We start from the raw sequence: 227,674 nt of genomic DNA on the forward strand, positions 1-227,674 counted from the left end.
CGACGCGACGCGCTGAGGGCCTGCCGCCGAAGTCCCGCCGGGCTCGCGGCGCCCGGGGACACGGACCGGGCCGTGCGGGGGACAGCCCCACCCCTCGCCGGGGGCCCGCCCCTCGTCCGCCCCCTACCCCGGTAGCACCGCACGGTTGGCCCCCCGGTGTGACGCTCCCTCACCCACCCTCTCCCTAACTTCCTCACGTCATCGACGAGAGAGACGAAGGGGAGGGGCCGGGACATGGGCCGCTACACGAGGACCTTGATCACCGCGGCGCTCACGGTCACCGCGGTCGCGGGGACGGCGGGCTGGGCGTCCGGCAGCGCACAGCAGGCCGTGACGGGGGTGCCCGTCGGGACGCGGGCCTGGATCGCGGACGGGCTGCCCGATCCGGAGCGCATGACACCGGACCGGGTCGGCGACTTCTTCGCCGGACTGACCGACCAGCGGCGCGAGGAGCTGGTCAGGGAGCACCCCTCCGTGGTGGGGAACCTCGACGGAGCGCCCCTCGCCCTGCGGTACGAGGCCAACGCCCGTACCGTCGGCGCCCGGTTCGGCGGCGCCCGGGTCCTCGCGTTCGACCCCCGCGACCGGGGGCAGGTCGCCCTCGTCTACGGAGACCCGGCGACCGCCCGCCACGTGGCCGTGATCGTCCCGGGCTCCGACATCGACGCCGGGAACGTCGCGCCGCTCGCCGCCATGGCGACCGGTCTGCGCGAGGCCACCCACGGCGACACCGCCGTCATCGCCTGGGCCGGGTACACCACCCCCGTGGGCGTCGGTCCGGACGCCGCCACCGGGAGGCTCGCCGAAGCGGGGGCCGAGCGGCTCGTCGGCCTCACGGACGGTCTCGCCGCCGTCGGCACGCCCACCCCGGCCGTGTTCTGCCACAGCTACGGCTCCGTCGTCTGCGGCCTCGCCGCGCACCGGCTGAAGGCCAAGGACCTCGTCGTCCTCGGCTCCCCCGGCATGCGCGCCGCCGACGCCGGTGCGCTCAACACCTCGGCACGCGTGTGGGCCGCCAAGGCCCCGACCGACTGGATCGACAAGGTCCCGCACGTGGAGTTCGCGGGGCTGGGGCACGGCCCGGACCCGGCCGCCCCGGCCTTCGGCGCCCGTCGCGTCGCCGCCGACGACGTCGCCGGGCACGGCGGCTACTTCGCCCCCGGCACCCGGTCCCTCCGCACCTTCGCCGCCATCGCCCAGGGAGACGCCCGATGAGCTCGCGCACGCACGGCACGCCGACGCACGCACCCGAGCGCCGGGAGGGGACCGCGAGAACGGGACGGATCGGGAGCCTGGCCGCCCGGATCGAGGCGCGGACCCCGGCGCACCGCGACCGCGCCGTCGACGGGCTGCGCGCCCTGGCCCTGCTCGCCGTGCCGACCGGGCACTGGCTGCTCGGCGGGTTCACGCTCTCCGCGGACGGGGCGATCCACAACGCCAGCCCGCTGTCGGCCTTCGGCCCCTTCGCCCCGGTCAGCTGGGTCCTCCAGATGCTCGGGATCTTCTTCCTGGTCGGGGGCTGCTCCTCCGTCCTGTCCTACGGCAGGCGCACCGGCTCCTCCCGCGCCTGGCTCCAGGGGCGGATCGCCCGGCTCGGCCGGCCCGTCCTCGGGGTCACGGCCGTGTGGGCGCTGCTTCTCCCGCTGCTCCACCTCGGGTTCGGGGTGCCCGGCGACACGCTGCGGACGGCGTCCACCCTCGTCGTCCAGCCGCTGTGGTTCGTCGGGGTGTACACCGTCGTCACCGCGCTCACCCCGCTCTGCGTCCGCGCCGCCGAACGGGCGGGCGTGTGGGCGGCGGCCCCGCTGCTCGGCGCGGTCGCGGTCGTCGACCACCTGCGCTACGGGCCGTACGCGGATTCCATGCCGTCGTGGCTGAGCGCGCTGAACATCCTCCCCGGCTGGCTCTTCGCCTACCAGCTGGGCGTCTCCTGGGGGCTGGGCAGGGTCACCCGGCGGCACGCCTGGGGTCTGCTCGTCGGCGGCGCCGCCCTCTTCGCCGCGCTCCTCCTCTTCTTCGGCTACCCCGCCTCGATGGTGGGCGTCCCCGGCGAGGCCCGCACGAACTCCCACCCGCCGTCGCTGCTCGTGCTGGCCCTCGCCGCCACCCAGAGCGGACTGGCGGTCCTGCTGCGCGACCGGCTGGGCCGGCTGCTGCGGCGGCCCGCGCTGTGGGCGCCGGTCGTGGTCGTCAACCTGTCGGCGATGACGATCCTGTGCTGGCACCAGACGGCGATGCTCGCCGCGGCGATCCCCGCCTCGTACGCCGGGGAGCTGCCCGGGCTGACCACGGCGCCCGACACGCTCGGCTGGATCGTCGCCCGGCTGGCCTGGATGCCGCTCTTCGCCGGGCTCCTCGTCCTCGTCGGCCGGTACGCGCGCGGCTTCGAGTCGCCATGGGCCGGGACCGGCACGGCCCGCCGGGCGGCGGCGGGGCTGCTGGCGGCGGGGTTCGCGGTCTTCGCGCTGGGACTGGCGTGAACCGCGCGACGCGCCCCGGCCGCACCCGGGTCCCGCCGGGGCGGCGCGACGGGCGAGGTCGCCGGCCGCCCCGTCGCACCGGCCTGCCCCGGGAGCTACTCGCGGGCGGCCGCGGTGGAGCTCATGTCCGGGTACCGGTCGCCCGCCACCTGGCCGGCGATCGGCTCCAGGGCGGCCAGTTCGGCGTCCGTGAGCGAGATCCGGGTCGCCGCCGCGTTCTCCAGCAGCCGGGACCGCTTGCGGGTGCCGGGGATCGGGACGACGGTCAGGCCGTGCACGGCGGACCGCTGCTGGACCCAGGCGAGGGCGATCTGCGCCGCCGTCGCGCCGTGCGCCGCCGCGATCTTCAGCACCGGCTCCAGGAGCGCCGCGTTGCGCACAGCGTTCTCGCCGGTGAATCGCGGCTGGTGACGGCGGAAGTCGCCGCCCGAGAGGTCCTTGGAGGCGTCCGCGAAGGCTCCGGTCAGGAAGCCCCGGCCGAGCGGCGAGTACGGCACGAGGGTGACGCCCAGCTCGGCCGCCGCGCCGACCGCGCTGCGCTCGACGTCGCGGGAGAAGAGGGACCACTCCGACTGGAGGGCGGCGATCGGGTGCACCGCGTACGCCTCGCGCAGCTCCGCGCCGGTCACCTCGCTCAGGCCCAGGTGCCTGACCTTGCCCTCCCGCACCAGCTCGGCCATCGCCCCGACCGATTCGGCGAGCGGCACGGCCGGGTCGCGGCGGTGCATGTAGTAGAGGTCGATGGTCTCGACGCCGAGGCGGCGCAGGCTGCCCTCGACGGCCTGCCGGACGTAGGCCGGGTCGTTGCGGATGCCCCGGTGGTGGGGGTCGTCGGGGCGCCGCTCGATGGCGAACTTGGTGGCGAGGGTGATCTCGTCGCGGTGCGCGGCGACGAACGGCGCGAGGAAGCGCTCGTTGGCGCCCTGCCCGTACACGTCCGCCGTGTCGATCAGGGTGACGCCGGCCTCCAGGGCCGCGTCGAGGGTGTCGCGGGCCGCGGCCTCGTCGGTGTCGCCGTAGAACTCGCTGATGCCCATGGCACCGAAGCCCTGGACACCGATCTCCGGGCCGTCGGTGCCCAGCCGGGTCGTGGGAATCCTGCTCATCGGGTCATGCCTCCCCGTAGTGACTGATCTTGATGTCCAGAACGGCGAGCGTGTCCTGGAGCTCGGCCATGCGGGACACCACGTCCCGCCGCGTGGTCTCCAGCAGCTCGCGCCGCTCGGCGAAGGTGTGATCGCCTTCCCGCACCAGCTCCGCGTACCGCACCATCGACGCGACCGGCATCCCGGTCAGCCGCAGCTTGCCGACGAAGGCCAGCCACCGGAGGTCGCGGTTGGTGAAGCGCCGCTGGCCGGTGTGCGAGCGGTCGACGTGCGGCATCAGCCCGATCCGCTCGTACCAGCGCAGGGTGTGCGCCGTCAGACCGGTCCAGGCGGCCACCTCGCTGATCGTGTAGCGGTCCTGGCCGTCCGGCCTCGGATGGGTCGGAGTGGTGCTCTCGATCACGCTCATGACCTCCACGCTAAAGACTTGGAGTGCACTCGAAGCAAGTAGGTTCATGGTCCCAGTAGGCTCGGGTGCATGCAGAGCCTGGCGATGATCGAGAACTGGCCCGTCCCCACCGCGGCCGCCGCCGTCGTACGCGCGGACGGCACCGTGACCGGGTCGCACGGCCCGACCGGACAGCGGTTCCCGCTGGCCTCGGTCACCAAGCCGCTGGCGGCCTACGCCGTCCTCGTCGCGTACGAGGAGGGGGCGATCGACCTCGACGAGCCCGCCGGGCCCGAGGGCGCCACCGTCCGCCACCTGCTGGCCCACACCTCGGGCCTGGCCTTCGACGAGCCGCGCGTCATGTCCGCGCCCGGTGCCCGCCGGATCTACTCCAACACCGGCTTCGAGGTGCTCGGCGACCATGTCGCCAAGGCGACGGACATCCCCTTCGCCGAGTACCTGCACCAGGCGGTCCTGGAGCCGCTGGGCATGGCGGCGACGACGCTGGACGGCTCGCCCGCGAAGGACGCGGTGTCGACCGTCGACGACCTCGTGCGGTTCGCCGCGGAGGTGCAGGCGCCGCGGCTGCTCGACGCGCGGACCGTGCTCGACGCGATGACGGTCACCCACCCCGGTCTCACCGGCATCCTGCCGGGCTACGGGCACCAGCGGCCCAACGACTGGGGGCTCGGTTTCGAGATCAGGGACTCCAAGTCGCCCCACTGGACGGGGTCCGGCTCCTCGCCGCGCACCTTCGGGCACTTCGGCCAGTCGGGCACGTTCCTGTGGATCGACCCCGACGCCGCCGCCGCGTGCGTGGCCCTGACCGACCGGCCCTTCGGGCCGTGGGCGGTCGAGGCGTGGCCGCCGTTCACCGACGCGGTGCTCGCCGAGCTGCGCGGCTGACCCCCGCGGGGGCCCGGGCGCCCCGCGGCCTCAGCCGCAGTGGGCGGGCGGGAGCGATCCGTCGGTGCCGACGAGGGTGACGAGCGCCTGCCCGGTCGGGCTCACGGCGTAGGCGGCCGTGCAGACGATCTGCTGGACGGCGACCTCCTCCAGGTCGTGGACCAGCAGCTGCGTCGACAGCCGGATCGCCGGGAGGCCGTCCGCGTCCGCGTCCGTGTCCGCGTCCTGCCTGGCGCGGTCCATGATGAACCCGTGCTTCTCGGTGCGCGGCACCGGGACCAGGGAGTCGAGCCCCGCGGCCCGCTCCTCGGGCGTCGGGCCGTACTGGAGCTGGGCGAGGATCTTCTCGGTGGCGATCCGCGGCCGGTCCGCGGCCGGCCCGGCACCGCCCGAGGAGCCCGGATCGGGCGAGCCCTCGCCCGCGTCGCCGACGGCGCCGCCGTCCAGCACGCCCTCCTCCGGCCCCGGCGGGTCCACCCGCCGGGCGACGGGCACCAGACCGCCGGCCCGGTCCACGAAGAAGAGCAGGATCCGGGACGACGGGGACGGCTGGACGGCGATCGTCGCCGCGTCGCCGGCCTCGACCACGTCGCTCTTCTGTATGCCGCAGCCGCCGAGCACGGCGGCCAGCGCCAGTGCGGCCGCGGCGGTCCGGGTCCGTCCGGGGTTCACAGCGGGATCCTGAGGGTGAAGACGGCACCGCCTCCGGGCCGGTTGGCGGCCTCGACGGTGCCGCCGTGCAGCCGCGTGTTCTCCAGGGTGATGGCCAGCCCGAGGCCGCTGCCGGACGAACGGGTACGGGCCGGATCGGCCTTGAAGAAGCGGTCGAAGACATGGGGCAGCACGTCCTCGTGGATGCCGGGCCCGTGATCGGCGACCTCCGTGACCAGCCAGGATCCCTCGGTGGAGAGGCGGACCGTGACGGGCGGGCGGCCGTGCCGCAGCGCGTTGCCGACCAGGTTGGCGACGATCACGTCGAAGCGGCGCGGGTCGAGGCGCGCGCGAATGCCGGACGGGAGGTCCGTGTCGATCGTGTCGGCGTCGGTCCAGCGACGGCTCTGCAGGGTCTTCCGGATCGAATCGGCCACGTCGACCTCGTCCGTGTGGAGTTCGGCGGCGCGGGCGTCGAAGCGGGAGATCTCCATGAGGTCCTCGACGAGGTCGGCGAGCCTGCCTGTCTCGGCGCTGATGAGGCGCACGGCCCGGGCCGTGTCGGAGTCGAGCCCTTCCGCGTCCTCGTCGAGGACCTCGGTGACGGCCAGCATCCCGGCGAGCGGGGTGCGCAGTTCGTGCGAGACGTCGGAGGCGAACCGGCGGGCGCGGGCCTCGGCGCCGCGCAGTTCGGCGACGGAGCTCTCCAGTGCTGCCGCGGACTCGTTGAAGGTGCGTGCCAGGTCGGCGAGTTCGTCGGTGCCGCGGGCCTGGATACGGGTGTCGAGCTCGCCGCGCCCCATGCTGTGCGCGGCCCGGCGCAGTTCGCGCACGGGGCGCAGGACGCTGCGGGCGGCGAGGAGGGCCGGGACGAGCGCGACGAGCAGCGCGGGCAGGGCGCCGTCGCGGGCGGCGGTGACCATCGCCTCGATGTTGGCCTCCTCCTCGTCGAGTTCGAGGACGGCGTAGAACACCAGGCCGGTGCGGTGGAACGCGGTGACGCGGGGGGACGGCTGGAAGACGGCGGGCACGGCGATGGTGAGGTACGGGGTGCCTCCCCGCAGCACCCGCTGGAAGCTGCCGTGCGGGGTGCCCTGGGCGCGGGCGCGCAGTTCGGGGGTGATGACGGTGGAGGTCGGACGTTGGGCCGAGGAGACCCGGACGCTGCCGTACTCGGCGTAGACCATCCAGGGCCGGGGCTTGCCCAGCCGGGCGATCCGCTGCAACTGGACGGAGAGCGCGGTCTGGTCGACGGGGAGCGGCGTCTCGAGCCGGCCGATCTCGTCGCGGAAGGCGGAGACCGCGGTGTTCTGGGTCTGTTCGAGGATGGCGTTGCGGGCGGCCCGGTAGGTGAGTGCGGCGGTGGTGCCGCAGCCGACGGCGGCGACGAGCAGGAAGGCGAGGACGAGCCGGGTCCGCAGTCCGAAGGGCCGGGCCCACCAACGGCGGGCGGGCGGGCCGGTGCGCTCGCGCGGGGCGCGCCTCACAGCGGTCCGAACCGGTAGCCGAAGCCGCGCAGCGTCTGGATGTAGCGGGGCGTCCCGGGGGTGTCCTCGATCTTGTTGCGGAGGCGGCGGACGCAGGCGTCGACCAGCCGGGCGTCACCGTGGTAGCTGTGCTCCCAGACGTGTTCGAGGAGCTGCTGGCGGCTGAAGACCTGCTCGGGGGCCGCGGTCAGGTGGAGCAGCAGCTTGAGTTCGGAGGGGGCGAGGGCCAGCCGTTCCCCGGACTTGGCGACGGTGAGCCCGGCCCGGTCGACGGCGAGGTCGCCGTGGAACTCGATGGCGGGCCGTCCGCCGCCGGGCTCCTCGATTCGGCGCAGCACGGCGCGGATGCGGGCCTCGATGACCTCGGTGCGGGCGGGTTTGACGATGTAGTCGTCGGCACCGGCCTCCAGGCCGACGACCACGTCGAAGTCGTCGCCGCGGGCGGTGAGCATGATGATCGGCAGCTGGCTGGTCTCCCGGACCCGGCGGCAGACCTGCACGCCGTTCATGCCGGGCAGCATCAGGTCGAGCAGCACGAGGTCGGGGCGGAACTCGCCGAGCGCGGTGAGACCGGCCTCTCCGGTGGCGGCGGCCCGCACCTCGTGTCCCCGCCGCCGCAGGCCGAGTTCGACCCCTTCGCGTACGGAGGGGTCGTCTTCAATGAGGAGCACGCGAGGCATCTGGCGAGTATCCCAAGAGTGTGCGAGCGCCCTCCCCGTGGGGAGGGCGGACGGAACCGCTCGCGGCTGCGGGCCGGAGCGGTGGACGGCGGGGCGCGGTACGGGACGGACGGCGGGGAGGTCGGGTCAGGGGCGGCGGGCGAGGCCGCGCAGCCGGCCGGTCGTGCCCGTCAGCAGGGTCTGGAGCTCGGTGAGCCGCAACGGGCGGGCCAGCAGGGCGAAGACCCCGAGGACGGCCAGGGCGCCGGCCGCGTCCGCGGCGACCGCTCCCGCCGGGCCGACCGCGTCGGCGACGAGCAGTCCCGTCCCGGCCGCCGGGACGGCCGCGGCCAGCAGGCGGGCCAGCGCGGGCAGGGCGCGGGGGTGTGTCCGCTCCGTGCCGGTGCCCAGCCGCCGGGCGAGGGCCCAGGCCGTCAGCGCCCAGCCCGCCCACAGGGCGGTCGAGTACCCGGCGGCCATGCCCGCCACCGCCCAGTGCGCCGGGAGCAGCGCGTAAGCGGTCACCGACAGACCGGCGTTGAGTCCGGCGATCACCAGGTTCAGGAAGAAGGGGGTACGGGTGTCCCGCAGGGCGTAGAAGGCGCGGGTGCAGACGTACTGGCCGGACAGCGCGATCAGGCCGGGGGCGAAGGCCATCAGGATCCAGGCCATCGCCCGGACGTCGTCGGCGTCCGTCCTGCCGTACTGGAACACCGTCGCCATCAGCGGCGCGGCCAGTGCGAACAGGGCGCACGCGGCCGGCACGATGCCCGCCGCGCTCGTCCGCAGCGCGTACGAGACGTCCCGCCGCACGCCCGCCAGGTCACCGTCGGCCGCCGAGCCGCTCATCCGGGGCAGCAGCGCGGTCACCAGGGACACGGTGACGATGCCGTGCGGCACGGCCCAGAGCAGGTAGGCGTTGTTGTACGCGGCGAAGCCGAAGCCTCCGGCGCCGCCGCCGGCTCCCGCCTGTTGTCCCGCCGCCGTCGCGAGCCGGGTCGTCACCCAGTAGGCGGCCTGGTTGGTGAGGACCAGCAGCACCAGCCAGCCGGCCGAGCGCAGGGGCGCGGTGAGCCCGCTGCCTCGCCAGTCGAAGCGCGGGCGCCAGCGGAAACCGGCCGCGCGCAGGGACGGTGCGAGGGCCAGGGCCTGGAGCGCGATGCCCGCCGTGGTGCCCCAGCCGAGCAGGGCGGTCTCGCCCGGGGTGAGCGCGCCGCCGCCGGTCGTGGCGGTCACCAGGTAGAGCGCGAACACCGCGATGACGACGAGGTTGTTGAGGACCGGCGTCCACATCATCGCGCCGAACCGGCCGCGCGCGTTGAGGACCTGCCCCAGCAGCGTGAAGAGTCCGAGGAAGAAGATCTGCGGCAGGCAGTACCGGGCGAACGCCACGGTCGTCGACTCCTGCGCGCCGGTGTAGTCGGTGTAGGCGTCGACGATCGCGGGCGCCGCGAGGACGGCGCCGGCCGTGAGGGCCAGCAGTGCCAGTACGCAGACGGTCAGCAGCCGGTCGGTGTAGGCGGCGCCGCCGTCCTCGTGCTCCTTGGCCGCCTTGACCAGTTCGGGGACGAAGACGGCGTTGAGGGCTCCGCCCAGGAGCAGCATGTAGACGATCGTGGGCACGGAGTTGCCGACCGCGTACCCGTCGGAGACGAGTCCGACGCCGAGTGCCGCCGCGACGACGGCGGAGCGTACGAATCCGGTGGCGCGCGAGACGAGGGAGCCGGCGGCCATGAGCGCGCCGCTCCGCAGCACGGAGGAGCCGGTCTTCGCGGGCGCGAGGGCGGTCGCCGTCATCGACGGGCCAGGTAGGCCTGGAAGGCCCGGTACAGCGCGTGGTTGGTCGTGCCGTTCAACGGTGTCTCCCACTCCCCCAGTGTCTCGACGGCCTGCCCGCCCGTGCCCAGCTTCCAGCGGAGCAGGCCGTGGGCGCGGTCGCCCGGATCGAGAGTGGAGGGTATCCCGCGCATGTCGTAGACGGCCGCGCCGTGCGCGTGGGCGTCGAGCATCATCCGCCACTGCAGGGCGTTGGAGGGGCGGACCTCGCGGCGGTGGTCGGCGGAGGCGCCGGTCTGGTACCAGACCCGGCCGCCGACGGTGATCATGGTGTGGGCGGCGAGGATCTCGCCCTCGTGGCGGGCGAGGTAGAGCTTCATGCGGCCCGGCTGCTCGGCGTTGAGGACCTCGTACTGGCGCTGGTAGTAGGTGAGCGAGCGGCCGAGGCGGAACCCGTCGCGCTCCTCGGTGATCCTCAGCAGCCGGTAGAACTCCGGCAGGTCGGCGGCCGAGCCGATGACGGTCTCGACCCCGGACTTGCGGGCCTTCCGGACGTTGCGCCGCCATTCCTGGTTGAGGCCGTTCCAGAGGTCGTCGGTGGTGCGGCCGGCGAGCGGGACCTGGTAGACGAAGCGGGGCTGCGCGTCGGCGCCGTCCTCCGAGTCGCCGCCGCAGCGGCGCCAGCCGCGGGCCCGCAGCCGTTCGGCGACGGCGGTGCCGAGCGGGTCGACCTCGCTGGCGAGGACGTCGGCCAGCTTCCGGCCGGGCCCGGTGCCCGCCTTGAGGGTGGCGGCGTCCCAGCGGCGGAAGGCGGGCGTGGGGCCGATGCGCACGGCGAAGGCGCCGGCGGTCCGCAGATGCCGCAGCAGCGGGGTGAGCCAGCCGTCGAGGTCCGGTGCGGACCAGTCGGCGACGGGCCCCTCGGGGAGGTACGCGAAGAACTTGCGGGTGCCGGGGAAGGGCCGCAGCAGGACGAGGGCGACTCCGGCCGGCTCCCCCGACTCCCCGTCCCAGCCGACGAGCTGGTGCCGCCAGCCGTCCTTCACCCGTGCCCAGGAGGGGAGTTGGAGGAAGCTGGGGCCGTCCGCGCCGGTGGAGCGGGAGGTCAGGAAGGTGCGGTACGCCTCGGGGGTGACGATCCGAAGTCGCGTATCCCGCACGGTGGGTGCGGCCGTCACGAGCAGCGCTGACACAACGGGAGCCTCCTTGTTCCGCCCCTCGTTCGGGGGGCGCACAGGATGCTCACAGCCGACTTTGACCGGTCCGCGCGTCGAATGTGACCGGACGATGACCGTTCCGCCATAGCCGTCGTCACATGGGCCGGGGCGGGTGTCCGGGGCGGGGCGGCGACCTAGAGTCCGGAACATCCCACACTTTTCCGGAGGCTTCCGTGGTTCCCGTGTATCCCGTCCGCACCCGCATACGTCCGGTGCTCGCGGCCGTCGCCCTCAGCGTCTCCCTCACCGCCTGCACGGCCGGTGCGGTGGGCGCGCCCCGGGAGGGGCAGGACGCGAAGCCCGGTGGAGCGGCGGATCGTCCGGTGAAGGTGAGCGTCGTGTCCCCGGCGGCGGGGCGGCCGGTGACGGTGACGGCGAAGGACGGAACGCTGACGTCCGTGAAGGTGGCCGACGAGGACGGCGCGGTGCTCGCGGGGCGCACCGAGGCCGGCGGGGCGTCGTGGGTCTCGGACCGCAAGGCGGTGCCGGGTGCCTCGTACACGGTCGAGGCGACGACGCGCAGCGCCGGCGGGAAGGAGACGACGACCCGGTCGTCGTTCACGACGAAGAAGGCCTCGCTGGTCAACAAGCTGACGCTGGCGCCGGGGAAGAACACGACGGTCGGGATCGGGCAGCCTCTGTCGATCGTGTTCGACCGGCCGGTGGCGAACAAGGCGGAGGTGGAGAAGGAGCTCAAGGTCACCACCTCGAACGGCACGGTCGGCTCCTGGGGCTGGGTGAAGGACTACTCGGGCCGGGACCGGGCGGACTGGCGGCCCGAGGTGTACTGGAAGCCGGGCACCGAGGTGACGCTCGACGCCCGGCTGAACGGGACGGACTCGGGCGGCAGCTGGTTCGTCCGCGACTACCGGACCGGCTTCAGGGTCGGCGACGCGCAGGTGGTCAAGGTCGACCTGGACGCCCACCGGCTCACCGTGGAGAAGAACGGGCGCGCGGTGCGCACCATCCCCGTCTCGGGCGGCACGCCCGGCGGGGACAAGCGGTCCTGGCGGGGCACCGCGGTGCTGATGGCGAAGGAGGGCACGATCAACATGAACTCGGAGACGGTCGGGCTCGGCGACGCCTACGACAAGATGGTCGACTACTCGATGCGGCTGACCTGGTCGGGCATGTACGCGCACGCGGCGCCGTGGAACGCGGCCTACTTCGGCCGGGCGAACCACAGTTCGGGCTGTATCGGCATGAGCACCGAGAACGCCGCCGCCTTCTACGCCATGGTGAAGGTGGGCGACCCCTTCGAGATCAAGGGCGCGGAGACCAAGGGCACGGTGGCCGAGGGCAACGGCTACGGGGCGTGGAACGTGAGCTGGGAGAAGTGGCGGTCGAAGAGCGCGCTGGCGAACTGACGCCCGCGTGAGCGCGCCCGCCCGCGGCGCGGGTCAGCGTTCCCGCATCTCCCACAGCAGGACCTCGGCCTCGGCGGTGGCCAGCAGGGCGAGGTTCGCGGATCCCGTCACCCGGGCCGCGTCGCCGGGGCCGAGCTCCTCGCCGTCGAGGCGGACGGTGCCGCGCACGACGTGCGCGTACACGAGGCCGGCGTCCGGGACCGCGGTCCGTTCGCCCGCCGTCAGGCGCCGGACGTGCAGCATCGAGGCCGCCTCCGGGAGCGCGTACGGCGTGGAGTCGGCGATGCCGCGGACGATCTCGTACGAGGGCTCGCCGCCCGGTTCCAGCGGCGCCAGCCACATCTGGACGAAGACCAGCGGCACTTCGGCGTCGTTGCGCTCCTCGTGCCGCACTCCCCCGGCGGAGCTGAGGCGCTGCACGTCCCCGGGGCGGACGACGGTGGTGTGGCCCGCCGAGTCGTGGTGGGTCAGCTCGCCCTCGACGACCCAGGTGACGATCTCGGTGTGGCTGTGTGGGTGCTCGGCGAAGCCGGCGCCGGGGGCGAGCCGCTCCTCGTTGCAGGCGAGGACCGCGCCGAAACGGAGGTTGTCGGGGTCGTAGTGGCCGCCGAAGGAGAAGGCGTGCCGGGTCTCGATCCCGGCCTCGGGATCGCCCCCGGGGTATCGGTCGCCGGCGCGCTGGATGCGAATCACGGGGCCACGGTACGGGGTCCGGCCGGGGCGCGGGCCCGTCCCCGGCGGACGCGGGGACCGGCCGCGAGGCGGCCGGGACGAGCGGGGCAGGAGACGACCGGGCGAGCGGTCCGGGAGGGCCGGCCGCGTGGGGCGGGAGTCCCGCGGCGAGCGGGAGCGAGGGCGCCGCGGAAGGTGCCGGGCCGTCCCGGCCGGCGGGCCCGGCGGGACGGTGGGCCCGCCGGGCCCGCCGGACCTGCCGGTCGGCGAAACCGCCCCGACCCCGCACGGCGCCGTCCCGATAAGGCAGTCTTGTCCCCGTGTCTGAACCCGCGAACGCCGCTCACCCGCACACCGCCACCCTGAAGCGCCTCGAACAGTCCTCCGGGCGGCTCGCCGCCGACGCCATTGCCCGCATGGACGAGACGCTGCCGTGGTACCGGGCGATGCCGCCCGAGAACCGGTCGTGGATCGGCCTGGTGGCCCAGGCCGGCATCGCCGCGTTCACCGAGTGGTTCCGGCACCCGGAGACCCCTCAGGCGATCTCCACGGACGTCTTCGGGACCGCGCCGCGGGAGCTGACCCGGGCCATCACGCTGCGGCAGACCGTCGAGATGGTGCGCACCACCATCGAGGTCATGGAGGTGGCGATCGACGAGGTCGCCGCACCCGGCGACGAGTCGATCCTGCGCGAGGCGCTCCTGGTCTACGCCCGCGAGATCGCGTTCGCGACCGCCCAGGTCTACGCCCAGGCCGCCGAGGCACGCGGCGCGTGGGACGCGCGGCTGGAGTCGCTGGTGGTCAACGCGGTCCTGTCCGGGGAGGCCGACGAGGGCGCGGTCTCACGGGCCGCCGCCCTCGGCTGGAACTCCCCCGACCATGTCTGCGTCGTCCTCGGCACGGCCCCCGACGGCGACAGCGAGCTGACCGTCGAGGCGATCCGCCGCGCCGCCCGGCACGCCAAGCTGCAGGTCCTCACCGGCGTCCTCGGCGACCGGCTCGTGGTGATCGCCGGCGGCAACGACAACCCCCTCCAGGTCGCGAAGGCCCTGATCGGGCCGTACGCGGCCGGGCCCGTGGTCGCCGGACCCGTCGTCCCCGACCTGCTCGCCGCGACCCGCTCGGCGCAGGCCGCCGCCGCCGGACTCAAGGCGTGCTCGGCCTGGCAGGACGCCCCGCGGCCGGTTCTCGCGGACGATCTGCTGCCGGAGCGCGCGATCGCCTCCGACCCTTCGGCCCGCGAACAGCTGGTGGAGGAGATCTACAGACCGCTGGAGGAAGCGGGCTCGGCCCTCCTGGAGACGCTGAGTGTCTATCTGGAGCAGGCGAGCAGCCTCGAAGGCGCCGCCCGGATGTTGTTCGTCCATCCCAACACCGTGCGCTACCGGCTCCGACGTGTGACAGATGTCACCGGCTGGTCACCCTCCGATGTCCGATCCGCGTTCACGCTGCGAATCGCCCTCATCCTGGGGCGCTTGGCCGACGGTGATCCGCAGTCCTAGACTTTTGTCGAACACCAACAATTCCCCCGACGGTTCTTCGTCCCTGTCCCCACGGGCGCACCGGACCGTCCACAAGAGAGAGTGTGAGGGTGCTCGTACTCGTCGCTCCCGGCCAAGGCGCTCAGACGCCCGGCTTCCTGACTCCCTGGCTCGAACTGCCCGGCGCCGCCGACCGCATCGCGGCCTGGTCCGACGCGATCGGGCTCGACCTCGCCCACTACGGCACGAAGGCCGACGCGGACGAGATCCGCGACACCGCCGTGGCCCAGCCGCTGCTGGTGGCCGCCGGTCTGCTGTCGGCCGCCGCTCTCGGTGACCTGGCCCCCGGCGCCGTCGCGGGCCACAGCGTCGGCGAGATCACCGCCGCCGCCTTCGCCGGCGTCCTCGACGACACCGCCGCGCTGCGCCTCGTACGGACCCGTGGTCTGGCGATGGCCGAGGCCGCCGCGATCACCGAGACCGGCATGTCGGCGCTGCTCGGCGGCGACCCCGAGGTGACCGTCCCGCATCTGGAGAAGCTCGGCCTGACCCCGGCCAACGTGAACGGCGCCGGCCAGATCGTGGCCGCCGGCACGCTGGAGCAGCTGGCCGCCCTGGAGGCCGACAAGCCCGAGGGTGTGCGCCGCGTCGTGCCCCTCAAGGTGGCGGGCGCGTTCCACACCCACCACATGGCCCCCGCGGTCGCGAAGCTCGAGGCCGCGGCCGGCGAGCTGACCGTCGCCGACCCGTCGGTCACCTACGTCTCCAACAAGGACGGCCGGACCGTCGCCACCGGCTCCGAGGTCGTCTCGCGCCTCGTCGGCCAGGTCGCGAACCCGGTCCGCTGGGACCTGTGCATGGAGACCTTCAAGGCACTGGGCGCCACCGCGCTGATCGAGGTGTGCCCCGGCGGCACCCTGACCGGGCTGGCCAAGCGCGCCCTGCCGGGCGTCGCCACGGTCGCCCTCAAGACCCCCGACGACCTCGACGCGGCCCGCACGCTTGTCGCCGAGCACACCGCAGCCTGACAAGGAGTGTCGAGAAGCATGTCGAAGATCAGGCCCAGCAAGGGCGCCCCGTACGCGCGGATCCTGGGTGTGGGCGGCTACCGCCCGGTCCGGGTCGTGCCGAACGAGGTGATCCTCGAGACGATCGACTCGTCCGACGAGTGGATCCGCTCGCGCTCCGGCATCGCCACCCGCCACTGGGCCTCCCCCGAGGAGACCGTGACCGCGATGTCGGTCGAGGCGGCCGGCAAGGCCATCGCGGACGCCGGGATCGCCCCGGAGCAGATCGGCGCCGTGGTCGTCTCCACCGTCTCGCACTTCAAGCAGACCCCGGCCGTCGCGACCGAGATCGCCGACAAGATCGGCGCCGGCAAGCCGGCCGCCTTCGACATCTCCGCCGGCTGCGCGGGCTTCGGCTACGGCCTGACGCTGGCCAAGGGCATGATCGTCGAGGGTTCGGCCGAGTACGTCCTCGTCATCGGTGTCGAGCGGCTGAGCGACCTGACCGACCTGGAGGACCGCGCGACGGCCTTCCTGTTCGGCGACGGCGCGGGCGCCGTGGTCGTCGGTCCCTCCGACGAGCCGCACATCGGCCCCACCGTCTGGGGCTCCGAGGGCGACAAGTCCGAGACGATCAAGCAGACCGTGCCGTGGAACGAGTTCCAGGTCGGCGACGTGTCGAAGCTGCCCCTCAACGAGAAGGGCGAGATCAAGTTCCCGGCCATCACGCAGGAGGGTCAGGCGGTCTTCCGCTGGGCCGTCTTCGAGATGGCCAAGGTCGCCCAGCAGGCGCTGGACGCCGCCGGCATCGCGCCGGAGGACCTGGACGTCTTCATCCCGCACCAGGCCAACATGCGGATCATCGACTCGATGGTGAAGACCCTGAAGCTGCCGGAGAACGTCACGGTCGCCCGCGACGTCGAGACCACCGGCAACACCTCGGCCGCCTCCATTCCGCTCGCCATGGAGCGGATGCTGGCGACCGGACAGGCGAAGAGCGGCGACACCGCGCTCGTCATCGGCTTCGGGGCGGGTCTCGTCTACGCCGCCACGGTCGTTACCCTCCCCTAGGCACACCGGATCTCCCGGAAGCCCCTTACCGAAGCAATCACAGAAGGAGCGCCAACATGGCCTTCACCCAGGAAGAGATCGTCGAAGGTCTCGCCGAGATCGTGAACGAGATCGCCGGCATCCCGGCCGAGGACGTCGAGCTCGACAAGTCGTTCACCGACGACCTGGACGTCGACTCCCTGTCCATGGTCGAGGTCGTTGTCGCCGCCGAAGAGCGCTTCGACGTCAAGATCCCGGACGAGGACGTCAAGAACCTCAAGACCGTCGGCGACGCCGCGGACTACATCCTGAAGCACCAGGGCTGATTCGGTCCTTGCTGATTCGGTTCGCCACCCGGCGGTGGCGCCGTATTTCGACCATCACACACGTGGAGAAAGAATTCCTGTGAGCTCGACCAATCGCACCGTGGTCGTCACCGGTCTCGGCGCAACCACACCGCTGGGTGGCGATTCCGCATCGACCTGGGAAGGTCTGATGGCGGGACGCTCCGGCGTCAAGCCCCTCGAGGGCGACCGCTTCGCCGAACTGCCCGTGCAGATCGCCGCGCCCGCCGCGGTCGACCCGGGCGACGTTCTGCCCCGCCCCCTGGCCCGCAAGCTGGACCGCTCGGCGCAGTTCGCGCTGATCGCGGCCCGCGAGGCGTGGGCCGACGCGGGCTACACCGCGCCCGCCGGCGAAGACGAAACGATCGTGCCCGAGCGGCTCGGCACCGTCATCGCCTCCGGCATCGGTGGTGTGACCACGCTGCTGGACCAGTACGACGTGCTGAAGGAGAAGGGCGTACGCCGCGTCTCCCCGCACACCGTTCCCATGCTGATGCCGAACGGCCCCTCCGCCAACGTCGGCCTGGAGGTGAACGCCCGGGCGGGCGTGCACACCCCGGTCTCGGCCTGCGCGTCGGGCGCCGAGGCGATCGGCTACGCCGTCGAGATGATCCGTACCGGCCGGGCCGACGTGGTCGTGGCCGGCGGCACCGAGGCGGCCATCCACCCGCTTCCCATCGCGGCCTTCGCCAACATGATGGCGATGTCCAAGAACAACGACGCGCCCACCAAGGCCTCGCGTCCGTACGACACCGCCCGTGACGGCTTCGTGCTCGGCGAGGGCGCCGGTGTCGTCGTCCTGGAGTCCGAGGAGCACGCCAAGGCGCGCGGCGCGAAGATCTACTGCGAGGTGCTGGGCCAGGGCCTGTCGGCCGACAGCCACCACATCGCGCAGCCCGAGCCGACCGGCCGGGGCATCGCCGCCGCGATGCAGAACCTGCTGGACTCCACGGACCTGAAGCCGTCCGAGGTCGTGCACCTCAACGCGCACGCCACCTCGACGCCGCAGGGTGACGTCGCCGAGATCAAGGCGCTGCGCCAGATCCTGGGCGACGACCTCGACCACGTCGCGATCTCCGCGACGAAGTCGATGACCGGTCACCTGCTGGGCGGCGCGGGCGGCATCGAGACCGTCGCGACGGTCCTGGCGCTGCACCACCGGACGGCCCCGCCGACGATCAACGTCGACGAGCTGGACCCGGCCATCGAGGCGGACATCGTCCTCGGCGAGCCGCGCCCGCTGCCGCAGGGCACGATCGCGGCGATCAACAACTCCTTCGGCTTCGGCGGCCACAACGTGGTCCTGGCGTTCCGCACGGTCTGATCCGCGGACGGCGCCCGACGCTGACACGAGGCCCCTGCCGGCACCCGCCGGCAGGGGCCTCGTGCCGTCCACGGGCCGCGGGACACCGGCGCGGGCCCGGGAAGACCGCCCGGGCAGGACAGGGCGAAGCACCGCGTCCGACGCCGCGCGCCGCTCCGCCGGGGATGGCGGGACAGCCCTCAGACGACCTGGTGCAGCCAGCGGACCGGCGCGCCCTCGCCCGCGTAGCGGAAGGGTTCCAGTTCGTCGTCCCAGGGCTTGCCGAGCAGCTTGGCGACCTCGGCCTCCAGGTCCGTCTCGCCGCGCACCGAGCGGGCGAGCGCGGCGCGCAGCCGGTCCTCGGGGATCAGGATGTCGCCGTGCATGCCGGTCACGGCGTGGAAGATGCCGAGTTCGGGGGTGGCACTGTAGCGCTCGCCCTCGGCGGTCGGGCAGGGTTCCGCGGTGACCTCGAAGCGGAGCATCTGCCAGCCGCGCAGCGCGGAGGCGAGTCTGGAGGCGGTGCCGGTCTCGCCCCGCCAGGAGAACTCCGCTCTCCAGGTGCCGGGCGACGCCGGCTGACGGATCCAGTCGAGCTGGACCCTCGCACCGAGGACACCCGCGACCGCCCATTCGACGTGCGGGCAGAGCGCGCGCGGTGCGGAGTGAACGTACAGGACTCCACGTGTCGTCACCGGGACCTCCAGTGTGGGACGAGGTTCGCCTTCCCAGCGGCCTCAGTAAACAGCATCGGGAGCAAAACTCCACAAACCCCCGAAAAAGGGACAGCATGTGACGTGATGTAATTTACCGGAGCCGGTTGGCAAAGGTGCCTCTGGTTCGACGGGGGAAAAGCTACCGTGCCGCACCGCCCTTGGGGTGACGTACGGTCGGTCCGGGGGCCGGTGGACACCAAGCTTTCACTCGCCAGGACGCCGAACGGACGCCGGAGGAGAAGCCGAGGCATGCACGCCCGACAACGTTTTCGCACCGTCGTCGCCTCGGCGGTGGCGGTCCTGCTGTGCGCGGGCACCCTGTCCGGCTGCGACGCGGCCCCGCCGGGGGCCTCCGCGCCGTCCCGGTCGGCGAGCCCGAAGCCGAGGCCGACGCCCGTCTGGGACCGCTCCCCCGCCTCGGTGGCCGCCGTCGGCGACTCCATCACGCGGGCCTTCGACGCCTGCGGCATCCTGACGGACTGTCCGGAGGCGTCCTGGGCGACCGGCACGGACGCGGCGGTCGACAGCCTCGCCCTGCGGCTGCTCGGCCCGGAGCGGGTCGCGGGACACAGCTGGAACCTCGCCCGGTCCGGGGCCCGGATGGAAGAGCTGCCGGAGCAGATGGCCAGGGCCGGTGCCCGCGCGCCGGAGCTGGTGGCGGTCATGATGGGCGCGAACGACGCCTGCCGGGAGAGTCCCGAACGGATGACGCCGGTCGAGGAGTTCCGCTCCTCGTTCGAGGCGGCGCTGGCCCGGCTGCGGAAGACCGCGCCCAAGGCGCAGGTGTACGTGTCGAGCGTCCCGGACCTCAAGCGGCTGTGGTCGACGGGCCGGACGAACCCGGTGGGGCGGCAGGTCTGGAAGCTGGGGATCTGCGCCTCGATGCTGGCCGACGCGGAGGACCTGAGCGCGGCCGCCGAGCGGCGGCGCGCCACGGTGCAGGAGCGGGTGGTGGCGTACAACGCGGTCCTGAAGGAGGTCTGCGCGAAGGATCCGCGCTGCCGGTACGACGGCGGGGCGGTGTTCGCCTTCCGGTTCGACGGGGCGCAGCTCAGCCCCTGGGACTGGTTCCATCCGAGCCGGGACGGACAGGCGCGGCTCGCCGAGATCGCCCACCGCCGGGTGACGGCGGAGGCGCCGCCCGCGTAGGGTTCTGGATCATGAGGATCACGCAGGAGCCCTTCGGTTCGGCCGACGGGACGGACGTGCGGCGCTGGACCCTGGAGCGCGGCGGGATCCGCGTGCGGGTGCTGACGTACGGCGGGATCGTGCAGTCGGTGCAGGTGCCGGACCGGGACGGTGTGCCCGGTGACGTGGTCCTGGGCTTCCCCGACCTGACGGGGTACCTGAAGCGTCCGGAGCCCTTCTTCGGTGCCCTGGTGGGGCGTTACGCCAACCGGATCGCGGGCGGGTCCTTCACGCTCGACGGACGGACGCACCGGCTGCCGCTGAACGGCGGGCCGAACTGTCTGCACGGCGGGGAGCGCGGCTTCGACAAGAGGGTCTGGGACGCGCGGGAGATCACGGACGGCGTCCTGCTGTCCCGGGTCAGCCCGGACGGCGAGGAGGGCTTCCCCGGCCGTCTGGAGGTCTCCGCGGCGTACACCCTGGACCCGGACGGGGCGTTGCGGATCGCGTACCGGGCGCGGACCGACGCGCCGACGGTGGTGGCGCTGACGAACCACGCGTACTGGGATCTGGGCAGCGGCCCGCACCAGCTGCGGGTGGCGGCCTCGCGCTGGACGCCGACCGACGCGACGGGCGTGCCGACCGGCACGTTCGCCGAGGTCGCGGGCACGGAGCTGGACTTCCGGGCGGGCCGGCCGCTGTCGATCCCGCTGGACCACAACTTCGTCCTGGACGAGGGCGGTCCGGACGCCGTCGCGGAGCTGTACGCGCCGGACACCGGCCGGACGGTCACGGTGGAGACCACCGAGCCGGGGCTCCAGGTGTACGCCGATCCGAGGCTGGGCGGCGTCGCGCTGGAGACCCAGCACTTCCCGGACTCGCCGAACCGCCCGGAGTTCCCGTCCACGGTCCTGCGGCCGGGCGAGGTCCTCGTCTCGACCACCCGCTTCCGCTTCGGGACGCGCTGAAGCCCCGGGGCGGATGTCAGGTTCCGCCCCGGGACCGCTCAAGGGGGTCGGCGCCGGCGGTCAGATCTCCAGCGTGGCCGTCAGACGCGTGTCGCCGAGCGAATGCGCGGCCCTGACCTCGTACGTTCCGGCGACGAAGGTCCACGCGGACTTCTCCTCGTCCCAGATCTCGAAGGCGCGCCGGGCCAGCGGGATCTCGGCCTCGACGGACGCGCCGGGGCCCGCCTCGACGGACGCGAAGCCGGCCAGCCAGCGGACCGGGCGCTCGACCGTGTCGTCCTGCGGCGCGAGGTAGACCTGCACGACCTCGCGGCCGGGCCGGGCGCCGGTGTTGGTGATCCGGACGCGGGCGGTGTCCCCCGTGACCTCCAGGGCGTCGTACGACCAGGTGGTGTAGCCGAGGCCGTGACCGAAGGGGTACGCGGGCACGGCGCCGGCGCGGTCCCAGGCGCGGTAGCCGATGAAGAGACCCTCCGCGTAGTCGAGGACGCCGCCGGTGGGGGTGACCTCGGTGACGGGTGCGTCGGCGAGGGCGACCGGCCAGGTGGTGGGCAGGCGTCCGCCCGGTTCGGAGGCGCCGGTCAGCACGTCGGCGAGCGCAGCCCCGCCCTCCTGGCCCGGGAACCAGCTGAGGAGGATCGCCGCGACCTCGTCGCGCCAGGGCATCTCGACCGGGGAGCCGGCGTTGACGACGACGACGGTGTTCGGGTTGGCGGCGGCCACGGCCCGTACGAGGTCGTCCTGGCGGCCCGGCAGGGCCAGGTCCGTGCGGTCGAAGCCCTCGGACTCGACGCGCTCCGTCGTCGCGACGACCACGACGGCGGTGTCGGCGGCGCGTGCCGCCTCGACGGCTTCGGCGATCAGTTCGTCGGGGTCACGGCGCGGACCGAGGTGGACGAAGGAGAACATCACGGCCGCCAGCGGGGCCGCGAACTCCTTGTCGAGCGGGTGCAGCAGGGACACCTCGACCGTCTCGCCGGCGGTGAGCGTCACCTTGGCGCGCTCGACGGGAGCGCCGAAGAACGCCTCGAAGGGGTCGGTCTCCGGGCCCATCGTCTGGACGCCCTCGAAGAGGGTCTCGCCCGCGATGCCGAGGGTGAAGGCGCCTAGGCCCCGGGTGCCGAAGGAGTGCTCGCCGCTCTCGCGCGGGGTGAAGCTGCCGACGACCTCGATGGAGGCGAGCGTCTCGTGGGTGACCCCGGCGGGGAGGTCGTCGCCGATCCACTGGACCTGGCCGTTGGGCAGGGTGCCCTCGCCGAGGACGGCTCCCGCGGCGTCGCGGCAGACCGCGCGGAGGGTGAATCCCTGGTCGGCGGGCACGAGTTCGTCGCTCGGGTCGGCGCCCACGGTGTAGGTGAGCGTGCCCGGCGGGAGGGCGTCGGCGAGGCCGTCGAGCGGGGAGACGACGTGGTCGGGGAAGACCTGGGCCGAACCGCCGCCGAGGACGCGGGCGTCGCGGGCGGCGGCGCCGCTCAGGGCGACGGTGCCGGCCGCGGCGAGCGGCAGCGCGTCGCGCTCGTTGCGGACGAGGACGAGGCCCCGGCGGGCGACCTCGCGGGCGACCTCCGCGCCGTCGAGGGGCGCGGGCGGCTCGGTGACGACCGGGGGCGCGCCGTCGAGGGCGCCGACCCGGGCCGCCAGCCGAAGGACGTTGCGGGCTGCCTCGTCGACGGCCGACTCGGCCACCTCGCCGGCGCGGACGGCGGCGGCGAGCGCCTCGCCGTAGACGGTGTGCGGGCCGGGCATGGCGAGGTCGAGGCCGCCCTCGATGTCGCCGACGGTGGACCGGGCGGCCATCCAGTCGGAGACGTTGAGGCCGTCGAAGCCCCACTCGCCGCGCAGGACCTCGTTCACCAGGTGGCGGTGCTCGGTCATCGTCACGCCGTTGACCTCGTTGTAGGCGGTCATGATGCCCCAGGGGTGGGCGTTCTCGACGATGGCCTCGAAGGGGGCGAGGTAGAGCTCGCGCAGCGGGCGCGGGGCCACCCTGTTGTCCACGGTGAAGCGGTCGGTCTCGGCGTCGTTGGCGACGAAGTGCTTGACCGTGGTGCCGACGCCGCCGTCCTGGACGCCCAGGACGTAGCCGGTGCCGATCTCGCCGGTGAGGTGGGGGTCCTCGCTGTAGGCCTCGAAGTGGCGGCCGCCGAGCGGTGAGCGGTGCAGGTTCACTGTGGGGGCGAGCAGGACGTGGACGCCCTTGCGGCGGGCCTCCTGGGCGAGCAGGCGGCCGGCCCGGCGGGCCAGGGCCGGGTCCCAGGACGCGGCGAGGGCGGTCGGCGACGGCAGGGCGACGGAGGGGTCGTCGGCGGTCCAGCGCACACCTCGGACGCCGATCGGGCCGTCGGACATGACGAGGGACGCCAGTCCGATCTCCGGCAGGGCGGGGAGCGACCACATGTCCCGGCCGGCCAGCAGCCGGGCCTTGGTGTCCAGGTCGAGCTGGGCGAGTGCCGCGTCGACGGCCTGTTCGCGAACGGTGTCCGCAGGGGTCTCTGCCACGGCCGTACCTCCTCGTCGAAGTGCTGAGGGGGCCATGGTGACCCGACTCCCTGTAGATCGGTAGGTTACGTTACTTCTTCGTTATCTTGAGATGCCGTACGGTCCTGTGCGACAGGACTTCCACCCAGGGACCCGGGAAGGGGGCCACGGCGATGGTGCGGGCCAGAAGCGAGGAACGGCGGGCGGACATCGTGCGCGCGGCCCTCGAGGTGATCGCGGAGCGCGGCTACCGGGGCGCCTCGCTGGGCGCGGTCGCCGAGCGGGTCGGCCTCACCCAGCAGGGACTGCTGCACTACTTCCCGACGAAGGAGGCACTGCTCGTCGCGGTCCTCCAGGAGCGCGACACCTGGGACACCAGCGGCGGCCGCGGACGGGAGGGGTGGCGGCTCGACCTCGTCGACTCCCTCGTCGAGTACAACGCCATGCGGCCGGGGATCGTGCAGACCTTCTCCGCGCTGCTCGGCGAGAGCGTGACGGACGGGCACCCGGCCAGGGACTTCTTCACCGAGCGCTACACCCAGGTCCGCGAGGAGATGGCGAAGGTCCTGCGGCTGGAGTTCGGCGAACGGCTGCCCGGCGGGCTGACCCCGGAGCGGGCCGCGCCGCTGCTCACCGCGGTGATGGACGGGCTCCAGTACCAGTGGCTCCTGGATCCGGCGGCGGTGGACATGCCGGCGGCGTTCCGGGACTTCCTGCGGCTGCTCGGCCTGGGCACCGCGGACCCCGGGGGTCGCGTGGACGCCGGGGGCACGCACGGCCCGGACGCCGGTGACCCCGGGGACCTCGGGGACGACTGAGGGCGCCGTAGCGGGAGTTGCGATGGGGCCGGGATACTGCCCGGACCCGACGGAAGGACTCCCGTGTCACGGATGCGCCCTGTCTCGCTCTGTCTCGCCCTCGCCGCCACCGCGCTCGGCCTCGGAGGCCCGCCGGCGACCGCGGCGGACACCGCCGTCGCCCCCGTCACCGTGGAGGAGGCCCGGCTCGACCGGGCCGTACCGCGGGAGATCCTGCGCCGCAGCGGATTCGACTCCGTGGCACCGGAGTTCGCCGCCGCGCTCGCGGACACGGGCTCCTACCGGGAGGCCGAGCGCACGGTCGACCGCCAGGGCGCGCGGCTGTGGCGGCGGGCGGTCGACCGGGCCCAGGGACGCGGGCCGGCGACCGGCGACCTGAGCCGGGACGACGACCGTCCGCTGTACTGGGCACGGCTCGGGCTGACCCGCGCCCTGCGCTCCTGGCAGCCCGCCTTCGCGCTCGACGACGCCGCCCGGGCCCGGCTCCTCGACCGGCTCGAACGGTCCTCCCGGGGCCAGGACTCGATCCGCTTCACGGCGGGCCCGGGCGTCAAGCGGGTGCTGCTGACCGGCTTCGACCCGTTCACGCTGGACCGTGACACCCGGATCGGCAACCCGTCCGGCGCCACCGCCCTTGCCCTCGACGGGACCTGGATCCGGACGGCGGACGGCGGCCTCGCGCGGATCGAGACGGCCGTCTTCCCGGTCCGCTGGCAGGACTTCGCCGACGGGACCGTGGAACGGACGCTGCGCCACCGGCTGCCGGAGGCGGATCTGTTCACCACGGTCAGCCAGGGACGGGTCGGCCGCTTCGACCTCGAACGCCACAACGGGGCCTGGCGGGGCGGCTTCCCCGACAACGACGACGTGTCGCGCACGGAGACGGTCCCCGTGACCGACCCCGCGGCACAGCCCCAGTGGACGGCGACGACGCTCCCGTACCGCGCCGTCACGGCGGCGGACACCGGGCGCTTCCCGGTCTACGACAACACGTCGGTGACGGAGATACCGGCCGGGGCGAGCGAACCGGTGGTCAGGCCCGACGGGCCGACGCCCGGCTCCCTGGCCCGCTCGGGCGGCGGCGGGAACTACCTCTCCAACGAGATCGCCTACCGGGCCACCCTGCTGCGCGACCGGCTCGGTCTGGAGGACCTGCCCGGGGGCCATGTCCACACCCCGGTGCTCCAGTTCGGCGCGGACAACGCGGATCCTGCGACGGGGACGGTCACCGACCCCGCGTTCGTACGGAACCGGCTCGACATCATCGCCCAGGTCCGCGCCATCGTCGCCGTCGCCGTCGCCGCCGCCGGGTACGGCCGTCCGGAGGGGCCGGCAGGGCGGTAGGGCGGTTCAGGGGCGCGGGGCGGCCACGGCCTTCCTGGGGCTGCTCCGCGAGACGGCCGACGCCCCGGGCGGGTCCCGGGGTGTCCCGCGGGCCGGGCGCTTGGGATGATGGGGGTCATGATCGTCGCAGCCACCCAGTTCGCCCCGGTCGCCGGGGACATCGACGCCAACGTGCGCACCGCGGCCGGGCTGATCCGGGCCGCCGGGGCGGACGGGGCCCGCGTCGTCGTCTTCGCCGAACTCGCCCTGTCCGGCTACGAGCCGAGCCTGATCCGGGACACCCCCGCACTCGTGCTCGCCGAGGACGACCCCCGGCTCGAACCCGTCCGCGAGGCGTGCCGCGCGGCCGGGGCCGCGGCCGTGGTCAACGGTCCGGTGCGCGCCGCGGACGGCCGGCCGGGCGTCACGTCGCTGGTGATCGGGCCCGACGGCGCGCTGCTCGCGCGCTACGACAAGCAGCACCTGTACGGCGTCGAGCGGGAGGTCTTCACGCCGGGCACGCGGGACGGCCGGTTCGCCCTGGACGGTGTGGGGTTCGCACTGGCCACCTGCTACGACAACCGGTTCCCGGAACTGGCCGAGCGGGCGGCGGGCGACGGCTGCCGGGTCTACCTCGCCAGTTCGGTGCTCTCCGCCGACAACGACTCGTTCGAGAAGGTGTATCCGGCGCGCGCCCGGGACTTCGGCCTGTACGTCGTGCTGGGCAACGTCCTCGGCCGCAACGAGGACGGCGTGGGGTGCGGCGCCGCCGGAGCCTGGGGCCCGGACGGGGAGCGGATCGCGGACGCGGGCGGCGAGGTCGCCGGATACGTCCTGGCGAGCATCCCGGTCTGACACGTGCCGAGGCCGGGCGGCCGGAGAACCGGCCGCCCGGCCAGGGGCGTCGACCGCGGGGAGGCGGTCTCGGCGTCACCCGTCACGGACCCCCCGCCCGTCGACGGGTGCACCCGGCTCCGTCACGGGGCGCTGATGCCCAGCGTGTAGGCACCGGAGCCGCTGTAGGCGTGGACCACGTAGCGGTAGTAGCCGGCGGTCCCGTTGTAGCGGACGTCCTCGTCGGCGCCCTCGGTGCCGCCGACGGCCACATCGGCCCAGTTGGCGCCGTTCCACTTCTGCAGGTACAGGTCGAAGTCGGTGCCCGCCGGGCCGCGGAGGCAGCCCACGTGGGTGCCGGAGGTGGCGGAGTGGTAGTACGAGCCGTCCGGCTGCGCCTGGGCCTGGCCGGAGCCCAGCGTGCCCCGGTAGGTGTACTCGGTGCCGTCGCAGCCGGTGGGCGGTGTGGTGGTGCCGACGCTCAGCTGGTACGTCACCGTGTGGGTGGCGGAGCCCCTTCCGGTCACGGTGATCGGGTAGGTGCCGTCGGCCGTGCCGGCGGCGACCTGGACGGTCATCGTGGAGGAGCCGCCCGAGGTCACCGAGGTGGGACTGAAGGAGACCGTGACCCCGCTCGGCGCGCCGCTCGCGGAGAGCTGGACGGTCTGCGCGCTGCCGCCGGTGGTGGAGGTGTTGACCGTGGAGGTCGCCGATGCACCGGGCTGGACCGATCCGGAGGACGGGTTCAGGGCGAGCGAGAAGTCCGGCGTGGTGGTGCCGCCGCAGTCGGTCTCACCGGACTGGGCCGGTACGGCGACCGCGTTCCAGGCGGCCTTCACCGCGTTGCACTCGGCGCTGCCGTAGGTGTTCTTGGCGCTGGCCAGGGTCGCCTTGCGGGCCGCCAGGTGGTTCCAGGAGGAGGTCTTGCTCAGCAGGGCGCCCATGAAGATCTTGCCGGCCTTCTGGATGCCGATGCCGGTCACGGAGGACGGGCCGCCGGAACAGATGGGGCTGGCGGGCTTGCCGCCGCCCGGGTTGGAACCCTCGGCGAGCAGGTAGAACCAGTGGTTCTGCGGGCCGGCCGCCGCGTGCACCTCGGTGCCGGAGTTCAACTGGGTGTAGCAGTTCGGGTCGTTGCTGTGCAGCGAGGGGTTGTACATGTAGCGGATCGGCTTGTTGTCGCCGAGGAAGTTCAGCTTCTCGCCGACCGTGTAGTCCGGGGTGTCGTTGGGGTTGTTGGCGTAGTGCTCGGTGAGCGCTCCGAAGATGTCGCCGGTGGACTCGTTGAGCCCGCCGTTCTCGTTGCTCGAACCGGAGCTGCCCGGTGTCCGGTCGAATATCTCGTGGCCGTACTCGTGCGCCACGACGTCGATGCCGGTGAGCTGGTTGGTGCCGTTCTGGTTGCGCCCGTAGGTGGTCTTCGTACCGTCGTAGTACGCGTTCACCTCGCTCAGGCCGGCCCGCGCAGGGACCATGCCGCCCTGCCCGTTCTGGCCGTTGTAGCCGAACCACTCCTTGAGCATGGAGTGTTCCTTCTGCGCCGCGTACATGATGTCGACGCAGGCGGTGACCAGGTCGTTGGCACCGCCGTTGCCCCACGGCGAGGAGCCGGTGTAGGCGCTGCCGTTCTGCCCGCCGCACTTGAAGCCCGAGCGGTTCGGGTCGGTCATCGAGGAGGCGGCGGTGTCGATGGTGACGTTGCCGTCGTGGTAGCCGCGCCCGTCGGCGTGCAGGATCTTGTCGGTGGACCGGGCGACGCCGCCGGTCCGTGCGTCGACATAGGTGTCGAGCGCACTCGGGGTGTCCGCCGCGGTCCGGCCGACGACCCGGGTGTGCCAGGTCAGGACGGGCTTGTCGCCCTTGAGCAGCACGGTGAGTTCGGGCGTGCTCGCGCTCTCGACGGTGGCCAGCTGGGCGCGGGCGGTGGCGAGGGCCGCGGCGGCCGTCACCTTCGCCTTCGTGGGGATCCGGATGGCGGGTGCCGGGGCGGCGGCGATGTCGCGGACCTTGCCGGCGCTGTCCGAGAGGACGACGGCGTCCCCGCCGACGACGGGGAGACCGCGGTAGGTGCGCTGGTAGGCGGCGTAGTAGAGCCCGTTCGCCCAGGGGGTGACCGCGGTGCGGACGAGGTCTTCGTCGGCACCGTGGCGCAGCTCGTCGAGCCCGCTGTCCGCGGCCTTGTCGGCGGCGGCGAGAGCGAGGGACTTGCCCTGGCCGGGCGGCACGGGCCGGACCTGCGGGGCCGCGGCGGCGGGGCCGGCGAGGGCGGTCGCGAGGCTCGCCGACAGCGCGAGGGCTGCCACGGCCGCCGTGAGTCTGATGGAGTGCAACGTCTGCTCCGTTTCAGGGTGGGGGAGACGGATCGTCGCGCCGAGTATGGGCGTGGACATGGCCAGTTCGGGACATCCCACCGGTCATAAGACCCGCGTTATGGTGCCGCCGCCGCACCGTGCGTACGCTGCCCGGATGCAGCTGGAGTTGAGGCATCTTGAGGCTGTCTGCCGGATAGCCGACGCGGGAAGTCTGGGGCGTGCGGCGGTACGGCTCGGGGTCTCCCAGCCGGGGCTGTCGGCGCAGCTGCGCCGGATCGAACGGGCGGCGGGCGGCGAGCTGTTCTTCCGCGGCAGGGAGGGTGTACGGCCCACGCCGCTGGGCGAGTTCGTGCTGTCCCGGGCACGCCGGGTGCTGGGCGAGATGGACGCCCTGGCCGCTGGGGCACGGGCCGCCGCCCCGCACCCCTCGCTACGGCTCGGCTGCATCCTCCTCGTGCTCGTCGACGGGCTCATCGAGCAGTTGGAGCCGGTGATGACCGGCCGGGAGATCGCCGTGAGCCTGGAGCACTCGGTGACCACGCTGACGCGGATGCTCGGCGCGGGCCGCTACGACGCGATCGTCTACGGCGAGGTCAACGACCACGAGGTGCCGCTGCCGGACGGCACGCTGGCCCGGACGCTGATCCCGAAGGAGCCGTTCTGCGTGCGGATGTCGGCCGCGCACCGGCTGGCGGACCGGCAGCTGATCTCGCTGGCGGACCTGGCGGGCGAGACGTGGATGACGCTGGTGGAGGACGACGACGGCGGGCCGGAGGCCCTCGTCGACGCCTGCGCGAAGGCCGGGTTCACCCCCTCGCTGCGGTACCGGATCGCGGACCGCAAGATGCACTACGACCTGATCGCCTCGGGCCGCGCGATCTCACTGAGCCAGCCCACGGCGCCGCCGGCGGAGGGCACGGTGCTGCGGCCGCTGGAGGGCGAGCCGATCAACGGCCGGATCCGGCTGGCCTGGAACCGCGCGGCGGTCCCGGCCCGTGACGCGGACCTGCTCTACCGCGCGGCGGCCCTCGCGTACCTCGCGAACGTCGGCCACAACGCCTTCCACCGCACCTGGTGGGAGGCCCGCGCGGAACTGCACCCGGTCCTGGACCCGGTGCCGCAGCCGCTCCCGGACAGCCACCTGTAGCCCGCGGCGCGCGGCGGAATCCGCGGGGCCGGCTACTTGCCGGCGGGCGGCCGGACCGGGGCGGGGGCCGGTGCCGCGGGGCCGATGGCGTCGTCGGCCCCGTCGAGGGTTGCCGACTCCCCCGTCAGCTCGCGTGCCATCAGCGTGGCGCCGGCGACCGCGCCCGGCATCAGGAACACGGCCACCAGCGGGACCAGGAAGGAGAGGGTGAGAGGGACGCCGAAGCCGAGGGCCATCGCCCGGCGGCCCCGGAGCATGGCCAGCCGCTCCTTCAGCTCGACACCCCGGCGCTGGAGTGCGACGGCCGAGAGTTCCTCGGCGAGGAAGAAGCCCGAGACGCAGAAGCCGATCACGGGGACGACCGTCTGGCCGACGACCGGGATGAAACCGCACGCGAAGAGCAGGACGCCGAAGAGCACGACCCGCAGCAGTACCCGCACGCTGTCCCGCGCGGAGATCCACAGTTCGCGCCAGAGCGGGAGGCCGGACTCGGGGACGTCGCCGCCCTCGGCGCGGTCGACCTGCTCGGAGAGGGACTCGTAGAACGGCTGGCCGACCAGCAGCGTCACCGCGGTGAAGGTGATCACGGCGAGGAACAGGCCGAAGCAGAAGACGAGCCCGGTCAGGAAGCCGCGGAAGAGCCCCTGCCAGGGCGAGCTCCAGTCGTCGGCGAACGGCGTCGCCCAGCCGGTGAGGTCGTCGGCGCCGTAGCCGAGGCCGATGAGCGCCCCCGCGTACAGCACGAGCGTCACCAGACCGGGCAGCAGCCCGAAGCCGAACCACCGGCCGTGCCGGCCGACCCACTTCTGGCCTCGCACCAGGTAACGGAAACCCACCCCGAAATCACGCATGCCGATCACCCTATCCGGGGGCTCCGGACGCGCCGGGCGGCCCCCGCGCTCAGCCCGAGCAGGCGAGCGGGAGGGCCGCCGCGGCCGTGGCGGCCCGGACCGCGAGGACGACCGGATCCGTGCACTCCGGGCGCGGGGCCTCGGTCGGCCGGCGGAGGGCGTCGAGCAGCCAGGTCACCGCGGGGTCCGCCGGGCGCCGGGGACCGGTGTCGGCGAGCGCGTACCCGTGGACCGGGAACAGCCCGAGGACCCGGCGCCGTACGGGCACCAGCAGGCCCTGGTCGAGCAGCTGGTCCCGGGTCCCCTCCAGAACGTCCGGGCCCAGCCGCTCGACCCAGCCGCGCGGCCCGCGTCCCCGCTCGGCGAACAGCAGCCGTTCGAGGACGAGGTCGACGACCGGGTCGGGGCAGCGCCGTGCGCCGCGGACCACGATCTCGTCGTGCGAGACGCTGATCCTTCCCTCCAGGGCGAGTTCGAGGAGGGCGGCGCCGGCCGCGCCGAACCCCAGCTCCGTCCGGAACATCCGGGAGCGCAGCCTGGGGTCCTCGTGGGCGGCCAGGACCAGCCGGGCGGGCAGCGAGCACCGCGGTGCCGGTGGTGGCGCCATGCGGGTCAGACGCCCAGTCGCTGCTTGACGTCGGCGAAGAACGGGATGTGCCGGTAGTCCTTGGCCGCCTCGTCGTAGTCGGTGTAGGCGTTGGTGAACGCCAGCAGGCCGGCCTTGACGTCCGCCACGGACTCGCTGTGGATGCGCCGTTCCACGGTCACGATCTCGTCCAGGAAACGGGCCAGCACCGCGGGGAGCTCGGGCGCGAGGTGGATCCGGTCACCGCGCAGGGCGATGCCGCCGTTCTCGGACAGGTAGTTGAAGAGCAACTGGGAGGCGACGGCGTCGTAGTTGGGCCGGGGGATGCCCTCGACCGCGTAGCGCAGCAGGCGCTCCGCGAGCATGTACTCGTAGGCGCGCCCGGCCTCGTCGGCGGGAAGCTCGTCGTCGTTCAGGCAGACCAGCATCGAGGAGACGTCGACGCGGAGCTCCTCCAGGCCGGCGAGCGGCTTGAGCTTCTTGGCGTGGAGGTAGTCGGGAATGGGCATGTCGCCCTGCCGGTGGTGGAACTCGTGCAGCCGCACCCACCAGGCGGAGGCGGATTCGACGAGGTCGTCGTCGGCCCCCTGGATGAGCGGGAAGCTGCCCGGCGCCATGACCGCGTCGATCATCTTGCGGGTGATGCGGTTGTGGCGTTCCACGAACTTGTTGATGAAATAGAAGATCAGGTCGTCCGGGTCCTGACGGCCGTCGAGGTGGTTCTCCGGGAACAGCGCCACGACCACCCGGGATTCGAATCCCTCGGAGCACGCGGTGATGTTCACCGGCATGGTGTTGCTGGCGTACCGCTCGGCCAGCAGCGGGTGGGTCGGCAGCGTCTCGTAGGTCAGGTAGTCCAGGGACAGCCGGGGGAAGTACGAGGCATCGAAGTACGAGAAGATGTGCTGGTCACGACGGCTGTTGACATGGGCCTTGGTACGCAGCAGCCGGGGCTCCTCCGCGAACCCGCGCAGGTCCTCCATGAGGGCCCGCGCGATGGGCTGTTCACGCAGATGCGGGGATTTCTCCATCTGTTTCAGCAGTCCGTCGAGGAATTCGGGGTCGCGTGGGTCCGCGCTTCTGTCCAGGCCCTTGCGTATTCCGTCGACCTCGTCGATGACCCGCTTGATCTCTTCACTCATGTCACTCGCCCCTTCCGGTGGTGGGATAGTTCTGGCGTTTCCAGTACTCCAGGCCGCCGATCATCTCTTTGACCCGGAATCCGGCGGCCGCGAGCGCGGCCGCCGCCTTCGTGCCGGCGTTGCAGGCGGGACCCCAGCCGAAGGTCACGTAGAGGAGTTCGGGGTCGAGCGCGCCGAGGACGTCGGCGGTCATCGTGGGGTGCGGAACGCTGCGCGCGCCGGGAAGCGTCTCCTCCCGGTACGCGGCCTCCTGCCGGGCGTCGATCAGGACGAAGCCGGCCACCCCGTCGGACACGTCGTGGTGGACGTCGAAGGGGTCCGTCTCACAGGCCAGCCGGGCCCGGAGGAAGTAGTCGAGCGCCTGGCCGGGCTCGGCGGCGGGGACGGCCAGAACCCGGGACGCGGGCTGTGGCCGTCGGGTCGTTGTCGGTGCCGCGGCAGTGTCAGCCATCCGTGTCATCCATGAAGGTCATCCATCCGTTTCATCCATCCGTGTACTCCGTGTCGTCGGAGTCGGCGGCGTTCGCTTCGGCCGCTGTGGACGCGGCGCTCGCGTCGTTCTCGGCGAGCCAGCCCTCGATGAGGAACTTGCCGATGGAGTCGGCGCGGTAGACGTGCCCGGCGTCGATGCGGGCCCGCAGTTCCGCCGCCGTGAACCACCGCGCGTCCACCACCTCGGCACCGTCGACACGGACGGTGTCCGTGGCGGCCTCGGCGCGGTACCCGACCATGAGGCCCGCCGGGAAGGGCCATGCCTGTGAGCCCTGGTAGACGACGGACTTCACCTGGACGCCCGCCTCCTCGAAGGCCTCGCGCCGCACGGCGTCCTCCAGGCTCTCGCCGATCTCGACGAAGCCGGCGAGGGTGCTGAAGGACTGCGGCCCGGACTGGGCGTGCCGTGCCAGCAGGCAGCGCCGGGGCTGACCGGCCAGCTCGATCAGCATGATCACGGCAGGCTCGATGCGCGGGAAGAGGAGCTTCCCGCAGTCGCGGCAGACCCGCAGATGGCCGCCGTCCCTGGAGTCGGCGGGACCGCCGCAGGCACCGCAGAACCGCTGGTTGCGGTGCCAGTGCAGCAGGCCGCGCGCGTAGGCGAGCAGTCCGGCCTCGGCCGCGGTGATGCCGGCGACGAGCTGCCGGACGTCCTGGACGGCGTCGGCGCCGGCCAGGTCGCGGGCCCGGTCCTCCTCCAGTGCGGACAGGTCGGCCGCGAAGACCGCCTCGTCCCCGTCGAGTCCCAGGAACACCGCCTCGGCGGCCTGGTCGAGCAGCTCGGCCGCGTCGGCGACCCTCCGTACCACCGGTGTCCCGCCCCGCGTGAGGCACTGGTCGCGCCAGAGCGGGAGCACCCGGGTGCCGGGACGGGACGCCTGCGAAGCGACCCAGGCCGCGTCGGATCGGCGGTCGCCGGCCCGGTCCAGTTCAAGTCCGGTGTAGTGCACGGAGGGACTCCTGTCGTTCATGTCAGGTCGGCTCGGCTCACCCCTGGCCGCGCCACCGCGCCGGCGTCACGCGGGGTGACGGCGGCGCCCAGGGAGGCGAACTCGGCGGCCAGATCGGCCGGGCAGTCGTCCAGGAGACCGGCCACAGAGTCCCACACCACCCGGGCCGCCCTGACCAGCAGATCGTCCTGGGGCGGCGTCAGATAGTGCTGGAATCCGAGCATCTCGAGCGGCGCCGCGACCGCGACCAGCACGTGGTCGGGCAGCTCGATCAGCCAGCCGTCGAAGCGGTCCGCCTCGACGATGCGGCCGACGGTGGCGCGCAGCGACTCCATGTCCACGTCGTCCGCTTCGCGCGCGCGTCGCAGCACGGCGTCAGACCTCGTCCGTGTAGCGGATCGGCGTGTAGCCGGCCAGCTTCTCGAAGTCCCGGTAGAGGGTCTCGTAGTCCTTGTTGCGGACGAGGAAGGTGCCGCCGTTGTCGATGAGCGAGGCGCCCTGCTTGATCTCCTCGCCGAGCTCCACCTTCCACTTCATCGTGAAGTCGCTCTCGACCTCCGGGTCCAGGAGCTGCGCGACGACGCCGGGACGCTTGGGGATCACCGCGTCGAAGCAGTACATCTGCTCCTGGTCCCACGGGTGGCTGCGCACTCCGGCCTCGATCTCGAAGGCCAGGTTGAGCAGCGCGACCGCGTAGTTCTCCTGCATGGCCGCGAGTCCGGCCAGACCCTTGAACCGGGCGCCGACCTCCAGGAAGACCAGCTCGTCGTCCTTCGTGTGGAAGAGCTCCAGGTGGCTGCCGCCGTCCAGCCGGCCGAGCGCGTCCAGGACGGTCTCGGTGAAGGCCACCATGCGGTCGACCCGGGGGTCGGAGTCGATCAGGTTGATGTCGGCGTTGACCCGGCCCTTCTGCACCTCGGTGGAGTTGACCAGGTACTCGGTGACCCCGCGGAAGACCGTCTCGCCGTTCTGCGTCACCAGGTTGACGCTGTACATGGTGCCGTCGATGTGCTCCTCGTACTCGTACGAGCGCCCGAGGTCCGCCGGCAGGGCGAAGAACTCCTCCGCGGTGAAGACCTTGTGGACACCGTCGGCGGAGGCCGCGTCGACGGGCTTGAGCACGAAGGGGAGGCCGACCTCGGCGACGATCCGGTCCAGGTAGGCCACCGGGTCCGCCGCGCGGGCATCGGCGTCGAAGCGGCCGAACCTCGGCACCCGCAGGCCGGTGTCCGCCAGCCGCTCCTTCATCAGGCACTTGTCCCGGTAGGGCAGCAGCTCGTCGTAGGTGGGGCCGGGCAGTCCCAGCTCCTCGCGCAGTTCGCCCGTCAGCAGCAGGTTTCGCTCGTCGAAGCAGTGCAGGGTGAGTTCACCGGGAGCGCACTCCGCGGCGATCTTGCGCACGAGGGCCCGTACGGACGCCGGGTCCGCGATCGACGACTCGGTGTACGAAGGGTCGTCGAGGCCGCACGGGACCACGTGGATCTCGTGGAAGTAGTTCCGCTCCTCCTGCGAGACGTTGGCGCTGTCCTGCTCGGAGAAGATGCCGACGAACCGCACCTGGTCCGGCTCCACCAGCAGGTCGTGGCGGAACACCCCGAAGCCCCGGGTCGAAATCACGACGACCGTCTTCATGCGCTTTCTCCTGTCATCGTCTTGGTCTCGTCGGACGTCCCGGTGGTCCCGGCCGTCTCGGACGTCTTGGTCCTCACTCGCTTCTCCAGGGCGAGGAGCAGCGGGATGGCCAGCAGGCTCAGCGAGGCGAGGAAGACCATCGGCAGCACCTCGCCCCGGGCGAGGAGGAAGGTCAGCAGTCCCGGCGCGACGACCTCGCCGACGGTCCAGGACAGCTGGTAGGTGGCCAGGTAGCGGCCACGGATGGTGCTGGGGGCCATCGACACGCTCAGGGTGTCGAGGGCGGGGAAGGCGATGACCTCGCCGAGGGTGAAGACGACCATCGCGAGGAAGAGCCCCACGTAGGTCACCGCGTCCGGCGTCACGTAGAGGACGGCGAAGAGGACGAACGCGGCGGCGTTGAGCACCGCGGCGAGCATCACGGCGCGCGTCATCCGGGAGGACTCGGCCTTGCGGGCGACCAGGGTCTGGGTCAGGGAGACCTGGATCGCGTTGACCACGATCAGCGTGCCCGCGGTCCAGGCGGGCATCTTCAGCGCGTCGACGATGTAGATCGCCAGCAGCACCTTGATGAGCATCTGGGCGAACACCATGGTGGCGTTGACCCCGATGAGCAGCGTGTACGAGACGTCCCGCAGGACCGTTCCGTAGCCGGCCCGGGGCTGCTCCGGCGGGGCGGCCCGCTCCTCCGGGGCCGCGTCGAGGATCACGTCGGCGGTCGCCTGCGGCGTCTCGTGCGAGGTCTCCTGGGGTGCGGGCCGCCAGGTGTAGAGAAGGGTGGCCGCGAGGACGTAGCTGGCCGCGTTGCCGATGACGATGGCGTGGAGCGCGGTCCCCTCCCCCAGCGTGAAGGCGAAGGCGGCGAGCGCGCCGCCGATGCCCATCGCCGTGTTGCGCAGGGCCGTCATGAAGCCGAACCAGGTGGTGCGCCGGTCCTCGGGGGCGGCGAGCACCACCAGGCCGCTGCTGGACGTCCAGTACGTGGTGTGTCCCACCTGTACGAGGAAGACCACGATCACGATCTGCCACACGGAGTGCGCCATGAGGAAGCCGAGGTAGCCGAGGACCGAGACCAGGTTGCCCCAGGCCGCCGTGCGACGGGCGGTGAACCGGTCGATCAGCGGGCCCACGATCATCGACGTGGGCAGGGCGAGGAGCCGAGCCAGGGTCATCGCGGCGCCGATCGCGGCCAGCGACACCGAGGTGGTCCGGGCGAAGTACACCACCGTGAACGCCAGGATCAGTCCGGTGCCGAGGCTGTCGATCAGACTCGCGGAGACGAACTTTCCGTGCCCCTTCAACCGTGGGATGCCGAGTTTCCGGCCTATCGACTCGGGTTCGACGGTGGTTGCCACTTCCTGGCTCTCTCTCGCTTCGGTTCGTGCCTGACGGGTGCGGGTCAGCCCTGTTCGGGCCGGGTGACCACGCGGATCCGGTCGAGGAGGCCGTCGCACCGCTCGATGGCGGCCGCGGTGTCCTCGGCGGTGACGAGGACCTGGACGTGCCGGCCGTAGTTGTCGGTCATCGGGCTGATGACGTCGCCGGGCGCGAGGTACACGTCGACCCCGAGGACGCCGGGCAGTGCGCGGACCTCGTCCACGCCCTCGATGGACTCGACGACGCCGGGCCGGCCGTTGACCCACTTCGTCGCGCCGCCGAGCACCGCCCGGGGCCGCTCGTGCAGTTCGGTGACCAGGCGGAACGGCCAGCCGGCCGCGTACTGCTCCAGGTCGACGCCGTGGGTGACGGCCATGAAGTCGAGCAGCCGGTCACCGGCCACCCGGTCGTGGCCCTCGATGATCCGCGGGCCCTTGGAGGACAGCTTGATCTCGGTGTGGCCGACGCCGTCCTTGAGTCCGATGGTCGTCAGGAAGCCGACGACGTGGTCCACGATGGTCCGCTCGTCCTCGGGGTCGAGGATCGCGGGCAGCGCGTGGCCCATCTCGACGACGCCGTCGTGGAACTTGCCGGTGACGGAGACGACGATGTGGCGGCCCGCGAAGGAGAACGACTCGACGCTGTACTCGACGCCGTCGATGTACTCCTCGGCGATGAAGGAGGTGACGGGGTAGAACGTGGCCATGGGCAGGTCGTCGCGGTCGCGCAGCCCGGCCAGCTCCGCCCAGGCGGCGTCGGCCTCGTCCGGGCCCTCGATGATGGCGATGCCGCGGCTCGCGGTGCCGTCGAGCGGCTTGACGATCACCGGGTAGCCGTGGCGGGTGCCGAACGCGCGGATGTCGTCACCGGACTTGACCTCGGCGCAGCCCACCGACTCGAAGCCGCTGTGGTGCAGCCACTCGCGCATCCGGAGCTTGTCGTGCAGGCGGTTCGCCACCTCGTAGGAGGTGCCGACGAGGCCGAGCCGGTCGTTGAGCCGGCCGGCCAGCTCGGTGGCCTGCTCGACCAGCGTCATGACGGCCGTGAAGCCGTACGCCTCGTGGGCGGCGCGGACGATCGGCCAGGTCACGTCCCAGTCGAGGTAGTCGACCAGGAGCAGCGCGTCGGCCGCCTCGGCCTGCCCGGGCAGCAGCCGCTCCTTGTGCTGGAGGAGGACGACGCGCAGGCCGAGCGCCTTCGCCTTCTCAATGGCCTGCAGCCGCCCGCCGATGATCAGGATCGTGTTCATGCTGGCTGTTCCTCCGGTGGTCACGGGGTGGCGGTGGTCGACGTGGCGGGGGCGGCGCCCGTGGTGGTCCGCCGGTCGTCCTGAGCCTCGTCGTAGAGGGCCTCGACGATCACGTCGAGTCCGGCCGTCAGGCTCTCGTCGGACACGATCAGCGGCGGGAGGATCTTGATGACCTCGCTGTCCCGGCCGCAGGTCTCCACGATCAGACCGCGCTCGAAGCAGCGGCGGGAGATCTTCGCGCCGGAGATGCCGGCGGCGCTCACGTCGATGCCCCAGATCAGCCCGAGACCCCGGACCGAGGCGCGGAAGCGGGCGGTCACGTTCTGCTCCAGGTACTCCGCGACCAGGTCGCCCTTGCGGCGCACCTCGGCGCCGAACGCCTCGCCCGCGCCGTCCGCCCAGTGGGTGCGGATGGTCTCCGCGGCGGCGACGAACGCGAGCTGGTTGCCGCGGAAGGTGCCGTTGTGCTGGCCCGGCTTCCACACGTCGTACTCGGGCTTGACCAGCAGCAGCGCCATGGGCAGGCCGTATCCGCTGATCGACTTCGAGAGGGTGATCAGGTCCGGCCGGACACCCGCGCGTTCGAAGGAGAAGAAGGTGCCGGTGCGGCCGCAGCCGACCTGGATGTCGTCGACGATCATCAGCACGCCGTGGGTGTCGCACCAGGTCCGCAGGCCGACGAGGAACTCGGTCGGCGCGACGTACACGCCGCCCTCGCACTGCACCGTCTCGACGATGACCGCGGCCGGCTTCTCGACGCCCGAGCTGCTGTCCGACACCAGCCGGTCGAGCAGGTCGAGCGAGTCGAACGGGCCCATCGGGGAGTCGGGGAAGGGGATGTGGGTCGTCTTCGGCAGGGTGGCGTGCAGGCCGGCCTTGTAGAACTCCGAGCCGACCGCGGCCAGTGCGCCGGTGCTCACCCCGTGGAAGCCGCCGCCGAAGGCGACGACGTTGGTCCGCCCGGTGACGAGCCGGGCGACCTTGAGGGCGGCTTCGACGGCGTTGGTGCCGGAGGGGCTGCAGAACTGGACCCGGTGGTCCAGCCCGCGCGGCGCCAGGACGTGTTCCTGGAACGTCTCCAGGAAGTCCTGCTTGGCGGTGGTCGCCAGGTCGAGGGCGTGGGTGAGGCCGTCGCGCTCGATGTAGTCGATCAGGGCGCGCTTGGCGAACGCGGGGTTGTGGCCGTAGTTCAGCGCGCCCGCTCCGGCCAGGAAGTCGAGGTACCGGGTGCCGTCGGCGCCCGTCACGAACTCCTGCTGGGCGGTCTCGAAGGTGGCGGGGAAGGACCGGGAGTACGAGCGGACCACCGACTCCCGGGTGTCGAACACGGCGGCCGGGCCGCTGTCCTGCGTCATGACTGCCTCTTCGTGCGTGCGGGTCACCGCGGGCCTCCGGTCGGCGTCGGGGCCGGGAGGTCCCGGCCTATGTGGCGGGAGTGGGCGACGACGTTGCGCGGGTGGTCGCCCACGGGCTCGCCGTTGACGACGACCTCGCACCGCGCCTCGAGGCCGCGCCGGTGCGCCTCGGACGCCGTGTCGCCGGTGACGATGAACATGCCGACGGCGTCGAGCTGGTCGGCCCGGCCGCTGAGCTTCTCGCCTCGGGTCTTGCTGGCGCGGGCCGCGAGGGCGTCGGCGGGGAACTCGATCGAGCGGAACTCGGTGGTCCCCGGGCGCGGCATCACGAGCATCTCGACGGCGAACCGGTGGGTGCGCTCGGTGAAGGACAGATCGGGCCGGATGCCGCAGCCGACGTCGACCAGCACCTCGGCGAAGTCGACCCCGTAGGCCGCGCCGGTGGCGACCGGGGAGGCGAAGCCGGCGGAGCGGGGGTTGAAGTCGATCAGCTCGGCGGTCCCGTCCTCGGCCACCATGAACTCCAGGTGGGTGCCGCCGTGGTGGAAGCCGAGGGCTTCGTGGACGGCGCGCGAGGTCTCGACGATCCGGTCCATGTGCGGGTGGAAGTAGGGCAGTTGCGTGCCCTGCTCGACCACCGGGTCGGAGGCGAGCACGTAGCGGCCGGTGAGGGCGACGAAGCCGACCTCGCCGCGGTGCACCATCGACTCGACGGACAGCAGCTCGCCCTCCGCTCGCTCCTCCAGGACGAAGGCGCCGTGGGCCCGGATGTAGTCGCGCATCAGGGGGTTGACGACCTCGGTGCGCTCCACCGTCTCCATCGCCGCGCGGAGTTCCTCGGGCGAGGACACCTCGAAGCACAGGGCGCTGCCGGTGCCGTTGGCGGGCTTGAGCACGGCGGGCCGGTCGAAGCCCCAGGTCTCCCAGGCGAGCGCCTCGTCGAGCGGGGCCGTCCGCAGGGCGGTCAGGCCGGCCTCCTGGAGCCGGGCGCGGACCTGCGCCTTGTCGAGGATGCGGCGCAGGGTCGCGGGGTCGGTCGTCGGCAGGCCGGCGAGCTCGCGGAGGGCGGCCTGGTGGGGCAGCGCCCCCTCGAACACGCTGTGGGTGCCGACGATCTCGTAGCGGTTGACCAGGTACTTCAGGAGCGGCTCGACGATGGTGGGGTCCGTCCAGGAGGCGACCTGGACGTACTCGTCGACCAGCCCGTCCGGCACGGTGAACGGGCCCTCGGAGCACAGCGGGTTGCGGTTGAGGGCGACGATCTCGAAACCGCGGGCCTTGGCGGCCTGCGCGGTGACGAGCATCGCGTTCATCATCTCGAAGAGTACGAACGCTCTTCTGCGGGGCATCGGGTGCTCACTTCCCTGCCGGAACCGCGACGGCCCCGATGTCGGTCCGGTAGCGCATGCCGGGGAACCCGATGCGCTCGATCTGGCCGTAGGCGCGGGCGCGCGCCTCCTCGGGCGTGGTGCCGGCGCCGACCACGTGGAGCACCCGGCCGCCCGTGGTGCGCGGGGTGCCCGCGGTGTCGAGCCGGACGTTCGCGCAGAAGACGACGGCCTCGGCGGGGTCGACGCGGTCCAGCCCGCTCACCGCCTGGCCGACGGCGAAGGGGCCGAACGGCCAGCCGGCCAGGGCGTCCGCGGACCCCGGGTCGAGGCTGCCCTGGACGAGGGCGACCGAGCAGCGGGCCAGGCCGTCGGTCTCCAGCCGGTGCCGGCCCAGCTCGCGGGCGAGCACCGCCTCGCACAGCGCGGTGAAGTCGCTGCGCACCCCGGGCAGGACGACCTCCGCCTCGGAGTCGCCGAAGCGCGCGTTGATCTCGATGACGACGGGGCCGCGCGGGGTGAGCATGGCGCCGATGTACACGAACCCGGTGAAGTCCAGGCCCTCGGCCCTGAGTCCGCGCAGCAGCGGCTCGACCAGGGCGGCCCGGAGCTCCTCGCGCAGCTCCGGGCTGTCGTCCGGGTGGGGCGCGACGGAGCCCATGCCGTCGCAGTTCTTGCCGGCGTCGTTCTCCAGGGTGCGCTTGTAGTCGAGCCCGGTGGGGAACAGCAGGGCGCTGTCCCCGTCGAGCAGCGCGAACACCGAGATCTCGGGTCCGGTCAGGCGTTCCTCGACGACCAGCCGCAGTCCCTCGCCGCACTCGCGGGCGAATCGGTCGACGGCCGCCTCCGCTTCGGCCGTCGAGTCGCAGACCACCGAGCCGTCGCCGTCGGGGGTCAGCCCGTCGGTCTTGACGACGCAGCGGTACGGGAGGGTCCGCAGGTACTCCTTGGCCTTCTCGGGGTCGGTGAAGACCTCGAACTCGGGCACGGGGATGCCGTGGTCGGCGCAGAACTCCTTGCCGCGGGTCTTGCTCGACTCCAGCGCAGCGGCGGCCCTCGTGGGGCCGACGACCCGGTGTCCGGCGCGGCGCAGCTCGTCGACGTATCCCAGGGACAGGGCGTCGATGTTGGAGACGAAGACGAAGGAGACGGGGTGCCGCTCCAGGAACGACAGGGCGCTGGCCGGGTCGGTCAGCGAGACCGACGGGGCGGGCACGATGCGCGGGTGGTCGATCACGTCGCAGCCGGGGCCGTAGTAGACGGTCACGTCCGGGTCGGTGCGGGTGAACAGGTCGCAGATCGCGTGGCCGCGTCCGGTGCTGTCGACGACGAGGATCTTCTTCATGGACCTTGCTCGTGTGGTCACGGGGTCACCCCGCCGTCGACGGGGTGAGGGGGGCGGACGGCACGGCGGTCCAGTCACGGACGCTGTTGCCGACGTAGACGTGGGTGAGCAGGCCGCCCCACGCCTCGTAGTAGCGGTCGGCGTTGCCCTCCGCGAGGTCGTCGTTGCGGACCCAGGAGGAGTTCGCCCAGTCGCACTTGGGCCGGACGTGGTGCAGGTCGTGCTGCACGGTGTCGCCGACGAGGATGCACATCCGGTACGGGGCGTACAGCAGCGTCATCCGCAGCCACCAGCCGGTCCAGGCGGCGAGCCGGCCGGCCGCGCCCAGCGCCGCGGTGTCCGGGACGGACTCCCCGCAGAACCGGCCGAAGGTCAGCTCGTCGCGCTGTGCCTTGGTGAGCCGCTCGGCGTTGTCGTGGATCCACCAGCGGTGCTCGCTGAGCGTGTAGAGCAGGGTCTGGTTCTGGAAGAAGAACGTCAGCGGGACGAACCAGAGCAGCAGCCACTGCGCCCACCAGCCGGTGACCGCGAGCAGGGCGACGGTCGCGGCCAGGAAGCCGTAGGCCATCGCCATCCGGTACAGCGGCGACCGGGTCAGGAAGTTGGCCCGGATCCGGCTGAACAGGAAGGACCAGTGGTGCCGGGGCGAGAGCACCGCGCGCAGCAGGTAGCCGCGGAACTCCCGGCGGCTCAATCCGGGCCGGGCGCCGGTGCTCTGCAGGTACAGCGTGTCGCCGTCCTTGAGGGAGCAGGGGAAGGCGTGGTGGGTGAGGTGCTCCTGGCGGTTGCCGTCGAAGGGCGGGCGCCACAGCAGGGTGGTGATCAGTTCGCTGACGACCCGGTTGCCCTCCTTGGAGGCGGTGAACATCCGGTGCAGCGTCTGGTGGACGACGACGACGTCCAGCCGCCGCATGCCGCCGGCGGTGACCGGCCAGCTGATCAGCAGCACCGGGACGAGCACGTACCAGGGCTGGGTCAGGGCCCAGGCGCCGGCGGCGACGGACACGGCGGTCTGCACCGCGCCGGCGATCAGGGCCAGGGTGGGGCGCCACATGACGCGGGGCGCGGCGCCGGCCAGCGGCACGCCGGTCACCCAGGTCAGGAAGGGTTGCACGACGCGCGGCAGGCCGCGCATCGTCTCGCGTGGTTGCATCGTTGGCTCCTCGGTGGGCGACCGGGGCGTCAGCCGGCGTCTCGCGGATCGCGGACGCCGCCGAAGAGGGCGTCGTTGGTCTCGTGCGTCATGGGGCGGCTGAGGTCGTCCTCGCTGGCCAGCGTCATGTTGACGATCGTGCGGCGGCCGTCGCCGCGGATCGGGTACACGCGGTGCATGGTGGTGTTGGTCTTCACGACGTACGCGTCGCCGGGCTCCAGCGCGTAGGAGCGGACCTGGCTGCTGATCAGCGCGCCGTGGACGTCGGGGTTCTCCTTGTCCCAGGAGGTGTGCGAGACCGCCTGGACGAAGCCGCCCTCGGTGTAGTGCGGGGCCTCGAGGACGAGGATGATGCCGTAGGTGTAGTCGTCCCAGTGCCAGCCGTGGGTGTCGCCCGACTTCAGCAGGCGGCTGATCACGTAGTGCTCGCCGGCGTAGGGGCAGGTGTGGACCTTCTCGCCGACGACGCGGGAGACGAGGTCGAGGACCTGCGGGGAGAAGTAGAAGGCGTCGATCAGCGGGCCCTCGTCCTTGATGACGGGCTGGCCGACGGTGGTCATGCTGCGCGGGGTGCCGTCGGTGATCTCGAAGGTGAGGTCGTGGCTGACGCCGTAGCGGTCCATGATGCCGAATGCCTCGTCCCGGATCGGACCGAAGAGTTCCGGCGGAAGCAGTCCGCGAAGCGGCACGATGTGTTCCGCTGCGAATTTCTCACGTATTTCAGCCGTCGCCGCGGCGTCGAACTTCTCGGCGAAGTGGCGCCCCAGCAGGCCGTCCACCTCTTCCGCGGCCACGTGCACCGCACTTCCGTCGATCGTCATGCGTTCCCCCTCGTCGATTTTTTCGTGCGATTTCGGTGCGTTGCGGAGCGATCAGAGTCCGGCGGCGTCGGACGGACGCGTGAATTCCAGCGCGTGGACCATGAAGCGCTCGCCCTCGAATTCGGCGCGGCCGTCGGCCCGCAGCTTTTCGAGGTGGCCGAGCATGATGTCCTTGTGTTCCGCGTAGCTTTCCAGCGGAATGTCCATCTCGCAGACCTCGATGGTGCGCACCTCGTAGCCCTTGTCGCGCATCTCGGAAATCGTGCGCGCCACGTCGGCGAGCGAGGAGTGGGCCATGACCAGCCGGCCGCCGGGCACGAGCAGGTCGTCGATCCGGGCGACGACGGCGTCGTACATGCCGCGGCCCTCGCGGCCGGCGACCAGGGCGGTCTCCAGTCCGCTGTCGGTGGAGTAGCGCGGGTCGTACGGCAGGTGCGGCGGGTTGGTCACGACGAGGTCGGCCTTCTCGACCGGCGCGAAGGTGGCGAGATCGGCGGCGACGCAGGTCACGCGGTTGACGTCGAGCCCGTTGCGGGCGACGTTCGCGAGCGTGTCCCCGGCGGCGGCGGCGTTCACGTCCATGGCCGTGACGTGCGAGGCGCCGCCCGCGAGCAGGGCGACCGTGTACAGGCCCGAGCCGCAGCCCAGGTCGAACGTGGTGAGGCCGCGCGGGTCCGGGGCGCTCGGGTTGTTGAGGGCGGCGACCAGGCTCAGGCCGCAGTCGGTCGGGAAGAGCACCTCGGCGGGGTCCTCGACCTCGATGCGCAGCGGCCGGCCGCGGTACTCGAAGACGCCGTAGGCGGGGCGGGCGGCCCAGAGGGTGCCCTTTCCTCCGACAGGCAGGGACCGTCGCTCGACCGGCGTCGTGATCGGGGCAGCACTCATCGCAGCCTAGAACCTTTCGTTGGTTGGGCAGAGTGGAGGAAGACGCGTCGAAACAGCCGGAATGCCATGGAGGCAATTCCGGAAGAAGGCATGCCGAATTACACGCGCCGGACACAGGGAACCGCCGGGGCGAAGAGCGCGTGAATCAGCCGGTACTCACCGGGAAACAGCGGGAGAACGCACGGCCGTGGGGAAACGGGCCGGCAGGGGGCGGGCTACGCGGCCCGCACCGTCAGAACATGGACCGAGACGCTTCGGAGACGCCGCAGAATCGGCGGGCGTGAGCTCGGTCGGGACGGTGGAGAAGCATGGGGGGTGTCGTGCTCAAAGTGACTGCCTCCGGGTGAGGGGTAAACCGGAATCGGAGCTTACGGACGCAGGTGGCGCCGTACAGGGCGGCCCAGGATGGTGATGCGCCGGTGAGCGCGGAGTCGTACTGGTTTCTGAGCCGTCGCAGAAACTAGTGATCGCGAAAGGAGTTCGTCAACCCTCGTCATTCATATTCTTCAACCTGACAAACTCCACGGCATTGCCTTTGGCATATGCAGAGAGGGCCGCACCCCGGTCGGTCGGGGTGCGGCCCTCGTCTAGCGTACGCGGAACTCAGACGGCGAGCTCGACGGTGATGTTCCCGCGGGTGGCCTTGGAGTACGGGCAGACCTGGTGGGCCTTCTCGATCAGGCTCTTCGCGGTCTCGGCGTCCACGTTCGGGATGGCGGCCGAGATCTTGACGATGATGCCGAAGCCGTCGTCGTTCTTGCCGATGCCGACCTCGGCGGTGACCGTCGAACCGGAGACATCGGCGTTCTCGTTGCGGGCGACGACGCCCAGCGCGCCCTGGAAGCAGGCGCTGTACCCGGCGGCGAAGAGCTGCTCGGGGTTGGTGCCGGCGCCGGACCCGCCCATGGCCTTGGGCGGGTTGACGACGACGTCGAGCTGACCGTCGTCGGTGGCGACACGGCCGTCGCGCCCGTTCTGCGCGGTGGCGATGGCCGTGTACAGGACGTCGGACTGCTGTATGGACATCCGGGTCTTCCTTCTCATGGTTCGCCGCGACTCGCGCCCACGATCGCGACGGCTGAGGGAAGACTAGCCGGTCACCGAGACGATCATCTTTCCGGTGTTGTCACCGCGGAGCAGGCCGAGGAAGGCGTCCACGCCGTTCTCGATGCCCTCGACGACGGTCTCGCCGTACTTCAGCTCGCCGGAGCGCAGCCAGCCGCCGACCTCCTGGACGAACTGGTTCTGCAGGCCGTAGTGGTCGCCGACGAGGACGCCCTGGAGGCGCAGCCGCTTTCCGATGATCATGGCCATGTTGCGCGGGCCGGGCACCGGCTCGGTGTCGTTGTACTGCGCGATCATGCCGCAGATGGTGGCGCGGCCGTGCACGTTCAGCGAGGAGATCGCGGCTTCGAGGTGGTCGCCGCCGACGTTGTCGAAGTAGACGTCGATGCCGTCCGGAGCGGCCTCGCGCAGCTGGTCGCGGACGGGGCCGTTCTTGTAGTTGAAGGCGGCGTCGAAGCCGTACTCCTCGACGAGGAGCTTGACCTTCTCGTCGGAACCGGCGGAGCCGATGACCCGGGAGGCGCCCTTGAGCCTGGCCATCTGGCCGACCTGGCTGCCGACGGCGCCGGCCGCGCCGGAGACGAAGACGGCGTCGCCCTCCTTGAAGGAGGCGACCTCGAAGAGGCCGGCGTAGGCGGTCAGGCCCGTCATGCCGAGGACGCCGAGGTAGGTGGAGAGCGGGGCGAGCTCCGGGTCGACCTTCGTGGCGTGCTGCGCCGGGACGTCGGCGTACTCGCGCCAGCCCAGACCGTGCAGCACGTGGTCGCCGACGGCGAAGCCCTCCGCGTTGGACGCGACGACGACGCCGACCGCGCCGCCGTCCATGGGGTGGTCCAGCTTGAACGGCGGGATGTAGGACTTCACGTCGTTCATCCGGCCGCGCATGTACGGGTCGACGGAGAAGTGGAGGTTCTTGACGAGGATCCGGCCCTCGGCGGGCTCGCTGACGGGCGTCTCGCGCAGGGCGAAGTCCGCCGGGGTGGGCCAGCCGTGCGGGCGGGCGACGAGGTGCCACTCACGGCTGGACGCGGGAAGTACGGACATCTGCACGGCCTCCTGGGAATGCTTCACTCTGAGAAAACTTCAGGTTGCCAATACTTAACAACCTGAAACAACCATGCCCCTGGATATTTCATGTTGTCAAGTATCTGGGTAGGATGTGACCCATGACCACCTCACCCACCGACCCCCTGACCCTCGAAGTCGTCGAGCTGATCGGCACGGTCGTGGCGCGGTACTACACGGAGTACGAGCAGGCGGCGGCCCAGCACTCGCTGACCGGCGCCCAGGCGCGGGTCCTCGGACTGCTCTCCCTGGAGCCGGTCCCCATGCGCAGGATCGCCCAGAAGCTCCGGTGCGAGCCGTCGAACGTCACCGGGATCGTGGACCGGCTGGAGACGCGCGGTTTGGTGGAGCGGCGCCCGGACCCGGACGACCGGCGCGTCAAGCTGGCCGCGCCCACCCCGGAGGGCCTGGAGACCTCGCGCCGGTTGCGCGAGTCCCTCGACTTCGCCCGGGAGCCGCTGAGCCGGCTCTCGGAGGCCGAGCGCGCGCTGCTGCGCGATCTGCTCAAGCGGATGCTGGGCGAGAACGTGCTCTGACGCCCCGCCGCGCGTGACCGCCGCTCAGACGCACCACCACAGGAACGGCGTGCAGGGCTTCTCCGTCGGGCTGGGCGTGGGCGCCGGCCCGGTGGTCGGCGGCAGACCGCCCGAAGCGGTGGAGGAGGGGTCGCGCGAGATCGTGGCGGTCGGAGTCGGCCCACCGGTCGACGAGGACGCGGAGGCCGTGGGAGTGCCCGAGGGCCCCGCAGGCCCTCCGCCGGAGCCCTGCGACCCGCCGCCGCCCGTACCGGAGCCGCCCTTGCCCGACCCGCCGGAGGCCGGTGCGCGTGTGGCGACGGGGGACGCCTCGACCGGCTTCTCGACGGGCGCCGGCCCGTCGGACTCCTCGGGGCTCTGCGAGGGCTCGGGCGGCAGCGAGCTCTCGACGATGTCCTCTTCCTGCACGGCGGTGGCGGCCCCGCCCTCGGCCGGCTGCTCCAGGACCGACTTCGCCAGGCCCAGCGCGCCGGCGGCCAGTACCACCCCCAGCGCCCCGACGAGGACGGCGCGGCCCTTGCGGCCGCGCGATCGGCGGCCTCGGCGCGCGGCGGCGCGTCCCGTGGCGGCGGGTCCGACGGCCGCGCGCCGGGCGGCACGCCGGCCCCCCTGGGTGGGGCGCGGAGGCTCGAGCAGGTCCAGTTCGTAGACGTGCTCGGCCTCGGCCGCGTGAGCGGTCGTGTGGGGCGATTCGTACCGAAGCTCCTCGACGGGGGTCCCGCACCCGGCACAGGCGAGGGCGCCGTTGAGATGCCGCCGGCACTGGTGGCAGTAGTCCATGGCGCCCGCAGGCTATGTCGCGCCCGAACACCGCAGGTACCCCTGAACGTGAGGATCCTGTAAGGAAACCGCAGGTCCACGGCGTGCCGTCACCAAAGTCCCGCTTCGGGCAGGATGGGCGGATGACGTCAGCCGAGTCTCCGGGGTCCCGTTTCGGCCCCCGCTCCCAGGCCCCCGCCGGACCGGACTTCGGACCGCGCGAGTTCCAGCTCGTGCTGCTGCGCCGGATGGCCGACCACCAGCCGGAACTGGTCGACGACGCCCGGCGGGCGCTGGGTGCGAGCCGGGCCGAGATGCGGGAGGCCAACCGCAGGTGGCAGGCGTGGGCCCATGCCCGCCGGGGTCCCGGCGAACTCCACCGGTACCGCAAGGCGCTCGGCGAGCCCGAGTCCCGCCACAGCGTCGAGGCGTACGCGTCCGAGGTGCTGCGCTGGCCGCTGCCGCTCTGGCCCGAGCTGCGCTGGGAGGTCATGGTGGGCCCGCTCGGCGGCCGCGCTCCCGTCGCGGTGTGGGGCTGCGGCCTGGTCCGCGCCCCCGGCCTCCCCTCCCCCGCACTGCGCACCGAGGACGATCTGCGGCCCTGGAGCTGCACGCTGGCCGAGGTCGGCAACGCCTTCCCGCCGGCCCGGCCCCGCGACGGCAGCGCCCCGACACGGCTGCGCCTCGACTTCACCCTCCCCGACGGCACCCCGCGCGCCGCCGAGTTCACCTGGGGCCTGCTGCAGCGCCTCCTGTGACCCGTACGACGCGGCCGGCACACCCGGCACGGTCACGCACGCCCCATCAGCCCCAGTGGCCTCTCACGACCCGTACGACACCTTGTCCGACGTGCCCGACGTGCCCGACGCGTCCGACACGTCGGACGCGTCGGACGCGTGATCCACTCTCAGCTCGTACGCCTCACGCCTCCCGCCTCACGCCACCCGGCAGTCACTTCTGCCTCTGCGAGCTCTCCCGCCTCGTCCGACACACCGTCAGCAGGCCCGGGCCCCCGGCCGGCGCAGCTCAGCGCGCGCCGCGCCGCGCGGAGGCGGACGATGCCAACAGGACCGCGTAGACACCGCGAACCACCTCGCTCCGTGCCAGCACCGCACTCCGGAGGACTTGCCGTGACCGTCAGTCTCGAACAGCTGCGCCGTTTCCATGTCGCCGTCGATCTCGGGGCCGCCCGGACCCGCGTCTTCGTCAAGGGCGCCGGCCTCGTCGTCGACGAGCCCAGCGTGGCCGCCGTGAACACCCGTACCGGAGCGCTGATCGCCGTCGGCGCGCTGGCGGAGAAGATGACCGGCCGCACCCCCGACTACATCCGGGTCACCCGGCCCGTCTCCGGCGGCACCGTCGTCGACATCGACATGGCCCAGCGGATGCTGCGCCACCTCCTCGGCGAGAAGCTCCGCCGCCAGCTGCGCCGCAAGCCCCGGCTGCGCGCCGCGGCCTGCACCCCGCACGACTCGGACCCGCTCGCGCAGCGCGCGGCCGTCGAGACCCTCGTCGGTCTCGGTGCCCGCCGGGTCGAGCTGGTCGACACCCTGATCGCGGCGGCCGTGGGCTGCGGACTCCCCGTCGAGCAGCCCACCGCGACCATGATCATGGTGTGCGGGGCCGCCACCACCCAGGTCGCCGTGCTCTCCCTCGGGGCGATCGTCACGGCCGAACGCATCCCGGTGGGCGGCGACGCGATCGACCACGCCGTCATCCAGCACCTGCGCCACCAGCACGAGCTGATGCTGCCCAGCCAGTCCGTCCGTCCGCTCCAACTCGCCCTCAGCGGCAACGGCCTGACCCTCCAGGGCCCCACCTTCACCGAGATCCACGGCCGCGACGTGGCCACGGGCCTGGCCCGTTCGGTGACCGTCGACACCGCCGCCGTGCGCGACGCCATCCACACCCCGCTCACCGCCGTCCTCGACGGCATCGGCAAGATCCTGCGCGAGTGCCCGCCTGACCTGGTCGCCGACCTGGCCGAGCGCGGCATCATGATGGTCGGCGGAAGCGCCCTGCTGCCGGGCCTCGACCAGATGCTGCGCGAGGCGACCGGGATGCCGGTGCACATCGCCGAGCGGCCCGACGTCTGCGCCATCCTCGGCCTCGGCGCGATGCTGGAGGGCAAGATCCAGGCGATGGTGCTCGACCCGCTGGCCGACACGGAGTGATCGTCGGATACCCCGATTTCCGCACTTTCGCACCACAATGAACCCATGTCGCTCACCGACCGGGACGCGTCCGCTCCCCGCCTGCCGACGCTGCTGGAAGCCGTCCTCGGCGTCGGCACGGACCTCGAACTGCGCGCCACCCTCCAGCACATCGTGGACTCCGCGACCGAGTTGGCGGGCGCGCGCTACGGGGCGCTCGGGATCGTCGATCCCGAGCGCCGGCGGCTCACCGCCCTGTTCACGTCCGGTCTCACCGAGGCCGAGCGGAACAGGATCGGCGACCTGCCGGACGGCCGCACCGGGCTGATCGGCGTCCTCATCCAGGACCCCCGGTCGCTGCGCCTGGACGACCTGACCGCCGATCCGCGCTCCTCCGGCGTCCCGGAGGGCCATCCCGAGATGCGCTCCTTCCTGGGCGTGCCGATCCGGGTCCACACCGAGGTCTTCGGCAACCTCTACCTGACCGAGAAGCGCTCGGGCACCTTCACCGAGGAGGACGAGGCGCTGCTGCGGGTCCTGGCCTCCCAGGCCGGCATCGCCATCGGCAACGCCCGGCTGTACGAGACCGCCCGGCAGCGCGAGCGCTGGATCGAGGGCGCGGCCGAGGTCACGACCGCCCTGCTGGCCGGAAGGCCGGCGGCCGACGCGCTGACGACGGTCGCCGAGCAGGCCCGGCTGCTCGCCGACGCCTCGGCGGGGGTGGTCCTCCAGCCCACCGAGGAGGGCGGGATGGAGATCGTCGCGGCCTCGACGCCGGGCGACCCGGGCGAGCTGATCGGCACGGCGATCGCGCCCGGATCGCCCGTCCTGGAGCAGCTGCTCGGCGGGGAGCCCGTGTTCATCGAGGACTCGGCCACCGACCCGCGGATGACCACGCACGTACGGTCGCGGTTCGGGCCCTCGATGATGCTGCCGCTGCAGAGCGGCGGAAAGCTGATCGGCACCCTCGCGCTCCCCCGGCGCCGCGGCGGGCGCCCGTACACGGCGGTCGACCGGCTGCTCGCCTCCCAGTTCGCCTCGCAGGCGGCGCTCGCGCTGGTCCTCGCGGACGCCCAGCACAACCGGGAGCGGCTGGCGGTGTACGAGGACCGCGACCGCATCGCGCGCGATCTGCACGACCTGGTCGTCCAGCGGCTGTTCGCCACCGAGATGATGCTGGAGTCCACCCGGCGCCGGGCCGCCGGATCCGCCGAGGAGAGCTCCCTGCTCGGGCGGGCCGTGGACGAGCTGGACTCCACGATCCAGGAGGTGCGGACGGCCATCTTCGTCCTCCAGCAGCCACCGGCCGAGGTGCCGGCGTCGTTCCGGGGCCGGGTCCTGCGCGAGACGGGCGGCGCGGCGGCGCTGCTCGGCTTCCAGCCCTCGGTCCACTTCTCCGGGGCGGTCGACACCCTGGTCGACGAGGCCGACGCCGAGCGGATCCTCGCCACCCTGCGGAGCGCGCTGGCCGCGGCCCACCGCCGGCCGGAGGTCCGCGCCATCACCGTCGAGGTGTCGGCGCCGCCGCGGGGCCCCGCCCTGCGGGTCACGGACGACGCGCGGCCGCCCACCACGGTCAGCTGGCCGTGAGCGCCGGGCCCGCGCGCCGGCCCCGGACCGGGGCCCGTCCCGGGCCCCTCGAACGGCCCAGTCCGGCGCGCCACCGCCGGACCCGCGATCTTGACTGGTGGCGTGGACACCGTCGCGAAGCCCCCCGCAGCCGCCTACCGGAACCTGGTGATGGCCACCATCGGATTCACGCTCACCTTCTGGGCCTGGAATCTGATCGCGCCGATCGCGAGCTGGTACGGCGACCGGCTCGACCTCAGCTCCTCCGAGCAGTCGCTGCTCGTGGCCGTGCCGGTGCTCGTCGGCTCGCTCGGCCGGATCCCGGTCGGCGCCCTCACCGACCGGTACGGCGCCAAGAGGATGTTCCCGCTGGTGTCGGCGCTGACGATCGTGCCGGTCCTGCTGCTGATCCTCGCGAAGGACTCGTACGCGGCGATGCTCGCCGTCGGGTTCCTCCTCGGCCTGGGCGGGACCACGTTCGCCATCGGCATCCCGCTCGTCAACTCCTGGTTCCCGCCCGCCAAGCGGGGCCTCGCGCTCGGCGTCTTCGGCATGGGCATGGGCGGCGTGGCGCTGTCCGGCTACTTCACCCCGCGCATCGCCAAGCACGGCGAGAACCTGCCGTTCATCGTCGTCGCGTGCGCGCTCGCCGTCTACGCGGTCCTCGCCTTCCTCCTCGTCACCGACCGGCCCGACCGCCCGGTGCCCACCGACTCCCTGGCGACCCGGCTCGGCCGGGCCGGCCGGCTGCGGGTCACCTGGGAGCTGTCGGCGCTGTACGCGATCGGCTTCGGCGGCATCGTCGCCTTCGGCGTCTACCTGCCGACGTACCTGAAGACCTGGTACGAGCTCGACCCGACCGACGCCGGCACCAAGGCCGCCGGGTTCGCGCTGGTCACCGTCGTCTTCCGGCCGTTCGGCGGCTGGCTCTCCGACCGCGTCCACCCGGCCCTCGTCACCTCCGGCGCGCTGGGCTTCGCCGCCCTCCTCGCCATCGTCCAGGCCTTCGACCCGCCGCTGAACCCGGGCGGAACGATCGCGCTCCTCGGCATGGCCGCCGGGCTCGGCACGGCCAGCGGCTCGATCTTCGCGCTCGTCTCCCAGGTCACCCCGCAGCCGCAGGTCGGCAGCGTCACCGGCATCGTCGGCGCGATGGGCGGACTCGGCGGCTTCGTGCCGCCGCTGGTGATGGGCGCGATCTACAGCGCGAAGGACTCGTACTCGATCGGCTTCATGCTCCTGTCCGACCTGGCCCTCGCGGGCTGCGTGTACGCCTACGGCCGGATGCGGAACATCACCCCGACCGCGGACGGCGAGCGGCCCGGAGAGGTGAGCAAGGTCGCAGCCCGGCGCCCCTGAGGCGCGGGCAGAATTCCTCACGGCATCCCCGACGCGAGGAGATCGACCGATGAGCCCGCTCTTCCCGGCCCTGGCGGCCGGCCCGGACCGGCCGCACGACCGACCCGCGCTGCGCTTCGGCGCCGAGGCGCTGACGTACGGGGAACTCGCCTCGGCGGCGGGGACGCTCGCCGGCCGGATCTCCGGGGCGGGCCGGGTGGCGGTGTGGGCGACGCCGACCGTGGAGACCGCGGTGGCCGTGGTCGCGGCCCTGCTGGCCGGGGTGCCGGCCGTCCCGCTGAACCCGCGCACCGGTGAGCGGGAGCTGGCGCACATCGTCGGCGACAGCGCGCCCGGCCTGGTCCTGGCCGGTGCGGCGGACGACCTGCCCGCCGGCCTCGCGGGGCTGCCGCGCGTCGACGTGCGGACGAGCGGGGGCGGGAGCGCCGGGCTGCCCGAGCCGGCGGACCCCGAGGCCCCCGCCCTGATCGTCTACACCTCCGGCACCACCGGCCCGCCGAAGGGCGTCGTCCTCTCCCGCCGCGCGATCGCCGCGTCGCTGGACGCGCTGGCGGACGCCTGGGCGTGGACGGCCGACGACGTGCTGGTCCACGCGCTGCCGCTGTTCCACGTCCACGGCCTGATCCTCGGCGTCCTCGGCCCGCTGCGGCGCGGCGGCTCGGTGCGGCACCTCGGCGCGTTCTCGGTGGAGGGCGTGGCGCGGGAACTCGGCGCGGGCGGCGGCACCATGCTGTTCGGCGTCCCGACGATGTACCACCGGATCGCCGACGCGCTGGCCGGCGACCCGGCGCTGGTGCGGGCGCTGTCCGACGCGCGGCTGCTGGTCTCGGGTTCGGCGGCGCTCCCGGTGCACGACCACGAGCGCATCGCGGCGGCGACGGGACGGACCGTGGTCGAGCGGTACGGCATGACCGAGACCCTCATGAACACCAGCGTCCGGGTGGGCTCCGGTCCGCGCCCCGGTTCGGTGGGCGTACCGCTGCGGGGCGTGGAGCTGCGCCTGGTGGAGGACGACGGCACCGAGATCCCCCTGTCCGACGGCGAGAGGGTCGGCGAGATCCAGGTCAGGGGCCCGAACCTGTTCACCGCCTATCTCGGCCGGCCCGACGCGACGGCCGCCGCCTTCGACGGGGACTGGTTCCGCACGGGCGACATGGCGGTCCGCGAGTCCGACGGCTCCGTGCGGATCGTGGGCCGCCGGGCGACGGACCTGATCAAGAGCGGCGGGTACAAGATCGGCGCGGGCGAGATCGAGAACGCGCTGCTCGACCACCCGGCGGTGCGGGAGGTCGCGGTGACCGGCGAACCCGACCCGGACCTGGGAGAACGCGTCGTGGCCTGGGTCGTGCCCGTGGACCCGGAGAACCCGCCGTCGGACGGGGAACTGGCCGCGCACGTCGCGGGACTGCTCGCCCCGCACAAGCGGCCCCGGGTGGTCCGCCGGCTCACCGAGCTGCCGCGCAACGACATGGGCAAGGTCATGAAGAAGGCACTGCCGGGGGCCCTCCATGGCTGAGCGGTTCACCGCCCGCGAGGCGATCGCGCTGGTCACGGACGACTTCACCGACCACGCGCCGGAACGTGCCGCGGACGCCGGGCCGGACGGGACGCGCGAGGCGGCCGACGGGCCGCTGGGCTGGGCCGGTTACGACGCGTCCCGGGCGCGGGCCGCCGCGCGCACCGGCGAGGAGGAGTCCGTCGTGTTCGGCACGGCTCGCGTCGACGGCCGCGCGTGCGTGCTGCTCGTCTTCGAGTTCGGCTTCCTCGGCGGTTCGCTGGGCGGCGCGGCCGGGGACCGCCTGGTCGCCGCCTACCGCACGGCCCGGGAGCGGCGGCTCCCCCTGGTCTCGCTCGTGGCGACCGGCGGCAGCCGGATGCAGGAGGGCATGGTCGCCCTGACCCAGCTCCAGCGCGTGGCCGCCGAGACCGTCCTGCTGCGGGAGTCCGGTGTCGCCCATGTCGCGGTGCTGCGGGACCCGTCGACGGGCGGCGGCTGGGCGACGGTCGGCGCGGGCGCCGACGTCGTACTGGCCCTCCCGGACGCCCAGGTCGCCTTCGCGGGCTCCCGGGTCCGCCCGCCCGGCGCGGACCCGGCCGCCTACACCGCCGAGGAGCAGTGGCGGCACGGCCATGTCGACGCGCTGGTCCCGCCGGCCGCGCTGCGCGAGACGGTGGCGCGGTGGCTGCGCCTGCTCGCACCGGACGCCCGGACACCGGAGGCCGGAGCCGCTCCCCCGCCCGCCGCGCTCACCGAGGCGGATGCTCCCCGCACCGGCTGGGAGGCGGTGACCCGGGCCAGGGATCCGCGCCGGCCGCGGGCCGCCGCGTACCTCGACGCGTACTTCGAGGAGCGTGCGGCCCTGCGCGGCGACCGCGCCGGCGGGGTGGACCCCGGGACGGAGTGCGGCTTCGGGCTGCACGAGGGACGGGTCGTGGCGTACGCCGCGCAGGGCGGCACCCCGACCCGGCCCGCGGGATTCCGCACCGCGGCCCGGCTGGTGCGGCTCGCGGGGCGGCTCGGGATCCCCGTGCTGACCCTCATCGACACGCCCGGCGCCGCCAACGACGCCGAGGCCGAACGGGCGGGCGCGGGCCCGGCCATCGCGGAGGCGTTCGCGGCGATCGCCGGGGCCCGGACCCCGGTCACCTCGCTCCTGATCGGCGAGGGCGGATCCGGCGGCGCCCTCGCCCTGGCCGCGCCCGGCAACACCTGGACCACGCCGGACGGTTACTTCTCCGTCATCGCGCCCGAGCTCGCCGCCGCCATCCTCAAGCGCGCCCCCGAGGAGGCCCCGGAGACGGCCGGCCAGCTCCGGCTGCGCCCGCAGGACCTGGTGGAACTCGGCTGCGTGCGGGGGATCGTGACCCGCTGAGCGTCCGGCCCCGCACGGCGAAGGCCCGGTACGGCTGCGCGCCGTACCGGGCCCTGCTCGTGGCGGGGCGGGGCGGGGCCTACTTCACCCCCACCGCCCGGATGATCTCCTGCGTCACCGCACCGCCCCGGTCGTCGCTCGCGCCGGCGCGCAGCGACACCGAGCCGGCCCGGTCCGGAACCCGCAGCTCACCGGTCCAGGCGGCCTTCTTCCCGGCCGCGGCCTTCAGGGCGACCCGCGTCCAGGTCTTCCCCTCGTCGTACGAGACCTCCAGGGTCCCGCCGGTGATCCTGCCGGTGTCCGACGCACCCTCCACGTACTCCGCGAAGATGCCGACGGGCAGCTTCCGGCCGCCCCGGACGTCGCCGGCGAGGTCGGTGTCGACGTCGAAGCCGAGGTTGAGCAGCGGCAGGTAGGTCCTCCGGTCGTCCGGGGTCTCCTTGGACCGGAAGGTCCACTCGGCGTGGCCGCGGGTGGAGAGGCGCCAGCGCGCCGGATCGAGCGTCGTGTCGGTGACGACCTTGTACGTCGCCTCCTCGGCCGGGGCGTCCCAGGCGTAGGCGCCCGAGCTCATCTTGCGGTCGACGCGGACCCCGTTGACGTACACCTCGGTGTACTGGGTCATCGAGTCGTCGCTCCACACGTTGCCGAAGCCGGTGTGGTCGGGGCCCGAGTCGCCCCACCCGGGGGTGTTGAAGCGCAGGTCGTTGCCGCTGCGCTCCTGCCCCCAGCCGAGCCCGGTGCCCAGCCACGGGTGCCAGACCGGCTCGAACCATTCCAGCGTGCGCCGGCTGCCGCCCTGGTAGGAGTTGGTGCCGCCGCGCTGCTCCAGCGACTCGCCGAGGTCGACCGACTCGTGCCAGCGCTGACCGGTGCCGGTGGAGACGTACTCGGTGCGCTCGGCGGGGAAGGCGATCCACTCCTTGAACCCGAAGCCGATCGGGAAGGTGTCGGTGATCGAGTAGCGGAACTCGCCGCCGATCTCCTTCTTGGCCGTCGGCATGTGGAACGTGGAGTCGATGGTGGCGAGTTCGTTCTTGCCGGGGCGGAAGACGAGGTCCCGGCCGATCGCGCCGGGGTGCCCCTCGGACAGGTCGTAGGTGTACGGCGTGTAGCGGGTGCCGGTGAGGTCGAGCCGGGTGCCACGGGCCGCGGCGGCGGCGATCCGCGCCGCGTCGGCGGCGTTCACGGAGGCGACGGCGAGCGGCCGGTCCTGGTAGTCGGCGGTGCCGAACCAGGTCATCAGCCGGCCGCGCTGGTCGTCGGTGACGAACAGCGCCGTGGCGCCCGCGTCCTGCGCGTTCTGCGCGAGCTGCGGAGCGGGCAGCGCGCCGGCCCGGACGAGGACGGCCTTGCCCTTGACGTCCTTGCCCGCGTACTCGGCCGCGGTGCCGGTGCCGGCGTCGACGACCCGGAGGCGGTGCCGGCCTTCGAGCAGGGCGGCACCGGGCTGGGCGGCGGCGTCGGACAGCGCGTGGCCGTCGGCGCTCGCCTCCAGGATCGGCTTGCCCAGGCGCCAGACCGTCCGGTACTCGAAGGTGCCGGTGGCGGGCTTGGTGGTGGGAGCGGCGAAGATCGAGTCGTACTTCGCCGGCACCTGGTAGGCACCGCCGTAGTGGGCTCCGTTGGCCTGGCGGTCGAACTCCATCAGCAGCTGACGGGTCTCGGTCCGCCGCTCGACCTCGGCCCGGATCTCCCGCAGCTGCCGGCCGTCGAGGGTGATCTCGCGGTCCCGGTCGAGGGTGATCTCGGGCGCGGTGAGGAAGCCGAGTCCGAGCGAGTCCCTGCCGTGCGAGCCGCGCACGTCGAGGAAGGTGTCGACGGTGTACGTGCCCGGCTTCAGGCGCAGTTCGAGCGTGCCGGACTCGCCGACCGTCGCCGGGAACGGGTCCACGCCCTCCGTGAGGTGCTGGACGCCGAGGAAGGCGGGGGTGGGGGCGCCGTCACGGTCCTTGACGTGGACGGTGAGGGTGTAGCGCTCCTCCTCCTTGACCAGGCCGAGCGCGGTGTGCGCGACCGGGGTTCCGCCCGCGGAGGCGACGACGCGTCCGGTGGACTGCCCGACCGGCGCCTTGGTGCCGTCACCCGTCACGGTGGTCCGGGCGGTGCCGTGGGCCGGAACGGTGAGGGTGGTGTCGGCCAGGGTGGCGACCCCGGCCGGGACTCCCTCGACGGCGAGGCTCAGTTCGACCGGGCTGTCGGAGGAGTTGGCGTACGTGACGGTCCGGGTGACCGGCTTGCTGTCCTCGTACGGCCAGGAGACGAAGCCGAGGTCGGCGGAGCCGGTCGCGGTCACCTGCGCGGCGACGGCGGCGCCCACGTCGACCCGGCCGGCGCCGAGCGCGTACGGGGAGTCCGTGAGCGTCTTCGACGAGGACATCAGCGCGTCCTTGAGCTGCGCGCCGGTCCAGTCGGGGTGCTGCTCGGCCAGCAGCGCGGCGACGCCCGCGACGTGCGGGGTGGCCATCGACGTGCCGCTCATGGACGTGTACAGGCCGGTCCCGCCGACCAGTTGGGAGCGGGCCGCGAGAATGTCCACGCCGGGCGCGGACAGGTCGGGCTTGAGTGCCTGGTCGCCGTGGCGGGGGCCCTGGCTGGTGAAGTACGCCGGTGCGTCGCCGGAGTCGACGGCACCGATGGTCAGCGCGGAGTCGGCGGCGCCGGGCGAGCCGATGGAGCCGGGGGCGCCATAGTTGCCGGCGGCGATGACGAACAGGGCCCCGGTCTCGGCACTCAGGGTGTTGACGGCCTGGGCCATCGGGTCGGTGCCGTCGCTGGGTTCCTGGGAGCCGAGGCTCATCGACACGATCTTGGCGTCGATGTCCTTGGCGGCCCACTCCATGCCGGCGATGATCTGCGACTCGCTGCCGGAGCCCTCGTCGGAGAGGACCTTGCCGACGGCGAGCGCCGCACCGGGCGCGACGCCCTTCTCCTTGCCCTCGGAACCGGCGCCGCTGCCGCCGACGGTGGAGGCGACGTGGGTGCCGTGGCCGTTGCGGTCGGCGACCTCCTGTCCCTCGATGAAGGACCGGGACTCGGTGACCCGGCCCGCGAGGTCGGGGTGGGCGAGGTCGGCGCCGGTGTCCAGGACGGCGACCTTGACGCCCTTGCCGGTGAAGCCGGCGTCCCACGCCTTGGAGGTGCCTATCTGCGCGTTGGACTCGGCCATGGCGGCCTTGACCCGTCCGTCGAGCCAGACCTTGCCGACGGCGGAACGCGCGGCGGGGCCGGTGAAGGACTTCCAGAAGGCGGCGGGGTCGGTGGCACGCACCGCGGCGCCGCCGAGGCTGGGCAGCGCGCGGACGGTCTCGGCACCGCGCGGGGCGGCGGCGCGGGCGGCCTTGCCGTAGGTGACGATCAGCGGCAGTTCGTCGGTGACGCCCTGTTCGATGAGTCCGCTGACGTCGAAGAGCCGCCGGTCGAGGACCCCGGAGTCCAGATGGCGGCGGGCCTCGTCGGGCACGACGGTGACGCGGCCGTTCACGATCTCGCTGCGGACGCCTCCGGTGGCGCCCTCGGCCCGGTCGACGCTGACGGCCTTCCGGCCGCCGCCGAGGTCCGTGACGGTCACCCGGTCACCGGTGACGAGCGTGACGGTGGTGCTGCTGCCCTTGGTTCCGGTGAAGGTGTCCGGTACAGGGCTGCCGGTCGCTCCGGCCGCGGCGGTCTGCCCGGCCGAGAGCATCACGAGGGAGAGGCCGGCGGCGAGCAGCCCGGCTCTCCCTCTGACGGAAGGTCTGGTCATCGACGCACTCCTCGGACACCCGGGGGAAGGGTTTGTTCCGGGTGCCGCGACGAGTCTCGGCCGTTCGCGTCCGGTTGAGTCCGGCTCGGCCTGGCGGGTACCTGCCGTGGCGGCCAACCGCCAGAGGGGCGGCTGCCGTTGAGCGATCGATCGGACCGGAGGACCTGCGGCGCGGGGCGGGGTGGGCACGCAGGACGTGCGGCGGGAGGCGCGGCCGGACGGAAGGTCGGGGGACCAAGGGGGCGTCTCGCCGATCGTGCCGGTTCAGGGATCGGGGGTGTCCTGTCGTCCGGTCCGGGAGCCCGGCCCGATCGCCAGGACACCCCGTGGGCGGTGGCACGTCGGCGGAGCGGCCCGGTGGTCGCGCCGCCGACGCGTCACGGCGTGGGATCCAGCGCGTCGTAGCGGCGGAAGCCGCGGCCGCGGAGCGCCAGGAGGCCGACCGCCAGTACGCACGCGAGTCCGCCGCCGGTGATCGCGACGGTCGGCGAGGTGAGGTCGGCGACCGAGCCCGCGAGGAAGTCGCCGAGGCGCGGGCCGCCCGCGACCACCACGATGAAGACCCCCTGGAGCCGACCGCGCATCTCGTCCGGCGCCGCGACCTGCATCATCGTGTTGCGGAAGATCATGGAGACGGTGTCCGAGTACCCGGCGAGCGCGAGGAACAGCAGCCCGAGCCAGAGGTTGCGGGTGAGGCCGAAGACGGCGATCGCCGTCCCCCAGCACGCCACCGCGAGAAGGATCGCCTGTCCGTGGTGGCGGATGCGTCCCTGCCAGCCGGACAGCACCCCGCCGAGCAGCGCCCCGGCCGCGGGGGCGGCGGCGAGCAGGCCGGTGGTGCGGGCGTCGCCGTCGTACCAGAGCACGGCGACGACCGGGAACAGCGCCCGCGGGTGGGCGAGGATCATCGCGCAGAAGTCGGAGAAGAAGGTCATGCGCAGGTTGGGCCGGGTGGCCAGGAAGCGCAGCCCGTCGAGCACGGAGGCGCGCTTGGCGCCGGTCCGTTCGGGAAGCATCGACGGCAGCCGCCACATCGCGTAGAGCGCCGCGGAGAAGGCGACGGCGTCGATGAGGTACGCGGTCTGGAAGCCGCCGAGGCCCACGAGGAGGCCGCCCAGGCTCGGGCCGACGAGCGTGCCGAACGTCGTCGTCATGGAGTTGAGCGCGTTCGCGGCACGCAGCTGCTCCGCCGGCAGCAGACGGGGGATCATCGAGGTGCGGGCGGGTGAGTTGAGCGCCGCGCAGACCGACTGCAGGGCGACGATCGCGTACAGGAACCAGACCTGGTGGAACCCGGCGAACGCGGCGGCGGCGAGGGCCGCGGAGAGCACGGCGGAGCCGGTCGCGCTGGCCAGCCCGAGCCTGCGGCGGTCGACGGTGTCGGCGATGGCGCCGCCGTAGAGGCCGAAGACGACCAGCGGCACGAGCGAGAAGAGGCCCACGAGCCCGACGGAGAAGGGCGAGCGGGTGATCTCGTAGACCTGGAGGGAGACGGCGAGGGCCGTCATGCCCTGGCCGACCCAGGAGACGGTGTTGCCGAACCAGAGGCGGCGGTAGTGCGCGGAGGTCCGCAGCGGGGTGAGGTCCGCGAGGACGCGGCCGCGTTCGGGGGCCCGGGTCTCGGTCACGCGACGTCGAACCGGAGCTCGGGCCGGGTCCAGTAGATCCCGCCGGCGGGTTCGACGGCTCCGGTCCGGCGTGCCCCGGTCCGCAGGTAGAACTCCTCGGCGGGCGGATGTGCGACGACCCGTACGGACGTCAGGCCGGCGGCGCGGGCCTCACCGGTCATGTGCTCCATCAGCAGGCGTCCGGTGCCGTGTCCCTGGGCGTCGTCGGCGACGAAGGCGAGGTCGAGCTCGGCCTCGTCGAGGAGGAGGGCGTAGAAGCCGACTGTGCGTCCTTGGCCGTCGACGGCGACGTGGACGCAGTGGTGCTCGATGTACGGGCCTCCGACGACGTAGCCGTCGACCATGACGGCGTAGTCACCGCGATACGCGCCGGACTTCCTGACGAGCTGGGTGAGGCGACGGGAGTCCTCTGCGGTGGCGCGTCGGACGGTGATGGCGGGCATGGAGGGAGTATAGGGATGGAGGGTAAAGGAGTCCTTACAGTTTCCTCCTGGTATGTACAGAACCCCAGGTCGGGACGCACCCGCCCCCGGCGGCGGCCCACCGCGCGGCCCGTCGTCGCTCGGGCGCCGGTCAGCCGCAGGGGCTCAGGTCGTCCGGGTCGACGTCGTCGAGCCGGGCGGCCAGCGCGTTGAGCTGGGCCCGCAGGCCGCGGATCTCCTCCAGCGACATCCCCGTCGCGGCGGCGATCCGCCGCGGCACGCCGAGAGCCTTGTCACGCAGTTCGGCGCCGGCCTCGGTGGCGCGCGCGGTGACCGAGCGCTCGTCCTCGGCGCTGCGCCGCCGCTCGACGTACCCGGCCGCCTCCAGCCGCTTGAGCAGCGGCGACAGGGTGCCCGAATCGAGCCGCAGGTGCTCGCCGATCCGCTTCACGGGCAGCTCGCCGTACTCCCAGAGGACCAGCATGACCAGGTACTGGGGGTAGGTGAGTCCGAGCTCCTTGAGCGCACCGCGGTAGACCCCGTTGAACGCGCGGGTGGCGGCGTGCAGCGAGAAGCAGATCTGGTGGTCGAGCCGGAGGAAGTCCTCGTCCCGGGTCGTGTCGAGCGTCTCCATGGCTCCAGGTTACGCGAGGGCCATTGAGTTGTGCACAATTGAATTGTGCGATACCAATGACTCAGCACACCGCACCGGCTCCGCACGAGGACAGGAAGAGACACCCATGAACGCGATCTACACCGCTGTCGCCACCGCCAACGGCCGCGAGGGCCGCGCCGTCAGCTCCGACGGCCACATCGACCTCCCCCTCGCCCACCCCCAGGCGCTCGGCGGCAACGGCCAGGGCACGAACCCGGAGCAGCTCTTCGCCGCCGGCTACGCCGCCTGCTTCGCCAGCGCCATGGGCGTGATCGCCCGCCAGGAGAAGATCGACGTCAAGGACGTCTCGGTGACCGCCGAGGTCAGCATCGGCAAGGACGAGGCCGACAGCGGCTTCGGTCTCGCGGTCGTCATGCGCGCCGAGTTCCCCGACCACCTCCAGGGCGAGCCGGGCCGCGCGCTGCTCGAGAAGACCCACGCCTTCTGCCCGTACTCCAAGGCCACCCGCGGCAACATCCAGGTGGAGCTCGTCATCGAGTAGTCGCCACCCCGGCCACGTCCGCCCCCGGTGCAGCCCCACGCACCGGGGGCGTTCGCCGTTCCTGGGCCCGGACGGCACCGGCCAGGGGACGGAAGAAGCGGCTCGCGAAGGGGTGGCCGGCACACGGGCCGTGTCATCCGGGTGATGTGGGGCGTGTCGGGCCGGCTGCTCGCGCCCGCCGTCCGCAGACTGGGGTGAGATGCACGAGGCGGACGCCGTCGCCCTCGCGGTGGCGAATCGCCCGGCCGGCGATCGCGCAGGCCAGAACGATTCTGCTTCACCGAGCGTTGGTGGGGCGGGTGGGACTCGAACCCACGGCCGACGGATTATGAGTCCGCTGCTCTAACCGGCTGAGCTACCGCCCCTCAACGGCGTGGCGCGTACAAGTGTGCGCGCCGTCTGCCGCAGCATAGCCGCTCATACGATCTCCTGCTGTGGCGCCCGGCAACCACGATCAAGAGGACTTCGCCCCGGACGAGATGGTTCCCGGGCAAAAGAAAAAGGACCCCGAAGGGTCCTCTTTCCGATCGCTCCCCCGGCTGGACTCGAACCAGCAACCCTCCGGTTAACAGCCGAATGCTCTGCCAATTGAGCTACAGGGGATCGCGCTCCCCCGACTGGACTCGAACCAGTAACCTGCCGGTTAACAGCCGGCTGCTCTGCCAATTGAGCTACAGGGGATTGCTGCGTTGCACCGAACGTACCCACCTCGGGTGTCCCGGGCGGCGCTCGTTCGCTGCGACACATACATTAGCGCAAGCAGGGGGGTGCTCCGCCAATCGGTATGCCGCGCGCTCTCGTGGGCACCAGTGAGGCATCAGGGAACTTCCAGGGAAGGGTGGTGCCGCCGTGCGGTACAAGCTGACGTTCGTCGTGGGACTGGCCCTCGGTTACGTCATCGGCACACGGGCCGGGCGCGAGCGCTACGAGCAGATGAAGAAGTCCGCGCGGGAGCTCTCGCAGAACCCCGCCGTGCGCAACGCGGCGGAGTCCGCGGCGCAGACCGGCCGCCAGGTGGCCGGCAAGGCGCTCCACGCGGTGAGCGACAAGGTCGGCGACCGGCTGCCGGACTCGATGACCGAGCGGATCCACGCCCTGCGCCACCACAACGGCCAGGTGACCGAGGACGAGTGGGGCGTCAGCAACACCTGACCCCCGCACGCGGACCGTGGGCAAGCTCACGCGGCGCCGCTCACCTGACCCGGGGCCGCGCACCGTCCGGACGCCCCACGGCCCCGGGGCGCCGGGCCGGTTCCGGACCGTGCGCGAAAACGCGTCTCCTACCCCGCGGGCGCTCCCCCTACTCCTCCGCGTGCGGCAGAATCTCTTGCCATGGGGATAGTCGCGGGTTTGGACAGCTCTTCGGGGTTCACACGCATCGTCGTCTGTGACGCGGACACGGGTGCCGTGCTGCGGCAGGGCTATGCCCAGCATCCCGGCGACCCGAAGGCCACCGACGTCGACCCGCAGGTCTGGCTGCTCTCGCTCGGCGAGGCGGCCACCGGCGGTCTGCTGGAGGGGGTCCAGGCCATCGGCGTCTCCGCGCAGCAGCACGGACTGGTGCCGCTGGACCAGCAGGGCGGTCTCGTCAGGCCCGCGATGATCGGCAACGACAAGCGGGCGCAGGTCGCCGCGGCCGATCTGGTCGAGGGGTTCGGCGGGCGGCAGGCCTGGGCCGAGGCGGTCGGGTCCGTCCCGCAGGCCGGGCAGCCCGTGGCCAAGCTGCGCTGGCTGGCCCGGACCGAACCCGAGAACGCCCAGCGGGTCGCGATGGTCCTCCAGCCGCACGACTGGCTGGTCTGGCAGCTCCTCGGCCGCCCCCTCCGGCGCACCACGGACCGCGGCGCCGCGTCCGCCACCGGCTACTGGTCGGCCGGCGCCGGCACCTACCGTCCCGATCTGGTCGAGCTGGCGCTCGGCCACATGGCCATGCTGCCCGAGGTCCTCGGCCCCGCCGAGGCCGCCGGGACCACCCCCGAGGGCCTGCTGATCTCCGCCGGCACCGGCGAGACGATGGCCGCGGCGCTCGGCCTCGGGCTCGGCCCCGGTGACGCGGTCGTCTCCCTGGGCGCCTCCGGCTCGGTGATGGCCGTGCACCACGAGGCGCTCACCGACCCGCAGGGCATGATCACCTCGTTCGCCGACGCGACCGGCATGCACCTGCCCGTCGTGCACACCTCCAACGCGGTCCGGACGCTGCGCGGCACCGCCGAGATGCTCGGCGTGGACAACCTGGAGGAGTTGTCGGCGCTCGCGCTGAAGTCGACCCCCGGCGCCTCCGGTCTCGTCCTGCTTCCCTACCTGGAGGGCGAGCGCACCCCGCAACTGCCGCACACGGCCGGCACCCTCAGCGGTCTGCGCCGCGAGTCGATGAAGCCCGAGCACCTCGCGCGGGCCGCCTTCGAGGGCATGCTCTGCGCGCTCGCCGACGCCATGGACGTGCTGCGCGGACGCGGCGTGGAGGTGCGGCGTGTGTTCCTGCTGGGCGCGGCGGCCGAGCTGCCCGCCGTGCAGGCGCTCTCGCCGGCCGTCTTCGGCGCACAGGTCGTCGTCCCGCAGCCGGCGGACTACGCGGCGCTGGGCGCCGCCCGGCAGGCCGCGTGGGCCCTCGGCGTCTCGCACGGCAGGCTCTCCCCCGGCGCGCCGCCGGCCTGGCAGGGCGCCGCGGCCCAGGTCTTCGAGCCGGGCGAGGAACTGGCGGTGGGTCAGGCGGTGCGGCAGCAGTACCGGGCCACGCGGGAGCAGATCCACCCGGGCGCCTTCGACGCCTAAGGGCTGTCCCGTAATCCGCGGTGGGTCGGCGCACGGCGTCGGATGCGGTGCATCGCAAGGCGGAGGACCGTCCTCATACTGGGCGTATTCGGGCGATCCGACAACGCAGCGAGGTGCCGTAGCCGACGTCGTGCGCCCGCCGGGGATTACGGGACAGCCCTTAGCCGTCGCGCTCCGTGGCCGCCGGCCCCGGAGCCCGGCTTCGCAAAGGCTTGACCAGGTCGGCAAAACCCGGTCGTAACGCCGTGGGGCCACGGGCGATAGTAGAACCCGTGCTCATAAGACTCCTCCGAACCCACCTCGGACCGTACAAGAAGCCCATCGCCCTGCTGGTGCTGCTGCAGCTGCTGCAGACCTGCGCCTCGCTCTACCTGCCGACCCTCAACGCCGACATCATCGACAACGGTGTCGTGAACGGGGACACCGGCTACATCCTCCGCTTCGGCGCCCTGATGGTCGCGGTCTCCGTCGTCCAGGTCGTCTGCAACATCGGCGCCGTGTACTACGGGGCCCGGACCGCGTCCGCGCTCGGCCGCGACGTCCGCGCCGCGGTCTTCGAGCGCGTCCAGTCCTTCTCCGCCCGCGAGGTCGGGCACTTCGGCGCCCCGTCGCTGATCACCCGCACCACCAACGACGTCCAGCAGGTCCAGATGCTGGTGCTGATGGCGTTCACGCTGATGGTGTCCGCGCCGATCATGTGCGTCGGCGGCATCATCATGGCGCTGGGGCAGGACGTGCCGCTGTCGGCGGTGCTGCTCGCGGTGGTCCCGGTCCTGGGCATCGCGGTCTCGCTGATCGTGAAGAGGATGCGTCCGCTGTTCCGCACCATGCAGGAGCGGCTGGACACGGTGAACCGGGTGCTGCGCGAACAGATCTCGGGCAACCGGGTGATCCGGGCGTTCGTGAAGGACGACTACGAGCGCGACCGCTTCAAGGTCTCCAACACGGAGCTGACCGACGTGTCGATGGCGACCGGCCGGCTGATGGCGCTGATGTTCCCGACCGTGATGACGGTCGTGAACGTCTCCAGCATCGCGGTGGTCTGGTTCGGAGCACACCGCATCGACAGCGGCGAGATGGAGATCGGCGCGCTGACCGCCTTCCTCGCCTATCTGATGCAGATCGTGATGGCCGTGATGATGGCCACCTTCATGTTCATGATGGTGCCGCGCGCCGAGGTGTGTGCCGAGCGCATCGAGGAGGTCCTCGGCACCGAGTCCAGCGTGGTGCCGCCGGTCGCGCCGGTGCACGAGCTGCGGCAGCGCGGGCATCTGGAGGTCAGGGCGGCGGACTTCCGCTACCCGGGCGCCGAGGAGTCGGTGCTGCGGAACGTGGCCCTGGAGGCCCGGCCCGGCGAGACCACGGCGATCATCGGCTCGACCGGCTCCGGCAAGTCCACCCTGCTCGGACTGGTGCCGCGGCTCTTCGACGTGACCGGCGGCGAGGTCCTGGTCGACGGCGTGGACGTCCGGACGCTCGACCAGGCGCTGATGGCGCGGACGGTCGGACTCGTCCCGCAGAAGCCGTACCTCTTCTCGGGCACGGTCGCGACGAACCTGCGGTACGGGAAGCCCGACGCGACCGACGAGGAGCTGTGGCACGCCCTGGAGGTGGCCCAGGCGGCGGACTTCGTACGGGAGCTGGAGGCCGGCCTGAACGCGCCGATCGCGCAGGGCGGCACCAACGTGTCCGGCGGGCAGCGCCAGCGGCTCGCCATCGCCCGGACGCTGGTGCAGCGGCCGGAGATCTACCTCTTCGACGACTCGTTCTCGGCACTCGACTACAAGACCGACGCGCTGCTGCGGGCCGCGCTGTCCGAGGAGACGGCGGACGCGACCGTCGTGATCGTCGCCCAACGGGTGTCGACCATCCGGGACGCCGACCGGATCGTGGTCCTGGACCAGGGCCGGGTCGTGGGCACCGGACGCCATCACGAACTGATGGCAGGCAATGAGACGTACCGGGAGATCGTGCTCTCCCAGCTGACCGAGGCGGAGGCAGCCTGATGGCCGGTCCTGGCGGACGGATGATGGCCGGCGGCGGCCCCGACCAGAAGTCGATGGACTTCAAGGGCTCGGGCAAGCGACTGCTGCGGCAGCTGGCGCCCGAACGGAGCGCGCTCTGGCCGATGGTGATAGCCGGCGTGCTCAGCGTGGCCGCCTCGGTGGTCGGCCCCAAGATCCTCGGCAAGGCGACCGACCTGGTCTTCGCGGGCGTGGTCGGGCGGCAGATGCCCGAGGGCGCCACGAAGGCGCAGGCGATCGACTCGCTGCGGGCCGAGGGCAACGGCGGGATGGCGGACATGCTGTCCGGGGTCGACTTCACCCCCGGTCAGGGCATCGACTTCACCGCGGTGGGTCAGGTGCTGCTGTGGGCGCTCGCCGTCTACGTGGTGGCCGGCCTGCTGATGCTGGTCTCCACCCGGATGTCGATCAAGGTGATCAACCGCACCGTGTTCCGGATGCGGGAGGACGTGCAGGCGAAGCTGGCCCGGCTGCCGCTGTCGTACTTCGACAAGGCCAAGCGGGGCGAGGTGCTCAGCCGCGCCACCAACGACATCGACAACATCTCGCAGACCCTGCAGCAGTCGATGGGCCAGCTGATCAACTCGCTGCTCACCATCGTCGGCGTGCTGGCGATGATGTTCTGGATCTCGCCGCTGCTGGCGCTGGTCGCCCTGGTGACGGTGCCGGTGTCGGTGGTCGTGGCGGCCAAGGTGGGCAAGCGCTCGCAGCCGCACTTCGTGCAGCAGTGGAAGTCCACGGGCAAGCTGAACGCCCACGTGGAGGAGATGTACACCGGTCACGCGCTGGTGAAGGTCTTCGGGCGGCAGGACGAGTCGGCGGCCGACTTCCGCGAGCAGAACGAGGCGCTGTACGAGGCCGGCTTCAAGGCCCAGTTCAACAGCGGCGTCATGCAGCCGGTGATGTTCTTCATCTCGAACATCAACTACGTGCTGGTCGCCGTCGTCGGCGGTCTGCGGGTGGCCTCGGGCACCCTGTCGATCGGTGACGTGCAGGCGTTCATCCAGTACTCCCGGCAGTTCTCGATGCCGCTGACGCAGGTCGCGTCCATGGCGAACCTGGTGCAGTCGGGCGTCGCCTCGGCCGAGCGGATCTTCGAGCTGCTCGACGCCGAGGAGCAGGAGCCGGACTCCCCGGTCGGCGAGCGGCCCTCCGAGTCCGCGGCCGGCAAGGGCCGGGTCGAGCTGGACCACGTGTCCTTCCGCTACGAGGCCGACAAGCCGCTCATCGAGGACCTGTCGCTGACGGTGGAGCCGGGGCAGACGGTGGCGATCGTCGGACCCACCGGCGCGGGCAAGACGACGCTGGTGAACCTGCTCATGCGGTTCTACGAGGTCACCGGCGGCCGGATCGCGCTCGACGGCGTGGACGCGGCGTCGATGTCCCGCGAGGACCTGCGGTCCGGCATCGGCATGGTCCTCCAGGACACGTGGCTGTTCGGCGGGACGATCGCCGAGAACATCGCCTACGGTGCGAGCGGCCCGGTCACCCGGGAGCGGATCGAGGAGGCGGCGCGGGCCGCGCACGCCGACCGTTTCGTCCGCACGCTGCCGGACGGCTACGACACCGTCATCGACGACGACGGGGCGGGCGTCAGCGCCGGCGAGAAGCAGCTGATCACCATCGCGCGGGCGTTCCTGTCCGACCCGGTGATCCTCGTCCTGGACGAGGCGACCAGCTCCGTCGACACCCGGACCGAGGTCCTGATCCAGAAGGCGATGGCACGTCTCGCCCACGGGCGGACCAGCTTCGTGATCGCGCACCGGCTCTCCACGATCCGGGACGCCGACGTGATCCTGGTGATGGAGAACGGCTCGATCGTCGAACAGGGCACGCACGACGAGCTGCTGGCGGTGGACGGGGCGTACGCGCGGCTCTACGCCGCCCAGTTCGCCCAGGCGGTCGTCGAGGTCGACTGACCCCGTTCCCGGTGCCGGGCGTCCGTCCGGCACCGGGGACCTCGCACGAACCCGAGGGCCACGCCTCAGTCCAGATAGCCGCGCAGCTGGTCGGCGAAGGCGTGGTCCCGGAGCTTGTTGAGGGTCTTGGACTCGATCTGGCGGATGCGTTCGCGCGTCACGCCGAAGATCCGGCCGATCTCCTCCAGGGTGCGGGGCCGGCCGTCGTCGAGGCCGTAGCGGAGCTGGACGACCTTGCGTTCGCGCTCGCCGAGGGTGGAGAGGACCGCCTCCAGGTGCTCGCGCAGCAGCAGGAAGGCGGCGGACTCCACCGGGGAGGCGGCGTCCCCGTCCTCGATCAGGTCGCCCAGCGCGACGTCGTCCTCCTCGCCCACCGGGGCGTGCAGGGAGACCGGTTCCTGGGCGAGTCGCAGCACCTCGCCGACCCGTTCGGGTGCCAGGTCGAGCTGGGCGGCGACCTCCTCGGGCGTCGGTTCGTACCCGCGCTCCTGGAGCATCCGGCGCTGGACCCGGACGACCCGGTTGATCAGCTCCACGACGTGGACGGGGACGCGGATGGTCCGGGCCTGGTCGGCCAGCGCGCGGGACATCGCCTGGCGGATCCACCAGGTCGCGTAGGTCGAGAACTTGTAGCCGCGCGCGTAGTCGAACTTCTCCACCGCGCGGATGAGGCCGAGGTTCCCCTCCTGGACCAGGTCGAGCATCGTCAGCCCGCGCCCCACGTACCGCTTGGCGACGGAGACGACCAGGCGCAGGTTCGCCTCGATGAGACGGCGCTTGGCCATCCGGCCCATGACCACGAGCCGGTCCAGGTCGAGGGCGAGCCGGGAGTCGAGGTCGGTGGCGGAGGCGAGCCGCTCCTCGGCGAAGAGCCCGGCCTCGACGCGGCGGGCGAGCTCGACCTCCTCGGCCGCGGTGAGCAGCGGGATGCGGCCGATCTCGCGCAGGTATTGGCGGAAGAGGTCGGAGGAGGGTCCGCTCCCGCCGGTTTCGACGCGGCGCGGGGCGGGTGCCTCGGTCTCCTCCAGGGGCTCCGTCTCGGCCGGCGCGGCCGCCGCGGCGGTCTCCGTGGGGGCCGTCTCGTCGGTGAGGCCGGCCGGATCCGGCCCGGCCTCGGGGTCGTCGGACGCGAGGGGGACGGCGGACCCTACGGGCTCCGGTGCCTCGGGGTGGTGGGCGGCCGGACGCTGTCCGGGCACGGCGTGGGTCGGGGGCAGGGTCCGGGTCTGCACGGGGGCGACCTCCAGGGTGTTCGCTGCCGGTTCGGGGGCGTGCGACAGCGGGACGGGCGCGGCCGGGCCGCCACTGTCCGTCCCGTACACGATGAGCGGAACCGCGGGGGCACGCTCCGAGGGCTCAGGCACCGCCCACCAGTGTGGGGTACGACACATCACCGCCACGAGGGGCGTGCGGTGACTTTTTGAATGCGGACGACTACGAAGGGGGACTTCCCGGACGACGGCCGGTGCGCGGCGGCGTGCTGCCGCCGGTGCCGTCGCGGGAGGGCGCGGGTCGTCCGGCGGCCGCCCTCGTGCCCCCGGACGCCGACCGCGCGCGGTGCTGCCGGAGCCCCGGCCCCGGGGCCGCCTGTGCGGCTCTCAGAGAGCGGCCGCGCCGTTGTTCCGCAGGGACTGTCCGTACTGGGTGAGCACCCACAGCTCGTTCTGCACGGCCGCCTGCCGCTCCGGGTCCCCGTGTGCGCCGAGGCGCGCCAGGGAGCCCTGTACGTCCCGGATGCGGCGGTCGACCGCGCGCAGGCGGACGGTGACGAGCTGGTCGCCCGCGTAGGCCTCGTCGACGGTCTTGGCGAAGATCGCCTCGACGGCGAGTTCGGTGACCAGCGCGCGGACGGTGTCGTTGGGCGCGGCCTCGCGGACGGTGGCCAGGTAGTCCGAGGGCGCGTCGGTGGCCCCGCCCGCGTCCTGGATGCACTGGCGGACGGTCGCGTAGGGCGGTGCGGTGAACTCGTCGACCCCGTAGGCGTCGAAGGCGGGCGAGACCAGCTCGGGGCGCTGGAGCGCCAGCTTGAGGAGCTCGCGCTCGGTGCGGTGGGCCGGGCTGCGCAGGTTGAGCGCGGGGCCGGCCGGGGCCTGGGGGGCCTGCATCGGCGGGGGCGCCGTGCGGTTCTGCGCGGGCGCCGGGCCTCGGCCGCCGCGGTCGCGGGCCCAGCGGGCGACCTGGGCGACGCGCCGGACCACGAACGGCGTGTCGAGGATGCCGAGCATGCCCGCGAGCTGCACGGCGACCTCGTGCTGCGAGGCGACGTTCTTGATGCGGGCGACGATCGGGGCCGCCTCGTCGAGGGCGGCGGCCCGGCCGGCCGGGGTCTCCAGGTCGTAGCGGCGCACGATCTGGCGCAGGGCGAACTCGAAGAGCGGGGTGCGCGGCTCGACGAGGTCGGCCACGGCCTGGTCGCCCTTGGCCAGCCGCAGGTCGCAGGGGTCCATGCCGTCCGGCGCGATGGCGATGTAGGTCTCCGCGGCGAACTTCTGGTCGTCCTCGAAGGCGCGCAGGGCGGCCTTCTGGCCGGCCGCGTCGCCGTCGAAGGTGAAGATCACCCGGGCCGATCCGTTGTCCATCAGGAGCCGGCGGAGGATCTTGATGTGGTCGCCGCCGAAGGCGGTGCCGCAGGTGGCGATGGCGGTGGTGACGCCGGCCAGGTGGCAGGCCATGACGTCGGTGTAGCCCTCGACGACGACGGCTCGGCTGACCTTGGCGATGTCCTTCTTGGCCAGGTCGATGCCGTAGAGCACCTGGGACTTCTTGTAGATCGGCGTCTCGGGCGTGTTCAGGTACTTGGGGCCGTTGTCGTCCTCGCGCAGCCGGCGGGCGCCGAAGCCGACGACCTCGCCGCCGACGTCCCGGATCGGCCACATCAGGCGGCCCCGGAAGCGGTCGATGGGGCCCCGGCGGCCGTCCTGGGAGAGCCCGGAGAGGATCAGCTCCTTGTCGGAGAAGCCCTTGCCGCGCAGGAAGCGGGTGAGGTGGTCCCAGCCGGCCGGGGAGTAGCCCACGCCGAAGTGTTCGGCGGCGGCCTGGTCGAAGCCGCGCTCGGCGAGGAACTTCCGGCCGATCTCGGCCTCGGCGCCGCCGAGTTGGTCGGCGTAGAACTGGGCGGCGACCTTGTGGGCCTCGATCAGCCGGATGCGCTCGCCGCGCTGGTGGCCGGGGTTGTAGCCGCCCTCCTCGTACCGCAGCGTGATGCCCGCCTTGGCGGCGAGGCGCTCGACCGTCTCCGAGAAGGAGAGGTGGTCGATCTTCATCACGAAGGCGATCGTGTCGCCGCCCTCCTGGCAGCCGAAGCAGTGGAACAGACCCTTGCCGGGGCTGACCTGGAAGGAGGGCGACTTCTCGTCGTGGAAGGGGCACAGGCCCTTGAGGTTGCCGCCGCCCGCGTTGCGCAGTTGAAGGTACTCGGACACGACGGAGTCGATCGGGACCGCGTCCCGTACCGCCTTCACGTCGTCATCGTTGATCCTGCCTGCCACGCATGAATCCTACGGTGCCGGGCGGCTTCTCAGGTCAGGCCGTCGAGGGGGACCGAGGGGTCCGCGAGGGCGTCCGGGTCCACCGGGGCACCGGATCGGATGAGCTGCTGGATCGGCTCTGTGACGTCCCACACATTCACGTTCATCCCGGCGAGCACCCGGCGGTCCTTCAGCCAGAAGGCGATGAACTGACGCTTGCCGGCGTCGCCGCGCAGGACGACCTGGTCGTACGAGCCGGGCGGGGCCCAGCCCGAGTACTCCATGCCCAGGTCGTACTGGTCGGAGAAGAAGTACGGCACCCGGTCGTAGCTGACCGGGCGGCCGAGCATGGCGCGGGCGGCGGCCGGGCCGCCGTTGAGGGCGTTGGCCCAGTGCTCGACGCGCAGCCGGGTGTGCAGCAGCGGGTGGTGCGCGGCGGCGACGTCGCCGGCCGCGAAGATCTCCGGGTCGGAGGTGCGCAGGGACTCGTCGACGGCGATGCCGCCGCCGTGGGCGCGGTCGACCAGGGCGAGGCCGGCCGACTCGGCGAGGGCGGTGCGCGGCGCGGCGCCGATGGCGGCGAGGACGGCGTGTGCGGGGTGCTCCTCGCCGTCGTCGGTGCGGACCGCGAGGACCATGCCGTCCTGGCCGACGATCTCGGTGAGCCGGCCGCCGAAGTGGAAGCGGACCCCGTGCTCGGCGTGCAGGTCGGCGAAGAGCTGGCCGAGCTCCGGGCCGAGGACCTGGTGCAGCGGGGTCGGCGCGGACTCGACCACGGTGACCTCGGCGCCGTACCCGCGGGCCGCGGCGGCGACCTCCAGGCCGATCCAGCCGGCGCCCGCGATCACCAGATGGCCGTTGTCACGGCCGAGCGCGGCCAGCACGTGGCGCAGCCGGTCGGCGTGGGCGAGGCGCCGCAGGTGGTGGACACCGGCGAGCCCGGTGCCGGGGATGTCGAGGCGGCGGGGCTCGGAGCCGGTGGCCAGCAGGAGCCGGTCGTAACGGATGGTGGTGCCGTCGCCGAGGCGGACCGTGTGCGCCGTGCGGTCGACGGTGGTGACCGCCTGCCCGAGGTGCAGCTCGATGTCGTTCTGGGCGTACCAGGCGGCCTCGTGGACGAAGACGCTGTCGCGCTCGTCCTTGGCCATGAGGTAGCCCTTGGACAACGGCGGTCGTTCGTAGGGATGGTCGCGCTCGTCGCCGATGAGGATCACCCGGCCGTTGAAGCCCTCGGCGCGAAGGGTCTCCGCGGCTTTGGCCCCGGCGAGGCCCCCGCCGACGATGACGAAGGTCTGATCTGCGTCGACCACGTGATGCCTCCTCGTTGCGACCGCTTCCACGCTACGCCTCCGGCCGTTCGGCGGGCCGTTCCGCCTCGGGCCTTGCAGCGAGCGTCCCGCACGGAGCGTGATGGCGGAAGGGGGCGTGACCTCGTCGGCCGGTCAGCCGTGGCGGGGGTGGAGCCGGGCGTGGAGGGCGCGGGCGGAGGCGTCGGTGAGGGAGGAGATCTGGTCGATGATCACCCGCTTGCGCGCGCGGTCGTCGCCTGCCTCGTCGAAAAGCGCGCGGAACTGCGGGTCGAGTTCCTCGGGAGCGCGGGCGGTCAGCGCCTCGGCGAGCTCGGCGAGGACGATGCGCTGGTCCGCGCGGAGCGCCTCCTGCTCGGCGCGCTGCATCACGTACCGGTCGGCCACGGCCTTGAGGACGGCGCATTCGTTGCGGGTCTCCCGCGGGACGACGAGCTCGGCCGCGTAGCGGGTGAGGCGGCCGGTGCCGTACCGCTGCCGTGTGGCGCCCTCGGCGGCGAGGCAGAAGCGGCCGATCAACTGGCTGGTGGCGTCCTTGAGACGGGCCTGGGCGACGGCCGAGCCGTCGTAGCCGTGCGGCCACCAGTCCTGTCCGGTGAGCCGGTCGAGGGCGTCGGCGAGCTCCTGCGGGTCCGTGTCCGGCGGGACGTAGCGGCCGAGGGCGACCGCCCAGATGTCGGCGCGCTCGGGCTCGGCGAAGAGCATGTCGGGGTCGATGTGGCCGGCGTGCAGGCCGTCCTCGAAATCGTGCACGGAGTACGCCACGTCGTCGGACCAGTCCATGACCTGGGCCTCGAAGCACTTGCGGTGGCCGGGCGCGCCCTGGCGGGCCCACGCGAAGACCGGGAGGTCGTCCTCGTAGACGCCGAACTTGGACGAGTCGGGGTCCTCGGGGTGACCGCCGCGCGGCCAGGGGTACTTGGTGGCGGCGTCGAGCGCGGCGCGGGTGAGGTTGAGGCCGACGCTGACCAGCTCGCCGCCGGCGGGGTCGGCGACGAACCGCTTCGGTTCGATGCGGGTGAGCAGGCGCAGCGACTGGGCGTTGCCCTCGAACCCGCCGCAGTCCTTGGCGAAGTCGTTGAGGGCCTGTTCGCCGTTGTGGCCGAAGGGCGGGTGGCCCATGTCGTGGGAGAGGCACGCCGCTTCGACGAGGTCGGGGTCGCAGCCGAGGGCGGCGCCGAGTTCGCGGCCGACCTGGGCGCACTCCAGGGAGTGGGTGAGCCGGGTGCGGGGGCTGGCGTCCCAGGCGTGGCCGCGGGTTCCGGGGGTGACGACCTGGGTCTTGCCGGCCAGTCGCCGCAGCGCGCTGGAGTGGAGCACCCGCGCGCGATCGCGCTGGAAGGCGGTGCGGCCGGGCCGTTTGTCGGGTTCGGCGGCCCAGCGTTCGGTGGCGGTGTCGTCGTAGCCCGGGGTGTCCGTGTTGCCTTCCATGCACCGAAGGTAACCGGAGGGACCGACACCTGGGGGCAGGGCGTGCGTTTCGCACCGGGACGGGGCGGCCGGACGGGCGGGCGCCCGCCCCCGCCGGACGGCGGGGACGGGGCGCCCGCCCCCGCCGGACGGCGTACGGAGCCGGGCGGCCGTCAGGCGGTGGCGAGTTCGCGCGCGGGGACGACGGGCCTGCGCAGGGCCTCGTCGTAGCGGTGCAGGATCAGCCGGGCCAGGGCCGGGTGGTCGCCGAGCGGGGCCGCCGCGATCCAGGGGGCGTGGGCTGCGCTGCGGGTGGCGAACAGACCGGGTGCGGTGAAGCAGGAGGCGACGGCGACCCGGTGCCGGCCGCGGGCGGCGAGGGACCGCACGGCGTCGGGCACGGTGGGCGCGGCGGCGGAGGCGAAGGCGGGGACGACGGGCACGTGGCCGAGCCGCTCGGAGAGCAGCCGCGCGGTGCGGCGGATGACGGCGAGGGACTCGGGGTCGCGGGAGCCCGCCGCGGCCAGGACGACGCCGGCAGACGGCGAGGCGTCGTCCCGGGCGGTCCAGCCCGCCTCGGCGAGCCGGTCGGCGAGCGCCTCGACGAGCAGGGGGTGCGGGCCGAGCGGGAGGGCTGTGCGGATCCGCAGGCCGGGTGCGGCGGCGGCAGCGGCGGGCAGGTCCTGCTTGACGTGGTGGCCGGGCCCGAAGAGGAGCGGCACGACGACGGCGTCGGCGGCGGCACGGCCGCGCCCCCCGGCGGCAGCGGCGAGACCGGCGAGGGTGTCGTCGAGGAGCGGCGCGTTCAGCTCGATGTGCGCCAGGCGGACGTCGAGGCCGGGCCGCAGGTCGCGGACGCGGTCCAGCAGCGGGCCGAGGGTGGCGCGCGCCCGGGGGTCGCGGCTGCCGTGACCGACGGCGACGAGGGTGGGGGCGGTGCTTCTCATGGGCCTGCGCGTTTCGTCGGGGACGTGGAGACCTTCGTGAGTCATTCGGCCGCCGCGCCCGTTCAGATGCACGCGGCCCAGTTGGGCGCCGAGCTGTGCGGTGATCCGTCCCAGCAGCTGGGCAGTGCTGTCGAACGTGCTGTCCGGCTCCGTCATGGACCGATCCTGACCCCGGCACGTTGCCTGCCCGTTGCGCCGGGGTCACGAGTGTTTACCGCCCGCTCACCGGGGGCCCCGCGGAGGTGTCAGGCGCCGGTGTCCAGCCAGACCCGCAGCGGCGCGAAGGAGGAGAAGCCGGCCGCGTGGGCGGGCGCCAGGTCGTCGCCCGACTCGTAGCCGACGACCGGGCGGTCCGGGTCGGTCAGGCCCAGGCAGCCGGCCCATACCTCGGCCGGGTCGGTGCCCTCCACGGCGAAGAGGTTGGACACGCCGGTCACCGGGCCGCTGTCGCTGAGCACCGCGCCACCGGCGATCACGCCGTCGGGGCGGTATCCGGCGACGATCGTGGTCGCCGGGTCGGCGAGCAGTTCCGGGCGGAACAGCGCGGCCTCCTCCGCGTCGCCGCCGCTCCAGGACCGCGCCCACCCGGCGAGGTCCGCCGGGGTGCGGACCGGGCTCCACCGCAGGCCGGCGGCGCCGTCGGCGGCGGGTGCGGGACGTCCCGCCGGGCGGTGGATCCACTCCGCCTCGAACAGCAGCAGGAAGCCCTCGGCCGCCAGGTCGAGGCGGGCGAAGCTGTCCTTGACCGAGGCTCCGGGGGCGCCGCGGTCGATGCCGTCCAGGACGTCGCGGACGCCCGCGTCGGCGGTCAGCGTGACGGCGTCCGGGTAGTAGGTCGGCGTGCGGCGGGCGTTGGTCCACACGCGCGGGGCGAAGGTGCCGGGGCGGCCGTGGGCTCGGCACATCGCCTCGCACCACTCGGCGTTGTTGCGGACGGCGTCGTTGATCATCTGTGGATCGTACGACCGCACCCCGCGCTTCTCGTCATTCTTTTCCTTCCCGAGCTTCCACACTGCGGAATATATTTTCCATCATGAGAATGACTCCTCCGGCGCTGCACCGGCGTGCCGTCGCCGAACTCGTCGGCACCGCCGCCCTGGTCGCCGTCATCGTCGGTTCCGGCATCCGGGCCGACGCGCTCAGCCAGGATGTCGGGGTCCGGCTGCTGGCCAACTCCCTCGCCTCCGCCCTGGGACTCGGACTGCTCATCGCCCTTCTCGGCCCGCTCTCGGGCGCCCACTTCAACCCGGTGGTCACCCTCTCCGAGTGGTGGTCGCGGCGCCGCGAGGCCGGCGCGCCGGACGTCCGCGAGGTCGCCGTCTACATCGCCGCACAGCTCACCGGGGCCGTGGCCGGCGCCCTCCTCGCCGAGGCCATGTTCGGGCGGACGCCCGGCACCTGGTCCACCCGGGCCCACGCGGACGTCTCCCTCCTGCTCGGCGAGACCGTCGCCACCGCCGGGCTCGTCCTGATCGTCCAGGGCCTGCGGCACATCGAGCGGCCCTCGCTCGCCCCGGTCGCGATGGCCGCGTACATCGCGGCGGCCATCTGGTTCACCTCCTCGGGCTCCTTCGCCAACCCGGCCGCCACGGTGGGCCGCTCCTTCTCCGACTCCTTCACCGGGATCGCACCCGGCTCACTGCCCGGCTTCATCGGCGCGCAGTTCCTCGGAGCCCTGCTGGGCATCGCCCTGGCCACCGTGCTGTACGGCTCAGGGCGCGCGGGGGCGGCAGGTCCGGCGGCGCCGCGCCCCGCGGACCCGGGCGACCCGGCCGTGCCCGGCCACGCCGCACGCGCCTCCGAGTGAACCGAGAGGCCGGATTCTGCGTCGGTTGAGGTGACGGGGCAGGCAAGATCCACGGAGGTACGTCCATGCGACGCGTACGCGTTCCCGCCCGGCTGAAGAGGGCCGTGCGGCTGCTGCCGCGCGACCGCCGGGCACGCCGCCGTACGGTCCAGGCCGTCATGCTCGGCACCGTGCTCGCGCTCGCCCCGGCCACCTGGATGCACGCCACCGCCGACGGGCGGCTGCGCACCACCGCCGACGTGCCCGCCCAGGACGTGGCCCTCGTCTTCGGGGCCGGCCTGTGGAAGGGCCGCCCGACGCCCTACCTCGCGCACCGGCTCGACACCGCCGCGGAGCTGTACCGCACGGGCAAGGTCAAGGTCGTCCTCGTCACCGGCGACAACAGCCGGACCGCGTACGACGAACCCGACGCGATGCGCACGTACCTCACCGGTCACGGCGTGCCGGACACGCGGATCGTCAGCGACTACGCGGGCTTCGACACCTGGGACTCCTGCGTGCGCGCGAAGAAGATCTTCGGTGTCGACCGGGCCGTCCTGGTCACGCAGGACTTCCACATCCGGCGCGCGGTGGCGCTGTGCGCGGCTGCGGGCGTCGACTCCTACGGAGTCAAGGTGGTCGAGCCCCACGACGCCACGTTCTACTACGGCGGCACCCGGGAGCTGTTCGCCGCCGGGAAGGCGGCCCTGGACGCGGCGCTGCGTCCGGACCCGCACTTCCTCGGAGACCGCGAGAAGGGCGTGACGGAGGCGCTGGCCTCGGCCCGATAGGCGACCGCGGGGCGGCCCCCCGGCCTCACCCGCGACGAGGTCGGCGGCGGAGTCCGACGTACCGGTCCCGTAATCGGGCGCGCCCCCTCCCGTAACACGCGCGTCGCACGCTCTCGTACATGTCCGAGGCTGTCACCACCCCCACGCACTGCCCCTACTGCGCCCTCCAGTGCGGCATGTCGCTGCGCCGCTCGCCGGAGGGGACGGGCTCCGTCGAGGTGGTCGACCGCACGGACTTCCCGGTCAACCGGGGCGCGCTGTGCGGCAAGGGCCGCACCGCCCCGGCCGTGCTCTCCTCCCGGGTCAGGCTGACCGAGCCCCTGGTCCGCTGCCCTGACACAGGTGCGCTGAAGTCCGCCACCTGGGAGGAGGCGCTCGCCGCCGTCGCCGACGGCCTGCGCCGGACCCGCGCCGACCACGGTCCGGACGCCGTGGGGGTCTTCGGCGGCGGCGGTCTCACCAACGAGAAGGCGTACGCGCTCGGCAAGTTCGCCCGGCTCGTCCTCGCCACCTCCCAGATCGACTACAACGGCCGCTTCTGCATGTCCTCGGCGGCCGCCGCCCACCAGCGGGCCTTCGGCCTCGACCGGGGACTCCCCTTCCCCCTGGAGGACATCCCGCGCACCGGCTGTGTGATCCTCGTCGGCTCCAACCTCGCCGAGACCATGCCGCCCGCCCTGCGCTACCTCACCGAGCTGAAGGAGAACGGCGGTCGGCTGATCGTCGTCGACCCGCGCCGCACCAGGACCGCCGAGCAGGCCGACCTCCACCTCGCGCCGCGCCCCGGCACCGACCTGGCGCTCGCCCTCGGCCTGCTCCACCTCGTCGTCGCCGAGGGACGCGTGGACGAGGAGTTCGTCCGCACCCGCACCCAGGGCTGGGAGGCCGCGCGGGCCGGGGCGATGGCCCACTGGCCCGAACTGGTCGAGCGGATCACCGGCGTCCCCGTGCCGCTGCTGCGCGAGGCCATGCGCATGTTCTGCGACGCGGAGAACGCGATGGTGCTCACCGCGCGCGGCCCGGAGCAGCAGTCCAAGGGCACGGACACGGTCGGCGCCTGGATCAACCTCTGCCTGGCGACCGGGCGGGCCGGGCGCCCGCTCTCCGGCTACGGCTGCCTCACCGGGCAGGGCAACGGCCAGGGCGGCCGCGAGCACGGCCAGAAGGCCGACCAGCTCCCCGGCTACCGCAAACTCGACGACCCCGCCGCCCGCGCGCACGTGGCCCGGGTCTGGGACGTGCCGGCGGAGTCGCTGCCGGGGCCGGGCCGCAGCGCGTACGAACTCCTCGACGCCCTGGGCGGCGACGTGCGGACCCTGCTCCTGATGGGTTCCAACCCCGTCGTCTCGGCCCCGCACGCCGGGCACGTCGAACAGCGGCTGCGGTCGCTCGACTTCCTCGCCGTCGCGGACGTGGTCCTGTCGGAGACGGCCGAACTGGCCGACGTGGTGCTGCCCGTGACCCAGTGGGCGGAGGAGACCGGCACCACGACCAACCTGGAGGGCCGGGTCCTGCTCCGCCGGCGCGCGCTCACCCCGCCGCCGGGTGTCCGCAGCGATCTGGAGGTGCTGCACGCGCTCGCCGCGCTGCTCGGCTGGGAGAAGGGCTTCCCCACCGACCCGGAGGAGGTCTTCGACGAGCTCCGCCGCGCCTCGGCGGGCGGCCCCGCGGACTACTCCGGCATCAGCTACCGCCGTATCCAGGAGGAGGACGGTGTCTTCTGGCCCTGTCCAGAGGTCCCGCGGACGCCCCCGTCCGACGGTGCGCCGGATGCCGTCGGGGCTCCGGACGCCCCGGCTGATGCCGCGACGGACGGGCGCCCGCACCCCGGCACGCCCCGTCTCTTCCTCGACGGGTTCGCCACCCCCGACGGCCGGGCGCGGTTCGTGTCCGTCGTCCACCGGGCGTCCGGCGAGGAGACCGACGAGGAGTACCCGGTCGTGCTGACGACGGGCCGGGTCGTCGCGCAGTACCAGTCCGGCGCGCAGACCCGGCGGGTCGAGGAGCTGAACAGCGCCGCGCCCGGCCCCTTCGTGGAGCTGCACCCGCGGCTGGCCGAGCGGATCGGGGTCGGTGACGGCGAGCGGGTCGCGGTGGTCTCGCGGCGCGGGCGGGCGGTGGCGCCGGCCCGGATCACCACGGCCATCCGGCCGGACACCGTCTTCATGCCCTTCCACTGGCCGGGCGAGGGCCGGGCGAACACCCTCACCAACCCCGCCCTCGATCCCGTCTCGCGGATGCCGGAGTTCAAGACCTGCGCGGTCCGCCTGGAGCCGGCGTGACCCAGTCGCCACCCGCGACCGGGGGACCCAGCGGGACCCCCGGCGCGGCGAGGTAGACCCACGCGGGCACGGCCGCCCCGTCCCGGAGCCGGACCACCTCCCGCTCCACCCGCTCGTACAGGTTGAGCGGATGGCCCGGCCCGCGGTACTCCTCCAGCCGGTCCAGCACGTCCAGGAGCCCGGCGTACGCACCGGGCGCGGCGGTCACCAGCTCGCCGGTGATCCGGCCGTCCCCCGGCACGGCGTACGGATAGCCGGGGCCGTCGTGCAGCACCGCGCCGGCGAGCCGTGCGGGCTCCTCGGCGGCCGTGCGCCCGAGCAGGAACCGGTCGTGGTTGCGCCGGCCGGGACGGAGCGTGCCGTAGACGAAGAAGGGCAGCTCCCGCCCGGCCGTCACGGGGTGGTGGCCGTCTCGGACGCGATCCACTTCACGTAGGCGGCGGACGCGCGGACGACCGGGGCGGCGAGGATCTCCGGGGTCTCGTAGTCGTGGGCGGCGAGCAGATGGGCCTCCAGCGCCTCGTAGCGGGCCTCGGTGGTCTTGAGCACCACCTGCCACTCCTCCGTCGTCTCGATCGCCCCCTGCCAGTGGTAGACGGAGGTCACCGGTCCGGAGATCTGGGCGCAGGCGGCGAGACGGGCCTCGACCGCCCCGCGCGCGAGTTCCTGGGCCTTGGCGGGGCTGTCCGTGGTGGTCAGTACGGTCAGAGCCGTGGGTGCGTGGGTCACCCCGCCACGGTACTCAGGAGCGCGTCCGGGTCACCGCGGGAACCGGTCGCGTACGGCCGCCCCGTCGACCGCCGACGGGGCGGGGCCGTGCGGCCGGATCAGCGGCTCAACCGGTGTACGGGCTGACCGACTTGGCGTCCCGCAGTGCACGCGCCCACCACGCGACCTGGTCGAGCAGCACCTTGGCCGCGGCGTCGGGGCCGCTGGGGTCCTTGGGGCTGCCGTCCGGCTCGAACAGCCCGTGGGCGTGGTGGAACGAGACGGTGTCGCGGACGGTCACGGCGTGCATCTCGGCGTAGACCTGGCGCAGTTGCTCGACGGCGCGCAGGCCGCCGGACATGCCGCCGTAGGACACGAAGCCGACGGGCTTGGCCTGCCACTCGGTGAAGTGCCAGTCGATGAGGGACTTCAGGACGGCGGGGAAGGAGTGGTTGTACTCGGGGGTGACGACGACGAAGGCGTCGGCGGCGGCCAGGACCGGGGAGACCTTGGCGAGTTCGGCGCGGACGTCGGGGCCGGGGTGAGGGGAGAGCGAGGTCGGCAGTGCGGTCTCGGCGAGGTCGACGACATCGACGGTGAAGTCGTCCCGCTCGGCCGTCCGGGAGAGGAACCAGTCGGCGACGACCGGGCCGAAGCGGCCTTCGCGGTCGCTGCCGACGATGACGGCGAGCGTGAGCGGGGCGGAGTTCGCGGAGTTCGTGAGGTCCATGCGGACGACCTTCCTACCTCAAGCCCGCTTGAGGTCAAGGGGCCGGATCCGGAACCGGGAGTTCACTTGCCACCGGCCCGGCAGGAGACCCCGGGACACCCCCTACGGTGGTGGCATGACCGAGGCTCCCCCCGCACCCCTGCACATCGAGATCGACGGCCGCCCGGTCGCCGACCCGGAGACCCTCGCGGCCCTCACCAGCGGCTACGGGCACTTCACCGCGATGCAGGTGCGCGGCGGACGGGTCCAGGGCCTCGGGCTGCACCTCGACCGCCTCGACCGCGCCACCCGCGAGCTCTTCGGGCAGGGTCTCGACGCGGACCGCGTCCGTTCCCTGCTGGTGGGGGCCCTGGAGGCGGCCGGGCGCCGGGACGCGGCGGCGCGGGTGTACGTCCACGAGGGGATCCGCACGGTGGTGACGGTCCGCGAGCCGTTCACGGCAGACCCGGCCCCGCAGAGCCTGAAGTCGGTCGGCTACCAGCGGCCGGCGGCCCACATCAAGCATCTCGGCGGCTTCGGCCAGCGCTTCCACGGGGACGCCGCGCGGCGCGCCGGCTTCGACGACGCCCTGCTGACCGCCCCGGACGGCGAGATCGCGGAGGGAGCGATCACCAACATCGCCTTCTGGGACGGAACTTCGGTGATCTGGCCGTCGGCGCCGTGCCTGACCGGCATCACGATGTCCCTGCTGGAGGCCCGGCTGCCCTCGGTGCGGCGCCGCGTGACGCTGGCGGACCTGCCGGACCTCCGGGCGGCGTTCGTGACGAACGCCCGGGGCGTCGCCCCCGTGCGCCGGATCGACGACGTCACGTTGGAGGTGGACGGGACGCTGATGGCACGGGTGGACGCCGCCCTGGCCGCAGCCCCCTGGGACGCGCTGGAGCCGGGCGCGGAAGGCTGACGGCCGCGTGCCGCGGACCGGGCGGAAACCGCGTACGGGGAGCGTCCGGCAGGCCCGACACGCCGGTCACCCGTTCGGCACGAATCGCCGGCGGGGACCACACAGAACGCCCCGACCTGCGCAAACACCTGAATGGCAAGGCGACACACCGCACCGTTCGGAGTAATTCTGATTCTCCATCAGCAGGCGCCGGGCCCGCCGCGGCACTTACCTCGGTCTCAGGAAGACCGACAGCGCGCCCCGGAGGACCTCATGCGCACCACTGCCCGCCTGCTCACCGGTACCGCCTTGGCGGTCGCCGCGATCGGCGCCTTCGCCGCGCCGGCCGCGTACGCCGAGAACTCCGGTCACCACGAGACCCTGGAGGTCTTCCCGTCCCCCGCCTCGCCCGGCACCACCGTCACGGTGAACACCCTCGCCTGCGGCAAGCACGGGCACGGTGTCGGGGACGCGCAGTCCCTCGGCGCGGGCGACTTCCAGCTGAAACCGAGCACGCACAAGGAGGTCGTGGTCGGTCAGTTCACGGTCCCGGAGCACGCCAAGCCCGGCTCGTACGGCATCAGCGTGGCCTGCGACAACGGCAAGACCGCCCGTGGCGAGCTCGTCGTCAAGCACAAGAGCCCGAGCGGGCACGTCCAGACCGGTGTCGGGGGCAGTGTGGGCCCCGACACCGCCCAGATCACGGCAGGCGTGGCGGTGCTGGCCGCGGCTGCCGTCGGCGGTACCTGGCTCCTGCGTCGCCGGGCGAGCGGCGCGCAGGGCCGCTGAGTCGTACCGCAACGCCCTGCCCCCGCCGTGCGCCCTTCGGGGCCCGGCGGGGGCAGGGCCACATCTCTCGCACCCGAGAGGGAGAACCGTGAGCAGCAGGACCAAGGGCTGGGGCGTGGCGATCGCCGCCTGCCTGGGCATCTGGCTCGTCCAGAACGGCTCCGAGGACGTCACCCCGCCCATGCCGTCCGCGGCGCAGGCCTTCGCCGCCGGGCCGAACGCGCACACCGACGCGGCCGCCGACCCGCTGCCGCCGTCCGAGCCGGTCCGGCTGCGCATCCCCGAGATCGACGTCGACACACCGATGACGTCGCTCGGACTGACCGCGCGGGGCGCGCTCGACGTCCCGCCGGCGGACGACCGCAACCTCGCGGGCTGGTACCGGAACGGCACGACCCCCGGCGCCAAGGGCACCGCGATCGTGGCGGGCCATGTCGACAACGCGCGCGGCCCCGCCGTCTTCTACGCGCTCGGCGCGCTCAAGAAGGGCAACCGGATCGAGGTGGACCGCCGGGACGGGCGCACCGCCGTCTTCACGATCGACGCGGTCGAGGTCTACGAGAACGAGGACTTCCCGGACACGAAGGTCTACGGCGAGGCCGGACGGGCCGAGCTGCGGGTGATCACCTGCGGCGGCGGCTTCTCGCAGAAGTCCGGCTACCGGGGCAACGTGGTGGCGTTCGGGCACCTCATCGGCGTGCGCTGAACGACGGTCCGGGTGCGCGCGGCCCCAGGACGCGCGGTCCTCTCAGGACCACTGGTCGAAGGCGAGCTTCGCGACGAGCGAGAAGACCACGACCAGCAGCACCCCGCGCACGAACTCGGAGCCCTTCCGCAGCGCCATCCGCGCGCCGATCATGCCGCCGGCCAGGTTGAAGAGGGCCATCACGGCCGCGAGCTGCCAGAGCACCGTGCCCTGGTAGGCGAACATCGCGAGCGCGCCGCCGTTCGTGCAGACGTTGACGATCTTGGCGGTGGCGGAGGCGGTCACCAGGTCGAGGTGGAGCACGGCGGTGAGCGCCAGCACCAGGAACGTGCCGGTGCCGGGCCCGAAGAGGCCGTCGTAGAACCCGATGCCGCCGCCGACCAGCACGATCGCGGTGACGACCCGCGCCCGGCCGACCGGCGCCCCGTCCTGGTGCCGGGTGCCGAAGGTGGGGCGCAGCATCACGAACGCGGCCACGCCGAGCAGGACGACCATGATCACCGGACGCAGCACGTCGCTGCTGATCCCGGCGGCGAAGAAGGCACCGGCCATCGATCCGGCGAGGGCGGCGAGTCCGATCCGCAGCGCCGTCCTCACCCGCACCGGCGCCTTGCGCACGTACGTGACCGCGGCGCCCGACGTGCCGACGATCGCGACCGCCTTGTTGGTGCCCAGGATCTGGGCGGCCGGGAGGTGCGGAAGACCGAGCAGCAGGGCGGGCAGCAGGAGCAGCCCCCCACCCCCGACCACGGCGTCGATCCAGCCGGCCACCAGCGCGGCGGCGCAGAGCAGGACGAGCGTGGTCACGGTTATCTCGGGCATGGCCACGACCCTAGGAACAAACTGGCTGTGCCGTCCATCAATCCCGGGAGAGTTGAGCCACGTCTGAGGTTGTGACGTGCTGCTCCCGGTCCGGCGCGGGCGGCGCCGCGGGATCGACGGCGACGGTCAGGAAGGTCGCGGCGAGCGCCCCGGCGCCGAGGAGCGCGGCGGCGAGCCGGCGGCGGGCGGCCTCGGGGGCGGGCAGCCGCGCGGCGCGGTGCCGGCGCGCGGAGCGGACGGTGAGGGCGGTGGCGGTCGGGGCGTCACTCATGGCTGAAGTCCTCGGAGTGGATGCGCCGGGCCGGCACTCCGGCCCGGACGAGGGAGTCGGTCGCGGCCCTGGCCATGCCGGGCGGGCCGCACAGGTAGACGTCGTGCTCGGCGAGGTCGGGCACGAGGTTGCGCAGCGCCTGCGGGGCGAGCGGGTCGAAGGAGGCGTCCGAGGGGCCGAGCAGATAGTGCAGGGCGGCCTGCCGCTCGTGGGCGATCCGCTCCAGTTCCTCGCGCAGGACGAGACGGTCCGCGTCCGGGGCTCGGTAGAGCAGCGTCACCTCGCCGGGCCCCCCGGGCAGCGTCTCGAAGAGCGTGCGCATGGGGGTGATGCCGACGCCGCCGGCGAGCAGGAGGACCCTGCGGCGGGTGCGGCGGTGCGCGGTGAGCGCGCCGAAGGGGCCGGTCGCCAGGACCCGCGTGCCCGGGCGCAACCGCCGGATCCGGCGCGTGTGGTCCCCGAGCGCCTTGACCGTGATGCGCAGGGTGTCGTCGCGGACGGGCGCGGAGAGCGAGAAGGGCAGGGCGGTCCGCCAGAGCCTGCGGGAGAGGAAGCGCCAGCGGAAGAACTGGCCGGGCTCGGCGCACAGCCGGTCCAGGTCCCGCCCGCGGACGATCACGGAGACGACGTCCGGCCCCTCGTCGCGGACCTCGGCGACGCGCAGTTCGTGGCGCAGCGCCTGGCGGACCGGGACGACGAGCCGGTACCAGGCGAGGAGCACGGCGACGCTCGCGTGCGCCATCGACCAGAGCCAGACGGCGAGGACGCTCCCGGCGACGTCCGGGCCGGCGAGCTGGTGCACGAAGCCCAGGGCGGCGGCGAGGAGGCCGAGCAGATGGACCGCCCGCCAGGTCTCGTGCCGCAGGCGTCGCCGGGCGGCCCGTGCCGAGGTGACACCGACGGCGACGAGGAGGACGGTGCCCGCCGCCGCGGCGGCGAGGGCGGGATAGCCGAGCAGTCCGCGGGTGGCGGCGACCAGGTCGGTCCGGGTGTGCACGGCGTAACCGCAGAGCGCCAGCAGCGCGTGGGCGCCGATCAGCCCGAGGACGTACCGGCCGCCCAGGGCGTGTCCGCGGGCCAGCCGGTCCGCGCCGACGCCGTGCTCGATCGCCGGGATCCGGGCCATCAGGAGCAGCAGCACGAGGACGCCGTAGCCGGCGAGCAGTCCGGTGAGATGGGCGGCGGTGGCGAAGAAGGCGTCGAGGCGGGCGGACGGGCGTGCCTGGACGCCCCAGCCGAGCGCGACGACCCCGGCGCCCCCGACGACCGCGTGCCGCAGCCGGTCGGGACGGACCCTCGGGGCAGGAGCGGGGACGGGTCGGGCGGTGGGGACGGCGAAGCGGTGGGCGCCGTCGTGGAGAGGGGTGCGTACCTCGGTCGTCACATCCCGACCCTAGGTCCGCCGGTATACGAGAACCCCCAGGTCAGCCGCTCCCCCGCGATCCTTAAGGCGCCCTTGAGGAGGTCCTGACCGGCGGTTAAGCCTCACACCGGCGCCTGAGGCGTCCGTGAGGGGCGCGCCCCTCACAGCGCGCTCCCCCCGGGGCTGAGATCAGCGTTCCGTACGGGAAACAGACGGGATGCCGACGGGTAACACCCGCCCCGCACTCTTCGGAACATGAGTACACGGATCGTGGTGGTCGGGGGCGGAACGGCGGGCGCCCGGCTCGCCCAGCACCTGCCGGTCACCCTCCTCGGCGAAGAGCCGCACGCACCGTACAACAGGGTGCTGCTCGCGGACGTCCTCGCCGGGCGGTACGAGCCCGAGGTGATCGCGCTGCCCGCCCCGCGGGAGCCGGTGCGCCGCGGGGTGCGGGCGGTGCGGATCGACCGCGCTGCCCGCACCGTCCGGTGCGCGGACGGGACGGAGGTCGGGTACGACCGGCTGGTCCTGGCGACCGGCTCCAACCCGGTGCTGCCGCCGCTGCGCGGCCTGCGCGGCGGCCGACTTCCCTCGGGTGTCCATCCGTTCCGTACGCTCGACGACTGCCTGGCGCTGCGGGAGGCCGTACGGCCCGGGGTCCGCGCGGTCGTCATCGGCGGCGGCCTCCTCGGGGTCTCCGCGGCCCGCTCGCTGGCCGCACTGGGCGCCGAGGTCGTGCTGACGCAGCAGGGCGAGCGCCTGATGGAGCGCCAGCTCGACGAGCGGGCCTCGGGGTTGCTGCGCGGTCACGTGGAATCGCTCGGCGTGGAGGTGCACACCGAGTGCCGGGTCAGCGGACTGCACCAGCGCGACGGGGCGGTCACGGCCGTCGAACTCGCCGACGGCTTCGTCCTGGACGCCCAGGTGGTGATCCTCGCCTGCGGGGTCCGGCCGCGTGTCGGCCTCGCCCGGGACGCCGGCCTCGACGTCCGCACCGGCGTCGTCGTCGACGACGAGCTGCGGACGTCCGATCCGTACATCCACGCGATCGGCGACTGCGCCGAGCACGACGGCCGGGTCTACGGCCTGGCCGGCCCGGCCCTGGAACAGGCGGACGCCCTGGCATCGGTCCTGGCGGGCACCGACCCGGCCAGGACCTCCCGGGGCGCCAGCGACGCGGACCCGCCGCGGCCCGCCATCCCTGCCTACACCGGCACCCGGGCGCTGACCCGGCTCACCCTCGGCGGGCCCGTCTCCCTCGATCTCGCCGCCTTCGGCGAGGCGGACGCACAGCCCGGCGACGACGTCGTGCAGCTGACCGACGCCACCCGCCGCGCCTACCGCAAGGTCGTCGTCCGCGGCGACCGGCTGGTCGGCGGCGTCCTGCTGGGCGATCTCGCCGCGGTCGGGGCGCTCGCCCGGGCGTGGGAGGGCGACGAGGCCCTCCCGCACGCTCCCCTGCTTCACCTGCTCACCCATGACGGAGGCTCCTGAGATGTCGACCACGCCCGCGCACACCCCCACTGTCGTCCTGGTCGGCCACGGAATGGTCGGCCAGCGGTTCCTCGAGGCACTGGCCGAGCGGGGCGTCACCGAGCGCGCCCGTGTCGTGGTGCTCTGCGAGGAGCCCCGGCCCGCGTACGACCGGGTCCAGCTGACCTCCTACTTCAGCGGCCGCACGCCCGACGAGCTGTCGATGGTCGAGGACGGCTTCATGGCGGAGCACGGCATCGAGCTGTACGTCGGCGACCCGGCGGAGTCCGTCGACCGCGCCGCCCGTACGGTCACGGCCCGGTCCGGGCAGGTCTTCGCGTACGACACGCTCGTCCTGGCCACCGGCTCGTACCCCTTCGTCCCCCCGGTCCCCGGCAAGGACGCCCGCGGCTGCTTCGTCTACCGGACCATCGAGGACCTGCTCGCGATCGAGGACTACGCGAAGACCGCGACCACCGGGGCCGTGGTGGGCGGCGGCCTGCTCGGCCTGGAGGCGGCGGGGGCGCTCAAGGGCCTCGGGCTCGACACCCACATCGTGGAGTTCGCGCCCCGGCTGATGCCGGTGCAGGTCGACGAGGGCGGTGGCGCCGCGCTGCTGCGCACCATCGAGCAGATGGGCCTGAGCGTCCACACCGGCACCGGCACCCAGGAGGTCGTGACCGAGGACGGCGCGGTCACCGGGATGCGCCTGTCGGACGGCTCCGAAGTGGCCACGGACATGGTGGTGTTCTCGGCCGGTGTCCGGCCCCGCGACCAGCTGGCCCGCGACTGCGGCCTCGACGTGGGCGAGCGCGGCGGTATCGCGGTGGACGAGCAGTGCCGCACCTCCGACCCGGCCGTGTTCGCGATCGGCGAGTGCGCGCTGGCCTCGGACGGCCGGGTCTACGGTCTGGTGGCGCCCGGCTACGAGATGGCGCAGACCGCGGCGGCGACGATCGCCTCGGCCGAGGAGCACTCCTTCACGGGTGCGGACATGTCGACCAAGCTGAAGCTGCTCGGCGTGGACGTGGCCTCCTTCGGCGACGCGCACGGCACCGCCGAGGGCTGCCTCGACGTCGTCTACTCGGACTCCCGCTCCGGCGTCTACAAGAAGCTCGTCGTCGACGCCGACGGGGTCCTGCTCGGCGGTGTGCTGGTCGGCGACGCCGACTCCTACGGCATGCTGCGGCCGCTCACCGGCACCGTGCCGCCGGTCTCCCCCGAGCAGCTGGTGCTGCCCGCGGGCGCGGGCGCGCCGGTGGCGCTCGGCCCCTCGTCGCTGCCGGACGACGCGGTCATCTGCTCCTGCCACAACGTGACCAAGCACGCCATCACCGAGTGCACGACGCTGCCCGAGGTCAAGAAGTGCACCAAGGCCGGCACCGGCTGCGGCAGCTGCGTGAAGGTCATCCAGCAGCTGCTGCCGGCCGCCGCAGACCAGGGGCTGTGCGGCTGCTTCTCGTACACCCGCAGCGAGCTGTACGAGATCACCCGCACCCTGCGGCTGACCTCCTTCGCCGCGCTGCTCGACTCCCACGGTCGGCCCGAGGCCCGCGGCGGGGACGGCTGCGAGGTCTGCAAGCCGACCGTCGGCTCGATCCTGGCCTCGCTCAACAACGGCTACATCCTCGACGGCGAGCAGGCCTCGCTCCAGGACACCAACGACCACTTCCTGGCGAACCTGCAGCGCAACGGCTCGTACTCGGTGGTGCCGCGCATCCCCGGCGGCGAGATCACCCCGGACCGGCTGATCGTGATCGGCGAGGTGGCGCGGGACTTCGGGCTCTACACCAAGATCACCGGTGGTCAGCGGATCGACATGTTCGGCGCCCGGGTGGACCAACTGCCCGCGATCTGGACCCGGCTGGTCGACGCCGGCTTCGAGTCGGGCCACGCGTACGGGAAGTCGCTGCGCACGGTGAAGTCCTGCGTGGGCCAGACCTGGTGCCGCTACGGCGTCCAGGACTCCGTGAAGATGGCGATCCAGCTGGAGCTGCGCTACCGCGGCCTGCGCTCCCCTCACAAGCTCAAGTCGGCGGTGTCCGGCTGCGCCCGCGAGTGCGCCGAGGCCCAGTCGAAGGACTTCGGCGTCATCGCGACCGCGAGCGGCTGGAACCTCTACGTCGGCGGCAACGGCGGCGCGACCCCGCGCCACGCGGACCTGCTGGCGCAGGACCTGTCGGACGCCGAACTGGTCCGCCTGATCGACCGGTTCCTGATGTTCTACATCCGCACGGCCGACCGTCTGGAGCGCACCTCGACCTGGCTGGAGCGCCTGGACGGCGGCCTCGACCACCTCAGGGACGTGGTCGTGCACGACTCGCTGGGACTGTGCGACGAGCTGGAGGCGCTGATGACGGCGCACGTCGCGGACTACCAGGACGAGTGGGCGCAGACCCTGGACGACCCGGACCGGCTCCGCCGCTTCGTGTCCTTCGTGAACGCGCCGGACGCCCCGGACCCGTCGGTGCGGTTCGTGCCGGAGCGCGACCAGATCAAGCCGGACCTGACCATCCTGACCATCGGAAACCGCCTGGAAGGAGCCTCCGCCCGATGAAGCTCGAACTCTCCCACGACACCGAGGCCGACGCGTGGACGGCCGTCTGCGACGAGAACCGGCTCACCCCGGGCCGGGGCGTTGCGGCGCTGCTGCCCGACGGCCGGCAGGCCGCGCTCTTCCGGGACCGGTCGGGGCGCGCGTACGCGATCGACAACCGGGACCCGTTCACGGGGGCGCAGGTGCTCTCCCGCGGGCTGCTCGGCTCGGCGGGCGGGCGGCCGTTCGTCGCCTCGCCACTGCTGAAGCAGCGCTTCGACCTGGAGACGGGCCGCTGCCTGGACGACGACGAGGTGGCGGTGGCGGTGTTCCCGGTCCGCTCGGTCTGACCGGGAGCACCGGGCCGGCCAAGGCGCCCGGGGGACGTGGCGTCGTAGGCTGTGCGGACTTTCCTACTCCGGAGTAAGAACAAGGGAGTCCGCATGGCCGCGACCGTCGACGGTGCCTGGGGCATCCGCAACATCCCGGACCAGCGGGGCCGTACGGCCGTGGTCACCGGAGCGAACAGCGGCATCGGCCTGGTCACCGCCCGCGAACTCGCCCGCCGGGGCGCCCGGCTGGTGCTCGCCTGCCGCAGCGAGGGGCGGGGGACCGAGGCCGCCGACCGGATACGGCACGAGATACCGGGCGCCCGCGTGGAGTTCCGGCCGCTGGACCTGGCGGACCTGGCGTCCGTACGCGCGTTCGCGGCCGGGCTCCCCGACGAGCGGCTCGACCTGCTGGTCAACAACGCGGGCGTGATGGCCCTGCCGTACGGACGGACGGCCGACGGCTTCGAGACCCAGTTCGGCGTCAACCACCTGGGACACTTCGCGCTCACCGGCCTGCTGCTGCCCCGCCTGTCCGCGGCGCCCGCCGCCCGGGTCGTCACCGTCTCCAGCGGATTCCACGCGCTGTCCGACCTCGACATGGGCGATCTCAACAGCGAGCACGGGTACCGGCGCTGGATCGCGTACGGCCGCTCCAAGACGGCCAACCTGCTCTTCGTCCACGAGCTGGCCCGGCGGCTGCGGGAGGCCGGCTCGGGCGTCGTCGCGGCCGCGGCCCATCCCGGCTACGCGTCGACCGGCCTGCTGACGGCGGGGGTGCGGATGGAGGGCCGCCGCACGGCCGAGCGGATCGCGGCGCTCGGCAACCGGATCCTCGCCCAGCCCGCCGAGGCCGGCGCGCTGCCGACGCTCTACGCGGCGACCGCCGACGGCGTGCGTCCGGACTCGTTCACGGGACCGTCGTTCCTGATGTGGCGGGGTGCGCCCGCGCCCTCGTGGCGCGCGAGGTGGACGCTGGACGACGTCGCCGGCGAGCGGCTCTGGACCGCGTCCGAGCAGCTCACCGGCGTGACGTACGGGACGGCGCGCTGACGCGCCCGTCCGGTCAGCCCTGGACGACCGCCGGGTCCATCCACACGACCTCCCAGTGGTGCCCGTCCACGTCCGCGAAGGAGCGGCCGTACATCGTGCCGTAGTCGATGGGGTCCTTGGCGGGCGAGCCACCGGCGGCGAGGGCGCCGTCGGCGAGCTCGTCGACCTTCTCGCGGCTCTCGGCGCTCAGGGCGATCAGGACCTCGGAGCTCTTGGTAGCGTCGGCGATCTCCTTGCCCGGCGCGGTGAACTCCTTGAACCGGGGCTCGGTCAGCAGCATGGCGAAGATGGTGTCGCTGATGACCAGGCACGCGGTCCTGTCGTCGCTGAACTGCGGGTTGAAGGAGTAGCCGAGCCTGGTCCAGAAGCTCTTCGAGGCTTCGAGGTCCTTCACGGGCAGGTTCACGAAGATCATCTGGGGCATGGCGCTCTCTCTTCTCTCTGGTCCGTGCGGGATGTCGGTGCTCTCAGGAGGTAGGACGGCGGGCCGGGTCGAAACTCATCGCCGTTCCCTGGAGTTCTTTCCGGACCGGCCCCGGGTGCGCAGCTCGGCGCCCGGGCCGCCCGCCGGCGCGACCGGGGCGGGGGCGGGCAGCGTGGCCCGACGGCGTCAGGACGCTTCCGGAGTGCGATGGGTCCAGCGGCTGAGGGTCCCGCTGTCCTCGTCGTGGGTGAGCCAGCTGCCGTCGCCGAGCGGCCGGGCGAGGCCGTGCCGGGTGCCCGGCGGGTAGGCGACGGCACCGCGGACCTCCAGGGTGCGTGCGTCCAGGAGCCAGTGCCGGGTGTCCTGGTCGTCCTCGCCGTACTCGGCGCCGGTGGAGACGAGGACCGTCTGCGCGTCGACGAAGCCGCAGGCCCAGTCCCAGGGGTTCTCGTCCACCTCCTCCCGCTCGGCGAGGACCGTTCCGTCCAGGGCGTGGAGCCGGACGTCGGCTCCGTAGTGCTCCATCGTCAGATAGCCCTCGTGGTCCGGATGGACGTCCATGAGGATCCGGTCCAGGTTCTCGTTCAGGTCCCAGAAGACCGGTTCCGCGCCGTCCAGGCGTGCCCAGTACAGCAGGATCCCGTCCTGGCCCATGCCGACGCTCAGCCCCATGTGCACCCCGTCGGGGTGGGCGACGTGGTGCGACCCGGCCGCGGCACTGTCCTCCAGAGGCAGCCGCGCGAGTTCGCGGCCGTCCCGGGCGTCCAGGACGACCCACATCTCACACCAGTCCTGCCCGTCCTCCTCGACGACGTGCGCCCAGACGAGCCGCCCGTCGTCGGAGACCCGGCAGGAACCGTGTTCGAGGCCGCGGCAGACCTGCTGCTCGTCCCCCGTGTGCGGGTGGCCCGACTCGGGTCCCCAGCAGCCGTGCCGGTACTCCCACAGGGTCGCGCCGCCCGCGGCGACGGCCCGTACCGCGCGCTGGCCCGAGAAGACCGCGAAGGTGCCGTCCGGGCTCACCGAATGGACCCCCCGGTCCCAGCCCGGCCAGGGCACCGGGAAGACCCCGGCCGGTGCCGGCTCCCCGGCCAGGAGTCCGTCGAGGTCGTACACCTCCAGGTCGGGCCCGTTCGGCAGGAGGGCGCGGCGCGCTCCGCCGGGGCGGCCTTCGAAGGCGTGACCGTGGATGAGGGCCTCGCCGCCCGGCAGCGGGACCGAGTCGTGCAGGTGTGCGGAGATCGACATGTCCTGAAGGTAGCGAGGGCCTCTGACAACGCCCTCGCCCCACCCGTACCGGAGCCGTCCGGGCCACCCGTGCACCGACCGCGAGCCGACGCTTCCCCTTCACCGGCTGTTGCTGCACAGTCAACTCGGTACTCCTAGGTTCCGGAAGCGCGCGACCCCGCCGCCGACCGGTGCGGCGGGGCGGTCACCACCCCTCTGGAGTGAGACGTGGAGCGACGCAGTTTCCTGCGCGGAGCGGTCATCGGCACGTCGGCGGCCGCCTTCGGCGGCGCCCTGTGGCAGAGCGCGGCCTCGGCCGCACCCGCCCAGCCCGGCACGGGCCCCTACGGAGCACTCGGCGCCGCGGACGCCAACGGCATCCTGCTGCCCAGCGGTTTCAGCAGCCGGGTGATCGCCCGCTCCGGCCAGACGGTCTCCGGCACCTCGTACACCTGGCACAACGCCCCCGACGGCGGTGCCTGCTTCGCCGACGGCACGGGCTGGATCTACGTCTCCAACTCGGAGATCAACCCGGGCGGCGGCGCGAGCGCGGTGCGGTTCGACTCCGCGGGCACCGTCACCGGGGCGTACAGCATCCTGTCCAGCACCCGGCAGAACTGCGCGGGCGGCAGGACCCCGTGGAACACCTGGCTGTCCTGCGAGGAGGTCAGCCTCGGCTACGTCTACGAGACCGACCCGTTCGGGGTGAACGCCGCCGTCCGCCGCGACGCGCTGGGGCGGTTCAAGCACGAGGCGGCCGCAGCCGACCCGGTCCGCAAGGCGATCTACCTGACCGAGGACGAGACGAACGGCTGCTTCTACCGCTTCCTGCCCACCACCTGGGGCAACCTCTCCGCCGGCACCCTCCAGGTCTTCAAGGCCGGCACCGCCACCTCCGGCACCTTCACCTGGCAGAACGTCCCGGACCCGGACGGCTCGCCGACCGTGACCCGCGACCAGGTCTCCGGCGCCAAGCGCTTCAACGGCGGCGAGGGCTGCTACTACGCCGACGACACCGTCTGGTTCACCACCAAGGGCGACAACCGGGTCTGGCAGGTGAACCTGGCCGCGGGGACCTATGAACTGGCCTACGACGACTCGCTGGTCAGCGGCGGCGGCGCGCCGCTGACCGGGGTGGACAACGTCACCGGCACCTCCTCGGGCGACCTGTTCGTCGCCGAGGACGGCGGAAACATGGAGATCTGCGTCATCACCCCGGACGACGTCGTCGCGCCGTTCCTCCGGATCAGCGGCCAGTCCGGTTCCGAGATCACCGGACCGGCCTTCTCCCCCGACGGCCGGCGGCTGTACTTCTCCAGCCAGCGCGGCACGAGCGGCAGCTCCTCGGGCGGCATCACCTACGAGGTGACGGGCCCGTTCCGGGCGTAGCACGGCGAGGCTCCCGGCGCCCCTTGCGCGCCGCCCAGCAGGGCGGCGCCGAGGGGCGTCAGCGTGTGCAGGACCGCGTTGCCGTGCCGCAGGGTCGCGACCAGCCCTGCCTCGCGCAGCACACCGGCGTGCTGGCTGGCCGAGGCGAGCGACACGCCCGCCCTGCGCGCCAGTTCGCTGGTGGTGCCGCCGTCGCCGATGGCGTGCAGGACGGCGGACCGTGTGGTGCCGACCAGCTTCGCCAGCGAGGACCCGCCCGGTTCGCGGACGGTCGGCGCCTCGCAGTGGGTGATCGGATAGACCAGGACCGGCGGCAGCCCGGGGTCGCGGAGCACGACGGGTGTGCCGCGGCAGAAGTACGAGGGCTGGAGCAGCAGCCCCCGGCCGTCGAGATGGAGGTCCCGGTCCACGGGATAGTCGGCCTCCAGGACCGGGGCGCGCCAGCGGAGCATCCTCGGCAGCGAGGCGAGGAGTTCCTCGGCTCCGCCGTCGAGCAGGGCCCGGCCGCGCATGGCGCGGTCCGCCTCGACGCGCGCCCGGATGTGGGGCAGGTACGGCTCCACGGCGGCCCGGTGGTAGCTCCGCAGGGCGCCGATGAGGCGACTAAACGATTCAGCACCTCCCTCGGCGAGCACGCGCAGCGAGTGGGGCACGGTCCGGCCGCCGGGCCGGGCGGACCCCAGCAGCGCCAGTTCCGCGCGGAGCCGCTCCGGCGACGTGGCACGGACGGCCTGGAGGCCCTCGTCGAGCCCGCCGAACCCCTCCGCGGGGGTCAGGAAGTCGGGAAAATATCCGCGACTGGGAACCAGCGCGGCAAGCAGCCGGGTCTCACCGTTCAGCCGGGTCCGCGTTTCCGAGCGCCATTCTCCGTACACGACGGGGCCGCGACGGTCCCTTAAACGGTGAAAACTGAGAATCGTTTCCCACAGAACGTCCGGCCGGCCCGCCATCCGGACCCCGGCCAAGTCGTTTCCTGTGAAATGAATCCGCAGCATCGAACCCCCACCTGTGCACTCGCAACCACCCCCTGCAAGGAGTATGCACACCATCACAGGACGTTACCAGGGTGTTTCAGCCACACTTGAAAAGCATCGCGGAGACCGGGGGCAAACCGAAAAGCTGTGCGTGTCGGGCAGGAAACCTTCAGGACCGAGGTGACGTGACGAAGACCGTGGGGGGCTTCGGGCGTCCGGCGGCGGTCGGCGAGGGTTGCGGCTCACTTGCCCGGCAAGGGTAATGGGCGCGGCCACCGGGTGGGGATCCGGTGGCCGCGCCCGCCTCGTTCTTTGCGGGTCGAATCGCGAAAAGGTTCAACAGCGAATAATTAAAACCGCCGACATTGAACACGAACTTACACGCGGTCGACGTCCGGGTGATCACGACCCCGCACGGTGCCACGGGACGAAAGACGACGGGGCGGACACCTCCGCACAAGGTGTCCGCCCCGTCTCTCTTGCGACCCGGAGCCGCCGCCCATCGGTGAGGGTCGGGGACGAGCGGCGGCTCCGGTGGCCTTTTCGCGCTACTGAACCTGCGGTCAGCGGCTGTCGCTGCCGCTCGACTCGGCCGCGGCGCGGCCGGCCTCCAGGCGCGCCACCGGGATCCGGAACGGCGAGCAGGAGACGTAGTCGAGGCCGACCTCGTGGAAGAAGTGCACCGACTCCGGGTCGCCGCCGTGCTCGCCGCAGACACCGAGCTTGATGTCGGGGCGGGTGGCGCGGCCGGCCTCGACGGCGCTGCGCACCAGCGCGCCGACGCCGTCCTTGTCGATGGTCTCGAAGGGGGAGACTCCGAAGATGCCCTTCTCCAGGTACGCGGTGAAGAAGGAGGCCTCCACGTCGTCCCGGGAGAAGCCCCACACGGTCTGGGTGAGGTCGTTCGTGCCGAAGGAGAAGAACTCGGCGGCCTCGGCGATCTGACCGGCGGTCACGGCCGCACGGGGCAGCTCGATCATGGTGCCGAGCGCGAGCTTCAGCTCCACCCCGGTCTGCGCCTGGACCTCGGCGATGACCTGCTCGGCCTCCTCGCGGACGATCTCCAGCTCCTGGACGGTGCCGACGAGCGGGATCATGATCTCGGCGCGCGGGTCGCCCTTGGCGTCGATCCGCTGGGCCGCGGCCTCGGCGATCGCCCGGACCTGCATGGTGAACAGGCCGGGGATGACCAGGCCGAGGCGGACACCGCGCAGACCCAGCATCGGGTTCTGCTCGTGCAGCCGGTGCACGGCCTGGAGCAGGCGCAGGTCGTTCTCGTTCGGGTCCTTGCGGGCCTCGGCGAGGGCGACGCGCACCGACAGCTCGGTGATGTCGGGCAGGAACTCGTGCAGCGGCGGGTCCAGCAGGCGGACCGTGACGGGCAGCCCGTCCATGGCCTCGAAGAGTTCGACGAAGTCCTGCTTCTGGCGCGGCAGGAGGGCCTCCAGGGCCTCCGCGCGCTCCTCGTCGGTGTCGGCGAGGATCAGCTTCTCGACCATCTCGCGGCGCTCGCCGAGGAACATGTGCTCGGTGCGGCACAGGCCGATGCCCTGGGCGCCGAAGCGGCGGGCCCGCAGGGCGTCCTCGGCGTTGTCGGCGTTGGCCCGTACGCGCAGGCGGCGTACGCGGTCCGCGTAGGCCATGATCCGGTGCACGGCGGCGACCAGCTCGTCGGCGTCGTCGGCGCCGGCGTGCATACGGCCCTCGAAGTACTCGACGACCGGGGAGGGCACGACCGGGACCTCACCGAGGTACACCTTGCCCGTGGAGCCGTCGATCGAGACGACGTCGCCCTCCTCGATGACGTGGCCCGAGGCGGTGGTCATCCGGCGGCGCTTGGTGTCGACCTCAAGCTCCTCGGCACCGCAGACACAGGTCTTGCCCATGCCGCGGGCGACGACGGCGGCGTGCGAGGTCTTGCCGCCGCGCGAGGTCAGGATGCCCTCGGCGGCGATCATGCCGTCCAGGTCGTCCGGGTTGGTCTCGCGGCGGATCAGGATGACCTTCTCGCCGGAGCGCGACCACTTGACGGCCGTGTAGGAGTCGAAGACGGCCTTGCCCACGGCCGCGCCCGGGGAGGCGGCGATGCCGCGGCCGAGCAGCTCGGTCTTCGCGGCGTCGTCGAAGCGCGGGAACATCAGCTGGGCGAGCTGGGCGCCGTTGACGCGCTGGAGCGCCTCGGCCTCGTCGATCAGGCCCTGGTCCACGAGCTGGGTGGCGATCCGGAAGGCGGCACCGGCGGTGCGCTTGCCGACCCGGGTCTGCAGCATCCACAGCTGGCCGCGCTCGATCGTGAACTCGATGTCGCAGAGATCCTTGTAGTGGGTCTCCAGCGTCTCCATGATCTGCATCAGCTGGTCGTACGACTTCTTGTCGATCGACTCCAGCTCGGCGAGCGGCACGGTGTTGCGGATACCCGCGACGACGTCCTCGCCCTGCGCGTTCTGGAGGTAGTCGCCGTAGACGCCCTGGTGGCCGGAGGCGGGGTCGCGGGTGAACGCGACACCGGTGCCGGAGTCCGGGCCGAGGTTGCCGAAGACCATGGAGCAGACGTTGACGGCGGTGCCGAGGTCGTGCGGGATGCGCTCCTGGCGGCGGTACAGCTTCGCGCGGTCGGTGTTCCAGGAGTTGAAGACGGCCTCGATGGCGAGGTCCATCTGCTCGCGCGGGTCCTGCGGGAAGTCGCGTCCGGCCTGGGCCTTGACGATCTTCTTGAAGTGCTTGACGAGCTTCTTCAGGTCGCCGGCGTCGAGGTCGGTGTCGACGGTGACCTTCTTGGCGGCCTTGGCCTCCTCGAGGGCTTCCTCGAAGAGCTCGCCGTCGACGTCGAGAACGGTCTTGCCGAACATCTGGATGAGGCGGCGGTACGAGTCCCAGGCGAAGCGCTCGTCGCCGGCCTGGGTCGCGAGGCCGGTCACCGACTCGTCGGAGAGGCCGATGTTGAGGACGGTGTCCATCATGCCGGGCATGGAGAACTTGGCGCCGGAGCGCACCGAGACGAGCAGCGGGTCGTCGGCCTGGCCGAGCTTCTTGCCCATCTTCTGCTCGAGGGCGTCGAGGTGCGCGCTGACCTCGGCGCGGAGCGCGACCGGCTCGGAGCCGCTCTCGAGGTAGACCTTGCACGCCTCGGTGGTGATCGTGAAGCCCGGAGGCACCGGCAGGCCGAGGTTGGTCATCTCGGCCAGGTTGGCGCCCTTGCCACCGAGCAGGTCCTTCAGGTCCCTGTTGCCCTCGGTGAAGTCGTACACGAACTTCTGATCTTTGTTTTCCGACACGGGTCTCGACTCCTCGAGCACTCGGTGGCTGCCCTGACGGCGAGGAACATACCCAGATCGAAGGCTTCTGGGGAGGTACGCCTACCGGTCACCCGGACTTAACCACCCGTCCGCCAGCAGATCGAAAGTAACCGACGGGTAGCTTCCGCTTTCAGGCTTCGAACCCCACTTGACCGAAAGCAGGGCTATGGCGCTCATCTGAGCGACGAAGTGAGCATCTGCGTTCAACTCTTGAACGCAGAAAGGGTGGCACCCAGTGCCACCCCTCCAGAAGTACAACGCCTCGTAATTCGCTCATCTGAGCACCACCCTGATCAAGGGTGGTGAGGATCACGCCGTGGAAATGGCTTGATTCCCACGATCCGGACGTGATCACGTCACGTCCGGAGCTCCCTCAGCCACCCGACGTGTCCAGCTCGGCGTCCTCGCTCACTCCCGCGCAGTCGTACGGGTCCTTGAGCCAGCCGTCCGGCAGCACGACCCGGTTGTTGCCCGACGTACGGCCCCGCGGCCCGTCCGCCCCCAGCGGCCACGGCTGGTCCAGGTCGAGCTCGCTCAACTGAGCGCTCAGTTCGTCCAGGGACGAGGTGATCGCCAGCTTCTTGCGCATCTCCGAACCGACCGCGAACCCCTTCAGGTACCAGGCCACGTGCTTGCGGAAGTCGATGACACCGCGCGACTCGTCGCCGAGCCACTCCCCCAGCAGCCGCGCGTGCAACACCATCGCCTCCGCGACCGCGCGCAGCCCCGGCTGGGCGTACGCGCCGGTGCCCTCGAAGCCGGCGACCAGGTCGGCGAAGAGCCAGGGGCGCCCCAGGCAGCCGCGCCCGACGACCACGCCGTCGCAGCCCGTCTCGCGCATCATCCGCAGCGCGTCGTCCGCCGACCAGATGTCGCCGTTGCCGAGCACCGGGATCTCCGGGACGTGCTCCTTCAGCCGGGCGATGGCGTCCCAGTCCGCCGTGCCGCCGTAGTGCTGCGCCGCCGTCCGCCCGTGCAGGGCGATCGCGGTCACGCCTTCCTCGACCGCGATCCGCCCCGCGTCGAGGAAGGTGATGTGGTCGTCGTCGATGCCCTTGCGCATCTTCATCGTCACCGGCAGGTCGCCCGCGTTCATCACGGCCTCGTGGAGGATCGCCCGCAGCAGGGGCCGCTTGTACGGGAGGGCCGAGCCGCCGCCCTTGCGGGTCACCTTGGGGACCGGGCAGCCGAAGTTCAGGTCGATGTGGTCGGCCAGGTCCTCGTCCACGATCATCCGCACCGCCTTGCCGACCGTCACGGGGTCGACGCCGTAGAGCTGGATCGACCGCGGCTTCTCGCTGTCGTCGAAGCGGATCAGCTGCATCGTCTTCTCGTTGCGCTCCACCAGCGCCCGGGTCGTGATCATCTCGCTCACGAACAGGCCCTTGCCGCCGCTGTACTCGCGGCAGAGGGTGCGGAAGGGGGCGTTGGTGATGCCGGCCATCGGCGCGAGCACCACGGGCGGCTGGACGATGTGCGGCCCGATGGCGAGAGGGGAGAACGCGGTCATCCCCCCATTGTCCCGCACGGCGACGGTCATTAGTTAGCCGTACTATCCGCATATGCCCGAGCTCACACCCGGACGCCGGCGGATCGTCCTCGCGATCTGCTGCATGAGCCTGCTGATCGTCAGCATCGACAACACGGCACTGAACGTCGCCCTGCCCGCCATGCAGCGCGACCTGCACGCCTCCGTGTCCGGCCTGCAGTGGACCATCGACGCCTACACCCTGGTGCTGGCCTCGCTGCTGATGTTCGCCGGCTCCACGGCCGACCGGATCGGCCGCCGCAAGGTCTTCGTCACGGGCCTGGTCCTCTTCGTGCTCGGCTCGCTGCTCTGCTCGCTCGCGCCCAGCCTGGAGGCCCTGGTGGCCTTCCGGATGATCCAGGCGGTCGGCGGATCGATGCTCAACCCGGTCGCCATGTCGATCATCACCAACACGTTCACCGAGCCCGCGGCCCGCGCCCGCGCCATCGGTGTGTGGGGCGGAGTCGTCGGCGTGTCCATGGCGGCGGGGCCGGTCGTCGGCGGGCTTCTGGTGGACTCGGTGGGCTGGCGGGCCGTGTTCTGGGTGAACCTGCCGGTCGGGCTCGCCGCGCTGCTGCTGACCCTCCGGCACGTCCCGGAGTCCCGGGCGCCCCGGCCGCGACGTCCCGACCCCGTCGGCCAGCTGCTCGTCGCCGCCCTCCTCGGCTCGCTCACGTACGCGATCATCGAGAGCAGCCCGGTCTTCGCCGGGGTCGCGCTCGCCGCGCTCGCCGGGGTCCTGCTGTACGAGCCGAGGCGTCACGAGCCCCTGATCGACCTGCGGTTCTTCCGGAGCGCTCCGTTCAGCGGCGCCACCGTCATCGCGGTCTGCGCCTTCGCCGCCCTCGGCGGCTTCCTCTTCCTGAACACGCTCTACCTCCAGAACGTGCGTGGACTGTCCGCCCTCGACGCGGGCCTGTACATGCTTCCGATGGCCGCGATGACCCTCGTCTTCGCCCCGCTGTCCGGACGGCTCGTCGGCGCGCGCGGCCCCCGCCCCTCACTGCTCGTCGCGGGCACGGCGATGGCGGCCGGCTCCCTGCCCTTCGCGGCCTTCGCCGCCGAGACGAGCGATCCGCTGCTCTTCACCGGGTACGTGGTCTTCGGCATCGGCTTCGGCATGGTGAACGCGCCGATCACGAACACCGCCGTCTCCGGCATGCCCCGCGCCCAGGCGGGAGTGGCGTCGGCCGTGGCCTCCACCAGTCGCCAGGTCGGCCAGACGCTCGGCGTCGCCGTGGTCGGGGCGGTCCTGGCCGCGGGTGTCGGCCGCACCGGGGACGCGCAGGGTTTCGTGGAGGCGGGCCGGGCCGGATACTGGATCATCACCGGCTGCGGGGTGTGCGTGCTGCTGGCCGGGGCACTGACCAGCGGCGCGTGGGCGCGCCGCACGGCGGAGCGCACGGCGGCACGGCTGGAGCCGGACGGGGCTCACACCGCCGCGAGCGCCGTCCCCTCCTGACCCGACCGCGCGCGGCGCCCGGGCCCGCCGTCCGCCGTCACGAGGCCGGCCGCCGTACCCCCGGCGCCCCGGGCCTCGGACTCCTCGCGGAGCGCCAGGTCCCGGAGGCGCTCCAGGCCCGCGCGGGACTCCTCGTCCATCGGCACGTAGGTCACCAGGCGCGGGCCGGACGCCGGGCCCAGCCAGAGGTTGGTGTGCTCCAGCCGGAGCATCCCGACCCGGGAGTTGCGGATGTGCTTGACCCGGCCGGCCGTCCCGGCCACCTCATGGCGCTCCCAGATCTCCCGGAACTCCGGCGACGCCGACCGGAGCCGCTGCAGCAGCGCCTTCCAGGCGGGCTCGGCCAGATGCTCGGCCATCGAGGCGCGGAACTTCGCGGCCATCATCTGCTTGACGTCCGGCAGCTCCGACACGGCCGCCGCCCAGTCCTCGTCGGTGAAGCAGAGCCAGATGCAGTTGCGGTCCTCGCGCGGCAGGGCGTCCAGGTCGCAGAGCAGCCGCCCGTACGTGCGGTTGTAGGCGAGGATGTCGTACCGGCTGTTCTGGATGCAGGCGGGCAGCGGCTCCAGCTGGTCGACCATCTTCCGCAGCGCCGGGGTCACGGTCGGGCAGGGCCCGCCGGGGGCCGGGTCGACGGCTCCCGCGAGGGAGAAGAGATGGGACCGCTCGGTCGCGTCGAGGAGCAGCGCGCGGGCGAGGGCGTCGAGGACCTGCGGGGACACCTGGATGTGCCGTGCCTGCTCCAGCCAGGTGTACCAGGTGACCCCGACCGCCGAGAGCTGGGCGACCTCCTCACGGCGCAGGCCGGGGGTACGGCGCCGGCGGCCGCGGGGCAGACCGACCTGCTCGGGAGTGATCCGCTCGCGGCGGCTGCGCAGGAAGTCGGCCAGTTCGTGCCGCCGCACGTCCGTCTCGGTGCCGTGCGTGGCGTGGATGCCGGGAGCCGCCATGGTGGTCATGCCTCCAGGGTGCCGGGGTGCTCAGCCCATTGCCAGGTGGAGCTGGTACCAGGATAAGGAGACTCTGGTACCACTCTGAGGAGAGGCGCATCGTCGAGGGCATGGCTACGAGAGTCCTCTCCCCCGACGCCCGCACCACGGGCGGCGTCGTCGACCGCGCTTCACCCGTCCTCGGTTCGTCCGGCCTGTTCACCGTGCTGCTGGGTGCCGCGCTGCCGTTGATCGACTTCTTCATCGTCAACGTCGCCCTGCCCACCATCGACCACGATCTGGCGGCCGGTCCGGCCCTGCTGGAACTCGTCGTCGCCGGGTACGGGCTCGCGTACGCCGTCCTGCTCGTCCTCGGCGGGCGGCTCGGCGACCTCTTCGGCCGCCGCCGGCTCTTCCTCGCGGGCATGGCCGCCTTCGGTCTGACGTCGCTGGCCTGCGGGCTCGCGCCGGACGCCTGGACCCTCGTCGGGGCGCGCGTGGCACAGGGTGCCGCGGCGGCGCTGATGCTGCCGCAGGTGCTCGCGACCATTCACGCCTCGACGACGGGGGCGCGGCGCGCCAAGGCGCTCAGCCTGTACGGGGCGACGGCCGGCCTCGCGATGGTGGCCGGCCAGATCCTGGGCGGCGTGCTGGTCGCCGCCGACGTCGCGGGCAGCGGCTGGCGGGCGATCTTCCTGGTCAACGTGCCGGTGGCGCTGGCCGGACTGCTCCTCGCGGTGCGCACCGTGCCGGAGACCCGCTCGGACCGGCCGGCGCCGGTGGACGTCCCGGGCACCCTGCTCCTGACCCTCACCCTGCTGTCGCTGCTCGCCCCGCTGACGGAGGGCCGGGCCTCGGGCTGGCCCCTGTGGACCTGGGTCTCGCTGGCTGTCTTCCCCTTCGCGGCGGCGGCCTTCTGGCGGGTGGAGCTGCGGGCGGACCGCCGGGGGCGCACGCCGCTGGTGCCGCCGAGCCTGCTCGCCCTGGTCTCGCTGCGTCGCGGCCTGGCCCTGGTGCTGCCGTTCTCGATCGGCTTCGGCGGCTTCATGTTCGTCATCGCGGTGGCGCTCCAGCAGGGCCTGGGCATGGGCGCGGTCGTCTCGGGCCTGGCGCTCGTGCCGATGGCGGTGGCCTTCTTCGGCGCCTCGCTGGCGGGTCCCCGGCTGGTACGGCGCTGGGGCAGCCGGATCGTGACGGCGGGCGGGCTGCTGCAGGGGCTCGGCGTCGCGCTGCTGGCCCTGACGGTCTGGCGCTCCTGGCCGGACCTGTCGGCCTGGAGCCTGCTGCCGGGCATGGCGGTCGCGGGCTTGGGCCAGGGACTGCAACTGCCGGTGCTCTTCCGGGTCGTCCTGTCCGAGGTTCCGGCGGAGCGCGCGGGGGTGGGCAGCGGGGTCATGGTGACCACCCAGCAGTCGGCACTGGCCCTCGGGGTGGCGACCCTGGGTTCGCTGTTCCTGTCGCTGGCGGCGTCGGCCGGCGTGCGCGACGCGCTGGTGGCGACGCTGCTGGTGCAGCTCGCCGCGGTGGCCGTGACGGTCGCGCTGAGTCTCCGGCTGCCGCGTCGAGTGGGCTGAGGCGCTGTGGGCGGGCTTCGTCCGGCCGCTCCGGCCGCTGCGGCCGCGAAGGGGGCAGGGGCCCGGGTCACATGGTGACCCGGGCCCCTGCCTTTCCGAGTGGACTGCGGCTACTGCTCGCCGCCCGCGGCTGCCGGGGTGTTCCCGGTGTCCGCGGTGCTCGTGGTGCCCTGCGTGCGTTCGCGCATCTTCCGGAGCAGTTCCTGCTTCTGGTCGACGGCGGCGCGACGGTCGGCGTCGCGGTTCTCGACGGCGCCTGCCTGGTCGGCACGGGACAGCTTCCTGCGCTGTCCGCCGACACCGAGGAGGTTGTTGCGGCCCTTGGCCATGCGGGATTCCCATCAGTGAGAGGTGCGTCGGTCGGTCGTCTTGCGCTGCGCGGGCGGGGGCCCGCGGCGCTCTCACTCGTAGATCTGGAAGAACAGGGACTTGGCGGACATGGAAGACATGGCCGCGACGCTACCGCGCCGGGTGGGTCCGGTCATCCGCTTTTCGCCGGTGCTGCGCGGGGCCGCGGGGTGGCGTGCGGGGGTGACGCGGGGTGGAGAATCCTCGATGGAATGACAAAGATTGAAATCTGTCAGCCGTCATGTCATAGTCGTCATGTGTCACCCGACCGCTTCTTCTCAGAGGAGACCGTCATGAACCGCACCCTCGGCACCACCGGTCCGCGCGTCTTCCCGCTCGGTCTCGGCTGCATGGGCATGTCCGCGCTGTACGGGGAGAGCGACCGCGCCGAGTCGATCGCGACGATCCACGCCGCCCTCGACGCCGGCGTCACCCTCCTCGACACGGGCGACTTCTACGGCATGGGGCACAACGAACTGCTGATCAACGAAGCCCTCCGCACCGCCCCGGCCGAGGCCCGCGAGCAGGCGCTGACCAGCGTGAAGTTCGGCGCCCTGCGCACGGTCGAGGGCGGCTTCACCGGATACGACGGCCGGCCGGCCGCGGTGAAGAACTTCGCGGCCTACTCGCTCCAGCGCCTGGGCACCGACCACATCGACATCTATCGCATCGCCCGGGTCGACCCCGACGTCCCGATCGAGGAGACGGTCGGCGCGATCGCCGAACTGGTCGAGGCGGGGCACGTCCGCCACATCGGCCTCTCCGAGGTCGGCGCGGACACGCTGCGCCGGGCGGCGGCGGTCGCCCCGATCGCCGACCTGCAGATCGAGTACTCGCTGATATCCCGCGGGATCGAGGAGAAGATCCTGCCCGCGGCCCGCGAGCTGGGCATAGGCGTCACGGCGTACGGCGTGCTCTCGCGCGGACTGATCAGCGGCCACTTCTCCCGGGACCGCGAGCTCGCGCCGGGCGACTTCCGGGGGATGAGCCCGCGCTTCCAGGGCGACAACCTCGGCCGAAACCTCGACCTGGTGGACCGGCTGCGCGCCGTCGCCGAGGCCAAGGGCGTGACGGTCGCCCAGACCGCCATCGCCTGGGTGCTCGCCCAGGGCCCGCGGCACGGCGTCGACATCGTGCCGCTGATCGGCGCTCGCCGCCGGGACCGTCTCGCCGAGGCGCTGACCTCCCTGGACGTCACGCTGGACGCGGCCGACCTGGACGCGATCGAGCAGGCCGTCCCGGTGGGCGCGGCGGCCGGCGACCGCTACCCGGCAGCGCAGATGGCGCACCTGGACAGCGAGCACTGACCCCGCCGGCCGACAGGTACTGTCCTTCCATGTCGTCCGAGACCCTGACCGCAGAGCGCATCCTCGAAGCCACCGAGGAGGTGCTGCGGCGCTACGGGCCGGCCAAGGCGACGGTCGTCGACGTGGCCCGGGTGCTGGGGGTCAGCCACGGCAGTGTCTATCGCCACTTCCGCACGAAGGCCGCGCTGCGCGAGGCCGTCACGGAACGCTGGCTCTCCCGGGCCGAGGGCGCGCTCGCCGAGGTGACCGCGGCCACCGACCGGGCGGCCTCCGAGAAGCTCCGCGACTGGCTCGCCACCCTCTTCGCGGCCAAGCGCCGCAAGGCCGGCGACGACCCCGAGCTGTTCGCCACCTACGGCGTGCTGATCGACGAGAACAGCGGAGTGGTGGAGGACCACGTCTCCGCGCTCATCAGCCAGGTGCGCACGATCGTCGAGGAGGGCACCCGGGACGCGGAGTTCACCGCCCCCGACGCGGACGCCACGGCTCGCGCCGTCTTCGACGCGACCGCCCGCTTCCACGACCCCGCCTACGCTCCCGAATGGCAACGCCCCTCGATCGACGGCGAGTTCGACGCCGTGGTGGACCTGCTGCTGCGCGGCCTGCGCGCCTAGGGGGTGTCTTGTCGATCACACCGCGAGCCCGGCAAGATCGGCAAGACACCGCCTAGGCAGCCCGGACAGGACCCAGGAGGCGTCGTGCCACGTCGATCGGACCCGGCCGCCGGCCGGATGCCGGGCACCCGGCGAGTGAGGCGGGCCGCCTTCCCGGTGTCCCGCCGGCAGGGCGGGGAGCCGGCGGCCGAGGGTGGGACCGGGGCCTCCCTCGGGCGGGACTTCCGGTGGCTGTGGGCGGCGAACGCGGTCAGCACCTTCGGCACGTTCTTCGCCTTCGACGCGTTCGCGCTGATCGCGATCCTCGTGCTGGACGCCGGACCGGCCCAGGTGTCCGCGCTGGCCGCGACCGGGGTGGCGGTCGGCGCGGTGGTGGCGGTGCCGCTCGGCCCGTGGGTGGAGTTCCGGCGCAAGCGGCCGGTGATGATCACCGCCGACCTCGTGCGGTGCGCGGCCCTGCTCAGCGTGCCCGCCGCGTACGCGCTCGGCCTGCTCGGCTTCGCGCAGCTCCTGGTGGTGTCGGTCGTCATGGCCGCGGCGGGCATCACCTTCCAGGCGGCGGCCGGAGCCTGTCTGAAGGAGCTCGTCCCGCGCGAGGGCCTGCTCGCCGCGAACGGGCGGCTGGAGGCGACGACCTGGACGGCCACCATGCTGGGGCCGCCCCTCGGCACGGCCGCGATCGGACTGCTCGGTCCGGTGACGAGCGTGGTGGCCGACGCGGTCAGTCACCTGCTGTCGGCGGCGGGCATCCGGGCGATCGGCCGTGCGGAGGCGCGCCCCGAGCGGGCCGACGCCCCGTCGCGGCTGCGGGCCGGCGAACTGCTCGACGGATGGCGTTTCATCCTGGCCGACTCCGCGCTGCGTCCCCTGTTCCTCAACGCCCTCCTGGTCAACGGCCTGATCATGGCGACCTCGCCGTTGCTGGCCGTCCTCATGCTGGGCCCGCTCGGCTTCGCCCCGTGGCAGTACGGCCTGGTCTTCGCGGTGCCCTGCCTCGGCGGCCTGGTCGGCTCACGGCTGTCCCGCCGGCTCGTCGCCCGGTACGGCCGGCACCGGGTCCTGCGCGTCGCGGGGACGCTGCGGGCCTGCTGGCTGCCCGGACTCGCCTTCGTGGGGCCCGGGGTCCCCGGCCTGGTCCTCGTCGCGGCCGTCGAACTCGGGATGATCACCTGCATCGGGGTGTTCAACCCGCTGCTCGCCACCTCCCGGCTGGAGCTCACCCCACCGGACCGGGTGGTCCGCACCCTGTCGGCCTGGTCGGTCAGCGCCAAGCTCTCCATCGCGGCGATCACCGCGCTGTGGGGACTGCTGGCCGGACTGGCCGGCCCCCGTGCCGCGCTCGCGCTCGCCGGGCTGCTCGCCCTGGCGACCCCGTTCCTGCTTCCCCGGGCCTCCCCCGACGCGCACCCGGCGGCGGAGCCGGCCCCGGGGCGGTGACGCGAGAAGCCCCCGGTTCCTTCACGGAACCGGGGGCTTCGTCATGCGCACGCGCCGTGTGGACGGCGGGGCGTCAGCAGCCGAGCAGGCGGCTGCCCAGGTAGCCCTGGATCTGGTCCAGGGAGACGCGCTCCTGCTTCATGGTGTCGCGCTCGCGCACGGTCACCGCGTTGTCGTCCAGGGTGTCGAAGTCGACGGTGACGCAGAACGGCGTGCCGATCTCGTCCTGGCGACGGTAGCGGCGGCCGATGGCGCCGGCGTCGTCGAAGTCGATGTTCCAGTTCTGCCGCAGGTCGGCGGCGAGGCCCTTGGCCTTCGGCGACAGCTGCGGGTTGCGGGACAGCGGCAGGACGGCGACCTTGACCGGCGCGATGCGCGGGTCGAAGCGCATCACGGTGCGCTTCTCCATGACGCCCTTGGCGTTCGGGGCCTCGTCCTCGTTGAACGCGTCGAGCATGAACGCCAGCATCGTGCGGCCGACACCGGCGGCCGGCTCGATGACGTACGGCGTCCAGCGCTCGCCGGCCTCCTGGTCGAAGAACTGCAGGTCGTTGCCCGACGCCTTGGAGTGCGCGTTCAGGTCGTAGTCGGTGCGGTTGGCGACACCCTCCAGCTCGCCCCACTCGCTGCCGCCGAACTGGAAGCGGTACTCGATGTCGGCGGTGCGCTTGGAGTAGTGGGAGAGCTTCTCCTGCGGGTGCTCGAACCAGCGCATGTTCTCCTCACGGAGACCCAGGCCCGTGTACCAGTTCCAGCGCTGCTCCATCCAGTACTCGTGCCACTGCTCGTCCTCGCCCGGCTTGACGAAGAACTCCATCTCCATCTGCTCGAACTCGCGGGTGCGGAAGATGAAGTTGCCCGGAGTGATCTCGTTCCGGAACGACTTGCCCATCTGCGCGATGCCGAACGGCGGCTTCTTGCGCGAGGTCTGAAGCACCTGACCGAAGTTGGTGAAGATGCCCTGCGCGGTCTCGGGACGCAGGTAGGCGACGGAACCGGAGTCCTGCGTCGGGCCGAGGTGCGTGGAGAGCAGGCCGGAGAACTGCTTGGGCTCCGTGAAGGTGCCCTTGTTGCCGCAGTTGGGGCAGTTGAGGTCGGCGAGACCGTTCTCGGGGAGACGGCCGTGCTTCTCCTCGTACGCCTCCTCCAGGTGGTCTGCGCGGTAGCGCTTGTGACAGGAGGTGCACTCGGTCAGCGGGTCGGTGAAGGTGGCGACGTGGCCGGAGGCCTCCCAGACCTCGGTGGCCAGGATCACCGACGAGTCGATACCGACGACGTCCTCGCGCGAGGTGACCATGTAACGCCACCACTGACGCTTGATGTTCTCCTTGAGCTCGACACCCAGCGGCCCGTAGTCCCAGGCGGCCTTCTGGCCGCCGTAGATCTCACTGCAGGGGTAGACGAAGCCACGGCGCTTGCTCAGGCTGACGATGGTGTCGATCTTGTCGGCGGCCACGGTGCTCTCTTCATTACGACGACGAAGTGCGAATGCTTCAGATTACCGGCGCCCGCACCCCCCGTATCAAATCGGTTCGGCACCGGGCCCGCTCGCGGGCGGGCCGAGGACGCCGTGGCCGGGCCCACAGGAAGCACAATTGACAATCGTTTCCAGTTTTGTTGAAAATGAGTGTCATGAACGTACGCCGCCTCATACCCGCCACCGCCGTCGCCGGAGCCGTCACGCTCGGCCTCGTCTCGCTCTCCGCCTGCTCCGGAACCTCCGACGCCGCGGGCAAGAACAGCGACGGCAAGCTGGACGTGGTGGCGTCGTTCTACCCCATGCAGTACCTGGCCGAGCAGATAGGCGGGGACCACGTCGCCGTCACCACCCTCACCAAGCCGGGCGTCGAGCCGCACGACCTGGACCTCAAGCCGCGGCAGATCGGCGAGCTGGGCGAGGCCGGCTACATCCTCTACCTCAAGGGCGTGCAGCCCGCCGTCGACGACGCGATCAAGCAGGCCGGCGTCGAGCACACCGTCGACGCCGCCACCCTCACCGAGCTCGAGGCGCACGGCACCGCGGTCGGCCACGAGCACGGCGGGGAACACGGCGCCGAGGAGGGCCACGACCACGGCGAGGCCGGCACCGACCCGCACATCTGGCTCGACCCGGTGAAGTACGCCGAGGTCGCCAAGGGCGTCGGGGCCTCCCTGGAGAAGGCCGACCCTGCCAACGCCGCCGACTACCGGAAGAACACCGACGCGCTGGTGAAGAAGCTCGGTGACCTGGACACCGCCTTCGCGTCGGGCCTGCGGAACACGGCCACGAAGACCTTCATCACCACCCACTCCGCCTTCGGCTACCTCGCCGAGCGCTACGGCCTGGACCAGGAGGGCATCACCGGCATCGACCCCGAGTCGGAGCCGAGCCCCGCCCGCGTCAAGGAACTCCAGGACATCGCGAAGAAGGACAAGGTCTCCACCGTCTTCTTCGAGACCCTCGCCAGCGACAAGACCGCGAAGACCCTCGCGGGCGACACCGGCCTGAGGACCGACGTCCTCGACCCGCTGGAGGGAATCACCGACAAGTCCCGGGGCGATGACTACATCGAGGTCATGCAGTCCAACCTCGCCGCGCTGAAGAAGGCCCTCGGCGCCAAGTGACACCCACGCCCGGCACGCACGCATCGGAGGCACGCGTCATGGCCCTGGAACCCGTCATTTCCGTCCGCGGAGCCACGGCGGCCCTCGGCGCGCGCCCGGTGCTGCGCGGCGTCGACCTCACCGTGCACCGCGGCGAGGTCGTCGCCCTGCTCGGCGCCAACGGCTCCGGCAAGTCGACCGCCGTGCGCTCCGTCATCGGTCAGGTACCGCTGACCGGCGGCACGATCTCCCTCTTCGGCACCGAGCAGAAGCGGTTCCGGGACTGGGCCCGTGTCGGCTACGTGCCGCAGCGCACCACCGCCGCAAGCGGCGTGCCCGCGACGATCCGCGAGGTCGTCGCCTCCGGCCGGCTCTCCCGCCGCGCCTTCGGCTGGCTGACCCGTGCCGACCGGGCCGCCGTCGACCGCGCCATCGCGCTCGTCGGCCTCACCGACCGGGCCGGGGACTCGGTGAGCGCCCTCTCCGGCGGCCAGCACCAGCGCGTCCTCATCGCCCGCGCGCTCGCCTCCGAGCCCGAGCTGCTGATCATGGACGAGCCCATGGCGGGAGTCGACCTGGCCAGCCAGGAGATCCTCGCCTCGACCCTGCGCGAGCAGGTCGCCGGCGGCACCTCCGTCCTGCTCGTCCTGCACGAACTGGGCCCGCTGGAGCCGCTGATCGACCGCGCCGTCGTCCTGCGCGACGGCTGCGTCGTCCACGACGGCCCGCCGCCGCAGGCCGTCGGACAGCACGCGCTGCCCGGCCACGACCACGTACATCCGCACGCGGCCGGCGAGCCGCTCCGCACGGGACTGCTGACCTGATCATGGACTTCCTCGAGCCTGCCTTCATGCAGCGAGCGCTCCTCGCGGCCGTACTCGTCGGCATCACCGGCCCCGCCGTCGGCATCTACCTCGTCCAGCGCCGCCAGGCGCTGATGGGCGACGGGATCGGCCACGTCGCCATGACCGGAGTCGGTCTCGGCTTCCTGCTGAACTCCAGCCCCATCTGGATGGCGACGCTGGTCGCCGTCGCCGGCTCGGTGGCAATGGAGCTGATCCGCGCGTACGGCAAGACCCGCGGCGACCTCGCGCTCGCGCTGCTCTTCTACGGCGGCATGGCCGGCGGCGTCCTGCTGATCAACCTCTCGGACACCGGCTCCAACGCCAACCTGAACTCGTACCTCTTCGGCTCCCTGTCGACGGTCTCCTCCGAGGACGTCACCGCGATCGCCGTGCTGGCCGCCTTCGTGGTCCTCGTCACGGTCGGGCTGCGCCGCCAGCTCTTCGCGGTCAGCCAGGACGAGGAGTTCGCCCGCGTCACCGGACTGCCGGTCCGGGCGATGAACCTGCTGATCGCGATCACCGCCGCGGTGACCGTGACGGTCGCGATGCGGGTGGTGGGCCTGCTGCTCGTCAGCGCCCTGATGGTGGTCCCCGTGGCCGCGGCCCAGCAGCTGTCCCGGTCCTTCCGGACGACCTTCGTGCTCGCGGTGCTGATCGGCACCGGCGTCACCCTGTCCGGGACGATCACGTCGTACTACCAGGACCTGCCTCCCGGCGCGACGATCGTGCTGCTCGCCATCGCCGTCTTCATCGTGCTCACGGCGCTGGCCACGCCGCTGGCGAAGCGCCGGGCCCGGGCGGCGGAGGCGGCGGGCGCGGCGTCACCGGCGGCGGCGTGCGACGTGGCGGTTCCGGCCACACGGCGCGCGACCGACGATGCCACGCTCTAGCAGCCTGGCAGAATGGCGGGGGCAGACGACTCACAAGGAGGCCCCCGTGGCGACGGCAGGACCCCCCGTACGCGGGCGCTCGACGAAGCAGCGGGCCGCGGTGTCCGCGGCGCTCAACGAGGTGGACGAGTTCCGCAGCGCCCAGGAGCTGCACGACATGCTCAAGCACCGCGGCGACTCGGTCGGCCTGACCACGGTCTACCGCACGCTCCAGTCCCTCGCGGACGCGGGCGAGGTGGACGCGCTGCGCACGAGCGAGGGCGAGACCGTCTACCGCCGCTGCTCGACGGGCGACCACCACCATCACCTGGTCTGCCGCGTGTGCGGCAAGGCCGTCGAGGTCGAGGGCCCGGCGGTGGAGCAGTGGGCCGAGACGATCGCCTCGGAGCACGGCTTCGTGAACGTGGCGCACACGGTCGAGATCTTCGGGACGTGCGCGGACTGCGCGACCGAGTAGGACGTACGCGAAGGGGCCCGCACCGGACGATCCGGTGCGGGCCCCTTCGTCTGCCCGGTCGCCGCTACGCCTTGTCCAGTCCGGCGAGGTCCTCGGCCGAGACGCCGCCGAAGCGCCGGTCGCGGGAGGCGTACTCCACGCACGCGCGCCACAGGTCACGGCGGTCGAAGTCCGGCCACAGGACGTCCTGGAAGACCATCTCCGCGTAACTGCTCTGCCAGATGAGGTAGTTCGAGGTCCGCTGCTCGCCGCTGGGGCGCAGGAAGAGGTCCACGTCCGGCATGTCCGGGTAGTACAGGTACTTCTGGAAGGTCTTCTCGTTGACCTTGCCCGGGTCGAGCTTCCCGGCCGCCACGTCCCGCGCGATCGCCTGCGCCGCGTCCGCGACCTCGGCCCGGCCGCCGTAGTTCACGCAGAAGTACAGGGTCATGGCGTCGTTGCCCTTGGTCTGCTCCTGGGCGACCTGGAGCTCCTGGACGACCGACTTCCACATCTTGGGCATGCGGCCGACCCAGCGGATCCGGATGCCGAGCTCGTCCATCTCGTCGCGGCGGCGGCGGATGACGTCCCGGTTGAAGTTCATGAGGAAGCGGACCTCGTCCGGGGACCGCTTCCAGTTCTCCGTGGAGAAGGCGTAGAGGGAGAGGTTCTTGACGCCCATCTCCAGGCAGCCCTTGAGCACGTCCAGGACGACGCCCTCGCCGACCTTGTGGCCCTCGGTGCGCGGCAGGCCGCGCTCCTGCGCCCAGCGGCCGTTGCCGTCCATCACGCAGGCCACGTGGTTCGGCACCAGCTCGCCGGGGATCTTCGGCGGGCGCGCGCCGGACGGGTGCGGCTCGGGAACCTTGTACTCCCGCCGGTTCCGTCCGAGGATTCGTGCCATGGCCATGAGGTCAACTCTCCTAGCTTCGAGCGTCTAGCTCTTCTCTACGTACCGCAGCGAGCGCAGGCCGCGCTCCAGGTGCCAGTGCAGATAGGCGGACACCAGCCCGCTGCCCTCCCTGACGTGACGCGGCTCGCACGCGTCCGCCGTCGCCCAGTCGCCGGTGAGGAGCGCGCTGAGCAGGCCGATGGCCTCCGGAGAGGGTACGACGCTGCCGGGCACCCGGCAGTCGCCGCATATGACTCCGCCCGCCGCGACCGAGAAGAACCGGTTGGGACCGTGCATGCCGCACTTCGCGCAGTCCTCGAAGCTGGGCGCGTAGCCGTTGACGGCGAGCGAGCGGAGGAGGAAGGCGTCGAGGATGAGGTGCGGCGCGTGCTCGCCCCGCGCGAGCGTCCGCAGCCCGCCCACCAGCAGCAGGTACTGCTGGACGGCCGGCTCGCCCTCGTGGTCCGTGAACCGCTCCGCGGTCTCCAGCATCGCGGTGCCGGCCGTGTAGCGGGCGTAGTCGGTGACGATGCCGCTGCCGTACGCGGCGATGGTCTCGCTCTGCGTGCACAGGGGCAGCCCCCGGCCGACGAGTTCGCTGCCCCGCGCGAAGAACTGGACGTCCACGTGCGAGAAGGGTTCCAGCCGGGCACCGAACTTCGACTTGGTGCGCCGCACCCCGCGGGCCACGGCGCGTACGCGGCCGTGACCGCGCGTGAGGAGCGTGATGATGCGGTCCGCTTCGCCCAGCTTCTGGGTGCGCAGCACGATGCCGTCGTCGCGGAACAGACTCATGGGCCCATTCTCGCGTACGCGAGGGGGCTCCCGTGCGCGCCTTCGGCAGTGCATGTCCATGACGGCACCGGACTCCGCGAGCCGGGTGACCGGCAGGACGGTTCCCGGAAGGTCACGGCACCTCGCCGCGGCTGCGCGCGTTCGCGAGCGCGGTGGCCGCGCTCAGCCGCTCGGCGGTGGTGGCGACCCGGACGCCCTCCGGGTCGCAGTCCCATTCGCGGCCGCCGCCCAGGGGTCTCAGCTGGAGATACGGCCCCTCGTGCCCCATGACCGTGCCGACCTTCCCGGTGTGGATGTCGACGACGTACGACCCGATGGGCAGATCCATGGCCGGCTCTCTTCTCCCGGGGGCACGGCGGCCGACCGGCGCGCCGCGCCCTGCGTGCGATGTCCGCGTCCGACGAGCGGCCTCCCGGGGGATCGGCGGCGGGGGCGGGGACGTCCGCCCGGGCGAGGGCGGAACGAGTTCCGCCCGCCCGATTCCGTCCCGCCGCTCCACCGCCATTTCCGTCCCCTCCCGTACGGTTCCCGTTTCCGGCCGCTCCTGTTCTTCCTTCACCAACGGGCCCCTTCCCGAATCCAATTCCAGCTTTCCACCACCTGGGTGGCGCCGGATCCGTACAATCCGCGGATTCGCGCGTTCTCCAAACTCCTTGCCGGACAGGGGAGTCGATCCATGGCCAAAGGTCGACGTCAGGCGCCCGGAGGGCTCTCGGGGAAACACCGGAAGAACTCGGCGAGCCGGGCCGTTCCCCTCCGGATCCGGCCGGAAAGGCGAATGCGCGAAAGCCGCGGATACGCGGCCGGTCGGGGCCGGCGAACCGAAAGCCGCGACCGAAGCCGGGGCGGCGCTTCCTTCCGGGGCCGAGAGGCGCTCACGCTTTCGCATTCTCGAACCGGCGTTCCACGGACTCACCACAGGCCGTCCGGACTCGATCGCACTTATGGAACCCATAAGCCTGCCTTATGGGGTCATAGACGGGGGGCGGGTACCGGTCCGCGGAGTCGATTATTTAGGGTGACCTAAGTGACGGCACCTCTCGCCGTCACGCCGCTTGCGAAGGGAACCCAGACATGCCCCGCCCTCTCCGGGTCGCGATCGTCGGCGCCGGCCCTGCCGGGATCTACGCCGCCGATGCGCTGCTGAAGTCCGAGGCCGCCGCCGAGCCGGGCGTGTCGATCGACATCTTCGAGCGGATGCCCGCTCCCTTCGGCCTCATCCGCTACGGCGTCGCCCCCGACCACCCGCGGATCAAGGGCATCATCACCGCCCTGCACCAGGTCCTCGACAAGCCGCAGGTGCGCCTCTTCGGCAACATCGACTACGGCACCGACGTCCACCTGGACGACCTGCGCGCCTTCTACGACGCCGTGGTCTTCTCCACGGGCGCCATGGCCGACCGTGAGCTCCGCATCCCCGGCGTCGAGCTGGACGGCTCCTACGGTGCCGCCGACTTCGCCTCCTGGTACGACGGACACCCGGACGTGCCGCGCACCTGGCCCCTGGAGGCCGAGAAGGTCGCGGTGCTCGGTGTCGGCAACGTGGCCCTCGACATCGCCCGCATCCTCGCGAAGACCGCCGAGGAGCTGCTGCCGACGGAGATCCCGCCGAACGTCCACGAGGGCCTGAAGGCGAACAAGGCGCTGGAGGTCCACGTCTTCGGCCGTCGCGGCCCGGCGCAGGCGAAGTTCAGCCCGATGGAGCTGCGCGAGCTGGACCACTCCCCCAACATCGAGGTCATCGTCAACCCCGAGGACATCGACTACGACGAGGGCTCGATCGCCGAGCGCCGCAAGAACAAGCAGACCGACATGGTCGCCAAGACCCTGGAGAACTGGGCGATCCGCGACGCCGGCGACCGCCCGCACAAGCTGTTCCTGCACTTCTTCGAGTCCCCGGCGGAGATCCTCGGCGAGGACGGCAAGGTCGTCGGCCTGCGCACCGAGCGCACGGAACTCGACGGCACCGGCAACGTCAAGGGCACCGGCGCGACCACCGACTGGGACGTCCGGGCCGTGTACCGCGCGGTCGGCTACCTCTCAGACGAGCTGCCCAAGCTGCCCTGGGACACCGCCTCCGGCACCGTTCCGGACGAGGGCGGCCGGGTCGTCGAGGAGAGTGGCGCGCACATGGCGTCGACCTACGTCACCGGCTGGATCCGCCGGGGGCCCGTCGGCCTCATCGGCCACACCAAGGGCGACGCCAACGAGACGGTCGCGAACCTGCTCGACGACTTCGCCAACGGCCGGCTCCTCACGCCGGAGAGCCCGGAGACGGACGCGGTCGTCGCCTTCCTGGAGGGCAAGGGCCTCACGTACACCACGTGGGAGGGCTGGTACGCCCTGGACGCCGCCGAGAAGGCGCTCGGCGCGGCCGAGGGCCGTGAGCGCGTGAAGATCGTCGAGCGCGAGGACATGCTCCGCGCCAGCGAGGCCGTCACCCCCCGGTAGCACCCGCCCGGACCAGGCCCGACTCGTAGGCGATGATGACGAGTTGGGCCCGGTCCCGGGCCGCGAGCTTGCCCATGATGCGGCTGACGTGGGTCTTCGCGGTGAGCGGGCTCAGGCCCAGCGTCTCCGCGATCTCGGCGTTGTTCAGCCCCCGGGCGACCAGCGCGAGCACCTGGCGCTCCCGCTCGGACAGTTCGTCCGGGCCGCCCGCCGACCGTGCCGCGGGAGCCTCCGGGGCCGCCAGGACCCGGGCGATCAGCCGGGCCGTCGGCCCCGGTGAGAGCAGCGCCTCCCCGGCCGCCACCGTGCGGATCGCGTCGAGCAGCTCCGCCGGGCGGATGTCCTTCACCACGAAGCCCGACGCCCCCGCCCGCAGCGCCTCCACCACGTGCTCGTCCGTGTCGTACGTCGTCAGCACCAGGACCCGCACCCCGGCCAGATCCTCGTCGGCGGCGATCAGCCGGGTCGCGCCGATCCCGTCGAGTTCGGGCATCCGGACGTCCATGACGACCAGGTCCGCCCGGGCCGAACGGGCCAGCTCCACGGCCTCCCGGCCGGTCCCGGCCTGACCGACCACCTCCATGTCGGGCGCCGAGTCGACGAGCATCGCGAACGAGGCCCGCACCAGCGTCTGATCGTCCGCCAGCAGCACCCGGATCGCGCTCATGCCATGGCCTCCCGCCCCTGCAGCGGCAGGGCCGCCGCCACCTCGAAGCCCCCGGACGCGCGCGGGCCCGCGCTCAGTGTGCCGCCCACGCTCCGGGCCCGCTCACGCATCCCGAGGATTCCGTAGCCGGACCCGCCCGCGGCGCCGGACGCCGTGCCGTCGTCCGTGACCCGCACGGTCAGCACCTCGTCCGCCAGGCCGACGTCGACCCGCACGACCGCTTCCGGTCCCCCGTGCCGCACGGCGTTGGTCAGGGACTCCTGCACGATCCGGTAGGCGGCGGCCCCGACCGCCGCCGGCACCCGGGCCCGCCCCGTCCGCACCGTCAGGGCCGCGCCCGAGGCCCTGACGAGATCGGGCAGGCCGGCCAGGTCCGGCAACGGCCCCTCCGGCGCGGCCCTCAGCACGTCCAGCGTCGTTCGCACCTCGGTCCGCGCCTCCCGGCAGGTCTGCGCGATGCCGTCGAGGGCCTTCGCCAGTGCCTCCCGGTCCAGCCGGTCCGGATCGGCGACCAGGACGTGCGCGGCGACGGAGGTCTGGACGCCGATGAGGGTGATCGAGTGGGCGAGCAGATCGTGCAGGTCGCGCGCGATCCGCAGCCGCTCCTCGACGACCCTCCGCTCCCCCTCGCGGGCGGCCTTCTCCACGACGCTCTCCACCAGCTGCCGGTAGAGCCGGACGCTGGCGCCGAAGACGAGCATCGCGGTCACCCAGCCGGAGACCCGCAGCAGTTCCACCACCTCGTGCGGATTGACGAGGACCTGGACGGTGAGGGTGACGCCGACGACCAGGGCCCCGACCAGCAGCGTGCGGCGTGGCCGGCCGGTGGAGGCGACCGTGTAGAGCGCGGTCATCGAGGCGGGGATCGGCGCCAGGTGCATGTAGTCGAGCGCGTGGTAGGGCGCGACCACGGCGACCACCGCGATCAGCACCGGCAGCGGGGCGCGCCGCCGCCAGGCCAGCGGCACGTGGGCGGCGAGCAGCAGCGCCCAGCCGAGCGTGTCGGGGCGTCGGCCGTCGTCCACGGCGAGCGCCAGCACGGCGGCGACGACGGCGAAGCAGGCGGCGGCCGTCGCGTCGCACCGCACCGGGTACGGGGCGGCCTGCGGGTCACGGGTGAAGGCGGCTGCGAAGTCCACGGGGTTCATCCTCCCGGGCGGGCAGGGGCTCCGGGAGCCCCTGCCCGCCCGTGGTCGGTGTCAGACGCCGGCGGGCGTCCGTTCGGCCGGCGTCGCGGGCACGGCACCCGGACGGCGGGAGAGCGGTCCGGGCCACCACACCTTCCGGCCGAGCAGCACGCTCGCGCTGGTGACGAGGTAGGTACGGACGAGGAAGGTGTCGAGCAGCACGCCGACCGCGATCACGAAGCCGAGTTCGGCCAGCTGCACCAGGGGCATGTTCACCAGCACCGCGAAGGTGGCGGCGAGCACGAGGCCGGCGGAGGCGATCACGCCGCCGGTGGTGCGCAGCGCGGTCAGCGCGGCGGCGCCGGGCTCCGCCCCGTCCAGGCACTCCTCGCGCATCCGGTGCATCACGAAGATGCCGTAGTCGACGCCGAGGGCGACGAGGAAGACGAAGGAGAGGAGCGGCAGTCCGGGATCGGTGCCCTCGAAGCCGAAGAGGGGTTCGAAGAGCAGGCCGCCGATGCCGAGTGACGCGCCCCAGACGGCGACGACCGCGCCGACCAGGAGCAGAGGGGCGATCAGGCTGCGCAGCAGGACGACCAGGATGAGCAGGACCGCGACGAGGACGAGCGGCACGATCACCCTGCTGTCGCTGCGGCTGGTCTCGGTGAGGTCCAGTTGTTCGGCGCTGGGCCCGCCGACGTACACGCCCTCGCCGAGCCCGGCGCGCAGTTCCTTGATGGTGGCCGTCTCGGCGGCGGACTGGGGCGGATGGTCGGCGAGGACGGAGATCTCGGTCCAGCCCCCGCCGCTGCGGCCGCGCTCGGCGCTCTCGACCCCGTCGGTGGCCCGGGCGGTCTCCAGCGCCCGGGCCGCGCCGGTGGTCGGGGCGATGACGGTGATCGGCTGGGTGCCCGCCTCCGGGTAGGCGGCGGCCAGCGTCTTCATCGCGGCGACGGCCTCGGGGGTGGAGGTGAAGGAGTCCTCCTGCTTCAGCGCGCCGGGCAGGGCGAGGGTGCCGAGGGCGAGGGCGGCGAGCGCGGCGGCCCCGGTGAGCAGCACGGCGACCGGGCGGCGGCCCGCGGAGCCGCCGACGGCCGCGAAGAAGGAACGGCGCCCGGTCCTCGGCGCACTGCCGTGGGCCGGGATCAGCGGCCAGAACACCCGCCGGCCGAGGACGACGAGGAGCGCCGGGAGCAGGGTCGTCATGGCGACCAGGGCGCACAGCACGCCGACGGCGGCCGTCGGGCCCATGCCCCGGCTGCTGTTGAGGTCGGCGGCGAGCAGGCAGAGCAGGCCGGCGGCGACGGTGCCGGAGGAGGCGAGCACGGCGGGACCGCAGCCGCGCAGGGCGGTGAGCATCGCGTCGTAGGGGCGTGGCGTGCGGCGCAGTTCCTCGCGGTAGCGCGAGACGAGGAGCAGGGCGTAGTCGGTGCCCGCGCCGAAGACGAGGATCGTCATGACGCCGGTGCTCTGGCCGGAGACGCTGATGTCGAAGCCCTGGTGGAGGGCGTAGGTCACGGCCATGGAGAGGAAGTCGGCGGCGCCGGCGACGAGCAGGGGCACGAGCCAGAGGAACGGGCTGCGGTAGATGACGATCAGCAGGATCGCGACGACGGCGACGGTCGTGTAGAGGAGCGGTCCGTCGAGGGACTCGTAGACCTCGCCGGCGTCGGTGGCGAGGGCGCCGGGGCCGCCGACCTGGCCGCTGACACCGGCGCGGATGTCCTGTACGAGGGCGTCCCTGGCCTTCTCGTCCGTCCCCGGTTCGGTGCTGGAGACGGCGTAGAGGAGGGTGGTGCCGTCCTTCGAGGGCACGGGCCGCGGCGGCGAGGTGAGGGGGTGCTCGGCGGCGACCCGGGCGACCTCGCGGGCGGCGGTGTCGCGGTCGCCGGGGGTGAGACCGCCGTCGCGGTGGTACACGAGGACGAGGTCCGTGGAGTCGCCGCCGGGGAGCAGTTCCCCCAGGGTGGCGACCTGGGTGGAGTCGGCGCTCGCGGGCAGGTAGTCGACGGCCCGGTCGCGTTGCACGGCGCCGAGTTCGCCGGCGAAGGGCGCGGCGATCGCGAGCACGATCACCCACAGCGCGAGCATCCCCCAGGGGATGGCGCGCCGTCCGCGCCGCTCGCTGATGGTCCTGTTCGGGGCCCCCATCTCGGGCCTCCCTCCGGCACGGTCGTCTGGGTCGTTCCCAGACTCCCGCCGGTGCGGGCCGCTTTCGTCGGCCCGGGGAGCGAGACGCGGGGTACTGCCGGGGGCGGTGCCGGGCCGGCGTTACTCCCCCGGGAGTACGCGCCGGCCTGCTCCACGGGGAGCGCCCCGCGTAGCCCTCAGAGGAGCGTCCTGGCGGTGGCGAGCAGCCGGGCGGTGTCGTCGGCACACAGGGCCAGCGCGTTGCCGACGGTGCTCAGGACGTCCCGCTCCGCCGGGCTGTACGCGCCGTCCGCCAGCGCGATCCGGGCTCCCTGGAGCAGGATCGACTCGCGCCCGGAGGCGGCCAGGTGCGGGGAGAGCGGCTCCAGGGCCTCGTGGAGCTCGATGGCCAGGGCGGCGCCCCCGCCGCTCGCGTCCGGCAGGAAGCGGCCGGTGTCGGCGGCCAGGGCCTCGACGAGGTCGGTGAGCTGGGTGCCGGTGCACTCGGCGAACCCGGCCGCGCGCACCGCCGCGACCGCGGTGTCCACGGCCGTGCGGGAGGAGGCGCCGCCCGCGGCGAGCACGGCGAGGGCGACGGTGTGCACGGCGTCCCGCAGCATCGCGGAGAAGCGGCTCGTCGTCGGGTGGTCGAGCACTTCCGTACCGAAGTGGGTCTGACAAGCGGTGCACTCGACGACCGGTCCGGCCTGGCCGCGCGGCAGCACCGGGACGCCCAGCACGGCGAAGCGACGACGGCCGGTCCGGCGACGGTAGTTGCGGTCGCCACCGCACTCCTCGCAGAAGAACTCGCCGTCCCCGACGGTGTTCCAGGAGGTACGAATGCCGCAGACGCCCACTTTTCTCCCGCGTGATCCTCGGGCAGCTCGCACGTCGCACCTCCTCCACGGTCCGGCAGCACTGCCGGCGTTGGCGTGATGTTAGCCACATCCATGATGTGGCGTCAGCACCTCGTCAGCAGAACGCAACCGACATGGCCGAGACACGACACCCGCGGATCACCCGCCGGGCGTGCCCCGGGGCACGTCAGGAGGTGCGGGCGCGGCGGCGGTGCACCGCGTACGCGGCGGGGCCGCCGCCGATCAGCAGGGCCGCTCCGGCGACCCCCGCCGCACCCGGCCCGGACGCCGGCCCGGTGGTCGCCAGGTCGCCCTCAGGGGTGGACGGGGTGGGCTCGGGCGCGGCGGCCGGCGTCGCCGTGGGACCGGATCTGGCGGAAAGCCGCGCTGCCGGACAGGGGGCCCGGTCGTCCCGCGCGAAGCGGTCCGCGGCCTCGTCCCGGAGGTTCACCCCGCGGGTGGGGCGGCGCCCCTGGCGAAGGAGCCGCCGAGCACAACCTGAAAGGGTGACGCGGGTCGTGTACGGCGGCGGCCCCGCACTCCTCGGGGAGTGCGGGGCCGCCGGTACGGAGCGTCAGCGCGCGGCGCGGTTGACCGCCGAGATGACGGCCTTCAGCGAGGCGCGGGTCGTGTTGGCGTCGATGCCGATGCCCCACAGGACCTTGCCGTCGATGGCGCACTCGATGTACGAGGCGGCCTGCGCGGACGCGCCCTCGCTCATCGTGTGCTCCTGGTAGTCCAGCAGCCGGGCGTCCACGCCGATCGCCTGCAGGGCGGCGAAGAAGGCCGAGATCGGGCCGTTGCCGGAGCCCGTCAGGACGGTGTCGGCCCCGTCGACGACCGCCTCGACGGTCAGGGTGTCGGTGCCGTCCGTGTCCGAGGTGGTCTGGCCGGAGCGCAGCTGGATCCGGCCCCAGCGCTCCGCGGCGCTGTCCGTGCTCGGCAGGTACTCGTCCTGGAAGACCGACCAGATCGCGGCCGGGGTGACCTCGCCGCCCTCGGTGTCCGTCTTCTGCTGGATGATCTTCGAGAACTCGATCTGCATCCGGCGCGGCAGGTCCAGCTTGTGGTCGTTCTTCAGGACGTACGCGATACCGCCCTTGCCGGACTGCGAGTTGACCCGGATCACGGCCTCGTAGGAACGGCCGACGTCCTTCGGGTCGATGGGCAGGTACGGCACCGCCCACTCGATCTCGTCCACGGTCTTGCCGGCGGCGGCCGCGTCGGCCTCCATGGCGTCGAAGCCCTTCTTGATGGCGTCCTGGTGGGAGCCGGAGAAGGCGGTGTAGACCAGATCGCCCGCGTAGGGGTGGCGCGGGTGGACCTCCATCTGGTTGCAGTACTCGGAGGTGCGACGGATCTCGTCGATCTGCGAGAAGTCGATCTGCGGGTCGACGCCCTGCGAGAACAGGTTCATGCCCAGGGTCACCAGGTCGACGTTGCCGGTGCGCTCACCCTGGCCGAACAGGCAGCCCTCGATGCGGTCGGCGCCGGCCATGATGGCCAGCTCGGCCGCCGCCACCGCGGTGCCGCGGTCGTTGTGCGGGTGGACGGACAGGCAGACGTACGGGCGGCGGGTCAGGTTCCGGGACATCCACTCGAACCGGTCCGCGTGCGTGGACGGCGTCGAACGCTCCACGGTGGCGGGCAGGTTCAGGATGATCTCGCGGCCCTCCTCGGGCTGCCAGACGTCACAGACCGCCTCGCAGACCTCCAGGGCGAAGTCCAGCTCGGTGTCGGTGAAGATCTCGGGGCTGTACTGGTAGCCGAAGACCGTGTCGTCGCCCAGCAGCTTGTCGGCGTACTCCATGACCAGCCGCGTGCCGTCGACGGCGATCTGCTTGATGTCCTCCTTCGAGCCGCGGAAGACGACCCGGCGGAAGGTGGGCGCGGTGGCGTTGTACAGGTGCACGGTGGCGCGCTTGGCGCCGACCAGGGACTCCACGGTCCGCTCGATCAGGTCCTCGCGGGCCTGGGTCAGGACGGAGATGGTGACGTCGTCCGGGATCGCGCCCTCTTCGATGATCGACCGTACGAAGTTGAAGTCGGTGTCGCCGGAGGACGGGAAGCCGACCTCGATCTCCTTGTAACCCATGCGCACCAGCAGGTCGAACATCTCGCGCTTGCGGGCGGGCGACATCGGGTCGATCAGCGCCTGGTTGCCGTCGCGCAGATCCGTGGACAGCCAGCGGGGGGCCTTGGTGATCCGCTGCTCGGGCCAGGTGCGGTCGGGGATGTGCACGGCCTCGTAGCGGCCGTACTTGTGGATCGGCATCCCGGACGGCTTCTGCGTCTGGGTGGCGTTCGTGATGGGCGTGGGGCGGCCGACAGGCTGGGACATCGCGTAGGGCTCCTCGGGTCCAACGGGAGGGACGGCCGACTGTCGAACGCAACACCAGGTCCCGCGGGGAGGGGGTCGGCCTACGACTACAGGCCCTCGCCGCGGCAGCTAAGGAGAAGCAGCCCGAAACGCATGATGTGCCGCAGCCTAGCTCAGGGACGGTGGATCCGGACGTCCCGTTCCAGTATGCGGGACGGCCGTCGCGTCAAGGACGAAGAGTGACGGATCACTCCATTTCGCGGATCATGGTCGCCTCTAGTGACAGCGGCGTGACTCAGTGCCACATTTTCGACATGACCTCCCACGCGTGCCGTCACGCCCACCACCCCGTCTTCTGCACGATCGTGCCCCCGCACCTCCTGGAGCACCTGGCCCGGTCCGGGAACCCGGAGGTCGCGGCGGCCGCCCGGCGGACCCTCGTCGCCGACGCGGCGGCCCGCACGGCCCGCGTGCTGCCGCCCGCCGCCACGGCGACGGGCCCGGGGCCCGCGGAGCCCGCCCGCCCCCGGCGCACCGTGTACGACGCGGGACACGGCACCGACCTGCCGGGCACCGAGGTCCGGGCCGAGGGGCAGGAGGCGACCGCCGACGCCACCGTGAACCGGGCCTACGCCGGGCTCGGCGCCACCTTCGACCTCTTCCTGAAGGGCTTCGGCCGCGACTCGATCGACGGCGCGGGCCTCCCGCTCCTCGCGACGGTCCACTACGACCGGAACTACGGCAACGCCTTCTGGAACGGCGAGCAGATGGTGTTCGGGGACGGCGACGACGAGATCTTCCTGGACTTCACCCTCCCGGTCGACGTCATCGGCCACGAGCTGGCCCACGGCTTCACGCAGTACACCGCGAACCTGGAGTACTTCAGCCAGTCCGGCGCGCTCAACGAGTCCGTCTCGGACGTCTTCGGCTCGCTGGTGAAGCAGTACACGCTGGGCCACAGCGCCGGGGAGGCCGACTGGCTGATCGGCGAGGGACTGTTCCACCCGAACGTCGAGGGGACGGCGCTGCGCTCGATGAAGGCGCCGGGCACGGCCTACGACGACGACGTCCTCGGCAAGGACCCCCAACCGGGGCACATGGACGACTACGTCCGCACCAGCCGCGACAACGGCGGGGTGCACATCAACTCCGGCATCCCCAACCACGCCTTCTACCTGGTCGCGACCGAGCTGGGCGGCAGGGCCTGGGAGCGGGCCGGGCAGATCTGGTACGACGTGATGACCGGCGGCGGCCTCACCCCCGAGACCCGCTTCGCCGAGTTCGCCGCCGCGACGGTGACCGCGGCGCGGGCGCGGTACGGCGACGGGGAGGAGATCCAGGCCGTGCTGAAGGCCTGGTCGGCCGTCGGTGTCCCGACGGACTGAGTCGCCTGCTGGTAGACAGGGCCCATGCGGATTCGAGTGCGGCGCACCGGCGGTTTCGCGGGCATCGAGCGGTCGGCCGAGGTGGACACCTCGGCCCTGCCGGACGCGGCGGAGTGGCACGCCCTGGCGGTCACGGTCCTGGACCAGGGCGACGGTGACGGCCGGGGGGTGCCGGACGGCTTCCGGTACGAGATCACGGTGGACGACCGGACGGTCCGCTGCGGCGACCCCCGGCTGACGGAGGCCCAGCGGTCGCTGATCGCGCGCGTCCTCAAGGAGGGCGCCTGACCCGCTTCCGGCACGCCGGGGGCCTGAAGCGGGCCGATCGGGCGCCGGGCCCTGGCGGGTGTCCGCCGAGCCCTGGCGGGTGTCCCTAGAAGCCCAGCTTCCGCAGCTGCTTGGGGTCCCGCTGCCAGTCCTTCGCGACCTTGACGTGCAGGTCGAGGAAGACCGGTGTGCCCAGGAGCGCCTCGATGTGCTTGCGGGACTTCATGCCGACCTCCTTGAGGCGGCTGCCCTTCGGGCCGATGATGATGCCCTTCTGGCTGGGGCGCTCGATGTAGACGTTGGCGTGGATGTCGAGCAGCGGCTTGTCCGCGGGACGGTCCTCGCGCGGGATCATCTCCTCGACGACCACCGCGATCGAGTGCGGCAGCTCGTCGCGGACGCCCTCCAGCGCCGCCTCGCGGATCAGCTCGGCCACCATCACCTGCTCCGGCTCGTCCGTGAGGTCGCCTTCGGGGTAGAGCGGCGGGGACTCCGGCAGCAGCGGGATCAGCAGGTCGGCGACGAGGTCGACCTGCTTGTTGCCGAGGGCGGAGACCGGGACGATCTGCTGCCACTCGAAGCCCAGCTCCTTGCCGAGCTGGTCGATGGCGATGAGCTGCTCGGCGAGCGTCTTGGAGTCCACCAGGTCGGTCTTGGTGACGATCGCGACCTTCGGGGTCTTCTTGATCCCGGCGAGCTCCTTGGCGATGAAGCGGTCGCCGGGGCCGAGCTTCTGGTCGGCGGGCAGGCAGAAGCCGATCACGTCGACCTCGGCCCACGTGGTGCGCACGACGTCGTTCAGCCGCTCGCCGAGGAGGGTCCGCGGCTTGTGGAGGCCGGGCGTGTCGACCAGGATCAGCTGCGCGTCCGGGCGGTGCACGATGCCGCGGACGGTGTGCCGGGTGGTCTGCGGCCGGTTGGAGGTGATCGCCACCTTCTGGCCGACCAGAGCGTTCGTGAGGGTGGACTTGCCGGCGTTGGGACGGCCGACGAAGCAGGCGAAACCGGCCCGGTGGACGGCTTCGGATTCTTGGTTGCGAGCGCTCATGGGGGCCATTCTCCCCGATGCGCGGCGGCCTCACGTACCCAGAGGGGTCATCGGGGCCCGGCGGCCGCCCTGCGCCGCCGTACCCGGAGTCCCGTCAGGCCCGCCGCGGCACCGAGTACGACGAGCCCGGCGGCGGCCCACGGCAGCGCGAGGAACGACACCCGGCCGGATTCCCGCACGCCGGTGGCCGTCGCCGTCAGGGTCACCTCGCCCCGGTCGAACTGCGGCGATCCCGCCCAGCGCTCGGTGAGACGGATCTTCTGGCGGGGCAGGAGCTCGGACGGGACCCCCGTCGGCGTGCGTTCGAGGAGGGTGCGGCCGAAGAGGCCCTCCGCCCGGAGGGCGACGCGGGGGTTGAGGGTGACGTTCCCGCGGTTGTGCAGCGTGTACGAGATGAGGGCGCTGCTCTCGCCGGCACCGGGCACGAGGGGCCTGTCCTGGTCGAGGGTCACGTCCTCGACGGCGAGCGCGGGCATGGTCGGACCGTTGACCCGGAGGTAGACCCGGGCCCCGACGGCGCGCTGCACACCGACGGCGACCGCCCCGGCGCCGCCGGCGGCGACCCGCTCGTCGAGGGCGACGACGGCACCGGGATGGTCGCCCGGCTCGGCGTCGGCGGGAACGGCGAGGGTGTAGGGGACGGTCACGACGGAGCGGGCGGGGACGGTGACGCGGGTGCGCTCCGGAGTGATCCAGGCCCCGGCGCCCGTCTGCTTCTCCTGGCGGCTGCGGACGGCGAAACCGCCGTCCCGCTCGGTGTTGTAGGCGTCGGCTCCGTAGACCAGGAAGGTGAGGGGCGCGCCGGTCTTGTTGGCCACGGTGACCTGGTCGGTCACGGTCGTGCCGGGATCGGCGGACAGGTAGAAGTAGGGACGGCTGCCGAGCTCGGAGGCGGCCGGGTAGACGGCCCACTCCCCGTTGTCGGCGGCGTCGGCGGAGGGCGCGCCGAGCAGCAGCAGGGCGGCGGCGAGGACGAAGGCGCGGAGCTTGCGCACGGTGCGGGATCCCTGGGGTCGGGGCGGGCCGACCGGGTGCGCGCCCGGCCCGCCGTTCTGTTGGGGGTGTGGCCCGGTTCCTACCGGGTGGGTGTCAGCTCAGGGTCAGGGTCAGGACACCCGCGTACGTACCGGGGGCGGTGAACGCCGGCACGTCGAGGGAGACCTTCGCGTCGACGGTGAACTCGCCGCCGGTGACCGTGCCGTTCGGGGTCGAGGCGAGGGTGGCCCCGCCGCTGCCCACCGTTCCGGCCGAGCCGGGCACGCAGGTGCTGGGGCTGCCCGCCTTGGTGGTGCAGGACGGCGTCCAGCTGAGCCCGCCCGCGCCGATGGAGCCGCCCGCGCCGGTGAAGTCGGTGACCTTGCCGGTCAGGGACCAGCCCGCGGGGCCACCGCGGAAGTCCTTCACCGTCACCGTCTTCAGGTCGCCGGTCGCGGCGCCGCCCTGACCGAAGTCGACGGACGACAGCTGCACGGCGTCGCCGGCCTGGGTCATCGACAGCGCGCCCGCCTTCACGGCCGTGCTGAGCTTCTGGCTGTTCGGCGGCTGCGGGGTGTCGTCGACGACGGTGTACGCGACCGGTCCGGCGCCCTTCTCCGGGTCCCAGGCCGTGCCCTCGTACGCCACGACGCCCGTGGTCGCCTTGTCGTTGACCATCAGCCGGGCCGCGAACCCGCCCTCGCTGTCGGTCGTCACGGTCATCCGGTCGGCGGTCTCCGCCGCTCCGGACCGGCCGACGACGGTGACCTCGGCGAGCGGGGTGAACTTGGCGCCGGTGACGGTGACCCGGACGCCGGGTGCGCCGGAGGCCGTGCCGAGCGAGATGTTCCGCTCGTTCGCTCCCGGCTGCGGGCTCGCCGTGACCGTCTCGGAGACCGGTGCCGGCGGGTTGGTGACCGTGCAGGGGGTGTCCAGCTCCATGAGGTAGCTGGTGTGGATGTTGTAGTCGCCCGGCGACAGGGTGATCGCGCCGGGCGCGGTGACCGTGAACGTGCCGGTCATCGAGAACGGCGGGAAGGCGCCCTTGCCGGGGACCGGGTCGTTCTTCTTGGGCCCGGTGACGGTGACCGCGCCGGACTGGGCGCCGCCGAGGACGACCTTGCCGCTCGGGGTCATGATGTCGGCCGGCAGCGCCAGGTCGACCGGGTTGGAGGCGGCCGGCTTGGTGACCTTGTAGGTGACGGTGACCGTCTCGCCGACCTTAGGGGTGGGCTTGTCCACGGTGATCTGGGCCGTCGTGGTGCCGTCGATCGGCGGGATGCCCGCGATCGGCGGCGGCACGCAGTGCGTGGGGAAGTCCACCGCCTGGGAGGCGGTCGTGGCCGCGCCGGCCGGGCCGGCCAGGGCGCCGCCGGTGGCGACCGCGAGCGCGGCGACACCGAGGGCGGCGGTCAGACGCCGTCTTCGCGGCGGGGTTCGGAACAGTGCCATGTGTGCCCCTCCTGAGGGATGAGAGGGCGCCATTGACGGCTGCTCGCCAAAAGAAGTCAATGCCGTCGAAATCCATCGACTGATGACCCATCAGATAATGTCAAGATCACCTCACGGGAGCACGTTCGCCCAGGTCAGCACGGATACCGGCGTCGCCTGGGGCGACGCCGGACGGTCATGCCAAGAACGTTCGGGGGCTACGAGGCGGTGGTGGGCCGCGGGGCGCGAGCGCCCGCCCGGGCGGTCACCGGACGGCCGCCCCGGCGACGGGGGCGAGGGCGGTCGCGGGACCGCTCCGCGCGGTCCGGATGGTCGCGGTTCCGGTCGCGGCGAGGGCGGTATCGGCTCCCGAGGCGGCGCCTCTCATGGGTCGTACCCCTTCCGGTGAGGCACGCAGGGGTGCGGACGCTGCGTGAGGCATGGATCTGACGGCCCGTCGGACGAACCGCTGTCATTGACGCGCACCTGACCGGGGATGGCAAGAGAATCTCCGCCGGTTCCTCGCGGAGGCGCGGACCGCGGCGACGCGGAAGGGGGGTCCGGCGTCCTCGCCGGGCCCCCCTTCGATGCCGTTCCGTCCCGCGGCCTCAGCCTGCCGTGACCGCCGCGCGCAGCTGCCCGTCGGGGCCGGCGAGCAGCACCGGGGTCTCCGGGCCGCCGAGGTCACGGACCGCCGCGCGGTCGGCTTCGGAGGCGGCGTCGGCGCTCGAGACGACGGCCGCGGCCTCCAGGGACCGGGCTCCGCTGGCCACGGCCATCGCGACCGCGGTCTGCAGCGCGCTGAGCCGGAGCGACTCCAGGGCCACGGTGCCCGCCACGTACGTGCGGCCGGTCTCGTCGCGCACCGCCGCGCCCTCGGGCACACCGTTGCGGGCGCGGGCGCTGCGCGCCAGCGTGATGATCTTGAGGTCCTCGGCGCCGAGGTCGCCGTGGTCGCTGCTGAGTGTCATGCCATGAGCATAGGTCGGGGCGGGCGTTCAGCCCTGGGCGGCCTTGGCGAACTTCTCGACGACGATCTTGGCCACGCCGTCGAAGTCCTTGTGGCCGGAGGCGTCGGCGGGGACGTGCGCGAACCGGGTCATGCCGGTGCCGTGCGCCGCGACGAGCACGTTGGACTCGACCGTGATGTCGTACTCGGCGATGTTCATCTTCATGCGGAAGGTCTGCACCTGCTCGGCGCCCTGGGGAGCGGTGAGCTTCTGCAGGGTGATCTTCATCTTCATCCCCTCCATCTCCGCGGTGAAGCCGGGGCAGGTGTCCAGCGCGGTGCCGATCGCCTTCACGTGGTCGGCGGCGCCGGTGCCCGGGAAGGTCAGGACCTGCTGGTCGAGCGTGGAGTCGCCGTTCCCGCGCTCGTAGTGGACCGTGGCGCCGGTCGTGGCGCCGGCGACCTTGTCCGCGAGCAGGGTCGTGAGCGGTTCGCACGCCGGCTTGTCCGTCTTGTAGGTGGCCGGGTCCGACTCGGCCTTGCCGGCCTTCCAACCGGACGGCAGGTCCTTCGCCTCCAGCGCCGCGGCCTTCATCGCGTCGGCCGTCAAGGGCACGGCGGGCGCGGCCGAGGTCGGCTCGGCGGCGGTCGTCGCGGTGGCGGGCTTGTCGGTGCCCTTCGCGGCGTCGTCGTCGGAGGAGCCGCCGCAGGCGGCGGTGAGGGAGAGCGCCGAGACGGCGAGCACGGCGGCCAGGCCGTGACGTATGCGGGTGCGCATGCTGAAGGAAGCTCTTCAGGGCGTGAGGTGACGGGATCGGGAGCGCCCGCCGTCGCAGGGGGACGGCAGAACGGCAGGAGGATATACGGCACCGGTGACGTCACCGGGACCGGGCGGCGGCGCCTGGCCGCTCCGGTGCCCCGGCCTCGCCGTCAGCCCGCGACCGGGAACATCGCCCCGCGGCGGCCCTCCGGCGAGACCAGCCACTCCAGCTTCGCCGCGGTGTCAGCCTCCGGCAGAGGCGTGTGCATCACGATCGACAGGTCGGGCCGGGCCGGGACCCTGAGCTGAGTGGACTCCAGGATCAGCGAGCCGACCAGCGGATGCTCCAGCTCCTTGCGGATCTGGCCGCCGGGCATGATGTCCCGCCGCTCCCACAGTGCGGCGAACTCCGCGCTCGCCTCCTTCGCCTCCTCGACCACCGCCCCGAACCCCTCGTCGTCCGGGCACTCCGAGCACGCGGCCCGGAACTGCGCGACGACCTGCGGGGCCAGCTGGTCCCAGCCACCCGCCCGGGAGCGGTAGAGGGGGTCGGTGAAGAAGGCGATGAGGCAGTTCTGGGAGATCTCCGGCCGCATCCCGAGGACGATCGCGGCCGAGTCGTTGTACATCACCGTGTTCCAGTACGCGTCGATGATGTGCGCCGGGAACGGCATCCACGCGTCGATGAGCCGCTGGAGCCCCGCGCACATGTCGCGGGCCCGCGGATCGACCTCCGGGGCGGGCGGGTTGAGCCCGGCGAGGACGTACAGGTGGCGGCGCTCGGCCGGGCTGAGTCGCAGCACCCGGGCGACGGAGTCCAGGACCTGCGGCGAGACGGTGATGTCGCGGCCCTGCTCCAGCCACTGGTACCAGGAGACCCCGACGCCCGCGAGGACGGCCACCTCCTCGCGGCGCAGACCCGGGGTGCGGCGACGGGCGCCGCCGTCGGGCAGCCCGGCCTCGGCCGGCGTGACCCGGGCCCGACGGCTCATCAGGAACGCGCGCAGTTCGGCGAGTCGGCGCGTCTTGGCGGCTTCGCCCTCGACCGCAGCGACCACGTGCGTCCTCCCCCTGGGCTGCCTGGTGGTACCACCCACAGGATAAGTTCCCGCTCCCCACGGTTGTTCCCGTGCGCCGAGTGTGGTGGTCATGGCAACCGACACCACGACCGCGCCCGCTCCCCCCGCACCCGCCCCGCCCCTGACCTCCCGCTCCCGGCTCATCCTCTTCGTGCTGTGCGCGGCCCAGTTCATGGTGGCGCTCGACTTCTCCGTGCTGAACGTCGCGCTGCCGGTCCTCGGCGCCGACCTCGGTCTCGACCGGTCGGCGCTGCAGTGGGCGGTGACGGCCTTCGCGCTCCCGTCCGGCGGCTTCCTGCTGCTCTTCGGCCGGACCGGAGACCTGTACGGCCGCAGGAGGGTCTTCCTCGCCGGTCTCGCGCTCTTCGGCGCGGCCTCCCTGCTCGCCACCTTCGCCTGGGACCCCACGTCGTTCCTCACGGCCCGCGCCCTGCAGGGGCTCGGCGCGGCGGCCATCGTGCCGACCGGCATGTCCCTGCTGACCACCACCTTCCCCGAGGGCCCGCAGCGGGACCGGGCGCTCGGCATCTCGGGCACCCTGCTGTCGCTCGGCTTCACGATCGGCATGCTGCTGGGCGGTGTCATGACGGACACGCTGGGCTGGCGCTCGACGATGGGTCTGCTGACCGCCTTCACGCTGGTCGTGCTGCCGCTGGCGCCGGGGTTGCTGCCCGAGTCGCGCACTCCGGACCGGCCGCGGCTCGACGTGCCCGGGGCCGTGACGGTGACCGGCGGCCTGCTCGCCCTGATCTACGCCCTGTCCACGGCGGCGGAGCGCGGTTTCGGCGGCGCCGACGTGCTGGTCACGCTGGTGTCCGGGGTGCTGCTGCTCGGCGCGTTCGTGGTCGTCGAGTCACGGCACCCCGCACCGCTGGTCTCGCTGCCGATGCTGCGGCGCCGGACCGTGGCCTTCGGCAACCTGGGCGGACTGGTGACCTTCTCGATGATGTCGACGGTCATCTTCGTCCTGACCCTCTACCTGCAGGACACCCTCGGACTGTCCGCCTTCGGCACCGGCGTGGTCTTCGGTGTGCAGGGGCTGTTCTCGGTCCTCGCCGGGACGCTGGCGCCGAGGCTGATCGGGCGCTTCGGCCCCCGTCGCGCCCTGGTCGTCTCCCTGCTGGGCCAGGGCGCGTTCGTCGCGCTGCTGCTGGGCCTGGGCAGGGAGTCGGGCGCGCTGCTCGCGACGGTCGCCGTCTCGCTGGCGAGCATGTGCCACCTCGTCGCGATCATCTCGTACGGACTGACCGTCACCTCCGGCGTCTCGGACGAGGAGCAGGGTCTGGCGACCGGGCTGGTCACCACGACGCAGCAGGTCGGGATCACTGTCGGCATCCCGCTGCTGGGCGTACTGGCCACGACGGGCGGCGACCTCTTCGGCGGGGTCCGGACGGTGCTGGCCGTGGACGCGGCGATCGTGGTGGGGGCGGCCCTGCTGGTGGCCGCCGGGCTGCGCGGCCGCCGGGCGTGAACTACGCCCGGTCGAGGCGGAGTCGGACCGCCCGCGGGAGGCCGGCGACCACCAGGTCGTACGAGTCCTCGACGAGCTCCCGGACCATCCGGTCCGGGAGCTCGCCGACGGTCACCGTGTTCCAGTGGCGCTTGTTCATGTGGTAGCCGGGGGCGATGGCCGGGTGCTCCTCGCGGAGCCGTACCGCCTCCTCCGGTTCGCACTTGAGGTTGACCCGCAGCGGCTCCGCGTCCAGCGCGGACAGCGCGAACATCTTCCCGGCGACCTTGAAGACGGAGGTCTCCGGGGTGAACGGGAACTCCTCCGTCGCGTCGTTGAAGTCCAGGCAGAAGGCCCGCAGCTGTTCCGGCGTCATTCCGCTTCCTCCGGTGCTCGCTCAGGCTCCACCAGGACCGTCACGATCTTGTTGCGCCGGCCGGCCGGGGACTCGGCCGTCAGGCGCAGCGATCGCCCGTCCGGCAGCTCCACCACGGAGGTGGCGCCGGCGATGGGCACCCGGCCCAGCGCCTTGGCCAGCAGGCCGCCGACGGTCTCGACGTCCTCGTCGTCGTACTCGTCCGGGCCCAGCCCGTAGAGCTCGCCGAGGTCCCCGATGTCGAGGCGGGCGGTGACCCGGTGGCGGTCCTCGCCCAGGTCCTGGACCGGGGGGAGTTCGCGGTCGTACTCGTCGGTGATCTCACCGACGATCTCCTCCAGGATGTCCTCGATGGTGACGATCCCCGCCGTGCCGCCGTACTCGTCGATGACGACCGCGACGTGGTTCCGCTCCTGCTGCATCTCGCGCAGGAGGTCCCCGGCGTTCTTGGTGTCCGGGACGAAGGCCGCCGAGCGCATCGCGGTGGAGACCAGGTCGGCCTCGGACTCCCGGTTGATGTGCGTCTTGCGGGCCAGGTCCTTCAGGTACACGATGCCGACGATGTCGTCCTCGTTCTCGCCGGTGACCGGGATCCGGGAGAAACCGGAGCGCAGGGCCAGCGTGAGGGCCTGGCGGATGGTCTTGTACCGCTCGATGCAGACGAGGTCGGTGCGGGGCACCATGAGCTCCCGCACCAGGGTGTCGCCGAGCTCGAAGACGGAGTGCACCATCCGGCGCTCCTCGTCCTCGATCAGCGACTCCTGCTCGGCCAGGTCGACCATGGCGCGCAGCTCGGCCTCGGAGGCGAACGGGCCCTTGCGGAAGCCCTTGCCGGGCGTCAGCGCGTTGCCGATGAGGATGAGGAGCTGCGGGATCGGGCCCATGATCCGGGCGAGCGGCAGCAGCACGTACGCGGCGGCGGTCGCCGTGTTCAACGGGTGCTGGCGGCCGATGGTGCGCGGCGAGACGCCGACGGCGACATAGCTGACGAGCACCATCACGACGATGGCGACGAGCAGTGCCTCCCAGGTCTCGGGGAACGCCTCCAGGCAGGCGTACGTGACGAGGACCCCCGCCGCCATCTCGCAGGAGACGCGGACCAGCAGCGCCACGTTGAGATAGCGGGTGGGGTCGGCGGCGACCTGGGCCAGCTTCTCGGCGCCGCGCCGCCCCGACCGCACGGCCTCGGCCGCCCGGAAGGTGGAGACGCGGGCGAGACCGGCCTCGGCGCAGGCGGCGAGCCAGGCGACGACGACCAGGGCGACCGCACCGAGGATCAGCGAGGCGTCCATCGGGGGCTCAGGAGACGGTCGGCGCGGGGGACGGGCCGGTCAGGCCCTTGTCCGCACGCCAGCCGTCGACGATCGCCGCCTGGAGGCCGAACATCTCGGCCTTCTCGTCGGGCTCCTCGTGGTCGTAGCCCAGCAGGTGCAGCACTCCGTGGACGGTGAGGAGCTGGAGCTCCTCGTCCATGGAGTGCTGCGTCGGGGCGTCCTTGCCCTGCTGGGTGGCGACCTCGGGGCAGAGCACGATGTCCCCGAGGAGCCCCTGCGGGGGCTCCTCGTCGTCCTTCGTCGGCGGGCGCAGCTCGTCCATCGGGAAGGACATGACGTCCGTGGGACCGGGCAGGTCCATCCACTGGATGTGGAGCTGCTCCATCGCCTCCGTGTCCACGACGATCACCGAGAGCTCGGAGAGGGGGTGGATGCGCATCCGCGCGAGCGCGTAGCGGGCGATGTCGAGGATCGCCTGCTCGTCGACCTCGGTACCGGACTCGTTGTTGACGTCGATCGACATGGTGCTCGTGTGCTACTTCCCGTTGCGGCTGTCGTACAACTCGTACGCGTCGACGATACGGCCGACGAGCTTGTGCCGGACGACATCCTGCGACGTGAGCATCGAGAAGTGGACGTCCTGGACGCCGTCCAGGATGTCGCGGACCTGGCGCAGACCGCTCTTCGTGCCGCCCGGCAGGTCGACCTGGGTGATGTCACCGGTGATGACGATCTTCGAGTCGAAGCCGAGGCGGGTGAGGAACATCTTCATCTGCTCGGGGTTCGTGTTCTGCGCCTCGTCGAGGATGATGAACGCGTCGTTGAGCGTCCGGCCTCGCATGTACGCCAGCGGCGCGACCTCGATCGTGCCCGAGGCCATCAGCTTCGGGATCGAGTCGGGGTCGAGCATGTCGTGCAGCGCGTCGTAGAGCGGCCGCAGGTACGGGTCGATCTTCTCGTAGAGCGTGCCGGGCAGGAAGCCCAGCCGCTCGCCCGCCTCGACGGCCGGCCGGGTCAGGATGATCCGCGTGACCTGCTTGGACTGCAGGGCCTGGACCGCCTTGGCCATGGCCAGGTACGTCTTGCCGGTGCCGGCGGGGCCGATGCCGAAGACGATCGTGTGCTTGTCGATCGCGTCGACGTAGCGCTTCTGGTTCAGGGTCTTGGGGCGGATGGTCCGGCCGCGGCTGGAGAGGATGTTCTGCGTGAGCACCTCGGCCGGGGTCTCCTGGCCTTCCTCCCCCTTGCCGTTCTCGCTCGCCCTGAGCATGGCGATCGAGCGTTCCACTGCGTCCTCCGTCATCGGCTGCCCGGTGCGGAGCACCAGCATCATCTCGTCGAACAGGCGCTGGATGAGCGCGACTTCCGCCGCCTCGCCCACCGCGCTGACCTGGTTGCCCCGGACATGGATGTCGGCTTCCGGGAACGCCTTCTCGATCACGCGGAGCAGCGCGTCACCGGAGCCGAGGACCGTCACCATCGGGTGCTTGGCGGGGACGGTGAAGTGGGCGCGGGTCTCGCCCGTCTCGCCATTGCGGGCTGTGGGTGTCTGAGTCATGGGCCGGCACTGTGGCCTGCGCATACCTCCCGTTGAAGGGTTCTCGCTGCTCGACAACCTCTCGGATACCAAGCCTACGACTTGGTGCCGACAAGGCCGAAGCCTTTTACCGGCTCAGGCGCTCCGCCGGAAGCCGATGGTCGGCACCGCGCGCCGCAGCGGCCAGGGGCGGGTGGGAGCCGGGAGGAGGCGCTCCAGGAAGGCGTAGCGGCTGCTCAGGGCCGCGGGGTCCTGGTGGGCGTGGCCCTGGACGTGCTGCCACCAGGCGGCGATCTCGCCCCAGGTGGGGGCGGAGAGCGAGCCGCCGAACTCCTGCACCGACAGGGCGGCGGTCAGGCCGGCGAAGGCCAGGCGGTCGGCGAGCGGCCAGTCCGCGAGCGTGCCGGTGACGAAGCCGGCGACGAAGACGTCGCCGGCGCCGGTGGGGTCGAGGGCGGAGACCTGGATGGCGGGGACCTCCGCGGTCTCGCCGGTGGCCCCGTCGACGGCGTAGGCGCCTTCGGCACCGAGGGTGACCACGGCGTAGCGGACCTTGTCCGCCAGTGCGCGGGCGGCGGCGCGCGGGCAGTCGGTGCGGGTGTACCTCATGGCCTCCTGCGCGTTGGGCAGGAAGGCCTCGCAGTGCTCCAGGTCGGTGAGTCCGGCCAGGTCCCAGCGGCCGGTGTCGTCCCAGCCGACGTCGGCGAAGACCGTGGCCCCGCCCCGGGCGGCCTGGGCCACCCATGCCTCCTCGCGGCCGGGCACCAGGGAGGCGACCGCGGCGCGCGCGTGGGGTGGGTAGGCGGGCAGGGCCCCGTCCAGCGGCGGGGCCTCGTGGCCGTGCGAGACCATCGTGCGCTCGCCCTCGTAGGCCATGGAGACGGTGACCGGGGAGTGCCAGCCGGGCACCGTCCGCGAGAGGGAGAGGTCGATGCCCTCGCCCTGCTCCAGGGCGTCCCAGCAGTACTCCCCGTAGTGGTCGTCGCCGAAGGCGGCGGCGAGGGAGGTGCGCAAGCCGAGGCGGGCGAGCGCGGTGGCCATGTTGGCCACCCCGCCGGGGCTGGAGCCCATGCCGCGGGCCCAGGACTCGGTGCCGCGGACGGGCGCGCTGTCGAGGCCGGTGAAGATGATGTCGAGGAAGACCGTGCCGGTGAGGAAGACGTCGCAGTCGGGGTCGGTCGGCTCCCGCAGGCACACCAACGGGTCGACTCCGGCTTCGTGTTGCTGGTCTCCCTCTGGTGTGGTCACGGCAGGCTCCCCGGTCGTGGTGCGGTTCAGCCCAGTGTGCCCGATGGGGGCCGCGTGACGGAGGTGGCGCCGCCCGCGGGAGCACTCCTTTACCCGTCGCCTCCGACCCCAAACAGAAAGTGACCCGGATCACTGTCCGAATCGGGGCACAGTACCTTCTCCCGGCCCTTGTCCGCTTGATACGAATGTCCCCGCGATCCCGTGCAACACCGGGCGCCCCACCTCCCCCGCGCCGCTTCCGGCGTGGTGGGACCCCCGCCCGTCCTTGTCGCCTGGAACGCCCATGTCGTCGCGCCCGCGTGCCCTGGGGCCACTCGTCGCCCTGTTCACCGCCGGTTACCTCGCCCCGTACCTCCTGCCGACCGTCGTCGGCCGCCTCTCCGCGGGACTGGGTCTCACCCCCGCCCGGGCGGGCCTGGTGGGTTCGGTGCTCCTGCTGGCCTCCGCCTCGGCGGGATTCACGCTCGCCTCCCGCGTGGAGCGGATCGGGCCGCGCCGGGCGGCCCGGGGCGGCCTGCTGGCCATGTGCGTCGGTTACGGCACGGCGGCCCTCGCCGGCACGGCTCCGCTGGTGGTGGGCGGGGCCGTCGTCGGCGGCTTCGGCTCGGGCACGGCGACGGCGGTGGCCGCGGCCGGCTTCGCCGCCCGGCGCGATCCGCACCGCGCCTCGACCCTCGGTCTCCTCTCCGTCTCGGCGACCGCCGGCGCCCTCTACCTGACCCTGCCGCACCTGGGCAGCGGCCATGCGCTGCCGTTCGCGGCGATCGCCCTGACCGCGGCCCTGGTGTGGCCGTCGACGGCCCTGCTGCCGGGCACGACGGGCCGGGCGGCCGCGGGTCCCGCCGGGGCTCCCCACACCGCCCCGTCGTCACCGCTCCCGCACCGGCGCTCCGGGGCGGTCCTCGCCGCCGCGATCCTCTTCTGGTCCCTGGCGCAGAACGCGCTGTGGGGCGTGAGCGGGCGGATCGGACTGACCCAGGCAGGGCTCGGCGAGGTCGCCGTCGGCGCCGTCTTCGCCGTCGCCCTGGGGGCCGGCCTGGCCGGCGTCACCGCTGCGGGCGCGCTCGGCTCCCGGCTCGGCCGGGCCGTGCCGATCGGCGCCGGAACGGCGCTCATCGCCTGCTGCGTGCTGGTCAGCTCCGCCGCCGACGGCCTGACGTCCTTCGCGACCGGCGAGATCCTCTGGAACGTCTTCTACCCGGTCGTCCTGTCGTACCTGCTGGGCCTGGCGGCCTCGCTGGACCCGCGGGGACGCTGGGCGGTGCTGGTCGGCTCGGCCTCCTCGCTCGGTGTGGCCTGCGGCCCGGTGACCGGCAGCGTCCTGTCCGAACGAGCCGGATACCCCGGCATGGGACTGGTGCTGTGCGTGCTGCTCCTGCTGGTCGCCGTCCCGATGACGGCGGTCGCGCTGCACACCTCGGGCCGCCCGCTGGTCCCGGGTTCGGTGCGACGGCGCGGCGGCGCGCCGGCCGCTGTGGTCGCCGGAACGACGAGCGCGGCGGCCACGGCCCTGGTCCCGCAGATGGGAGCGCCGGAGCAGGAGGTCGCCGCGATCCCGGTCCCGGCGGCCCGCCGCCGTCCCGCCCAGCGCTCGTTCCGGCTCGCCCGCCCGAGCGACCGGGGCTGACCCCCGGTCCCCCGGCGGGCGCGGATCACCCGGCGTCGAACTCGTACGCCTCGACCTCGGCGAGGTAGCGCGCCCGGCGCTCCTCGTCGTCGTCCAGGAAGGACGCCTCGAAGGAATTGCGGGCCAGCGTCCGCAGGCGGTCGCGGTCCAGGCCGAGCGCACCGCGGACGGCGTCGAAGGTGTCGCCCACGTACCCGCCGAAGTACGCCGGGTCGTCGGAGTTCACCGTCACCATCAGCCCGGCGTCCATCATCGCGGCGAGCGGGTGGTCCTCCAGGACGTCGATCGCGCGCAGCCGTACGTTCGACAGCGGGCAGAGCGTCAGCGGCACCCGCTCGCGGACGAGCCGCTCCACGAGCTCCGGGTCCTCCATCGACCGCAGGCCGTGGTCGACGCGCTCCACGCCCAGGACGTCCAGCGCCTCCCGGATGTACGCCGGCGGGCCCTCCTCGCCGGCGTGGGCGACCTTGCGCAGGCCGAGTGCCTCGGCGGCCGCGTACACCTCGCGGAACTTCGACGGCGGGTGGCCGACCTCCGCCGAGTCCAGGCCGACGCCCGTGATCCGGTGCAGGTACGGCTTCGCCGCCTCCAGCGTCTCCATCGCCGACTCGGCGGACTCGTCGCGCAGGAAGCACATGATCAGCCGGGTGGACACGCCGTGCCGCTCCTCGGCTCCGTCCAGCGCCCTGGAGAGGCCCTCGATCACGGTGCCGATCGGCACACCGCGCGCCGTGTGCGCCTGCGGGTCGAAGAAGATCTCCGCGTGCCGCACGCCCTGGGCGGCGGCCCGCGCCAGGTAGGCGTCGGCGAGTTCGGCGAAGTCGTCGGCCGTGTGCAGCACGGCCATCAGCCCGTAGTACAGGTCGAGGAAGGACTGCAGGTCGCTGAAGAGGTACGCCTTGCGCAGCTCCTCGGTGTCGGCGTAGGGCAGCGTCACGCCGTTGCGGGCGGCGAGCGCGAAGGCCAGCTCCGGTTCGAGCGTGCCCTCGATGTGGAGGTGGAGTTCGGCCTTGGGGAGGGGGAGGTGCATGGGTGTTTCGTCTATCTCTTGGGGAGGGGGACCCTCATCAGGTCCTGGGCGATGCTCAGCTCTCCCTCGAACCCGGCCGCGCGGGCCTGGCGTTCGAAGTCGGCCGGATCGTTGTAGCGCTGCGAGAAGTGGGTGAGGACGAGGTGCCGTACCCCCGCCTCGCGCGCGACCCGGGCCGCCTGTCCGGCCGTCAGGTGCCCGTGGTCGGTGGCGAGCCGGACGTCCTCGTCGAGGAAGGTCGACTCGATGACGAGCATGTCGGCGCCCTCGGCGAGGGTGTGCACGCCGTCGCACAGCCGGGTGTCCATGACGAAGGCGAAGCGCTGGCCGCGGCGGACCTCGCTGACCTCGTCGAGGGTGACGCCGTCGAGGACGCCCTCGCGCTGGAGCCGTCCGACGTCCGGGCCCTTGATGCCGCGCTCGGCGAGGAGGGCCGGGAGCAGCCGGCGCCCGTCGGGCTCGGTGAGGCGGTAGCCGTAGGACTCGACGGGGTGGGAGAGCTTGTACGCGTCGAGGGTGTACCCGTCCGTGACGGCGAGCGGGCCGTCGGCCAGGACGGGCACCTCGGTCAGCGACACGGTCTCGCGGTAGGCGGTGGCGTGGCGCAGCCGGTCGAAGTACCGCTGCCCGCTCGCCGGAAAGTGCGCGGCGACCGGGTGCGGGACCTGGTCCAGGTTGATCCGCTGGATCACTCCCGCCAGGCCCAGCGAGTGGTCGCCGTGGAAGTGCGTGACACAGATCCGGTCGATGTCGTGGGCGGCGACCCCGGCCCGCAGCATCTGCCGCTGGGTGCCCTCGCCCGGGTCGAAGAGAACGCCCTGCCCGTCCCAGCGCAGCAGGTAGCCGTTGTGGTTGCGGTGCCGGGTCGGGACCTGACTGGCGGTCCCGAGCACGACGAGTTCACGTACGGACACGGCGGGGCTTTCTCTCCGGGGGCGGGGGCGGGCCGGGACGGTGCCCGAGCCCGAGGGGGTGGTGTCGATCAGGCCGAGCCCGGCAGGATCGACACGGCGCTCCCTATCCGGGCGGCCAGTTGAGGCCGCGGCCGCCGAGGACGTGCGCGTGGGCGTGGAACACCGTCTGGCCGGCTCCGGAGCCGGTGTTGAAGACGATCCGGAAGCCGCTGCCGTCGACCTTCTCCTGGGCGGCGATCTCGCCGGCCTCGCGCAGCACGTCGGCCGCGATGGCCGGCGCGGCGGCGGCGAGGGACGCGGCGTCCGGGTAGTGGACGCGCGGGATGACGAGCACGTGCGTGGGCGCCTGCGGGTTGATGTCGCGGAAGGCGAGGGTGGTCTCCGTCTCGCGGACGATCGTCGCCGGCACCTCCCCGTCGGCGATCTTGCAGAACAGGCAGTCGCTCTGCGGCTCTCCGGCCATGGCCCGGGCTCCTCACCGTGTCGATGATCGATACAGCTGCATCGTATCGGCCGCGCGGGGAGCGGGGCCCGGGGCTCGTGGACGGGTCCCGGCTCCGTTCCCGCCGTCCCTGGGGGCCGTGCCGACCAGCCCGGGGGGGCGTGTCGATCAGGCCGGGGGGTCGTGTCGATCAGGCCGGAGACGGAGTCGCAGGACACCGCGAGCCCGGCGAGATCGGCAGGACGCCCCCTACGGCTTGGGGGCGCGGCGCTGGAGGGCCGAGCGGCTCACCCAGTAGGTGATCACCGTGCCCCAGAACAGCGGATAGGCCAGCGCCGCGAAGACGTCCACCCGCCACAGCGCGAGCGTCAGCACCGCCTGCAGGCCGAGCAGCCCCACCGCGACGGCCATCGCGAGGACCGGGCCGCAGCCGCGTGCCACCAGGAGCAGGGGGCGGCGCAGCCGGGGCGGGACGCGCCGGGTCATCAGCAGCGCCCAGCCGCCCCAGCCGCCGACGAGGACCGCCACACCGATCAGGAAGGGCACGACGGCGTCGGCGCCGGAGCCCCCGCCGCGCAGCTGGGCCGAGCCGAAGGTGGCCGCCACGCAGCCGAGCAGGGCCACCCAGCGGGCGCCGGCGGCGGTGCTCCAGGCCATCGTCTCCAGGTTGTAGCGGGCCTGCCGGTCGTTCATGTCGAGGGCCGCGGACTCGACGAAGCCCTCGGCGGCCTTGGTCCACGCGCCGCGCCGGAACCAGCGGCGGCGCAGATGGAGCAGGGAGAGGTTGTTGTGGGCCTCGCTGCTCTCCGGGTCGAGCCGCAGCGCCGTCTCGTACGCCTGCTGGGCGACCCGGTGGTCGCCGTTGCGCTGGGCGGTGAGCCCGACCAGGAAGTGCGCGTCGCTCTCGTCGGGGGCGAGGGCCACGGCGGTTCGGGCCGCCTCGTAGGCGGCGCGCCTGCGTTCGGGGCGGCTGGACCGGTCGAGGACGGTGCCCAGCGCGTAGTGGCCGCCCCAGTACTGCGGGGCGAGTTCCACCGCGTGCCGGGCGGCGGCCTCGGCCTCCTCGTACCGGCGGACCGCGAGCAGGACGTGGGTGCGCATCAACCAGGCCGGCAGCGAGCCGGGTTCGGCGGTCAGCGCCCGCTCGACGGAGGCGAGCGCCTCCTGCTCCCGGCCGAGGCGGTGCTGGCAGCGGGCGAGCAGTACGAGGCCGGTGGCGTCCTCCGGATCGCTCGCCAGGTGCTGGGCGGCGAGCGTGGCGGCCTGCTCGTACCGGCCGACGTCGAAGAGCGCGTCGGCGCGCTCCAGTACCTGGCTCATCAGACCTTGTCCCTGTCGTGCGTGATGCTGAGGAGATTCGGTACGAGCCCCAGCCAGAACAGGACCTGGGGGATCGTGCGCTCGCTCCACGGCACCGTCACGAGCAGCAGCGCGCACAGGGTGGCGAGGACGGCCTGGCCGAGGACGACCCGGGGCCAGAACGCGCGGCGGACCAGGGCGGTCACCGTGAGGCGTGCTCCGGTGCGCATCCGGCGGTAGCGGCGCCAGGCGCCGAAGCCCCACACCGCCGCCATCAGGCAGAGCGCCCAGAGCCGGGTGCCGAGGTGGACCGGCAGGTCCTTCGCCTCGCCGTCGGTGGGGAAGACGTCGACGGTGAGGGCGGCCATGACCAGGCAGAGCAGGGCGAGCCAGCGGGTGCCGCGCAGCATCCGGTAGACGGCCTTGTCGAGGTTCTCGCGCAGCGCGCCGGACTCGGGGGCCGCGGCGAGACCGCCCGCGTACACGTCGGCGGCCCTCGCGGCGGAGGTCCCGGGGCGCGCCGCCTCGCGCTCCGTGCTCACCGTGACGGCGAGGGTGTGCGTGGGGTCGATCCGCAGCAGCTGCCGGAGGGCCTCCTCGGCCCGCCCGGTCCGGCCCTGGAAGGCGGCGACCTTGTACATCGTCTCCCAGGGCTGGGCCTCCTCCGGCCCGATCCGTACCGCCTCCTCGGCGTGCTCGAACGCCTCCTCGGGGCGGTCCGGCGCGCGTTCGAGCAGCAGCTCGGCGAGCTGGCGGCGGGGTCCCCAGGCGTCCGGGTCGATGCGTATCGCCTGGCGCTGCGCCGCCTCGGCCTCCTCCAGCCGGCCCATGCGGCGCAGCACCCAGCCGCGGACGAAGTGGGCGTCGAGGTACTGCGGTTCGAGCCGCAGGGATTCCCGCGCGGCGGCGAGGGCCTCCGACGGCCGCTCCAGGCTCATGAGGCACTGGCCGAGCAACGCCCAGGCCTCGTGGTCGTCCGGGTCCTCCGCGAGGCGGCGGCCGAGCAGCTCGTGACCCTCCTGCGGGCGCCACATCTCGTAGAGCAGCCGGGCCTGGAGAACCTGCGGATGCGTGGTCACAGCTTGCGCTTCTTCTTCAGGTAGGCGACCAGGTCGTCGTACGTCCCGCCGTCGTTGGCGAACATCGCGACGTTCCGGGCGGAGGCGAACCAGGACTCGCTGGACGGCTTGATCTGCTTCGCCGCGCCCAGCAGGTCCTTCATGTCGATCATCCGCACGCGGCCGGTGCGGGCGGAGTCGAGGAGCGCGGACTCCGCGGCGGTCTCGCAGAGGTGGGCGAGGTCGGCTCCGGAGAAGTCCTCGGTGACCTTGACGAGCTTGCCCAGGTCGACGGACTCGATGGGACGGTCGCGCAGGTGGTAGCGGAGGATCGCGTCGCGGGCCGCGGCGTCGGGCGGCAGGACGAGCAGGGTGCGGTCCAGACGGCCGGGCCGGCGCAGGGCGAGGTCCACGTCCCAGGGCACGTTGGTGGCGGCGAGCACGAAGACGCCGTCGTTGTCGGCGCTGTCGATGCCGTCGAGCTCGGTGAGCAGCTGGTTGACGACGTTGCGCAGGCCGCTGTGGTGGGTGCGGGAGCGCTTGGCGCCGAGCGCGTCCAGCTCGTCGAGGAAGACGACGCAGGGGGCCTGGCGACGGGCGGTCTCGAAGATGTCGTGGACGTTCTTCTCGGACGTGCCGATGTACATGTCGAGGATGTCGGAGAGCGAGATGGACATGAAGCTCGCCCCGAGCTCGCCGGCGACGGCGCGGGCGATGAAGGTCTTGCCGCAGCCTGGCGGACCGTACAGGAGCAGGCCGCCCCGCAGCGACTTGCCGTAGAGCTTGCGCAGTTCGGGGTTGCGCATGGGGGCGAGGAAGGCGGCCTCCAGGCGGTCCTTGACGTCCTGCATGCCGCCGACGTCGGCGAGCCGTACGGCGCCGGGGCCGTCGACGTCCCAGGCGGACGTGTCCCCGGCGTCGCCGCTGCCGTCGGCGGTCAGCGGCTGCTCCAGGCCGTCACCGTCACCGGTGACGAAGCGAGGTCCGACGAGGTCCCCGATCTCCTGCTCGGCGGCCGCCCAGTCGAACGCGGCCGTGCCGGCGGGGGTTTCGGGGGTCTCGGTCCGGGGCGCGGCCGGGGGCTCGGCGGCCCGCGGCACGGACGGCGGGGCGGGCGGGGCCGCGGGCAGCCCCATCGCGCGGACCATCAGGGCGCGGGCCGCCTCGTCGCCGGGGGCGTGCTGGAGCGCGACGGCCGCCTCCGTGACGGCCTCGTCGCCGCGCCCCTCCGCGAGGAGCAGTTCGGCGAAGTGCAGCCGCAGGGGGACGTCTTCCGGTGCGGCGGCGACGGCGGCGCGCAGACTACGGATGAGGGGGGACTCGTCGGACATGCCGCCAGCCTAGGGAGCGACCCGGCTTCGCCGTCCACCGGGTTCGGGCAATCCGCGGGCCGGGAATTTCCGGGAGGACCGTCGGGACGCCCCTGGGGGGTGTCTTGTCGATCAGGCCGGATCGGTGAGCGGTGTGCTGGGGCTTCGGATCCAAGGCGGAGGAAGAAGTCATGGCGGAGCCATGCCGACCGACGACAACGCCGGAGACGGAGTCGCAGGACACCGGGAGCCCGGCAAGATCGGCAAGACGCCCCCCAGGACCTGTCTTAGAGTGCCCGGATGAGACGTGAACGGGTGCCGCGCAGGCTGGTGGTGGGCGGGACGGTGTGGCTCTGGTCGGTGGCGCACGCCCACACCGCGGGACGGGACGCCGAGGGCCGCCGCGTCCATCCGGACTGCCGGGAACTGCTGACGCTGCGGCGCGCGGAGGACCGGCACGCCCAGCTGCGGCTGGTGTTCAGGTCGGGCGACGGGCGCTTCGCGTCGGACGGGACGGGGGCCGACGGCGGTGTCGGGACCAGGGACCGCGACCTCAACCTCCACGAGCCGGGCGCCGTCCGCCGGTTGCTCGACGAGGCCGCGGCACGCGACCTGCTGCCGGACGCCCACGGGGTGACCGAGCTCGACGGCTGGCCGCTCTTCGACGCGGTGGCGCCGGATCCGTCCTCACCCTGATCGGGCGCCGTCGACCCCGCTCGCGCGACGGTCCTCAGCTCCAGCGGCCCGTGCGGCCCAACAGCAGGGCCGTGGCGGCGGTTCCGGCGGTGGAGGTGCGCAGGACGCTGTGCCCCAGGCGGTACGGCTTCGCGCCGGCCTCCTCGAAGGCGGCGAGCTCCTCCGGGGAGACACCTCCCTCGGGGCCGACGACGAGCACGATCTCGCCCTCGGCGGGGAGCGGGGCATCGGCCAGCGCGCCGCTCGGGTGGTCGCGGTCCTCGTGCAGGACGGCGGCGAAGTCGGCGCGCGCCAGGAGCGCCGCCGCCTGCTTGGTGCTCATCGCGTCGGCGACCTCGGGGAAGCGGGTGCGGCGGGACTGCTTGCCCGCCTCCCGGGCGGTGGCCCGCCACTTGGCGAGTGCCTTGAGGCCCCGGTCGCCCTTCCACTGGGTGATGCAGCGCGACGCGGCCCACGGCACGATCGCGTCGACGCCCGTCTCGGTCATGATCTCGACGGCGAGTTCGCCCCGGTCGCCCTTGGGCAGCGCCTGGATCACGGTGATGCGGGGCGTGGGCTCGGGATCCACCTGCGCCTCCCGGACCTCCACGGTCAGCTGGTCCCGGCCCTCGGCGGCCGTCACCACGCACGCGGCCCAGCCGCCCCGCCCGTCCGTGAGGACGAGCTCCTCCCCCGCCCGCAGCCGCTTCACGGCGACGGCGTGGCGGCCCTCGGGGCCGTCCAGGAGGAAGGTGCCGGCGGCGGGGACGGCGTCGACGACGAAGACGGGTGCGGTCATGAGGCGCTCCTGTGGGCCAGCGCGGAGTAGGCGGTGTCGAGTTCGGCGGCCAGCACCTCGATGAGCTGGCCGGCCGGGAGTTCACGGGCGAGCCGGTGCCCCTGGCCGGCCCACAGGGCCATGCCCTGGGCGTCGCCGGCGGTGGCGGCGGCCTTGCGCAGGGGCGCGGTGAGGTGGTGGACCTCGGGGTAGGCGGCGGGGGCGTACGGCCCGTGCTCGCGCACGAAGCGGTTCACGAGCCCGCGCGCCGGGCGTCCGGAGAAGGCGCGGGTCAGCTCGGTGCGGCAGAAGAGGGGGTTGGTCAGCGCCTGCTTGTGCAGCGGGTGCGCGGCCGATTCGGGGCAGACGAGGAACGCGGTGCCGAGCTGCGCCGCGTCCGCCCCGGCGGCGAGCACGGCGGCGATCTGCGCCCCGCGCATCAGCCCGCCGCTCGCGATGATCGGCAGCTGGACGGTCTCGCGGACCTGCGTGACGAGGGCCAGCAGGCCGGTCCCGGCGGACAGGTCCACGTCCGGGTCGTCGCGGTGGGTGCCCTGGTGTCCGCCGGCCTCGGCGCCCTGGACGCAGACCGCGTCGGCGCCGGCCCGCTGCGCGGTCCTGGCCTCCTCCGCCGAGGTGACGGTGACGATCGTGAACGTACCGGCCCGGCCGAAGGCGTCGAGCGTGTCCCGGGCGGGGCAGCCGAAGGTGAAGGAGACGACCGGGACCGGGTCGTCGAGCAGGATGGCCAGCTTGGCGTCGAAGGCGTCGTCGCGGCCGGTGTCCGCGTCACCGAGCTCGGTGTCGTACCAGGTGGCCTCGCCGGCCAGCTGGTGCCGGTACATCTCGACCGCGGCGGGATCGGCGGCCTGCCCGCCCTGCGGCATGAAGAGGTTGACCCCGAAGGGCTGCGCGGTCAGCCCGCGGACCTGCTTGATCTCCTGGTACATGCCGCCGGCCGTCTTGTACCCGCCGGCCAGGAACCCCAGGCCGCCGGCCTCGCAGACCGCTCCGACCAGCTGCGGGCAGGACGCGCCACCCGCCATGGGGGCCTGCACGATCGGGTAACGGCATAGATCGCTCAGTGCGGTGGGCATGCAGGCATCGTGCCATGACCGCAGGCCACGGCCGAAAACGCCGGGGGCGGCACGCGCCTGCTGCGCGTGCCGCCCCCGGCGGACGGTGTCGGGACCCGGCTCACGAGGTGCCGGGCCGATCCAGACAGGCCCTAGCGGCCGTTGAAGGCGTCCTTGAGCCGCGAGAACAGGCCCTGCTGGCCCGGCTGGAACTGGCCCGTGGGCCGCTCCTCGCCGCGCAGCTTCGCCAGCTCGCGCAGCAGCCGCTCCTGCTCCGGGTCGAGCTTCGACGGGGTCATGACCTCGACGTGCACGATCAGGTCGCCGCGCCCGCCGCCCCGCAGGTGCGTGATGCCGCGACCGTGGAGCGGGATCGACTGGCCGGACTGGGTGCCCGGACGGATGTCGACCTCCTCCATGCCGTCGAGCGTCTGCAGCGGCACCTTCGTGCCGAGCGCGCCCGCCGTCATCGGGATCGTGACCGTGCAGTGCAGGTCGTCGCCGCGCCGCTGGAAGACCTCGTGCGGGACCTCGTGGATCTCGACGTACAGGTCACCGGCGGGACCGCCGCCGGGGCCGACCTCGCCCTCGCCGGCGAGCTGGATCCGGGTGCCGTTGTCGACACCGGCCGGGATCTTGACCGTGAGGGTGCGGCGGGAGCGGACGCGTCCGTCGCCGGCGCACTCCGGGCACGGCGTGGGGACGACCGTGCCGAAGCCCTGGCACTGCGGGCAGGGGCGCGAGGTCATGACCTGGCCCAGGAAGGACCGGGTGACCTGGGAGACCTCGCCGCGACCGCGACACATGTCACAGGTCTGCGCGGAGGTGCCGGGCGCGGCGCCCTCGCCGGAGCAGGTCGTGCAGACGACCGCGGTGTCGACCTGGATGTCCTTGGTCGTGCCGAAGGCGGCCTCGTTGAGGTCGATCTCCAGCCGGATCATGGCGTCCTGGCCGCGGCGGGTGCGCGAGCGCGGCCCGCGCTGCGACGCCGTGCCGAAGAAGGCGTCCATGATGTCCGAGAAGTTCCCGAAGCCACCCGCGCCGAAGCCGCCCGCGCCGCCGCCGCCGGCCTGCGAGAGCGGGTCGCCGCCGAGGTCGTAGACCTGCTTCTTCTGCGGGTCCGACAACACCTCGTAGGCGGCGTTGATCTCCTTGAAGCGCTCCTGCGTCTTCGGATCGGGATTGACATCCGGGTGCAGCTCGCGGGCGAGCCGCCGGAATGCCTTCTTGATCTCGTCCTGGGACGCGTCGCGGCGCACGCCGAGTACGGCGTAGTAGTCCGTGGCCACTTACGACTCCGCCAGGATCTGTCCGACGTAACGTGCCACTGCGCGTACCGCTCCCATCGTTCCGGGGTAGTCCATGCGGGTCGGTCCGACCACGCCGAGTTTGGCGACTGCCTCGTCGCCCGAACCGTAGCCGACCGCGACGACGGACGTGGACGTGAGGCCCTCGTGGGCGATCTCGTGCCCGATCCGTACGGTCATGCCCGAGTCCTTGGCCTCGCCGAGCAGCTTGAGGAGCACGACCTGCTCCTCCAGCGCCTCCAGCACCGGCCTGATCGTGAGGGGGAAGTCGTGCCCGAAGCGGGTGAGATTGGCGGTGCCGCCGATCATCAGCCGTTCCTCGTGCTCTTCCACCAGGGTTTCCAGCAGGGTCGCGAGCACCGCCGTGACCGTGCCGCGGTCCTCCGTCTCCTCGAAGGACTCCGGAAGATCCTGCACCAACTGCGGCACATCCGCGAAGCGGCGGCCGACGACCCGGCTGTTGAGCCGGGCCCGCAGGTCCGCCAGCGCGCTCTCGCCGAACGGCGCCGGGCAGTCGATCATCCGCTGCTCGACCCGTCCCGTGTCCGTGATCAGGACGAGCATCAGCCGGGCGGGGGCCAGCGAGAGCAGCTCCACGTGCCGGACCGTCGAACGGGTCAGCGAGGGGTACTGCACGACGGCGACCTGCCGGGTCAGCTGCGCCAGCAGCCGGACGGTGCGCCCGACGACGTCGTCGAGGTCGACGGCGCCGTCCAGGAAGTTGTGGATGGCTCGCCGCTCCGGCGTCGACAGCGGCTTGACGCCGGCGAGCCGGTCGACGAACAGGCGGTAGCCCTTGTCCGTGGGGATGCGCCCGGCGCTGGTGTGGGGCTGGGCGATGAAGCCCTCCTCCTCCAGGACCGCCATGTCGTTGCGCACGGTGGCCGGCGAGACGCCGAGCTTGTGACGCTCCGTGAGGGCCTTGGAACCGACCGGCTCCTCCGTCCCGACGTAGTCCTGGACGATCGCGCGCAGCACCTCGAGCCTGCGTTCGCTGAGCATGGCGCACACCTCCAGCTGTCGTCGTTCCGGTTGCTCCGTGTTTGGCACTCGCCCTGTCCGAGTGCCAGGAATCCCCCGGCCAGTGTACGGCGGCGGGCATCGCTCCTGGCAAGGAGGCCGCGTCCCTGCCGCGTCGTAGCGGATAGCGTCGCCGCATGAATGTCGCTTGGGAAGAGTCCGGCTGGGAACGACTCGGTGACGGCGTGGGCCGCCGGCGGCTGCCGGGCTGGGACGCCACGGTGGGCCTGGTGCTCGGCGAGGCGGCCGTTCTGCTGTACGACACGGGCTCCACGCTCCGCGAGGGGGCCGAGCTGCGGGCCCAGGTGGAGGCACTGACGGGGGGCCGGAGAGTGACGCACATCGCACTGAGCCACCCGCATTTCGACCACGTGCTGGGCACCGCGGTGTTCGCCGGGGCGGAGGTGTACGGCGCGGTGGGTCTCGACGAGCTGCTGCGGCGGGAGGCGGACGCGCTGCGGACGGACGCGGTGCGCCAGGGGGTGGACGAACATGCGGCGGAGGAGGCCGTCGACGTCCTGGTGACCCCGCGCCACACGGTGTCCGGCGAGTGGACCCTCGACCTGGGCGGGCGGCAGGTGCTCCTGGCCAACGTCGGACCCGGCCACTCGGGCCACGACCTGGCGCTGCTCGTCCCGGACCCGGACGGCGGCCCCGAGGTCGTCTTCTGCGGCGACCTGGTCGAGGAGTCGGGCGAGCCGCAGGCCGGGAGCGACGCGATCCCCGCGCGCTGGCCGGCGGCGCTCGACCGGCTGCTGGGGCTGGGCGGCGAGGAGGCCGTGTACGTGCCGGGGCACGGGGCCGTCGTCGACGCCGCGTTCGTGCGGACGCAGCGCGATGAGCTGGCACGGCGCTTCGGAGTGTCATAACGTCGCGCGAATGCGCAGCTACAACCCGGATCTGACGCCCCCTTGGAAGCGATCGGCCCCCGTCCCGGAGGTCCCCGCCGAGACGGACCTCGTCGTCGAGGAGGTGGCGACGGGGTTCTGCGGGGCGGTGATCCGCTGCGAGGCGGGCACGGTGACCCTGGAGGACCGCTTCGGCAAGCACCGCGTCTTCCCGATGGAGCCACGCGGCTTCCTGCTGGAGGGCCGCGTGGTGACGCTGGTCCGGCCGCCCGCGGGGCCGGCGCGTCCCACCCGGACGGCGTCGGGTTCGATCGCGGTGCCCGGCGCGCGGGCGCGGGTCGCGCGGGCGGGCCGCATCTACGTGGAGGGCCGCCACGACGCCGAACTCGTCGAGCGGGTCTGGGGCGACGACCTGCGCGTGGAGGGAGTCGTCGTGGAGTACCTGGAGGGCGTCGACGACCTCCCGGCGATCGTCGCGGAGTTCGGGCCGGCACCCGACGCGCGGCTGGGCGTCCTCGTGGACCACCTGGTCCCCGGGTCGAAGGAGTCCCGCCTGGCCGCCTCGGTCACGGGCGACGACGTGCTGATCGTCGGCCACCCGTACATCGACGTCTGGGAGGCGGTGAAGCCGTCCTCCGTGGGCATCCCGGCGTGGCCGGCGGTTCCGCGCGGGCTGGACTGGAAGACCGGCGTCTGCCGGGCCCTGGGCTGGCCCGAGAACACGGGTGCGGCCTGGCGCCACATCCTCTCGAAGGTCCACAGCTACAAGGACCTGGAACCGGCGCTGCTGGGCCGGGTCGAGGAGCTGATCGACTTCGTGACGGCGCCGGAGGCGTAGGTACGGCCCGGGGGGCGGTGGCCGCCGCCCCCCGGCCCGCGCATCCCGGGCCCTGCCCGGACAACACGCCCTAGTCGACCAGGTCGCGGACCACCGCGTCCGCGAGGAGCCGCCCGCGCAGGGTCAGGGCGGCCCGGCCCGCCTCGTAGGCGTCCGGTGCCAGGAGCCCGTCCGCCAGGGCCTTGCGCGAGGCCGTGAGACCCGCCGGGGCCAGCAGCCCCAGCTCCACGCCCTCACGCAGCCGGAGCTCCAGCAGGATCCGCTCCACGCGGCGGTCCTCCGCCGTCAGGACCTCCCGGCCCGCGCCGGGCGAGCGCCCCTCGCCCAGGGCCGCCGCGTACGCGCCGGGGTGCTTCACGTTCCACCACCGGACGCCGCCGACGTGGCTGTGCGCGCCCGGCCCGGCGCCCCACCAGTCGGCCCCGCGCCAGTACAGCTCGTTGTGCAGGCAGCGGCCTGCCTCGGAGGTGGCCCAGTTGGAGACCTCGTACCAGTCGAAGCCGGCCTCGGCGAAGACGGTGTCGGCGATCAGGTAGCGGTCCGCGTGGACGTCGTCGTCGGTCATCGGCACCTCGCCGCGGCGGATCCGCCGGGCCAGCTGCGTGCCCTCCTCGACGATCAGCGCGTAGGCGCTGACGTGGTCGGGCCCGGCGCCGATCGCCGCGTCGAGCGAGGCCCGCCAGTCGTCGTCGCTCTCGCCGGGGGTGCCGTAGATCAGGTCCAGGTTGACGTGCTCGAAGCCCGCGGCCCGCGCCTCGGCCACGCAGGCCTCGGGCCGGCCGGGGGTGTGGGTCCGGTCGAGGACCTTCAGGACGTGCTGCCGCGCGCTCTGCATGCCGAAGGAGATGCGGTTGAAGCCACCCGCGCGCAGCTCCGCCAGGTAGGCCGGGTCCACGGACTCCGGGTTGGCCTCGGTGGTCACCTCGGCGTCGTCCGCGAGGCCGAACTCGTCGCGGATCGCGCCGAGCATCCGGACGAGATCGCCGGCGGCGAGCAGCGTGGGTGTGCCGCCGCCCACGAAGACGGTCCGCACCGGCCGCGGGTCGTCGCCGAGCACCTTCCGGGCCAGCCGGATCTCCTCGACGACCTGTCCCGCGTAGTTGTCCCGGGAGGCGAGCACGCCGCCGGCACCGCGGAGCTCGCTCGCGGTGTAGGTGTTGAAGTCGCAGTACCCGCAGCGGGTCGCGCAGTAGGGCACGTGCAGGTAGAACCCGAGCGGTCGCGCCCCGGCCCCTTCCAGGGCGTGTGCGGGCAGCGCCCCGTCCTCGGGCATGGGCTCACCATCGGGCAGTACGGAAGGCATGAGCCCATTGTCCCGTACTGCCCGAGGTGAGCCTCCGGCCTGTGGAAAACCCCGGATCAGGCCTCGCGCGCTCCCGCGTACATCTCGTCGATGAGGTGCTGGTAGGTGCGCTCCACGACCGGGCGCTTCATCTTGAGGCTCGGGGTGAGCTCGCCGTGCTCGACGTCGAGGTCGCGCGGCAGCAGCCGGAACTTCTTGATCGTCTGCCAGCGCTGGAGGCCCTCGTTGAGGCGCTCGATGTAGCCCTGCACGAGCTTGTCGGTCTCCGGGGAGCCGACGACCTCCGCGTAGGTCTTCCCGCCGAGGCCGTTCTCGGCGGCCCAGCCGAGGATGGCGGGCTCGTCGAGCGCGATGAGCGCGGAGCAGTAGTTCCGGTCGGCGCCGAGGACCACGATGTTCGAGACGAACGGGCAGACGGCCTTGAACTGGCCCTCGATCTCCGTCGGGGCGATGTACTTGCCGCCGGAGGTCTTGAAGAGGTCCTTCTTGCGGTCGGTGATCCGCAGGTAGCCGTCGGCGGACAGTTCGCCGATGTCGCCGGTGTGGAACCAGCCGTCCGCCTCCAGGACCTCGGCGGTCTTCTCCGGCAGCCCGTGGTAGCCCTCCATGATGCCGGGGCCGCGGAGCAGGATCTCGCCGTCGTCGGCGATCCGGACCTCGGTGCCGGGCAGCGGCTTGCCGACGGTGCCGGTGCGGTACGCCTCGCCCGGGTTGACGAAGCTGGCCGCGCTGGACTCCGTCAGGCCGTAGCCCTCCAGGATGTGGATGCCGGCGCCGGAGAAGAAGTAGCCGATCTCGGGCGCGAGCGCGACCGAGCCGGAGACGGCGGCGCGCAGCCGGCCGCCGAAGGCCTCACGGAGCTTCTTGTAGACGAGCGCGTCGGCGACCTTGTGCTTGGCCGTGAGACCGAAGGGCGCGGAGGCGGTGCCGGTGCGGCGGAAGTTGTCCTGGGTGACCTTGGCGTACTCGCGGGACACGCCGGCCGCCCACTGGAAGATCTTGTACTTGGCTCCGCCGCCCTCGCGGGCCTTGGCCGCGACGCCGTTGTAGACCTTCTCGAAGATGCGGGGCACGGCCGCCATGTAGGTCGGCTGGACCACCGGCAGGTTCACGATGATCTTGTCGATCCGGCCGTCGACGGCGGTGACGTGACCGACCTCGATCTGGCCGGAGGTCAGTACCTTGCCGAAGACGTGCGCGAGCGGCAGCCAGAGGTACTGGACGTCGTCCTGGGTGACCAGTCCGGTGGCGGCGATGGCCTTGGCCATGTACGACCAGTTGTCGTGCGGGAGGCGGACGCCCTTGGGGCGGCCGGTGGTGCCCGAGGTGTAGATCAGCGTGGCGAGCTGGTCCGCGGTGATCGCGGCGACCCGCTCCTTGACCGCCTCGGGGTGCTTCTCCAGGTACGCCTTGCCGCGCGCCTCCAGGTCGGCGAGCGAGATGACCCAGTCGTCCGTCTCCACGTCCGTGGCGTCCAGGACGACCACGTGGTGCAGGTTCGGCAGCTCGGCGCGGCGCTCGACGGCCTTGGCCACCTGTGCCGCGTCCTCCGCGATCAGGACCCGGGACTCGGAGTCGGAGAGGATGAACGCCGACTCCTCGGCGTTGGTCTGGGGGTAGACCGTGGTGGTGGCGGCGCCCGCGCACATGACACCGAGGTCGGAGAGGATCCACTCCACCCGGGTGGCGGAGGCGAGTGCGACCCGCTCCTCGGGCTGGACGCCGAGATCGACCAGTCCGGCGGCGATGGCGTAGACGCGCTCGGCGGCCTGTTCCCAGCTGAGCGACTTCCAGTCGTCGGGTCCCTGGCCCGAGGCGGCCGGGACCGGGTAGCGATAGGCCTCCGCATCCGGAGTCCGCGCGACGCGCTCAAGGAAGAGGGTCGCCACGGAGGGCGGCCGGTTCTCGATCTGGGTCAGTGTGTCGCTCACGACGTCCTCCGGGCGGCGGCGGTGCGTTCAGGCGGTGCGTTCTGGGTGTTCTACGCGTTCTAACTGGCGAGTAACCTTCGAGCCGGGATCAGAGTAGATGGCCGAAGACCGCCCGCGTAAGAGCCTGCGGCCCGCCGCTTCATACCCGCTTCATAACGAACGGGCCCCCGCACTGTTCGTGCGTGAGCCCGTTCGATGCATCAGTCATCTGATCGGCCGAAGTCCCCGCGGCCGGACGAGACGTCCTACTTCTTCTTGCTCGCGGAGTCGTCACTCGACAGGACGGCGATGAACGCCTCCTGCGGGACCTCCACGGAACCGACCATCTTCATCCGCTTCTTGCCCTCCTTCTGCTTCTCCAGCAGCTTCCGCTTACGGGAGATGTCACCGCCGTAGCACTTGGCGAGGACGTCCTTGCGGATGGCGCGGATGGTCTCGCGGGCGATCACCCGGGAGCCGATCGCGGCCTGGATCGGCACCTCGAAGGCCTGCCGCGGGATGAGCTCGCGCAGCTTGGCTACGAGCCGCACGCCGTACGCGTACGCCGCGTCCTTGTGGGTGACGGCGGAGAAGGCGTCGACCTTGTCGCCGTGCAGCAGGATGTCGACCTTGACCAGGCTGGACGCCTGCTCGCCCGTGGGCTCGTAGTCGAGGGAGGCGTAACCGCGCGTCTTGGACTTCAGCTGGTCGAAGAAGTCGAAGACGATCTCGGCGAGGGGCAGGGTGTAGCGGATCTCCACCCGGTCCTCGGAGAGGTAGTCCATCCCCAGGAGGGTGCCGCGACGGGTCTGGCAGAGCTCCATGATCGCGCCGATGAACTCGCTGGGGGCGAGGATCGTGGCGCGCACGACGGGCTCGAACACGTCGTTGATCTTGCCCTCGGGGAACTCGCTCGGGTTGGTGACCGTGTGCTCGCTCCCGTCCTCCATGACCACGCGGTAGACCACGTTGGGGGCGGTGGCGATCAGGTCGAGGCCGAACTCGCGCTCCAGGCGCTCCCGGATCACGTCCAGGTGCAGCAGGCCGAGGAAGCCGACGCGGAAGCCGAAGCCGAGGGCCGCGGAGGTCTCCGGCTCGTAGACCAGGGCGGCGTCGTTGAGCTGGAGCTTGTCGAGCGCGTCACGCAGGTCCGGGTACTCCGAGCCGTCCAGCGGGTAGAGGCCGGAGAACACCATCGGCTTGGGGTCCTTGTAGCCGCCGAGCGCCTCGGTGGCGCCCTTGCTCAGGGAGGTGATCGTGTCACCGACCTTGGACTGCCGGACGTCCTTCACACCGGTGATGAGGTAGCCGACCTCGCCGACGCCCAGACCGTCGGAGGGCGTCATCTCCGGGGACGAGACGCCGATCTCCAGCAGCTCGTGGGTGGCGCCGGTGGACATCATCCTGATGCGCTCACGCTTGTTGAGCTGGCCGTCCACCACACGGACGTAGGTCACGACGCCGCGGTAGGAGTCGTAGACCGAGTCGAAGATCATCGCGCGGGCGGGGGCGTCGGCGACGCCGACGGGGGCCGGGACGCGCTCCACGACGCGGTCGAGCAGCGCCTCGACACCCAGACCGGTCTTGGCGGAGACCTTCAGCACGTCCTCGGGCTGGCAGCCGATGAGGTTCGCCAGCTCCTCGGAGAACTTCTCCGGCTGCGCGGCCGGCAGGTCGATCTTGTTCAGCACCGGGACGATGGTGAGGTCGTTCTCCATCGCCAGGTAGAGGTTCGCCAGGGTCTGCGCCTCGATGCCCTGCGCCGCGTCGACCAGGAGGACCGTGCCCTCGCAGGCGGCGAGCGACCGCGAGACCTCGTAGGTGAAGTCGACGTGCCCGGGGGTGTCGATCATGTTCAGGATGTGGGTCTTCCCCTGGCCCTCGCCCTCCGTGGGCGCCCAGGGAAGACGGACGGCCTGGGACTTGATCGTGATGCCGCGCTCGCGCTCGATGTCCATCCGGTCGAGGTACTGGGCGCGCATCTGCCGCTGGTCGACCACTCCGGTCAGCTGGAGCATCCGGTCGGCAAGGGTCGACTTGCCGTGGTCGATGTGCGCGATGATGCAGAAGTTGCGGATCAGAGCCGGGTCGGTACGGCTCGGCTCGGGCACGTTGGTAGGAGTCGCGGGCACGCAGGGTCTCGTCTCGGGGCGATGTCGGATCGATACGTAGGCTCCATGGTCCCACGACTGGGATGCGACGCTCGGTTTGGGCGGGCCGGAGGGCTGCTGATACCGTGGACAGCTGTGTCTCGTATGCCCTCTCAGCTACGGGTCACCCTCTCAGAAACAACATCGAACCTGAAAAGGCTCTTTCGTGGCGAACATCAAGTCCCAGATCAAGCGGAACAAGACGAACGAGAAGGCGCGCCTGCGCAACAAGGCCGTCAAGTCCTCGCTCAAGACCGCGATCCGCAAGGCCCGCGAGGCCGTCGCCGCGGGTGACGTCGAGAAGGCCGTCGTGGCTTCTCGCGCCGCCTCCCGCGCGCTCGACAAGGCTGTCTCGAAGGGCGTCATCCACAAGAACGCCGCCGCCAACAAGAAGTCGGCGCTGGCCACCAAGGTTGCCGCCCTCCAGGGCTGAGCTCTGATGTAACCGCCGGACGGGACCCAGCGGGCCCTCTCTCCCGCTCCCACCCGGCAACCCGGACCCGTGCGCGATACGCGTTCGCCACGCGTGCACGGGCCCACCGTCTTCACACCGAAGGCCCCGCGTCCTCCTTCCCCGGGAGGAGCGGGGCCTTCGGTGCGTTCGGGCCCGGACGCCCGGCGTTTTTGCCGTTTCCTCAAAGAAAATTGCCTCCTCGCCACCAGGGGGTCAGGGTGGCCCGCGGACGGCCCCGGCGGGACCGTCCGCCCCTTCCCGTCCACGCGGACCGGTCCGCCTTCCGCCGCCCGGCACTCCGGGCAGCCGGCCGCCGCCCGTCCGCCGTGAGGAGCCGCCATGTCTTCCGTACCGCCCCCGTCCTCCGTCCCGTCCTCGTCCACCGCGCCGTCTCCGATCTCCGCGCCGTCCCGGTCCTCCGCGCCGTGCGGGTCGGGCACTCCGGGCCAGACCACCGACGCCCGTGCGTTCTGGGAGGAGCGCTACCGGGGCAGCGACCGCGTCTGGAGCGGCCGGCCCAACCCGCTCCTGGTACGTGAGGTGGCCGCGCTGCGCCCGGGCACCGCACTGGACCTGGGGTGCGGCGAGGGCGCCGACGCCGTATGGCTGGCGGAGCAGGGCTGGCGGGTCACCGGCGTGGACATCTCGGCCACGGCGCTCGCGCGTGCCGCCGAGCACGCCGAGCGGGAGGGCGTGGGCGAGCGTGTCTCCTGGGAGCGCCACGAACTCGGCGCGACCTTCCCCGAGGGCACGTTCGACCTGGTCAGCGCCCAGTTCCTGCAGTCGCCGGTCGCGCTCGACCAGGACGGCGTCCTGCGGCGGGCAGCCGCGGCGGTGGCCCCGGGCGGACACCTCCTCGTGGTCATGCACGGCGGCTGGCCGTCCTGGCACGGCCCGGACGACCACCCGGCCGGCGTCGTCTTCCCCACGCTGAGGGGCCTGCTGGACGCGCTCGACCTGCCGTCCGGGTGGAGCGTCGAGACGCTGGACGGGGTGGAGCGCGCCACCCCGTCACCCGAGGGCGCGCCGGGCTCGCGCGTGGACAACGTCTGGCGCCTGCGCCGGGGCGTGTGACTCCGCAGCGGGGCAGGTGCGGGGCGCCCGTGCGCCCGCGGCGGGCGGACCCGGCCGACGGGCGCGCCCGCACGCCTGAGGCCCGCGCGGGAAGTGCTGCCGGGTCGTGACGGAAGCGCGCGGGACACGGAGGTGGCCGGCGGCGCGCGCCCGGCACCGCGCTGACGGGCCGCGGCCCGTCACCTCGCTAGCGGCGCAGTCTCGCCGCCCTGGCCACCGCGACGACCGCCTTCTCCAGCGCGTACTCCGGGTCGTCTCCCCCGCCCTTGACGCCGGCGTCGGCCTCCGCCACCGCCCGCAGCGCGAGCGACACCCCGTCCGGTGTCCAGCCCCTCATCTGCTGCCGGACCCGGTCGATCTTCCACGGCGGCATGCCGAGCTCCCGTGCCAGGTCCGCCGGCCGGCCGCCGCGCGCCGACGAGAGCTTGCCGATCGCCCGGACTCCCTGGGCCAGCGCGCTGGTGATGAGCACCGCCGGAACACCCGTGGAGAGCGACCAGCGCAGCGCCTCCAGCGCCTCGGCCGCCCGCCCCTCGACGGCGCGGTCCGCGACGTTGAACGACGACGCCTCGGCCCGACCCGTGTAGTACCGCCCGACGACCGCCTCGTCGATCGTGCCCTCGACGTCGGCGGTCAGCTGCGACGCCGCAGACGCCAGCTCCCGCAGGTCGCTGCCGATCGCGTCGACCAGTGCCTGGCACGCCTCCGGGGTGGCGGACCGTCCCAGCGTCCGGAACTCCTGCCGCACGAACGTCAGGCGTTCCGCCGGCTTCGTCGTCTTCGGGCAGGCCACCTCGCGGGCGCCGACCTTGCGCGCCGCGTCGAGCAGGCCCTTGCCCTTGGCGCCGCCCGCGTGGAGCAGCACGAGCGTGATCTCTTCGAAGGGCGCGTCGAGGTAGGCCTTGATCTCCTTGATCGTGTCCGCGGACAGGTCCTGGGCGTTCCGGACGACCAGGACCTTGCGTTCGGCGAAGAGCGAGGGGCTGGTCAGTTCGGCCAGCGTGCCCGGCTGCAGCTGCTCGGGGCCGAGGTCGCGCACGTCCGTGTCGGCGTCGGCGGCACGCGCGGCCGCCACCACCTGCTGGACCGCGCGGTCGAGGAGGAGGTCCTCCTGGCCCACGGCGAGCGTCACGGGGGCGAGGAGGTCGTCGGTGGAATTCTTCCTGGGTGCCATCGCGTCCCAGCATCCCACGGGCCGCTGACACCCCCGGCCGGACCGATGCCCCGGTGCCGGAGAATGTCCCCGTGAGCGATGTGAGACACGTACTGGTGCTGCCCGACCGCGACGCCGCGGAGGAGGTCGCCGAGGAGCTGCCCGACCGCTTCGGCCTCGCCGAGGAGCCGCAGTTGGTCCGGGACGCCCTCGCGGGCGAGGACGACGCCGAGGACGCCCAGTGGCTGGTCGTGGTGGAGGACCCGGACGCCCGCCTGGACGCGGCGGCGCTCGACGCGCTGGCCGCGGAGTACGAGGGCTGGCTGGAGGCCCCCTGACTCCGGCCGTCCCCCGGACTCGGGCCGTACGTGCCGGCCCTTCCGGCTACGCGTGCGCGCGGATCACGGGCAGCTCGTCGAGCACGACGCCGAACAGGTCCCGGTACGCGGCCCTCACCTCGTCGTCCGTCTCCAGCAGCCGCTCGTCCCGCTGCTCGCCCACCGTGGTCACCAGCTTGTGGCCGCTGAGCGTGATCCGGCCCTCCTGCGTGAGACGGGAGCAGATGAGGGAGCGCGGGAAGTGGGAGTCCGGCGAGGTGCGGTGGTACCAGGCGCCCGCCGTGAAGTCGGCGAGCTCGCGCGGCCGCGTTTCGAGGCGGTACTGCGGTTCGCCGTCCCGCAGCACGTCGAGGTCTCCGTCCGCGGTCGGCGCGATACGGAAGACGCCGCCCGGATCCCGCTGCTCCTCGCGCTCGTCGAGGGCCAGCGGGAAGTGGCTGTGGTTGCCGAATCCCACGTCGGCGAGCCATCGCCCGTCGTCCGGCGTCTCCACCAGCAGCGCCATGTGGTCGTACGGGATGCCGAGGCGCCCCTCCTTGCCGAAGCAACGCCCCTGGAGGAGGGCGACGCGGTAGCCGAGGGCACGCAGGAGCGCGGCGAACGTGGCGTTGACCTCGTAGCAGAAACCGCCGCGCCGGGCGGCGACGACCTTGTCCAGGAGCGCCTTCTCGTCCAGCACGATGTTCTCGCCGAGATGGATCGAGAGGTTCTCGAAGGGGACGCTCCGCAGATGCCGCAGGTGGAGTTCGCGCAGCGCGGCGGCGTCGGGCCGAGCGGGGCGGGTGGCCCCGATGCGCTCCAGGTAGGCGTCGGTGTTCGGTCCTTCGGCGGTTGCGGAACTGTCCATGCCCGCAGTCTGCCGGGCACCCCGGCGAACCGCCATGCGGCTTCGGTCGTAGGCCCAACCGCCGTGCCGGGGAAGGACTTTGCCGACAGGACCTAGGACCCCAGGCCGAGGTGGTCGATCGCGAGCCTGGCTACGGTGCGGACATGACCGATCACGAACCGCCGCGCTCCCGTTCGCGACGCAAGCAGGACGTGCTGGCCCGGCTGGAGCACGACGAAGACCTCTGGGTGGCGACCGCGTCGGCGGACGGCGAGCCCTGCCTCGTCCCGCTGTCCTTCGTGTGGGACACCACCGGCGACTCCTGCGCCCTCGACGGACACGGCGCCGCGAACACCGGCACCGGCACTGACGCGGGCGCTGGCACTGACGCGGGCACGGGTACGGGTACGGGCACGGAGACAGGGGCGGCATCCGACCGGGGCACCGTGCTGTTGTGCACCCGCCGGACCAATCCCACCGCCCGCAATCTCACACCGGGCGGCAGGGTCCGGCTCAGTCTGGGGCACACCCGCGACGTCGTGCTGGTGGACGGGACGGCCGAGATGGTCGAGGGCCATCGCCTCCCGACCGCCTCGGCCGACGCGTTCGCGGCGAAACTGGCCTGGGATCCCCGCGACCGGCCCGCCTGGGTCTACCTCCGCGTGACACCCAGGACGATGAAGGCGTGGCGCGAGGAGAACGAGCTGGCCGAGCGCGAACTGATGCGTGACGGCGTCTGGCTCGTCTGAGGTGAGCCCGCCGCTCAGGCCGACGTCGGCTCCTCCACCGGGGCCGGATCCACCGCCGGCGCGGGCAGGTCGCGAACGCGGGGAAGCGGGGACGGCAACAGCCAGAACACGCTGAGCACGGCACCGGCGGTGGCGATCCACAGGGTCGGGCGCAGCCCCAGCGTCGTGCCGAGGAGACCGCCGACGAGTGCGCCGAGCGGGCGGAATCCGTGGTTCAGGGTGCGGTAGGCGCCCATCACCCGGGCCCGGACGGCGTCGGGTATCAGCGCCATCTGGAAGGAGCCCGCGGCGATGTCCACGACCATGACCGCCGCGCAGGAGAGGAACTCGGCGACGAACAGCAGGAGGACGACCAGAACCGTCGGCCCCTCGGCCAGCGGGATCAGCAGCAGGGGCAGGGTGAACCCGAGGAAGCCGGCGACGATGGAGCGGCCTATGCCGAAGCGCCGTACGACCGCCCCACTGCACGCGGCCCCGATCAGGCCGCCGACGGCTCCCGCGCCGAGCACTCCGCCGAGAACACCGGGGCTCAGCCCGAGTTCGGTCGTCGCGTACAGCACGAACAGCGTGTGGAACATGTAGTTGAAGAACTGGATCGTCCCGGACGCGGCGAACAGCGCCCGCATCGAGGCGTTGCGCACGACCCAGCGCAGCCCCTCGGTGAAGTGGCCCTTGACGACCGGCGACGGCGGGGGTTCCACCGGGTCGATCCGGCAGAGGTAGCCGGCCGACACGAGGTAGGTGAGAGCGTCGGCGAGCAGGGCGAAGGGCGCGGTGAGGACCTGGACCAGCACGCCTCCCACCCCGGGCCCTGCGAGCCAGGCCATCGAACGGCTGCCGTTGACGAGCGAGTTCGCCTGGACGTAGTGCTCGGTCGGGACCAGTGCGACGAACAGCGTGGTGTTGCAGACCTCGAAGAGCACGGTCAGCGAGCCGACCCCGAACGCGACCAGGTAGAGCTGACCGAGGGTGAGGGCGTCGAGGAGGTACGCGGCCGGAAGCGTCAGCAGCAGTACGGCCCGGCCGAGGTCGGCGGCGATCATCGCGCCCCGTCGCCGCGCCTGCCGGTCGGACCAGGCACCGAGGGGCATGTTGAGGAGCAGCGCGGGCAGGAGTTCGGCGGTCTTGAGCCAGCCCATCTCGGCGGCGTCGGCACCGAGGACGAGCACCGCGGCGAGCGGGATCGCGATGAGCGAGATCTGGTCCCCCACGAGGGACACGGTCTGGCCGGCCCAGTAGCGCCGGAAGCTGCGCTCGCGCAGGAGTACGGGTATGCGCCCGGACAGTCTCATCTCTCCCCCTCGTCGGTGCCACCGGTCGTACCGGTGGCGTCGTCGTTCGTGTCGACGCCGTCGTTCACGTCTGCCGCGTCGACTTCGTCGGCCGCACCGTTCGCTGCGCCCTCCCGGCCGGTCTCGTCCGGGAGTTCGCGGTCCAGGTAGGCGATCCGCAGGATGCTCACCGGCCGGGCGCCGTCGGGCCGCAGCGACGGGTCGGACCCGCGCGCCTCGTAGGGCAGCAGCAGCCCCTCGACCCGCCGGCCGAAGTCCGCGAGCTCGGCCGGCGTGAGGTACAGCAGGGAGTCGCCGAACTGCTCGGCCTCCCGCCATTCCCGGGGCAGCCCGTTCCGGTCCTTCATGGCCTCCAGGACCCGTGCGAAGTACCGCTCGGCGGCCGCCGCGGTCAACGCGTCCGCCGCTTGCGCGACCGCCGCGTCCTCGCTCGCTCCGGGCCAGTCCGTGTACCGGGCGGTGGCCCGCCACGGCTTCTCCCTCCCCCGGCCTCCCGGCGCCTCCTCGACCAGCCCGTACTTCGCGAGTATCCGCAGGTGGTACGAGCAGCTGGCCACCGATTCCCCGGTCAGCTCGGCGGCCCGGGTCGCCGTGAACGGCCCGCTCCGCCGGAGCAGCCCCACCAGGGTCATCCGCGTCGGGTGGGCGTAGGCGCGCAGGGCCCTGGGGTCGGTGAGATGGATGCTGCGGGGCTGCTCGTCACCCGGGGGCGCGGCTGCGGGCTCGTTCTCCGGCATGATGTAAAGCTATCTTTAGAAAGACTTCTTTACAAGCGATTCCCCCTCACTCGGCTCCTCTCGCCACGGCCCGCAGTTCCCGGCCCGCCCCCACGACCGCGACGGCCCCGTCCCGATCCGTCCTGAGCACCTCAGCACCTCCCGCGCGCAGCGCCCCGACGGTCCGTGGCGAGGGATGGCCGTACGGGTTGTCGCGCCCGGTCGAGATCAGCGCCAGCCTCGGCCGCACCGCCCGTATCAGCCCGGGGTCCTGATAGGGGGAGCCATGGTGGGCGACCTTGAGGACATCCACCGGCGCCAGCGCCGGGTGAGCACGCAACAGGCCCTGCTGGGCAGGTGGTTCGAGGTCACCCAGCAGGAGCAGGCTCAGCCCTCCCGCGGTCCGGACGAGCAGTGCGACGCTCGCGTCGTTCGGTTCGGACTCCTCCGGGCCCCTCCCCGCGAACCGCTCCCGGGGCCAGAGCACGTGCCACTCCAGCAGCCCGAGGCGCCGCCGCTCCCCGGCCACGGCACGGACCACCGGAACCCCGGCCGCCGAGGCCGTCCGGTGCACGAACGCCGCCTGTCCTGCCGGTTCTTCGAGCCCCGTGGTCTGAATGGCGCCGACCGACCGGCCACGCAGCACCCCGGGCAGTCCGGCGACGTGGTCCGCGTGGAAGTGCGTGAGCACCAGCAACGGGATCCGGCGTACCCCGAGGTCGCCCAGGCAGCGGTCCACCAGCGCCGGATCCGGTCCGGCGTCGACCACGACGGCCGCGTCCCCGCCCGCAGCAAGCACCGTCGCGTCCCCCTGCCCGACCTGGCATATCGCGAACACCCAGCCCGGCGGCGGCCAACCGGTGGCCAGCCGTGCCAGCGGCGCCGGACGCACGACGACGAGGAAGAGCAACGCCGCGCAGCCGGCGGCGACCCCGCGCCGGTACGGCACCTTCCGGGCGGCCGGCACCGCCACCCCGGAGATCCCGGCCAGCAGCAGTCCGCCCCACCACCCGCCGGGCCAGGCCGTCTCCGCCCCCGGCAGCGCCGCACCCCACCGGGCCACTCCCGCGATCCACTCGACGGGCCAGGCCGCGATCCGCGCCACCCCTGTGGCGGCCGAGGGCGCGACCGGTGCCAGGGCGAGGACGGTGAAGCCGAGCACCGTGGCCGGCGCGACGGCCGGTTCGGCGAGCAGGTTGGCGGGGATGGCGACCAGGCTCACCCGGGCGGCGAAGACCGCCACCACCGGAGCGCAGACCACCTGGGCCGCCAGCGCAGCGGCGACCGCCTCGGCGAGCCGGTCCGGTACCCGGCGCCGTCGCAGCGCCTCGCTCCAGCGCGGCGCGAGCGTGAGCAGCGCTCCGGTGGCCAGGACGGAGAGCAGGAAGCCGTAGCTCCGCGCCAGCCACGGGTCATACAGCACCAGCGCCAGCACCGCCGCGGCCAGTGCCGGGATCATCGATCTGCGGCGGCCGGTGGCGATGGCCAGCAGGGCGACGAGACCACAGGCCGCGGCCCGCAGGACGCTGGGATCGGGGCGGCACACGACGACGAAGGCCATCGTCAGGCCGCCCCCGGCGAGCGCGGTGGACCGCAGGGGGATGCCGAGCCGCGGCGCGAGCCCTCCGCGCTCCGCCCGAAGGGCGGTCCCCGGCCTCCCGACGAGAAGCAGCAGAACGACGGTGAGGTTCGAACCCGACACCGCCAGAAGGTGGGTGAGGTCGGTTGCCTCGAAGGCGTCGGTGAGATCGGGCCCGATCCGTGCGGTGTCCCCGACGACCAGCCCCGGCAGCAACGCCCGCGCGTCCGGGGACAGTCCGTCGGTCGCCCGTCGCAGACCGGCCCGGAGCTCCCCCGCGGTGCGTTGCGGGACGCTCGGCGGCCCGGTGATCCGCGGCGGCCCCGTGGCGTCGACCCGCATCACCGCCGCGAACGGTTCGCCGTTGCGTAGCGGGGGTATCAGGCGCGCCTGGATCCGCAGGCGGGTCGACGGCAGCACCCTCAGCCACTCCCGCTGCCCCTTTCCCGCGGGAACGACCAGCAGCACAGGCGTCCTGGCGCGGTGGACCGAGCCGTCGGCCGGCTCGATCCGCGTCACCTCGGCCCTCGCGACGACGGAGACGGGTGCCGTCCGGTCGCCGCGGACCCGGGGACGGGTGAGCCGCGGATCGGACAGGATCGTCACCTCCGCCGCGGCTCGGGCGTGTCTCTCCGCGAGTGCCGGCACCGGGCCGCGCCGCAGGTCCGCCGCGTGCAGACCGCCCGACGCGGCGCCTGCCGCCGCACAGAACAGGACCGCCGCCCCCGCCGTCGCCTTGAGCCCCCGCCCCGGTCCGCCGGGCCCGGCGACCACCGGGATCAGCAGCAGGGCCGCGCCGCCCACGCAGGCCAGCACGCCCGCGACCGTCCACCAACCCGAGACGCCCACGGCGACCGCCGCCGCCCCCCAGGCGGCCAACGCCGGCGGCACGAGCCGGAGATCGGCAGGCCCTTCCCCGTGGCCATCACGCGCGTCGCCCCTCTCTCCTCCCCCGTCGTCGCAGGTCACGTCCAGCCCGTCGGCCCGAGCCCGAGCACGATCACGGCGCTCACGGAGCGCGCCGGCCGCGTTCACGGCCGCACCAGCGGTGCGAGATCCGCGAACCGGCGTTCGCCGATGCCGTTGACCTCGCGCAGTTCGGCGACCGTCCGGAAGCCCCCGTGCTCCGTGCGGTGGTCGACGATGTGCCGCGCGAGCACCGGGCCGACCCCGGGCAGGGCGTCGAGCTGCTCGACGGTGGCCGCGTTGAGACTCAGGGGAGCCGCCCGCGTCCCGGCGACACCGCCTGCCGAGCCCGAGCCCGAGCCCGGGCCGATGCCCGAGCCGGAACTCCCGCCGGGAAGCGCCGCCGGCGGCAGGCCGACCACGACCTGCTCGCCGTCCATGAGTACCCGGGCCCGGTTGAGGCCGGTGAGGTCGGCGCCCGGCCGTACCCCGCCGGCCGCCCGCAGCGCGTCCGCGACCCGCGACCCGGCCGGCAGGGTCAGCACCCCCGGCCGTCGCACCTTGCCGTTCACGTCGACGACGACAGCCGCCGAGGGTGCCCCCGTCACGGGCCCGGCGGGACCCTCCAGGGCCATCGGGACGGCCGGAGCCGCGGTCGACTCCCCACCCCCGGGAGGCGACGCCGCACGCACGATCTCAGGAGCGCGCACGGCCTCCGGCCGGCCGGTCCAGTAGTACCGTCCGGCCACCCCCGCGGCCACGACCAGGATCACGGTCAGGGCGGCCAGCGTCCTCGGTTCGAGTCCGCAGCGCACCTGCGCCCACACCGGTAACCGCTCGCGCAGCGCGAGAGCGAGCCGCTCGCCGAGCGTGGGCCCCGCGCGCTCCTCCCGGGTCCCTCCGGGCGTGTCCGTCTCCGGTGCGCCCCGGTCCGCCGGCGGTTCGTCCGCGCCGTCTCCGGCGGTCGGAAGCGGGACACCGGAGGCCGGAGGGAAGAGCGCCTCCCCACGGCGCCTCGTGGCGGCGCCGCCCGCCGGGACCGGGCGTCGGGTGCGGGACCCACGCCCGACCCGTTCAGGAGGCGAGCCGCTCCCTCCGGAGCGGGCGCGCCCGTCCGACCCCGGCGCGCGTCCCGGGCCGCCGGTCGCTGCTGTCGTCGTGCCTGCGATACGTGTACGAAGAGCCATGCCTCAGACGGTAGGGAGATCACCGGGATCGTGCCGAGATGCCTCGATATCCGTGGATGAATGCCGGGTTGTGGAAAATTCCCTCACTCACACGAGGGACAGACGGCGCCACCCGGCGCCCGGCCCAGCCCCGAAGCCCGACCCCAGGCCCTCACACACCAGGTGCCGTCACCCGCCACCCGCCCCCCGCCGCCCGTCACCCCGGGGGCCGCTGCCCGCCACCGCAGAGTCTCCCGCCGGCCCGGACCCCACCTCGTTCAGCGGGGCGAGACGACGACGGCGAGCAACCCCGGCCCCGTGTGCGCCCCGATCACCGCGCCCACCTCGCTGACCTGCAGCTCCTTCATGCCGGGCAGGCGCTCCCGCAGCCGGTCGGCCAGCACCGCGGCCCGCTCGGGCGCGGAGAGATGGTGCACGGCGACGTCCACCGGTCCGGAAGCCGCGCGCTCCACGGCGATCTCCTCCAGGCGGGCGATGGCCTTCGACGCGGTCCGCACCTTCTCGCGGAGTTCGATCCGGCCGCCGTCCAGTTCCAGCAGCGGCTTGACCGCCAGCGCCGAGCCGAGCAGCGCCTGCGCGGCTCCGATGCGTCCCCCGCGGCGGAGGTAGTCCAGCGTGTCGACGTAGAAGAAGGCGGAGGTCCCGGCGGCGCGCTTCTCCGCCGCGGCCACCGCCTCGTCGAGCGACCCGCCGGCGTCGACGACCTCGGCCGCGGCGAGCGCGCAGAAGCCGAGCGCCATCCCCACCATGCGCGTGTCCACGACCCGCACGGGCACGGGCGCGTCCTTGGCCGCCAGCACGGCGGCGTCGTACGTCCCGGAGAACTCCGCGGACAGGTGGAGCGAGACGACGCCCTTCGCGCCGGCCTCGGCCGCCGCGCGATAGGTCGCCGCGAACACCTCGGGGCTCGGCCGGGAGGTGGTCACCGGCCGGCGCTTCTGCAGCGCCTGTGCCAGTGAACGGGCCGAGATCTCGGTCCCTTCCTCAAGGGCCTGGTCGTCGACGACGACGGTCAGCGGTACCGCTGTGATGGCGTGCCGCTCCATCGTCTGGGGTGGCAGGTAGGCCGTGGAATCGGTGACGATCGCGACATGCCGGGACATGAGCGGGAGGTTACCCGCAGCGGCGGGTCGACGGCAGCCCGGGCCCCGTCCACGGACCGTCCGCGTCGCCCCGCCGGACACTCCACGCCCACGCGCACCACGGCCGACGGGCCCGACGCACCCCGCCCCCGCGGTGCGGGCGCGCCGTGCGACCGCTCGCCCCGTCTGCCTCGGACGACGTCGACACCGCGCCACCCGGTGTCAGTTGGTGGTCTCCGGCCGGCGAGTCTTCTCCCACGGGAAGCTCGTGACCCTCGGGTCGCGTGCCGTGATCGCCTGCGGCTGCTGCTGCTCCTGGGTGGGACGATCCGGCGACCCGCCCGCGTCCTGCGCCGCCCCGTCCGCCGGCCACACCTGCTCGTGCCCGGCTCCCGCGGCAGGGTCCGCCTCGGGCCAGGAGAAGTCCGCCTGCTGCGAGCCCGGGGTGTCGTCGACGGCCGACCAGTGGCGCAGTGCGCCCGCCTCCACGTCGATCTGGGCGCTGAGCGAGGACAGGTCGTCCTCCGCGAACTTCCGCGCCCGGTCCCGGGCGGCCCAGCGCAGCGACTCGGCGGAGTGCGTGATCCGCTCCGTGCGCTCGCGCAGTTCACCGAGCGCGCCGGCCACCCTGGCCCGGTCCGGCTCCCGCTCCAGCCGCTTCAGGTCCTCGTCCAGCTCCCGTCCGTGGCCGCTGAGCCGCTGGAACAGGAGCAGGGACTCCTGGAGGGAGGCGTCCTCGGGCGCGGCCGCCTGGAGCGCGTCCTGCGTGGCGCGCATCGACGTACGCAGGGAGAGCCGCAGTTGGGCCAGCTCGCCCGCGACCCCGCCCTGCCCGTAGCTCTTGGCGCGCAGCGTGGTGTCCTCGACCGTGCGCTTGGCCTGGGTGAGTGTGCGGTCGACGCCGCGCTTGGCCGCCTTGGCCACCTTGACGGTCGCGTACACCCCCAGCGCCACGAAGGCGAAGAAGAGCAGCGCCATGATCACAATCGCGGCTTCCATGTGCGCCCCTCCGGCGTCCGTCGGTTTCCCTCGGTTGTCGCTTCCTCCACCGTAAACGGAAAGGGCAGGCCGGGGGTTCCATCGGAACCCCCAACCTGCCCGTAGGGGAAAACCCCGGTACCGCGATCAGGCGACGATGTTGACCAGCTTCGGCGCGCGGACGATCACCTTGCGGATCTCCGCACCGCCCAGGGCGGCGACCACGTGCGCGTCGGCCAGCGCCAGCGCCTCCAGCTCCGCGTCGGTGATGGACGGGGAGACCTCCAGGCGGGCCTTGACCTTGCCCTTGATCTGCACGACGCAGGTCACGGTCTCGTCCACGACGTAGGCCGGGTCCGCGACCGGGAAGTCCCGGTGGACGACCGAGCCGGTGTGGCCCAGCTTGCGCCACAGCTCCTCGGCGATGTGCGGGGCCAGCGGGGCGACCAGCAGCACCAGCTGCTCGGCGACCGGCCGGGAGAGCGCGCCGCCCGACTTCGTCAGGTGGTTGTTCAGCTCGGTGATCTTGGCGATGGCGGTGTTGAAGCGCATGGCCGCCATGTCCTGCCCGACCCCGTCGATCGCCTTGTGCAGCGCGCGCAGGGTGTCCTCGTCGGGCGCGGTGTCGACGACCGTGACCTCGCCGGTCGACTCGTCGACGATGTTGCGCCACAGGCGCTGCAGCAGGCGGTACTGGCCGACCACCGCGCGCGTGTCCCAGGGACGGGAGACGTCCAGCGGGCCCATCGCCATCTCGTACAGGCGCAGGGTGTCGGCGCCGTACTCGGCGCAGATCTCGTCCGGCGTGACGGCGTTCTTCAGGGACTTGCCCATCTTGCCCAGGACGCGGCTGACCTTCTCGCCCTCGTGGAAGAAGGCGCCGTCGCGCTCCTCGACCTCGGTCGCCGGCACGGCGATGCCGCGCGCGTCCCGGTAGACGAAGGCCTGGATCATGCCCTGGTTGTACAGCTTGTGGAACGGCTCCGCCGAGGAGATGTGGCCCAGGTCGAACAGCATCTTGGACCAGAAGCGCGCGTACAGCAGGTGCAGCACCGCGTGCTCGGCGCCGCCGACGTACAGGTCGACGCCACCGGTGGGCATGCCCTCGCGCGGCCCCATCCAGTACTGCTCGACGGCCGGGTCGACCAGCTTCTCGGAGTTGTTCGGGTCCAGGTAGCGCAGCTCGTACCAGCAGGAGCCGGCCCAGTTGGGCATGGTGTTGGTCTCGCGGCGGTACTTCCGGGGGCCGTCGCCCAGGTCCAGGGTGACGTTGACCCAGTCCTCGTTGCGGGACAGCGGGGTCTCCGGCTGGGTGTCGGCGTCGTCCGGGTCGAAGGTGCGCGGCGAGTAGTCCTCGACCTCCGGCAGCTCCAGCGGCAGCATCGACTCGGGCAGCGAGTGCGCCACGCCGTCCTCGTCGTAGACGATCGGGAAGGGCTCGCCCCAGTAGCGCTGGCGGCTGAACAGCCAGTCGCGCAGGCGGAAGTTGACGGTTCCCTCGCCGATGCCGCGGTCGGCCAGCCAGGCGGTGATCCGCGCCTTGGCGTCGACCACGCCCAGTCCGTCCAGCGCCACGTCCTCGTTCGAGGAGTCGACCAGCTTCGCCTCGTAGGAGGAGAAGGCGTCGTCCCAGGTCGCCGGGTCGGTGCCGCGGTCGTCGTCGGGCTCCACGACGCAGCGCATCGGCAGTTCGAAGGCGCGCGCGAAGGCGAAGTCACGGGAGTCGTGGGCCGGGACGGCCATGATCGCGCCGGTGCCGTAGCCCATCAGGACGTAGTCGGCGATGAAGACGGGGACCTGCTCGCCGCTGACCGGGTTGGTCGCGTACGCGCCGGTGAAGACGCCGGTCTTGTCCTTGGCCTCGGCCTGGCGCTCGACGTCGGACTTGGAGGCGGCCTGCTTGCGGTACGCGTCGACGGCCTCGGCCGGGGTGGCGTGACCGCCGGTCCACACGTCGTGGGTGCCCTCGGGCCACACGGCCGGGACGATCTTCTCGACCAGGTCGTGCTCCGGCGCCAGGACCATGTAGGTGGCGCCGAACAGGGTGTCCTGGCGGGTGGTGAAGACGGTGATCGCGCCGGTGTCGCCGACCTGGAAGTCGACGCGGGCGCCCTCGGAGCGGCCGATCCAGTTGCGCTGCTGCAGCTTGATGGCCTCGGGCCAGTCCAGCGCGTCCAGGTCGTCCAGCAGGCGGTCCGCGTAGGCGGTGATCCGCATGTTCCACTGGCGCAGCTTGGACTTGAAGACGGGGAAGTTGCCGCGCTCGGAGCGGCCGTCGGCGGTGACCTCCTCGTTGGCCAGCACCGTGCCCAGTCCGGGGCACCAGTTCACGGGCGCGTCGGAGGCGTAGGCCAGGCGGTACTCGCTCAGCACGTCGGCGCGCTCGGCGGCGGTCAGCTCGCTCCACGCGCGCGTGCCGGAGACCTCACGGGTGCCGTTCTCGAACTGCTCGACCAGCTCGGCGATCGGACGGGCCTTCCGGGCCTCGTCGTCGTACCAGGAGTTGAAGATCTGCAGGAAGATCCACTGCGTCCACTTGTAGTACTCCGGGTCGATCGTGGCGAACGACCGGCGCTTGTCGTGGCCCAGGCCCAGCCGGCGCAGCTGGACCTTCATGTTCTCCATGTTGGCCTCGGTGGAGACGCGCGGGTGCGTGCCCGTCTGCACGGCGTACTGCTCGGCGGGCAGGCCGAAGGCGTCGAAGCCCAGGGTGTGCAGGACGTTGTGCCCGGACATGCGCGCGTGGCGGGCGTAGACGTCGGTGGCGATGTAGCCCAGCGGGTGGCCGACGTGCAGGCCCGCACCCGAGGGGTACGGGAACATGTCCATGATGAACTTCTTGGGCCGGGCGGCGATCTCGGGGTCGCCCGCCAGGTCACCGGTGGGGTTCGGCGCCTCGTAGGTTCCCTCGGCGTCCCAGAAGTCCTGCCAGCGTGCCTCGATGTCGGCGGCCATCGCCGCCGTATAACGATGCGGGGCCGCCGTCTCGGCAGCCGAATTCATCTCGCTCATGATCCTTGAAGCTCCATCGATCGTCTCTGCCCACTGCCACGAAATGAAAAATCCCCTCGCACAGGAGGGGACGCCGCGCCGATTCCGACCGGAACTCTCATCCGTCGGGACTGATCAGCGCGGCTCGCTAAGCAGAAGGCGTACGGCACGCATGGCGTCAGGGTACCGCAGGGCCCGCGCAGGCCGCACCGACGTTCCACACCGTGACCGGGCCGCCCGGGCCGCCCGGGTTACTCCGCGTATCGCCCTTATCCGGGGCAACCCCAGAGTCAGTTGCCGTTCGCACGCCCTGTAAACGCTGCAAACCATCTACCGGTCGGTATGCAGCGACTTAGCATGCGGCAACGGGACCGCTTATCCGCACCATTCGGAGTCGCCCCCATGAACCCTCATCGCAAGATCCGTTCGTCGCCCGCCCAGCGCCCCGGCATGAGCCGGCCGGTGCAGGGCGGGCTGTCTGTCGCGGCGCTGGTCGTCCTGCCGCTGCTCGCCGTCGGTGGCAGCGACAGCTTCCGGGCCGCGCTCGACTTCACCACCGGCGTCCTGTCGCTGGTCTCCCTGACCGCGTCGGTGGCCTGGGGCCTGACCGCCACCGACCGGCTGCTGCTCTCCACCCGCCACCGGTTGCTGGCCCAGGGCATCCACCGCGCGACGGCCACCGCCTCGCTCGGCTTCCTGCTGCTGCACGCCACCGTGAAGGTCTCGCTCGGTCACGTGGAGGCGATCGGCGCTTTCGTCCCCTTCGGTCTCGGCGTCGCCGGGACCGGCGGTCTCATCGGCCTCGGTTCGCTCGCCGGGCTGCTGATGGTGATCGCCGCCGCCACCGGCGCGCTGCGCAGCACCCTGGCGGGCCGCGGGCGTTTCGCCGCCCGCTGGCGGCCCCTGCACATGCTGGCGTACCCGGCCTGGTGCTTCGCCCTGATGCACGGCCTGTACACGGGCAGGCCGGCGGCCACCTGGGTCGTCACCATGTACTGCCTGGCCCTGGCCTCCGTCGGCGCGGCCGTCTCGCTGCGCCTGCTGCCCGCCCCGACCCAGCGTGCGCTGGTCGAGCGCCTCGCCGGCCTCCTCGCGTCGGTGGAGGGCCGCCCGCGCGTGTCCGAGGCCCCCAGCGGCCCTCCCGTCCGGCCGGAACGGGAGCAGAGCCCGCGCGAGGAGCCGCCCACGCTGTCCGCCGAGTGGCTGGATCGACCTGTTTCTCAGCCGTTTTTGAACACAGCCGTCTCTCCTCCCGTACCGCAGTTGTACGAGGCGGTTTCCGCGCCGCCGGTGGCCCCGGCTGCCCCGGTCCCCCCTGCCGGTGCCGGCTTCTCGGCCGCGTACCGCGCAGTGTCGCGGGCCACCACCCCGGCGCCGGACACCGCCTCGTACCCGACCGACCTCGGCGTCCCGTACGCCGAGCGCATACCCATGACCGAGGAGCTCCCCGTCATCCCCGATCCCACGCCCCGCCCCGGCTACTGGCCCGCTCCGTCGCCGCCGATGCCGACGTACTCCAGCCCGCCTCCGGCGGGTGAACCCTGGAACGCACCCGCAGGAGACCGCCCGTGAACGTCCCGCTCCCCGATGTCCCCGAGGTCCGCGTGGTCGGTCTGCCACAGCTCACCCAGGGCTTCGACCTGGTCGAGCGGCTGGGACTCGACATGCACCTGAAGGTGCACGGGCCGCTGGAGCCGATGGGCGGCGACCAACTCGCGCAGCTCGCCGACGACATATCCCTGACCGGGCGCGGGGGCGCCGCCTTTCCGTTCGGGCGCAAGCTGAGGGCCGTCGGCAAGGCGGCGATCCGCCGCGGGGTACGCCCCGTGGTGGTGGTCAACGGCAGTGAGGGCGAGCCCGCCTGCCGCAAGGACACGGTGCTGCTCAACCGGGCCCCGCACCTGATCCTGGACGGGGCGCTGCTGGCGGCCGAGGCGCTGGGCGCCCGGACGCTGATCGTCGCCGTCACCCGCAACTCCACGGAGATCTCCATCCGCTCCGCCCTGGCGGAGCGCGGCCTCTCCGACCGGCGCGGCCAGGCGCTGCGCGCGCGGGTCGTCCGCACCCCCGAGCGGATGGTCTCCGGCGAGGCCTCGTCGGTCATCCGGGCGGCGTCCGGCGGCCCGGCCCTGCCGGCGGGGCGCCGGGAGCGGGCCGCGGAGTCGGGCGTCGGAGGCGCGCCGACGCTGCTGTCGAACGCCGAGACGTTCGCGCAGCTGGCCATCGCCGCGCGGATCGGCCCGCGCCGCTACGGCCACAGCGGGCTCGACAGCGAGCCCGGCACGGTCATGCTGACGATCTCCGGGGCGGTCGCGCGTCCGATGGTGGTCGAGGTCCCGACGGGTGTCCCGCTGCGCTACGTGCTGCAGCTGGCCGGCGCCCCGCCGCTCCCCCAGGGCGTCCTCACCGGCGGCTACCACGGCAACTGGATCGACTCGGTCGCCGTTCACAACGCCACCGTCTCGCGTGCGTCGCTGTCGGCCGTCGGCGGCGCGCTGGGGGCCGGTGCGATCCTGCCCATCGGCCCGGAGACCTGCCCGCTCGGCGAGTCCCTGCGCGTCGCCAACTGGCTGGCGGCGGAGACGGCCGGCCAGTGCGGGCCCTGCCGCCTGGGCCTGCCCGCCGCGGCCGGCGGCCTGTCGGACCTACTGAACGGCGGCGGCCCGGCCGCGCTGGAGGCCCTGCGGGAGGTCACGCAGGCGGTGAAGGGCCGCGGAGCGTGCAAGCACCCGGACGGCTCGGCCCGCTTCTTCAACTCGACGCTCTCGGCGTTCACCGACGATCTGGCCGCGCACGTCCTCGACGGCGGCTGCGGCCGGCCGACGATCGGGGTGCTGCCCCTGCCGGCGCCCGGCTACCAGGACGCGGAGGAGTCGATTCCGAGCGGTGAGAAGCTCGCCGTCGACTGGACGCTGTGCCAGGGCCACGGGCTGTGCGCGGACATCGTGCCGGAGCTGATCAGACTGGGCCCGGACGGCTACCCGGCGCTCGCCGACGCGTCGGTGCCGATGCACCTGCGCGGCCGCGCCCAGCGGGCCGTACGCCGCTGCCCGGCGCTCGCGCTGCGCGTGGAGGCGGCCCCGGCCGAGCGCCCCGCCCTGCCGCCGGGCACCGGCCGCAAGGCGCTGGGGAGCGGCAAGGGCTGAGCCGCCGGCCCGGAACACGAAGAAGCGGGTCATCCGATTCGGATGACCCGCTTCTTCTTCACTGTGGAGCTAAGGAGAATTGAACTCCTGACCTCCTGCATGCCATGCAGGCGCTCTACCAACTGAGCTATAGCCCCTTGCTGTCCGCCGCCCCGTTCCGGGTTTCCCCCGCGGCGACAGACAGAACATTAACCGGCCTCCCGGGGGAACTACAAATCGTTTCCCGGGGCCCTCGGGGTGTCCGGTCCGTCGGGCCGCGTCGGGCGGCGCTGGCGGGGGCCGCGGGCCCGGGAGGATCGCCCGGACGGGACCCGGGGGGCGGCGGGTAGGGTCCCCCTCTGTGACCGCGTCCGTCCTCACCCGAACCCGTGCCCGTCAGTGGCCCCTCGCCACCGCCGCGGCGGTGTGCCTGTTCTCCTTCGCCGCCTTCTGGGTGGCCCAGCGCCTGGCCCACGTGAACATGCTCGACGTGATGGTCTACCGGGCCGAGGGGGAGACGGTCCGGGCGGGCGGCGACCTCTACGCGATGCGCGCCACCTCGGCGAACCTCGCCATGACCTATCCGCCCTTCGCCGGCCTGCTGTTCGTCCCGTTGACGCTGGTCGGCGTCCCGCTGATGCGGACCCTGACGACCGCGGGGAACCTCCTGCTGGTGGTCGCGCTGGTCCAGCTCTCGCTGCGACTGGTCCGGCCGTCCCTGTCGCGGACGGCCCTGTGGCGGGCGACGTTCCTGGTGGCCGCGGTCGTGGTCTGGTCGGAGCCGGTGTGGACGACGCTGCGGTACGGGCAGATCAACCTGCTCATCGCGGTCGCCGTGCTGTGGGACTTCACCCGGCGTGAGGGCAGCCGCTGGGCCGGGCTCGGGATCGGGCTCGCCACTGCGGTGAAGCTCACACCGGGTCTCTTCGTGGTCCTCCTGCTCATCGCCGGCTTCCTGCGGTGGCGCGGCGAGCGCGGCTGGAACCAGTGGCTCCGCACGGGGGTCACGGCGACCGGCGTCTTCCTCGGGATCACGCTGGCCAGCGCGCTGGCCCTGCCGCACGACGCGAAGCGGTTCTGGACCGAGACGCTCTTGGAGACCGGCCGCGTCGGTTTCGCCGAGGAGACCGCGAACCAGTCGCTGCGCGGGGTTCTCGCCCGGCTGATGCACACCGACGATCCCGGCATGTGGTGGGCGGCGACCGCGGCGGTCCTGGGCACGGTGGCGATGACGCTCGCGGTCCGGGCGGCGCTGCGCGGGGACACGGCGCTGGCCGTGGTGGTCTGCGCGGTCACCGCCCTGATGATCAGCCCCATCTCCTGGTCCCACCACTGGGTGTGGTGCGTCCCGCTGCTGATCCTGCTGGTGGACCGGCGGGCGCTGATACGGCCCGGGTGGACGGTGCCCGCGGTGGCGTTGGTGTTCGCGTCGTTCGCGCTGTGGTGGGTGCCGCACGACCCCGGTCGCCCCGAACTCGACCAGACCGCCGGCCAGATGCTGCTGTCGGGGGTCTACCCGCTGACCATGACGGCGCTCCTCGCGGGCTACGGCCTGGCGCGGTGGCGTCAGGCCGTGGCGAACGAGTAGAAGCGCTTGAGGGTGCAGTGCTCCTCCAGGAGCCGGCCGTAGATCGGCTCGCCCTCCAGCTCGCGGTAGGTCTCGATCGGGTCGCCTTTTATGATCAGCGCCCGTGCGCACTCCTCGCACCAGTACTGGTACTCGGTGTTGATCGGGTCCATGTCCCGGACGATGGGCGTACCGCTGCCGCACCAGTCGCACTTCCGCCTGTGTGCACCCATCACTCAGCTCCAGCTGTGGCCGCAGGACGTGCACACGAAGGACGTTCCGCCGTTGTCGCCGAGCATGTGGGCGATCCGGGCCGACCCGCAGGCGGGACAGCCGAGCAGGGCCTGCGCACCTTCGGCCCCGGTACGGTCCTCGACGGGATCTGCGACGGCATGGGCCTCGGAATCCTCGGCACCGCTCGCGGCCAACGCACACTCCCTCCCGTCCGGACCCTCGTCCCCCTCCGGCCGTCCCGATTCTGCCATGGCCCCGCAAGGGGGTCAGCGGGCTCGGCGGACCAGGGCCGTCGACGCGCCCAAGATCGAAGCCGCGGCCAGCGCGAGGGCGCACACCCAGAGCGCGTCGGCGGAGGCATGCGCCCCCGGCGTATGCGCGCGCCCGAGGAAGAGCGTGCCGAAGGTCGCCACGCCGATCAACTGCCCGAGCTGGGTCACGGTGGCGAGCAGACCGCTGGCGTCGGCCGCGTCCTCCGGGGCCACGGCTGCCAGGGCCCCGGTCAGGGCCGGGCTGAACGCCAGCGCGAGCCCGGCGCCCATGGCGCCCAGGGAGAGGTGGAGCCCCCAGCCTCCCTCGGCACCGCCGCCGAGGGAGGCCCCCAGGCCCAGCGCGGCGGCCGCGGCGAGCAGGAAGCCGCCGGTGACCAGGAATCGCTGCCCCCGGGCCGGCCAGCGCCGCCAGGTGAGCCCGACCGCGCCGAAGACCACGGCGGCCGGCGCGAAGGTGAGGCCGGCGCGCAGCGCGCTGTGTCCCAGGCCGCCCTGGAGGTGCAGGGTGAGAGTGAAGAGGAACCCGGCGTTGACCGCCATCGCCGCGGCGATCCGGACGGCTGCCCGGCCCATGCCGGGCAGGCGGAGGACGCGCGGGGCGACGAGCGGGGCGCCGCCGCGCCGGGCCAGCCTCGACTCGTGGCCGAGGAAGACCGCGAGGACGGCCCCGGAGGCTCCGAGGGAGAGCCAGGACCACAGCGGCCAGTCCTGCTCCTGACCGAGGACCAGCGGGACCGTGAGCAGCGTCACGGCGGCGGCGAGCAGGAGCAGCCCGGGCAGGTCGAGGGAGCGGGCGGGCGGGTGCCCGGCGGCGGCGTGGGAGTCGCGGGGCAGCACCCGGGCGCCCAGGACCAGCAGCACCAGCCCGATGGGCACGTTGACCAGGAAGACCGGCCGCCAGCTCGTGCCGAAGAGGTCGGCGCTGACCAGGATGCCGCCGAGCACCTGCCCGGCCGCGGCGCCGGTCGCCAGGACCGCGGCGTAGGCACCGAGGGCGCGCACCCGGCCCTCGCCGGTGAAGTTCCGCTGGATGAGGCTGAGCACCTGCGGGATCATCAGGGCCGCCGCCGCGCCCTGGACGAGCCGGAAGCCGATCAACTGGCCGGTGCCCGCGGCCAGTCCGCAGGCGAGCGAGGCCGCGGTGAAGAGGGCGAGTCCGCCGAGGTACGTCCTGCGGTGACCGAGCAGGGCGCCGAGACGTGCCCCGGTGATGAGCAACACCGCGTAGGAGATGGTGTATCCGGCGATGACGAGCTGGAGTCCGGCCCCGGAGGCGGAGAGTTCGCCGCGGATCGTGGGCGCGGCGACGTTGACGATGAAGACGTCGAGCAGGGCCATGAACTGGGCGGCGAGCACCACACCGAGCAGCAGCCCGGGTCGTTTGTCGGTGCCACCGTCTTTACTGAGTACGGGACGTGTCGTGGTCGTCGTCATGCCGAGAAGCCTGAAGGCACCGCGATACGGGTAACGAGAGCCCGCTGATGCTGGTACTGACAGCACCTGGCAGCGGCGGCACGGGGACTCGACCATGGGGGTGTGACGACTTTGACAGCACCGGCACGGCATCACCGCAGGCCTGAACTCGCGGCTTTCCTGCGCAGCCGCAGAGCCCGGGTGACCCCCGAGGACGTCGGCATGCCGCCGGGACTCCGCCGCCGCACGCCCGGCCTGCGCCGTGAGGAGGTCGCCCAGCTCTCCGGCGTCGGCGTCACCTGGTACACCTGGTTGGAGCAGGGCCGCCCGATCAACGCCTCGGCGCAGGTGCTCGACGCCGTGGCCCGTACGCTCCGGCTGGACCGGCCCGAGCGCGAGCACCTCTACCACCTGGCCGAGGTGCCGTACGCCCCCGACCGCTCCCCCGAGGACGTCGAGGTCGTCAGCCCCGAGATCCAGGGCATCCTCGACGCCCTGGTCCCGCACCCCGCGGTCGTCTACAACAGCCGGTACGACGTGCTGGCGACCAACTCCACGTACGACGCGCTGTTCCTGCCGGACGGCCGCGACCCGCTGGGCAACCCCCTCGGCGTCCGCAACGTGCTGTGGACGCTCTTCACCATCCCCGAGCCGTCCTGCCCGGTGGTCGACAAACGCGTCGAACTCCCCGTGATGGTGGCCCAGATGCGCGGGGCCTACGGCCGCCACGTCGGCGAGCCGGCCTGGGAGACGTTCGTCCGGCTGCTCTCGGAGGCCAGTCCGGACTTCGCCCGGCTCTGGCGCAGCGGCGATGTCGTCCCGCCCGGGACCCGGGTGAAGACCTTCCGCCACGACCTCGTGGGCGAGGTCAGGATGACGTCGGTCTCCCTGTCGATCAACGGGATGCCGGAGTGCCGCATCGTCACGTACACCCCGAACGACGAGGAGAGCCGCCACGCGATCGAGATCCTGCGGGCCGCGAAGGAGGGAACGGCCGGGGACGTGGGGAAACGACGAATCCCGCCCCCTGGTGGGGACGGGATTCGGTGACTGTGGAGCTAAGGAGAATTGAACTCCTGACCTCCTGCATGCCATGCAGGCGCTCTACCAACTGAGCTATAGCCCCTCGTGTTCTTCGCGCTCCGCGCTGCGAACAAGAAGAACTCTAGCCTGTGACCTGCCGGAAAGTGAAATCCGGGGCGGCCGGGGCTCAGTCGTCGTCGCCGAGCACCGGTTCCGGCAGCGTGCCGGCGTTGTGCTCCAGGAGCCGCCAGCCACGGGCACCCTCGCCGAGGACGGACCAGCAGCAGTTGGTGAGGCCGCCCAGACCCTCCCAGTGATGGGCCTCCAGGCCCAGCAGCCGGCCGATGGTGGTGCGGATCGTGCCGCCGTGGCTCACCACGACGAGCGTGCCGCCCTCCGGCAGCTTGTCCGCGTGCTCCAGGACCACCGGAGCGGCGCGGTCGGCGACCTCGGTCTCCAGCTCCCCGCCGCCCCGGCGCACGGGCTCACCACGCTTCCAGGCGGCGTACTGCTCCCCGTGGCGCGTCACGATCTCGTCGTGGGTCAGCCCCTGCCACTCCCCCGCGTACGTCTCGCGCAGGGCGGAGTCGTACGCGACGGTGTGGCCGGTGAGGGAGGCGAGCTCCGCCGCGGTGGCCGCCGCGCGCTGCAGGTCCGAGGCGATGATCGCGTCCGGCTTCAGCGAGGCCAGCAGCCGGGCGGACCTGCGGGCCTGGGCCACGCCGGTCTCGGTCAGCTCGATGTCCGTGGAGCCCTGGAAGCGGCGCTCCAGGTTCCAGGAGGTCTGGCCGTGCCGCCACAGGACGATCCGGCGGCCCGTGCCGCCCTTGGTGCCGTTCAGCTCAGCTCACCGTCCGCTCCGTCGGCACCGGTGAGGCGGGCGTGCTCCTCGGCCTTGCCGCGGGTCTTCAGGGCGTCCTCGGGCAGCGGGAGCTCGGGGCAGTCCTTCCAGAGCCGCTCCAGGGCGTAGAAGACGCGCTCCTCGCTGTGCTGGACGTGGACGACGATGTCGACGTAGTCCAGGAGGATCCAGCGGGCGTCGCGGTCGCCCTCGCGGCGCACCGGCTTGGCGCCGAGCTCCTTGTTCAGGCGCTCCTCGATCTCGTCGACGATCGACTTGACCTGGCGGTCGTTGGGCGCGGAGGCGAGCAGGAAGGCGTCGGTGATCGACAGCACATCACTGACGTCGTACGCGATGATGTCGTGCGCGAGCCGGTCGGCCGCCGCCTGGGCGGCGGCGTTGACGAGCTCGATGGAGCGATCCGTAGCGGTCACAAGCAGGCTTTCGTCGGCGGTCTGAGTCACCCCAAGGGTCTCACGTACCGCCGACCGCCCCGCAAACCATTACCCGGGCGCCCCTCGCGTCGCCCCTCCGGACGCTACGAGGGCCGCTTCGGGATCTTGTAGTCCTCGCCCAGCACCACGGTCACGTCGGCGCTTCCGGCGGCCTTGCCCTTCTTCACGGCACCGGCCGGCAGGCCCAGGGTCTTGGCGACCTCGGCGGCGGTCGCCTTGCGGGCGTCGTCGCCGTACACGACCTGCGACGTCGCCGCGGTCTCCGCCTTCGCGGCGCCGACGAAGGAGAAGCCTCCGTTGATCAGCACGATGCGGGCCGCCTCGGTCGCGTCCTCCTTGCCGGTGGCGTTGCGCAGCGAGACCCGGGCCGCGGCGCCCTGCTCGGGTGCGCTGACCTTTCCGCCGAGGATGTCCTTCACCACGCTGTCGCCGGTCCCGTCGGCCAGCGAGCCGTCCTGGGCGACCGGCAGCAGCGCCGTCTTGTAGTCGCCGCCCTTGGCGTGCTCGGCCAGCTTGGCCAGCGAGGCGCCGAGGTCCTTCTCCGGGAGCGAGGGGTCGAGGATCTGGGCGAGCGTCTCGATGGTGACCGTGGCCGCCTTCGGGTCGTCCGACATCTTCCGCAGCACGCCGTAGAGGACCTGGCCGAAGCGCTGGAGCTGCTTGGCGTCGGCCTCGCCGGGCGCCCGGTAGGTGGCGTAGGCGACGGCGGCGCGACCGTTGAGCGTCTGGTTCTCGCCCTTGGCGACGAGCGGCTCCTCGCCCTTCTTGGCGGCGGGCACCTCGGCGTCGGTGGTGATGTCGATGTTGCTGACCAGCTCGACCAGGTTCTCCAGGTACGGGGTGTCGAGCCGCCACGTGCCGGTGATCTTGGCGCCGAGGAGGTTGCCGATCGCCTCGCGCGTGCCGCTGGAGCCGTCGTCCTCGACGGACTTCCCGAGTGTGGTGGCGGAGCCCTCGTCGTCCGCGACCGAGAGGGCGTTCGGCAGCAGGACGGTGGTGCCCTGCTTGGTGGTGGCGTTGTTCACCAGGAGGGCGGTGGAGGTGCCGCCGCCCTTCGTGTCGTGCAGGTGGACGACGATCGTGTCGCGCTTCTGCGGTCCGGTCGCGGTGTTCTGCTTCTGCTCCTCGCCGGACATGCCGGGGAGCTTGCCCTCGGACCACAGGTAGCCGACGCCGCCGACGACGACCAGCGCGAGGACGACGACCAGGGCGACGACCCGGTTGCGGCCCTTGCGCCTGGCCTCCTCGCGCCGCTCCGAGCGGCTCTCGGTGAACTTCAGCCAGTCGATGACGTCTTCGGAGTCCTCGTCGGGCTCCTCGATGAAGGAGAACTGCTCGGTGCGGTAGTCGCGCCCGTCGCCGTCCTGCTCGGGCGCGGGGCGCTGGCCCGGCACTCCGGCGGGCGCGGCGACCGGTGCGGCCGGACGCGGGGTCTGGGGCGGCGCGGCGGGAGCCTCGGCCTGCACGGCCCACTGCTGCCCGGTGTCGTACTGCTGCCCGGTGTCGTACCCGGTGGTGCCGTAGTCCTGCCGGGGCTGCTGCGCGTGCTGCTGCTGCGCCTGCCCGTAGGGGTCGTACGGCTGCTGGGGCTGCTGCTGGACCGGCCGGCCGTAGGCGTCGTACCCGTAGCCCTGCTGCTGGGCGTACGGGTCGTAGTGCTGCTGCTGCGGTGGCTGGGCCTGCTGCGGGACCTGCTGGTACACCGGTTGCCCGTACTCGTCGTAGCCGACGATCTGCGGCTGCGGGTAGTACGGGTCGTACGGGTTCTGTCGGTCGTTCACCGGTGGCCCTCTCCGCTCACTCGCCGCGGTACAACTGGCGCTTGTCGATGTAGCGCACCACGCCGTCCGGGACCAGATACCAGACGGGATCGCCCTGCGCGACTCTCAGCCTGCAGTCGGTGGAGGAGATCGCGAGTGCCGGGATCTCGACCAGCGAGACCCCGCCCTTGGGCAGGCCGTCGTCCGTGAGGTCGTGGCCCGGGCGGGTGACGCCGATGAAGTGGGCGAGCGAGAAGAGCTCCTCGGCGTCCCGCCAGGTGAGGATCTGCGACAGCGCGTCGGCCCCCGTGATGAAGAAGAGGTCCGAGTCGCTGTTGAGAGAGCTCAGATCCCGCAGCGTGTCGATGGTGTACGTCGCCCCGCCCCGGTCGATGTCGATACGGCTGACCGAGAACTGCGGGTTGGACGCCGTGGCGATGACCGTCATCAGGTAGCGGTCCTCGGCGGCCGACACCGCCTTGTGGCTCTTCTGCCACGGCTGCCCGGTCGGCACGAACACCACCTCGTCGAGGTGGAACAGGGCGGCCACCTCGCTGGCGGCCACCAGGTGTCCGTGATGGATCGGGTCGAACGTCCCGCCCATCACCCCGAGTCGGCGCTTGCCGCGGCTGCCAGTAGGCACTTCCTGCTCTCCCATGCGTGCAGAGCCTACTGGCACGGCGGCGGAGCCCCGGATCCGAGGTCGACGGCTCAGCGGTCGCGGTTGAACCGGGTGGTGATCCACAGCAGCAGGAGCAGCGCGCCGAAGGCGCCGAAACCGGTGAGGTAGGGGCTGAGGCTTTCGTGGTTGCCACCGTGCTCGGCGCCCTCGGCGAGCGTGACCAGGTTGGCGGCGGTGCTGTGGAGGCTCATCTTCAACAGGACCTATCGATCGGGGATGGGAGCGGAGACTTCGCGCACACATCGTATGCGGGCGGTCCGGGCACGCTCACGCCGACTCAGTCGTTGGCGTTGTCGTCCTCGTTGTTGCGGTAGCCGCGCAGCAGGAACCAGGCGAGCAGCACCGCACCGAGGATCGAGACGAGCAGGACGATCCGGAGCGTGTCGCCCGCCCCCTGCTGTTCGGTGGCGACGGAGAGCAGTACGGCGGCGTCCGGCATGTCGGTTGTGCTCCTCGGTCGTCCACTTGCCCGGAGTTATCCACAGGCTCCCGCACACCGTAGCCCCAGCACCTAGTCTGGGTTTCGGCAGGGGGACGAGCAGGTCTCGTACGAACAGGGGGCACCCATGACCGAGAACCATCAGGAGAACGTGCCGAGCAGGCAGCGCAGGCGATTCACCGGCATCTCCTCGCGGGCCTACGAACACCCCGCGGACCGCTCTGCGCTTGTCGCGCTGCGCAAGCTGACCGGCTTCGACACCGTCTTCAAGGCGCTGAGCGGACTGCTTCCCGAGCGCAGCCTGCGGCTGCTCTTCCTCTCCGACTCCGTTCGGGTGAGCGACGCCCAGTTCTCGCACCTCAACGACATGCTGAGGGACGCCTGTTACATCCTGGACCTGGAGAAGGTCCCGCCGATGTACGTCACGCAGGACCCGAAGCCGAACGCCATGTGCATCGGCCTGGACGAGCCCATCATCGTGGTGACCACCGGGCTGGTGGAGCTGCTCGACGAGGAGGAGATGCGGGCGGTCGTCGGCCACGAGGTCGGCCACGCCCTCTCCGGCCACGCGGTGTACCGCACCATCCTGCTGTTCCTCACCAGCCTCGCGGTGAAGATCGCCTGGATCCCGCTGGGCAATGTCGCGATCCTCGCGATCGTGACGGCGCTGCGGGAGTGGTTCCGCAAGTCGGAGCTGTCCGCCGACCGGGCCGGACTGCTGGCCGGCCAGGACCTCCAGGCGTCGATGCGGGGGCTGATGAAGATAGCCGGCGGCAACCACCTGCACGAGATGAACGTGGACGCGTTCCTCGCGCAGGCGGACGAGTACGAGAAGGGCGGGGACCTGCGCGACTCCGTCCTGAAGATCCTCAACGTGCTGCCCCGGACGCACCCCTTCACCACGGTCCGCGCGGCCGAGGTGAAGAAGTGGTCCGAGAGCCGCGACTACCAGCGGATCATGGACGGCCACTACCCGCGCCGCACGGAGGACAAGGACACCTCGGTGACCGACTCCTTCCGCGAGTCGGCCGGGCACTACGCCGAGTCCGTGCGCACGAGCAAGGATCCGCTGATGAAGCTGGTCGGCGACATAGCCGGCGGCGCGGGCGACCTCGCGGGCGACCTGGGCGGCAAGCTGCGCAGCCGCTTCGGCGGCGGCTCCGGCGGAAGCGGCGCCGACGCCGAGGGCAAGGACGGCGACGCGGGCAAGGGTGAGGCGGGCAGGACCGAGGGCTGAGCCTGCCCCAGGACGTGGGGCAGGCCGAGCACCGGCCGTGCGGGCCTCCCCCACCCTCGGAGCGAGCCGGAGTGCCGGTGGTGCGGGCCCTGACGGCCCGGGCGACGGGGTCGCGGCAGTGGCGGCTCGCACGGCCCGAGCGGGTGGGCGCCGCCGCCGGTCAGGGAGCCTCACCGCCCCGGCGCGCCCTCACGGCCCGTGCGAGGGCGCGTGGCACTGGTCGGCGCTCGGGGTCAGAGTGCGGGTTGCGCGTTCGGGGCCAGAGTTCCGCAGAGCGGTGAGACGGCGTCCCGGTCCGAGGCGTACGGGTCGGTGACCGCCGGATCGCCCGTCGCGGAGGTCAGCTCGCCGGCCAGCATCGGCCGGAGGGCTCCGGAGGTGTCGGCACCGCAGGCCTGTGGGCCTGCCTGGACGGTGCTGGTCAGCAGTTCGGCGCGGTGCATCCGCAGGTCCTCCCGGTCGAAGCGGAAGTGCATCTGACGGTGCACGGTGAAGAGCGAGGCCTGGGCCGTGGGGCCGGCGCCCGAGGAAGCGGGGCGCAGGGCGTAGGTGAAGGTGTGGTCCGACGTCACGTCCAGGGTGTCCGTGTCCGTCTCCGCGAAGTGGAGGGTGCCCTCGACCCGTGGCGCGGGGCCCGCCAGGACCACCTTGGCCGGGTCGAAGCGGACGAGCCAGCCGGCGACCGCGTGCCGGCCGTCGTCCAGCGGCGACTCGACGCTCCGGTCGAACTGCTCCAGATGGTCGGGGTCGATCAGCAGCCGGGCCGGGCGGACGGTCTGTCCGGACAGCACGTCGGGCTCCAGGGACGACGCGACGAGGTAGTCCTTGGCGATGGACAGCGCGGTCACCACCTGGCCTTCGGAGAAGTGGGTCGTACGTCCCACCGTCGGGAGGTTGATGCCGGAGGCACCGGTGCGGTACTCGGCGGCCGGGCTGTGCGCGAAGAGCTGGGCGGGCTCGCCGCCGGGCACCCGGCCCTGGGGGGCCAGGCGGATCAGGGTGGTCCGCGTGGTCTCGGCCCGGCGGTCGGCGGGCGGCTGGTACGGGTTGCGGACGCCGAGGTAGATGGCGGTTCCGAAGGCGAGGAGGATCAGGAGGACCAGCATCACGGCCTGCCGGGAGCCACCGCCTCTGGACTCCCAGCCGGGGCGGTCGCGTACGGCCTGGGCGTGTTCGCCCATCCGCTCCTGTGCGGAGAATTCCTGGAGCCGGGCAGCACGGACGAACGACTCGTCGAAGACGACGGATCGGTACTCGTCCTCACCACCGCCGGGGACTCCCTCGGGGTTCCCCTCAGGCGGGTCGCCACGCCCTGCCATACCTTCAGAGTAGGTCCGATAAAGCCCCGGTAAACGCCGAGGTACACGACAACTTCCGAATAATTCACACGGTCGGACCGGTCGCTGGGCCGGGCGCCGTACCGGGGGCTCAGGGGGTGCGGGGAACCGCCGGGACCGGCGCCGCCGAGGCGGAGGGGGCGGCGCCCGCGGGAGGCTCGGCGCGCGGCTTGTCGATGCCGCTGGTCGCGGGGGCGGGGATCCGGTCCTGGCGGTTGGCCGAGGCGCCCCGGTAGACCGCCGAGAAGGCGAGGGCGACCATGCCGACGCCCATGACGAGCGCGAGGACCCAGGCGACGGGGCGGTGCCAGCGGGCGGAGGGCCGGTAGGGGCGCAGGGCGCCGCCGTGGCGGCCGTAGGGCCCGGATTCGCCGTACGGGTCGTCGTCGTCGCCGTAGCGGCTCATGAAGGCGCCGGAGGGGTCGTGGCCGTCCTCGTAGAGGTCGTCCTCGGCGGATCCCCGGCCGGCCCTGGCCCGGGCGGCCTCGGCCTCGGCACGGGCCTGCGCGGCGGCGAGAAGCCGCTCCACCGCGGTGGGCTCGTGCACCTCGGCAGCTCGTACGAAGTCCTCGTCGAAGACCACGGTGGCGAAGTCGTCGTCCGCGCCCCCGCGGTCGTCGTCGGGCTCCCAGCCGTCCTGGAACGGCTTGCCCCCCACGTCGTCCGGCACGTTTGTCAGAGTAGACCGGAGAGGTGGGTTTGGGCAGGGAGAGTGCGAAGCATCCCCACCCGTCCGGTCCCCCGTGGGCGTCGCGCGGGCGACGCCGAACGGGGGAATCGGGGCTTACCGCGTGTGACCGTCGCCGGTCACGATGTACTTCGTCGAGGTCAGCTCCGGCAGGCCCATCGGGCCGCGCGCATGGAGCTTCTGCGTCGAGATGCCGATCTCGGCGCCGAATCCGAACTGACCGCCGTCGGTGAATCGGGTGGACGCGTTGACGGCGACGGTGGTCGAGTCGACCAGCTGGGTGAAGCGGCGGGCCGCGGCCTGCGAGGTGGTGACGATGGCCTCGGTGTGCCCGGAGGACCAGAGCCGGATGTGCTCGACCGCCTTGTCGAGCGAGTCCACCACGGCGGCGGCGATGTCGTAGGAGAGGTACTCGGTCTCCCAGTCCTCGGGGGTCGCGGGGACGACGGTGGCCTTGGAGCCCTCGGCGTGGGCGAGGACGCGCTCGTCGGCGTGGACGGTGACGCCGGCGGCGGCGAGGGCGTCGAGGGCCCGCGGCAGGAAGGCCGCGGCGACGTCCTGGTGGACCAGGAGGGTCTCGGCGGCGTTGCAGACGCTGGGGCGCTGGGCCTTGGAGTTGATCAGGATGTCGACGGCCATGTCGAGGTCGGTCTGGGCGTCGACGTAGACGTGGCAGTTGCCGGTGCCGGTCTCGATGACCGGGACGGTGGACTCCTCGACGACCGTGCGGATCAGGGAGGCGCCGCCGCGCGGGATCAGGACGTCGACCAGGCCGCGGGCCCGCATCAGCTCGCGGACGGACTCGCGGGACTCGCCGGGCACGAGCTGGATGGCGGCGGCGGGCAGGCCGGCGCCGCCGATCGCGTCGCGCAGGACCTTCACCAGGGCGGTGTTGGAGGAGTAGGCGGAGGAGGAGCCGCGCAGCAGGACGGCGTTGCCGGACTTCAGGCACAGGGCCGCCGCGTCGACGGTCACGTTCGGGCGGGCCTCGTAGATGATGCCGACGACGCCGAGCGGGACGCGGACCTGGCGGAGGTCGATGCCGTTGGGGAGGGTGGAGCCGCGGACGACCTCACCGACCGGGTCGGGCAGGGCGGCGACGTCGCGGACGTCCGCGGCGATGGCCCGCACCCGCTCCGGGGTGAGGGTGAGCCGGTCGATGACGGACTCGCTGGTGCCGGCCTCGCGGGCGCGGGCGACGTCCTCGGCGTTGGCCTCGACGATCTCGGCGGCACGGACCTCGAGGGCGTCGGCGATCGCCAGCAGGGCGTCGTCCTTGGCCGCGCGCGGAAGTGGCGCGATTTCGGCGGCGGCGGCGCGGGCCCGGTAAGCGGCCTGGGCGACCGGGGAGAGGTTGTCGAGGGGCGTGAGCGAGGTCATGTCCGCAGGGTACTGGCAGCCCTGCGGACATCCCTCACGTATCCCGTACTCCGAGACATCTCCGTGGACGGAGCAGGTCCCGGCCGTGGGGGCCCGGCTCAGTAGGGGTGGACACCCACCGGGGCGGCCGGCGGCGGTCCGTAGCCCTCGGCGATCCGCAGGTGGTAGGTCTCGCGGTCGATGACCTCGAGGCCGACGATCTCCCAGGGCGGCAGCTTGGCGCTCTGCCGGTGCTCGCCCCACAGTCTCAGCGCGACGGCGGCGGCGTCGTGCAGGTCGCGGGCCTCTTCCCAGTACCGGATCTCGGCGTGATCGTTGGCGTAGCGGCTGGTCAGCAGGAAGGGATGGTCGTGGGCCAGCTGCTCGAGGCCGCGCCGGACCTCCTTCAGCGGGGCTTCCGCCCCCGAGACGCTGAGGGTGATGTGCCAGAGCTTGGACACCACCCGCTCCTCGCCGCGTGCCTCACGTGTCTCGGTCGCCTGCCCGGCGTCGAAGTCGGCTCCGGCCTCGACACTGGTCAGGGCGCGTTCGGCAGCCCCGCGGGGCGGTGCCCCTGGGCGCGCTCGTCTCACCGGCGGCCTCCTGTTGTGATGCGTGTGGTGCTGTACCCCGCCCTGTCTTGTCCCCGAGACAAAGTTGACCAGCCCGAGGCGGTGCATGGGGCGGTTTTGGTGAAGGTCTCTGTCGGATGGCCGGTCTTTCGGCCGTTTCCGCCCCGGATCACCACGGAATCGGAGACGGATCACCACGGAATCGACCGTGGATCACCACTCGCTCAGGACGGGAGGACCACCAGGTCGTCGCGGTGGACGACCTCGCGTTCGTACTCCGGTCCGAGCTCCTTGGCGAGCTCGGGGGTGGAGCGGCCGAGCATCCGGGGGATCTCCTTGGCGTCGAAGTTGACGAGCCCGCGGGCGACGGCGCGGCCGTCGGTGTCCCGCAGCTCGACCGGGTCGCCCGCGACGAACTCGCCCTCGACGGCGGCGATCCCGGCCGCGAGCAGGGACTTCTTGCCGTCGACGACGGCGCGCACGGCGCCGGCGTCCAGGGTCAGGGAGCCCTGCGGGGTGGACGCGTGGGCGAGCCAGAGGAGACGGTCCGCGGAGCGTCGGCCGGTGCGGTGGAAGCAGGTGCCGGTGTCGCGGCCCGCGAGGGCGTCGGCGGCGCGGCTGGCCGAGGTGAGGACGACGGGGATGCCGGCGGCGGCGGCGATCCGGGCGGCCTCGACCTTGGTGACCATGCCTCCCGTGCCGACGCCCGCCTTGCCGGCCGAGCCGATCTCGACGTGGGCGATGTCGGCGGGGCCGGCGACCTCGGCGATCCGCGACGTGCCGGGCCTGGCGGGGTCGCCGTCGTAGAGCCCGTCGACGTCCGAGAGCAGCACGAGCAGGTCGGCGCGGACGAGGTGGGCGACGAGGGCGGCGAGGCGGTCGTTGTCGCCGAAGCGGATCTCGTCGGTGGCGACGGTGTCGTTCTCGTTGACGATCGGCAGGGCCCCCATGGTGAGGAGCTGGTCCAGGGTCCGGTACGCGTTGCGGTAGTGGGCGCGGCGGCTGGTGTCGTCGGTGGTGAGGAGCACCTGGCCGACCCGGACGCCGTAGCGCGCGAAGGAGGCGGTGTACCGGGCGACGAGGAGCCCCTGCCCGACGCTGGCGGCGGCCTGCTGGCGTGCCAGGTCCTTGGGGCGGCGGGCGAGGCCGAGGGGGGCGAGACCGGCGGCGATGGCGCCGGAGGAGACCAGCACGATCTCCTTCTCGCCGCCGCTGCGGACCTTGGCGAGGACGTCGACGAGGGCGTCGACGCGGTCGGCGTCGAGGCCTCCGGAGGCGGTGGTCAGTGAGGACGAACCGACTTTGACGACGATCCGTCGGGCTTCCGTCACGTACTGCCTTGCCACTGTCACCTGCGTCGTCCTCACTCGGATGTCCCCTCGCGCCGCGCACGCCCCGCCGCGGCTGCCAGGCAATCTACGCGAGCGGCGACGCGGGCCGCCCGCGTATTCCGCTGGGTGGACGGCGTCCCGGGCCGTGCCGGAACGGGCCGATGGGCCCGCTCCGGTGCCGTCCCGGGCGTCGGTCGGGCGCCTTCAGGCGTCCTCGCGCGCTCCGTCCGGGCCGGCGCCGTGCTTCGCCCGCCACGCGGAGGTGATCATGTCGCGGACGTCGTACTCGGCCTTCCAGCCGAGTTCGGCGGAGATCCGCTCGGCCGAGGCGATCACCTTGGCGGGGTCGCCGGCCCGGCGGGCGACGATCTCGGGGGTGACGTCGAGGCCGGTGACCTCGCCGACGAGATCGATGATCTCCCGGACCGAGACGCCTTCGCCGCGGCCCACGTTGAGCGTGAGGTCGCGCGTCTCGCCGGCCTCCGCGTACGCGTCGAGGCGGCGGGCCACGACCAGGTGCGCGTCGGCGAGGTCGGCGACGTGGACGTAGTCGCGGATGCAGGTGCCGTCGGGGGTCGCGTAGTCGTCGCCGAAGATCCGCGGCGGCAGTCCGGCGTCCAGCCGCTCGAAGACCATCGGCAGCAGGTTGAAGACACCGGTGTCGGCGAGCTCGGGCGTGGCCGTGCCCGCGACGTTGAAGTACCGCAGGCAGGCCGTGGAGATGCCGTGCGCGCGGCCGGCGGCGCGCACCAGCCACTCACCGGTCAGCTTCGTCTCGCCGTAGGGGCTGAGCGGCGAGCAGGGCGTCTCCTCGGTGACGAGTTCGACGTCGGGCATGCCGTAGACGGAGGCCGAGGAGGAGAAGACGAACCGGCGGACGTCCGCGTCGGCGGCGGCCTGCAGCAGGATCTGGAGGCCCGTCACGTTCTCGTGGTAGTAGAAGAGCGGGCGCTCGACGGACTCGCCGACGGCCTTCTTGGCGGCGAGGTGGACGATGCCCCGCACGGCGTGCTCGCGCAGCACGCGGTCGAGGAACGCCCGGTCGAGGACCGTGCCCCGTTCCAGCGGGACGCCCGCGGGGATGCGGGCCGCGTCGCCGGCGCTGAGGTCGTCCACGACGACCACCCGCTCACCGGCCTCGGTCATGGACTTGACGACATGGGAACCGATGTATCCGGCACCGCCGGTGATGAGCCACGTCATCCGGGCAGCCTAACCGGTGCGCGGGCCCCTACGGCCCGGCGCCCGGCGCTCCGGCGGGCGACCCGTTGCGCGGCGCCCCGGCCCGGCGCCCGGCGATCGGGGCCGCGCGCCCCCGGACCTCCGTGCACCGGTCTCCGCGCCTCGCACCCCACGTCCCCCGGTGCCCCGCGTCCCCTGTGACGCGGACGGCCCCGCCGCCCCGGGAGGGGGTGGCGGGGCCGTCGGCGTAGGGCCGTGGCCGCCGGACGGACGTCCGGTGGGCGGGTCCGCTCGGCCTCAGACGGTGCCGAGCGAGGCGCGGAACGCCAGGCAGTCCTCGTAGCGCGGCAGGATGCCGGCCTCGCGGGCCTGGGCCAGCGTCGGGCCCTGCGCGTCCTTGGCGGACAGCTCGGGCTCGCCGGTGACCGGCCAGGCGATGCCGATCTCGGGGTCCAGCGGGTACACGGTCCGCTCGCGCTCGGGGGCGTAGCCCTCGGAGCAGAGGTAGGTGACCGTCGCGTCGTCCGTCAGGGCGCAGAAGCCGTGACCGAGACCCTCGGAGAGGTAGACCGCGTTGCGCTGGGTGTCGTCGAGGCGCACGGCCTCCCACCGGCCGAAGGTCGGCGAGCCGACCCGCACGTCGACGATCACGTCGAGCACGGCGCCGCGGACGCAGGTCACGTACTTCGCCTGCCCCGGCGGGACGTCGGCGAAGTGGATGCCGCGCAGGACACCGGCCGCGGAGACCGACATGTTGGCCTGCTTGAGACCGAGCGGGTGGCCGACGACCTCGGCGAGCCTGTCCGCCTTGTACCACTCGAGGAAGAGGCCGCGGGCGTCCCCGTGCTGCTGCGGAACGAATTCCCAGGCGCCCTCGATACCGAGGGGATTGACCTTCATTGCGAAGTCCTTATATCGGTGCGATATCAGTGCGGTGACGCCACGAATACGAAAACGGCGAAAGCGACTACGCCTCGTACGCGAGAAGGTTCAGCAGATAGTCGCCGTAGCCGCTCTTGGTCAGCGGCTCGGCGAGGGCGCGCAGCTGCTCGTCGTCGATGAAACCGGCACGCCAGGCGGCTTCCTCGAGGCAGCCGATCTTCATGCCCTGGCGCTCCTCGACGACCCGGACGTACTCGGACGCCTGGACCAGGGACTGGAAGGTGCCGGTGTCGAGCCAGACGGTGCCGCGGTCCAGGACGGAGACCTGCAGCTCACCGCGGTCGAGGTAGTACTTGTTGACGTCCGTGATCTCCAGCTCGCCGCGGTCGCTGGGCTTGAGGCCCTTGGCGACCTCGACGACACGGCTGTCGTAGAAGTACAGACCGGGGACGGCGTAGCGGGACTTGGGGTTCGCCGGCTTCTCCTCGATGGAGCGGGCGCGCCCCTCCTCGTCGAAGTCGACCACGCCGTAGGCGGTGGGGTCGGACACGGCGTGGGCGAAGACCACACCGCCCTCGGGCTGCTGGAACGTGGCCAGCTGCCGGCCGAGGCCGACGCCGTGGAAGATGTTGTCGCCGAGGATGAGGGCGACGGGCTCGTCGCCGATGAACTCCTCGCCGATCACGAAGGCCTCGGCGATGCCGGCCGGGCGGTCCTGGGTGGCGAACTCGATGTTCAGGCCCCAGTCCGAACCGTCGCCGAGCAGCCGCTCGAACTGCGGGCGCTCCTCGGGCCCGGTGATGACCAGGATGTCCCGCAGACCGGCCATCACGAGCGTCGACAGCGGGTAGTAGATCATCGGCTTGTCGAAGACCGGCATCAGCTGCTTCGACACGGCTCGGGTGATCGGCCAGAGCCGGGAGCCGGTACCACCGGCAAGCAAAATTCCACGCATGGTCCCGCAGCCTACGACAGCCGCCGGGGCCCGGCCGCCACGATGCCGGTGACACCCGCCACTGAACGGCGCCCACCGGGGAGCCCATAGAATGGCGTCCCTTATGAAGATTCTCGTCACCGGCGGCGCCGGCTTCATCGGTTCTCAATTCGTGCGCGCTCTCCTCTCCGGGGAGCTGCCTTCGGGCGAGGGTGCCCATGTCACGGTCCTGGACAACCTGACCTACTCGGGCAACGAGGCGAACCTCGCGCCGGTGGCCGACAAGGCGGGCTACACGTTCGTCCACGGCGACATCCGCGACGCCGCGGTCGTCGACGACGTCATGCGCGGCCAGGACGCCGTCGTGCACTTCGCGGCCGAGTCCCACGTGGACCGTTCGATCATGGACGCGTCGCCGTTCGTGACCACGAACGTGCTGGGTACGCAGGTGCTGCTCGACGCCGCGAAGCGCCACGGCGTGGGCCGCTTCGTGCACGTCTCCACGGACGAGGTGTACGGCTCCATCTCCGAGGGCTCCTGGACCGAGGACTGGCCGCTGGCCCCGAACTCCCCGTACTCGGCCTCCAAGGCGGGCTCCGACCTGCTGGCCCTGTCGTACCACCGCACGCACGGCATGGACGTCGTCGTGACGCGCTGCTCCAACAACTACGGGCAGTACCACTTCCCCGAGAAGATGATCCCGCTGTTCGTGACGAACCTGCTGGACGGGAAGAAGGTGCCGCTGTACGGCGAGGGCCTGAACATCCGCGACTGGCTGCACGTCTCGGACCACTGCCGTGGCATCGAGATGGCGCTGCGCGGCGGCCGCGCCGGTGAGGTCTACCACATCGGCGGCGGCACCGAGGTGACCAACAAGGAACTGACCGGCATGCTCCTCGACGCCTGCGGCGCCGGCTGGGACATGGTCGAGCACGTGGCCGACCGCAAGGGCCACGACCTGCGCTACTCCCTGTCGATCGCCAAGATCCAGGAGGAGCTGGGCTACACCCCGCTCGTCACCTTCGAGCAGGGCCTGGCCACGACCGTGGACTGGTACCGCGACAACCGCTCGTGGTGGGAGCCGCTCAAGGCGAAGGCGGCGCTCTCCGCATGAGCCGCTGGCTGATCACCGGCGCGGGCGGCATGCTCGGCCGTGACCTGCACGAGGTCCTCCGGGAGGGCGGGGCGCACTCCGTCACCGCGCTCACCCGCAAGGACCTGGACATCACCGACCTGGAGGCCGTCCGGGCCGCGGTCGCCGGTCAGGACGTCGTGGTCAACGCGGCGGCCTGGACCGACGTCGACGGCGCGGAGGCCGAGGAGGCCGCGGCGACCCGGGTGAACGGCGACGCCGTACGGGTCCTCGCCCAGGCCTGCGCCGAGCAGGGCGCGGTGCTGCTGCAGGTCTCCACGGACTACGTCTTCCCCGGGGACGCCGACCGGCCGTACCCGCACGACGCCCCGACCGCTCCGGTGAACGCCTACGGCCGCAGCAAGCTGGTCGGCGAGCTCGCCGTCGCCGAGCTGCTGCCCGAGCGCGGCTACGTGGTGCGGACGGCCTGGCTGTACGGCGCCCACGGCCGCAACTTCGTCTCCACGATGCTGGGCCTGGCCGAGCAGCGCGAGACCCTCGACGTGGTCGACGACCAGCGCGGTCAGCCGACCTGGACCCGGGCGCTCGCCCGCCAGCTGCGGGACCTCGGCGAGGCGGCGGTGGCGGGCACGGCCCCGGCCGGCGTCTACCACGGGACCGCGAGCGAGACGGCGACCTGGTTCGATCTCGCACGGGCGGCGTTCGAGCTCTCGGGTCTCGACCCGGAGCGGGTGCGTCCGACCACGTCGGAGAAGTTCGTCCGGCCGGCCCGGCGTCCCTCGTACAGCGTCCTGGCGCACGAGCGCTGGGCCGAGGCGGGCATCGCCGTGCAGCCGCACTGGCGCGACCAGCTCACCGAGGCGCTCCGTTTCATGACCGAGGGCGGACGGCCTTCCCAGTGAGTCTGCTCGACCGCATCACCACCGCCCTGCCGCGAGGCACCGCTTTCGTCGGTGTCGGCACCGCGGTGCTCGGCGGGGCCAACTACGTCCATCTCGCGGCGGCGGGGCACTCGCTCTCCGTCGACGACATGGCGAGCTTCTCGGTCCTGTGGACCGTCGTGGCCTCCATAGGACTGGGTCTGTTCTTCCCGGTCGAGCAGGAGATCACCCGGGTGGTCGCCTCCCGGGTGGTCTCCGGCGACGGGGCGCTGCCCGTGCTGCGGCGCGGCGCGGTGCTCTCGTTCGCGCTGCTCGCGGCCGTGCTCGTGCCGCTCGGGCTGTTCGCCGGGCAGCTCGCCGACCTGTTCTTCCACGGGGACCGCAGCCTGGTCCTCGCGCTCGGCGGCGCCTTCGCGGCGCTGGCCTGCGCCCATGTGACGCGGGGCATGCTCGCCGGACTCGGCCGTTTCGAGGCGTACGGGCTGCAGCTCGGTCTCGACGGTCTGCTCCGGATCGGACTGTCCGCGGCCATGGCGCTGGCCGGGGTGACCTCCGTCTTCGCCTTCGCCATGGTGATGACGGTGGCCCCGGTGATCTCGGTGCTCGTCACGCTGCCGTCCGTGTTCCGCGGGGCGCGTGCGGGTTCGACGGCGCGGTGGCGGGAGCTGATCGAACACCTCGGGCTGCTGGTCGGTTCGACGCTGCTCGCGCAGGTACTCGTCAACATCGCGGTGATCAGCACCAAGTTGATCGCGACGGACGACAACGCCCTGGTGGCCGCGCTGCTCTCGGCGCTGGTCCTGGCCCGGGTGCCGCTGTTCGCCTTCGGCGCCTTCCAGGCGTCGCTGCTCGCCGGTCTGTCGACCGCGCAGGCGGAGGGCGACACCCGCGGCTACCGCCGGATGCTGCTGCGCGCCTCGGCGATCACGCTGGGTCTCGGCGCGGCCTTCGGTATCGGCGCGGTCGCGCTGGGGCCGGTGCTGCTGCCGATGCTGTTCGGCGCCCCGGACGTGCTGGGGCCGGTCGACTTCGCCTGGCTGTCGCTCGGCACGACCTTCTACATGCTGGCGATGGTGCTCGGCCAGGCGCTCCTCACGAGTGGTGCCGCACGGCAGCAACTGCTGGCGTGGATCGTGGGAACGGTCGTACTCGGTGCGATTACTCTCAGTCCGCTGGAGCTGCGGACGAGGGTCGAGATCGCCTACGCGGTGGGGTCGCTGGCGGTGGTCACCAGCATGACTCTCGTTCTTCGCTCTCGTGTAGGCTACCGTTCGGTGCACTCATAGGAATGATCACCATTCCCTCACTCTCCGTGACCATCGCGGCGGACAGTGGACTGCAATCCGGCGGCTTCTTCGCCAGCCGCCCACCCTGGAAGAGTAGACAGGCCCTTTCCATGAGTCGTCCGATACACCGGAGCCTGGCGTGAAGTTGTGGATGCTGACTTCGGTCACCGGAGTCTTTCTCGTCGCGTGCATCATCGAGCTGTTGCGCCGCCGCAAGCTCAAGGAGAAGTACGCGTTCCTCTGGGTGCTCACCGGACTGGTGATCATCCCGCTCGGCTTCTTCCCGACGGGTCTCGACTCCATCGCCCGCGCGGTGGGGGTCGCCTCGGGCGTCAGCCTCATCCTCTTCCTGAGCGTCGCGTTCCTCTTCATCGTCTGCCTCCAGCTGAGCTGGGAGGTGGGTCACCTCGAGGAGGAGGGCCGCACCCTTTCGGAGGAAGTGGCTCTGCTCCGCATCGACGTACAGGAACTGCGGGCGCAGGCGGCGAAGAACGCGCCGTCCGGGGAGAAGGCCGACGCGGCCGGCCAGGGGGGCCTCAAGTGATCGACGGCAAGCGCGTATTGATCATCATGCCGGCGTGGAACGAGGCCGAGGGCGTCGCCGACGTCGTCAAGGAGGTCCACACGACCCTCCCCGGCGTCGACGTCCTCGTCGTGGACGACGGCTCGGCCGACGACACGGCCGTCGTGGCCCGCGGCGCCGGCGCGACCGTGATGAAGCTCCCTTACAACCTCGGCGTGGGCGGCGCGATGCGCGCCGGCTACCGCTACGCGCACGACCGCGGCTACGACGTGGCCATCCAGGTCGACGCGGACGGTCAGCACGACCCGCGCAACGTGCCCCAGCTGCTCGAGCGCCTGGACGCCGGCGCCGACCTGGTGATGGGCGCGCGCTTCGCCGGCACCGGGGACTACGAGACCCGCGGCCCGCGCAAGTGGGCGATGCTGGTGCTCGCCTTCTGGCTCTCCCGGATGGCGAAGACCAAGCTCACCGACGTCACCTCGGGCTTCCGCGCCTCCAACCGCGACCTGATCGACGTCTTCGCGCACTGGTACCCGGTCGAGTACCTGGGCGACACCGTGGAGTCCACGATCGCCGTGGTCCGGGCCGGCTACCGCATCGAGCAGGTGCCCGTCGCGATGCGCCCCCGTGCCACCGGCACCCCGAGCCAGTCGCCCTGGAAGGCGACGCTCTACCTCGGCCGCATCGGCATGATCCTGCTCCTCGCCCTCAGCCGGCGCTCGGCGCTCGGCCCCAAGGGGAAGGGCAAGTGACGGCGGTGGACACCCTCGACATCATGCTGCCGCACTACGGCGACACCGGGCTGCTCCAGGCCGCCGTACGCAGCGTGCTCGACCAGACCGACAAGGACTGGCGGCTGACCGTCGTCGACGACGGCAAGGAGGAGGGTGTCCCCGAGTGGTTCGCCTCCCTCGGCGACAGCCGCGTCCGCTACCTGCGCAACGAGCAGAACCTCGGCATCACCAAGAACTTCCGCAAGTGCGTGGACCTGGTGGAGTCCTCGCACTTCACCATGCTGGGCAGCGACGACATCCTGCTCCCGGACTACGTGGCGACCATCCGCAGGACGGTGGCCGCCGTCCCCGACGCGGCGATCTACCAGCCCGGCGTCCAGGTCATCGACGAGAACGGCGCGCCGTCGACCACCCTCATCGACGAGGTCAAGCGGCGGCTGTACGCGCCCAAGGCCACCAGCCGTCAGGTGCTGTCCGGCGAGCCGCTCGCCGCGAACCTGCTCAGCGGCAACTGGCTGTACTTCCCCTCGATCTGCTGGCGCGCGGACATCGTCAAGGAGATCAGCTTCCGGGAGGACCTGTCGGTCATCCAGGACCTGGCGCTGATCATCGAGATCATCCGGCGGGGCGAGAAGCTCGTCGTCGAGCCGACGGCGGCGTTCCAGTACCGCAGGCACTCCGCCAGCCTCTCCTCCGGGGAAGCCGTGTCCGGCGCCCGCTTCGGCGAGGCCCGCCGCTTCTTCCTCGACGTCGCCGACCAGCTCGACCGCCACGGCTGGCCCAAGGCCGCCCGGGCGGCACGACGCCACCTCTCCATGAGACTGCACGCGCTGAGCATGGTTCCCGGAGCGCTTCGCCGGCGCCGGTCGGGGACCATACGCACCCTTCTCGGTTACGCCTTGTCCACGAGTCAGCGCTGATCAGACAGCCAAGCCCCTGTCTCCCACGTCAGATTCCACGGTATTGAGATGACACAGACGCAATCCTCCGCTTCCGAAGCTCCCCTGTTCAGCATCATCGTTCCCACCTTCAAGGTGGAGGCGTTCCTGCGGGACTGCCTGGACTCCGTGCTGGAGCAGTCTTTCCAGGACTACGAGCTCCTCGTGGTGAACGACTGCTCGCCGGACGGATGCGGCGAGATCATCGACGACTACGCGAAGGCCGACGCCCGCGTCGTCCCGATGCACCTGGAGCAGAACGTCGGTCTCGGCCGTGCGCGGAACGCCGGCATGGCCCGCGCCAAGGGCACGTACCTGCTGTTCCTGGACAGTGACGACACGATGCTGCCCGGCTCGCTCGCCGCGATCGCCGCGCGCATCGAGGAGACCTCGCGCCCGGACCTGGTGGTCTTCGACTACTCCCGTACGCACTGGGACGGCCGCATCGCGCCCAACAGCCTGGCGCACGTGCTGGCCAAGGCCGCGCAGCACGGCTCCTTCTCGCTGAAGGAGCAGCCCGACCTGCTGATGCTGCTCCAGGTCGCGTGGAACAAGGCGTACCGCCGCGACTTCATCGAGCAGTGGGGCTTCCAGTACCCGACGGGCTACTACGAGGACACCCCCTGGACCTACCCGGTGATGATCGCGGCGGAGTCGATCTCCGTCCTCGACCGGGTCTGCGTCTACTACCGCCAGCGGCGCCAGGGCAGCATCCTGCACTCCACCAGCCGCAAGCACTTCGACGTGTTCGACCAGTACGACCTCGTCTTCGCCTTCCTCGCCGAGAACCCGCAGTTCGACGAGTGGCGCGGGACGATGTACGAGCGGATGGTCAACCACTTCCGCGCGGTCGAGTCCTCCCCCGGCCGGCTGCCCGACGACTCCCGCGCCGATTTCCGCGAGCGCTGGCAGGTGGCCGACAAGGCCCACCGTCCGCAGGGGCAGACGGAGATCAAGCCCAAGGGCGCGCTGGTCCCGAGCAAGCACCGCTCCAAGGCCCGCAAGACCGTCCACGCCCTGCGCAAGCAGAAGTCGCTGGGCGCGCGCCTGAAGAAGAAGCTCCGCAAGCGCGTCCTGTCGTCGTACTACCGCGCCCAGCGGATGCTGCCCGTCCAGAAGGACGTCGCGGTCTTCTCCGCGTACTGGGGCGCCCGCTACGCCTGCAACCCGGCGGCGATCGACGAGAAGATGCGGGAGCTCGCTCCCGGCATGCGTGCCGTGTGGATCATCAAGGACGGCGCCGACGCCGTCCCGCCGAAGGGCACCGTCACCGTCCACCCGGGCTCGCTCGGGTTCTGGAAGGCGATGGCCCGCGGCAAGTACTTCGTCAACAACGTCAACTTCGCGCCGAACGTGGTCAAGCGTCCGGGCCAGGTCCACCTGCAGACCCACCACGGCACGCCGCTGAAGCGGATGGGCGTCGACCTGGCGGAGTACCCGGTCGGCCGCCGCGGGATGAACCTGCAGCGTCTGATGGACCGTGTGGACCGCTGGGACTACAGCCTGACGTCGAACAGCTTCTCCACCGCGATCTGGGACCGCGCGTACCCGTCGTACTACGAGCCGCTCGGCTACGGCTACCCGCGCAACGACGTCCTCGTGAACGCCACCGCGCAGGACGTGGCCACGGCCCGCCGCAAGGTCGGCCTCGCCGAGGGCACCAAGGCGGTCCTGTACACGCCGACGCACCGCGACTACCACGAGGGTCCCCAGCAGATGCTGGACCTGGACCGGTTCGCGGAGGCGCTGGGCGAGGAGTGGACCGTGCTCGTCCGGGCGCACTACTTCTACGCGCAGGGGAGCCTGCTCGCGGGCGGCACGAGCGGCAGCGCCCGTCTCGTCGACGTCAGCGCGTACCCCTCCGTGGAGGAGCTGTACCTCGCGTCCGACTGCCTGCTCACGGACTACTCGTCGGTGATGTTCGACTACGCGAACCTCGACCGGCCGATCGTGATCTACGCGAACGACTGGGACGTGTACCGCACCACCCGCGGCAGCTACTTCGACATCACCGTCGACTCCCCCGGTCTGACGCTGCAGACGGAGGAGGAGCTCACCGAGGCGTTCGCCTCCGGCCGCTGGAACAGCGAGGAGTCCGACCGGGCCCGAGCCGAGTTCCGCAAGCGGTTCTGCGAGTTCGACGACGGTCACGCCGCGGAGCGCGTGGTGCGCAAGGTGTTCCTGGGTCAGGACAACGTGCCGGCGGTGCTGCCGATCGGCGACCGCCCGGTGGTGCCCCGTCCGGATGAGGAGCCGGCGACGCCGCCTCGCCCGCGTGACCGAGAGACCGTCTGAACCGGCTAGTCTGTTCGACTGATCCTTCGTCCGTCCTCGACCAGCCAGCGGAGCCGAGTTGAATCTCCCGCGCATCCCCTACCTCAGCGAGCAGTGGGCGAAAGTCCCGGAGCGTCGCCGGCTGCCCCTGGCGGTCTACGCGACCACCCAGGTGCTGTTCCTGCTGTGGTGGGCCGCGTTCTACCCCGGCGCCCTGAGCTACGACTCGATCACCTACGTGTGGCACGTCACCACGGGCCACTGGGAGTCGAACCACTCGGTGGCGTACGACGCCCTGGTGTGGCTGTCGCTCAACACCACGGGTGATCTGGCGGTCCTGACGCTGGCTCAGACCATCGCCATGTCGGCGGTGCTCGCCTACTGCGCCGGCACCCTTCGGGAGTGGGGTGTCCGGGGCCGCTGGGCGGCGCTCGTCGCGGTGGTCCTCGCCGTGGCACCGCCGACGGCCGTCTTCATCATCTTCGTGTGGAAGGACGTGCCGTTCGTCATCGGCGGCATCCTGGCCTTCGGCGCGGCGGGCCGGCTCGCCGCCCGCCGGGCGCGGGGCCGGCAGGCCGAGCGCGACCGGGTGTTCTACCGCGACATGGGACTGCTCTTCCTGGGCTTCCTGTCCCTGGCGGTCTTCCGCAACAACGGCATGCTCGTCGCCGTCGTCGCCGCCCCCGTGCTGCTGCTCTCGCTGCCGAAGATGCGGCGGTGGCTGCTCGCGGCGACGGCCGTGCCGGTCGCGGTCTTCATGCTGCTCACCGCGGTGATCTACCCTGCCGCGGGTGTGAAGACGCCGCCGAAGGACGCGGTCTACGCGTTCTTCTACGCGGACATCGCGGTGGCCTACAAGCAGCGCCCGGGCTTCTTCACCAAGCAGGACAAGGCCCTGATGAAGGACATCGCGCCGCTGTCCCACTGGGGCGGACGGGCCGGCAACTGCTACAACGCCGACTGGGCGATGGAGTCGCCTCCGATGAACCGGCCGCTCGCGGCCGAGCGCAACGACGAGCTGATGGCCCTGTGGCGCCGGGTGCTGAACCGCACGCCGGACCTCGTCGTCGGTGCCCGGGTGTGCCGTGCGCACATCGCGTGGGCGGTCTTCCCCGGGCCCAAGGAGCTCCGGGCGAACACGCTGCTCAGTGACCCGCAGACGTCGAAGACGCTGTTCAGCTACCTCAAGTGGAACGACGACATCAAGAACAGCGAGTACCGGCCGATCCTCAAGATCCGCCCGCTGAACGAGTCGCTCCACACCCTGGCCGACTTCTCGTGGCGTGCGAGCAAGGTCCCGCAGCTGCAGTGGCTGCTGTTCCGCGGCGCGATCTGGTGCTACGCCACCTACGCGATCGTGCTGCTGTTCCGCCGCCGCACGAAGCTGGCCGGCGTGCCGGCGCTGCTGGCGGTGACGCTGGGCCTCCAGCTGACCGTGCTCGCGGCCAACCCGGCGCCGCTCTGGCGCTACATGATCGGCCCGATCTTCATCGGCGTCCTGACGCTCCCGCTGATCAAGGCCAACCCGCGGTTCGCCAAGCGGAACGACGAGGCGTCGGCGAAGACCGACCCGAAGTCGGACCGGGAGCCCGAGCCGGAGCCCGAGCCGGTGCACTGACCGTCACACCGTACGAAGAGGGGCCCGCCCCCGGCCGCGTCAGCGGCTGGGGGCGGGCCCCTCTTCGGTCTGCGAGGGACGACCCTGAGAGTGCCGTGGAAACGCCGCCGCGCCGGACCCCGTGAGGAGTCCGGCGCGGCGGCGTGGACAGGGGGAGGTGCGGCCCGCCCCCGGGCGCTCCCTAGAAGGGGTCGAACTCGTCGTACTCGCGCTGCGCCTCGTCGCGCTCGGCGTCACGGTCCCGGCGGCGCTGCGCCGCGGGGCGCGGGGCCTCCAGGCGGTGGTCCTCGCCACGGCGGCCGAGCATCTCGGCGCCGGCCATCATCGTGGGCTCCCAGTCGAACACGACCGCGTTGTCCTCGGCACCGATGGCGACGCCGTCGCCGGAGCGGGCACCGGCCTTCATCAGCTGGTCCTCGACGCCCAGGCGGTTGAGACGGTCGGCCAGGTAGCCGACGGCCTCGTCGTTGTTGAAGTCGGTCTGGCGGACCCAGCGCTCCGGCTTCTCGCCACGCACCCGGTAGAGGTCCTCGCTCTCCTCGTACGTGACGGTGAACCCGGCGTCGTCGACGGCCTTCGGGCGGATGACGATGCGGGTCGCCTCCTCCTTCGGCTTGGCGGCACGCGCCTCGGCCACGATGCCGGCCAGTGCGAAGGACAGCTCCTTCAGACCCGTGCGGGCCACCGCCGACGCCTCGTAGACCTGGTATCCGCGCTCCTCCAGGTCCGGGCGGATCATGTCCGCGAGGTCCTGGCCGTCCGGGATGTCGATCTTGTTGAGGACGACGATCCGGGGCCGGTCGTCGAGGCCGCCGTACTGCCGCAGCTCCTCCTCGATGACATCGAGGTCGGAGATCGGGTCACGGTCGGACTCCAGCGTCGCGGTGTCCAGGACGTGCACCAGGACGGAGCAGCGCTCCACGTGGCGCAGGAACTCCAGGCCCAGGCCGCGGCCCTGGCTCGCGCCCGGGATGAGGCCGGGGACGTCGGCGATCGTGTACACGGTCGAGCCGGCGGTGACGACACCCAGGTTGGGGACCAGCGTCGTGAACGGGTAGTCCGCGATCTTCGGCTTGGCGGCGCTCAGCACCGAGATCAGCGAGGACTTGCCGGCGCTCGGGTACCCCACCAGGGCCACGTCGGCGACGGTCTTGAGCTCCAGGACGATGTCCCGTGACTCGCCGGGCTCGCCGAGCAGCGCGAAACCGGGGGCCTTGCGGCGTGCGGAGGCCAGCGCGGCGTTGCCGAGGCCGCCTCGGCCGCCCTGGCCCGCGACGAAGGTGGTGCCCTCGCCGACCAGGTCGGCGAGCACGTTGCCCTGCTTGTCGAGGACGACGGTGCCGTCCGGCACGGTCAGGACGAGGTCCTGGCCGTCCTTGCCGGAGCGGTTGTCGCCGGCGCCGGGCTGGCCGTTGGTCGCCTTGCGGTGGGGCGAGTGGTGGTACTCGAGGAGCGTGGTGACGGACTGGTCGACGACCAGGATCACGTCACCGCCACGGCCGCCGTTGCCGCCGTCGGGGCCACCGAGCGGCTTGAACTTCTCGCGATGGACGGAGGCGCAGCCGTGGCCTCCGTTACCCGCGGCGACGTGCAGCTCGACGCGGTCCACGAAGGTGGTCATGTTCTGTGCCTCCAGTTGGGGGGTCCCCCCGGCCGGCCGGCTGGAGGCAAACGTGCGGAATGTCTATCTAGTAACACGCGAAAGGCGGACCCGCTTCCCCAAGGGGAAGTGAGGTCCGCCTCCGCAGAGAACCGATCAGGCGACCGGAACGATGTTCACGACCTTGCGGCCACGGTGGGTGCCGAACTGCACCGAACCGGCCTGCAGGGCGAACAGGGTGTCGTCGCCGCCGCGGCCGACGCCCGAGCCCGGGTGGAAGTGGGTGCCGCGCTGGCGGATCAGGATCTCACCGGCGCTGACGACCTGACCGCCGAAGCGCTTCACGCCGAGCCGCTGAGCGTTGGAGTCGCGACCGTTCCGAGTGGACGATGCGCCCTTCTTGTGTGCCATCTCTCCTCAGTCCCTTACTTCGCAGCCGCGGGGATGCCGGTGACCTTGATCGCCGTGTACTGCTGGCGGTGGCCCTGGCGACGGCGGTAACCGGTCTTGTTCTTGTAGCGAAGGATGTCGATCTTCGCGCCCTTGTGGTGGTCCACGACCTCGGCCGTGACCTTGATGCCGGCCAGGACCCAGGGGTCGCTGGTCACGGCGTCGCCGTCGACAACGAGCAGGGTCGAGAGCTCGACCGTGTCGCCAACCTTGGCAGTGGAAATCTTGTCAACCTCAACGATGTCGCCGACAGCAACCTTGTGCTGGCGACCACCGCTGCGCACGATGGCGTACACGCGGATCTCTCTCTCACTCGGGAACGAACCCCTGATGCCAGCCGCTCACACGGGCCGGGGCCCGCGACGATCCGGAAGTGGACGAGCGGCCTCTCCCGGCAGACCGGGAGGAGGGTGCTCAGGGGTAGTGGCGCGCCATACGACACGCCGACGGTCAAGGTTACGGGCCGGTGCCGTAGAGGGTCAAATTCGGCGGAAGGTCACGCGTCGCCGGTCTCGGCGACGAACCCGCGCAGCCATGCCCGGAACTCGGGGCCCAGGTCCTCCCGCTCGCACGCGAGGCGCACGATCGCCCGCAGGTAGTCGCCGCGGTCACCGGTGTCGTAGCGGCGGCCCTTGAAGACCACGCCGTGCACCGGCCCGCCGAGGTTCTCGTCCTGCGCCATCTGCTGCAGGGCGTCGGTGAGCTGGATCTCGCCGCCGCGGCCCGGCTCGGTCTCCTTGAGGATCCCGAAGACGGCCGGGTCCAGGACGTAGCGGCCGATCACCGCGTAGCTGCTCGGTGCCTCGGCCGGGTCCGGCTTCTCCACCAGGCCGGTGATCCGCACGACGTCGGCGTCGTCGGTCGGCGCCACGGCGGCGCACCCGTACAGGTGGATCTGCGCCGGGTCGACCTCCATCAGCGCGATGACGCTGCCGCCGCTCTGGGCGAGGACCTCCAGCATCCGGGCGAGCAGCGGGTCGCGCGGGTCGATCAGGTCGTCCCCGAGGAGGACCGCGAAGGGCTCGTCGCCGACGTGCGGGGCCGCGCACAGGACGGCGTGGCCGAGGCCGCGCGGGTCGCCCTGACGGACGTAGTGCATCGTCGCGAGCTCGCTCGACTCCTGGACCTTCGCCAGCCGCTCCTCGTCGCCCTTGCGGGTGAGCGCGGACTCCAGCTCGTAGTTCCGGTCGAAGTGGTCCTCCAGCGGGCGCTTGTTGCGGCCCGTGATCATCAGGACGTCCGGGAGACCCGCCGACACCGCCTCCTCGACCACGTACTGGATCGCCGGCTTGTCGACGACCGGAAGCATCTCCTTGGGAGTCGCCTTCGTCGCCGGCAAGAACCTGGTGCCGAGACCGGCGGCAGGAATGACGGCCTTGCGGACGGTGACGGGCCGCGCGGGCCCGGTGGGGGTGTTGTTCATCGAGCTGGTTCCTGGTTCCGAGTCGCTTTGCTTTCAAAGCCGTGTGGGCCGTCCCCTTGCGAGAACGGCCCACACGGGCTGTGTCGGTACTGCGTCAGTCCTGCGCGGGGGCGGCCGTCTTCTTGGCGGCGGCCTTCTTGGTGGTCGTCTTCTTGGCCGCGGTCTTCTTGGCCACCGCCGTCTTCTTGGTGGCGGCCTTCTTCGCGGTGGCCTTCTTCGCGGTCTTGCGGACCGTCTTCTTGGCCGGGGCGGCCGCCTCGGCCTCGGGCTCCGCGGCGACGACCGGGTCCTCGACCGCGACCGGGGCGGCGGTCGGGGCGTCGACCACCACGACGGCGGCCTCCTCGGCGCCGCCCGGCGAACCGGCGGGAGCGGTGACCTTGCGGACCACCCGGCGGCGGGCCCGCGGCGGGGCGGCCACGGGGGCCTCCTCGGCGACGGGCGCCTCGACGACCGGCTCCGGCACGGCCTCGGCGACCGGCTCCGGGGCGACGACCGCCTCCGGGGCCGGCGCGGGGGACCCGGCCGGCGCGGTGGCCTTGCGGGTCGCCCGGCGACGGGTCCGGGGAGCCGGGGCGGCCTCCTCGGCGACCGGGGCCTCGGCCACGGGCGCCTCGACCACGGCCTGCGGCTCCGGCACGGCCTCGACCACGGGCTCCGGGGCGGGTGCGGACACCGGCGAACCGGCCGGCGCGGTGGCCTTGCGGGTCGCCCGGCGGCGGCCACGGCCACGGGTGGCGGCGGCCTCGGCCTCGGCGGCGCTGCCGTACAGCTCCTCGTCCGCGGCGATGGGCTCCTCCACGGCGACCGGCTCGGCGATCTCCGCGGCGATCTCCGCCTCGGTCTCGACGGTCTCGGTCTCCGCGGCCTCGACGTGCTCGTGCTCGTGCTCGTGGTGCTCGGCACCGCCGCGACCGCGCTTCTTCGAGCGCTTGCCGCTGCCGCCGCCGCCCTGACCGGCCGGCTGCTCCATGTGCACGATCACGCCACGGCCGTTGCAGTGGACGCAGGTCTCCGAGAAGGACTCCAGCAGGCCCTGGCCGACGCGCTTGCGGGTCATCTGGACCAGGCCCAGCGAGGTGACCTCGGCCACCTGGTGCTTGGTCCGGTCACGGCCCAGGCACTCCAGGAGGCGACGCAGCACCAGGTCGCGGTTGGACTCCAGGACCATGTCGATGAAGTCGATGACGACGATGCCGCCGAGGTCCCGCAGGCGCAGCTGGCGGACGATCTCCTCGGCCGCCTCGAGGTTGTTCCTCGTCACGGTCTCTTCGAGGTTGCCGCCCTGGCCGGTGAACTTGCCGGTGTTGACGTCGACGACGATCATCGCCTCGGTCTTGTCGATCACCAGCGAACCGCCGCTCGGCAGCCAGACCTTGCGGTCCAGCGCCTTCATCAGCTGCTCGTCGATCCGGTAGGTCGCGAAGACGTCGACCTCGCTCGTCCACCGCTGGAGGCGGTCGCCCAGGTCGGGCGCCACGTGGTTGACGTAGCCGTGGATGGTCTCCCAGGCGTCGTCACCACTGACGATGACCTTGGAGAAGTCCTCGTTGAAGATGTCGCGGACGACACGGACGGTCATGTCCGGCTCGCCGTACAGCAGGCTCGGCGAGGAGGTCGTGGACATCCTGGACTTCTTCTGGATCTCCTCCCACTGCGCCTGGAGCCGCTCGACGTCGCGGCGCAGCTCGTCCTCGCTCGCGCCCTCGGCGGCGGTGCGCACGATGACGCCCGCGTCCTCGGGGACGATCTTCTTGAGGATGGTCTTCAGACGGGCGCGCTCGGTGTCCGGGAGCTTGCGGCTGATGCCGGTCATCGAGCCCTCGGGGACGTACACGAGGTAGCGGCCCGGCAGGGAGACCTGGCTGGTCAGACGCGCGCCCTTGTGGCCGATCGGGTCCTTCGTCACCTGGACGAGGACCGACTGGCCGGACTTGAGGGCGGTCTCGATGCGGCGCGGCCCGTTGGCCATGCCGAGCGCCTCGAAGTTGACCTCACCGGCGTACAGGACGGCGTTGCGGCCCTTGCCGATGTCGACGAAGGCGGCCTCCATGGACGGCAGGACGTTCTGCACCTTGCCCAGGTAGACGTTGCCGACGTACGAGGTGGCCTGCTCCTTGTTGACGTAGTGCTCGACGAGCACGTTGTCCTCGAGGACGCCGATCTGGGTGCGCTCGCCGTTCTGGCGGACGACCATGACGCGCTCGACGGCCTCACGGCGAGCCAGGAACTCGGCCTCGGTGATGATCGGCACGCGGCGGCGGCCCTGCTCGCGTCCCTCGCGGCGACGCTGCTTCTTGGCCTCCAGACGGGTGGAGCCCTTGATGGACTGCACCTCGTCCGAGGAGGTGCCAGCCTCGGGCTTCTCCCGGGCCGGGCGGGGCTCGCGGACCTTGACGACCGTACGGACGCCGTCCTCGTCGCCCGCCTCGGAGTCGGAGGCGTCACCGCTGCGGCGGCGACGACGGCGACGACGGCGGGAGCTGCTGGTGCCGGCGGCGGACGGGGTGTCGCCCTCGTCCTCGGACTCCTCGTCCTCGGACTCCTCGTCGGCCTGGTCGGAGTCGTCCTCGGCGTGGGCGTCGTCGCCCTCCTCGGCCTCCTCGGCGTCGGCGAGCTCGCCGCGACGGCGGCGACGGCCGCCACGACGGCGACGGCGGGACGGCCGGTCCTCGTGGTCGTCGGTGTCGTCGGCGTCCTCGGCCTCCGCCTCGGGCTCCTCCGCCTCGACCTCGGGCTCCTCGGCCACGGTGGAGGGCACGGGCTCGACGACGGGCTCGACGGGCTCACCACGGCGGCGGCGACGGCGACGGCCGGCCGGCTCGGGGCGCTCCTCGGCGGCCGGCGTCTCCACGACGGCCTCTGCGGTCTCGGCGGTCTCGTCGACCTCCTCCTCCGGCTCCGCGGTCTCGGCGGCCACGGCGGCGGCTGCCGCGGCGGTCTCCGGGGTCTGGAACATCGGCTCGGTGAAGACCGGGGCCTGGAACACGGCGACGGCGGGGCGGGCGGCGCGACGACCCCGCGGGGTCTCCTCCGCCTTGGGCGCGACGACCGGCTCGGAGGTGAACTGCGGCGAGGTGGCGCGGCGGCGCGTCCGGCCGCGGGTGGCGGCCTGCTCGGCGGCGGCGACCTCGGGCTCGGCCTCGGGGGCGGTGATCTGCGCGACGGTCTCCTGCGGCAGGCTCTCGCCGGCCGGCTCGGGAGTGGTCGCCTTACGGGTCGCACGACGACGCGTACGCGGCGCCGGAGCGGCCTCCTCGGCAGGCACCTCGGCGGCGGCCGGAGCCTCGGCGGGGGCCGGAGCCTCGGCGGCGGCCGGAGCCTCGGGAGCCTCAACCGTCTCGGCGACGGGCTCAGGAGTGGTGGCCTTACGGGTCGCACGACGACGCGTACGCGGCGCCGGAGCGGCCTCCTCGGCGGCGGCCGGAGCCTCGGCGGCGGCGGGGGCCTCGGTGGCAGGGGCCTCGGGAGCCTCGACCGTCTCGGCGACGGGCTCGGGAGTGGTGGCCTTACGGGTGGCACGACGACGCGTACGCGGCGCCGGAGCGGCCTCCTCGGCAGGCACCTCCACAGCGGCAGGCGCCTCGGCGGCGGCCGGAGCCTCGGGAGCCTCGACCGTCTCGGCGACGGGCTCAGGAGTCGTGGCCTTACGGGTGGCACGACGACGCGTACGCGGCGCCGGAGCAGCCTCCTCGGCAGGCACCTCCACAGCGGCAGGCGCCTCGGCGGCCGGTGTGTCCACGACGACCTCGGCGGCGGTGTCCGCGGCGACCGGGGGGCCGGCCGGGCGGGAAGCGGCGCGGCGCCTGCGGCGCGGCGGCAGCTTGTCACCAGGTGCGGTGTTGTTCTCTTCGTTCGGCTCGAGCATGCGGGCGGTTCTCCCGTCACGCTCCCGGGCGCCGCGCCTGGTTCCGGTCCGGCGGCGCGGCCGCGCGCAATGCGCGGTGCCGCCGTCCGGGGCGCGGGCGCCGCACGGGAGCTGATGTCTGGCTCGCCGGTTCCGTACGCCTCTTGCGCACGGCCTGGCGAAAGTCTCCTGTGTCAGTGCGCGGCCCGACCCAGGTGGCTCCCGAGTACCAGGGCTGCGCTACAACGACCGCTCCCTACGCGGTACCGGTACCCGGCGCCGTCGCTGAGGAGGTCGCGGCGGCCGTGGGTGGAGCGGCCGTGACTGCCTCGCGGTCGGGCGCGAGCGGGTCGGTCACCGTGCCGGACTCCTCGTCGAAGAGCCCCTGCGCCAGCCTGGTCACCGCTGCGGGGACCGGCGGCGCCAGGTCGGCCACAGCTCGGAGACCGGACAGGACGTCGTCGGGTCGCACGGCAGGTGTCACGTGCCGAACAACCAGCCGCAGTATCGCACAGGCACTGTCCAGCGGCCTATCAGCCTCGGAACGAGCCTGTGGACGGTCGGCGACGAGGTCGGCGACGGCGGAACGGGCGTCGAAGGTGCGGATGCCGTTCTTCGTCTTGCGCTGCACCTCCACGGTCTCGGCCGCGAGGAAGGCCGCGACGGCCTTCTCCGCGTCCTCGACGGTGACGCCGTCGAGCCGCAGCTCCCACACGGAGGCGGTGAGCCGGTCGGCGAGTCCGGAGGTCCGGGCCTCGACGGCGTCGGTGATGTCGAGGCCGTCGGGGAGCGACTCGTCGAGCAGCGTCCGCAGCACCTGCGGGTCCCGCTGTTCGGTGAGGGCGATCTCCAGGTACTCGGCCTCGGAGCCCGTACCCGTGGGGGCGGCGTTGGCGTACGACACCTTGGGGTGCGGGGTGAATCCGGCCGAGTACGCCATGGGCACCTCGGCGCGGCGCAGCGCACGCTCGAACGCGCGCTGGAAGTCACGGTGGCTGGTGAACCGGAGGCGGCCGCGCTTGGTGTAGCGCAGTCGGATGCGCTGCACCGCCGGTGCGGGCGGCGGGCCTTCGGGCTGTCGCTTGCCCAGTGGTTCTTCTCCTCGGTGCGGAGCGGGCGCGGTGGCGCGCCGCCCACGGAATGCGGGTGGCCTCTGGGGGGCCCGTGACCGGCTCACCCCCGCTTTCGCAGGGAGATCTCGGGTGCGGGCGCCGCGCCGGAGGCGTTCGTTGTACTACCCAGAGTACGCGCCGGGGCCACCACCGGTTCCACAGGCTCGGTCACCCGGGGTCCGCCGACCAGAGCGTGCCAGGCGTCGCGGCGGGCCTGCCGGACGGTCGCACGTGCGGTGGCGAGCGCGTCGCGGGCGACGCGGCCCGCCTCGACGGCCGCGGTACGGGCCGGCGCCCAGATCCGGTCGCGGGTCCAGTGGCCGAGGGGGGTGCACACGCTCCGGTAGAACCAGGCGGCGGGCCTCCCGACGAGGTTCCAGGCGGCACGGCCGAGGGCGCGCCAGACGGCCCGGGAGACGAATCCCGCGATCCGCCAGCAGAACGTGAGCGCGTCGAGGAGTTCGCGGGCGAGGGGGACGAGCACGTGCCGCCCGACCCAGCCGAGCGGGACGACGACGCCGTAGCGGACCACGGGCACGAGGACGTAGCGCCACGCGCCGACCCAGGGCCAGACGAAGAGCACCTTGCCGAGCCAGGTCAGGGCGTGGCCGAGGCCGGTGAGCCCCAGGGCCAGCGCGCGTCCGGTGGGGGCGATCACCCATCGGTGCGTCCAGCGGGCCAGGTGGCCGAGGCCGGTGCCGAGCGGCACGAGGACCGCGCGGTACAGCCATCCGGCGGGCACTCCGATGCCGTAGCGGCAGACGGGCACGACGACGTACCGCCACAGCCCCACCCACGGCCACACGAACAACGCCCTCGCCAGCCACGCACCGGCCACGGCCAGCCCCCGGCCCAGCACCCCGAAGAACCAACGCAGGCCGCGCCCCACCGGCGCAAGCACCACCCGGTACAGCCACCCGGCCGGCACCACCACGCCGTAGCGCCACACCGGCACGACCACATACCGCCACAGCCCCACCCACGGCCACACGAACAACACCCTCGCCAGCCACTCCACGGTCATGACGAGACCGCGGAGGACGGGTACGAGGACGTGTTCGGCGAACCATCCCAGCGGGACGGTGACGGTGTACCGGAAGAGCCAGGCGGCGGCCCGCGCGAGCGGGCGCAGCAGCACCCGGTCGAGGGCCTTCGCGGCGACGACGAGGAGGTCCCAGACCATCCGGACGGGGACGACGACGACCAGGACCACGATCCGGACCGGAATCCTCACGACCACCGTCAGACAGCCCTCCGGTTCGGGCCGGGGCTGCGCGTTCTCCATGCTCATGCCGGAAATGACGCGACGGCCCGGCGGAGGGTTTCCCCTCGCACCGGGCCGTCGCCGGAGTGTTACCGGAATGGGCTACTTCACGACCGACAGCGGCAGCAGCTTCTGCCCCGTGGGGCCGATCTGGATCTGGGTGTCCATCTGCGGACACACCCCGCAGTCGAAGCACGGCGTCCAGCGGCAGTCCTCGACCTCGGTCTCGTCCAGCGCGTCCTGCCAGTCCTCCCAGAGCCAGTCCTTGTCCAGACCGGAGTCCAGGTGGTCCCAGGGCAGGACCTCCTCGTAGGTGCGCTCGCGCGTCGTGTACCAGTCGACGTCGACGCCCCGCTCGGGCAGCGTCTTCTCGGCGCACGCCATCCAGCGGTCGTACGAGAAGTGCTCGCGCCAGCCGTCGAACCGGCCGCCGTCCTCGTACACCGCGCGGATGACCGCGCCGATGCGGCGGTCGCCGCGCGACAGCAGGCCCTCGACGATGCCGGGCTTGCCGTCGTGGTAGCGGAAGCCGATGGAGCGGCCGTACTTCTTGTCGCCGCGGATCTTGTCGCGCAGCTTCGTCAGGCGCGCGTCGGTCTCCTCGGCGGAGAGCTGCGGCGCCCACTGGAACGGCGTGTGCGGCTTCGGTACGAAACCGCCGATCGAGACCGTGCAGCGGATGTCGTTCTGGCCGGAGACCTTGCGGCCCTCGGCGATGACCTTGACCGCCATGTCGCCGATCTGGAGGACGTCCTCGTCGGTCTCCGTCGGCAGGCCGCACATGAAGTACAGCTTCACCTGGCGCCAGCCGTTGCCGTAGGCCGTGGAGACGGTCCGGATCAGGTCCTCCTCCGAGACCATCTTGTTGATGACCTTGCGCATGCGCTCGGAGCCGCCCTCGGGGGCGAAGGTGAGGCCGGAGCGGCGGCCGTTCCTCGTCAGCTCGTTCGCGAGGTCGACGTTGAACGCGTCCACGCGGGTCGAGGGGAGGGACAGACCGACCTTGTCGGCCTCGTAGCGGTCGGCGAGGCCCTTGGCGATGTCACCGATCTCGGTGTGGTCGGCGCTCGACAAGGAGAGCAGGCCGACCTCCTCGAAGCCGGTCGCCTTGAGGCCCTTCTCGACCATCTCGCCGATGCCGGTGATGCTTCGCTCCCGCACGGGGCGCGTGATCATGCCGGCCTGGCAGAAACGGCAGCCGCGGGTGCAGCCGCGGAAGATCTCGACGGACATCCGCTCGTGGACGGTCTCGGCGAGCGGGACCAGCGGCTGCTTCGGGTACGGCCACTCGTCCAGGTCCATGACGGTGTGCTTGGACACGCGCCACGGCACGCCGGAGCGGTTGGGGACGACGCGGGCGATCCGGCCGTCCGGCAGGTACTCGACGTCGTAGAAGCCGGGGATGTAGACCGATCCGGTCTTGGCGAGGCGGAGGAGGACCTCCTCGCGCCCGCCCGGGCGGCCCTCGGCCTTCCAGCCCCGGATGATCTCGGTCATGTCCAGCACGGCCTGCTCGCCGTCGCCGATGATCGCGGCGTCGATGAAGTCCGCGATCGGCTCGGGGTTGAAGGCGGCGTGGCCGCCGGCGAGCACGATCGGGTGGTCGACGGTCCGGTCCTTGGACTCCAGCGGGATGCCCGCCAGGTCCAGGGCCGTGAGCATGTTGGTGTAGCCGAGCTCGGTGGAGAAGCTCAGGCCGAAGACGTCGAAGGCGCCGACGGGGCGGTGGCTGTCCACGGTGAACTGGGGCACGTGGTGCTCGCGCATCAGTTCCTCGAGGTCCGGCCAGACGCTGTAGGTCCGCTCGGCGAGAACGCCCTCGCGCTCGTTCAGTACCTCGTAGAGGATCATGACGCCCTGGTTGGGCAGGCCGACCTCGTACGCGTCCGGGTACATGAGCGCCCAGCGGACGTCGGCGGACTCCCACGGCTTGACCGTGGAGTTCAGCTCTCCACCGACGTACTGGATCGGCTTCTGCACGTGCGGGAGCAGGGCTTCGAGCTGCGGGAAGACAGACTCGGCAGCAGACATCTCGAACCTTCGTGAGCTGGCAGGGGGCGACTCTCAAGCGTACCCGGTGCTCAGAGGGTCCCCTGCGCCCCGAGTCCGGGCCGGGCCGCCTTCGCCCAGACCTGCGGGAACTCCCGCTCGCGGGCCGCGCAGTACGCCTCCTCCCGGCCGTAGAGGAGTCCCCAGGTGAAGGCGGACTCCCCCGCCGCGTGGGCCTGGACGGCCAGGGTGCGCAGGGCGTCGCGGGCGACGACGCCGTCCTGGTGTTCGCCGAGGAGGCTCTGGACGGCCTTCACCCTCTTGGCGAACTTCCTGGCGGGCTTCCCGAGGGCGGGGGTGGCGGCCTCGGCGGCGTAGCGGGCGCGTTTGGCGGCCTTGCGGGCCTCGTGCATCGCGAGGTCGCGGTCGTGGCCGGGGGGCAGGGCGAGGGCGTGCTCGGCCCGGGCCGAGAGCCGGGCGTGGTCCTTGCGGACGGCGGCGGCGAGGACGGGTCCCGCGTCCCGGTGGGCGGCCTTGCGCAGGGGCGGGTCGGCGAGGAGCGCGTCGAGGGCGGTGAGCAGGGCGAGGTGGCGGGCCGAGTCGAGGGCGGTGAGGACCCGGTCGCGGGCGGTGGCGGCGCTCTTCGCGTTCCGGATCCGCAGCCGGGCGCGGACGGGGCCGAGGACGAGGGTCCGGGGCAGTTCGTCGACGCGGGCGCGGAGCCGGGCGGCGAGGACCTCCTGGTCGCGGGCGACGCCGAGTTCTCCGGCGAGCCACTTCAGCTCGTCGCCGAGGGGGTCGGTGACCCTGCGGTCCAGGACCTTCCGGTAGCTCTTGAAGGCGCTGCGGAGTCTGCGGGTGGCCACCCGCATCTGGTGGACGGCGTCGGGCAGGTCGCGGCGCACGGCGGGGTCGAGGGCGACGAGGGCGTCGCGCTGTTCGCGCGCGTAGGCGAGGATCCGGCCGGCGGCGGTGGTCCGGTCCGGGGTGCCGTCCGTCGGGGGGCCGGACGGGGTGCGCGGGCCGCCGCCGGTCTCCGCCAGCGCCCGGGCCAGTTTCGAGGCGGAACCCGAGGGATGCACGCCGGCCTTCTTGAGGCGTTTCTCGACGGCGTCGAGGACGGCCGGGTCGGCGTCGTCGGCGAGTTCGACCTCGATCTCGGTCCAGGTGGTCTCGCCGGTGCCGCCGGCGCCCAGGCGTTCGGCGCGGACGGTGTCGACGGAGAGTTCGGCGAGCAGCGTTCCGGAGGCGTCAAGGAGGTGGTGGACGTCGCGGGCGGAGCGGAGGCGGACGACGGGGACGACCTGTTCGTCGCGGACGCGGGAGCGCACGAGCTCCGCCAGGGTGCGGGGCAGGGTGTCGGCCAGCGGCGCCCGGATCTCGTCGCGGATGCCGGAGGCGACGGGGAACTTGAGGTGCCAGCCCGCGTCCTCGCCGCCGGTGCGGCGGCGCAGGGTGAGGGAGTCGGCGGCCAGCAGCAGCCCGGGGGTGTCGTAGTAGACGGCGTCGAGTTCGGTGACGCCGTGGTCCAGGACGGCGAAGACTCCCGGAGCTCGGGTGAGGTCCGGGAGTCCTGTGCCGGGTGTGGCCTCGTACTTCCGCTCGATCTCGCGCTTCGTCTCCGCCATGCATCGAATCTAGACGCGATGGGCGCGGAAGGGCAGGGGCGGTCAGGCCGTCATCGGTCGTTGCACCCTGATGGACTGGAGCAGTCCGATCGCCACCCAGACCGCGAACATGGACGAGCCGCCGTAGGAGACGAACGGCAACGGGAGACCGGCGACGGGCATGATCCCGAGGGTCATGCCGATGTTCTCGAAGGACTGGAAGGCGAACCAGGCGATGATCCCGCCGGCGACGACGGTGCCGTAGAGCTCGGTGGTCTCGCGGGCGATGCGGCAGGCCCGCCAGAGGACCACGCCGAGCAGGACCAGGATGAGTCCGGCTCCGAGGAAGCCGAGCTCCTCGCCGGCCACCGTGAAGACGAAGTCGGTCTGCTGCTCGGGCACGAACTGGCCGGTGGTCTGGGAGCCCTGGAAGAGCCCGGCGCCGGTCAGTCCGCCGGAGCCGATGGCGATGCGGGCCTGATTGGTGTTGTATCCGACGCCGGCCGGGTCGAGTTCCGGGTTGGCGAAGGCGGCGAAGCGGTTGATCTGGTACTCGTCCAGCATGCCGAGGGTGGTGACGAGGACGGCGCCGAGGACGCCGGCGCCGATCAGGCCGAGGACCCAGCGGTTGGAGGCGCCGGAGGCCAGGAGGACGCCGAGGACGATGACCGCCATCACCATGACGGAGCCGAGGTCGGGCATCAGCATGACGATGGCCATGGGCAGGGCGGCCAGTCCGAGCGCCTTGGCCACGGTGCGGTGGTCGGGGTGGAGCTGGTCGCCGGCGTCGACCTTGGCGGCGAGCAGCATCGCCATCACCAGGATGATCGTGATCTTCACGAACTCGCTGGGTTGGAGCGAGAAGCCGCCGCCGATGACGATCCAGGCGTGGGCGCCGTTGATGGTGGCGCCCAGCGGGGTGAGGACGGCGAGGATCAGCAGGATCGAGATGCCGTAGAGGACCGGCACGGCGCCGCGCAGGGTGCGGTGGCCGAGCCAGACGGTGCCGATCATCAGGGCGAGGCCGATTCCGGTGTTCAGGACGTGCCGGAACAGGAAGTAGTACGGGTCGCCGTTGTTGAGCTCGGTGCGGCCGCGGGTGGCGGACCAGACGAGCAGCGCGCCCATGAAGGACAGGGCGAGCGCGGCGAGCAGCATCGGCCAGTCGAGCCGGCGCAGCAGCGAGTCGCGGGCGGTGAGCTTCGCGAAGGCGCCGCGTTCGGGGGCGTACCGGGAGACGGAGAAGCCGTGGGGTGCGCTCATCGGTTCAGTCCCTCCGCCAGGTGGCGGGCGGGCCCGCGAGGTCCTGCGCGTCGTCCGGTTTGGCCGGGTCCGCGGTCCCGTCGTCCGGCGGGGTCGCGTCCGTCTGCCCGCCGGCCTGCTTGAGGGGGTCGACCTTCTGCGACTCGGGGTCGTACGGCGTCACCTTCGGGGCGTCGATGGAGCCGTCGGTCTCGATCTTGGGCAGGCCCTTCTGCGGCTGCGGCAGCAGGGCCCGCTTGAGGTCCTGGTGGCCGGAGTCGTCGAGTCCGTAGAGCGCGTCGTAGATGTTGCGCACGGCGGGGCCGGAGGCGCCGGAGCCCGTACCACCCTGGGAGATCGTCATGACGATCGCGTACTCCTTGGTGTACGTGGCGAACCAGGAGGTCGTCTGCTTGCCGTAGACCTCCGCCGTACCCGTCTTGGCGTGCATCGGGATCTTGTCCTGCGGCCAGCCGCCGAATCGCCAGGCGGCCGTACCGCGGGTCGCGACTCCCGCGAGGGCCTCCTCTATCAACGCCTGGGTCTTGGTGTCCATCGGGAGGCGGCCGTGGGACTTGGGCTTGATCTCGGTGACCTTCTTGCCGTCGGGGCTGACGACGGCCTTGCCGACGGTGGGGTTGTACATCGTGCCGCCGTTGGAGATGGCGGCGTAGATGGTGGCCATCTGGATCGGGGTGACGAGCGTGTCGCCCTGGCCGATGGAGTAGTTGACCGAGTCACCGGCGCGCATCAGGTTGCCTTCGAGGCAGTTCTCGTAGCTGAGCTGCTGGACGTAGGTGCCGCCGCGCTTGCCGACCTTGCACCAGTAGTCCTTGTTGGCCGCCCAGAAGTCCTGCTTCCACTTGCGGTCGGGGACGCGGCCGGTGACCTCGTTGGGGAGGTCGATGCCGGTCTCGGCGCCGAGGCCGAACTGGTGCGCGGTCTTGTAGAACCAGTCCTTCGCGTTCTTCTTCGGCTTCATGCCGCCGTCCTTCTGCCACTGCTGGTGGGAGAGGGCGTAGTAGACGGTGTCGCAGGAGACTTCGAGGGCCTGGCCGAGCGTGATGGAGCCGTGGCCCTGGGACTCGAAGTTCTTGAAGACCTGGTTGCCGATGGAGTACGACGAGGGGCACGGGTAGCGGCCGTTGAACTCGTATCCGGCGTTGACCGCGGCCGTGGTCGGGATGACCTTGAAGATCGAGCCGGGTGCGGCCTGGCCCTGGATGGCCCGGTTGAGCAGCGGGAGGTTGGACGCCTTGCTGGTGAGGGCCGCGTAGTCCTTGCCGGAGATGCCGCCGACCCAGGCGTTGGGGTCGTAGTCGGGAAGCGAGGCCATGGCGACGATCCGGCCGGTCTTCGCCTCCATGACGACGACGGCGCCGGAGTCGGCCTTGTAGTTCTCGCTGGTGTTCTTGTCGTACGTCTTGCGGGCTTCCAGCATCGCGTTGTGGAGCTCCCACTCGGCGACCGCCTGGACGCGGGCGTCGATGGAGGTGACCACGTTGGCGCCGGGCACGGCCTTGTCGCTCTTGGCCTCGCCGATGACCCGGCCGAGGTTGTCGACCTCGTAGCGGGTGACCCCCGCCTTGCCGCGCAGCTCCTTGTCGTAGGTGCGCTCCAGGCCGGAGCGGCCGACCTGGTCGGAGCGGAGGAAGGGCGAGTCGCTGTCCTTGGCCTTCTCGATCTCGGCGTCGGTGACGGGCGAGAGGTAGCCGAGGACCTGCGAGGTCCTGGACTTGCCGGGGGCCGGGTAGCGGCGGACGGCGGTCGGTTCGGCGGTGATGCCCGGGAAGTCCTCGGCGCGTTCGCGGATCTGCAGGGCCTGCTGGGTGGTGGCCTCGGCGGTGACCGGGATCGGCTGGTAGGGGGAGCCGTTCCAGCAGGGCTGCGGCGTCTCGGAGTCGCAGAGCCGGACCTTGTCCATGACGTCCTTGGGCTTCATGCCCAGGACGGCGGCGAGGCGGGTGAGGACGCCCTGGCCGTCGTCCTTCATCTTCATCAGCTCGGTGCGCGACGCGGAGACCACGAGGCGGGTCTCGTTGTCGGCGAGCGGGACGCCGCGGGCGTCGAGGATGGAGCCGCGGACGGCGGGCTGGACGACCCGCTGGACGCCGTTGCTCTTGGCCTCGTCGGTGTACTCCTGGCCGTTGCGGATCTGGAGGTACCAGAGGCGTCCGCCGAGGGTGAGCAGGAGGGAGAAGACGAGGACCTGGATGACGACGAGCCGGATCTGGACCCTGGGTGTCCGCCCGGTCTCGGGGATGTTGCTCATACTGCGGTGGTCCCCTCGGTCACAGTCGCTTGACTCCCTTGATGCGTCCGGCGCGTGAGGCTCTGCTGCGGGCGGCCTTCACGCGCAGGCCGCTGCGCTGGCTGCCGATCCGCAGGCCGGTCCCCGAGGAGAGCCAGCCGGAGGCGACGTCGGCGCCGCCGCCGCCGGACTCGGCGAGCGGGTCGTTCTCCGCGCGCCGGGCCAGGGCCATGATCAGCGGCACGGTGAAGGGCGCGAGGAGGAGGTCGTAGACGGCCGCGGTGAACAGCAGCGAACCGAGGCCGACATGGCGGGCGGCGGTGTCGCCGACGAGGGCGCCGACGCCCGCGTAGAGCAGGGTGGAGCCGATCGCGGCGGCGACGACCACGGCCATCGGGCCGGTGGCGGACTTGAGCCGGCCGTTGTCGGGGCGGGCCAGTCCGGCGAGGTAGCCGATGACGCAGAGGACCAGGGCGTAGCGGCCGGCGGCGTGGTCGGCGGGCGGGGCGAGGTCGGCGAGGAGGCCGGCGCCGAAGCCGATGAGCGAGCCGCTGACCGGCCCGTACACGAGGGCGAGACCGACGACGGTCAGCAGGACGAGGTCGGGGACGGCGCCCGGGAGCTGGAGGCGTGCGAGGACGGAGACCTGGACGACCAGGGCGACCACGACGAGTGTGACGGAGAGAAGGATGCGGTTGAACTTCACGGCGTCACTCCGTCCTCTTCGTCCTGTGCGGTGCCCTGGGTCCTGCCCTGGGTCTGCGGCTGTCCCGGCTGCTGCCCGTCCGGTGGTGGCGGGCTGACCGTGACGGTGACGGTCGGCGCGGGCTTGGGCTTGGCCGGCAGGACCGTGTCGCGGGGGTCGGTGCGCGGGGCCTGGACCACGATGCCGACGATGTCCAGCTTGGTGAAGCCGACGTACGGACGGACGTAGATGTTGCGGGTCAGGCCGCCGCCGGCCGGGTCGACGCGGACGACCTCGCCGACCGGGACGCCGGGCACGAAGGGCTTGTCGGCCTGTGAGCCGAAGGTGACGAGCCGGTCGCCGGCCTTCACCTTGGCCTTGCCGTTGAGCAGCTGGACGAGCAGCGGGCGGTCCCCCTGGCCGGTGGCGAAGCCGAGCTCGTCCGTCTTCTCCATGCGGGTGCCGACGGTGAAGTCGGGGTCGTTGGCGAGGAGGACGGTCGAGGTGGAGGGGCCGACGGTCGTGACGCGGCCGACGAGGCCGGAGCCGTTGAGCACGGTCATGTCGCGGGTGATGCCGTCGTTGGCGCCGGCGTCGATGGTGACGGTCCAGGAGAAGCCCTGGGCCGCTCCTATGGCGATGACCTCGGCCGCCTTGATCCCGTACTGTCCGGCGCCGGCCGTCTTCAGCATGGTGTCGAGTTCGCGGATCCGGCTGCGGTTGCGGTCGTCGCTGCCGAGCTTGGCCTTGAGGGCGGCGTTCTCGCGTTCCAGGGCGGCGATCCGGGTGTGGCGCTCTCCGGAGTCGCGTACTGCCCCTATGGCGTTGCCGATCGGGTCCACGGCCGCCGCGACGCCGTTCTCCACCGGCCCGAAGACCGTGGCGGCGGCTTGCCGGGCACCGTCCACCGGTGACTCCTCGCCGCCTCGGATGTCCACCGTGATCAGTGCGAACGCGATGGCGATCAGCAGCACCAGGAGCAGCCGGCTCTCTCGTGTGTCCCTCACGTGCGGCGGCCGTGCCTTTCCTCTTGGTTCGGTTGTTCTGTCCGATTCATGCCGTTATATCAACGATCCGCCGCCCGGGGGACCTTGCCACCCGTGCAGCGGATCGTCATCGGTCCGTTATCGGCGGGGCTGTGCGTCCAGGACCTGCTGGAGGGCTTCGAACTCCTCCACGCACTTGCCCGCGCCGAGCGCCACCGAGTCCAGCGGGTCCTCGGCGATGTGGATCGGCATGCCGGTCTCCCGGCGGAGTCGCTCGTCGAGGCCGCGCAGCAGGGCGCCGCCACCCGTGAGAACGATGCCGCGGTCCATCACGTCACCGGAGAGCTCGGGCGGGCACTTGTCGAGCGTCGTCTTCACGGCGTCGACGATGGCGTTGACCGGCTCCTCGATGGCCTTGCGGACCTCGGCGGCGGAGATGACCACGGTCTTGGGCAGACCGGAGACGAGGTCGCGGCCCCGGATCTCGGTGTGCTCGTCCTTGTCGAGGTCGTAGGCCGAGCCGATGGTGATCTTGATCTGTTCGGCGGTGCGCTCACCGAGGAGCAGCGAGTACTCCTTCTTGATGTGCTGGATGATCGCGTTGTCCAGCTCGTCGCCGGCGACCCGGATCGACTGTGCCGTGACGATTCCGCCGAGCGAGATGACGGCCACCTCGGTGGTGCCGCCGCCGATGTCGACGACCATGTTGCCGGTCGCCTCGTGCACCGGCAGGCCCGAGCCGATGGCCGCGGCCATGGGCTCCTCGATGATGTGCACCTGGCGGGCGCCGGCCTGCGTCGACGCCTCGATGACGGCGCGGCGCTCGACTCCCGTGATGCCCGAGGGCACGCAGACGACGACCCGGGGGCGGGCCAGGTAGCGACGCTTGTGGATCTTGAGGATGAAGTAGCGGAGCATCCGCTCGGTGATCTCGAAGTCGGCGATCACGCCGTCCTTCAGAGGCCGGACCGCGACGATGTTGCCGGGCGTCCGCCCGATCATCTTCTTCGCCTCGGCACCGACCGCGAGGATGCCACCGGTGTTGGTGTTGATCGCGACGACGGACGGCTCGTTCAGAACGATGCCTCGACCCCTGACGTACACCAGCGTGTTGGCGGTCCCGAGGTCGACAGCCATGTCACGGCCGATGAACGACATTGAGTTCCCCTTGTTTCCCATGAGGATGCGTCGGGCCTTCCCTATCGGAGCGTTGACGGCTTCTCAGGTCGGCGAGATGGTGGGTGAGTGGGTACTGCGGCTGGAGTTTTCCATCGTAGTGCCGCCCCCACGGATCCCGCGCGGCGGTCCACCTCTGTATGAGGTGACGGTAGGACGCTGCGATGCGTTCCCGATTGTGCCGTTCATATGCCCGGGGGCGACCGAAATTCCTTCGGTCGCCCCAGGTCGTTGCGGTGTTCGGCTGACGTCGAGTCAGTGAACGGGTCAGACGAGACCCGGGAAGAAGATCTTCAGCTCCCGAATGGCGGACTCCTCGGAGTCCGAGGCATGGATCAGGTTCTCGCGGACGATGGTGCCGTAGTCCCCGCGGATGGAGCCGGGCGCGGCGGCGATCGGGTCCGTCGGGCCTGCGAGGGCCCGCAGCCCCTCGATGACACGCTCGCCCTCGACGACCAGCGCGACGACCGGGCCGGACTGCATGAAGCCCATCAGCGGCTCGTAGAAGGGCTTGCCCTTGTGCTCGCCGTAGTGCTGCTCCAGCGTCTCCTGGTCCAGCTCGCGCAGTTCCAGAGCGGCCAGGGTCCAGCCGGCCTTCCGCTCGATGCGGCCGATGATCTCGCCGACCAGGCCACGGCGGACGGCGTCGGGCTTGAGCAGGACGAGGCTGCGCTGGCTCACGGTGGGGACTCCTTCGTAATGCAGTGTGCGGGACCTCAGAGGCTACAGGGCGGACCCGGCGCGCGATTACGCAGCGTCAGGCCCTCGGGAGACGCCGGGCGCCCTACGACGCCGAGGCGGCGGCGTCCGCGGCCTCCGCCTGGGCGGCCCAGCGGGCCTTCGCCTCGTCGATCTTGCGGCCGTAGTGGATGGACGCCCACCACAGCACCGCGAAGACGGCGCCCAGGAAGAACATCACCGGCACCACGACGCCGCTCGCGATCAGCGCGATCTGCAGCGCCCAGCCGAGCTGGAGGCCGCCCGGGCGGGTGATCATCCCGCACAGCAGGACCGACAGCAGCATCGCGACACCGCAGACCGACCAGACCGCCGCCATGGACAGGCTGTCGTCCTTCATGGCGACCAGACCGGCGAAGCCGATCACGAAGACCTCGCCGATCAGGGTCGAGGCACAGAGCGTACGCATCGGATTCAGCGCCTTCCCAGCAGCAGCCGGGCATCCCCGACCGTGAAGATCGAACCGGTCACCAGCACACCGGCCCCGGCGTACTCGTCCTCTTCCTCGGCGAGCGTGATCGCCGCCTCGATCGCGTCGTCCAGCCGCGGCTCGACGACCACCCGCTCGTCGCCGAAGACCTCCACGGCGATCGCGGCGAGTGCGTCGACGTCGGTGGCGCGCGGGCTGGAGTTCGCCGTGATCACGATCTCCGCGAAGATCGGCTCGAAGGCCTCCAGGAGTCCCCTGGCGTCCTTGTCGGAGCTGGTGCTCACCACGCCGATGAGCCGGGAGAACCCGAACGACTCGGCGATGCCGTCCGCCGTCGCCCGTGCGCCGGCCGGGTTGTGCGCCGCGTCCAGGATGACCGTCGGCGAGCTGCGCACGACCTCCAGGCGGCCCGGCGAGAAGACCGAGCCGAAGGCCCGGCGGACCGTGTCGATGTCCAGGATCCGGGCCTGGTCCGCGCCGACGCCGAAGAACGCCTCGACCGCCGCGAGCGCCACCGCGGCGTTGTGCGCCTGGTGCGCGCCGTAGAGCGGCAGGAAGATCTCCTCGTACTCGCCGCCGAGGCCGCGCAGGGTCAGCAGCTGGCCGCCGACCGCGATCTCGCGCCGGACGACGCCGAACTCCATGCCCTCGCGCGCCACCGTCGCGTCCACCTCGACGGCCTTCTTCAGCATGACCTGCGCCGCGTCCACCGGCTGCTGCGCCAGGATCACCGTCGCGCCCTGCTTCACGATCCCGGACTTCTCGCCCGCGATCTCGCCGGGCGTGTTGCCGAGCCGGTCCGTGTGGTCCAGGTCGATGGGGGTGACGACGGCGACCGAGCCGTCGATGACGTTCGTGGCGTCCCAGGTGCCGCCCATGCCGACCTCGACGACCGCCACGTCCACCGGGGCGTCCGCGAAGGCCGCGTAGGCCATCGCGGTGATGACCTCGAAGAAGGAGAGCCGGAACTCCTCGCGGGCGTCCACCATCTCCACGTACGGCTTGATGTCCTGGTACGTCTCGATGAACCGCTCGGCGGAGATCGGCGCGCCGTCCAGGCTGATCCGCTCGGTGATCGACTGCACGTGCGGCGAGGTGTAGCGGCCGGTGCGCAGGTCGAAGGCGCCGAGCAGGGCCTCGATCATCCGCGCCGTGGACGTCTTGCCGTTGGTGCCGGTGATGTGGATCGAGGGGTACGCGCGCTGCGGCTCGCCCAGCACGTCCATCAGCGCGGCGATCCGGCGGACCGACGGCTCCAGCTTCGTCTCGCCCCAGCGCGTCGCCAGATCGGTCTCGACGTCACGCAGTGCCCGGTCCACCTCCGGGTCGGCGGGCCGGGCGGGCACGGGGTCGCCCTGGGGCGGACCGGACTGTGCGCGCAGCGTGCGGCTGCCGGCCTCGATCACCGCCAGGTCGGGGTCACGGTCGGTCTCGGCGTCGACGATCTCGTCGAAGGGGTCGGACTCGTCGAACTGGTCGCGGGGCTCACTCACGCGCCCAGTCTACGGAGGGGTACCGGCGGG

203 protein-coding genes and 5 tRNA genes (1 of these 208 cut by a window edge) are annotated in these 227,674 nt (G+C 72.4%); 73 read left to right on the forward strand and 135 right to left on the reverse strand.

Translation table 11 applies throughout. The annotated features are described in order from the left end of the window. The 3 genes from ACGFZF_RS03110 to ACGFZF_RS03120 all read left to right on the forward strand — a co-directional run. Positions 1-16, forward strand: the 3' portion of a protein-coding gene (locus ACGFZF_RS03110) for a response regulator transcription factor (protein ID WP_356598425.1). The gene continues 671 nt to the left of window position 1, outside the view; the window shows 16 of its 687 coding nt (coding positions 672-687); its start codon lies beyond the left edge, outside the window; the stop codon is at positions 14-16. A gap of 218 nt (positions 17-234) precedes the next feature. Next, positions 235-1,215 carry an alpha/beta hydrolase gene (locus tag ACGFZF_RS03115; RefSeq protein ID WP_393550771.1) on the forward strand — a complete coding sequence of 327 codons (981 nt, stop codon included), beginning with the start codon at positions 235-237 and terminating at the stop codon, positions 1,213-1,215. Next, on the forward strand, positions 1,212-2,480 hold the full coding sequence (locus tag ACGFZF_RS03120) for an acyltransferase (protein ID WP_393550772.1): 1,269 nt from the start codon (positions 1,212-1,214) through the stop codon (positions 2,478-2,480). The genes ACGFZF_RS03115 and ACGFZF_RS03120 overlap by 4 nt, the downstream gene beginning before the upstream one ends. A gap of 95 nt (positions 2,481-2,575) precedes the next feature. Here ACGFZF_RS03120 and ACGFZF_RS03125 read toward each other — a convergent pair whose 3' ends face one another. Both ACGFZF_RS03125 and ACGFZF_RS03130 read right to left on the reverse strand, forming a co-directional pair. Continuing rightward, the gene (locus ACGFZF_RS03125) at positions 2,576-3,586 is read right to left on the reverse strand and encodes an aldo/keto reductase (RefSeq protein ID WP_393550773.1); all 1,011 of its coding nucleotides are present in this window, start codon (positions 3,584-3,586) and stop codon (positions 2,576-2,578) included. A gap of 4 nt (positions 3,587-3,590) precedes the next feature. Then, positions 3,591-3,995 (reverse strand): MerR family transcriptional regulator, encoded by a 405-nt coding sequence (locus tag ACGFZF_RS03130; protein ID WP_393550774.1) that lies wholly within the window; start codon positions 3,993-3,995, stop codon positions 3,591-3,593. A 69-nt stretch (positions 3,996-4,064) separates the two neighbouring features. Between ACGFZF_RS03130 and ACGFZF_RS03135 the strand changes: the two genes are divergently transcribed. After that, positions 4,065-4,880, forward strand: coding sequence for a serine hydrolase domain-containing protein (locus ACGFZF_RS03135; RefSeq protein WP_393550775.1), 816 nt, complete (start codon positions 4,065-4,067; stop codon positions 4,878-4,880). Between the two features lie 30 nt (positions 4,881-4,910). Here the strand turns inward: ACGFZF_RS03135 and ACGFZF_RS03140 are convergent, their stop codons facing one another. The 5 genes from ACGFZF_RS03140 to ACGFZF_RS03160 form a co-directional block, all read right to left on the reverse strand. Beyond that, complete coding sequence (locus tag ACGFZF_RS03140; protein ID WP_393550776.1) at positions 4,911-5,552, reverse strand: hypothetical protein; 642 nt, start codon at positions 5,550-5,552, stop codon at positions 4,911-4,913. Next, positions 5,549-7,018 carry a sensor histidine kinase gene (locus ACGFZF_RS03145; RefSeq protein ID WP_393550777.1) on the reverse strand — a complete coding sequence of 490 codons (1,470 nt, stop codon included), beginning with the start codon at positions 7,016-7,018 and terminating at the stop codon, positions 5,549-5,551. The genes ACGFZF_RS03140 and ACGFZF_RS03145 overlap by 4 nt, the downstream gene beginning before the upstream one ends. Beyond that, a complete protein-coding gene (locus tag ACGFZF_RS03150; protein ID WP_393550778.1) occupies positions 7,015-7,698 on the reverse strand; it encodes a response regulator in 684 nt (227 codons plus the stop codon). Before ACGFZF_RS03150 ends, ACGFZF_RS03145 begins: the two co-directional genes overlap by 4 nt. A gap of 126 nt (positions 7,699-7,824) precedes the next feature. Next, entirely contained in the window at positions 7,825-9,474 is a 1,650-nt protein-coding gene (gene murJ / locus ACGFZF_RS03155; RefSeq protein WP_393550779.1) for a murein biosynthesis integral membrane protein MurJ, read from the reverse strand. Continuing rightward, a complete protein-coding gene (locus tag ACGFZF_RS03160) occupies positions 9,471-10,646 on the reverse strand; it encodes a lipid II:glycine glycyltransferase FemX (RefSeq protein ID WP_393550780.1) in 1,176 nt (391 codons plus the stop codon). Before ACGFZF_RS03160 ends, murJ begins: the two co-directional genes overlap by 4 nt. Positions 10,647-10,852: 206 nt before the next feature. Here ACGFZF_RS03160 and ACGFZF_RS03165 point away from each other — a divergent pair, with 206 nt between their 5' ends. After that, a complete protein-coding gene (locus ACGFZF_RS03165; protein WP_393551010.1) occupies positions 10,853-12,037 on the forward strand; it encodes an Ig-like domain-containing protein in 1,185 nt (394 codons plus the stop codon). Positions 12,038-12,070: 33 nt separating this feature from the next. On the opposite strand, the gene ACGFZF_RS03170 is transcribed toward ACGFZF_RS03165, so the two are convergent. Beyond that, the gene (locus tag ACGFZF_RS03170; RefSeq protein ID WP_393551011.1) at positions 12,071-12,727 is read right to left on the reverse strand and encodes a pirin family protein; all 657 of its coding nucleotides are present in this window, start codon (positions 12,725-12,727) and stop codon (positions 12,071-12,073) included. Between the two features lie 302 nt (positions 12,728-13,029). Between ACGFZF_RS03170 and fasR the strand changes: the two genes are divergently transcribed. The 5 genes from fasR (at position 13,030) to fabF (ending at position 17,915) form a co-directional block, all read left to right on the forward strand. Beyond that, positions 13,030-14,211 (forward strand): fatty acid biosynthesis transcriptional regulator FasR, encoded by a 1,182-nt coding sequence (gene fasR, locus ACGFZF_RS03175; protein ID WP_356598448.1) that lies wholly within the window; start codon positions 13,030-13,032, stop codon positions 14,209-14,211. Between the two features lie 89 nt (positions 14,212-14,300). Then, positions 14,301-15,218: an ACP S-malonyltransferase gene (locus ACGFZF_RS03180; RefSeq protein WP_393550781.1), complete on the forward strand. Its 918-nt coding sequence runs from the start codon at positions 14,301-14,303 to the stop codon at positions 15,216-15,218. Positions 15,219-15,236: 18 nt separating this feature from the next. Beyond that, a complete protein-coding gene (locus tag ACGFZF_RS03185; protein ID WP_356598452.1) occupies positions 15,237-16,268 on the forward strand; it encodes a ketoacyl-ACP synthase III in 1,032 nt (343 codons plus the stop codon). Positions 16,269-16,324: 56 nt separating this feature from the next. Further along, the gene (locus tag ACGFZF_RS03190) at positions 16,325-16,573 is read left to right on the forward strand and encodes an acyl carrier protein (RefSeq protein WP_356598454.1); all 249 of its coding nucleotides are present in this window, start codon (positions 16,325-16,327) and stop codon (positions 16,571-16,573) included. A gap of 79 nt (positions 16,574-16,652) precedes the next feature. Then, positions 16,653-17,915: a beta-ketoacyl-ACP synthase II gene (gene fabF / locus ACGFZF_RS03195; protein ID WP_147977855.1), complete on the forward strand. Its 1,263-nt coding sequence runs from the start codon at positions 16,653-16,655 to the stop codon at positions 17,913-17,915. Positions 17,916-18,094: 179 nt separating this feature from the next. On the opposite strand, the gene ACGFZF_RS03200 is transcribed toward fabF, so the two are convergent. Further along, a complete protein-coding gene (locus ACGFZF_RS03200) occupies positions 18,095-18,589 on the reverse strand; it encodes a DUF3145 domain-containing protein (RefSeq protein WP_147977856.1) in 495 nt (164 codons plus the stop codon). A 270-nt stretch (positions 18,590-18,859) separates the two neighbouring features. On the opposite strand from ACGFZF_RS03200, the gene ACGFZF_RS03205 reads away from it, so the two are divergent. Next, positions 18,860-19,759, forward strand: a complete 900-nt coding sequence (locus ACGFZF_RS03205; RefSeq protein WP_393550782.1) for an SGNH/GDSL hydrolase family protein — start codon at positions 18,860-18,862, stop codon at positions 19,757-19,759. 11 nt (positions 19,760-19,770) lie between these two features. Further along, complete coding sequence (locus ACGFZF_RS03210) at positions 19,771-20,706, forward strand: aldose epimerase family protein (protein WP_393550783.1); 936 nt, start codon at positions 19,771-19,773, stop codon at positions 20,704-20,706. Between the two features lie 60 nt (positions 20,707-20,766). Here the strand turns inward: ACGFZF_RS03210 and ACGFZF_RS03215 are convergent, their stop codons facing one another. Further along, positions 20,767-23,241, reverse strand: coding sequence for a beta-glucosidase (locus ACGFZF_RS03215; RefSeq protein ID WP_393550784.1), 2,475 nt, complete (start codon positions 23,239-23,241; stop codon positions 20,767-20,769). 116 nt (positions 23,242-23,357) lie between these two features. On the opposite strand from ACGFZF_RS03215, the gene ACGFZF_RS03220 reads away from it, so the two are divergent. The 3 genes from ACGFZF_RS03220 to ACGFZF_RS03230 all read left to right on the forward strand — a co-directional run bounded on the left by ACGFZF_RS03220 (position 23,358) and on the right by ACGFZF_RS03230 (position 26,180). Next, a complete protein-coding gene (locus ACGFZF_RS03220) occupies positions 23,358-24,002 on the forward strand; it encodes a TetR/AcrR family transcriptional regulator (protein ID WP_393550785.1) in 645 nt (214 codons plus the stop codon). A 72-nt stretch (positions 24,003-24,074) separates the two neighbouring features. Further along, positions 24,075-25,346 (forward strand): pyroglutamyl peptidase, encoded by a 1,272-nt coding sequence (locus ACGFZF_RS03225; protein ID WP_393550786.1) that lies wholly within the window; start codon positions 24,075-24,077, stop codon positions 25,344-25,346. A 117-nt stretch (positions 25,347-25,463) separates the two neighbouring features. Next, complete coding sequence (locus ACGFZF_RS03230; protein WP_393550787.1) at positions 25,464-26,180, forward strand: carbon-nitrogen hydrolase family protein; 717 nt, start codon at positions 25,464-25,466, stop codon at positions 26,178-26,180. Positions 26,181-26,302: 122 nt separating this feature from the next. Here the strand turns inward: ACGFZF_RS03230 and ACGFZF_RS03235 are convergent, their stop codons facing one another. Next, positions 26,303-28,489 carry a M4 family metallopeptidase gene (locus ACGFZF_RS03235; RefSeq protein WP_393550788.1) on the reverse strand — a complete coding sequence of 729 codons (2,187 nt, stop codon included), beginning with the start codon at positions 28,487-28,489 and terminating at the stop codon, positions 26,303-26,305. A 136-nt stretch (positions 28,490-28,625) separates the two neighbouring features. Between ACGFZF_RS03235 and ACGFZF_RS03240 the strand changes: the two genes are divergently transcribed. Beyond that, positions 28,626-29,618, forward strand: coding sequence for a LysR family transcriptional regulator (locus ACGFZF_RS03240; protein WP_393550789.1), 993 nt, complete (start codon positions 28,626-28,628; stop codon positions 29,616-29,618). A 32-nt stretch (positions 29,619-29,650) separates the two neighbouring features. Here ACGFZF_RS03240 and ACGFZF_RS03245 read toward each other — a convergent pair whose 3' ends face one another. The 17 genes from ACGFZF_RS03245 to ACGFZF_RS03325 form a co-directional block, all read right to left on the reverse strand. Continuing rightward, a complete protein-coding gene (locus ACGFZF_RS03245) occupies positions 29,651-30,469 on the reverse strand; it encodes an EI24 domain-containing protein (protein ID WP_393550790.1) in 819 nt (272 codons plus the stop codon). 49 nt (positions 30,470-30,518) lie between these two features. Further along, positions 30,519-31,076, reverse strand: a complete 558-nt coding sequence (locus ACGFZF_RS03250; RefSeq protein ID WP_393550791.1) for a GPP34 family phosphoprotein — start codon at positions 31,074-31,076, stop codon at positions 30,519-30,521. A 5-nt stretch (positions 31,077-31,081) separates the two neighbouring features. Next, a complete protein-coding gene (locus tag ACGFZF_RS03255) occupies positions 31,082-32,197 on the reverse strand; it encodes a DUF6421 family protein (RefSeq protein WP_393550792.1) in 1,116 nt (371 codons plus the stop codon). Between the two features lies 1 nt (position 32,198). Then, a complete protein-coding gene (locus tag ACGFZF_RS03260; RefSeq protein WP_393550793.1) occupies positions 32,199-32,648 on the reverse strand; it encodes a rhodanese-like domain-containing protein in 450 nt (149 codons plus the stop codon). Between the two features lie 31 nt (positions 32,649-32,679). Further along, entirely contained in the window at positions 32,680-33,660 is a 981-nt protein-coding gene (gene nudC, locus ACGFZF_RS03265; protein ID WP_393550794.1) for an NAD(+) diphosphatase, read from the reverse strand. After that, complete coding sequence (locus tag ACGFZF_RS03270; RefSeq protein ID WP_393550795.1) at positions 33,657-34,010, reverse strand: hypothetical protein; 354 nt, start codon at positions 34,008-34,010, stop codon at positions 33,657-33,659. Before ACGFZF_RS03270 ends, nudC begins: the two co-directional genes overlap by 4 nt. Positions 34,011-34,014: 4 nt before the next feature. Beyond that, positions 34,015-35,271 (reverse strand): acetyl-CoA carboxylase biotin carboxylase subunit family protein, encoded by a 1,257-nt coding sequence (locus ACGFZF_RS03275; RefSeq protein ID WP_393550796.1) that lies wholly within the window; start codon positions 35,269-35,271, stop codon positions 34,015-34,017. Then, positions 35,268-36,626 (reverse strand): MFS transporter, encoded by a 1,359-nt coding sequence (locus ACGFZF_RS03280; protein ID WP_393550797.1) that lies wholly within the window; start codon positions 36,624-36,626, stop codon positions 35,268-35,270. Before ACGFZF_RS03280 ends, ACGFZF_RS03275 begins: the two co-directional genes overlap by 4 nt. Before the next feature lie 44 nt (positions 36,627-36,670). Then, positions 36,671-37,897 carry an ATP-grasp domain-containing protein gene (locus tag ACGFZF_RS03285; RefSeq protein WP_393550798.1) on the reverse strand — a complete coding sequence of 409 codons (1,227 nt, stop codon included), beginning with the start codon at positions 37,895-37,897 and terminating at the stop codon, positions 36,671-36,673. Between the two features lie 20 nt (positions 37,898-37,917). Continuing rightward, positions 37,918-39,252 carry an aspartate aminotransferase family protein gene (locus tag ACGFZF_RS03290; RefSeq protein WP_393550799.1) on the reverse strand — a complete coding sequence of 445 codons (1,335 nt, stop codon included), beginning with the start codon at positions 39,250-39,252 and terminating at the stop codon, positions 37,918-37,920. Between the two features lie 23 nt (positions 39,253-39,275). After that, positions 39,276-40,601: an acetyl-CoA carboxylase biotin carboxylase subunit family protein gene (locus tag ACGFZF_RS03295; protein ID WP_393550800.1), complete on the reverse strand. Its 1,326-nt coding sequence runs from the start codon at positions 40,599-40,601 to the stop codon at positions 39,276-39,278. 7 nt (positions 40,602-40,608) lie between these two features. Then, positions 40,609-41,946, reverse strand: coding sequence for a phosphoribosylamine--glycine ligase (purD, locus tag ACGFZF_RS03300; RefSeq protein ID WP_356773942.1), 1,338 nt, complete (start codon positions 41,944-41,946; stop codon positions 40,609-40,611). Positions 41,947-41,950: 4 nt separating this feature from the next. Then, positions 41,951-43,078 carry a fatty acid desaturase gene (locus tag ACGFZF_RS03305; protein ID WP_393550801.1) on the reverse strand — a complete coding sequence of 376 codons (1,128 nt, stop codon included), beginning with the start codon at positions 43,076-43,078 and terminating at the stop codon, positions 41,951-41,953. 29 nt (positions 43,079-43,107) lie between these two features. Further along, positions 43,108-43,899, reverse strand: a complete 792-nt coding sequence (locus tag ACGFZF_RS03310; RefSeq protein WP_393550802.1) for a hypothetical protein — start codon at positions 43,897-43,899, stop codon at positions 43,108-43,110. A gap of 51 nt (positions 43,900-43,950) precedes the next feature. Further along, on the reverse strand, positions 43,951-44,784 hold the full coding sequence (locus tag ACGFZF_RS03315) for a methyltransferase (RefSeq protein ID WP_393550803.1): 834 nt from the start codon (positions 44,782-44,784) through the stop codon (positions 43,951-43,953). 603 nt (positions 44,785-45,387) lie between these two features. After that, on the reverse strand, positions 45,388-45,810 hold the full coding sequence (locus ACGFZF_RS03320) for an organic hydroperoxide resistance protein (RefSeq protein WP_393550804.1): 423 nt from the start codon (positions 45,808-45,810) through the stop codon (positions 45,388-45,390). A 63-nt stretch (positions 45,811-45,873) separates the two neighbouring features. Further along, positions 45,874-46,893, reverse strand: coding sequence for an NADP-dependent oxidoreductase (locus ACGFZF_RS03325; protein ID WP_393550805.1), 1,020 nt, complete (start codon positions 46,891-46,893; stop codon positions 45,874-45,876). 122 nt (positions 46,894-47,015) lie between these two features. Between ACGFZF_RS03325 and ACGFZF_RS03330 the strand changes: the two genes are divergently transcribed. Beyond that, positions 47,016-47,450, forward strand: coding sequence for a MarR family winged helix-turn-helix transcriptional regulator (locus ACGFZF_RS03330; protein WP_393550806.1), 435 nt, complete (start codon positions 47,016-47,018; stop codon positions 47,448-47,450). 24 nt (positions 47,451-47,474) lie between these two features. Here the strand turns inward: ACGFZF_RS03330 and ACGFZF_RS03335 are convergent, their stop codons facing one another. Further along, positions 47,475-48,230: a hypothetical protein gene (locus ACGFZF_RS03335; protein ID WP_393550807.1), complete on the reverse strand. Its 756-nt coding sequence runs from the start codon at positions 48,228-48,230 to the stop codon at positions 47,475-47,477. A gap of 122 nt (positions 48,231-48,352) precedes the next feature. Between ACGFZF_RS03335 and ACGFZF_RS03340 the strand changes: the two genes are divergently transcribed. The 6 genes from ACGFZF_RS03340 to ACGFZF_RS03365 all read left to right on the forward strand — a co-directional run bounded on the left by ACGFZF_RS03340 (position 48,353) and on the right by ACGFZF_RS03365 (position 56,163). Next, a complete protein-coding gene (locus tag ACGFZF_RS03340) occupies positions 48,353-48,967 on the forward strand; it encodes a hypothetical protein (protein ID WP_393550808.1) in 615 nt (204 codons plus the stop codon). Positions 48,968-49,339: 372 nt separating this feature from the next. Continuing rightward, positions 49,340-50,383, forward strand: coding sequence for a rod shape-determining protein (locus ACGFZF_RS03345; protein WP_393550809.1), 1,044 nt, complete (start codon positions 49,340-49,342; stop codon positions 50,381-50,383). 45 nt (positions 50,384-50,428) lie between these two features. Beyond that, positions 50,429-51,952, forward strand: a complete 1,524-nt coding sequence (locus ACGFZF_RS03350) for a GAF domain-containing protein (RefSeq protein ID WP_393550810.1) — start codon at positions 50,429-50,431, stop codon at positions 51,950-51,952. 150 nt (positions 51,953-52,102) lie between these two features. Further along, positions 52,103-53,290 (forward strand): nitrate/nitrite transporter, encoded by a 1,188-nt coding sequence (locus tag ACGFZF_RS03355; protein ID WP_393551012.1) that lies wholly within the window; start codon positions 52,103-52,105, stop codon positions 53,288-53,290. Positions 53,291-53,339: 49 nt separating this feature from the next. Then, on the forward strand, positions 53,340-54,806 hold the full coding sequence (locus ACGFZF_RS03360; protein WP_393550811.1) for an acyl-CoA synthetase: 1,467 nt from the start codon (positions 53,340-53,342) through the stop codon (positions 54,804-54,806). Beyond that, on the forward strand, positions 54,799-56,163 hold the full coding sequence (locus ACGFZF_RS03365; RefSeq protein WP_393550812.1) for a carboxyl transferase domain-containing protein: 1,365 nt from the start codon (positions 54,799-54,801) through the stop codon (positions 56,161-56,163). Before ACGFZF_RS03360 ends, ACGFZF_RS03365 begins: the two co-directional genes overlap by 8 nt. Before the next feature lie 79 nt (positions 56,164-56,242). Here the strand turns inward: ACGFZF_RS03365 and ACGFZF_RS03370 are convergent, their stop codons facing one another. From ACGFZF_RS03370 to ACGFZF_RS03385, 4 genes are all read right to left on the reverse strand, one after another. Next, the gene (locus ACGFZF_RS03370; protein WP_393550813.1) at positions 56,243-59,908 is read right to left on the reverse strand and encodes a S8 family serine peptidase; all 3,666 of its coding nucleotides are present in this window, start codon (positions 59,906-59,908) and stop codon (positions 56,243-56,245) included. A gap of 377 nt (positions 59,909-60,285) precedes the next feature. After that, complete coding sequence (locus tag ACGFZF_RS03375; protein WP_393550814.1) at positions 60,286-61,536, reverse strand: MFS transporter; 1,251 nt, start codon at positions 61,534-61,536, stop codon at positions 60,286-60,288. After that, a complete protein-coding gene (locus tag ACGFZF_RS03380) occupies positions 61,533-61,979 on the reverse strand; it encodes a GNAT family N-acetyltransferase (protein WP_393550815.1) in 447 nt (148 codons plus the stop codon). The genes ACGFZF_RS03375 and ACGFZF_RS03380 overlap by 4 nt, the downstream gene beginning before the upstream one ends. Positions 61,980-62,109: 130 nt before the next feature. Further along, positions 62,110-62,592 carry a MarR family winged helix-turn-helix transcriptional regulator gene (locus ACGFZF_RS03385; RefSeq protein ID WP_393550816.1) on the reverse strand — a complete coding sequence of 161 codons (483 nt, stop codon included), beginning with the start codon at positions 62,590-62,592 and terminating at the stop codon, positions 62,110-62,112. A gap of 106 nt (positions 62,593-62,698) precedes the next feature. Here ACGFZF_RS03385 and ACGFZF_RS03390 point away from each other — a divergent pair, with 106 nt between their 5' ends. Next, positions 62,699-63,115 carry an organic hydroperoxide resistance protein gene (locus ACGFZF_RS03390; RefSeq protein WP_393550817.1) on the forward strand — a complete coding sequence of 139 codons (417 nt, stop codon included), beginning with the start codon at positions 62,699-62,701 and terminating at the stop codon, positions 63,113-63,115. A gap of 288 nt (positions 63,116-63,403) precedes the next feature. Here the strand turns inward: ACGFZF_RS03390 and ACGFZF_RS03395 are convergent. The 3 genes from ACGFZF_RS03395 to ACGFZF_RS03405 all read right to left on the reverse strand — a co-directional run bounded on the left by ACGFZF_RS03395 (position 63,404) and on the right by ACGFZF_RS03405 (position 63,796). Further along, positions 63,404-63,480 (reverse strand) — tRNA-Ile (locus tag ACGFZF_RS03395). 165 nt (positions 63,481-63,645) lie between these two features. Beyond that, positions 63,646-63,718, reverse strand: a tRNA-Asn gene (locus tag ACGFZF_RS03400). Positions 63,719-63,723: 5 nt separating this feature from the next. Then, positions 63,724-63,796, reverse strand: a tRNA-Asn gene (locus ACGFZF_RS03405). A 168-nt stretch (positions 63,797-63,964) separates the two neighbouring features. Between ACGFZF_RS03405 and ACGFZF_RS03410 the strand changes: the two genes are divergently transcribed. From ACGFZF_RS03410 to ACGFZF_RS03425, 4 genes are all read left to right on the forward strand, one after another. Beyond that, positions 63,965-64,267 (forward strand): YtxH domain-containing protein, encoded by a 303-nt coding sequence (locus ACGFZF_RS03410; RefSeq protein WP_393550818.1) that lies wholly within the window; start codon positions 63,965-63,967, stop codon positions 64,265-64,267. Positions 64,268-64,447: 180 nt separating this feature from the next. Then, entirely contained in the window at positions 64,448-65,887 is a 1,440-nt protein-coding gene (locus ACGFZF_RS03415) for an FGGY family carbohydrate kinase (protein ID WP_393550819.1), read from the forward strand. Positions 65,888-66,159: 272 nt separating this feature from the next. Beyond that, positions 66,160-67,893 (forward strand): ABC transporter ATP-binding protein, encoded by a 1,734-nt coding sequence (locus ACGFZF_RS03420; protein ID WP_393550820.1) that lies wholly within the window; start codon positions 66,160-66,162, stop codon positions 67,891-67,893. Beyond that, positions 67,893-69,830: an ABC transporter ATP-binding protein gene (locus ACGFZF_RS03425; RefSeq protein WP_393550821.1), complete on the forward strand. Its 1,938-nt coding sequence runs from the start codon at positions 67,893-67,895 to the stop codon at positions 69,828-69,830. The genes ACGFZF_RS03420 and ACGFZF_RS03425 overlap by 1 nt, the downstream gene beginning before the upstream one ends. Before the next feature lie 65 nt (positions 69,831-69,895). On the opposite strand, the gene ACGFZF_RS03430 is transcribed toward ACGFZF_RS03425, so the two are convergent. The 6 genes from ACGFZF_RS03430 to ACGFZF_RS03455 form a co-directional block, all read right to left on the reverse strand. After that, positions 69,896-71,194, reverse strand: a complete 1,299-nt coding sequence (locus ACGFZF_RS03430; protein WP_393550822.1) for a sigma-70 family RNA polymerase sigma factor — start codon at positions 71,192-71,194, stop codon at positions 69,896-69,898. Positions 71,195-71,428: 234 nt separating this feature from the next. Further along, positions 71,429-73,318 (reverse strand): DNA primase, encoded by a 1,890-nt coding sequence (gene dnaG, locus ACGFZF_RS03435; RefSeq protein WP_393550823.1) that lies wholly within the window; start codon positions 73,316-73,318, stop codon positions 71,429-71,431. A 29-nt stretch (positions 73,319-73,347) separates the two neighbouring features. Beyond that, positions 73,348-74,607 carry an NAD(P)/FAD-dependent oxidoreductase gene (locus tag ACGFZF_RS03440; RefSeq protein ID WP_393550824.1) on the reverse strand — a complete coding sequence of 420 codons (1,260 nt, stop codon included), beginning with the start codon at positions 74,605-74,607 and terminating at the stop codon, positions 73,348-73,350. A gap of 132 nt (positions 74,608-74,739) precedes the next feature. Then, complete coding sequence (locus tag ACGFZF_RS03445; RefSeq protein WP_393550825.1) at positions 74,740-76,035, reverse strand: deoxyguanosinetriphosphate triphosphohydrolase; 1,296 nt, start codon at positions 76,033-76,035, stop codon at positions 74,740-74,742. A gap of 152 nt (positions 76,036-76,187) precedes the next feature. Beyond that, complete coding sequence (locus ACGFZF_RS03450) at positions 76,188-77,117, reverse strand: sirohydrochlorin chelatase (protein ID WP_393550826.1); 930 nt, start codon at positions 77,115-77,117, stop codon at positions 76,188-76,190. Between the two features lie 89 nt (positions 77,118-77,206). Continuing rightward, entirely contained in the window at positions 77,207-77,911 is a 705-nt protein-coding gene (locus ACGFZF_RS03455) for a hypothetical protein (protein ID WP_393550827.1), read from the reverse strand. Between the two features lie 83 nt (positions 77,912-77,994). On the opposite strand from ACGFZF_RS03455, the gene ACGFZF_RS03460 reads away from it, so the two are divergent. From ACGFZF_RS03460 to ACGFZF_RS03470, 3 genes are all read left to right on the forward strand, one after another. Next, positions 77,995-78,768, forward strand: coding sequence for an aquaporin (locus tag ACGFZF_RS03460; RefSeq protein ID WP_393550828.1), 774 nt, complete (start codon positions 77,995-77,997; stop codon positions 78,766-78,768). 65 nt (positions 78,769-78,833) lie between these two features. Next, positions 78,834-79,538 carry a vancomycin high temperature exclusion protein gene (locus ACGFZF_RS03465; RefSeq protein ID WP_393550829.1) on the forward strand — a complete coding sequence of 235 codons (705 nt, stop codon included), beginning with the start codon at positions 78,834-78,836 and terminating at the stop codon, positions 79,536-79,538. Between the two features lie 119 nt (positions 79,539-79,657). Next, positions 79,658-81,820, forward strand: a complete 2,163-nt coding sequence (locus ACGFZF_RS03470) for a molybdopterin oxidoreductase family protein (protein WP_393550830.1) — start codon at positions 79,658-79,660, stop codon at positions 81,818-81,820. Here ACGFZF_RS03470 and ACGFZF_RS03475 read toward each other — a convergent pair. The 3 genes from ACGFZF_RS03475 to ACGFZF_RS03485 form a co-directional block, all read right to left on the reverse strand. Further along, entirely contained in the window at positions 81,786-82,247 is a 462-nt protein-coding gene (locus ACGFZF_RS03475) for a gamma-glutamylcyclotransferase family protein (RefSeq protein WP_393550831.1), read from the reverse strand. The genes ACGFZF_RS03470 and ACGFZF_RS03475 overlap by 35 nt on opposite strands. Further along, positions 82,214-82,549 (reverse strand): divalent-cation tolerance protein CutA, encoded by a 336-nt coding sequence (gene cutA, locus ACGFZF_RS03480; RefSeq protein ID WP_393550832.1) that lies wholly within the window; start codon positions 82,547-82,549, stop codon positions 82,214-82,216. The genes ACGFZF_RS03475 and cutA overlap by 34 nt, the downstream gene beginning before the upstream one ends. Positions 82,550-82,655: 106 nt before the next feature. Beyond that, positions 82,656-83,258 carry an NADPH-dependent FMN reductase gene (locus tag ACGFZF_RS03485; RefSeq protein WP_393550833.1) on the reverse strand — a complete coding sequence of 201 codons (603 nt, stop codon included), beginning with the start codon at positions 83,256-83,258 and terminating at the stop codon, positions 82,656-82,658. A 115-nt stretch (positions 83,259-83,373) separates the two neighbouring features. Between ACGFZF_RS03485 and ACGFZF_RS03490 the strand changes: the two genes are divergently transcribed. From ACGFZF_RS03490 to ACGFZF_RS03500, 3 genes are all read left to right on the forward strand, one after another. Next, complete coding sequence (locus ACGFZF_RS03490; RefSeq protein WP_393550834.1) at positions 83,374-84,159, forward strand: aminotransferase class IV; 786 nt, start codon at positions 83,374-83,376, stop codon at positions 84,157-84,159. Between the two features lie 252 nt (positions 84,160-84,411). Further along, entirely contained in the window at positions 84,412-84,927 is a 516-nt protein-coding gene (locus ACGFZF_RS03495) for a hypothetical protein (RefSeq protein ID WP_393550835.1), read from the forward strand. Between the two features lie 88 nt (positions 84,928-85,015). Beyond that, positions 85,016-85,633: a class F sortase gene (locus tag ACGFZF_RS03500; protein WP_393550836.1), complete on the forward strand. Its 618-nt coding sequence runs from the start codon at positions 85,016-85,018 to the stop codon at positions 85,631-85,633. A gap of 42 nt (positions 85,634-85,675) precedes the next feature. Here the strand turns inward: ACGFZF_RS03500 and ACGFZF_RS03505 are convergent, their stop codons facing one another. Genes ACGFZF_RS03505 through ACGFZF_RS03515 form a run of 3 tightly spaced genes read right to left on the reverse strand, consistent with a single transcriptional unit; the run spans position 85,676 to position 88,110 of the window. Further along, positions 85,676-86,455, reverse strand: a complete 780-nt coding sequence (locus ACGFZF_RS03505; RefSeq protein ID WP_393550837.1) for a sulfite exporter TauE/SafE family protein — start codon at positions 86,453-86,455, stop codon at positions 85,676-85,678. A 37-nt stretch (positions 86,456-86,492) separates the two neighbouring features. Continuing rightward, positions 86,493-86,726 carry a hypothetical protein gene (locus tag ACGFZF_RS03510; RefSeq protein ID WP_393550838.1) on the reverse strand — a complete coding sequence of 78 codons (234 nt, stop codon included), beginning with the start codon at positions 86,724-86,726 and terminating at the stop codon, positions 86,493-86,495. Beyond that, a complete protein-coding gene (locus ACGFZF_RS03515) occupies positions 86,719-88,110 on the reverse strand; it encodes a ferric reductase-like transmembrane domain-containing protein (RefSeq protein WP_393550839.1) in 1,392 nt (463 codons plus the stop codon). The genes ACGFZF_RS03510 and ACGFZF_RS03515 overlap by 8 nt, the downstream gene beginning before the upstream one ends. A 234-nt stretch (positions 88,111-88,344) precedes the next feature. On the opposite strand from ACGFZF_RS03515, the gene ACGFZF_RS03520 reads away from it, so the two are divergent. From ACGFZF_RS03520 to ACGFZF_RS03535, 4 genes are all read left to right on the forward strand, one after another. Then, complete coding sequence (locus ACGFZF_RS03520) at positions 88,345-89,583, forward strand: NAD(P)/FAD-dependent oxidoreductase (protein WP_393550840.1); 1,239 nt, start codon at positions 88,345-88,347, stop codon at positions 89,581-89,583. Position 89,584: 1 nt separating this feature from the next. Beyond that, the gene (gene nirB, locus ACGFZF_RS03525) at positions 89,585-92,119 is read left to right on the forward strand and encodes a nitrite reductase large subunit NirB (RefSeq protein WP_393550841.1); all 2,535 of its coding nucleotides are present in this window, start codon (positions 89,585-89,587) and stop codon (positions 92,117-92,119) included. Then, positions 92,116-92,448: a nitrite reductase small subunit NirD gene (gene nirD / locus ACGFZF_RS03530; RefSeq protein ID WP_393550842.1), complete on the forward strand. Its 333-nt coding sequence runs from the start codon at positions 92,116-92,118 to the stop codon at positions 92,446-92,448. Before nirB ends, nirD begins: the two co-directional genes overlap by 4 nt. Before the next feature lie 93 nt (positions 92,449-92,541). Then, complete coding sequence (locus tag ACGFZF_RS03535; RefSeq protein ID WP_393550843.1) at positions 92,542-93,480, forward strand: oxidoreductase; 939 nt, start codon at positions 92,542-92,544, stop codon at positions 93,478-93,480. Between the two features lie 13 nt (positions 93,481-93,493). Here ACGFZF_RS03535 and ACGFZF_RS03540 read toward each other — a convergent pair whose 3' ends face one another. Both ACGFZF_RS03540 and ACGFZF_RS03545 read right to left on the reverse strand, forming a co-directional pair. Then, positions 93,494-93,904 (reverse strand): VOC family protein, encoded by a 411-nt coding sequence (locus tag ACGFZF_RS03540; protein WP_393550844.1) that lies wholly within the window; start codon positions 93,902-93,904, stop codon positions 93,494-93,496. A 186-nt stretch (positions 93,905-94,090) separates the two neighbouring features. Continuing rightward, positions 94,091-95,152, reverse strand: a complete 1,062-nt coding sequence (locus ACGFZF_RS03545; RefSeq protein WP_393550845.1) for a hypothetical protein — start codon at positions 95,150-95,152, stop codon at positions 94,091-94,093. 207 nt (positions 95,153-95,359) lie between these two features. Here ACGFZF_RS03545 and ACGFZF_RS03550 point away from each other — a divergent pair, with 207 nt between their 5' ends. After that, positions 95,360-96,520, forward strand: coding sequence for an alkaline phosphatase PhoX (locus ACGFZF_RS03550; RefSeq protein WP_393550846.1), 1,161 nt, complete (start codon positions 95,360-95,362; stop codon positions 96,518-96,520). On the opposite strand, the gene ACGFZF_RS03555 is transcribed toward ACGFZF_RS03550, so the two are convergent. The 3 genes from ACGFZF_RS03555 to dusB form a co-directional block, all read right to left on the reverse strand. Beyond that, a complete protein-coding gene (locus tag ACGFZF_RS03555; protein WP_393550847.1) occupies positions 96,490-97,515 on the reverse strand; it encodes an ArsR/SmtB family transcription factor in 1,026 nt (341 codons plus the stop codon). The genes ACGFZF_RS03550 and ACGFZF_RS03555 overlap by 31 nt on opposite strands. Positions 97,516-98,057: 542 nt before the next feature. After that, the gene (gene ppdK / locus ACGFZF_RS03560; RefSeq protein ID WP_393550848.1) at positions 98,058-100,769 is read right to left on the reverse strand and encodes a pyruvate, phosphate dikinase; all 2,712 of its coding nucleotides are present in this window, start codon (positions 100,767-100,769) and stop codon (positions 98,058-98,060) included. A gap of 394 nt (positions 100,770-101,163) precedes the next feature. After that, positions 101,164-102,300 carry a tRNA dihydrouridine synthase DusB gene (dusB, locus tag ACGFZF_RS03565; protein ID WP_393550849.1) on the reverse strand — a complete coding sequence of 379 codons (1,137 nt, stop codon included), beginning with the start codon at positions 102,298-102,300 and terminating at the stop codon, positions 101,164-101,166. A 52-nt stretch (positions 102,301-102,352) separates the two neighbouring features. Here dusB and ACGFZF_RS03570 point away from each other — a divergent pair, with 52 nt between their 5' ends. Continuing rightward, on the forward strand, positions 102,353-103,780 hold the full coding sequence (locus ACGFZF_RS03570) for an MFS transporter (protein WP_393550850.1): 1,428 nt from the start codon (positions 102,353-102,355) through the stop codon (positions 103,778-103,780). On the opposite strand, the gene ACGFZF_RS03575 is transcribed toward ACGFZF_RS03570, so the two are convergent. Further along, entirely contained in the window at positions 103,750-104,739 is a 990-nt protein-coding gene (locus tag ACGFZF_RS03575; protein ID WP_393550851.1) for a helix-turn-helix domain-containing protein, read from the reverse strand. The two genes, ACGFZF_RS03570 and ACGFZF_RS03575, sit on opposite strands and share 31 nt — an antisense overlap. Positions 104,740-104,840: 101 nt before the next feature. On the opposite strand from ACGFZF_RS03575, the gene ACGFZF_RS03580 reads away from it, so the two are divergent. Continuing rightward, a complete protein-coding gene (locus ACGFZF_RS03580) occupies positions 104,841-106,283 on the forward strand; it encodes an MFS transporter (RefSeq protein ID WP_393550852.1) in 1,443 nt (480 codons plus the stop codon). A 110-nt stretch (positions 106,284-106,393) separates the two neighbouring features. On the opposite strand, the gene ACGFZF_RS03585 is transcribed toward ACGFZF_RS03580, so the two are convergent. Then, positions 106,394-106,612: a DUF6243 family protein gene (locus ACGFZF_RS03585; RefSeq protein ID WP_393550853.1), complete on the reverse strand. Its 219-nt coding sequence runs from the start codon at positions 106,610-106,612 to the stop codon at positions 106,394-106,396. Between the two features lie 312 nt (positions 106,613-106,924). Between ACGFZF_RS03585 and ACGFZF_RS03590 the strand changes: the two genes are divergently transcribed. The 3 genes from ACGFZF_RS03590 to ACGFZF_RS03600 all read left to right on the forward strand — a co-directional run bounded on the left by ACGFZF_RS03590 (position 106,925) and on the right by ACGFZF_RS03600 (position 109,989). Next, entirely contained in the window at positions 106,925-107,938 is a 1,014-nt protein-coding gene (locus ACGFZF_RS03590) for an aldo/keto reductase (protein WP_393550854.1), read from the forward strand. A 29-nt stretch (positions 107,939-107,967) separates the two neighbouring features. Next, positions 107,968-108,552 carry a TetR family transcriptional regulator gene (locus ACGFZF_RS03595; protein WP_393550855.1) on the forward strand — a complete coding sequence of 195 codons (585 nt, stop codon included), beginning with the start codon at positions 107,968-107,970 and terminating at the stop codon, positions 108,550-108,552. Between the two features lie 84 nt (positions 108,553-108,636). Next, the gene (locus ACGFZF_RS03600; protein ID WP_393550856.1) at positions 108,637-109,989 is read left to right on the forward strand and encodes an MFS transporter; all 1,353 of its coding nucleotides are present in this window, start codon (positions 108,637-108,639) and stop codon (positions 109,987-109,989) included. 73 nt (positions 109,990-110,062) lie between these two features. Here the strand turns inward: ACGFZF_RS03600 and ACGFZF_RS03605 are convergent, their stop codons facing one another. Beyond that, positions 110,063-111,445 carry a glycine--tRNA ligase gene (locus tag ACGFZF_RS03605; RefSeq protein WP_393550857.1) on the reverse strand — a complete coding sequence of 461 codons (1,383 nt, stop codon included), beginning with the start codon at positions 111,443-111,445 and terminating at the stop codon, positions 110,063-110,065. A gap of 176 nt (positions 111,446-111,621) precedes the next feature. Here ACGFZF_RS03605 and ACGFZF_RS03610 point away from each other — a divergent pair, with 176 nt between their 5' ends. From ACGFZF_RS03610 to ACGFZF_RS03625, 4 genes are read left to right on the forward strand one after another with little or no spacing between them, the layout of a single operon-like run. After that, on the forward strand, positions 111,622-112,593 hold the full coding sequence (locus ACGFZF_RS03610; protein WP_393550858.1) for a metal ABC transporter substrate-binding protein: 972 nt from the start codon (positions 111,622-111,624) through the stop codon (positions 112,591-112,593). A gap of 38 nt (positions 112,594-112,631) precedes the next feature. After that, positions 112,632-113,396, forward strand: a complete 765-nt coding sequence (locus ACGFZF_RS03615; protein ID WP_356598613.1) for a metal ABC transporter ATP-binding protein — start codon at positions 112,632-112,634, stop codon at positions 113,394-113,396. A gap of 2 nt (positions 113,397-113,398) precedes the next feature. Next, entirely contained in the window at positions 113,399-114,307 is a 909-nt protein-coding gene (locus ACGFZF_RS03620) for a metal ABC transporter permease (RefSeq protein WP_393550859.1), read from the forward strand. Positions 114,308-114,353: 46 nt separating this feature from the next. Beyond that, positions 114,354-114,764: a Fur family transcriptional regulator gene (locus tag ACGFZF_RS03625; protein ID WP_393550860.1), complete on the forward strand. Its 411-nt coding sequence runs from the start codon at positions 114,354-114,356 to the stop codon at positions 114,762-114,764. A 64-nt stretch (positions 114,765-114,828) separates the two neighbouring features. On the opposite strand, the gene ACGFZF_RS03630 is transcribed toward ACGFZF_RS03625, so the two are convergent. From ACGFZF_RS03630 to ACGFZF_RS03640, 3 genes are all read right to left on the reverse strand, one after another. Continuing rightward, entirely contained in the window at positions 114,829-115,653 is an 825-nt protein-coding gene (locus ACGFZF_RS03630) for an isoprenyl transferase (protein ID WP_356598617.1), read from the reverse strand. 27 nt (positions 115,654-115,680) lie between these two features. After that, positions 115,681-116,430: a DNA repair protein RecO gene (recO, locus tag ACGFZF_RS03635; RefSeq protein ID WP_147977933.1), complete on the reverse strand. Its 750-nt coding sequence runs from the start codon at positions 116,428-116,430 to the stop codon at positions 115,681-115,683. Between the two features lie 112 nt (positions 116,431-116,542). After that, positions 116,543-116,758, reverse strand: coding sequence for a hypothetical protein (locus ACGFZF_RS03640; RefSeq protein WP_393550861.1), 216 nt, complete (start codon positions 116,756-116,758; stop codon positions 116,543-116,545). Between the two features lie 746 nt (positions 116,759-117,504). Between ACGFZF_RS03640 and ACGFZF_RS03645 the strand changes: the two genes are divergently transcribed. Then, positions 117,505-118,881, forward strand: a complete 1,377-nt coding sequence (locus tag ACGFZF_RS03645; protein WP_393550862.1) for an FAD-dependent oxidoreductase — start codon at positions 117,505-117,507, stop codon at positions 118,879-118,881. Here ACGFZF_RS03645 and ACGFZF_RS03650 read toward each other — a convergent pair. From ACGFZF_RS03650 to leuA, 6 genes are all read right to left on the reverse strand, one after another. Then, positions 118,868-119,548: a response regulator gene (locus ACGFZF_RS03650; RefSeq protein WP_393550863.1), complete on the reverse strand. Its 681-nt coding sequence runs from the start codon at positions 119,546-119,548 to the stop codon at positions 118,868-118,870. The genes ACGFZF_RS03645 and ACGFZF_RS03650 overlap by 14 nt on opposite strands. Next, complete coding sequence (locus tag ACGFZF_RS03655; RefSeq protein WP_393550864.1) at positions 119,545-120,696, reverse strand: sensor histidine kinase; 1,152 nt, start codon at positions 120,694-120,696, stop codon at positions 119,545-119,547. The genes ACGFZF_RS03650 and ACGFZF_RS03655 overlap by 4 nt, the downstream gene beginning before the upstream one ends. Positions 120,697-120,747: 51 nt before the next feature. Further along, complete coding sequence (locus ACGFZF_RS03660) at positions 120,748-122,826, reverse strand: MMPL family transporter (protein WP_393550865.1); 2,079 nt, start codon at positions 122,824-122,826, stop codon at positions 120,748-120,750. Positions 122,827-123,002: 176 nt separating this feature from the next. Further along, the gene (locus ACGFZF_RS03665) at positions 123,003-123,695 is read right to left on the reverse strand and encodes a TerB family tellurite resistance protein (protein ID WP_393550866.1); all 693 of its coding nucleotides are present in this window, start codon (positions 123,693-123,695) and stop codon (positions 123,003-123,005) included. A 154-nt stretch (positions 123,696-123,849) separates the two neighbouring features. Next, the gene (locus tag ACGFZF_RS03670; protein WP_393550867.1) at positions 123,850-124,113 is read right to left on the reverse strand and encodes a hypothetical protein; all 264 of its coding nucleotides are present in this window, start codon (positions 124,111-124,113) and stop codon (positions 123,850-123,852) included. Positions 124,114-124,236: 123 nt separating this feature from the next. Then, entirely contained in the window at positions 124,237-126,003 is a 1,767-nt protein-coding gene (leuA, locus tag ACGFZF_RS03675; protein WP_393550868.1) for a 2-isopropylmalate synthase, read from the reverse strand. A gap of 293 nt (positions 126,004-126,296) precedes the next feature. On the opposite strand from leuA, the gene ACGFZF_RS03680 reads away from it, so the two are divergent. After that, positions 126,297-127,367 (forward strand): M4 family metallopeptidase, encoded by a 1,071-nt coding sequence (locus tag ACGFZF_RS03680; protein ID WP_393550869.1) that lies wholly within the window; start codon positions 126,297-126,299, stop codon positions 127,365-127,367. A 24-nt stretch (positions 127,368-127,391) separates the two neighbouring features. After that, a complete protein-coding gene (locus ACGFZF_RS03685; RefSeq protein ID WP_393550870.1) occupies positions 127,392-127,655 on the forward strand; it encodes a protealysin inhibitor emfourin in 264 nt (87 codons plus the stop codon). A gap of 85 nt (positions 127,656-127,740) precedes the next feature. Here ACGFZF_RS03685 and era read toward each other — a convergent pair whose 3' ends face one another. The 7 genes from era to ACGFZF_RS03720 all read right to left on the reverse strand — a co-directional run bounded on the left by era (position 127,741) and on the right by ACGFZF_RS03720 (position 133,789). Continuing rightward, a complete protein-coding gene (gene era, locus ACGFZF_RS03690; protein ID WP_393550871.1) occupies positions 127,741-128,691 on the reverse strand; it encodes a GTPase Era in 951 nt (316 codons plus the stop codon). A 38-nt stretch (positions 128,692-128,729) separates the two neighbouring features. Beyond that, positions 128,730-129,677 carry a WxL protein peptidoglycan domain-containing protein gene (locus tag ACGFZF_RS03695; RefSeq protein ID WP_393550872.1) on the reverse strand — a complete coding sequence of 316 codons (948 nt, stop codon included), beginning with the start codon at positions 129,675-129,677 and terminating at the stop codon, positions 128,730-128,732. Between the two features lie 94 nt (positions 129,678-129,771). Next, a complete protein-coding gene (locus ACGFZF_RS03700; protein ID WP_393550873.1) occupies positions 129,772-131,109 on the reverse strand; it encodes a beta-xylosidase in 1,338 nt (445 codons plus the stop codon). Between the two features lie 244 nt (positions 131,110-131,353). After that, positions 131,354-131,476 (reverse strand): hypothetical protein, encoded by a 123-nt coding sequence (locus ACGFZF_RS03705; RefSeq protein ID WP_393550874.1) that lies wholly within the window; start codon positions 131,474-131,476, stop codon positions 131,354-131,356. A 220-nt stretch (positions 131,477-131,696) separates the two neighbouring features. Further along, the gene (locus ACGFZF_RS03710) at positions 131,697-132,059 is read right to left on the reverse strand and encodes a cytidine deaminase (protein WP_393550875.1); all 363 of its coding nucleotides are present in this window, start codon (positions 132,057-132,059) and stop codon (positions 131,697-131,699) included. Positions 132,060-132,086: 27 nt separating this feature from the next. Further along, positions 132,087-132,815: a hypothetical protein gene (locus tag ACGFZF_RS03715; RefSeq protein WP_393550876.1), complete on the reverse strand. Its 729-nt coding sequence runs from the start codon at positions 132,813-132,815 to the stop codon at positions 132,087-132,089. A 152-nt stretch (positions 132,816-132,967) separates the two neighbouring features. Next, positions 132,968-133,789: a helix-turn-helix transcriptional regulator gene (locus ACGFZF_RS03720; RefSeq protein WP_356599169.1), complete on the reverse strand. Its 822-nt coding sequence runs from the start codon at positions 133,787-133,789 to the stop codon at positions 132,968-132,970. Between the two features lie 157 nt (positions 133,790-133,946). On the opposite strand from ACGFZF_RS03720, the gene ACGFZF_RS03725 reads away from it, so the two are divergent. After that, positions 133,947-135,347 carry an MFS transporter gene (locus tag ACGFZF_RS03725; protein WP_393550877.1) on the forward strand — a complete coding sequence of 467 codons (1,401 nt, stop codon included), beginning with the start codon at positions 133,947-133,949 and terminating at the stop codon, positions 135,345-135,347. 1 nt (position 135,348) lies between these two features. Here ACGFZF_RS03725 and ACGFZF_RS03730 read toward each other — a convergent pair whose 3' ends face one another. From ACGFZF_RS03730 to ACGFZF_RS03750, 5 genes are all read right to left on the reverse strand, one after another. Next, complete coding sequence (locus tag ACGFZF_RS03730; protein ID WP_356773861.1) at positions 135,349-135,702, reverse strand: MmcQ/YjbR family DNA-binding protein; 354 nt, start codon at positions 135,700-135,702, stop codon at positions 135,349-135,351. Beyond that, the gene (locus tag ACGFZF_RS03735) at positions 135,699-136,994 is read right to left on the reverse strand and encodes a hemolysin family protein (RefSeq protein WP_393550878.1); all 1,296 of its coding nucleotides are present in this window, start codon (positions 136,992-136,994) and stop codon (positions 135,699-135,701) included. The genes ACGFZF_RS03730 and ACGFZF_RS03735 overlap by 4 nt, the downstream gene beginning before the upstream one ends. A gap of 7 nt (positions 136,995-137,001) precedes the next feature. After that, positions 137,002-137,499, reverse strand: a complete 498-nt coding sequence (gene ybeY / locus ACGFZF_RS03740; protein WP_356598655.1) for an rRNA maturation RNase YbeY — start codon at positions 137,497-137,499, stop codon at positions 137,002-137,004. Between the two features lie 12 nt (positions 137,500-137,511). Then, entirely contained in the window at positions 137,512-138,534 is a 1,023-nt protein-coding gene (locus ACGFZF_RS03745; RefSeq protein ID WP_356598657.1) for a PhoH family protein, read from the reverse strand. A 114-nt stretch (positions 138,535-138,648) separates the two neighbouring features. Next, complete coding sequence (locus tag ACGFZF_RS03750; RefSeq protein ID WP_393550879.1) at positions 138,649-139,761, reverse strand: carbohydrate kinase family protein; 1,113 nt, start codon at positions 139,759-139,761, stop codon at positions 138,649-138,651. A gap of 283 nt (positions 139,762-140,044) precedes the next feature. Here ACGFZF_RS03750 and ACGFZF_RS03755 point away from each other — a divergent pair, with 283 nt between their 5' ends. After that, the gene (locus tag ACGFZF_RS03755; protein WP_393550880.1) at positions 140,045-141,388 is read left to right on the forward strand and encodes an MFS transporter; all 1,344 of its coding nucleotides are present in this window, start codon (positions 140,045-140,047) and stop codon (positions 141,386-141,388) included. Between the two features lie 25 nt (positions 141,389-141,413). On the opposite strand, the gene ACGFZF_RS03760 is transcribed toward ACGFZF_RS03755, so the two are convergent. The 6 genes from ACGFZF_RS03760 to ACGFZF_RS03785 form a co-directional block, all read right to left on the reverse strand. Beyond that, positions 141,414-142,418: an adenosine deaminase gene (locus tag ACGFZF_RS03760; RefSeq protein WP_393550881.1), complete on the reverse strand. Its 1,005-nt coding sequence runs from the start codon at positions 142,416-142,418 to the stop codon at positions 141,414-141,416. Between the two features lie 11 nt (positions 142,419-142,429). Further along, positions 142,430-143,332, reverse strand: coding sequence for a ribonuclease Z (locus tag ACGFZF_RS03765; RefSeq protein WP_393550882.1), 903 nt, complete (start codon positions 143,330-143,332; stop codon positions 142,430-142,432). 103 nt (positions 143,333-143,435) lie between these two features. After that, positions 143,436-143,795 carry a histidine triad nucleotide-binding protein gene (locus ACGFZF_RS03770; RefSeq protein WP_356598665.1) on the reverse strand — a complete coding sequence of 120 codons (360 nt, stop codon included), beginning with the start codon at positions 143,793-143,795 and terminating at the stop codon, positions 143,436-143,438. A 228-nt stretch (positions 143,796-144,023) separates the two neighbouring features. After that, complete coding sequence (locus ACGFZF_RS03775; RefSeq protein ID WP_393550883.1) at positions 144,024-145,094, reverse strand: tetratricopeptide repeat protein; 1,071 nt, start codon at positions 145,092-145,094, stop codon at positions 144,024-144,026. Further along, positions 145,094-146,152: a tetratricopeptide repeat protein gene (locus ACGFZF_RS03780; RefSeq protein ID WP_393550884.1), complete on the reverse strand. Its 1,059-nt coding sequence runs from the start codon at positions 146,150-146,152 to the stop codon at positions 145,094-145,096. The genes ACGFZF_RS03775 and ACGFZF_RS03780 overlap by 1 nt, the downstream gene beginning before the upstream one ends. Beyond that, the gene (locus ACGFZF_RS03785; protein WP_393550885.1) at positions 146,149-147,462 is read right to left on the reverse strand and encodes an AAA family ATPase; all 1,314 of its coding nucleotides are present in this window, start codon (positions 147,460-147,462) and stop codon (positions 146,149-146,151) included. Before ACGFZF_RS03785 ends, ACGFZF_RS03780 begins: the two co-directional genes overlap by 4 nt. A 279-nt stretch (positions 147,463-147,741) precedes the next feature. Between ACGFZF_RS03785 and ACGFZF_RS03790 the strand changes: the two genes are divergently transcribed. Further along, positions 147,742-148,137 carry a hypothetical protein gene (locus tag ACGFZF_RS03790; RefSeq protein ID WP_393550886.1) on the forward strand — a complete coding sequence of 132 codons (396 nt, stop codon included), beginning with the start codon at positions 147,742-147,744 and terminating at the stop codon, positions 148,135-148,137. A gap of 34 nt (positions 148,138-148,171) precedes the next feature. On the opposite strand, the gene ACGFZF_RS03795 is transcribed toward ACGFZF_RS03790, so the two are convergent. From ACGFZF_RS03795 to hrcA, 4 genes are all read right to left on the reverse strand, one after another. Beyond that, entirely contained in the window at positions 148,172-148,915 is a 744-nt protein-coding gene (locus tag ACGFZF_RS03795) for a 16S rRNA (uracil(1498)-N(3))-methyltransferase (RefSeq protein ID WP_393550887.1), read from the reverse strand. Continuing rightward, the gene (locus ACGFZF_RS03800; RefSeq protein WP_393550888.1) at positions 148,912-149,991 is read right to left on the reverse strand and encodes a nitronate monooxygenase; all 1,080 of its coding nucleotides are present in this window, start codon (positions 149,989-149,991) and stop codon (positions 148,912-148,914) included. The genes ACGFZF_RS03795 and ACGFZF_RS03800 overlap by 4 nt, the downstream gene beginning before the upstream one ends. Positions 149,992-150,122: 131 nt before the next feature. Next, the gene (gene dnaJ, locus ACGFZF_RS03805; protein ID WP_147977962.1) at positions 150,123-151,259 is read right to left on the reverse strand and encodes a molecular chaperone DnaJ; all 1,137 of its coding nucleotides are present in this window, start codon (positions 151,257-151,259) and stop codon (positions 150,123-150,125) included. Beyond that, positions 151,260-152,279 (reverse strand): heat-inducible transcriptional repressor HrcA, encoded by a 1,020-nt coding sequence (gene hrcA, locus ACGFZF_RS03810; protein WP_393550889.1) that lies wholly within the window; start codon positions 152,277-152,279, stop codon positions 151,260-151,262. Positions 152,280-152,434: 155 nt separating this feature from the next. Between hrcA and ACGFZF_RS03815 the strand changes: the two genes are divergently transcribed. Both ACGFZF_RS03815 and ACGFZF_RS03820 read left to right on the forward strand, forming a co-directional pair. Further along, positions 152,435-153,166: an MBL fold metallo-hydrolase gene (locus ACGFZF_RS03815; RefSeq protein WP_393550890.1), complete on the forward strand. Its 732-nt coding sequence runs from the start codon at positions 152,435-152,437 to the stop codon at positions 153,164-153,166. A 10-nt stretch (positions 153,167-153,176) separates the two neighbouring features. Continuing rightward, on the forward strand, positions 153,177-153,983 hold the full coding sequence (locus ACGFZF_RS03820) for a DUF3097 domain-containing protein (RefSeq protein WP_393550891.1): 807 nt from the start codon (positions 153,177-153,179) through the stop codon (positions 153,981-153,983). Positions 153,984-154,053: 70 nt separating this feature from the next. Here the strand turns inward: ACGFZF_RS03820 and hemW are convergent, their stop codons facing one another. From hemW to lepA, 3 genes are all read right to left on the reverse strand, one after another. Further along, positions 154,054-155,286: a radical SAM family heme chaperone HemW gene (hemW, locus tag ACGFZF_RS03825; protein WP_393550892.1), complete on the reverse strand. Its 1,233-nt coding sequence runs from the start codon at positions 155,284-155,286 to the stop codon at positions 154,054-154,056. A 56-nt stretch (positions 155,287-155,342) separates the two neighbouring features. Continuing rightward, the gene (locus tag ACGFZF_RS03830; RefSeq protein ID WP_393550893.1) at positions 155,343-157,217 is read right to left on the reverse strand and encodes an AMP-dependent synthetase/ligase; all 1,875 of its coding nucleotides are present in this window, start codon (positions 157,215-157,217) and stop codon (positions 155,343-155,345) included. Between the two features lie 245 nt (positions 157,218-157,462). Next, the gene (lepA, locus tag ACGFZF_RS03835) at positions 157,463-159,328 is read right to left on the reverse strand and encodes a translation elongation factor 4 (protein WP_393550894.1); all 1,866 of its coding nucleotides are present in this window, start codon (positions 159,326-159,328) and stop codon (positions 157,463-157,465) included. Positions 159,329-159,512: 184 nt separating this feature from the next. Between lepA and rpsT the strand changes: the two genes are divergently transcribed. After that, positions 159,513-159,779: a 30S ribosomal protein S20 gene (rpsT, locus tag ACGFZF_RS03840; protein ID WP_137989361.1), complete on the forward strand. Its 267-nt coding sequence runs from the start codon at positions 159,513-159,515 to the stop codon at positions 159,777-159,779. A gap of 360 nt (positions 159,780-160,139) precedes the next feature. Beyond that, the gene (locus ACGFZF_RS03845) at positions 160,140-160,874 is read left to right on the forward strand and encodes a class I SAM-dependent methyltransferase (protein ID WP_393550895.1); all 735 of its coding nucleotides are present in this window, start codon (positions 160,140-160,142) and stop codon (positions 160,872-160,874) included. Between the two features lie 187 nt (positions 160,875-161,061). On the opposite strand, the gene holA is transcribed toward ACGFZF_RS03845, so the two are convergent. Beyond that, the gene (gene holA, locus ACGFZF_RS03850; protein ID WP_393550896.1) at positions 161,062-162,048 is read right to left on the reverse strand and encodes a DNA polymerase III subunit delta; all 987 of its coding nucleotides are present in this window, start codon (positions 162,046-162,048) and stop codon (positions 161,062-161,064) included. Between the two features lie 71 nt (positions 162,049-162,119). Between holA and ACGFZF_RS03855 the strand changes: the two genes are divergently transcribed. Continuing rightward, complete coding sequence (locus ACGFZF_RS03855) at positions 162,120-162,365, forward strand: hypothetical protein (protein WP_147977970.1); 246 nt, start codon at positions 162,120-162,122, stop codon at positions 162,363-162,365. A 46-nt stretch (positions 162,366-162,411) separates the two neighbouring features. On the opposite strand, the gene ACGFZF_RS03860 is transcribed toward ACGFZF_RS03855, so the two are convergent. Beyond that, on the reverse strand, positions 162,412-163,212 hold the full coding sequence (locus ACGFZF_RS03860; protein WP_393550897.1) for an arylamine N-acetyltransferase: 801 nt from the start codon (positions 163,210-163,212) through the stop codon (positions 162,412-162,414). 143 nt (positions 163,213-163,355) lie between these two features. On the opposite strand from ACGFZF_RS03860, the gene ACGFZF_RS03865 reads away from it, so the two are divergent. Continuing rightward, positions 163,356-163,940, forward strand: a complete 585-nt coding sequence (locus ACGFZF_RS03865; RefSeq protein WP_393550898.1) for a pyridoxamine 5'-phosphate oxidase — start codon at positions 163,356-163,358, stop codon at positions 163,938-163,940. A 14-nt stretch (positions 163,941-163,954) separates the two neighbouring features. Here the strand turns inward: ACGFZF_RS03865 and ACGFZF_RS03870 are convergent, their stop codons facing one another. From ACGFZF_RS03870 to leuS, 7 genes are all read right to left on the reverse strand, one after another. Next, complete coding sequence (locus ACGFZF_RS03870) at positions 163,955-165,232, reverse strand: MFS transporter (RefSeq protein ID WP_393550899.1); 1,278 nt, start codon at positions 165,230-165,232, stop codon at positions 163,955-163,957. Then, positions 165,229-165,969, reverse strand: coding sequence for a winged helix-turn-helix domain-containing protein (locus ACGFZF_RS03875; protein WP_393550900.1), 741 nt, complete (start codon positions 165,967-165,969; stop codon positions 165,229-165,231). The genes ACGFZF_RS03870 and ACGFZF_RS03875 overlap by 4 nt, the downstream gene beginning before the upstream one ends. A gap of 46 nt (positions 165,970-166,015) precedes the next feature. After that, positions 166,016-168,496, reverse strand: coding sequence for a ComEC/Rec2 family competence protein (locus ACGFZF_RS03880; RefSeq protein ID WP_393550901.1), 2,481 nt, complete (start codon positions 168,494-168,496; stop codon positions 166,016-166,018). Positions 168,497-168,558: 62 nt separating this feature from the next. Further along, on the reverse strand, positions 168,559-169,620 hold the full coding sequence (locus ACGFZF_RS03885; RefSeq protein WP_393550902.1) for a helix-hairpin-helix domain-containing protein: 1,062 nt from the start codon (positions 169,618-169,620) through the stop codon (positions 168,559-168,561). Between the two features lie 257 nt (positions 169,621-169,877). Further along, the gene (locus ACGFZF_RS03890) at positions 169,878-170,723 is read right to left on the reverse strand and encodes a DegV family protein (protein WP_393550903.1); all 846 of its coding nucleotides are present in this window, start codon (positions 170,721-170,723) and stop codon (positions 169,878-169,880) included. Between the two features lie 201 nt (positions 170,724-170,924). Beyond that, a complete protein-coding gene (locus tag ACGFZF_RS03895) occupies positions 170,925-171,701 on the reverse strand; it encodes a hypothetical protein (RefSeq protein WP_393550904.1) in 777 nt (258 codons plus the stop codon). A 126-nt stretch (positions 171,702-171,827) separates the two neighbouring features. Further along, positions 171,828-174,692: a leucine--tRNA ligase gene (gene leuS, locus ACGFZF_RS03900; RefSeq protein ID WP_393550905.1), complete on the reverse strand. Its 2,865-nt coding sequence runs from the start codon at positions 174,690-174,692 to the stop codon at positions 171,828-171,830. A 381-nt stretch (positions 174,693-175,073) separates the two neighbouring features. On the opposite strand from leuS, the gene ACGFZF_RS03905 reads away from it, so the two are divergent. Together ACGFZF_RS03905 and ACGFZF_RS03910 are read left to right on the forward strand one after the other, a co-directional pair. After that, complete coding sequence (locus ACGFZF_RS03905) at positions 175,074-176,243, forward strand: hypothetical protein (RefSeq protein WP_393550906.1); 1,170 nt, start codon at positions 175,074-175,076, stop codon at positions 176,241-176,243. Next, on the forward strand, positions 176,240-177,817 hold the full coding sequence (locus ACGFZF_RS03910) for an NADH-ubiquinone oxidoreductase-F iron-sulfur binding region domain-containing protein (protein WP_356598715.1): 1,578 nt from the start codon (positions 176,240-176,242) through the stop codon (positions 177,815-177,817). The genes ACGFZF_RS03905 and ACGFZF_RS03910 overlap by 4 nt, the downstream gene beginning before the upstream one ends. Positions 177,818-177,881: 64 nt before the next feature. On the opposite strand, the gene ACGFZF_RS03915 is transcribed toward ACGFZF_RS03910, so the two are convergent. Continuing rightward, positions 177,882-177,954 (reverse strand) — tRNA-Ala (locus ACGFZF_RS03915). A 203-nt stretch (positions 177,955-178,157) separates the two neighbouring features. On the opposite strand from ACGFZF_RS03915, the gene ACGFZF_RS03920 reads away from it, so the two are divergent. After that, the gene (locus tag ACGFZF_RS03920) at positions 178,158-179,384 is read left to right on the forward strand and encodes a glycosyltransferase 87 family protein (RefSeq protein WP_393550907.1); all 1,227 of its coding nucleotides are present in this window, start codon (positions 178,158-178,160) and stop codon (positions 179,382-179,384) included. Here the strand turns inward: ACGFZF_RS03920 and ACGFZF_RS03925 are convergent. From ACGFZF_RS03925 to ACGFZF_RS03935, 3 genes are all read right to left on the reverse strand, one after another. Next, on the reverse strand, positions 179,363-179,596 hold the full coding sequence (locus ACGFZF_RS03925) for a hypothetical protein (protein WP_147977981.1): 234 nt from the start codon (positions 179,594-179,596) through the stop codon (positions 179,363-179,365). The genes ACGFZF_RS03920 and ACGFZF_RS03925 overlap by 22 nt on opposite strands. Before the next feature lie 3 nt (positions 179,597-179,599). Beyond that, on the reverse strand, positions 179,600-179,791 hold the full coding sequence (locus ACGFZF_RS03930) for a hypothetical protein (RefSeq protein WP_393550908.1): 192 nt from the start codon (positions 179,789-179,791) through the stop codon (positions 179,600-179,602). A 72-nt stretch (positions 179,792-179,863) separates the two neighbouring features. Beyond that, entirely contained in the window at positions 179,864-181,303 is a 1,440-nt protein-coding gene (locus tag ACGFZF_RS03935) for an MFS transporter (RefSeq protein WP_393550909.1), read from the reverse strand. A 102-nt stretch (positions 181,304-181,405) separates the two neighbouring features. Between ACGFZF_RS03935 and ACGFZF_RS03940 the strand changes: the two genes are divergently transcribed. Further along, positions 181,406-182,332: a helix-turn-helix transcriptional regulator gene (locus ACGFZF_RS03940; RefSeq protein ID WP_393550910.1), complete on the forward strand. Its 927-nt coding sequence runs from the start codon at positions 181,406-181,408 to the stop codon at positions 182,330-182,332. Between the two features lie 3 nt (positions 182,333-182,335). Here ACGFZF_RS03940 and ACGFZF_RS03945 read toward each other — a convergent pair. The 7 genes from ACGFZF_RS03945 to ACGFZF_RS03975 all read right to left on the reverse strand — a co-directional run bounded on the left by ACGFZF_RS03945 (position 182,336) and on the right by ACGFZF_RS03975 (position 186,482). Further along, positions 182,336-182,408: transfer RNA gene (locus tag ACGFZF_RS03945), tRNA-Ala, on the reverse strand. A gap of 84 nt (positions 182,409-182,492) precedes the next feature. After that, on the reverse strand, positions 182,493-183,146 hold the full coding sequence (locus ACGFZF_RS03950) for a histidine phosphatase family protein (RefSeq protein ID WP_393551013.1): 654 nt from the start codon (positions 183,144-183,146) through the stop codon (positions 182,493-182,495). Further along, a complete protein-coding gene (gene rsfS / locus ACGFZF_RS03955) occupies positions 183,143-183,580 on the reverse strand; it encodes a ribosome silencing factor (RefSeq protein ID WP_147977985.1) in 438 nt (145 codons plus the stop codon). The genes ACGFZF_RS03950 and rsfS overlap by 4 nt, the downstream gene beginning before the upstream one ends. Positions 183,581-183,684: 104 nt before the next feature. Further along, positions 183,685-185,382 carry an LCP family protein gene (locus tag ACGFZF_RS03960; protein WP_393550911.1) on the reverse strand — a complete coding sequence of 566 codons (1,698 nt, stop codon included), beginning with the start codon at positions 185,380-185,382 and terminating at the stop codon, positions 183,685-183,687. Between the two features lie 16 nt (positions 185,383-185,398). Then, positions 185,399-186,019, reverse strand: coding sequence for a nicotinate-nucleotide adenylyltransferase (gene nadD, locus ACGFZF_RS03965; protein ID WP_393550912.1), 621 nt, complete (start codon positions 186,017-186,019; stop codon positions 185,399-185,401). Positions 186,020-186,072: 53 nt separating this feature from the next. After that, a complete protein-coding gene (locus ACGFZF_RS03970; protein WP_187282665.1) occupies positions 186,073-186,234 on the reverse strand; it encodes a hypothetical protein in 162 nt (53 codons plus the stop codon). Between the two features lie 86 nt (positions 186,235-186,320). After that, positions 186,321-186,482 (reverse strand): hypothetical protein, encoded by a 162-nt coding sequence (locus tag ACGFZF_RS03975; RefSeq protein WP_393550913.1) that lies wholly within the window; start codon positions 186,480-186,482, stop codon positions 186,321-186,323. Positions 186,483-186,609: 127 nt separating this feature from the next. Here ACGFZF_RS03975 and ACGFZF_RS03980 point away from each other — a divergent pair, with 127 nt between their 5' ends. After that, the gene (locus ACGFZF_RS03980) at positions 186,610-187,719 is read left to right on the forward strand and encodes a M48 family metallopeptidase (protein WP_393550914.1); all 1,110 of its coding nucleotides are present in this window, start codon (positions 186,610-186,612) and stop codon (positions 187,717-187,719) included. Positions 187,720-187,952: 233 nt separating this feature from the next. Here ACGFZF_RS03980 and ACGFZF_RS03985 read toward each other — a convergent pair whose 3' ends face one another. From ACGFZF_RS03985 to rfbA, 8 genes are all read right to left on the reverse strand, one after another. Continuing rightward, entirely contained in the window at positions 187,953-189,038 is a 1,086-nt protein-coding gene (locus tag ACGFZF_RS03985) for a hypothetical protein (RefSeq protein ID WP_393550915.1), read from the reverse strand. Positions 189,039-189,147: 109 nt separating this feature from the next. After that, positions 189,148-189,726 carry a hypothetical protein gene (locus ACGFZF_RS03990; protein ID WP_393550916.1) on the reverse strand — a complete coding sequence of 193 codons (579 nt, stop codon included), beginning with the start codon at positions 189,724-189,726 and terminating at the stop codon, positions 189,148-189,150. A gap of 114 nt (positions 189,727-189,840) precedes the next feature. Next, complete coding sequence (locus ACGFZF_RS03995; RefSeq protein WP_393550917.1) at positions 189,841-191,124, reverse strand: glutamate-5-semialdehyde dehydrogenase; 1,284 nt, start codon at positions 191,122-191,124, stop codon at positions 189,841-189,843. Positions 191,125-191,222: 98 nt separating this feature from the next. Beyond that, complete coding sequence (locus ACGFZF_RS04000) at positions 191,223-191,696, reverse strand: hypothetical protein (protein WP_147977990.1); 474 nt, start codon at positions 191,694-191,696, stop codon at positions 191,223-191,225. A 203-nt stretch (positions 191,697-191,899) separates the two neighbouring features. Continuing rightward, on the reverse strand, positions 191,900-193,027 hold the full coding sequence (gene proB / locus ACGFZF_RS04005; RefSeq protein WP_393550918.1) for a glutamate 5-kinase: 1,128 nt from the start codon (positions 193,025-193,027) through the stop codon (positions 191,900-191,902). 183 nt (positions 193,028-193,210) lie between these two features. Then, on the reverse strand, positions 193,211-194,209 hold the full coding sequence (galE, locus tag ACGFZF_RS04010; RefSeq protein ID WP_393550919.1) for a UDP-glucose 4-epimerase GalE: 999 nt from the start codon (positions 194,207-194,209) through the stop codon (positions 193,211-193,213). A gap of 276 nt (positions 194,210-194,485) precedes the next feature. Further along, positions 194,486-195,088 (reverse strand): dTDP-4-dehydrorhamnose 3,5-epimerase, encoded by a 603-nt coding sequence (gene rfbC / locus ACGFZF_RS04015; RefSeq protein ID WP_356598744.1) that lies wholly within the window; start codon positions 195,086-195,088, stop codon positions 194,486-194,488. 67 nt (positions 195,089-195,155) lie between these two features. Next, a complete protein-coding gene (rfbA, locus tag ACGFZF_RS04020) occupies positions 195,156-196,025 on the reverse strand; it encodes a glucose-1-phosphate thymidylyltransferase RfbA (RefSeq protein WP_393550920.1) in 870 nt (289 codons plus the stop codon). Positions 196,026-196,128: 103 nt separating this feature from the next. On the opposite strand from rfbA, the gene rfbB reads away from it, so the two are divergent. The 8 genes from rfbB to ACGFZF_RS04060 all read left to right on the forward strand — a co-directional run bounded on the left by rfbB (position 196,129) and on the right by ACGFZF_RS04060 (position 205,351). Then, the gene (gene rfbB / locus ACGFZF_RS04025; RefSeq protein ID WP_147977994.1) at positions 196,129-197,118 is read left to right on the forward strand and encodes a dTDP-glucose 4,6-dehydratase; all 990 of its coding nucleotides are present in this window, start codon (positions 196,129-196,131) and stop codon (positions 197,116-197,118) included. Continuing rightward, positions 197,115-197,999, forward strand: coding sequence for a dTDP-4-dehydrorhamnose reductase (gene rfbD, locus ACGFZF_RS04030; protein ID WP_393550921.1), 885 nt, complete (start codon positions 197,115-197,117; stop codon positions 197,997-197,999). Before rfbB ends, rfbD begins: the two co-directional genes overlap by 4 nt. Beyond that, positions 197,996-199,264: a lipopolysaccharide biosynthesis protein gene (locus ACGFZF_RS04035; RefSeq protein WP_393550922.1), complete on the forward strand. Its 1,269-nt coding sequence runs from the start codon at positions 197,996-197,998 to the stop codon at positions 199,262-199,264. Before rfbD ends, ACGFZF_RS04035 begins: the two co-directional genes overlap by 4 nt. 151 nt (positions 199,265-199,415) lie before the next feature. After that, the gene (locus tag ACGFZF_RS04040; RefSeq protein ID WP_393550923.1) at positions 199,416-199,808 is read left to right on the forward strand and encodes a DUF2304 domain-containing protein; all 393 of its coding nucleotides are present in this window, start codon (positions 199,416-199,418) and stop codon (positions 199,806-199,808) included. Continuing rightward, the gene (locus ACGFZF_RS04045; RefSeq protein ID WP_356598755.1) at positions 199,805-200,539 is read left to right on the forward strand and encodes a glycosyltransferase family 2 protein; all 735 of its coding nucleotides are present in this window, start codon (positions 199,805-199,807) and stop codon (positions 200,537-200,539) included. Before ACGFZF_RS04040 ends, ACGFZF_RS04045 begins: the two co-directional genes overlap by 4 nt. Continuing rightward, complete coding sequence (locus ACGFZF_RS04050; RefSeq protein WP_393550924.1) at positions 200,536-201,441, forward strand: glycosyltransferase family 2 protein; 906 nt, start codon at positions 200,536-200,538, stop codon at positions 201,439-201,441. Before ACGFZF_RS04045 ends, ACGFZF_RS04050 begins: the two co-directional genes overlap by 4 nt. 48 nt (positions 201,442-201,489) lie before the next feature. Next, positions 201,490-203,754, forward strand: coding sequence for a CDP-glycerol glycerophosphotransferase family protein (locus ACGFZF_RS04055; protein ID WP_393550925.1), 2,265 nt, complete (start codon positions 201,490-201,492; stop codon positions 203,752-203,754). Between the two features lie 58 nt (positions 203,755-203,812). After that, positions 203,813-205,351, forward strand: a complete 1,539-nt coding sequence (locus tag ACGFZF_RS04060; RefSeq protein WP_393550926.1) for a DUF6020 family protein — start codon at positions 203,813-203,815, stop codon at positions 205,349-205,351. A gap of 181 nt (positions 205,352-205,532) precedes the next feature. Here the strand turns inward: ACGFZF_RS04060 and obgE are convergent, their stop codons facing one another. The 17 genes from obgE to ACGFZF_RS04145 all read right to left on the reverse strand — a co-directional run bounded on the left by obgE (position 205,533) and on the right by ACGFZF_RS04145 (position 227,644). Further along, positions 205,533-206,972: a GTPase ObgE gene (gene obgE, locus ACGFZF_RS04065; protein ID WP_393550927.1), complete on the reverse strand. Its 1,440-nt coding sequence runs from the start codon at positions 206,970-206,972 to the stop codon at positions 205,533-205,535. A gap of 135 nt (positions 206,973-207,107) precedes the next feature. Continuing rightward, on the reverse strand, positions 207,108-207,362 hold the full coding sequence (gene rpmA, locus ACGFZF_RS04070; RefSeq protein ID WP_073914109.1) for a 50S ribosomal protein L27: 255 nt from the start codon (positions 207,360-207,362) through the stop codon (positions 207,108-207,110). A 14-nt stretch (positions 207,363-207,376) separates the two neighbouring features. After that, positions 207,377-207,697, reverse strand: a complete 321-nt coding sequence (gene rplU, locus ACGFZF_RS04075) for a 50S ribosomal protein L21 (RefSeq protein WP_015033583.1) — start codon at positions 207,695-207,697, stop codon at positions 207,377-207,379. 200 nt (positions 207,698-207,897) lie between these two features. Further along, positions 207,898-208,824, reverse strand: coding sequence for a UTP--glucose-1-phosphate uridylyltransferase GalU (gene galU / locus ACGFZF_RS04080; protein WP_393550928.1), 927 nt, complete (start codon positions 208,822-208,824; stop codon positions 207,898-207,900). 94 nt (positions 208,825-208,918) lie between these two features. Next, complete coding sequence (locus tag ACGFZF_RS04085) at positions 208,919-212,692, reverse strand: ribonuclease E/G (RefSeq protein WP_393550929.1); 3,774 nt, start codon at positions 212,690-212,692, stop codon at positions 208,919-208,921. 235 nt (positions 212,693-212,927) lie between these two features. Continuing rightward, a complete protein-coding gene (locus ACGFZF_RS04090) occupies positions 212,928-213,719 on the reverse strand; it encodes a TIGR03936 family radical SAM-associated protein (RefSeq protein WP_393550930.1) in 792 nt (263 codons plus the stop codon). 125 nt (positions 213,720-213,844) lie between these two features. Beyond that, a complete protein-coding gene (locus ACGFZF_RS04095; protein ID WP_393550931.1) occupies positions 213,845-215,074 on the reverse strand; it encodes a hypothetical protein in 1,230 nt (409 codons plus the stop codon). A gap of 75 nt (positions 215,075-215,149) precedes the next feature. Then, positions 215,150-217,078, reverse strand: a complete 1,929-nt coding sequence (locus ACGFZF_RS04100) for a TIGR03960 family B12-binding radical SAM protein (RefSeq protein WP_393550932.1) — start codon at positions 217,076-217,078, stop codon at positions 215,150-215,152. Between the two features lie 50 nt (positions 217,079-217,128). Further along, complete coding sequence (locus tag ACGFZF_RS04105) at positions 217,129-218,664, reverse strand: CHAD domain-containing protein (protein ID WP_393550933.1); 1,536 nt, start codon at positions 218,662-218,664, stop codon at positions 217,129-217,131. 42 nt (positions 218,665-218,706) lie between these two features. Continuing rightward, positions 218,707-219,906 carry a rod shape-determining protein RodA gene (rodA, locus tag ACGFZF_RS04110; RefSeq protein ID WP_393550934.1) on the reverse strand — a complete coding sequence of 400 codons (1,200 nt, stop codon included), beginning with the start codon at positions 219,904-219,906 and terminating at the stop codon, positions 218,707-218,709. 4 nt (positions 219,907-219,910) lie between these two features. Beyond that, positions 219,911-222,157, reverse strand: a complete 2,247-nt coding sequence (gene mrdA, locus ACGFZF_RS04115; RefSeq protein WP_393550935.1) for a penicillin-binding protein 2 — start codon at positions 222,155-222,157, stop codon at positions 219,911-219,913. A 19-nt stretch (positions 222,158-222,176) separates the two neighbouring features. Next, positions 222,177-222,842, reverse strand: a complete 666-nt coding sequence (gene mreD / locus ACGFZF_RS04120; RefSeq protein ID WP_356598780.1) for a rod shape-determining protein MreD — start codon at positions 222,840-222,842, stop codon at positions 222,177-222,179. Continuing rightward, positions 222,839-223,828, reverse strand: a complete 990-nt coding sequence (gene mreC / locus ACGFZF_RS04125) for a rod shape-determining protein MreC (RefSeq protein WP_356598782.1) — start codon at positions 223,826-223,828, stop codon at positions 222,839-222,841. The genes mreD and mreC overlap by 4 nt, the downstream gene beginning before the upstream one ends. Positions 223,829-223,945: 117 nt before the next feature. Then, positions 223,946-224,965, reverse strand: coding sequence for a rod shape-determining protein (locus tag ACGFZF_RS04130; protein WP_125753625.1), 1,020 nt, complete (start codon positions 224,963-224,965; stop codon positions 223,946-223,948). Positions 224,966-225,250: 285 nt separating this feature from the next. Next, a complete protein-coding gene (gene ndk, locus ACGFZF_RS04135) occupies positions 225,251-225,664 on the reverse strand; it encodes a nucleoside-diphosphate kinase (RefSeq protein ID WP_356598784.1) in 414 nt (137 codons plus the stop codon). Between the two features lie 103 nt (positions 225,665-225,767). Beyond that, positions 225,768-226,130, reverse strand: a complete 363-nt coding sequence (locus tag ACGFZF_RS04140; protein WP_386544283.1) for a DUF4233 domain-containing protein — start codon at positions 226,128-226,130, stop codon at positions 225,768-225,770. 5 nt (positions 226,131-226,135) lie between these two features. Continuing rightward, on the reverse strand, positions 226,136-227,644 hold the full coding sequence (locus ACGFZF_RS04145) for a bifunctional folylpolyglutamate synthase/dihydrofolate synthase (RefSeq protein WP_393550936.1): 1,509 nt from the start codon (positions 227,642-227,644) through the stop codon (positions 226,136-226,138). Between the last annotated feature and the right edge of the window lie 30 nt (positions 227,645-227,674).

The organism is Streptomyces sp. NPDC048338 (assembly GCF_043201055.1).
In the GTDB taxonomy this organism is placed as follows: domain Bacteria; phylum Actinomycetota; class Actinomycetes; order Streptomycetales; family Streptomycetaceae; genus Streptomyces.

Bases quoted from the DNA above. Each gene is read 5' to 3' on its own strand.
- ACGFZF_RS03115 (WP_393550771.1), top strand. From the start codon at position 235: ATGGGCCGCTACACGAGGACCTTGATCACCGCGGCGCTCACGGTCACC.
- ACGFZF_RS03120 (WP_393550772.1), top strand. From the start codon at position 1,212: ATGAGCTCGCGCACGCACGGCACGCCGACGCACGCACCCGAGCGCCGG.
- ACGFZF_RS03125 (WP_393550773.1), bottom strand. From the start codon at position 3,586: ATGAGCAGGATTCCCACGACCCGGCTGGGCACCGACGGCCCGGAGATC.
- ACGFZF_RS03130 (WP_393550774.1), bottom strand. From the start codon at position 3,995: ATGAGCGTGATCGAGAGCACCACTCCGACCCATCCGAGGCCGGACGGC.
- ACGFZF_RS03135 (WP_393550775.1), top strand. From the start codon at position 4,065: ATGCAGAGCCTGGCGATGATCGAGAACTGGCCCGTCCCCACCGCGGCC.
- ACGFZF_RS03150 (WP_393550778.1), bottom strand. From the start codon at position 7,698: ATGCCTCGCGTGCTCCTCATTGAAGACGACCCCTCCGTACGCGAAGGG.
- murJ (WP_393550779.1), bottom strand. From the start codon at position 9,474: ATGACGGCGACCGCCCTCGCGCCCGCGAAGACCGGCTCCTCCGTGCTG.
- ACGFZF_RS03185 (WP_356598452.1), top strand. From the start codon at position 15,237: ATGTCGAAGATCAGGCCCAGCAAGGGCGCCCCGTACGCGCGGATCCTG.
- ACGFZF_RS03190 (WP_356598454.1), top strand. From the start codon at position 16,325: ATGGCCTTCACCCAGGAAGAGATCGTCGAAGGTCTCGCCGAGATCGTG.
- ACGFZF_RS03205 (WP_393550782.1), top strand. From the start codon at position 18,860: ATGCACGCCCGACAACGTTTTCGCACCGTCGTCGCCTCGGCGGTGGCG.
- ACGFZF_RS03210 (WP_393550783.1), top strand. From the start codon at position 19,771: ATGAGGATCACGCAGGAGCCCTTCGGTTCGGCCGACGGGACGGACGTG.
- ACGFZF_RS03215 (WP_393550784.1), bottom strand. From the start codon at position 23,241: ATGGCCCCCTCAGCACTTCGACGAGGAGGTACGGCCGTGGCAGAGACC.
- ACGFZF_RS03220 (WP_393550785.1), top strand. From the start codon at position 23,358: ATGGTGCGGGCCAGAAGCGAGGAACGGCGGGCGGACATCGTGCGCGCG.
- ACGFZF_RS03225 (WP_393550786.1), top strand. From the start codon at position 24,075: ATGCGCCCTGTCTCGCTCTGTCTCGCCCTCGCCGCCACCGCGCTCGGC.
- ACGFZF_RS03230 (WP_393550787.1), top strand. From the start codon at position 25,464: ATGATCGTCGCAGCCACCCAGTTCGCCCCGGTCGCCGGGGACATCGAC.
- ACGFZF_RS03240 (WP_393550789.1), top strand. From the start codon at position 28,626: ATGCAGCTGGAGTTGAGGCATCTTGAGGCTGTCTGCCGGATAGCCGAC.
- ACGFZF_RS03245 (WP_393550790.1), bottom strand. From the start codon at position 30,469: ATGCGTGATTTCGGGGTGGGTTTCCGTTACCTGGTGCGAGGCCAGAAG.
- ACGFZF_RS03250 (WP_393550791.1), bottom strand. From the start codon at position 31,076: ATGGCGCCACCACCGGCACCGCGGTGCTCGCTGCCCGCCCGGCTGGTC.
- ACGFZF_RS03255 (WP_393550792.1), bottom strand. From the start codon at position 32,197: ATGAGTGAAGAGATCAAGCGGGTCATCGACGAGGTCGACGGAATACGC.
- ACGFZF_RS03260 (WP_393550793.1), bottom strand. From the start codon at position 32,648: ATGGCTGACACTGCCGCGGCACCGACAACGACCCGACGGCCACAGCCC.
- nudC (WP_393550794.1), bottom strand. From the start codon at position 33,660: ATGAACGACAGGAGTCCCTCCGTGCACTACACCGGACTTGAACTGGAC.
- ACGFZF_RS03275 (WP_393550796.1), bottom strand. From the start codon at position 35,271: ATGAAGACGGTCGTCGTGATTTCGACCCGGGGCTTCGGGGTGTTCCGC.
- ACGFZF_RS03285 (WP_393550798.1), bottom strand. From the start codon at position 37,897: ATGAACACGATCCTGATCATCGGCGGGCGGCTGCAGGCCATTGAGAAG.
- ACGFZF_RS03290 (WP_393550799.1), bottom strand. From the start codon at position 39,252: ATGACGCAGGACAGCGGCCCGGCCGCCGTGTTCGACACCCGGGAGTCG.
- ACGFZF_RS03295 (WP_393550800.1), bottom strand. From the start codon at position 40,601: ATGCCCCGCAGAAGAGCGTTCGTACTCTTCGAGATGATGAACGCGATG.
- ACGFZF_RS03305 (WP_393550801.1), bottom strand. From the start codon at position 43,078: ATGCAACCACGCGAGACGATGCGCGGCCTGCCGCGCGTCGTGCAACCC.
- ACGFZF_RS03310 (WP_393550802.1), bottom strand. From the start codon at position 43,899: ATGACGATCGACGGAAGTGCGGTGCACGTGGCCGCGGAAGAGGTGGAC.
- ACGFZF_RS03315 (WP_393550803.1), bottom strand. From the start codon at position 44,784: ATGAGTGCTGCCCCGATCACGACGCCGGTCGAGCGACGGTCCCTGCCT.
- ACGFZF_RS03320 (WP_393550804.1), bottom strand. From the start codon at position 45,810: ATGTCCATACAGCAGTCCGACGTCCTGTACACGGCCATCGCCACCGCG.
- ACGFZF_RS03325 (WP_393550805.1), bottom strand. From the start codon at position 46,893: ATGTCCGTACTTCCCGCGTCCAGCCGTGAGTGGCACCTCGTCGCCCGC.
- ACGFZF_RS03330 (WP_393550806.1), top strand. From the start codon at position 47,016: ATGACCACCTCACCCACCGACCCCCTGACCCTCGAAGTCGTCGAGCTG.
- ACGFZF_RS03335 (WP_393550807.1), bottom strand. From the start codon at position 48,230: ATGGACTACTGCCACCAGTGCCGGCGGCATCTCAACGGCGCCCTCGCC.
- ACGFZF_RS03340 (WP_393550808.1), top strand. From the start codon at position 48,353: ATGACGTCAGCCGAGTCTCCGGGGTCCCGTTTCGGCCCCCGCTCCCAG.
- ACGFZF_RS03350 (WP_393550810.1), top strand. From the start codon at position 50,429: ATGTCGCTCACCGACCGGGACGCGTCCGCTCCCCGCCTGCCGACGCTG.
- ACGFZF_RS03355 (WP_393551012.1), top strand. From the start codon at position 52,103: ATGGCCACCATCGGATTCACGCTCACCTTCTGGGCCTGGAATCTGATC.
- ACGFZF_RS03360 (WP_393550811.1), top strand. From the start codon at position 53,340: ATGAGCCCGCTCTTCCCGGCCCTGGCGGCCGGCCCGGACCGGCCGCAC.
- ACGFZF_RS03365 (WP_393550812.1), top strand. From the start codon at position 54,799: ATGGCTGAGCGGTTCACCGCCCGCGAGGCGATCGCGCTGGTCACGGAC.
- ACGFZF_RS03370 (WP_393550813.1), bottom strand. From the start codon at position 59,908: ATGACCAGACCTTCCGTCAGAGGGAGAGCCGGGCTGCTCGCCGCCGGC.
- ACGFZF_RS03380 (WP_393550815.1), bottom strand. From the start codon at position 61,979: ATGCCCGCCATCACCGTCCGACGCGCCACCGCAGAGGACTCCCGTCGC.
- ACGFZF_RS03385 (WP_393550816.1), bottom strand. From the start codon at position 62,592: ATGGAGACGCTCGACACGACCCGGGACGAGGACTTCCTCCGGCTCGAC.
- ACGFZF_RS03390 (WP_393550817.1), top strand. From the start codon at position 62,699: ATGAACGCGATCTACACCGCTGTCGCCACCGCCAACGGCCGCGAGGGC.
- ACGFZF_RS03415 (WP_393550819.1), top strand. From the start codon at position 64,448: ATGGGGATAGTCGCGGGTTTGGACAGCTCTTCGGGGTTCACACGCATC.
- ACGFZF_RS03425 (WP_393550821.1), top strand. From the start codon at position 67,893: ATGGCCGGTCCTGGCGGACGGATGATGGCCGGCGGCGGCCCCGACCAG.
- ACGFZF_RS03445 (WP_393550825.1), bottom strand. From the start codon at position 76,035: ATGGAAGGCAACACGGACACCCCGGGCTACGACGACACCGCCACCGAA.
- ACGFZF_RS03450 (WP_393550826.1), bottom strand. From the start codon at position 77,117: ATGACGGAGCCGGACAGCACGTTCGACAGCACTGCCCAGCTGCTGGGA.
- ACGFZF_RS03455 (WP_393550827.1), bottom strand. From the start codon at position 77,911: ATGATCAACGACGCCGTCCGCAACAACGCCGAGTGGTGCGAGGCGATG.
- ACGFZF_RS03460 (WP_393550828.1), top strand. From the start codon at position 77,995: ATGAGAATGACTCCTCCGGCGCTGCACCGGCGTGCCGTCGCCGAACTC.
- ACGFZF_RS03465 (WP_393550829.1), top strand. From the start codon at position 78,834: ATGCGACGCGTACGCGTTCCCGCCCGGCTGAAGAGGGCCGTGCGGCTG.
- ACGFZF_RS03470 (WP_393550830.1), top strand. From the start codon at position 79,658: ATGTCCGAGGCTGTCACCACCCCCACGCACTGCCCCTACTGCGCCCTC.
- ACGFZF_RS03485 (WP_393550833.1), bottom strand. From the start codon at position 83,258: ATGGACCTCACGAACTCCGCGAACTCCGCCCCGCTCACGCTCGCCGTC.
- ACGFZF_RS03490 (WP_393550834.1), top strand. From the start codon at position 83,374: ATGACCGAGGCTCCCCCCGCACCCCTGCACATCGAGATCGACGGCCGC.
- ACGFZF_RS03495 (WP_393550835.1), top strand. From the start codon at position 84,412: ATGCGCACCACTGCCCGCCTGCTCACCGGTACCGCCTTGGCGGTCGCC.
- ACGFZF_RS03505 (WP_393550837.1), bottom strand. From the start codon at position 86,455: ATGCCCGAGATAACCGTGACCACGCTCGTCCTGCTCTGCGCCGCCGCG.
- ACGFZF_RS03510 (WP_393550838.1), bottom strand. From the start codon at position 86,726: ATGAGTGACGCCCCGACCGCCACCGCCCTCACCGTCCGCTCCGCGCGC.
- ACGFZF_RS03520 (WP_393550840.1), top strand. From the start codon at position 88,345: ATGAGTACACGGATCGTGGTGGTCGGGGGCGGAACGGCGGGCGCCCGG.
- nirB (WP_393550841.1), top strand. From the start codon at position 89,585: ATGTCGACCACGCCCGCGCACACCCCCACTGTCGTCCTGGTCGGCCAC.
- nirD (WP_393550842.1), top strand. From the start codon at position 92,116: ATGAAGCTCGAACTCTCCCACGACACCGAGGCCGACGCGTGGACGGCC.
- ACGFZF_RS03535 (WP_393550843.1), top strand. From the start codon at position 92,542: ATGGCCGCGACCGTCGACGGTGCCTGGGGCATCCGCAACATCCCGGAC.
- ACGFZF_RS03540 (WP_393550844.1), bottom strand. From the start codon at position 93,904: ATGCCCCAGATGATCTTCGTGAACCTGCCCGTGAAGGACCTCGAAGCC.
- ACGFZF_RS03545 (WP_393550845.1), bottom strand. From the start codon at position 95,152: ATGTCGATCTCCGCACACCTGCACGACTCGGTCCCGCTGCCGGGCGGC.
- ACGFZF_RS03555 (WP_393550847.1), bottom strand. From the start codon at position 97,515: ATGCTGCGGATTCATTTCACAGGAAACGACTTGGCCGGGGTCCGGATG.
- dusB (WP_393550849.1), bottom strand. From the start codon at position 102,300: ATGACCGCGTTCTCCCCTCTCGCCATCGGGCCGCACATCGTCCAGCCG.
- ACGFZF_RS03570 (WP_393550850.1), top strand. From the start codon at position 102,353: ATGCCCGAGCTCACACCCGGACGCCGGCGGATCGTCCTCGCGATCTGC.
- ACGFZF_RS03575 (WP_393550851.1), bottom strand. From the start codon at position 104,739: ATGACCACCATGGCGGCTCCCGGCATCCACGCCACGCACGGCACCGAG.
- ACGFZF_RS03580 (WP_393550852.1), top strand. From the start codon at position 104,841: ATGGCTACGAGAGTCCTCTCCCCCGACGCCCGCACCACGGGCGGCGTC.
- ACGFZF_RS03585 (WP_393550853.1), bottom strand. From the start codon at position 106,612: ATGGCCAAGGGCCGCAACAACCTCCTCGGTGTCGGCGGACAGCGCAGG.
- ACGFZF_RS03590 (WP_393550854.1), top strand. From the start codon at position 106,925: ATGAACCGCACCCTCGGCACCACCGGTCCGCGCGTCTTCCCGCTCGGT.
- ACGFZF_RS03595 (WP_393550855.1), top strand. From the start codon at position 107,968: ATGTCGTCCGAGACCCTGACCGCAGAGCGCATCCTCGAAGCCACCGAG.
- ACGFZF_RS03610 (WP_393550858.1), top strand. From the start codon at position 111,622: ATGAACGTACGCCGCCTCATACCCGCCACCGCCGTCGCCGGAGCCGTC.
- ACGFZF_RS03615 (WP_356598613.1), top strand. From the start codon at position 112,632: ATGGCCCTGGAACCCGTCATTTCCGTCCGCGGAGCCACGGCGGCCCTC.
- ACGFZF_RS03620 (WP_393550859.1), top strand. From the start codon at position 113,399: ATGGACTTCCTCGAGCCTGCCTTCATGCAGCGAGCGCTCCTCGCGGCC.
- ACGFZF_RS03630 (WP_356598617.1), bottom strand. From the start codon at position 115,653: ATGGCCATGGCACGAATCCTCGGACGGAACCGGCGGGAGTACAAGGTT.
- recO (WP_147977933.1), bottom strand. From the start codon at position 116,430: ATGAGTCTGTTCCGCGACGACGGCATCGTGCTGCGCACCCAGAAGCTG.
- ACGFZF_RS03640 (WP_393550861.1), bottom strand. From the start codon at position 116,758: ATGGATCTGCCCATCGGGTCGTACGTCGTCGACATCCACACCGGGAAG.
- ACGFZF_RS03645 (WP_393550862.1), top strand. From the start codon at position 117,505: ATGCCCCGCCCTCTCCGGGTCGCGATCGTCGGCGCCGGCCCTGCCGGG.
- ACGFZF_RS03650 (WP_393550863.1), bottom strand. From the start codon at position 119,548: ATGAGCGCGATCCGGGTGCTGCTGGCGGACGATCAGACGCTGGTGCGG.
- ACGFZF_RS03655 (WP_393550864.1), bottom strand. From the start codon at position 120,696: ATGAACCCCGTGGACTTCGCAGCCGCCTTCACCCGTGACCCGCAGGCC.
- ACGFZF_RS03660 (WP_393550865.1), bottom strand. From the start codon at position 122,826: ATGGGGGCCCCGAACAGGACCATCAGCGAGCGGCGCGGACGGCGCGCC.
- leuA (WP_393550868.1), bottom strand. From the start codon at position 126,003: ATGTCCCAGCCTGTCGGCCGCCCCACGCCCATCACGAACGCCACCCAG.
- ACGFZF_RS03680 (WP_393550869.1), top strand. From the start codon at position 126,297: ATGACCTCCCACGCGTGCCGTCACGCCCACCACCCCGTCTTCTGCACG.
- ACGFZF_RS03685 (WP_393550870.1), top strand. From the start codon at position 127,392: ATGCGGATTCGAGTGCGGCGCACCGGCGGTTTCGCGGGCATCGAGCGG.
- era (WP_393550871.1), bottom strand. From the start codon at position 128,691: ATGGCCCCCATGAGCGCTCGCAACCAAGAATCCGAAGCCGTCCACCGG.
- ACGFZF_RS03700 (WP_393550873.1), bottom strand. From the start codon at position 131,109: ATGGCACTGTTCCGAACCCCGCCGCGAAGACGGCGTCTGACCGCCGCC.
- ACGFZF_RS03705 (WP_393550874.1), bottom strand. From the start codon at position 131,476: ATGAGAGGCGCCGCCTCGGGAGCCGATACCGCCCTCGCCGCGACCGGA.
- ACGFZF_RS03710 (WP_393550875.1), bottom strand. From the start codon at position 132,059: ATGACACTCAGCAGCGACCACGGCGACCTCGGCGCCGAGGACCTCAAG.
- ACGFZF_RS03715 (WP_393550876.1), bottom strand. From the start codon at position 132,815: ATGCGCACCCGCATACGTCACGGCCTGGCCGCCGTGCTCGCCGTCTCG.
- ACGFZF_RS03720 (WP_356599169.1), bottom strand. From the start codon at position 133,789: ATGAGCCGTCGGGCCCGGGTCACGCCGGCCGAGGCCGGGCTGCCCGAC.
- ACGFZF_RS03725 (WP_393550877.1), top strand. From the start codon at position 133,947: ATGGCAACCGACACCACGACCGCGCCCGCTCCCCCCGCACCCGCCCCG.
- ACGFZF_RS03730 (WP_356773861.1), bottom strand. From the start codon at position 135,702: ATGACGCCGGAACAGCTGCGGGCCTTCTGCCTGGACTTCAACGACGCG.
- ACGFZF_RS03735 (WP_393550878.1), bottom strand. From the start codon at position 136,994: ATGGACGCCTCGCTGATCCTCGGTGCGGTCGCCCTGGTCGTCGTCGCC.
- ybeY (WP_356598655.1), bottom strand. From the start codon at position 137,499: ATGTCGATCGACGTCAACAACGAGTCCGGTACCGAGGTCGACGAGCAG.
- ACGFZF_RS03745 (WP_356598657.1), bottom strand. From the start codon at position 138,534: ATGACTCAGACACCCACAGCCCGCAATGGCGAGACGGGCGAGACCCGC.
- ACGFZF_RS03755 (WP_393550880.1), top strand. From the start codon at position 140,045: ATGTCGTCGCGCCCGCGTGCCCTGGGGCCACTCGTCGCCCTGTTCACC.
- ACGFZF_RS03760 (WP_393550881.1), bottom strand. From the start codon at position 142,418: ATGCACCTCCCCCTCCCCAAGGCCGAACTCCACCTCCACATCGAGGGC.
- ACGFZF_RS03770 (WP_356598665.1), bottom strand. From the start codon at position 143,795: ATGGCCGGAGAGCCGCAGAGCGACTGCCTGTTCTGCAAGATCGCCGAC.
- ACGFZF_RS03775 (WP_393550883.1), bottom strand. From the start codon at position 145,094: ATGAGCCAGGTACTGGAGCGCGCCGACGCGCTCTTCGACGTCGGCCGG.
- ACGFZF_RS03785 (WP_393550885.1), bottom strand. From the start codon at position 147,462: ATGTCCGACGAGTCCCCCCTCATCCGTAGTCTGCGCGCCGCCGTCGCC.
- ACGFZF_RS03790 (WP_393550886.1), top strand. From the start codon at position 147,742: ATGAGACGTGAACGGGTGCCGCGCAGGCTGGTGGTGGGCGGGACGGTG.
- ACGFZF_RS03795 (WP_393550887.1), bottom strand. From the start codon at position 148,915: ATGACCGCACCCGTCTTCGTCGTCGACGCCGTCCCCGCCGCCGGCACC.
- ACGFZF_RS03800 (WP_393550888.1), bottom strand. From the start codon at position 149,991: ATGCCCACCGCACTGAGCGATCTATGCCGTTACCCGATCGTGCAGGCC.
- hrcA (WP_393550889.1), bottom strand. From the start codon at position 152,279: ATGCTCAGCGAACGCAGGCTCGAGGTGCTGCGCGCGATCGTCCAGGAC.
- ACGFZF_RS03815 (WP_393550890.1), top strand. From the start codon at position 152,435: ATGAATGTCGCTTGGGAAGAGTCCGGCTGGGAACGACTCGGTGACGGC.
- ACGFZF_RS03820 (WP_393550891.1), top strand. From the start codon at position 153,177: ATGCGCAGCTACAACCCGGATCTGACGCCCCCTTGGAAGCGATCGGCC.
- hemW (WP_393550892.1), bottom strand. From the start codon at position 155,286: ATGCCTTCCGTACTGCCCGATGGTGAGCCCATGCCCGAGGACGGGGCG.
- ACGFZF_RS03845 (WP_393550895.1), top strand. From the start codon at position 160,140: ATGTCTTCCGTACCGCCCCCGTCCTCCGTCCCGTCCTCGTCCACCGCG.
- holA (WP_393550896.1), bottom strand. From the start codon at position 162,048: ATGGCACCCAGGAAGAATTCCACCGACGACCTCCTCGCCCCCGTGACG.
- ACGFZF_RS03860 (WP_393550897.1), bottom strand. From the start codon at position 163,212: ATGGACAGTTCCGCAACCGCCGAAGGACCGAACACCGACGCCTACCTG.
- ACGFZF_RS03865 (WP_393550898.1), top strand. From the start codon at position 163,356: ATGACCGATCACGAACCGCCGCGCTCCCGTTCGCGACGCAAGCAGGAC.
- ACGFZF_RS03870 (WP_393550899.1), bottom strand. From the start codon at position 165,232: ATGAGACTGTCCGGGCGCATACCCGTACTCCTGCGCGAGCGCAGCTTC.
- ACGFZF_RS03875 (WP_393550900.1), bottom strand. From the start codon at position 165,969: ATGCCGGAGAACGAGCCCGCAGCCGCGCCCCCGGGTGACGAGCAGCCC.
- ACGFZF_RS03885 (WP_393550902.1), bottom strand. From the start codon at position 169,620: ATGGCTCTTCGTACACGTATCGCAGGCACGACGACAGCAGCGACCGGC.
- ACGFZF_RS03890 (WP_393550903.1), bottom strand. From the start codon at position 170,723: ATGTCCCGGCATGTCGCGATCGTCACCGATTCCACGGCCTACCTGCCA.
- ACGFZF_RS03895 (WP_393550904.1), bottom strand. From the start codon at position 171,701: ATGGAAGCCGCGATTGTGATCATGGCGCTGCTCTTCTTCGCCTTCGTG.
- leuS (WP_393550905.1), bottom strand. From the start codon at position 174,692: ATGAGCGAGATGAATTCGGCTGCCGAGACGGCGGCCCCGCATCGTTAT.
- ACGFZF_RS03905 (WP_393550906.1), top strand. From the start codon at position 175,074: ATGAACCCTCATCGCAAGATCCGTTCGTCGCCCGCCCAGCGCCCCGGC.
- ACGFZF_RS03925 (WP_147977981.1), bottom strand. From the start codon at position 179,596: ATGGGTGCACACAGGCGGAAGTGCGACTGGTGCGGCAGCGGTACGCCC.
- ACGFZF_RS03935 (WP_393550909.1), bottom strand. From the start codon at position 181,303: ATGACGACGACCACGACACGTCCCGTACTCAGTAAAGACGGTGGCACC.
- nadD (WP_393550912.1), bottom strand. From the start codon at position 186,019: ATGGGAGAGCAGGAAGTGCCTACTGGCAGCCGCGGCAAGCGCCGACTC.
- ACGFZF_RS03970 (WP_187282665.1), bottom strand. From the start codon at position 186,234: ATGAGCCTCCACAGCACCGCCGCCAACCTGGTCACGCTCGCCGAGGGC.
- ACGFZF_RS03975 (WP_393550913.1), bottom strand. From the start codon at position 186,482: ATGCCGGACGCCGCCGTACTGCTCTCCGTCGCCACCGAACAGCAGGGG.
- ACGFZF_RS03980 (WP_393550914.1), top strand. From the start codon at position 186,610: ATGACCGAGAACCATCAGGAGAACGTGCCGAGCAGGCAGCGCAGGCGA.
- ACGFZF_RS03985 (WP_393550915.1), bottom strand. From the start codon at position 189,038: ATGGCAGGGCGTGGCGACCCGCCTGAGGGGAACCCCGAGGGAGTCCCC.
- ACGFZF_RS03995 (WP_393550917.1), bottom strand. From the start codon at position 191,124: ATGACCTCGCTCACGCCCCTCGACAACCTCTCCCCGGTCGCCCAGGCC.
- galE (WP_393550919.1), bottom strand. From the start codon at position 194,209: ATGACGTGGCTCATCACCGGCGGTGCCGGATACATCGGTTCCCATGTC.
- rfbC (WP_356598744.1), bottom strand. From the start codon at position 195,088: ATGAAGGTCAATCCCCTCGGTATCGAGGGCGCCTGGGAATTCGTTCCG.
- rfbA (WP_393550920.1), bottom strand. From the start codon at position 196,025: ATGCGTGGAATTTTGCTTGCCGGTGGTACCGGCTCCCGGCTCTGGCCG.
- rfbB (WP_147977994.1), top strand. From the start codon at position 196,129: ATGAAGATTCTCGTCACCGGCGGCGCCGGCTTCATCGGTTCTCAATTC.
- rfbD (WP_393550921.1), top strand. From the start codon at position 197,115: ATGAGCCGCTGGCTGATCACCGGCGCGGGCGGCATGCTCGGCCGTGAC.
- ACGFZF_RS04040 (WP_393550923.1), top strand. From the start codon at position 199,416: ATGCTGACTTCGGTCACCGGAGTCTTTCTCGTCGCGTGCATCATCGAG.
- ACGFZF_RS04055 (WP_393550925.1), top strand. From the start codon at position 201,490: ATGACACAGACGCAATCCTCCGCTTCCGAAGCTCCCCTGTTCAGCATC.
- obgE (WP_393550927.1), bottom strand. From the start codon at position 206,972: ATGACCACCTTCGTGGACCGCGTCGAGCTGCACGTCGCCGCGGGTAAC.
- rpmA (WP_073914109.1), bottom strand. From the start codon at position 207,362: ATGGCACACAAGAAGGGCGCATCGTCCACTCGGAACGGTCGCGACTCC.
- galU (WP_393550928.1), bottom strand. From the start codon at position 208,824: ATGAACAACACCCCCACCGGGCCCGCGCGGCCCGTCACCGTCCGCAAG.
- ACGFZF_RS04085 (WP_393550929.1), bottom strand. From the start codon at position 212,692: ATGCTCGAGCCGAACGAAGAGAACAACACCGCACCTGGTGACAAGCTG.
- ACGFZF_RS04095 (WP_393550931.1), bottom strand. From the start codon at position 215,074: ATGAGCATGGAGAACGCGCAGCCCCGGCCCGAACCGGAGGGCTGTCTG.
- ACGFZF_RS04100 (WP_393550932.1), bottom strand. From the start codon at position 217,078: ATGTCTGCTGCCGAGTCTGTCTTCCCGCAGCTCGAAGCCCTGCTCCCG.
- ACGFZF_RS04105 (WP_393550933.1), bottom strand. From the start codon at position 218,664: ATGGCGGAGACGAAGCGCGAGATCGAGCGGAAGTACGAGGCCACACCC.
- rodA (WP_393550934.1), bottom strand. From the start codon at position 219,906: ATGAGCGCACCCCACGGCTTCTCCGTCTCCCGGTACGCCCCCGAACGC.
- mrdA (WP_393550935.1), bottom strand. From the start codon at position 222,157: ATGAGCAACATCCCCGAGACCGGGCGGACACCCAGGGTCCAGATCCGG.
- ACGFZF_RS04130 (WP_125753625.1), bottom strand. From the start codon at position 224,965: ATGTCGTTCATCGGCCGTGACATGGCTGTCGACCTCGGGACCGCCAAC.
- ACGFZF_RS04140 (WP_386544283.1), bottom strand. From the start codon at position 226,130: ATGCGTACGCTCTGTGCCTCGACCCTGATCGGCGAGGTCTTCGTGATC.